Genomic DNA, 194,217 nt, shown 5'->3' on the forward strand with positions numbered 1-194,217 from the left:
GCCCAGCGGCGGGAAGCCCGCGTCGTGCTGGCTCAGGTGCAGGGCGCTGTCGATGATCAGCTTGCCGACGTACAGCATCGCCACCGGCAGCAGCGCGCGGATCAGGCGCAGCCCGAGGCTGGCCAGGGTGAGCGCGGGACTGGTCTTCCAGACCATGCGCAGGAACGGCGGCAGGTTGCGCATCGCCCTGAAGCGCTGGCGCAGGCTGGGTTTCTTCGCGGCGTCAGCGCCAGCGGCGGGGGTGGCAGGCATGCGCGTATTGTGCGCGCCTGATACGTGCAGAGGGGGTCAGTGCAGGCGTGTGGCCGGCACCGGGGTCAGATCCCTTTGCGCGGCAAAGGGCTCTGACCCCAGCGACCCACAGCGGGTCAGAGCCCTTCGCGAAGCGAAGGGATCCGACTCTCCCGCATCCACGCGTAGCGTGGATCTACCGTGTCGACCAAGGTCGACACCTACCAGCAGCACCGATGAACTGTCGAAGGCGGGGTGGGTCAGGCCGGCAGCGGCGGCAGCAGGCCCGCACCCAGCCGGTTCCAGGCGTTGATCACCGCGATGCCCATGCTCAGGTCACTGATGCCCTTCTCATCGAAGTGCGGCGCCAACGCATCGAACGCCGCCTGCGACGGCGCACCGTCGGTCAGCCGGGTCAGTGCCTCGGCCCAGCCCAGCGCCGCGCGCTCGCGTTCGTCGAAGAAGCGGCTCTCGTGCCATGCCGGCAGTGTGTCCAGCTTGCGCGGCTCGATGCCGCCCTTGCGCAGCGCCGTGCCGTGCATGTCCATGCAGTAGCCGCAGCCGTTGAGCTGCGACACGCGCAGGAACACCAATTCCATCAGGGTCGGATCGATCGAGCTGTCATGCACCACCTGGCTGGTGGCCAGCAGGCCCTTGAAGGCCTCGGCGGCCAGGCGGGTGTAGGGGACGCGGGGAGAAGTGTGATTGGACATCGGGGGCTCCACGGCGGCCACGATGGCCGCCTTTCATTACAAGGACGCCGCAGCGTCGCCGCGCGTGACAACCCCCGGCAGCTTTTCCGGATTCAACACGCTGTACACGTTGGCGATGCGGCCATCGACCACCTCGATGGTGGTGACCGAGTGCAAGCGATCACCGACAAAGCGCAGGATCGCCGGCTCGCCGTTGACGTAGCCCAACTGCGCCGGATGCACCGCGCCGCGGCGGGCAATGGCCCAGAACAGGCGACCGATGCGCTCGGCGCCCAGCAGCGGGCGCACTGCTGCGGTGACCACACCGCCGCCGTCGGACACCAGCAACGCGTTGGTGTGCAGCAGGGCCTGGATCGCCTCGCTGTCGCCGCGCTGCGAGGCATCCATGAAGCGCGCCAGCAGCTGCCGGTGCTGGCTGGCATCGGCGTTGAAGCGCGGCCGTCCGGCCTGCAGGCGCTGCCGGGCGCGGTGCACCAGCTGCCGGCAGTTGGCCTCGCTGTGGCCGATCAGCTCGGCGATCTCGCGGTAGTCGTGGTCGAAGGCCTCCTTCAGCAGGAAGGCGGCGCGTTCCTCGGGGCCGAGCTGTTCAAGCAGGGTCAGGAAGGCGACCGAAACGTCGTCGGCCAGGGCATGCAGCTGGGCCGGGCCGGGCGCCGGGTCGGGCTCGAGGGTGACCGCCAGCGGCTCGGCCAGCCATGGGCCGACGTAGTGCACGCGCTCGCGCTTGGCCGCGCGCAGCCGGTCCAGGCCGAGCCGGGTGGTGGTGGTGACCAGCCAGGCTTCGGGGTCGCGGACGGCCGCCGGGTCGGCGCCGGACCAGCGCATCCAGGCATCCTGGACCACGTCTTCGGCGTCGGCGCGGCTGCCAAGCAGGCGGTAGGCCAGGGCCATCAGGCGCGGGCGGTGGGTCTGGAAAGCGGTTTCGGCGTTCATGTGGGCAAGGACGCCGCAGTGGCGCGTGGCGTGACAGAGCGGCGGGGGAATCTTGCCGGCCAGCGGCCGGCACTACCACCCCGGGGCCGGGGGAGGGGGTAAAATGGGCGGATTACCCCCGCCAGCCTCGAGCAAGCGAGCAAGACGTGACATCGATCAAGCAGGAAGACCTCATCCAGTCCATCGCCGACGCGCTGCAGTACATCTCGTACTACCACCCGGTCGACTACATCAAGAACCTCGCCGCCGCTTACGAGCGCGAGGAGTCGCCGGCCGCAAAGGAAGCAATGGCCCAGATCCTGATCAATTCGCGGATGTGCGCCGAAGGCCACCGTCCGATCTGCCAGGACACCGGCATCGTCACCGTGTTCCTGGAAATCGGCATGGACGTGCGCTGGGACGACGCCACCATGGGCGTGGAAGACATGGCCAATGAAGGCGTGCGCCGTGCCTACATGCACCCGGACAACAAGCTGCGCGCTTCGGTGCTGGCTGATCCGGCCGGCAAGCGCATCAACACCAAGGACAACACCCCGGGCGTGGTCAACGTCAAGGTGGTGCCGGGCAACAAGGTCGACGTGATCGTCGCCGCCAAGGGCGGTGGTTCGGAAGCGAAGACCAAGTTCGCCATGCTCAACCCGTCCGACTCGATCGTCGACTGGGTGCTGAAGACCGTGCCGACCATGGGCGCCGGCTGGTGCCCGCCGGGCATGCTCGGCATCGGCATCGGTGGCACCGCCGAGAAGGCGATGCTGCTGGCCAAGGAAGCGCTGATGGAGCCGATCGACATCACCGAGCTGCAGGCCCGTGGTGCGTCCAACCGCATCGAAGAGCTGCGCCTGGAGCTGTACGACAAGGTCAACGCGCTGGGCATCGGTGCGCAGGGCCTGGGTGGCCTGACCACCGTGCTCGACATCAAGATCAACGACTATCCGACCCACGCGGCCAACCTGCCGGTGGCGATGATCCCGAACTGCGCGGCCACCCGCCATGCGCACTTCACCCTCGATGGCAGCGGCCCGGTGATGCTGGACCCGCCGTCGCTGGAAGACTGGCCGAAGCTGACCTACGACGCGTCCAAGGGCACCCGCGTGGACCTGGACACGATCACGCCGGAAGACGTGGCCAGCTGGAAGCCGGGCCAGACCCTGCTGCTCAACGGCAAGCTGCTGACCGGCCGCGATGCCGCGCACAAGCGCATGGTCGACATGCTCAACAAGGGCGAGCAACTGCCGGTCGATCTGAAGGGCCGCTTCATCTACTACGTCGGCCCGGTCGATCCGGTGCGCGACGAAGTGGTGGGCCCGGCCGGCCCGACCACCGCCACCCGCATGGACAAGTTCACCGAGCAGGTGCTGGCACAGACCGGCCTGCTGGGCATGGTCGGCAAGGCCGAGCGCGGCCCGGCCGCGATCGAGGCGATCAAGAAGCACAAGTCGGCCTACCTGATGGCCGTGGGTGGCTCGGCCTACCTGGTGTCCAAGGCGATCAAGGCCGCCAAGGTGGTTGGTTTCGCTGACCTGGGCATGGAGGCGATCTACGAGTTCACCGTGCAGGACATGCCGGTGACCGTGGCAGTCGACTCCACCGGTGAATCGGTGCACAAGACCGGCCCGCGCGAATGGCAGGCCCGCATCGGCAAGATTCCGGTGGTGGTGGAGTAACTCCCCGCGCGCTCCGGTCCAGACAACGGCGCCCGGGTGGCGCCGTTGTTGTATCCGGGGGGAGGATTAACGCGCCTGTAGCCCTTGCTCTGCTACGGTCGGCACACCCTCGCACAGGACGTGTCCATGGCCCTGCATCGATTCATCGCGATAGGCATGCTGCTGGCGCTGGCCGGCTGCAGCACCCCAGCGTCGTACGAAGGCGCGGATTTCCCTGCATCGGCGCAGTGCCGCGTGCAGTGCCAGGCCGGCTATCGCAGCTGCATGGCGCAGAATGACTCTCTCGGCAGCCGCCAGAGCAATTGCGAGCAGCGGATGGTGCCGGCGCCGGACAAGCGCTGCAAGGACGTGGGCAACCCGGACCTGCGCCGTGCCTGCGAACTGAAGACGCATGACTGCACGATGCGCGCGCCGATGATGTCCTGCGGCGAACGCCGGGATTCCTGCATGAGCAGCTGCGGCTGAGCAACGATCGTGCGCGCGGGCGCATAATCGGCTGATCCACCTGTACAGGATCTTCTGCATGAGCACCACGCTGTATGGTTCGACCAGTACCGCCGCGCTGGTGGTGCACTGGCTGCTGATCGAGCTGGGCATCGAGCATGAACTGGTGCTGCTGGATTTCGACGCGCGCGAGCACAAGTCGGCGCAGTACCTGGCGCTGAATCCGGCCGGTGTGGTGCCGACCCTGCTGATCGATGGCCTGGTACTGACCGAAGCGGCGGCCATTGCGTTGTACCTGGCTGATCGCCATCCGGACGCCAACCTGCTGCCCGCGCTGGGCACGCCGCAGCGCGCCGATGCCTACCGCTGGATGTTCTGGTGTGCCAATACGCTGCAGCCGGCCTATCGAGCCTGGTTCTATCCACACGAAATGGCGGGCGAGGCGAATATCGAGGCCAGCCGCGGCATGGCACGGCAGCGCCTGGAAGCGGCCTGGCAGCATGTGGCCGCGCACCTGCATGCACATGGCCCCTACCTGCTGGGCGCCACGCCCTGCGTGGTCGACTACATGCTGGTGATGCTGATGCGCTGGTCGCGCAACATGCCCAGGCCCACCGACACCTGGCCGGTACTGAAGGCGCACGCCACGTTGATGAAGGCGCGCCCGGCGTTCGCCGAGGTGTACCGCCGCGAAGGCATCACCGACTGGCTGTAAGCCAGCCGGGGAGGAGGGCGTCCGGGTAGAAGGGGGGCGCTGGGGTAGAGTCGACTGTCAGTCGACTATCGCACGCAGTGCGGGCTTTTCCGCGGATGCATATGAAGGGTGAGGAGGGAGTCGACTAACAGTCGACTCTACCAACAGTCGACTCTACCAACACGCTCCGCTACGCGGCGGCGAGGCGGGTTACAGGATCTCCAGCACTGTTTCCGGTGGACGGCACAGGCGTGTGCCCTTGTCCGTGCGCACCACGGGGCGGTTGATCAGTCGCGGGTGTTCGGCCATCGCGGCCAGCAGCGTGGCCTCGTCCGCACCTTCCAGGCCCAGTTCGGCGAACTGCGCTTCCTTGCTGCGCACCAGATCACGTGCGCTCAATTCTGATTCGGCCAGCACCTGGCGCAGTGTGGCCACATCGGGTGGATTGCCGAGGTACTCGATCACCACTGGATCAAAGCCGGCATCACGTATCAGCTTCAATGCGCCGCGCGAGTTGCTGCAGGTCGGGTTGTGCCAGATCGTCACGGGCATCAGAACCACTCCAGCAGCGACACGCCCACGCCCACGTAGGTGGCCTTGTGGTTGTAGTCGATCAGGCTTTCGCCATAACCGTCGAACACCTGCACATGCCCGCGCAGCAGGTTGCTGATCGGGAAACCGTAATCCAGCTGCAGGGCACCGTGCGAGCGGCTGCCGGTGCGCAGCGAATGGCGCGCCATCAGCGAGACTTCGTGGCCGTTGCGGTTCCAGGTCAGGGTCGCATCACCGCGGCCCATGTAATCCTCGATGTCCGGGTTGTTGTCGTCGCTGCGGGTCTCGGGAATGCGGTACCAGGGGCGCAGCACCAGCGCCCAGTTCTCGCGGTCCAGGCCGATGTTGAGCATCACCCGGTTCCAGCTGCGCGACAGCGGATCAGCGCGGCCATTGGACTGGTGGTTCAGCGCGATGCCGGTCATGCGCCCGCGCCAGCCACCGATCGAATAGCCGTTGCGGAACACCATCATCACTTCCGGCTCGTAATTGGTTTCGCGGAACGGGCGCGAATCCTCGCCGTTGTAGGCCTGCCAGCGCGAGCTCTGGGTGTAGCCGGCCCAGATATCGCCGTTGTCGCCGAACAGGTTCTCGGCGACCTTGGTCTTGAAGCTGATCTGGAACTTCAGTTCGGCACTGTCCAGCACCTGCGGCGTGGTGACCGTGTTGGCCGGGTTCGGCGAATGCGGCGTGGTGTTGCGGTCGCTGGTCCAGAACGCCGGCAGCAGGTACACCGGCTTGTAGGCGCGCAGCTGGAACGGGCCCAGCTTGGAGTCCTCGGCCAGTTCCCAGCGGCTGTCCAGCAGCGAACCGCGGCCAGCATTGGCCAGTGCGCTGTCAGGGGCTGCTGGACGGAACAGATCGCTGACCCGCTCGCGCAGCTTCTCTTCGCCCTGGCTCACGCGTGCAGTCTGGCGTTCTTCGCGACGGGCCTGCGCGGCCGCCTCGGCCGCAGCGTCGGCCTCGGCAGTGGCCTGCGGGGTACGGCCGAACTGGCGGTCATAACAGGCCAGGCGGGCAGCATCGGTGGTAATCGCCGCGCACGCGGCCGGCGAGGCTTCGGCGCTGGGCGCGAACTCCTGCGCGGCCAGCGGCGCACTGGCCAGGGCCAGCGCCAGCGGCGCGAGACGGGGAAGCAGCGGAGACAGGGTCATTGCAGCAGGCCCTTAGGTGAATACGGGAATCGCACAGTGTGGCGGCTGCACCGGTTCACGGCCAGCCCCCACGGTTTATGCACGGGCACCGCGTGCGCGCGGCGTGAAGGCAGTGCGGGTTACAGGAACCAGGCGAAGGCGAACAGCCCCAGCATCGCGATCACCACCGCCAGTTTCAGCGCCAGGCCGAGCAGGATGCCGAGCCAGGTGGCCAGGCCGACCTTGGTCGAGCGGCCCAGCTCGCGGGTGTGCCAGTACTCGCCGGCCAGGGCGCCGATCAGGGGGCCTGCAAAGAGGCCGATCGGCATGAAGAACAGGCCGACGATGCTGCCGACGAACGTACCCCACAGCGCCTTGCGGCTGGCACCGACCCGCTGCGCACCCACCACCGTGGCCAGCACGTCCACCAGCAGCGAGAGGACGGTCAGTACGCCCAGCGCGACCAGGGTCGGCCAGCCGACGTGGGTGAAGCCGTCCGCCCAGGCCGCCAGCAGCAGTCCGATGAACACCAGCGGGATGCCGGGCAGGGCCGGCAGGATGATTCCGGCGATGCCGACAAGGACAAAAATGACCGCTAGCAGATATAAGATGAATGAGAGTCCCATGCTGTCCCGTATGGTCGCCGTTTTGGGGTTGACAGTGAAAGATTTTGCCAGTTGCTTTTTCGTTTTGGGCGGGTTAAGTTGCAGTCGCTGAGCTTGGCAAGGTCACCGTGGATCGTGGCCTGATGAAGCAAGATCTTCCCGATCCGCTGCATCGATGCACCTCGCTTCCCCCTTGCTTGTCAGCCGCCCACCAGGCGTTTCCAACAACAAGAGAGAGTCACCAGGGAGTTAGTGAGATGTCTGATCGCGAGACCGGTACCGTCAAGTGGTTCAACGATGCAAAGGGCTTCGGCTTCATCAGCCGTGAAAACGGCGAAGACGTGTTCGTGCACTTCCGTGCCATCCAGACCCAGGGCTTCAAGAGCCTGAAGGAAGGCCAGAAGGTCACCTTCACCGTCGTGCAGGGCCAGAAGGGCCTGCAGGCCGACGCCGTGCAGCCGACCTGATCGCGCTGCAAGCCGTCACATGAAAAAGGCCCGCGCAAGCGGGCCTTTTTCTTTGCCGCCGGCCCGGCGCAGGTCAGCGCAGGATGACCTTGCCGTTGACCACGCGCACGTAGGTGTTTTCACGGATGCCGCCGAGGTCGCGCTGGTTGACCACGATGGTGCGGCCATCGTCCATGCGCACGCTGATGTCGTAGGTATCGCTGGTGACGTTCTTCTGGATCTGGTTGCCGGCCAGCGCGCCACCGACCGCGCCTGCGGCCGCAGCGATGTTCTTGTTGCCACGGCTGCCACCGGTGTGATCGGAGATCTCATGGCCGGCCACGGCACCGACGATGCCGCCGAGGATGGCGCCGGTCGCGCTGGGCGCGGTGCGGCCCGACGGCACGGTGTTGATGCGGGTGACGATGCCACAGTCAGCGCAACGGCCCTGGTTGTAACCGCCGTTGTTGCCGTAGCCACCATTGTTGTAGCCGTTGTTGTAACCACCGCCACCGTAGCCGGGCGAGGTGGCACAGCCAGCCAGGGCGAGGGTAGCGATGGCGCTGGCGGCAATGAGCTGGATCTTCATGGAGCGTCTCCTGGCCGTGAAGGCGGGTGTGTTGGGTGGTACTGCGTCATGCAGCAGGGTGGACGAATCCTCTCCTTTCGAACGTGAACAAGGTGCCAACCAGGCGTGCCTTGCCCGGCTACAGGATGAATGCGCGTCAGCGGAAGTCCTGGTGGCAGGCGCGGCAATCGGCCTGCACGGTTTCCACGACCTTGGCCAGGGCGGTGCAGTCACTGGGCGGAGCCGCCAATGCGGCGTTGAGGTTGCCGCGCAGTTGGCTGGCGTGCTGCTGGAACCGGCCGTTGTCCTTCAGCCCGGGAAAGGCCAGGTCGAAATCGTTGGACAGAAGGCGCAGGGCCTGCAGCCGCGGCACGCTGTCGGCCAGGCTGCAGCGGTTCTGCTGCTGGGCCTGCTGCAGCAGCTGCGATTGCCGCTGCATCACCTGCATCAGGCTGTCAGGGAACGGGTCGCGGCGGGCCTGCAGGGCGCGGCCGACCACGACCGTGGCGACCAGGCCGATCAGCAGGCCCAGGCACAGCACGAACAGGTACCGCTGGGCAGTGGACGGGCGGCGGGGCGGGCTGGCGTTCATGGCGGGCTCTCCGGGCGTGCAACGGTGGGTTCGATGCCGGCGCGCTGTAGGCACTGGCGCCTGCACGTTAAAATAGCCGCATGAACGAACAGGTCAAACAACGCTTCGCCGGCATCGAACGGCTGTATGGCGTAGGTGCGCTCGAGCGCCTGCAGGGCAGCCGCGTGGCAGTGGTGGGCATGGGCGGGGTCGGCTCGTGGGTGGTGGAAGCGCTGGCGCGTTCGGCGGTCGGCCACCTGACCCTGATCGACGCCGATGACATCTGCGTGTCCAACACCAACCGGCAGCTGCCGGCGATGGAAGGCAACTACGGCCGCAACAAGGCCGAGGCGATGGCCGAGCGTTGCCGTGCGATCAACCCGGACATCGAGGTCGATGCCGTGCAGGCATTCCTGACCGTGTCGAACATGGCCGAGTTGCTGGACCGTCGATTCGACCTGGTGATCGATGCCTGCGACAGCTTCCGGGTGAAGGTCGAGACGATCGCCTGGTGCCGCCGCCGCAAGCTGCCGCTGCTGACCGTGGGGGCTGCTGGTGGTCGCACCGATCCGACCCTGGTGCGCATCCGCGATGTCTCGCGCACCGAGCACGACGCCATGCTGGCGCTGATCCGCAAGAAGCTGCGCAGCGAGTTCAATTTCCCGAAGAATGCCAAGCGCTATTTTGGCGTACCGGCGGTGTACTCGCTGGAAAACGTGAAGTATCCGCAGGCCGATGGCAGCGTCTGCGGCATCCGCCCGAACCTCGGTGCGGATGCTGCATTGAAACTGGACTGTGGCGCAGGCCTCGGTGCGGCAACCCACATCACCGGTGCCTTCGCCTTCGCGGCGGTCGGCAAGGCGCTTGAAATGCTGCTGGAGCCGAAGAAGGTGAAGGCCGAAGTGGTCGAGTCCAGCGAGGTGTGATGGATGGTGCCGGCCAGCGGCCGGTACCTACCCGTTACATTGCCGGCAGCGCGAACAGGCGCCGCGCATTCTCCGTCGTGGCCTGGGCCACCGCGTCCAGCTCCATCCCGCGCAGTGCGGCCACGTGGCGGGCGATGACTGCCAGTCGCGCTGGTTCGTTGCGCTGGCCGCGGATGCCGGCGTCAGGCTGGTCGGGCGCGTCGGTCTCCAGCAGCAGCTGTTCCAGCGGCATCCCGCGCACCAGGCGCTGCAGCCGTTGCGCGCGTTCGTAGGTCAGCGGACCGCCGAGACCGAGCAGGAAGCCTTGCCGATGCAGTTGCGCGGCCTGTTCCGGGCTGCCGGAAAAGCTGTGCACCACGCCGCGCAGGCCGCCGACGCGACGGATCGCGGCAATGACCGCATCCACCGCGCGTCGCGCATGCACGATCACCGGCAGCTCGAACTCGCGGGCCAGTTGCAGCTGGCCGATGAAGTACGCCTGTTGCGCCTCTGCATCCAGTCCCTCGACGAAGAAGTCCAGCCCGCATTCGCCGATCGCGCACGGGCGTTCGCGAACGATCCATTCGCGCAGCAGCGGCAGATGGTCGGGCCGGTGCTCGGCCAGGAACATCGGATGCAGGCCGTAGGCCGGGTACAGCCCCGGTGCCTGCCGGCAGACCTCGCGCAGCTTCGGCCAGCTGGCGGCCGTGACGGCCGGTACCACCTGCTTGCGCACGCCCGCGGCGCCCGCGCGCTCGATCACCGCCGTGCGGTCAGCATCGAATTCACTGGCATCCAGATGGCAGTGGCTGTCGACCAGCGGGATCAACGCTGTTCCAGCGGCGGCGGGGCCGGGACTGTATTGCGGCTCTTCCAGTTGGCCAGCAGCAGGGTGCCGAAGCCCAGTACCAGCTCGTCGACGAACGGAATCGGGTCGGGAATGAACAGGGTCAGCACGAACAGGCCGGCGGTCAGCTTGAACAGGGTGGGGTAGCGCAGCCGGCGGGCCCATTGCAGTACCGGCAGCAGCATCGGGTTGGCCATGGCGTGGATCCTCGTGGGGAATATGCAAACGCTACCACGGGCCCAGCATTTCCCGATGCTGAATGGGTTACAGGAATGAGCAGGAAATGTGGAGATTCCGTTCAGGCAGTGCATGCTGCAATCTGGGCCGAGAACGTTGCGGATGGTCCGCAAGGAGCAGGTCATGAAAAGCACAACTACAACTGTCCTGGTCGCAGCGGGCGCGCTGCTGGTCGGTGGCATCGCCACCGCCGCCTTCATGAAGAGCGGCGACAAGTCGCCTGATTCCATCAGCGCCGGAACCCCCAACGGTGAATCGCGGCTGGTTGACGGCAATGCCGTTGACGATGGCGCGCGTGGTGACAAGCTCGACCCGTCTGCACCGCGCGGGCTGGAATACGCCGACGTGCTGAAGGTCGACCCGATCACCGAGAAGCAGAAAGCCTACGCCACCGTGATCGGCACCGATCCCGTGCGCGAGACCTCCACCACCCAGACCCCGCACGAGGTCTGCCAGGACGTGACCGTGCAGGAGCGCCTGCCGGAGCGTGACGGCAACGTCGGCGGCACCGTGGTCGGCGCGGTGGTCGGCGGCCTGCTCGGCAACCAGGTCGGCGGTGGCAACGGCAAGAAGGCCGCGACCGCAGCCGGTGCCGTGGCCGGTGGCTTCATCGGCAACCAGATCGACAAGCGCCATGTGGGTGGCCGCGTGGTCAACCGCACCGAGCGCCAGTGCCACACCGAGACCGCCACCTCCGAGTCGAGCCGTGTTACCGGCTACAACGTGACCTACCGCAACGAGGACGGCACCACCGGCACCATGCGCATGGCCAGCAAGCCGGGCAACCGCATCGCCATGGGCACCAATGACGTGGTGAAGGGCTACAACGTGACCTACCGCTACGACGGCGCCGAGAAGACCGTGCGCATGGACAACAAGCCGGCCAGCGATCGCCTGCCGGTGGTCGATGGCCAGCTGGTCACGCAGACCGCTGCTGCCGGCGCCACTGCGGCCACGCGCCAGTAATCCAGAATACGTGCTGTACCCGACGGGCCGGCGCATGCCGGCCCGTTTCGTTGTGAGCGCGGGCATTCATCCGTGTGGAGGCGGAATCCACCATCATGGTGGCCCCTTCGACATGGAGTCGGCATGAGCATCTTCGACCTGCGCCTGGAAACCGAGCGCCTGATCCTGCGTCCGCTGCTGCGCGAGGACTACGAACCCTATCTGGCGTTCTGCGCCGACGAGGAAACGATGCGCACCCTCGGTGGCGTGCAGCCGCCTTCGGTAGCCTGGCGCGGCTTCTGCAGCCTGGCTGGCGCCTGGCAGCTGTTCGGCTTTTCGATGTTCAGCGTGATCGAAAAATCCAGCGGGGACTGGATCGGGCGGATGGGCCCCTGGCAACCGCAGGACTGGCCGGGTACCGAGGTCGGCTGGGGCATCCGCCGCGCCAGCTGGGGCCGGGGCTATGCGCCGGAAGCGGCGGTCGCGGCGATCGACTGGGCCTTCGACACGCTGGGTTGGCACGAGGTGATCCATACCATCGCCGAGAACAACGACAACTCGCGGGCGGTCGCGCGCAAGCTGGGCAGCACGTTGCTGCGGATGGGCGAACTGCCGCCGCCGTACAACGACAAACCGATGCAGATCTGGGGCCAGTCGCGCGAACAGTGGCGGCAGCGTGCACGCTGAACGTGGCCCGGTAGTGCCGGCCGCTGGCCGGCAATCGCTTGGATCCAGCTGCATGGAGGATGCCGGCCAGCGGCCGGCACTACCGGGGTGCCATGCTGCATCCGCGCTTGGCATTCCCTGGCGCACTTGCCAGACTGCACGCAGCCGGCCGCCGGCCGGATCCGATGGAGCAGGCAATGGTGGAAGAGCGCGTCCCGCTGACGGTGCATGGCATGTCGGTCTCGGGCAATTGCCACAAGGTCCGGCTGCTGCTTGAGCAGCTCGGCAGCCGTTACCGCTGGGTGGAAGTGGACAGTGCCCATGGCCAGACCCACACGCCCGAATTCCTGGCGCTCAACCCGAATGCCAAGGTGCCGCTGATCGTCCGCGACGACGGCCGCGTGCTGACCGAGTCCAACGCGATCCTGTTCTGGCTGGCCGAAGGCACGCCCTACCTGCCCAGCGATGGCTGGGAGCGTGCGCAGGCGTTGAGCTGGATGTTCTTCGAGCAGTACACGCACGAGCCGTGCGTGGCGGTAGCGCGCTTCATCCGGGGCTGGACGGCGCCCGACTCGCCACGCCGTGCCGAACTGCCACGCCTGCACGAGCGTGCCGCCACCGCGTTGGCGGTGATGGAGCAGCACCTGCGCGAAGCGCAGTGGTTCACCGGCAGCGGATACGGCATTGCCGATATCGCCCTGTTTGCCTATACCGATGTGGCGGGCGAGGGCGGCATCAACCTGGAGCCGTTCCCGGAAGTTCGCGCCTGGCTGCAGCGGGTGCGTGCGCAGCCGCGCTTCCTGCCGATGCCGGCGGTGACCGCCGAGGTGCGCTCGCGCTTCGAGGCGGCCTGATGCCCACAGGGTAGCGCCCGGTATTGCCGGGCGGAACGCAACAACGACACGGAGGGTGTTCGATGTTCGCTGTGGTTCCGGATCCGATTCCCGCGCGCATGCGGGGGCTCAACCGCGCCGAGGTGTGCGACGTCAATTTCCTTGAGGCGGTGCGCGGGTGGCGCGGGACGCCGCGCCCGCGACCCGCGGCAGATGCTCCGATCCTGCCCGGCAGTACGCTCACCGCTGCCGCCTTCGATGAACTGTTCGACTCGCAGCTGGCCAGCCGCCAGCTGGACCTGATGGCGCGCGTGCTGCGCGTGCAGAACAAGGTCTTCTACACCATTGGTTCGTCCGGCCATGAAGGCAACGCGCTGCTGGCGCGGGCCTGCCGGTACACCGATCCTGCCTTCCTGCACTATCGTTCCGGCGCCTTCATGGCCGAGCGTTCGCGGCAGGTGCCGGGTATCGATCCGCTGCGCGATGCGGCACTGTCCTTCGCCGCCAGCGCGGATGATCCGGCCAGCGGTGGCCGCCACAAGGTGTGGGGCAGCAAGCCATTGTGGGTGCTGCCGCAGACCTCGACGATTGCGTCGCACCTGCCCAAGGCGCTGGGTACCGCGCTGGCCATCGAGAGTGGCAAGCGGCTGGGGCAGGCGCTGCCCATTCCCACCGACAGCATCGTGCTGTGCTCGTTCGGCGATGCGTCGGCCAACCACGCCACCGCGCAGACCGCCTTCAATACCGCGATGTGGTCGGCCTACCAGAAACTACCGGCGCCGATCCTGTTCGTCTGCGAGGACAACGGCCTGGGCATCTCGGTGAAGACCCCCGATGGCTGGATCGCCGAGCGCTTCAGCCACCAGCCGGGGCTGGACTATTTCTTTGCCGATGGCCTCGACCTGGCCACCGGGCACGCCCAGGTGCAGGCGGCGGTGGAACACTGCCGGCGCACGCGGCGGCCGACATTCCTGCATCTGCGCACCACGCGCCTGATGGGTCATGCCGGCACCGACTTTGAAGTGGAATGGCGCGCGCTGCCGGAACTGTGCGCGGCCGAGGCGCAGGATCCGCTGCTGCGCTCGGCGCAGATCGCGCTGGAATCAGGCTGGATGGATGCGGCCGCCATCGAAGTGGCCTACGAAACGATGCGCGCGCGCTGCATGGCCGCTGCCGCCGATGCCGAAGGCAGTGCGAAGCTGCAGTCGCTGCGGGAGGTGATGGCGCCGCTGGCACCGTACACCCCTGTAGCGGTGCAGGCCGAAGCACAGCGCGAGGTCGCTGCCGAAGCACGCGAGGCACTCTATGGCGGCGCCGAGGCATTGCCGGAACGACAGGTGCCGCGGCATCTCGCAATCCAGATCAACCATGGTCTGCAGGAGCTGCTGGCCAAGTATCCGCAGAGCCTGCTGTTCGGCGAGGACGTGGCGCAGAAGGGCGGTGTCTACACCGTCACCAAGGATCTGCTGCGCCGCTTCGGGCCGCGCCGGGTGTTCAACACCCTGCTGGACGAGACCATGATCCTGGGCATGGCGCAGGGCCTGGCCAACATGGGCATGCTGCCGATCCCGGAGATCCAGTACCTTGCCTACCTGCACAACGCCATCGACCAGCTGCGTGGCGAAGCCTGTTCGCTGCAGTTCTTCTCCAACGACCAGTACCGCAACCCGATGCTGGTGCGGGTGGCCGGGCTGGGCTACCAGAAGGGTTTCGGCGGCCATTTCCACAACGACAACTCGGTCACCGCCCTGCGCGACATCCCCGGGCTGGTGGTCGGCTGCCCATCGCGCGGCGACGATGCGGTGATGATGCTGCGCACGCTGGCGGCGCTGGCCCGGGTGGATGGGCGCGTGGCGGTGTTCCTCGAGCCGATCGCGCTGTACATGAGCAAGGACCTGCATGAGCCGGGCGATGGCCAGTGGCTGTTCGACTACCCGGCCCAGGGCCGGGCACTGGTGCCGGGCGAAGGCCGTGTTTACGGGCCGGAGGCTGGCGACCTGGTGGTCTACACCTACGGCAATGGCGTGCCGATGGCGCTGCGCGCAGCGCGGGCCATCGAACAGCAGCTGGGCTGGCAGGTACGGGTGGTCGACCTGCGCTGGCTGGTGCCGCTGGATGCCGGCTTCATCGCCAGCCAGGCCGCCAGCGCACGGCGCGTGCTGGTGCTGGACGAGGGCCGCCACAGTGGAGGGGTGGGCGAGGGCGTGGTCACCGCACTGGTCGAGGCCGGTTTCGGCCACCTGCCGCTGCGCCGGGTCTGCGGCGCCGATACCTATACCCCGCTGGCAGGGGCAGCAATGTTCGGGCTTCCAAGCGACAATGCGGTGATTGGCGCCGCCCTTGAACTGGCGCAGGAACCTTGATGCATGTGTGGATTGGCGGGAATGTTGTTGCCGGCGCCGGTGGCGTCGGCCGAGGTGCTGCAGGCGCAGGTCCTGGCCATGGGCGAGGCGCTGCACCACCGCGGGCCGGATGATGGCGGCAGCTGGGTCGATGCCGCGGCAGGCATCGCGCTGGCGCACCGTCGGCTGAGCATTCTCGATCTGTCGCCGCTGGGCCACCAGCCGATGGCCTCGTCCGATGGCCGCTACGTGATGGCCTACAACGGCGAGGTCTACAACTTCGCCGCCCTGCGTGCCGAACTGGAGCCGCTGGGGCATGCTTTCCGTGGCCATTCCGACACCGAAGTGCTGCTCGCGGCGATCCTGCAGTGGGGCATGGAAGAAACCCTGCAGCGTTGCAACGGCATGTTCGCCATCGCGCTGTGGGATCGCCAGGCGCAGTGCCTGTGGCTGGCACGCGACCGCGTTGGCAAGAAGCCGCTGTACTACGGCTGGGCCGGTGACACTCTGGTGTTCGGTTCCGAACTGAAAGCGCTGTGGCAGCACCCGGCGTTCGACAACGACATCGACCGCGACGCGCTGACCCTGTTGCTGCGGTTGGATTACATTCCGGCCCCGCACAGCATCCACCAGCGCTGCTACAAGCTGATGCCCGGCCGCGTGCTGCGCCTGGACGCCGAAGCCGTAGCGGCGGGTGCATCGGCGCATCGCCCGGAGCAGGCGCAGCGCCCGTACTGGGATGCGCGTGCACGCATGCAGGCGGCACTGGCTGCGCCGTTCCAGGGCCGCATCGAGGAGGCAGAGGAGCAGCTGGACGGGCTGCTGCGCGACGCGGTGGCGCTGCGCATGGTGGCCGACGTGCCGGTGGGCGTGTTCCTGTCCGGCGGTACCGATTCGTCGCTGGTGGCGGCGCTGATGCAGGCGCAGAGCGGGCAGCCGGTGCACAGCTTCAGCATCGGCTTCACCGATTCGGGCCACGACGAGGCACCGCTGGCCAGGGAACTGGCCACGCATCTGGGCTGCGACCATACCGAGCTCTACGTCAGCGGCGCGGATGCACTGGCAGTCGTGCCGCAGCTGCCTGCAATGTTCGACGAACCCTTTGCCGATGCCTCGCAGGTGCCGACCGCGCTGGTCGCCCGGCTGGCGCGGCAGGGCGTGACCGTGGCGTTGTCTGGCGACGGCGGTGATGAGCTGTTCTTCGGCTATACCCGCTACGTGCGCGCGCTGCGCAACTGGCAGATGCTGGGCCGCGTGCCGGGCCCGCTGCGACGCTGGATGGGCGCGCGCGCGCAGCACCAGGGCGAGGCCTCGCGGACCGGCGGACTGGCCGCGCTGTTGGCCGAGTCCGGCGCGCGTGGCATTGGCGACGTGTACCGCAACCGCATCTCGCGCTGGCGCGACCCCGCCGCGGCAGTGCCCGGCGCACAGGCCGCCGGCAGCTTCTACGACCTGGCCGATCCGCTGCACGGTGCCGGCACGCCGGCCGACGCGATGATGCTGGCCGATTACGTGACCTACCTGCCGGATGACCTGCTCTGCAAGGTCGACCGCACCTCGATGGCGGTCAGCCTGGAGGCACGCGCGCCGCTGCTGGACTGGCGCGTGGCCGAGTTCGCCTGGTCGCTGCCGCTGGGCTTCAAGCGCAGCGAAACCACCAGCAAGGTGCTGCTCAAGCGCGTGCTTGGCCGCTACGTGCCGCAGTCGATGGTGCACCGGCCCAAGCGCGGGTTCGGCGCGCCGGTCAGCGACTGGCTGAAGGGCGACCTGCGGCCGTGGGCCGAAGATCTGTTGCAGCCGGCGCGCCTGGAGCGCGAAGGCGTGCTGTCGGCGGCGGCGGTGCAGCCGCTGTGGCAGCAGTTCCTGGGCGGCCAGCGCAAGTGGCATACCCACCTGTGGAACGTGCTGATGTTCCAGGCCTGGCAGGCGCATTGGCGGCAGGTGCGGACCCGCGTGACCGGGGGCTGATCTTCACCGGACGGCACGGGCCCGGCGTCTAGGCTGGGCCTCCCGCACCGTGAGGAGTATGTCCCTATGTCCGTCCCCACCATCGCCGTGTTCGTCGGCAGCCTGCGCAAGGATTCCTGCAACCGCAAGCTGGCCCATGCGCTGGAGAAGATCGCTGGCGACCGCGCGCGCTTTCAGTACGTGCAGATTGGTGATCTACCGCTGTACGACCAGGATTTCGATGGCCAGTACCCGCCTCAGGGCACCCGGCTGAAGGATCAGGTGCGCGCCGCCGACGCGGTGCTGTTCGTGACCCCCGAATACAACCGGTCGGTGCCAGGCGTGCTGAAGAACGCCATCGACATCGGCTCGCGCCCCTACGGTGACAGTGCGTTTGCCGGCAAGCCGGCGGCGGTGATCGGCGCCTCCATCGGCCAGATCGGCACCGCCGTGGCCCAGCAGCACCTGCGCAACAGCCTGGCCTTCCTGGACATGCACGTGCTCGGCCAGCCCGAGGCGTTCATCCATTTCAAGGACGGCCTGATCGACGCCGACGGCACGATCCACAACGAGGGCACGCAGAAATTCCTGCAGGGCTACGTGGACCGGTTCCTGGCACTGATCGCGGTGCATGTGAAGGGCGACTGAGACCGATGGGGTAGCAGCAGCCAGGCCGCGGGTCGGGATCCCGGCGCGCAGCGGCGGGCCCTGGCCCCACGTTCCGCTGAGCACCGGAGCCCGTGCGCTGCACGGAATCCGACCCTGGCCGCCTGATCTGCGATAATGACCCACCCGGGCGCCGCAACGGCGCCCGTCGCAGGCACTGCGACGCCCCCGCGCCAGAGTGGCCAGGCACTGGCGGATATCCCCCGTTTCTCCACGGCTTATCCACAGGCTTGTCCATGGCTGCCGGGGTCGGCGCATGCCTACACTCGTCCGGCCCACTTTTGCAGGAAACACCGCAGCATGTCCGCTCGTTCCGGCTTCCGTTCCAACCGCAGAGAGCGCGGTGATGGCTTTGATCGTGATCGCGACGAATCGCGTATCGACCAGTTGCGCGTTCCGCCGCATTCGGTGGAAGCCGAGCAGGCGGTGCTGGGTGGTCTGATGCTGGCGCCGGAGGCCTACGACCGGGTCAACGACCAGCTGACCGAGGGCGATTTCTACCGCCGCGATCACCAGATGATCTACCGCGCGATCCGTGAGCTGTCCGAGCGCGAGCGGCCGTTCGACGCGGTGACCCTGGGCGAGTGGTTCGAATCACAGGGCAAGCTGGAACTGGTGGGCGATGGTGCCTACCTGATCGAGCTGGCGAGCACCACGCCATCGGCGGCCAACATCGTGGCCTATGCCGAGATCGTGCGTGACAAGGCCGTGCTGCGGCAGCTGATCCAGGTCGGCACCGACATCGTCAACGATGGCTTCCAGCCTGAGGGCCGTGACAGCAGTGAGCTGCTGGCCTCTGCGGAGAAGAGCGTGTTCGCCATCGCTGAACAGGGTGCACGCGGCCGTACCGACTTCGTGGCGATGCCTGGCGCGCTGAAGGATGCCTTCGAGGAACTGCGCAACCGCTTCGAGAACGGCGGCAACATCACCGGCCTGCCGACCGGCTACAACGACTTCGATGCGATGACTGCCGGCCTGCAGCCGACCGACCTGATCATCCTCGCCGCGCGCCCGGCCATGGGCAAGACGACTTTTGCACTGAACATTGCCGAGTACGCGGCGATCAAGTCGAAGAAGGGCGTGGCGGTGTTCTCGATGGAAATGTCGGCCTCGCAGCTGGCGATGCGCCTGATCTCCTCCAACGGCCGCATCAACGCGCAGCGCCTGCGTACCGGCCAGCTGGAAGATGAAGACTGGAGCCGCGTCACCAGCGCGATCAAGATGCTGAAGGAAACCAAGATCTTCATCGACGATACGCCGGGCGTGTCGCCGGAAGTGCTGCGTTCCAAGTGCCGCCGCCTCAAGCGCGAGCACGACCTGGGCCTGGTGGTGATCGACTACCTGCAGCTGATGAGCGTGCCGGGCAACAGTGAAAACCGCGCCACCGAAATCTCGGAGATCTCGCGTTCGCTGAAGGGCCTGGCCAAGGAACTGCACGTGCCGGTGATCGCGCTGTCGCAGCTCAACCGATCGCTGGAAACACGTACCGACAAGCGCCCGGTGATGGCCGACCTTCGCGAATCGGGTGCAATCGAGCAGGACGCGGACATGATCGTGTTCATCTACCGCGACGATTACTACAACAAGGAAAATTCGCCGGACAAGGGCCTGGCCGAGATCATCATCGGCAAGCACCGTGGTGGCCCGACCGGATCGTGCAAGCTGAAGTTCTTCGGTGAGTACACCCGCTTCGACAACCTGGCCCACGACTCGGTCGGCTCATTCGAATAACCGTAGTGCCGGCCGCTGGCCGGCAACCACCCCACGGCTTGCAAACCATTCAGAACGCCAATCTTCCGTACGTGGCGTGTAAATGACATGTAACGCGAGGCTTCTACGATTCCGCCGCTGCTGCTCTTCGACGCCGCCCTTCGGCGTCCAGCGTGCCCAAGGAATCCGCCTCCATGCCGTCCCACGCTCCGCTTCGCCGCAATCTGCTGGCCCTGCTGGTCTGTGCTTCGCTGCCGTCGCTGGCTGTCGCTGAAACCGCCCCCGCGACCGACGCGCAGTCGGCCACGACCCTTGATTCGATCTCGGTGATCGGCCGCGGCGAAGCCCGCCAGGTGCAGCGCGTGACCGCCGAGGACATGAAGGTCCTGCCGCCCGGTGCCAACCCGCTGAAGCTGCTGGCGGCCAAGCCGGGCGTGCATTTCGAATCGGCCGATGCCACCGGCGCCTACGAATGGTCCACCAGCATCAGCCTGCGTGGCTTCAACCAGAATCGCCTGGGCTACACCCTCGATGGCATCCCGCTGGGCAACATGGCCTACGGCAACAGCAACGGCCTGCACATCAGCCGCGCGGTGATCAGCGAGAACCTGGGCGGTGCGGAGGTCTCCACCGGCATTGGTGCGCTGGGTACGCCGTCCACCAGCAACCTCGGCGGCGTGTTCCAGTTCTACTCGATCGATCCGTCCACCGAATATGGGGTCGTGCTGGCACAGAGCTTCGGCAGCGACAATACGCGCCGCAGCTATGCGCGCCTCGATACCGGCGACCACCAGGGCTTTGCCGCTTACCTGTCCGGCGTGTATTCCGAAGGCGACAAGTGGAAGGGCAAGGGCTCGCAGGAACTGAAGCAGTTCAACGGCAAGGCCACCTACAACTTCGGCACGGACAGCAGGATCACCGCGCTGTTCAACGCTTCGCGCCGTGTCGAGGCCGACTACCAGGACCTGTCGCTGGAGATGATCGATCGCCTCGGCTGGGACTGGGACAACTACGCGCCGGACTGGGATCGCGCGGTGGCTGCTGCACGCGGAAAGTACAGTGGTGGCGTCAACAGCCCGTGGGACGCCTATTACTCCGGTCACGGCCTGCGCAATGACGATGTGTCCAGCATTGCCGGTGATTTCGGCCTGAACGAGTCGATGCGCCTGAAGGTCAACGTCTACAACCACAGCAACCGTGGCCAGGGCCACTGGTTCAGCCCGTCCAATCCGTCCAACCCGGGCACCAGCCGCGAGATCCCGATCTCGATCCGCACCACCGAGTATGCGATCGACCGCACCGGCGTGACCTCGGCGTTCACCTGGAACGTGGCGGGCCACGAACTGGAGGCGGGCCTGTGGTACGAAGACAACGGCCACAGCGTGCAGCGCAACTTCTACTACATCGACGGCCCGATCACTGACGACTTCTTCCTGCGCAATCCGGACCAGCGCGTGTGGCACCAGCGCTACACCACCATCACCCGCCAGTTCTACGTGCAGGACCGCTTCCGCCTGTTCGATGACCGCCTGACCATCGACATCGGCGCGAAGTCGCCGCACACCCGCACCCGCGTGCGCACGCCGCTGGGCAGCTATGCCAACAACAGCAGCCTGACCTCGAAGAAGGGCCTGCTCCCGCAGGCGGGCTTCAACTTCAAGCTCAACGAGGGCAACGAGATCTTCGGCTCGTTCGCCAAGAACGTGGCCGCCTACGCGCTGGGCGTGGGCAGCCCGTTCAACGTGCCGCAGGCCGCCTTCGATGCCAGCGCGAAGAACCTGAAGCCGGAACAGTCGCGCACCATCGAGCTGGGCTGGCGCGGCTACGGCCAGGGCTATGAAGCCTCGGTAGCGGTGTACGACGTCAAGTTCGACAACCGTCTGCTGGCCATCGCGCAGTGCGTGGGCATCCTCGGTTGCCCGGCGCTGTTCTCCAACGTCGGTTCGGTAACCAGCCGCGGCGCCGAGGCGACCCTGCAGCTGAAGCCGATGCAGGACCTGACCTGGTCCAACGCGCTGTCGTGGAATAACAGCACCTACGACAACGACTACGTCAACAACGGCGTGGTGCCGACCCGCGGCAAGAAGACCGTCGACACCCCGGAATGGATGTTCGCCAGCACCCTGGCCTGGACCCCGGGCCCGTGGGACCTGCGCCTGGCCGCCAACCATGTCGGCAAGCGTTACGTGACCTATACCAACGACGTGTCGGTGCCCAGCTACTGGCTGGTCAACGCTTCGGTGGCCTATGACTTCGGCAAGCTCGGCCCGGCGCAGAACCTGACCGTGGCGCTGAACCTGACCAACCTGACCGACAAGCGCTACCTGTCCTCGATCAACACCAACGGCACCTACGCCGCCGACCCGACCCGCAGCCTGGCGACCATGCAGGTTGGCGCGCCGCGGCAGGTGATGGCCACCGCCACCGTGCACTTCTGATGCGCGGCCCCGTCGATCCGGAAAGCCGTCGTCGCCTGTTGCGCATGGCGTGGCAGGGCACGGGGGCGGCGATCGCACTGGCGGCGATGCCGGGGCTGGTCACGGCCGGCCCACGCCCGCGGTTGGGGCGTGATCCGTTCACCCTGGGCGTCGCCGCCGGCGATCCGGATCCGCAGGGAGCCGTACTGTGGACGCGTCTGGCGCCGGACCCGCTCAACGGCGGCGGCATGCCATCGCGGGCGGTGCCGGTGCGCTGGTTCGTGGCCGAAGACCCGGGCATGCGCCGGCTGGTGCAGCGTGGCGTCGCCGCGGCAGTGCCCGAGCTGGCCCATTCGGTGCACGTGGAGGTCAATGGCCTGCGCCCAGGCCGCGACTACTACTACCGTTTTGCCTGCGACGGTGACGAAGAAAGCGCGGTCGGCCACTTCCGCACCGCGCCGCTGCCCGACACGCAGCTGCAGCAGCTGCGGCTGGCCCTGTGCACCTGCCAGGCCTGGAACAGTGGCTACTACCCGGTGCTGCGCGATATCGCAAAGAGTGATGTCGACCTGGTGCTGCATGCCGGTGACTACCTGTACGAGTACAGCCCACTGCAGAACGCGCGCGGACGCACGCTGGATGCGGAACGCTTCAGTGGCGAGACCGTCGGCCTGGAGCGCTACCGTGACCAGTACGCGCTGTACAAGCTCGATCCGGATCTGCAGGCCGCGCACGCCGCCCACGCGTTCGCGGTGATCTGGGACGACCACGAAGTGCAGAACGATTACTCCGGCATCCATCCGGAGAAGCCCGGCGTCTCGACGGAGGACTTTATCGTTCGCCGCGCGGCGGCCTACCGCGCGTTCTACGAACACCTGCCGATGCGTAGTACGCCTGCGGGCAACGGTGGCCTGCGCGTGCATCGGCGCCTGCGTTACGGCGATCTGGCACAGCTTGCGCTGCTCGACTGCCGCCAGTTCCGTCCGGCCAATCCCTGCGGGGTGGGCGAGTCGCTGCGCTGCGACGCTGCGCTGGATCCACGCATGAGCATGCTGGGCGTGGGCCAGGAAGCCTGGTTCGCGCAGTCGATGGCGGCCGCACGCGGCACGCGCTGGAACGTGGTGGTGCAACAGTTGCTGATGGCGCAGCTGCGGCTGGACGGTGGCACGCCGCGCGAGCGCTTCTGGAACGATGCCTGGGACGGCTATCCCGCCGCACGCAAGCGATTGCTGCAGGCGATGCAGGCAGGCGGGCAGGGCAATGCCATCGTGCTCGGTGGTGACTGGCATTCCACTTTCGTCAACGACCTGAAGCTGGATTTCGACGCGGCCAGCGTGCCGGTCGTCGCCACCGAATTCATCGCTCCGGCGATCAGCAGCGGCGGCGACGACACACCGTACGGGCCGTACTATGGGCCGTCGATAGCGCAGAACCCGCACATCCGCTATTTCGACGGTGACCGCCGCGGCTGGTGGAAGCTGCAGCTGAACCGGCAGAGCGTGGATGCGGAGCTGCGCTTCGCCGACAGCGTGCTGCGCGCCGATGCGTCGGTGCGGACTGCGGCGCGCTTCCAGGTCATCCACGGCCGCCCGGGCGCAGTGCCGCTGTGAATCCGTTCGGTCGTGCCGGCCGCTGGCCGGCAACCTGATCAATCTTCGGTTTCCCCACCACCGGATTCATCGCCCCGAGCCGGGTTTCGTCGCAAACCGTTTGCGGGCGGCCAGAGCGGGGCGCCAAGGTGTCCGCAGGCGGCAAGGTGCCGCCACAAGGAGACCGTGATGAAGACCCTGTTCGCGCTCGGCGTGTGGTGCCTGCTGTTCGTGCTGTGCTGGCCGCTGGCGATCCTCGCCCTGATCGCCTGGCCGTTCGTGTGGCTGCTGAGCCTGCCGTTCCGCCTGGTCGGCATCACCTTCTCGGCGCTGTTTGCGTTCCTGCGCGCGCTGTTCATGCTGCCCGCGCGCCTGCTCGGCGGCGGCCCGGTGGCGGCATGAGGGCTGTGTTGCTGGTCGCGCTGGCATTGCTCGCGGGGCCGGCACTGGCCACACCGGTGCCGCCGTCCGCATGGCTGGAACGCCAGCAGACCGCCGCTGCCGATGAGGCGGATGCTGCAGCGGCCAAGGCGGTCAAACCCAAGGAGCGCTGCCGGGTGGTGAAGGAGTGGAAGGCCGGTGAAACCGTGGCCCAGCACCGCATCTGTGACGATCCGCCGAAGAAGCCGGCTGGAAAGGTGTAGAACCGAGCCCACGCTCGGCTTCACGCTCCGCGGCTGCCGACCGGAGAGCCGAGCATGGGCTTGGCTCTGCAGGAAAACGGGCAACAAAAAACCCCGCCAAGGCGGGGTTTTTCGTCTGCAGGTGAGTGCCGACCAACGGTCGGCACCTGCCATGATGCCGATCAGTTCGCCTTGTGGATGGCGCGCTTGCTGACCGCCATCGCCGCGTCGTGGATCACTTCCGACAGCGACGGGTGGGCGTGGCAGATGCGGGCCAGGTCATCGGCCGAGCCACTGAACTCCATGGTCAGCACGCCTTCGTGCACCAGCTCGGAGACGTTGGCGCCGACCAGGTGCATGCCGAGGATGCGATCGGTTTCGGCATGGGCCAGGATCTTCACGAAGCCAGCCGGCTCGATCATCGCCACGGCACGGCCGTTGGCGGCGAACGGGAAGCTGCCGGCCTTGTACGGAATGCCTTCGGCCTTCAGCTGGGCTTCGGTCTTGCCGACCCAGGCCAGTTCCGGCTCGGTGTAGATGACCCACGGAATGGTGTCGAAGTTGACGTGGCCCGGCAGGCCGGCGATCAGCTCAGCCACCGCGATGCCTTCCTCGAAGCCCTTGTGCGCCAGCATCGGGCCGCGCACGCAGTCGCCGACCGCCCACACGCCGTTGACGCCGGTGTGGCAGTGCGCGTCGACTTCGATCTGGCCGCGCTCGTTGATCTTGACGCCGGTGCCTTCGGCCAGCAGGCCCTTGGTGGCGGCGCGACGGCCAACGGCCACCAGCAGCTTGTCCACGGTCAGGGTCTTTTCGCCTTCAGCGTCGGTGTAGGTGACGATGACTTCCTTCTTCTTGCCCTTGCCGGTGATCTCGGTCTTGGAAACCTTGGCATTGAGCTTGATGTCCAGGCCCTGCTTCTTGAATTCCTTGGCAGCGGTCTTGGCCACTTCGGCGTCGGCAGCCGCCAGGAACTCCGGCATGGCTTCGAGGATGGTGACTTCCGCGCCCAGGCGCTTCCACACGCTGCCCAGTTCCAGGCCGATGACGCCGGCGCCGATCACCGCCAGGCGGTTTGGCACTTCGGTGAAGTCCAGGCCGCCGACGTTGTCGACGATGGTCTCGCCGTCGAACTTGGCGAACGGCAGTTCGATCGAATCCGAACCGGCCGCGATGATGACGTTGGTGCCCTTCAGCTCGACGATGGAACCGTCATGCTGGGTGACCTTGACCACGTTGCCCGGCTGCAGTTCGCCAAAACCATAATAGGCAGCGACCTTGTTGGCCTTGAACAGCATGCCGATGCCGCCGGTGAACTGCTTGACGATCTTGTCCTTGCGGCCAACCATCGCCTCGACGTCGATCTTGGCATCCTTGAAGCTGATGCCGTGGTCGCCAAAGATGTGGCCCATGTTCCAGAACTGGCGCGAGGAATCCAGCAGCGCCTTGGACGGGATGCAGCCCACGCGCAGGCAGGTGCCGCCGAGGGCCGGCTTGCCGTCCTTGCCCAGCGCCGCGTCGATGCAGGCGGTCTTCAGGCCCAGCTGGGCCGCGCGGATGGCAGCGTGGTAACCGGCCGGGCCGGCACCGATGACGACGACGTCGAATTGTTCAGCCATTGAATTATTCCTTGATGCATTACCAGAACCCCTCCGCGCAGGCGCGGAGGGGCGGGAGGTGTCTTACAGGCCGAACAGCATGCGGCCCGGGTTTTCCAGCTGGTTCTTGATGTCCACCAGGAACTGCACCGAATCCTTGCCGTCGATGATGCGGTGGTCGTACGACAGCGCCAGGTACATCATCGGCGCGATCACGACCTGGCCGTTCTGGGCGATCGGACGCTCCTTGATGGCGTGCATGCCCAGGATGGCGCTCTGCGGCGGGTTGATGATCGGGGTCGACAGCAGCGAACCGAAGGTGCCGCCGTTGGTCACGGTGAAGGTGCCGCCCTGCAGTTCATCCAGGCCCAGCTTGCCGTCACGCGCCTTCTTGGCGTAGTCGGCGATGGTCTTCTCGATGTCGGCGAACGACATGCGCTCGACATTGCGCAGGACCGGGGTGACCAGGCCCTTTTCGGTCGAGACGGCGATCGAGATGTCCGAGTAGCCGTGGTAGATGATGTCGTCGCCGTCGATCGAGGCGTTGACCAGCGGGAAGCGCTGCAGCGCGTTGGCGGCGGCCTTCACGAAGAAGCTCATGAAGCCCAGCTTGATGCCGTGGGCCTTGACGAACTCGTCCTGCAGTTCCTTGCGCGCCGCCGACACCTTGGACAGGTCGACTTCGTTGAAGGTGGTCAGCATGGCGGTGGAGTTCTTCGACTCCATCAGGCGCTCGGCAATGCGCTTGCGGATGCGGGTCATCGGCACGCGCTCTTCCGGACGTGCGCCACCGGCCTTGCCGGCGCCGCCGTTGCGGGCGAAGTTGACGATGTCTTCCTTGGTCACCGCGCCGCGACGGCCGGTGCCGTCGACGTCGGCCGGGTTCACGCCTTCGGTGATGGCGGTGAAGCGGGCGCCCGGCGGCAGCGAATCGGCGGCCGACTTGGCGGCCGGGGCCGGAGCGGCGGCAGCGGTCGGAGCAGCAGCGGCCGGGGCAGTGGCTGCTGCCGGAGCGGCTTCAGCAGCCGGAGCCGGGGCAGCAGCCACGGCGCCTTCTTCGATGATCGCCACGACCTGGCTGGAGGTCACGGTCGAGCCTTCAGCGAACTTGATTTCCTTCAGCACGCCGTCGACCGGCGACGGCACTTCCAGGACGACCTTGTCGGTTTCCAGGTCAAGCAGGTTTTCGTCGCGCTTGACGGCGTCGCCCACCTTCTTGTGCCAGGTGGCGATGGTGCCGTCGGCGACGGATTCGGGCAGTACCGGGGCTTTGACTTCGGTGGCCATTGCGGGAGCTTCCTGGTTTGTCTTCTAACTAGGGGAGGATTATTCAGCGAACGTGTCGTTGAACGGGTTGACCAGCGCGTCGGCGATCAGCTGCTGCTGTTCGCGGACGTGGTCAGCCATGTGACCGGCAGCCGGCGACGCCGAACGTGCGCGACCGGCGTAGTGCAGGTTCTGGCCATCGGCCAGGCAGAACTGCAGGTGGTGGCGGATCTGGTACCACGCACCCTGGTTCTGCGGTTCTTCCTGCGTCCACACCACGTCGGTGGCCTTGCCGTACTTCTTCAGCTCGGCAGCCAGCAGCGCACGCGGGAACGGATACAGCTGCTCCACGCGGATGATCGCCACGTCGTCCTGGCCACGCTTGGTCTGGTCTTCCAGCAGGTCGTAGTAGACCTTGCCCGAGCACAGCACCACGCGCTTGACCTTCTTGGCGTCCGCACTGGCGTCGCCGATCAGGTGCTGGAACTCGCCGTTGGCCAGTTCGTCCAGGGTCGACACGGCCAGCTTGTGGCGCAGCAGCGACTTCGGCGACATCACCACCAGCGGCTTGCGGGTGGTCAGGTGCAGCTGGCGGCGCAGCATGTGGAAGGCCTGTGCCGGGGTGGACGGAACCACCACCAGCATGTTCTCCAGTGCACACAGCTGCAGGAAGCGCTCCAGGCGCGCCGAGCTGTGCTCCGGGCCTTGCCCTTCATAGCCATGCGGCAGCAGCAGGGTCAGGCCGGAAATGCGGCCCCACTTGGCTTCACCGGCGGCGATGAACTGGTCGATCACCACCTGGGCGCCGTTGGCGAAGTCGCCGAACTGGCCTTCCCAGATGCACAGCGTGTTCGGATCGGTGGTGGAGAAGCCGTACTCGTAGGCCATCACCGCTTCTTCGCTCAGCAGCGAATCGATGACGGTGGCCTTCTCCGGCGAATCCACCAGCTGCCGCAGCGGCATGTAGTAGTTGTCGGTCTTCTGGTCGTGCAGGATCGCGTGGCGGTGGGTGAACGTACCGCGACCGACGTCCTGGCCGACCAGGCGCAGTGCGTGGCCTTCGTCGAGCAGGGTGGCGTAGGCCAGGTTCTCGGCAAAGCCCCAGTCGCCCGGGATCTCGCCGGCGGCCATCTTGCGGCGGTCGTCATAGACCTTGGCCACGCGCGAGTGCAGCTGCACGTCTTCGGGAATGGTGTTGATCAGCTTGGCCAGTTCGACCAGCTTGTTCTTCTCGACCTTGGTCGAGACCGGGTCGGACAGCTTGCCTTCCAGCAGCTTCGGCCAATCGACGAACAGCGGGCTGGTCGGCGGGGTCTTCTCGACCTTGGCCAGCTCGGTGGTCACCTCACCGGCATCGAGCTTCTCGCGGTAGGCATCGACCATCGCCTTGCCGGCACCGGCAGCGATCACGCCTGCCTTTTCCAGCTGCTCGGCGTACATCTCGCGGGTGGTCGGGTGCTTGCGGATCACCTGGTACATCAGCGGCTGGGTGATCGCCGGCTCGTCGGCCTCGTTGTGGCCCCAACGGCGGTAGCACATCAGGTCGATGACCACGTCCTTGGCGAACTTCTGGCGGAACTCGAAGGCCAGCTGCGCGGCGAACACCACCGCTTCCGGATCATCGCCGTTCACGTGCAGCACCGGGGCGGCGATCATCTTCGCCACGTCGGTGGCGTAGCGCGTGGAGCGCGTGTCCAGCGGGTTGGAGGTGGTGAAGCCGACCTGGTTGTTGACCACGATGTGCACGGTGCCGCCGACGGCGAAGCCGCGGGCCTGCGACATCTGGAACAGCTCCATGACCACGCCCTGGCCCGAGAAGGCCGCATCGCCGTGGATCAGGATCGGCATGACCTGCTTGCGTGCGGTGTCCTTGCGGCGCTCCTGGCGCGAACGCACGGAACCGGCCACGACCGGGTCGGCGATTTCCAGGTGCGACGGGTTGAACGCCAGCGCCAGGTGCACCGGGCCGCCGTCGGTAGCCACGTCGGCCGAGAAGCCCATGTGGTACTTCACGTCGCCGGCAGAAGCGTGCTCGTCGTGCTCGAACTTGCCTTCGAACTCGTCGAACAGCTTGCGCGGGTTCTTGCCGAGGGTGTTGACCAGCACGTTCAGGCGGCCGCGGTGGGCCATGCCGATCACCACGTCCTTGACGCTATCCTTGCCGGCGCTGCGGATGATGGTGTCCATCATCGGGATCAGCGAGTCGCCGCCTTCCAGCGAGAAGCGCTTCTGGCCGACGTACTTGGTGTGCAGGTAGCGCTCCAGGCCTTCGGCCGCGGTCAGGCGCTCCAGGGTGCGGCGCTGGGTGTCAGCGTCCAGTTGGTAGTTGCCGCCGGCTGCTTCCAGCTTCTTGTAGATCCACTGGCGCTGCTCGACCTCGGAGATGTGCATGAACTCCGCACCGATCGAGCCGGTGTAGGTCGCCTTCAGGCGTGCCAGCAGGTCGCGCAGCTTCATGCGCGGCTGGCCACCGACGCCGCCGGTGCTGAACTCGCTGTTGAGGTCGGCATCGGACAGGCTGTGGAACGGCAGGCCCAGGTCCGGGGTGTTGACCGGCGCGGCCAGGCCCAGCGGATCGAGGCAGGCGTCCAGGTGGCCACGCGAGCGGTAGGCGGTGATCAGACGACCGACATTGCGTTCACGCTCGTCGCCCGCACCGTTGGCGGTGCCGGCCTTCAGCGCTTCCTTGGCCGCGTCCGCAATGTGGGAGATGACGGCCGAGTGCGGAATGTCGCCTGCTTCGCGGCCCTTGAAGCCGTCGAAGTAGGTCTTCCATTTGGGATCGACACTGTCCGGGGAGACCAGGTACTGCTCGTACAGGTCCTCGACATAGGAGGCGTTGCCGCCGGCGAGCTGCGAAGATTGCGCAAACTGCTTCAGTTGATTGTCCACGATGGAGGGTGTTGATTCGCTTTGTGGGGTATGGCTTCAGAAGGACCCGGCAGGAAGATGAATAGCCCTGCGCGGGCGCGTTCAAACAGCCAAATTGTACCCCCATCCGGACAGGAAGGGGCACCAAAACGGGCATCCCGGGTCCCCCGGTGCCGCTTCCAGACAGGTTGAGTAGGCGGTACCCGCTCAGATGCCGAGCGCACGCAGTTCGCTGCAATCGCGCGAACGGTCCCAGACCCGCTGCAATTGCTGCTCGAACGGCTGCGAACGTGCAGGCAGTGCGACGCCTGCCTCGCCGTCGAGGCGATGACCGATCAGACGAAAGTAGAAGTCGCCGGCGTCGTTGAGCAGGCAGGCCGAGGCCAGCGCACGGTCGACCGGATCGGCGGCCTCGCGGAACTGGATCACACTGGGCAGGCGCTGGGCCAAGGCCAGCAGCGGCGCCCCGGCAGACGCGATGGCGGCGGCGTCGTGCACGATCACCCGCAGCTGCTTGTCGTGGCGGGCGGTGACGAAGCGGCGCAGGGCGGCCTGTACCGGCGGCGCGTCGAGCAGTCCCGGGTCCAGCTGACGGCTGTGCAGCCACACTTGGCGGCGGGCGCGGTGGACGATGGCCGTGGTGATGGCCACCGCCTGCTCGCGACTGTCGATGGCACTGGCCGCGCCCAACCGGCGGCGCATCTGCTGGTGGCCGATGCCGGCCTCCTCGAATACCTCGCCTTCCGGCAGGAAGCCCTGGCGGGCATAGAAATCGCGGGCGGGCAGCTGGGCGTGCAGGTGCAGCTCGGCCAGGCCGAGCCTGCGCCCGGCCTCGACCAGTGCCTCCAGCAGGGCCTCACCGACCCCGTGGCTGCGATGGCTGGCCAACACCGCCATGCGGCCGATGCGGCCGTCCGGGGCCAGCCGACCGGTGCCGACCGGCTGGTTGTCACTGTCCAGCGCCAACACATGGGCGCTGAACGGGTCCAGCGCATCGCGTTCCAGTTCGGCGGCGATGCCCTGTTCCTGCACGAACACGCGTTGGCGCACGTCGTGGATGGCAACGTGGGCGTCGGCGTGGCTGACCTGCTGGACCCGGACCATGGCAGGGCTCAGGCGCGACCGTCGTCGCTGTCGTCTTCGTCGTGATCCTCGAAGTTGACGATGACCTCGATGCCGTCGTCGTGCACGGTCACGGTGTGGACATCGTCGGACACCGCGTCGGCGTCGATCGCGTCGACACGGTCACGCCCTTCGACCACTTCGCCGAGCACCACGGCGTCTTCGCCGTCATCCTCATCTTCAGCGTCATACACCTCGTTCGGATCGATCAGCTGGAACACGCCACCGACCAACAGCTGCTGGACCACCGCGCGGCCCTTGTCGGACAGGCCGCGATAGGCGGCGGCATCGAGCTGCTCGGCGCCGGCCAGGCGCTGCGCGTCCTTCACCGGCAGCGCGAAGTCCTGGCCACTGACGTACAGGCTGGCGCCGCGCTTGGCCCGGCGCCAGGCCAGGCGTGCCCACGGATGACGCTGCAGCAGCAGGCCCGAGGCCAGGGCCTGGGCCACTTCCTCCAGTGCCGGTGCGGCCTGGTGAGCCATCACTTCGCCGGCCGCGCGGTAGGTGGTGATGAAACGGCCGAACCAGTCACCCAGCTTGTCCGGATCGTTCATGCGGATGGCATTGAGCGCGGTGATCACCCGCGCCATCGCCACCGTGTCGATCTCGTTCGGGTCGGCCGGCACCTTCAGGTCGGCATCCTGGTAGCGGATGTTCTCGTCGGCATCGGCGATCAGGGTGTCCAGGTAGTCGCTGATCAGTTCGGCCGACGATGGCGCGCGCATGCCGAAGGAGAAGGTCAGGCAGGGGTCTTCGGCGACGCCGTGGTGCGGCACGTTCGGCGGCAGGTAGAGCATGTCGCCCGGCGCCAGCACCCAGTCGTGGGTGGGCTTGAACACCTTCAGCAGCTTCAGCTCCACGTCGGGGCGGAAGCCCAGCGGCGGCTGCCTGCCCTTGATCGATTCGCTGGCATCGATCTGCCAGCGGCGGTGGCCGTGGGCCTGCAGCAGGAATACGTCGTACTGGTCGACGTGGGCGCCGACCGAGCCGCCGGTGGCGGCGAAGCTGATCATCACGTCATCCATGCGCCAGCGCGGCAGGAAGCTGAAGTGCTCGATCAGGGCGCGCACGTCCGGGTCCCACTTGTCCACGTCCTGTACCAGCAGTGTCCAGTCATGGTCGGGCAGGGCGGGGAACACGTCTTCCTGGAACGGGCCGGTGCGCACGCGCCAGCCGTCCTGGGTCTTGTCGTGCTCGATCAGGCGCGCCAGCACGCCTTCCTCGCAGGCCAGCCCGGCCAGGTCTTCCGGCTGCACCGGGGTCTGGAAGTCGGGGAAGGCGTTGCGGATCAGCAGCGGGCGCTTTTGCCAGAAGTCGCGCAGGAAGGTGGCCGGCGCCATGCCCAGCGGCTGGCCGGGGCGGGCGGTGACTTCGATGAGGGGGGCGGAGGACTTGCGGGCGGCCATGGGGGAATCCTTGCAGCGGAAAGCGGGAGGGGCGGCGCAGCGGGCCGCCTGAGATCTCCATTGTCCGCCGTTCGTGGGGATTGCGCACGTGCGCGGGTTTGTCGCGGGGTGTCCGGCCAACGGCGGAGCCCCTCGTGGCGACATCTGGGTAGGGTCGACTGTTAGTTGTGTAAACCCACCACGTTGTTCAGCAAGACTCTGGAAATAGGTGGCTGGCCACCGATCCCCATGTGAGGGCGGTGCCAGTTGTAGTGGTGCAGCCATTGGGTCAGCACGGAATTGCGCTGGTCCGAGGAGGCGTATTCGCGGGCGTAGGCCCATTCGCGCAGGCTGGTTTGGATGAAGCGCTCGGCTTTGCCATTGGTCCGCGGCGTGTAGGGCTTGGTTCTGATGTGCTTGATCCCAAGGGATTTGAGCAGCTTGGCAAAGGCGGTGGAGCGATAGCAGGCACCGTTGTCGGTCAGGATCCGCTTGAAGGTGATTCCCAGGCTGGCGTAGTACTGCAGAGCGCCCAGCAGCGCATGGCAGGCGGTTTCGGCCTGTTCGTTGGGGTGGACGCTGCTGAAGGCGACCCGGGAGTGATCGTCGATGGCCACGTGGACGTAGCCCCAGCCACCGCCAGCGGCGTTTCCCCGACGTTTGGCATCGGTTCTGTGCCCTGGCCGCTGGAAGTTGCCCAGCTTCTTGATGTCCAGGTGCAGCAGCCTCCGGGCTGATCGTATTCGTATCGGATGACCTCCTTGGGCGGTTCAAGCCGACACAGCCGATTGAGGCCGTGGGCACGCATCAGCCTTGAAATCGTACTGTGGCCGACCCCCAGCGCCTTGGAGATGGTCAGGTAGGTCTGCCGTTTACGGCGGTGCTCCTTGATTTGCTCGATTACCGGAGCAGGTGTGGCATGCGGCGTCTGGTGAGGCCGTGAGCTGCGGTTTTCCAGCCCCGGTGCCCCGAACTGGCGGAATCGGGCCAGCCATTTGTAGGCCGTACGCACACTTACGCCGCATGCTTGGGCTGCTTCCTCTGGGCGCAGGCCCTCGTGGAGGATGCGGCGAATAAGAAGTGCTCGACTATGGACGGTCAAACGGGCATTTTTATGGTGGTTCATCCGGGCTCTTTGGGGACTGGATAGGTGTGGTAACCACCATTTTCCAAAGATGCCCCGGATGAACAACCTACCGAGAGATCACAGTTAGTCGACCGGCTTCATGGGTTTGGCCGGGCGGGGTGGGTTCGCGGGACACGCCGTGAACCCGTCCATGGGGGCTCGATGGCGCCATCCATGGCGCCAACGGTCCCGCGAACCCACCCCGCCCGGCCCCTGGCAGTTTCCTGCGCGGCCCGCCACGGAATGGAAGAAGAAAAGCAAAAGCAACAGCGGGTCGCGCGCTGCGCTTGCTCGTGCCAAAACAAAAGAGGGACGCGGCGAAGCCGCGTCCCTCTTTCAAATTCCGTCCCGACAACCCAATTCTCTTCGATCCGTCACCGGGAATCTGTCAGAGGTGGGGCGGGTTGGGTTCGCGGGGGTGTCCGCGGCATGGATGCCGCGGCCAAGCCCCCAGGGACGGGTTCACGGCGTCCCCCGCGAACCCAACCCGCCCCGCCAAGCGAGGCAATAACCCAGAGCCGCTCTTGACGTTGATGTTGCCGTTGCCTGCCGCAGGCAGCGCCCGCGGCCGCCGCCGCAAAGGAAAACCCTTAGATCTTCTTCGCCAGCGACTCGGCCAGGCCGGTGTAGCTGCCCGGGGTCATCTCCAGCAGGCGCTGCTTCGCATCCGCCGGCAGCTCCAGCCCCTGCACGAACGCACGCATCGACTCGGCGGTGATGCCCTGGCCGCGGGTCAGCGCCTTCAGCTGCTCGTACGGATTCGGCAGGCCATGGCGGCGCATTACCGTCTGCACGGCTTCGGCCAGCACTTCCCAGGCCGCGTCCAGATCGGCATCCAGGCGCTGCGGGTTCACTTCCAGCTTGCCCAGGCCCTTGGCCAGCGAATCCAGCGCCACCTGGCTGTGGCCGAACGCGGTGCCCAGCGCACGCAGCACGGTGGAGTCGGTCAGGTCACGCTGCCAGCGGCTGATCGGCAGCTTCGCGCTGAAGTGCTCGAACAGCGCGTTGGCGATGCCGAAATTGCCTTCCGCATTCTCGAAGTCGATCGGGTTGACCTTGTGCGGCATCGTCGACGAGCCGACTTCGCCTTCCTTCAGGCGCTGCTTGAAGTAGCCCAGCGAAACGTAGCCCCAGATGTCACGGGCCAGGTCGATCAGGATGATGTTGGCGCGACGCGCGGCATCGCCGATCTCGGCGATGTTGTCGTGCGGCTCGATCTGCGTGGTGTACGGGTTGAACACCAGGCCCAGGCCGGTCACGAAGCGCTCGGCGAAGGCCGGCCAGTCCACGTCCGGGTAGCTGGCGATGTGGGCGTTGTAGTTGCCCACCGCGCCGTTGATCTTGCCGGTCAGTTCGACGGCGGCGATCTGCTTGCGCTGGCGCTCCAGGCGGGCGACCACGTTGGCCAGTTCCTTGCCCAGGGTGGTCGGCGAGGCGGTCTGGCCATGGGTGCGCGACAGCATCGGCTGGCCGGCCTGGGCATGGGCCAGGGTGCGCAGTGCGGTGGCGATGCCGTCCAGGGTCGGCAGCAGCACCTCGCGGCGGGCCTGTTCCAGCATCAGGCCATAGCTGAGGTTGTTGATGTCTTCGCTGGTGCAGGCGAAATGCACGAATTCCAGCGCCGGGGCCAGCTCGGCGTCGTCCTTCAGCTGTTCCTTGATGAAGTACTCCACCGCCTTGACGTCATGGTTGGTGGTGCGCTCGATCTCCTTCACGCGCGCGGCCTGGGCCGGGCTGAAGCGGGCGGCCAGGGCGCGCAGGCGGGCGACGGCGGCGTCGGAGAACGGCGCCAGCTCGACGATGCCCGGCTCGGCGGCCAGCGCCAGCAGCCATTCCACTTCGACCGTGATGCGGGCCTTGATCAGGCCGTACTCGGAGAAGATCGGGCGCAGGGCGTCGACCTTGCTGGCATAGCGGCCATCGAGCGGGGACAGGGCGAGCAGGGCGGAATCGGACATGTCGGCAGGGCTGGGGCGAGCGGCGGGGGCCATATTCTACGACGTGCCGGTCAGGTAGTGCCGGCCGCTGGCCGGCAAGCCATGGCGGCGTAGGCCGGGCGTGGTTGCCGGCCAGCGGCCGGCACTACCCTTGCGCGCGCAGAACGGCCGTGCAGGTGGAACGATCTGGCCCGCCCTCGTCATCCCATGCTGCGGGCAAGGGAGTATTGTGGCCGCAGCCGCCAGCCCGGGAAGCGACACCCTGCCAGCCGCCGCTTCCCTTTCCCCAACTGAAGTAGTGCGGAGTTGATGCAATGAGCAAAGCTGCAAGCAAGGGTTTCAGAATCGAACACGACAGCATGGGCGAGCTGCAGGTGCCTGCGGATGCCCTGTGGGGCGCCCAGACCCAGCGCGCCGTGCAGAATTTCCCGGTCTCGGGCCAGCGCATGCCGCGCGGTTTCATCCGTGCCCTGGGCCTGGTCAAGGGCGCCGCCGCGGGCGTCAACGCGGAGCTGGGCCACCTGCCGAAGAACGTGGCCAAGGCCATCCAGACCGCTGCCGCCGAAGTGGCCGCCGGCAACTGGGACGCGCAGTTCCCGATCGATGTCTACCAGACGGGTTCGGGCACGTCGTCGAACATGAATGCCAATGAGGTCATCGCCACCCTGGCCAACTGTGCCGGCAAGGCGGGCAAGACGGCGGTGCACCCCAACGACCACGTCAACCAGGGGCAGAGTTCCAACGACGTGATTCCAACCGCGTTGCGCGTGTCGGCGGTGCTGGCGACGCATGAGCAGCTGCTGCCGGCGCTGGTGCACCTGCGCAGGACCCTGGACAAGAAGGGCCGCAGCCTGCGCAAGGTGGTCAAGACCGGCCGTACCCACCTGATGGACGCGATGCCGCTCACCTTCGAGCAGGAATTCGGTGCGTGGTCGGCGCAGCTGGCCTCGGCGCAGGAGCGTATCGAAGACAGCCTCAAGCGCGTGCGCCGGTTGCCGCTGGGCGGCACCGCCATCGGTACCGGCATCAACGCCGACCCGCGCTTCGGCGCGCAGGTGGCCAAGGCGCTGAAGCAGCAGACCGGTTTCAAGTTCGACAGCGCCGAGAACAAGTTCGAAGGCCTGGCCGCTCACGACGATGCGGTGGAACTGTCCGGCCAGCTCAATGCGCTGGCCGTGGCACTGATCAAGATCGCCAATGACCTGCGCTGGATGAACGCCGGTCCGCTGGCCGGGCTGGGCGAGATCGAACTGCCGGCACTGCAGCCGGGCAGCTCGATCATGCCGGGCAAGGTCAACCCGGTCATTCCGGAAGCCACGGTGATGGCCTGCGCGCAGGTGATCGGCCACCACACCGCGATCACCGTGGCCGGGCAGACCGGCAACTTCCAGCTCAACGTCACCCTGCCGTTGATCGCGGTGAACCTGCTCGATGGCATCGGCCTGCTGGCCAATGTGTCCAGGCTGCTGGCCGACAGCGCGATCGCAGGGCTGAAGGTGCGCGAGGACCGCGTGGCCGAGGCGCTGGCGCGCAACCCGATCCTGGTCACCGCGCTGAACCCGATCATCGGCTACGAGAAGGCAGCGGCGATTGCCAAGCGTGCCTACAAGGAACAGCGCCCGGTGCTGGACGTGGCGCTGGAAGACAGCGGGCTTGACGAGGCCGAGCTGCGTCGCCTGCTGGACCCGACTGCGCTGACTGCTGGTGGCATCCAGGCTGGCGGTGGTGGCGCCGGGGGGTGATCTGCCGGTTGCAGAGTCGAGCCACGCTCGACGGTTGTTCCGGAGTCGGGCATGGCTCGACTCTACGGAAACGAAGAACGCCGCCCTCGGGCGGCGTTCTTCTTCAGCGACGGTCGGCGACGATGTTGCCGAAGGTGTCGGTGTAATCCTTGAACTCGGGGATGCGCTGGATCAGGTCGGCCGGGATCACCTCCATGCCCTCCGGCGGCTGGATCTTCACCGGCTGCATGTTCGGATCGGCGGGCGCGGCCACCAGCGTGTTCTGGCGCAGTACCTGCAGCTTGCCGAACATCGTCTGCAGCATCTGCTTCTGCCCGTTGTCCAGTGGAATCTGGATCTCGTCCACTTTCATCGTGCCGTCGCCGAGGATGATGATGTTCGGTGCCGGCGGGCGGCGCACGGTCACCATGCCTTCGCTGACGGAAATCTTGGGCTTGCCGCGCTCGGCGCGGTGATCGCGGTAATCCTTGTCGCAGCCGACCAGGCCCAGGCAGAGCAGGGTGGCCAGCAGCAGGAACAACTTCTTCATGGCGTTCGGTTCGGGGGCATCCGGGGGCCCCATTGTAAGCCCGCCGACAGTGCCCGACCGGCAACGGAAGGCTGCAGCCGGTCGGGTGCGTCGATTTGTCTCAGTTGGAGAACGTGACCGAGTTGTCCTTGCCGCAGTCGTCCACGTCGCTCTGGTCCATCGTCGCGTAGGGCTTGAACGCCGGCAGCTCGCGCGCCAGTGCCTGCTGGCTGGCCAGCATCGCCGGCAGGCGATCGCAGATGCGCTTGGCCTGGGCCTCGATCTTGGCGGCTTCGGCGTTGATGCGCTTCTCCACCCCTTCGCTGTCGCCGCTGAAGATGCCCTTCAGCGCTTCACCGGCGGCGTTGGCGCCGAGCTTGGCGCCGGCCAGCCCGACATCCATGCCCGCCATCGCAACGGCGACCACGTGACCGCGGTACTCCTGCAGGTGGCGGCGCTGGACGTCGTTGGCGGCGACCTCCTTGCCGGCGATCAGCAGGCGGCCATCCGGCGTGATCTCCGCACGCGGCTGCTTGTCGGCCGAGATCTTGATGTTGCCCTGGGCGATGTCCTTGCGGGCATCGTCCATGGCTTCCTTGACGGTCTGGCCGACGCCGCTGGTGGCTTCGGCGACGCTCTTGCCGACGCTCTTGTCGGGGGCGGAGGACGTGCCACCACAGGCGATCAGCGGCAGGCACAGCAGGGTGGCGGGCAGCAGGCGCAACAGGTTCATGATGTTCCCCTGGACGTGTGTGGAAGAGGATTACTTGCTGCGCGGCAGGGTGACCCGGCCGCTGACGTTGCGGTGTTCGATATCGCCGCTGCCGCTGTGATCGACGGTCAGGCTGCCGCGTACGCCGTCCACCTGGATGTCGCCCGAGCCGTGGCTGCGCACATGCACGTTGCCGCCGATATCGGCCAGATCGATGCCACCGGAGCCGACCACGCCGACTTCGACGCTGCCCTGCACGCGCTTGAACTCGATGTCGCCGGAGCCGACCGTATCCAGGCGTGCGTTGCCACGCACATCGGTGATCTTCAGGTCACCCGAACCGACAGTGCCGGTGATGGCATCGCCGCCGATGTTGCGGGCATTGACGTCGCCCGAACCCAGCGACAGCAGATTCAGCGAACTGCCGCCATCGATGTTGAGGTCGCCGGAACCCACTGCAGCGTGGATGCTGCCACGGGTACCGCGGGCCACCGCGTCACCGGAGCCGACGTCCACGCTGAGCGACTGTGCGTTCTCCACGCTGGCGTCACCCGAGCCGACCTTGAACTGCAGCGGCAGGTTGTCCGGCACGCTGCCACGGATATCCAGCCAGGCGTAGCTGTTGCCCAGGCTGATGCCGCTTTGGCGGCCGTCGCGGCGCAGGCTCACCACCAGCTTGTCGCCCACCTTGCGCTGGTCCAGTACCAGCTGGTCCAGCCATTCCTGGCTGGACGCGCAGGCGCGGCCGTCCAGCTGGCCGCCGCCAGCGCTGGCGACCACCTTCAGGTCATGCTGGTTGACCTCGAACACCACCGTCCTGGCACCGGCCACGTCCAGCTTCAGTGCGCGGGCGGCAGTGAACTTGCAGTTCGGAGCATCGGCGGCCAGCGCCGACAACGGCAACAGCAACAACGCAGAACAGGCGAGCAGAGAACGCATGGGTGGTGCCTCCGGGTGGATGGAATCAGATCTCGCCGGCGCGCTTGCGCAGGCGGATGGCGAGGAAGATGAACAGTGCCCCGACGGCCGCACCGATCCACAGCTCCGGCATCGCCAGCGACTTCAGCTGCGAGGCGGGGGACATCAGGCTGACCACCGAATCCAGGTCGCGGCGCGAACCTTCACCTGCGCCGAGGCGGTACAGCAGGTCCATGCCGGGCACGCCGCCCAGCAGCAGGCGGCCGACGATGTTCTGCCAGAACCAGCCGGTGGTCAGGCCGAACAGCGGCATGATCTTGGTGGTGCTGACGATGACGCCGGCAAACAGTGGCAGCATCACCGCCCACAGGAACGGCTTGCTCTTGGCCCAGGCCGAGCACAGCAGCAGCCACCCTGCAGTGGGCAGGGCCCAAAGCGCGTAGACCGGAATCCAGCTCAGGTGACCAGCGGCCAGGGTCAACGGGCTGGCGGGCCCCCAGATCAGCGCCATCGGGCTGCCACCGTGCATCAGCGCGACGATGCTGATGATCAGCATGAAGCCGAACATGGTGATGATGCCGGCAATCACCGCGATCAGCGGTGCCACGATCAGTGCGCTGATGACCTTGGACAGCACGGTCTGGGTATCCGACAGCGGCAACGACTTCCAGAACAGGATGCTGCGGTCGCGGCGGTCGTCGTACAGGGCGCCGAGGCAATAGAAGAACACCACGAAGGCCAGCACCAGGAACGGCCATGCCGAGCTGAGCACCAGGGTCAGGTCAAGGCCGTTACCGAGGTCGGCAAGGTCCTTGCCGTCGATGTTGCGGGTGAGCAGCGCCAGGTCCAGGCCATTGACGTTCACGCTCTCGCCATCGACATGCAGCGCACCGTTGCGCGCCGCGCGGTTCAGCGCGAACAGGCCGAAGGCGATGCCGACGGTGCTCATCACCAGCGAGATCAGGCCGGCGATCAGCGGGGCATACAGGAAACCGCCGCGGTTTTCCCAGTACTCGCGCTTGAGCAGCCAGCGCAGCGTGCCGAGGGGGCTGACGGGATGGTTGACGGCATTCATGCGTAGGTCCCCTTCATGACGGCGACGAACAGGTCGGCCAGGCCCGGGCTGCGGGTCTCGCCAAGGGTGGAAAGCTGGGCGCGCGGTACGCCGTCGAACAGCATCACGGTCTTGCCGAACGCCAGGCTGCGTTCGTCGATCGGCTTCAGGGCGCGCGCGGTCTCCAGCTGGTCGGCGTTGACCAGCAGTTCCGTGTAACGCTGGCCGACCTCGTCCATTTCCGCATCGAGCACGATTCGGCCATCACGGATGAACATGACGTCGCTGAGGATGTGCTCGATCTCTTCCACCTGGTGGGTGGTGACGATGATGGTTTTCTGCTCGTCGAAGTAGTCTTCCAGCAGGCGCTGGTAGAACTCTTTGCGGTACAGGATGTCCAGGCCCAGGGTGGGCTCGTCCAGTACCAGGATGCGGGCATCGATGGCCATCACCAGCGCCAGGTGCAGCTGCACGATCATGCCCTTGGACAGCTCGCGCACGCGCTGCTTCGGCTGCAGCTTGGTGTTGGCCAGGAAGCGCTCGCAGCGGGCGCGGTCGAAGCGCGGATGCACGCCGGCGACGAAATCGATGGCTTCGCGCACCTTCAGCCAGCGCGGCAGCACGGCGACGTCGGCGATGAAGCAGATGTCGTTCATCAGTTCGTCGCGGTGCAGCCGCGGGTCGCGCCCGAGCACGCTCAACTCACCTTCCACCGAGGTGAGGCCAAGAATGGCCTTCAGCGCGGTGGTCTTGCCGGCGCCATTGGGACCGATCAGGCCGACGATGCGCCCGCTCGGAATGCTGAAGCTGGCACTGTCGAGGGCAACGGTGGACTTGTAGGCCTTGCGCAGGCCGCGGGCGGTGATGACCGGTTCGCTTGCGGTGCTATTCATCAGACTTTCCCCTGGGGCAGCAATTCGTCGAGGCTCAGGCCCAGGCGCTGGATGCGCTCCAGCACGGCCGGCCATTCTTCATTGAGGAAGCGCTCGCGCTCGCTGCTGCGCAGCTGCGTGGCGGCCTGCTCGGTCATGAACATGCCCAGCCCGCGGCGCTTTTCGACCAGGCCTTCGTCGGCCAGTTCCTGGTAAGCGCGCGAAACGGTGATGGGGTTCAGTTGGTAATCGGCGGCCACCTGGCGCACCGAAGGCAGGGCATCGCCCGGCTTGAGGATTCCGTCGAGCATCATGGCGATCACGCGCTCCTTCAACTGACGGTAGATGGGAGCGCCGTCGCTCCACTGGATGTCGCTCATATTCAGCTCCGTGGGGTCAGCGGCTGGGCGAACGAGAAATACGGCATGGACAGGGAGCTGTGCAGCCGACGCGGGGGAGGGGGGGAGGAATCGGCGTTCCCGGCCGGTGTAGCGATTGCATCCTGCGCACTGTCGGGCGAGGCGGGGGCGGTGGGCGTGGCCAGCCAGGCCAGCACGATCAGGGTCGAAACAGCAGCGGCCGCGGGTGCGGTGAGGTTGCGACGGATCCGGGCGTTCATGGCTTCCCCCTGTCTCAGGTGACTGGTGTTGTATGCAACTATAACACCGGCACGCCTACGTGCAACCCCTTGCCGTCCCCAACTGATGGCAGGGGTGGTCAAATTGCTGAAATATCCGTTTATCCGATTGATTCGGAAGGGAAATCAGGTTCTGGCGAGGGCCGACCCAGGCCCGCCTTCCATTCAGTGTTGTCCATGCTATGTCATTACTGCGCCGTTGCTGGCGGGTCGTGCAGGAAAGCGCCACGCCGCGCAAAGCCACAGGCGCCCCTTGCAACAAGGGGGAACGGGGCCCGGTGCTATAGTTCGGCCGACTCCGGCCGCTACCGGCCGGCCCTGTGAATGGCCACCGCGGACTGCTCTCGATGCCCTTGCCGACCGTTATGCCGCGCCGCCTGCGCGGCCTGTCCCTGCTGACCCTGCTGGTAGCCGGCCTGGCCGGTTCCACCCGCGTGCTGGCGGCCGATCTTCTCGACCTCGACTACCGCCCGCTGGCCAGCAAGCAGCAGGTCAACCTGCAGCAGCGCTACCACGGGCAGGTGCTGCTGGTGGTCAATACCGCAAGCAAGTGCGGCTATACCCCTCAGTACGAAGGCCTGGAGGCGCTGCAGAAGCGCTATGCCGGCCGTGGCTTCGCCGTGCTCGGTTTCCCGTCCAACGATTTCAAGGGCCAGGAGCCGGGTGACGAGAAGCAGATCCAGGATTTCTGCACGCTCACCTACGGCGTCAAGTTCCCGATGTTCGAGAAGGTGCACGTCGTCGGCGCAGAGGCCACGCCGCTGTACCAGCGGCTGACCGCGGCCACCGGCGTGGCGCCGGGCTGGAACTTCCACAAGTACCTGGTGGGCCGCGATGGCAAGGTCATCGCCCAGTTCGCCAGCAAGGTGACGCCGGACGATCCGCAGCTGACCGCCGCCATCGACAAGGCGCTGGCGGCAGCCGCCACGCATTGATATGCGGCACGGATGCCTCGACATCGACGGCATGCGTGCGACAATGCTTCTTTTCGCGCCGACGTCGGCGCCCAGACACTTCCAGGAATGCAGCGAATGAAGATGGGAATGCGCGGCGCCGCGGCGTCGGTTCTGATTCTGGCGATGGGCACTTCGGGTGTCGCTCTGTCGCAACAACCGGCTGCCCCCGCAGCCGCCAAGGAGACCGCAACCTTGAATTCCCCCAAGCAGAAGCTGGGCTACGCCATCGGCCTGGACGTCGCCAAGTCGTTCACCCCGATCGCCGATGAGATCGATGTGGCCGCGCTGCGCACCGCCGTGGAACGTTCGTTCGAAGGCCTGCAGCCGCAGATCACCCAGGAACAGGCCAAGGCCACCGATGCCGCACTGCGCCAGGTCGTGATGGCCCGCAGCGGGCAGCAGGTGCCGGGCATGGCGCCGGGTTCGCAGCCGCCGAAGGTCGACCGCGTCAAGGTGTCGCAGATGATCGGTTCCTACTCGGTCGGTCCGTCGCTGGCACAGCTGAAGGACGACATCGACGTCGCCTCGCTGTTTGACGCGATCAGCACTGGCCTGAGCAAGGGTCAGCCGAAGATGACGGAAGCTGACGCGACCGCCACCATCCAGGCGTTCATGGGCAGCAAGCAGGCCGAAATGCAGGCCAAGGCCGCCGCCGCCGCGCAGACCAACCGCGAGGAAGGCAACGCGTTCCTGGCCAAGAACAAGACCCAGCCGGGCGTGGTGACCACCCCGTCGGGCCTGCAGTACCAGGTCATCCGCCCGGGCAGCGGCGAGCGTCCGCTGCCGAGCAGCAAGGTGCGCGTGAACTACGAAGGCAAGCTGCTCAACGGCACCGTGTTCGACAGCTCCTATGGTCGCCAGCCGGCCGAGTTCGGCCTGGACCAGGTGATCAAGGGCTGGACCGAAGGCGTCGCGCTGATGCCGGTCGGTTCGAAGTACCGCTTCTGGATCCCGGGCGAGCTCGCCTACGGTGAGAACGGCACCCCGGGTGGCCCGATCGGCCCGAACGCGACTCTGACGTTCGACGTCGAGCTGCTGGGCGTCCTGCCGTAAGCGACCACGGAGCCAGCACGGACATGCGCGTTGCGATTTTCGGTACCGGTTATGTAGGGCTGGTGACCGGTACCTGCCTGGCCGATGTCGGCCACCAGGTGGTCTGCGTCGATATCGACCAGGCCAAGGTCGACGGCCTCAACCAGGGCATCATCCCGATCTATGAGCCGGGCCTGGAACCGATGGTGAAGGCCAACCACGCCGCGTCGCGGCTGACGTTCACCACCGATGCCGCAGCCGCGATCGGCCACGGCCAGGTCGTGTTCATCGCCGTCGGCACGCCGCCGGACGAGGATGGCAGCGCTGATCTGCAGTACGTGCTGGCCGTGGCCCGCACCATCGGCCAGCACATGAGCGTGCCGACCGTGGTGGTCAACAAGTCGACGGTGCCGGTGGGCACCGCCGACAAGGTGCGCGCGGCCATCGCCGCCGAGCTCGCCGCACGGGGGGCCGACATCGCCTTCGACGTGGTGTCCAATCCGGAATTCCTGAAGGAAGGCGATGCCGTTGCCGACTGCATGCGCCCGGACCGCATCATCATCGGTGCGACCAGCGCCGAATCGGTGGCGGTGATGCGGCGCCTGTACGCGCCGTTCAACCGCAACCACGACCGCGTGGTGGAAATGGACGTGCGCTCGGCCGAGCTGACCAAGTACGCCGCCAACGCGATGCTGGCGACCAAGATTTCGTTCATGAACGAAATCGCCAACATCGCCGAGCGTGTCGGCGCCGATGTGGAACAGGTCCGCCAGGGCATCGGCTCGGATCCGCGCATCGGCTGGCACTTCATCTACCCGGGCGCCGGTTATGGCGGCTCGTGTTTCCCCAAGGATGTGCAGGCACTGGCCCGCACTGCGCAGCAGGCTGGCCTGGAGCCGAAGCTGCTGAACGCCGTCGAAGCGGTCAACGATGCGCAGAAGGGACATCTGTTCGCGCTGATCCAGCGTCATTACGACAAGGGCGAGGATGAGGGCGTGCGTGGCAAGACCTTTGCCGTGTGGGGCCTGGCCTTCAAGCCGAACACCGATGACATGCGCGAAGCCTCCAGCCGCCGACTGCTGGCGCAGCTGTGGGAAGGTGGTGCAACGGTGCGTGCCTACGATCCGGAAGCGATGCACGAATCCCAGCGCATCTTCGGCGAACGCGATGACCTGGTGTTCTGCAGCAATGCCGACGAGGCGCTGCAGGGCGCGGATGCACTGGTCGTGGTGACCGAGTGGAAGCAGTTCCGCAGCCCCGATTTCCAGAAGCTGCGCGAGCAGCTGAAGGACGCGGTGGTGTTCGACGGGCGCAACCTGTACGAGCCGGCGGATGTCGAAGCGGCGGGCCTGGCGTATTACGGCATCGGCCGGGGGCGCTCGCTGCATGTCTGACCTGCTGCCAACCGAACGCGAGCAGGCGCTGGAAGCGCGCCTGGTCGAGCTGGAGATGCGCGTGTCCTTCCAGGAGCAGGCGCTGGCCGAACTGAGCGATGCGCTGGCCGATGCCCGCATGCAGGGCATGCGCAACGCCGATGTGCTGCGCGTGCTGCTGGAAGACCTGGGCAAGGTCCGCAACGCATTGAATTCTTCCGATCCGGCGAGCGAACCGCCGCCGCCGCACTACTGATCCGAATCCTATGAGCGATACCCTCCGCGACCAGCTGCTGGGCCTGGGCTTCAAGCCTGCGCCCAAGCCCGAGCGCAAGAATGATGGCCCCCGCCGTGATGGCCGCCCGCAGGGCAAGGGTGGCAACGGCAATGGAAAGCCGCAGGGCGCTGGCAAGGGCGAGCACAAGCCCGGTGAGCGTCGCGGGCATGGCCACGGTGGCCCGGGCAGGCCCGGCCAGTCGCGTGGCCCGGGCCAGCAGGGCCCGCGCAAGCCGCGCAGCGCCGAAGAGATGGATCTGGCCAAGGCCTATGCCATCCGTGCGCAGCGTGAGAAGGAAGAGCGCATCGAGACCGAGCGCCTGAAGCAGGAAGAAGCACGCGTGCGCCGCGAGGCGAAGGCCAAGCTGGAAGAACTGCTGAAGGACAAGGGCCTGAACTCCGAGGCGGCTGATATCGCTCGCCACTTCCCGTATGGCGGCAAGATCAAGCGCATCTACGTGACCGCCGAACAGCTGACCGCGCTCAATGCCGGTGAGCTGGGCGTGGTCCAGCTCAATGGCCGTTACCTGCTGGTGACCGCCGAAGTGCTGGCACAGTCCGAAGCGGTGTTTGCCGCATCGGTGGCACTGAAGGTCGACCCGAACGCGCCGGCCGAGGAAGATCCCTACGCGGACCCGCAGTACCAGGTACCGGACGACCTGGTCTGGTAACTGCACCTGCTGCACGATGAAAACGCCGGGCATTGCCCGGCGTTTTCGTTACGGGACGCGCGCAGTGCTGTGGCGTGCACGGATCAACGGCAGGCTCAGCGCGAAGAAGCACAGCAGTGCGCCGACCAGAGCGAATCCGCTACCGGCGAGGAAGGCCGTGCGTCCCTCGTCGATCTTCCACAGTTGGCCGGCGATGAGCGCGCCCAGCACGCCGCCGACACCGGACGAGAAACCGTACAGCAGGCCCTGGCCATGGCCATTGAGGCGTCCGGGGAAGTAGATCGCCAGCATCTGCATCGCCGCGGCGAAGAACGCGGCAAAGCCCAGCGCGTGCGCGGTCTGCGCCAGCAGCATCACCGGCAGGTTTTCCGGGAACAGTGCGGTCACGGCCCAGCGCAGGCAGGAACTGACCAGCGCGATCAGCAGCATCCAGCTGGCGTCATAGCGGCGGAAGAAGCGGCCGATGGTGAAGAACACGCCCACTTCGAACACCACGCCGATGGTCCAGAGCAGGCCGAGCGTGGATGTGCGATAGCCGTGGTGGTCCATGTAGACCGAGAAGAAGGTGTAGTACGGGCCGAACGAGAGCTGCTCCATGAAAGCGGCCAGGAAGAACGCCAGCACCGGCGGGCGGCGCACGATCTGCCAGAAGCCGCTGGCATCGCCGCCGGTCCTGCCGATGTCGCGTGCGTAGTGGTTGCTGAAGGCCGAGGCGACCAGCAGGACGAACAGCGGCAGCATCATCCAGGGCAGCAGCCCGGCGCGGCCGGCGGTGCCGTCACCTTCGATCAGCCAGCCGAACAGGGTGACGATGGCGATGAAGCCAAGCGAACCCCAGACCCGGATCAGGCCGTAGCGATGGCTGTCGCTGCCGAGATGGGTGAGGGTGATCGACTCGAACTGCGGCATCACCGCGTTGTAGAAGAAGCAGAACACGATCATCGCCGGATACATCCATGGCTGCGGCAGAGGCAGCAGGAATGCGGCGAAGCTGATCAGGGTCAGTACGCAGCCGATGCGCAACAGTCGGATCGGCCGCGGTGAGGTGGCTGCCAGCGAGGTCCAGGCGCTGGGTGCAACCACGCGTGTGGCATACCACAGCCCCATCATCACGCTGATGGCGGTCACGCTCATGCCGCGCGCGGTCAAAAACAGGCTCCAGTACGGAGTGAACGCACCGAGTGCCGCGTAGTAGAAGAGATAGAAGCTGGAGAGGCGGGCAGCAGGAACATTCATCGCGGCATGATGAAGCAAAAAAGGGACGGAGGGGATCAAGTCATTTGTGCCACAAGCGACTTGATCCCCTCCGTCCCCATTCTGTGTCATTCGGGATCGTAGTCGAGGTTGGAGGCCAGCCAGCGCTCGGCCTGGGCGCGCTCCACGCCCTTGCGCCGGGCGTAGTCGGTGACCTGCTCGCGGCTGAGGCGCCCGACCACGAAGTACTGGCTTTGCGGATGGCTGAAGTAGTAGCCCGATACCGCGGCGGTCGGAAGCATCGCAAAGCTCTCGGTCAGTTCCATGCCGGCGTTGGCCTCGGCCCGCAGCAGATCGAACAGGCGCCGCTTCTCGCTGTGCTCGGGGCACGCCGGATAGCCGGGAGCGGGGCGGATGCCACGGTACTGCTCATCGATCAGGGCGTCGTTGTCCAGCGTCTCGGCCTGGTCATAACCCCAGAATTCCGTGCGTACACGCTGATGCAGGCGCTCGGCCAGGGCTTCGGCGAAGCGGTCGGCCAGGGCCTTCAGCAGGATCGCGTTGTAGTCGTCATGCTCGGCTTCGAAGCGCGCCACGTGGGCATCGATGCCGATACCGGCGGTGACCGCGAACGCGCCGATCCAGTCCTGCCTGCCGCTGTCGGCCGGCGCGATGAAGTCGGCCAGGCAGAAATCCGGGCGCTCGGCCGGCTTGTCCACCTGCTGGCGCAGGAAGTGCAGGGTGGTCTCGCCCTGTGGGTGCTGCACGCGCACGTCGTCGCCGACGCTGTTGGCCGGCCACAGGCCGAACACGGCCTTGGCGGTCAGCCACTTCTCGCCGACGATGCGGTCGAGCATCGCGCGGGCATCGCGGTACAGCTCGCTGGCCTGGCTGCCGACGATCTCGTCGGTGAGGATTGCCGGGAACTTGCCGGCAAGCTCCCAGGCCTGGAAGAACGGCGTCCAGTCGATGTACTCGACCAGCTCGGCCAGCGGATAGTCATCGAAGACGTGCAGGCCCGGCTGCTTCGGTGCGGGCGGCGTGTAGTTCCCCCAGTCGCCCTGGAACTTCTGCCCGCGTGCATGTTCCAGCGACACCAGGCGCTTGGCATCGCCACGATTGCGGTGCCGTGCCCGGATCTCGGCATAGTCGGCCTCGTTGGCGGCAACGAAGGCTTCGCGCAGGTCGCGCGAGATCAGCGACTGGGCCACGCCGACCGCGCGCGAGGCGTCCTTCACCCACACCGTAGGCGCTTTGTAGTGCGGGTCGATCTTCAACGCGGTGTGCGCGCGCGAGGTGGTGGCGCCGCCGATCAGCAGCGGCAGATTGAAACCCTGGCGCTCCATCTCGCGGGCGACGTGGCTCATCTCCTCCAGCGAGGGAGTGATCAGACCGGACAGGCCGATCAGGTCGGCGTTGTGCTCGCGCGCGGCATCGAGGATCTTCTGCGCCGGCACCATCACGCCAAGGTCGACCACCTCGAAGTTGTTGCAGGCCAGGACCACGCCGACGATGTTCTTGCCGATGTCATGCACATCGCCCTTCACCGTGGCCATGATGATCTTGCCGTTGCTCTTGGCAGTGTCGCCGCTGCGCGCCTTCTCCGCCTCGATGTACGGCAGCAGGTAGGCCACGGCCTTCTTCATCACACGCGCGGATTTCACCACCTGCGGCAGGAACATCTTGCCTGCGCCGAACAGGTCACCGACGATGTTCATGCCGTCCATCAGCGGGCCTTCGATCACGTCCAGCGGGCGGCTGGAGGCCTGTCGAGCCAGTTCGGTGTCTTCTTCCACGAAGGCATCCAGGCCGTGTACCAGCGCATGCGCCAGGCGCTGCGCCACCGGCTTGTCGCGCCATGCCAGGTCTTCGGTCTTCGCCGCGCCCTTCCTGCCCTTGTAGCGCTCGGCGATCTCCAGCAGGCGTTCGGTGGCATCGCTGCGGCGGTTGAGGATCACATCCTCCACGCGCTCACGCAGCTCCGGCTCCAGCTCATCGTAGATCGGCATGGCACCGGCATTGACGATACCCATGTCCATGCCGGCGGCGATGGCGTGGTACAGGAACACCGAATGGATGGCCTGGCGCACCGTTTCGTTGCCGCGGAACGAGAACGAGACGTTGGAGACACCACCGGAGACGTGGCAGTGCGGCAGCGTCTGCTTGATGATGCGGGTGGCTTCGATGAAGTCCACCGCATAGTTGTCATGTTCTTCGATGCCGGTGGCGACGGCGAAGATGTTCGGGTCGAAGATGATGTCCTGCGGCGGGAAGCCGATCTCGTCGACCAGGATGCGGTAGGCGCGGGTACAGATCTCGACCTTGCGCGCACACGTATCGGCCTGCCCGCTTTCATCGAAGGCCATGACCACCGCGGCGGCGCCATAGCGCAGGACCTTGCGCGCGTGTTCGCGGAAAAGCGCCTCGCCTTCCTTCAGCGAGATCGAGTTGACCACGCTCTTGCCCTGCAGGCACTTCAGGCCGGCCTCGATCACGCTCCACTTGGAGGAGTCGACCATCACCGGGATGCGGGCGATGTCCGGCTCGGACATGATCAGGTTGAGGTAGCGGGTCATCGCCGCTTCCGAATCGATCAGGCCCTCGTCCATGTTGACGTCGAGGATCTGCGCGCCGCTCGCCACCTGCTGGCGGGCCACGTCCACGGCTTCTTCGTAGCGGCCTTCCTTGATCAGCTTGCGGAACTGCGCGCTGCCGGTCACGTTGGTGCGTTCGCCGACGTTGACGAACAGCAGGTCCGGGGTGATGACCAGGGGTTCCAGGCCGGACAGGCGGGTAGGGCGGACAGGCGTCATGGCAGGCGTCGGCTCAGCAGCAATAGGGCGGGAAGTGCGGAACGGTGGCGGCGACATTCATGCGGCCTGCTCCCGGGTGCCGGGCAGTGCGCGCGGCGGCAGCCCGGCCACAGCCGCGGCAATGGCGCGGATATGGTCGGGCGTGGAGCCGCAGCAGCCGCCGACCAGGTTCAGCAGGCCATCTTCGGCGAAGCCTCGCAGGGTGCTGGCCATGTCCTCCGGCGTCTCGTCGTACTCGCCGAAGGCATTGGGCAGACCGGCATTGGGGTGTGCGCTGACGTAGCAGTCGGCGACCTGCGCAAGGGTTTCCACGTGCGGTCGCATCGCATCGGCGCCCAGCGCGCAGTTCAGCCCGATCGACAGCGGCCGAGCATGCGCCAGCGAGGCATGGAAGGCTTCCGCAGTCTGCCCGGACAGGGTGCGACCGGAAGCGTCGGTGATGGTGCCGGAGATCATCACCGGCAACCGCGCGCCGCGCGCATCGAACGCTTCCTCCAGCGCATACAGCGCGGCCTTGGCGTTGAGCGTGTCGAAGATGGTCTCGACCATGATGGTGTCGGCGCCGCCGTCGATCAGGCCCTCGATGGCTTCGCGGTAGGTGTCGCGCAGTTCGTCGAAGCTGGTGTTGCGGAAGCCCGGATCGTTCACGTCCGGGCTGATCGAGGCGGTGCGGCTGGTCGGGCCGATCACCCCGATCACGAAGCGCGGCTTCCCCGGGGTGGTTGCGGCCACGGCGTCACAACAGGTGCGCGCGACCGCAGCGCCGGCCTTGTTCAACTCGTACACCAGGTGTTCGAGGTGGTAGTCGGCCTGGCTGACCGAAGTGGCGTTGAAGGTGTTGGTCTCGACCAGGTCCGCGCCCGCTTCCAGGTAGGCGGTGTGAATGTCTGCGACGATCTGCGGCCGGGTCAGCAGCAGCAGATCGTTGTTGCCCTTCAGGTCATGGCCTTCCGGCGTGCCGTGGTCGCAGCCGGGGCCATGGCTGTGATCGTAACCGCCGGCGAAGCGTTCGCCACGGTAATCGTCTTCCTGCAGTCCGTGGCGCTGGATCATCGTGCCCATCGCACCGTCGATGATCAGGATCCGCTCGCGCAGGGCGTCGAGCAGGGCGTTGGCACGCTCAGGATGCAACCAGGGCAGGGCAGGCATGGCGTTCTCGGGCTCAGGGTTTGTGGGCGATCAGCGAAATCACTTCGAAGTGCGGCGGACGCTTCTCGCGGGTGACCGTCTCCAGGCTGGATACCTGCAGGCCGGCCTTGTCGACGAACCTGCGCAGCTCCTTGTCGCTGAAGCCGAGGTTGACGTGGCCGTAGGCCTCCACCGCGGCCTTGTGTTCGTGGCGGGCCAGGCTGCACAGCAGCAGGCGCCCGCCCGGGCGCAGCACGCGCGCGCCTTCGGTCACCGCCTGCGCCGGCTTGCTGGCGTAGGTCAGCGCGTGCATCAGCACTACCAGATCGAAACTGTTGTCCTTGAAGGGCAGCGCATGCATGTCGCCCTCGCGCACTTCCACGTTGGGCAGACGGCGCAGGCGCTCGCTGGCGGCGGCGACCACGCGCGCGCTGGTGTCGATGCAGATGTAGCGCTTGGCATGCGGGGCCACCAGTTCGGCCAGCACGCCGTCACCAGAGGCGATGTCCAGCACGTCGCCGGTCTCCAGCAGCGGCAGCGCGGTGCGGGCGAGGGCTTCCCAGGTGCGCCCCGGGGAGTAGTGGCGTTCCATGTCGCCGGCCACGCTGTCGGCCCAGTTCTGGTCGGAGGCGCGGTGGGCCAGCACGGCAGCGACGCGTTCAGCGTCCTGGCGCAGCAGCGGATCATCGCTTCCGTTGCTCAAGGCATGCCACAATGCACGCTGCGCCGGGTCCAGCTGGGCCTCGTCGAAGCGGTAATAGGCCGATACGCCCGCACGGCGGTCGCGGACCAGGCCGGCTTCCTTCAGGCGCGCCAGGTGGGTGGACACGCGTGGCTGTGCCAGCCGGGTGATCGCCGACAGTTCGGCCACGGTCAGTTCCTCCTGCTCCAGCAGCGCCAGCAGGCGCACGCGGGTCGCATCGGCGAACACCTTCAGGCGGGTCGACCAGTCTTCAAGATCCATAAATATCTACCTATCGCGATATAGAGATATATTCGCTGAAAGGGCCCGTCGCGGTCAAGTCGCCAGCGTACGGAAACAGCCGGGCCCCGGTACAATCGGGACACCTGGGCGCGCCGTATGTAGCCCATAACTTCATGTACCCGGGAGGGTGTTGTGGATTTCAGCTTTACCGAAGAGCAGTTGATGCTGCAGGACGTTGCGCGGCGCATCGCGCAGGAGAAGATCGCCCCGAGCGCGGAGCACCATGACCGTACCGGCGAGTTCCCGCTCGACAACATCCGCCTGCTGGGCGAGAACGGCCTGATGGGCATCGAAGTGCCGACCGAATACGGTGGCGCGGGCATGGACCCGGTTGCGTACGTGCTGGCGATGGTGGAGGTCGCCGCCGCCGACGCAGCCCATTCGACCATCATGTCGGTCAACAACTCGCTGTTCTGCAACGGCATCCTCACCCACGGTACCGAGCAGCAGAAGCAGACCTACGTGCGTGCCATCGCCGAGGGCGAGGCCATCGGCGCGTTCGCGCTGACCGAGCCGCAGTCCGGCTCCGATGCCACCGCCATGCGCTGCCGCGCGGTGAAGCAGGCCGACGGCACCTTCGTCATCAACGGCAAGAAGAGCTGGATCACCTCCGGCCCGGTGGCCAGGTACATCGTGCTGTTCGCGATGAGCGAGCCGGACAAGGGCGCGCGCGGCATCACCGCCTTCCTCATCGATACCGACAAGGCGGGCTTCGGTCGCGGCAAGACCGAGCCGAAGCTGGGCATCCGCGCTTCGGCCACCTGCGAGATCGAGTTCAACGATTACGTGGCGCAGGCCGAAGATGTGCTGGGCCAGGAAGGCGAGGGCTTCAAGATCGCCATGAGCGTGCTCGATGCTGGCCGCATCGGCATCGCCTCGCAGGCCATCGGCATCGCCCGAGCCGCCTATGAGGCGACCCTGGAATACGTGAAGGAGCGCAAGGCGTTCGGCGCGGCCATCGGCACCTTCCAGATGACCCAGGCCAAGATCGCCGACATGAAGTGCAAGCTGGACGCAGCGCTGCTGCTGACCCTGCGTGCCGCGTGGGTGAAGGGCCAGGGCAAGCGTTTCAGCACCGAAGCAGCGGTGGCCAAACTGACCGCTTCGGAAGCAGCGATGTGGATCACCCACCAGGCGGTGCAGATCCACGGCGGCATGGGGTACTCGAAGGAGATGCCGCTGGAGCGTTACTTCCGTGATGCCAAGATCACCGAGATCTACGAGGGCACCTCGGAGATCCAGCGCCTGGTGATCGCGCGCAACGAGACCGGGTTGCGCTGATGGACGCGACGGGGCGGCGATTGCCGCCCCGTTTCCTTTGTGCGATCAACGTGGCAATCGGCAAACGATATCCGTTCCGTTCCATTCACAGACGATCTGCAGCGACTCAGGTGGAGCACCGGGGAACATGTTCACCCCATAGAGGCGACCGGAGTCGATCCATCGATCCAGATCGTCCCGGCTGTTGAAGTTGTAGGTGCCGGCGAAGTGTTGGGCCAGGCCGGGGCTGGTTGCCGCGCCGTCGGGAATCATGTTGCCATTGGCGTCCTTGCTCTGGCCTTGCACGTATCTGGCGGTGTCCACTGACGAAGAGACGATGGCCAGCGTGGTCTTCGAGCCATCGCGCCAGGTGATCCTGTAGATTGCACCGTCGATTCCGAGGGCCTTGCTGACGAAGCTCAGGCCGATCGAGGACAGGAATGTCGCCATGCTGTTCCAGGCCCTCGACGATGTCGTGGCGCCTGTGAATGCCTTGCCCATGGCGCTCTCCAGCCTGAATCGCTCGGTTGCCATCTGCACGACATCGTAGGCGTTGAGGTTCTTGTGCTCTTCCGGGAAGCCTATGCCGTTGGCGTATTGCGGGTCATCAGGATGAACCTCGTACTGGACTCCTCTTCCGGCCCACTGCCGCGGCGCGAACTGTACGGTTGGCACGTTGTTGTCGAGCATCCCCATGATCCGATTGAAGGATGCGTTGATTGGCCCGGGAATCTGCGCCCTGGTGGCGCGATACCGACGTAGCTCGCGATCGTATTCCACATCGAAGCCATGGAGCCGGCGCTGCTGGAAGTCGACGACGATGGTGGGCCCCGTGCCCGAGTAAAGCGCCAGTGCGCGTGGATCGCGACAGTTGTCGCAGACGAGGACGCCTGCCGCATGTGCGTCCTGGACGCTGCTGGCCGCGAAGAGCGCGCCAAGCAGAAGGGCGGGGCGGCTGAAGCGTCGTAGTGGTGCTCTTTCCATGAACTGTCTCCTGGGCGGCATCGGATCGATTGCCGTGGAGGCATCTGGATAGCAACGATCCTGGCGTGCCGCACTTCTGCGCGCCCAGGAATCCAAAGCGGGGGCCTTATGCGAAACCGGTAGACGCCTTGAGCGCCTCGTTGTCGGCGCAGCAATGGAAGGGACTTTTCAGTACAGGCCGTATGCGACCGGTCTCCGGGCAGGCGACATGCCAACGATCCATTGGCATTCCCGCTCCTTGGTCGCAGAATGCTCCACCGTTCATGGACGCCACCACATGCTCATCTATCGAGGCGCAGGGCTGCTGACCCTGCTCACACCGATCGCTGCCGTGCTGCTCATCCTCATCCTGTTCCCGGATCCAGCGGTGGGTCGCGGCAATACTTCACTCAGCCAGGTCCTGCTGGCGTTCGGCCTTGGCTCAGCAATCAACACGGTGCTGGGTTTCGTGCTCAATCGAAAGCCGCGTGCACCTGGGCAGCATGCTCCGCATCACTTCTTCTTCCTGCCGATGCAATGGCCTGCGCTGGCGATTGTGGCGGCATGCGTGGTGATTGCAGTGTTGCGCTGAGACGCTGCCCGGACAGCGCCCACCAAGGTTGGCGACTACTGGGTATGCGTCGCTCCGGTAGATGCCGACCTGGGGCGGCATGGGTCCAGAAGCGGCAACAAAAAAGGCCCCGGATCGCACCGGGGCCTTTCTCGTTTCAGTTCACCGCTGGATCAACGATCCGGACGGTGTGCTGCATCCGCGTCGCGCTGGCGTTCCATGAACTCCTTGGACGGTTCATCCAGCTTGTCGCCCAGCATGCGGCGCACGACCACGAAGAACACCGGGATCATCAACAGGCCGAGCAGGGTGGCGAACAGCATGCCGCCGATCACGCCGGTACCGATGGCGTGGCGGGAATTGGCGCCCGCGCCGGTGGAGATCGCCATCGGGATCACGCCCATGATGAACGCGAACGAGGTCATCAGGATCGGGCGGAAACGCAGGCGGGCTGCTTCGATGGTGGCATCGCGCAGGTTCTTGCCGGCGGCGCGCTGCTCCACCGCGAACTCCACGATCAGGATCGCGTTCTTCGCCGCCAGGCCGATCACGGTGATCAGGCCGATCTTGAAGAACAGATCGTTGGGCAGGCCGCGCAGCATCGACAGGCCGAGGGCACCGAGCACACCCAGCGGCACCACCAGCAGCACTGCCACCGGGATCGACCAGCTCTCATACAGCGCGGCCAGGCACAGGAACACCACTACGATCGACAGCACCAGCAGCAGCGTCGCCGCGTTGCCAGCCAGGATTTCCTGGTAGGACATGCCCGACCAGTCGTAGCCGAAGCCGGCCGGCAGGTCGTCGTTGACGATGCTCTCCATGGTCTGCATCGCCTCGCCCGAGCTGGTACCCGGGGCCTGCGAGCCGACGATGTTGATCGCCGAGTAGCCGTTGTAGCGGCTCAGCGACGGCGGTGCCGACACCCATTCGGACTTGACCACCGTGTTCAGCGGGATCATCGAATTGGTGCCATCGGCGTTCTTGGTCAGGCTGGAGGGGCTGTAGAAGCTCTTCAGCGACTCCTGGCCGGTGCGATACGGACCATCGGCCTGCATGGTCACGCGCTTGATGCGGCCTTCGTAGAAGAAGTCGTTGACGTACACCGGGGCCAGCATCAGCTGGATGGTGCTGTACACGTCCGACACCGACATGCCCATCGACTGCGCCTGCACGCGGTCTACATGCAGCTGCAGCTGCGGCGCGTTTTCCAGGCCGTTCGGGCGCACGCCGACCAGGTGGTCCGGCTTCTGCGCGGCCTGGCCGAGCAGGATGTTGCGGGCCTGCGTCAGCTGCTCGTAACCGGCACCGCTGCGGTCCTGCAGCCACATGTCGAAGCCGCCGAACTGGCCAAGGCCCTGCACGGTGGGCAGGTTGACCACGAAGATCTGCGCTTCCTTGATGCCGTAGAACGCGCCGTTCATGTTCTGGATGAACTCGGGCGCGGTGAACTTGCGTTCCTCCCACGGCTTCAGGCGGATGAAGCCCATGCCGACGTTCTCGCCGGAACCGACGAAGCTGAAGCCGGCCACCTGCAGCATGCCTTCATAGCCATCCTGCTTTTCCAGGATGCCACGCATCTGCGCGAACACTTCGTTGGTCTGGCCCTTGGTCGAGCCCGGCGGCAGCTGCACGATCGCCAGCGCATAGCCCTGGTCTTCTTCCGGCAGGAAGCTGCCCGGCATGCGGGTGAACAGGAAGCCGCACAGTGCGGTGAGCACCACGAACAGGATCATCCAGCGCGGCGCATGGCGCACCGCCGAGGTGATGTGGCCGACATAGGTGTGGCTGATCTTGTCGTAGTACTTGTTGAAGGTGCGGTAGACGATGTTCGGATTGTCGTTGTGCGTCGGCTTGAGGAAGGTCGCGCACAGCGCCGGGGTGAAGCCCAGCGCCAGGAACGCCGAGAACGCCATCGAAATGGCGATGGTCAGGGCGAACTGCTTGTAGATCTCACCGGCGGCGCCGCCCTGCAGGGCGGACGGGATGAACACCGCAGCCAGCACGACGGTGATCGCCACCACCGCGCCGGTGATCTGGGTCATCGCCTTCTGCGTGGCCGGCTTCGGCGCCAGGCCTTCCTCGGTCATGATGCGTTCGACGTTCTCGATCACCACGATCGCGTCATCGACCACGATGCCGATCGCCAGCACCATCGCGAACAGGGTCAGCTGGTTGATCGTGAAGCCGATCATCCACATGCCCAGGAAGGTACCGAGCAGCGCCACCGGGATGACCAGGGTCGGGATCAGCGTGGCGCGGAAGTTCTGCAGGAAGATCAGCATCACCAGGAACACCAGGAACACTGCTTCAAACAGCGTCTTGACCACTTCCTGGATCGAGATCTTGACGAAGGTGGTGCTGTCGTACGGCGAGAACCAGGTCACGCCGGACGGGAAGCTGGGTTGCAGCTCGTCCATCTTGGCGCGCACCGCCTCGGCCACGTTCAGGGCGTTGGCGCCCGGCAGCAGCTGGATGGCGAAGGCACCGGTCGGCTTGCCGTTGTACTGGGTGTCGAAACCGTAGTTGTTGGCACCGAAGGCAACGCGGGCGATGTCCTTCAACAGCACCCGCGAGCCGTCAGCGTTGGCGCGCAGGATGATGTTCTCGAACTCCTGCGGCGAACTGAAGCGGCCTTCGGCCGAGACCGTGGCGGTGAAGTGCTGGCCTTCCGGCGACGGATCCGAGCCAAGCGCACCGGCGGCGAACTGCACGTTCTGCGCGCGCACCGCAGCCAGCACCTGGCTGGCCGACAGGCCATAACCCTGCATCTTTTCCGGGTTCAGCCAGATGTTCATGGCGTACTCGGAACCGAACTGCTGGGTGCTGCCGACGCCGGGGATACGCGAGACCTGGTCGAGCACGCGCGAACCAACGATGTCGTTCAGCGCATCACGGTTGATGGTCGGGGTATCGGACTGCAGCGCCACCACCATCAGGAAGCCGGCGTTGGCCTTGGCCACCACCACGCCCTGCTGGGTCACTTCCGAAGGCAGTCGGGGCGTGGCCAGCGAGACCTTGTTCTGCACCTGCACCTGGGCGATGTCCGGATCGGTACCCGTCTCGAAGGTCAGGGTGATCTGCGCACGGCCGTTGGACGACGAGGAAGAGCTGAAGTACAGCAGGTGATCGATACCGGTCAGCTGCTGCTCGATCACCTGGGTGACCGATTTTTCCGTGGTGTCGGCACTGGCGCCCGGGTAGGTGGCCGAGACGGTGACCTGCGGTGGGGCGATGTTGGGATAGGACTCCACGCCCAGGTTGAGGATCGCGATCACGCCGCTGAGCGAGATCAGGATCGCCACCACCCAGGCGAAGACTGGATGTTCGATGAAAAATTTAGGCATGACGGAAGGTTCCCGTTACTGCTTGTTCGAATCGGTGGCGGCCGGCTTGGCCGCATCGGCCTGCTCGGGCTTGGCCGCGTCGGCCGGTGCCTTGCCAGCAGCCGGTGCGGTGCCCGGCGCAGCGGCGCCGCCTGCGGCCGGCTTGCCGTTGGCGTCCTGCCCCGGGGTCCACGGCTTGGCCACCGCCGGTGCACCTTCCTTGACCTTCTGCACGCCGGCCACGATCACCTTGTCGCCGGCGGCCAGGCCGTCGCTGACCAGCCAGTTGCCGTTCTGCGCGCCATCGGTCTTCACGTTCTTGCGCGCGACCTTGCCGTCGGCGCCGACCACCATCACGTAGCCGCCGGTGGTGTCGCGCAGCAGGGCCTGCTGCGGTACCAGGAAGGCATTGTTGCGTTCGCCCAGGTTGGCCTGGAAGCTGACGAAGGCGCCCGGCAGCAGGATCTGCTGCGGGTTCGGCAGCAACGCACGCAACGACACCGCACCGGTGGCCGGGTCGACCGTGGTCGAGGAGAAGTCCAGGGTGCCCGGCTCGCTGTAGGTGCTGCCATCGGCCAGCTTGACGTTCACCGTGGCCTTGCCGTCGCCCGACAGCGCCAGCGCGCCCTTGGCCTGTTGCGCGCGCAGCTGGGTCAGCTCGTCCACGCTCAGCGAGAAGTTCACGTACAGCGGGTCGAGCTGGTCGACGGTGGTCAGCAGGGTCACATCGCCCTGGCCAACCAGCGCGCCTTCGGTGACCTGCTGCTTGTTGGCCACGCCGCTGATCGGTGCGGTTACTTCGGTGTAGCCCAGGCTGATGCGCGAGGAAGTCACCGCCGCTTCGGCCTGCTTGACCGCCGCCAGCGCGGTACGCTCGGCCGATTCAGCGTTGTCCAGGTCGGACTTGGAGACGAACTGCTGCGGCGCCAGCGAACGTGCACGGTCGGCGGCCACCTTGGCGTTGGCGTAGGTCGCGCGGGCCGAGGCCAGCTGTGCTTCGGAGGCGTTGAGCGAGGCACGCAGCGGCGCTGGGTCGATCAGGAACAGGGTCTGGCCCTGCTTGACCTGCGAGCCTTCCTGGTAGACGCGCTTGAGCAGCACGCCCGGCACGCGCGCACGCACGTCGGCGCTGCGGAACGGCGACAGGCGACCGACCAGCTCGCGCTGCAGCGGCAGGGTCTGCGGCTTGGCGTCGATCACGCCCACCTCCGGCGGCGGGGGCGTCTGCTGTTCCGGCTTCTTGCAGGCAGCCAGCGCGACAGCAACGGCGCACGTCAAGGCAAGGGTGCGGAGTGGGGCGGTCATCAGGAGGAACTCCGGGGTTGGTTTGAAGACGGGGCCGGCGACGGCTGAGGCGCGAAGGCACGCAGGAAGCTGTCGACGGAGAACTCTGCCCAGCGCCGACGCAGCCGCGCGTCATCACGATGGGGGGTATGGAAACGCTGTTTGTCGAAATCCTGACCGGCAATCATGCTCAGCAGCAGTTCGGCCATGAAGTGCGGGTCGTCATGCCGGAGCTGGCCACGCATGCAAACGGTTTCAATCCATTCAGCAAGATGAAGCGTCAGTGCGCCGGCTCCGTGCCGGTACAGCGTACGCGCCTCTTCGGGAAACTGGGCCGCGTCGGCGGCGATCAGCCGGCAAGCCTGGCCCACGTGCGGTTGGTTGAAGTGCTCCAGGAAGTCGGTGGCGAACTGGAGCAGGCTGGCACGCAGGTCGTCAGTGCGGAGTGCACGAACCATGGCGCCGGTAGCGTGGCCGACGTGGCGCTGCATCACCCGGCGCAGCAGTTCCTGCTTGCTGCCGTAGCGCGAGTACAGGGTCTGCTTGGAGCAGCCGGCGTGCTGGGCCACCGCCTCCATGCTCATCTGCATGCCCTGCTGGGCCAGCAGTTCGCGTACGGCGTCGAACACACGCTCATCGCGTGCATCGAGGGCAACGGGGAGGTAGGCCGGGTTCACGCGGTGGACTATACCGTCCAGTTCAGGATTGTGGAATCGCGTCGGCGTCGCCGCGTGTGTCTTCCGGTAACACGTTTTGCCGATCCTGTCGGCAGTGCTGAAACAGGCGCCAGCACCATACCGGTGCGAACTGAATAGGCGTTTGAACCGCAGCAAACCCGAATCTGCTTATTCCGTCCTGCAGCAAGGCCTTTTCGCGCGGTAGGGCTACAATTTCATTTTCCCAACTGAGCAAGCGCATCGCTCTGCCATGAAACCGCAAAAAACCGCAGCCAAGACCGTGAAGAACAAGACGAAACCAGCAGAGTCGGAGGTCGCAGTGACCGCTGGTTTCTCCCTGGAGCCGGTGTACACGGCCTTGCGCAAGCGCTACCCCGCGGCCGCACAGGCCGAAGCAGTGGCCTTTGCCACTGACTTCTACAAGCGCATGGAATCGGACGAGTTCCCGCACCACAGCGCTGAAGAGTGGGCCGCTCTCGCGGCTGAGACGCTGGAATTCGCGCGTGCCCGCAAGGCCGGCAAGGCCAACGTCCGCGTGTTCAATCCGACCGCGAAGGCCAACGGTTGGGAATCGCCGCACACCGTGCTGCAGATCGTCAACGATGACATGCCGTTCCTCGTCGATACGGTCACCATGTCGCTGGCCGAGCAGGGCGTGGGCGTCCACGTGCTGGGCCACCCGGTGCTGCGCTTCACCCGCGACAAGGCCGGCAAGCTGGTCAAGGTCGGCGAGGGTGATGCCGAGTCGGTGATGCTGCTGGAGATCGACCGCCAGCCGGCCGAAGCGATGGCCGCCATCGAACAGGCCATCAACAAGGCGCTGGACGAAGTGCGCGCGATCGTGCGCGACTGGCAGCCGATGAAGGACAAGGCACTGGCACTGGCCGACGACCTGGGCAAGCGCCAGCTGCCGGTCGACGATGCATCGCGCAAGGAAGCACAGGAGTTCCTGCGCTGGGCCGCCGACAACCACTTCACCTTCTTCGGCTACCGCGAGTACCGCGTCGAGAAGCAGGGCAAGGAAGACGTACTGGCGCCGCTGAACGACACCGGCCTGGGCCTGATGCGCGGCAAGGACAAGTCCGCGGCCCGCCCGGTCAAGACCCTGGCCGCGCAGGGCCTGAACGCCACGTCCGGCCTGAAGGACGCGCTGATCCTGACCAAGACCAATGCCCGTTCGCGCGTGCACCGCGCCGGCTACATGGACTACATCGGCGTGCTGGAATTCGACGCCAAGGGCAAGATCATCGGCGAGCAGCGCTTCCTTGGCCTGTTCACCTCCAGCGCCTACAACCGTCGCCCGTGGGAGATCCCGCTGGTGCGCCAGCGCCACGAGCACGTGATGAAGCAGTCCGGCCTGGCCCCGGCCAGCCACAGTGGCAAGGCCCTGCGCCACATCCTGGAAACGCTGCCGCGCGAAGAACTGTTCCAGTCCAGCGAGGACGAACTGTTCCGCACCGCGATGGGCGTGCTGGGCCTGCAGGAACGCGTGCGCAGCCGCCTGTTCCTGCGCCGCGACAAGTACAGCCGTTTCATTTCCGCGCTGGTCTACCTGCCGCGCGAGCGCTTCAACACCGACGTGCGCCTGCGCATCGAGGCGATGCTGAAGGACGCGCTGCACGGTGAGTACGTGGATAGCTCGGTGGTGCTGGGCGAATCGCCGCTGGCCCAGGTGCACCTGATCGTGCGCCCGAAGCCGGGTGAAATGCTCGACGTTGATACCGCCGAACTGGAGCAGAAGCTGGCCCAGGTGCTGCGCAACTGGCAGGACGACCTGCGCGAAGCGCTGGTGGCCCGCCACGGCGAGACCGAAGGCCTGCGCATCGCCGCCCGTATCGGCAGGGCCCTGCCGGCCGGTTACATCGAAGACAACAGCACGGCTGTTGCGGCCAACGATGTCAGCCAGCTTGATGCCCTGACCGGCCCGGACGACCTGCGCCTGAGCCTGCAGGCCGTGCCGCGCGAAAGCGGCGATGGCCTGCGCCTGAAGCTGTATCGCCAGCTGGACGACATCCCGCTGTCGGACGCGCTGCCGATGATGGAAAACATGGGCCTGCGCGTGATCGCCGAGCGTCCGTACCGCCTGTCGGTCGACAACGCCCCGGTGTACGTGCAGGACTTCGAGGTCGAATCGACCGCCGGCGCGATCGATGCCGCCAGCGTCGATGAAGCCTTCGGCGAGACCTTTGCCCGCGTCTGGCACGGCGATGCCGAGAACGACGGCTTCAACCGCCTGGTGCTGGCTGCCGGCCTGCACTGGCGCCAGGTCGCCATGCTGCGTGGCTACTGCAAGTACCTGCTGCAGACCGGCGTGCCGTTCTCGCAGGCCTACGTGGAAGGCACCTTCGCGCGCTACCCGCTGCTGGCCCGACTGCTGGTCGAGCTGTTCGAAGCGCGCTTCGATCCGGCTACCGGCCACGAGAGCAAGGACGACATCGCCGCCGGCCAGGCCCAGCTGAAGGCCCACTTCGATGTGCTGGCTGCTGGCGACGACGCCACCCTGAAGGTGCTCAAGACCGTGGTCGACGCCCGCAAGGGTGACCGCGACGCGCAGATGCAGGCCGCGCGCGATGCGCTGCTGAAGCTGATGGACCGTGTGTCCAGCCTGGACGAGGACCGCATCCTGCGCTCGTTCATGGGCGTGATCGACGCGACCCTGCGCACCAGCTACTACCAGACCGATGCCAACGGCCAGCACGGCCATGTCATCAGCTTCAAGTTTGATTCGGCGCTGGTGCCGGACCTGCCGAAGCCGCGCCCGTACCGCGAGATCTTCGTCTACGGCCCGCGCGTGGAAGGTACCCACCTGCGCTTCGGCGCGGTCGCCCGTGGTGGCCTGCGCTGGTCGGATCGTCGCGAAGACTTCCGTACCGAAGTGCTGGGCCTGGTCAAGGCTCAGATGGTCAAGAACACCGTGATCGTGCCGGTCGGCGCGAAGGGCGGCTTCTTCGCCAAGACCCCGCCGGTGAACGGCGACCGCGACGCGATCTTCGCCAACGGCGTGGCCTGCTACAAGCTGTTCATCCAGGGCCTGCTGGACATCACCGACAACATCGTCAACAACAAGATCGTGCCGCCGGTGGATGTCGTGCGCCACGACATGGACGATCCGTACCTGGTGGTGGCCGCCGACAAGGGCACCGCGACCTTCTCCGACATCGCCAACGGCCTGGCCATCGCGCACGGCTTCTGGATGGGCGATGCGTTCGCCTCCGGTGGTTCGGTTGGCTATGACCACAAGGGCATGGGCATCACCGCACGCGGTGCGTGGGAATCGGTCAAGCGCCACTTCCGTGCGCTGGGCCGTGACAGCCAGACCCAGGACTTCACTGCGGTCGGCGTCGGCGACATGTCCGGCGACGTGTTCGGCAACGGCATGCTGCTGTCGCGCCACATCCGCCTGGTCGCTGCCTTCGACCACCGCCACATCTTCCTGGACCCGAACCCGGATGCGGCCACCACGTTCGTCGAACGTGAGCGCCTGTTCACCGTGCCGCGTTCGAGCTGGGCGGACTACGACGCCAAGCTGATCAGCAAGGGCGGCGGCGTGTACCCTCGCAGCCTGAAGTCGATCGAGATCACCCCGCAGGTGCGTGAAGCGCTGGGCCTGGATGACAACGTCAAGGCGCTGTCGCCGAACGATCTGATGAGCGCGATCCTGAAGGCACCGGTCGACCTGCTGTGGAACGGCGGCATCGGTACCTACGTGAAGGCTGCCAGCGAGCAGCACAGCGATGTCGGCGACCGCGCCAACAACGCCCTGCGCGTGAACGGTGGCGAGCTGCGCTGCAAGGTGGTGGGCGAGGGCGGCAACCTGGGCATGACCCAGCTGGGCCGCATCGAAGCCGCCCAGGCCGGCGTGCTGCTCAACACCGACTTCATCGACAACTCGGCCGGTGTGGACACCTCCGACCACGAAGTCAACATCAAGATCCTGCTCAACGATGTGGTGCGGGCCAAGAAGCTGACCGTCGAGCAGCGCAACAAGCTGCTGGCCTCGATGACCGATGAAGTCGCCGAGCTGGTGCTCAATGACAACTACCGCCAGAACCAGGCGCTGAGCCTGATGGAGCGGATGGCGGTCAAGCGCCTGGGTTCCAAGCAGCACTTCATCCGTACCCTGGAACAGCAGGGCCTGCTGGATCGCCAGATCGAGTTCCTGCCGTCCGACGCCGAGCTGTCCCAGCGCAAGGCACGCGGCCAGGGCCTGACCCGCCCGGAACTGTCGGTGCTGCTGTCCTACTCGAAGCTGGTGGCGTTCGCCCAGCTGCTGGAATCGGACATCCCGGAAGATCCGTACCTGTCCAAGGAACTGCAGCGTTACTTCCCGACCCCGCTGCAGAAGAAGTACGCCGACGCGATGGAGCGTCACCGCCTGAAGCGCGAAATCATCGCCACGGCCGTGACCAACCAGACCATCAACCGCATGGGCGCCACCTTCCTGATGCGCATGCAGGAAGACACCGGCCGTTCCATCGCCGAAGTCGCCAAGGCCTACACCATCAGCCGCGAAACGCTGGATGCGCGCGCGCTGTGGGCGCAGATCGATGCACTCGACGGCAAGGTGCCGGAGTCGGTGCAGATCGACGCACTGGAAGTGATCTGGAAGCTGCAGCGTTCGTTCGTGCGTTGGCTGCTGTCGCGCCCGGGCGCGATGCCGGGCATCACCGAAGCGGTCAACCGCTACCAGGGTCCGTTCAACGACATCCGCGTTGCCTCGGGTGTGCTGCCGGATTCGCAGCGTCCGACCTACGAAGCCCTGGTGGCCGAGTGGAAGGAAAAGGGCCTGCCGTCCGCGCTGGCGCAGCAGCTGGCCGAACTGCACTTCTTGGAGCCGGCGTTCGACATCATCGAACTGGCCCGCACCCGCAAGCTGAAGCCGGTGGACGTGTCCAAGGTCCACTTCCGCCTGGGCGATGCCCTGCAGCTGCCGTGGCTGTTCGAGCAGGTCGATGCGCTGGAGGTCAACGGTCGTTGGCACGCCGTGGCACGTGGCGTGCTGCGTGACGAGCTGGCCGCCAACCACCGCAACCTGGCCGGCCAGGTGCTGGGCACCAAGGGCAGCAGCGCGGAAGCCAAGGTCGCAGCCTGGATGGGCCGTGACGACAACAGCCTGCGCTTCACCCTGGCGATGCTGGCCGAACTGGCCGAGCAGAAGACCCTGGACTACCCGACCGTTTCGGTCGCGGTGCAGCGCCTGGGCCAGCTGGCGGCACACGGCGCGTAAGTGAAGTAGTGCCAGGCCATGCCTGGCATGCGTGAACCGGAACGGCCCCGCGAAAGCGGGGCCGTTCTGCATTGCACGGTAGTGCCGGGCGCTGGCCGGCAGCCGCATGAACCGCAACCGGGTGCAGCTGCCGGCCAGCGGCCGGCACTACCGGGTATGCTCTTGCAGGCACACCCACCCGGATCCACCGATGAGCGACACCCCCCGCATCGCTTTCCTGGCCAGCACCGCCGAGCCCGCGCAGATGGCCCGCGCGGCGATGATCTCGCGTTATGGCGATCACGCGCCGGAGCAGGCCGACGTGCTGTGCCCGCTGGGGGGCGACGGCTTCATGCTGCAGACCCTGCATCGGCATGGGCACCTGGGCAAGCCGGTGTTCGGCATGAAGCTGGGCACGGTCGGCTTCCTGATGAACCAGTACCGTGGAGACGACGACGTGCAGGCCCGCATCGCACGCGCAGAACCGGCCAACCTGCGCCCGCTGGAAATGGTGGCGCTGACCGAGTCCGGCACCAGTACCGGCTCGCTGGCCTACAACGACGTTTCGCTCCTGCGCCAGACCCGGCAGGCCGCGCATATCGGCATCGATCTGAACGGCCAGGAGCGCGTGGCCGAACTGATCGGCGACGGCGTGCTGGTGGCCACCCCGGCCGGCAGCACCGCCTACAACTATTCCGCGCATGGTCCGGTGCTGCCGCTGGGCTCGCACACCATCGCGCTGACGCCGTTGGCCCCGTACCGGCCGCGGCGCTGGCGCGGCGCGATCCTGAAGGCTGATACCGAAGTGCGCTTCCGCGTGCTCGATCCGTACAAGCGCCCGGTCAGCGTGACTGCCGATTCGCACGAGACCCGCGACGTGGTCGAGGTGACCATCCGTGAGTCGAAGGACCGCCGCGTGACCCTGCTGTTCGACCCGGAGCACAACCTGGAAGACCGGATCCTGAGCGAACAGTTCGTTTTTTGAGGACAATGGGCAGCCGGCCGTGCCGACCGCTTGAAGGACCCCCACCGATGGGCGACAACTCCCCCCGTTTGCTGACCGTCGCGGTGACCTCGCGCGCGCTGTTCGACCTCGAGGAAAGCCACGCGCTGTTCGAGAGCGATGGCGTGGCGGCCTATGCCGAATTCCAGCGCCAGCACGAGGACGATATCCTCGGCCCCGGCGTGGCCTTCCCGGTGGTGCGCAAGCTGCTGGCTTTGAACCAGGGGGCCAGCCCGGAGAATCCTCGCGTCGAGGTGATCCTGCTGTCGCGCAACTCGGCCGATACCGGCCTGCGCATCTTCAATTCGATCCAGCACTACGGCCTGGGCATCATCCGCGCAACGTTCACCGCCGGCGAGCCGACCTGGCCGTACGTGAAGCCGTTCGGCACCGACCTGTTCCTGTCGGCCAACCCGGAATCGGTGCGCAGCGCGCTGCGCCACGGCATCGCCGCGGCGACCATTCTGCCCAAGCCGCCTGGCGAAACCGCCGCCGCGGCGGCCGACCAGATCGATACCGGTCGCCCGGCCGGCCAGTTGCGCATCGCCTTCGACGGTGACGCAGTGATCTTCGGTGACGAGAGCGAGCGCATCTCACGCGAGCAGGGCGTGGAGGCGTTTGGCCGGCACGAGCGTGAACGGGCCCGCGAACCCCTCAGCGGCGGCCCATTCCGCGGTTTCCTGTCGGCCCTGCATACGCTGCAGGAAGTGTTCCCGGCCGGCGAGAGCGCGCCGATCCGCACTGCGCTGGTGACCGCACGCTCGGCACCGGCGCATGAGCGCGTAATCCGCACCCTGCGCGAGTGGGGAGTGCGCCTGGACGAAGCGCTGTTCCTCGGCGGCCGCCACAAGGGGCCGTTCCTGCAGGCGTTCGGTGCCGACATCTTCTTCGATGATTCGCAGCACAACATCGACAGTGCGCGCGAACACGTGGCCGCCGGCCACGTACCGCACGGTGTCGCCAACGAGGGGTGAGACCATGCCGGGTGGGTGCCAACCGTTGGTTGGCACTGCCATGCATCGACGCCCACCAAGGTGGGCATCTACCAGAGCGCTGTACCGCGGTAGTCGCCAACCTTGGTTGGCGCCGTCCTGGATCCATGCCCACCAAGGTGGGCACCTACCGAAAGCAGCACCGTCGAAGGGCATGACCCGTCACGGGGTGCCCGACATCCCCAACTGCAGATCCACCACCTTCCAGCGCAGGCCCTGCGGTTCCAGCACCACTTTCATCGGCGGCTGGTCGGGGCCGCGATCGACGTCGATCACGAAGCGGTCCAGCGCTTCGAAGTGATGCTCGGCGTTCTTCAATGGCCGTGCCGGCTCGGTCGCGCCGAAGGCATCACCGCCCTGCAGTTCATTGCGGCCGCGCTTCCACAGCACGTGGCCCTGCAGCATTGCGCCGATCCCGGTCGGGGTCACCATGGTTTCCACCGCTGCACCGCCGAGCTGGTCGCCAAGGCCGTAGAGCAGGGCGCCGAACGGGCTGGCCGCTACATCCGGGCCGGCCTGGCGTACCAGATAGTCGTTGAGCTGGGCGCGCAGGCTGCTGCGCACGCGAGGGAAATCGACATAGCGTTCCAGTCGCGCCGTGTCGCGTTCTTCGATGGCCTTGGACAGGCCATGCACGGCCATGTACGGGCCGCCGAACCACCACGCAGCCAAGGCCAGGACCAGCAGCACGGCCAGTGCAGTGAGCTTCTTCATGCTGTCCAGACTGCCGCAAGTGAGGCAGCCAGTGGTGAACGGCAGGTGATGCGGCTCAGAACTCCAGGTCCAGCGCCGCGCACAGGTAGTCAACGAACGGGCCGAGCCCAGCCAGGTCCTTGCCCAGCGTGGACAGCAGGCGCGGGCCGGTCATGGTGGCATCGTCCAGCGAGCGCCACATCACCCAGTTGCGGTGCTTGAGGTCGTCGATGAACTCGAAGTCGGCCGGGAAGCCACGCGGGGGCCGCACCAGCTTTTCGCTCTCCTCGAAATCGAAGCGTTTGCGCAGGGCCGGTGCATGCGCGGCGGCCTTCCAGCTGCCCGGATTGTCGAGGATGAAGTGGCGTACGCGGCGCTGGGTTTCCGGTTCCGGATGCCACAGGCCAGCGCCGACGAAACTCTCGCCCGGCTGCAGGTGCACGTAGAACGAGGGCGCGGCCACTTCGCGGCGGCGCTCATGGAACAGGCGTGCACCCTGCCAGGTCTTGTACGGCGACTTGTCGTTGGAAAAACGCGCGTCACGATGGATGCGGAACAGCGAACCACCGACGCCACGGGTATCGGCGCGGAAGTGCTCGCTGACCTCGGCCAGCGCCGGCTGCAGGTCGCCCAGCAGGCGCAGGAACGGCTGCCGCACGTGGTCTTCGTACTGCTGGCGGTGATCGTTGAACCAGGCCTTGTCGTTGTGCCGCGCAAGGCTGCGCAGGAACTTGAAGCTGGCGTCCGAGAAATAAGTGCTCACAGCGTCTCCTGCAGGTGCTGGCCCCAGTCGCGCAGCGATTGCAGCAGGGCCTGGCGCCGGGTGTCATCGGGCGCTTCGGCGGCCAGTGCATCCAGCTGCTGCTGGTACTGGGGCAGGTTGAGTTCGCCCAGGCCGCCGTCTCCGAGCAGGCGCTGGCGGCGGTAATCCTGCCAGCGCTGGCGTTCAGGCGGCGCGAGGCTGTCGGGATGATTGCGCGCGCGGTAGCGGAACAGCAGCTCCGGCAGGCGCGGGTCGCGGAAGCGACCTTCCAGCGCGGCCAGCTGCTCGGGCGCAGTGGTGCGTGCAAGCGCAAGCAGCGGCTTGTCACCGTTGCCGAGGAAGCCGTCGTACAGCGAGGCATCGACGTCGGCCACGGTGGCGGCGCGGGGCTGGTTGTAGACCTGCCGGGCCTTCTCGGCCAGCTGCGGGGCGAACGCGCGCAAGCGCTCCACCTTGGCTTCGATCGCAGCCACATCCAGGCCGAGGCGCGCGTGATCATCGGCGCGCAGGTGGTTCCAGGCGATCAGCGCCGGCACCTTGTTCAGATGCACTTCCTTCAGAGGTACCCGTGCCGCGCCTTCGGGCAGCTCGCTGGCGCGCATGTACAGGCGCTGTGCGATCACCTCGGCCGGCAGTTCCAGCAGGTCGTCGATCTCGCCTTCCAGGTCGAATACGATCACCCGGTTGTTGATGGTCGGGTGCACGGCCAACGGCAGCACCGGTGCCGCGCACAGGCGGCTGGCCGGGTAGCGCATGGAAATGTGCAGCACCGGCTTCATCGCGGCCACGTCCAGCAGGCCGCCGACGAAACGCTTGTCGCGCAGCTTCAGGGCGTAGTCCCACAGGCGTGGTTGCGACTGCTTGAACAGCCGCGCCATGCCGATGGTGGCGCGCACGTCGGACAGTGCTTCGTGTGCATCGCCTTCGCGCACGTGGTTGGCCTCGGCCAAGTGCTCAAGTTTGAATGAGGTGGCGCCATCCTCGCGCAGCGGCCACTGGATGCCGTCCGGGCGCATCGCGCGCATCAGCCGCAGCATGTCCAGCAGGTCCCAGCGCGAATTGCCGTTGCGCCACTCGCGTTCGTACGGGTCGTGGAAGTTGCGGAACAGCCCGTAGCGGACGAACTCATCGTCGAAGCGCAGCGTGTTGTAGCCCAGCGCGCAGGTGCCGGGGCGCGACAGCTGCTCGTTGATGCGGTCGAAGGCCTCGGCCTCGCTGATGCCCTCGGCCAGTGCCTGCTGCGGGGTGATGCCGGTAACCAGGGTGGCCATCGGCGAGGGCAGCAGGTCATCGGCCGGGCGCACGAAGAAGCTGACCGGGGTGTCGATTTCGTTGAGATCGGCGTCGGTGCGGATGGCGGCGAACTGCGAGATGCGCGTGCGCCGCGGGTCCTGGCCGAAGGTTTCCAGATCGTAGAACAGGAAGCTGTCAGCCATCAGTGCGCGCCCTCCAGGACCGGCAGCTGCGCATGAATCTGCGCTTCCAGCGCGGCCCAGTCGATGTTGTCCAGTGAATCATGGCCGGTGGTGGCGGCCACCAGCATGTCGCGTTGCAGTTCGGTGCGGCGCAGCGCCTCGGCGTACGGCGTGTGCAGGAAGGTGACCATGGTGTAGTGCGGCACGAAGCGGGTCGGCCAGCGCCGCTGCAGTTCCTGTTCCAGTTCGCGCTGCAGCAGGAATGCAGGGTCGGCGACGCGGTCGCGCATTTCCAGGTAGTTCTCGAGCGCCATCTGCTGGATGGCACGTGCATTCGGCTTGCGCTCGGCTTCGAACGCGGCGAACGCACCTTCCAGATCATCGGCCTCCATCAGGTGGCGGGCCAGCGCAACGCAGTCCTCGAACGCGCAGTTCATGCCCTGGCCGTGGAACGGCACCATCGCATGCGCGGCGTCGCCGATCAGCACGGCACGGCCCTGCTGGTGCCAGCGATCGAGCGTCAGCGTGCCAAGCAGGCCCGGCGGGTGCTGTTCCCAGTCTGCGCGCAGGTTCGGGATCAGCGGCAGGGTGTCGGCGAACTCGCGCGCGAACAGCGCCTCGGCCTGCGCGCCGGTATTGATCGTGGCGAAGCTGGGATCGCCCTGGTTGGGCAGGAACAAAGTGACGGTGAAGGTGCCTTCGTGATTGGGCAGGGCGATGCACATGTAATGGCCGCGCGGCCAGATATGCAGCGCGTTGCGCTCGATGCGGAAGCTGCCATCGTCGGCCGGCGGAATTTCCAGCTCCTTGTAGGAGTGATCGAGGAACGCGATTTCCTCGCCCAGCGGCGCCCGCCGGTTCATCGCCGCGCGCAGGGCCGAGCCTGCACCATCGGCACCGATCAGGGTGTCGAATCGGATGTCATGCGGGCTGTCGTCGCGGTCGTCGATGAAGCGTGCGTAGCCGGCATCGAAATCGACGGTGTGCAGGCGGCGGTGGAAGTGTACGGTCGCGCCAGCCTGTTCGGCCAGTTCCAGCAGCGTGGTGTTGAGGTCGCTGCGATGGATCGACCAGATCACTTCGCTGTCGTCGCGGCCATAGCGCTGCAGCTGCGGTTCGCCTTCGCGCGGATGCACCATGCGTCCGCGCATCATCACCGCGCGCGCCATGACCTCGTCTTCCACACCGGCCTGGCGCAGCGCATTGCGCCCACGCTCGGCCAGCGCCAGGTTGATCGAGCGGCCGCTCTCGTAGTCGGCCACGCGTGGATCGCCACGGCGTTCGTACAGGGTGATGCGCCAGCCCTGGCGTGACAGCAGGATGGCCAGCAGCGACCCGGCGAGGCCGGCACCGATAATGCTCAACGAGCGGGAAGCATGTGCGATCAACGAACTGTCCAGCAGTAGGGGAGGGACCGGCTCAGAGGCCGGCCCAGGCTTCCACTTCCTCGACGAAGTGGTGCACGTCCAGATAGCGGTTGTAGAGCGGGGTGGGCGAGATGCGGATCACGTCCGGCTCGCGCCAGTCGCCGAGCACGCCGATGCCGCGCAGGTGCTCGAACAGCGCACGGCCGCGCTCGCGCCCACCGATCACGCGCAATGACAGCTGGCAGCCGCGGCGCTGCGGCTCGGCCGGGGTGATGATGTCGAGCACGCCGGACAGGCGTGCACGTACAAGCGCTTCGAGCATGCCGGTCAACGCCAGCGACTTGCTGCGCAGTGCCTCCATGCCGGCGCGCTCGAACAGGTCCAGCGACGCGCGCAGCGGCGCCAGGCCGAGGATCGGCGGATTGCTGAGCTGCCAGCCTTCGGCACCGATGGCGGGGGTGAACTGCGGTGCCATCTGGAAGCGGGTGGCTTCCTCATGGCCCCACCAGCCGGCAAAGCGCGGCAGCGTGGTGTCGCGGTGATGGCGCTCGTGCACGAACGCGCCGGCCACCGCACCCGGGCCGCTGTTGAGGTATTTGTAGTGGCACCACACGGCGAAATCGGGTGCGACGTCATGCAGGCGCAGCGGCAGGTTGCCGACCGAGTGCGCCAGGTCGAAGCCGATGCGCGCGCCCTGCAGGCGGGCAGCACGGGTGATTGCATCGAGGTCGAAGGCCTGGCCGGTGCGGTACTGCACGCCGGGCCACAGCACCAGTGCAAGGCGCGGACCGTGTTCGGCGATGGCGCGCTCGATCGCGGTGAGCGAGATCGTTCCGTTGGCTTCGTCCGGTTGCACTTCCACCAGGCACTCGGCGGGGTCGAACCCGTGGAAACGGATCTGCGCTTCGACCGCGTGTCGGTCGGTCGGGAACGCACCGGCTTCCATCAGGATCACCGGACGCTGCGCGGTCGGTCGGTAGAAGCTGACCATCATCAGGTGCAGGTTCACGCTCAGCGTGTTCATCGCCACCACTTCGCTGGGCAGTGCACCGACCACGCGGGCCAGCTGCGCGCTCACCAGGCGGTGGTAGGACAGCCACTGCGTCGGGCCGGTGAAGTGGCCTTCCACCGCCAGCTCGCCCCATTGCTTCATCACTTCCTGCACCGCGGCCTGGGCGCCACGCGGCTGCAGGCCCAGCGAGTTGCCGACGAAGTAGGTCTGCTCGCCACCGCCATGGCGCGGAATCAGGAATTCGTTACGCAGCGGGCGCAGCGGATCGGCGGCGTCCAGGGCAATGGCGTGGGTGCGGCTGAGCAGGTCGGACATGGTCGGGCAACAGGCTGCAACGGGACCGCCAGTGTAGCGCCTGGGGCATGGCCCGGTAGACGCGGCCACGCTTCGAGCGCCGCGTTTTCTGGTAGTGGCCCACCTTGGTTGGCGCGCGTGGATCCATGCGCCCACCAAAGTGGGCGCCTACCGGTGTGGGCGTCAGCCCGCCGCCGGCACCGGCAGCGGATCCACGTGCCCGCACTGGCTGCAGGTACGCAGCTCCAGGCTGGCGTGATAGCGCGCGAACACCTTGGGCAGGTCGGTCTCGATGTTCTGCAGCGGGAAGAACTCTTCGTGCAGCTTGTGGTTGCAGCGTTCGCAATGCCAGATCACGCCGTCCTTCTCGTGCGGCAGGCGCTTGCGCTCGACCACCAGGCCGATGCCGCCGGGCGGGCGCCGCGGCGAGTGCGGCACCCTGGCCGGCAACAGGAAGATCTCGCCGGCGCGGATCGGAATGTCGCGCACCGCGCCGTCCTCCTGCACCTTCAGCACCATCTCGCCCTCGAGCTGGTAGAACCACTCCGGGCCTTCGTCGTAGTGATAGTCGGTGCGCGAATTCGGCCCGCCCACGACCATCACGATGAAGTCGCCGTTGTCGATCATCTTGTTGCCCACCGGCGGCTTCAGCAGGTGGCGGTTTTCTTCGATCCAGGCGTGCAGGTTGATCGGCGAGGCGAGCATGGTCGTGGTCCGTAGTGAGGTCAGTCGCGCCGGCCCTGGCGGGGCACGTAGGACAGTGCCTTTTCATAGGCTGGCTTCAGCTCTTCCGGTCCACCGACATCGATGCCCATTTCGCTGACCCGGCCGTTCTTCAGGCTGTAGACCCAGCCGTGCACCATCAGCTTCTGCCCGCGCGCCCAGGCGTCCTCGACGATGGTCGAACGGCACAGGTTGGCGACCTGCTCGATCACGTTCAGTTCGCACAGGCGGGCATGCTTCAGCTCGTCATCCTCGATCGCATCGAGGATGCCCTGGTGCTTCTGCACCACGTCGCCGACATGCCGCAGCCAGTTGTCGGCCAGGCCGACGCGGGTATTGTGCAGGCAGGCGTGCACGCCGCCGCAGCCGTAGTGGCCGACGATCAGGATGTGCTTCACCTTCAACTGGTCCACCGCGTACTGCACCACGCTCAGGCAGTTCAGGTCGGTGTGCGCGACCACGTTGGCGACGTTGCGGTGCACGAACACTTCACCCGGGGCCATGCCGATGATCTGGTTGGCCGGCACCCGCGAGTCGGAGCAGCCGATCCACAGGTATTCCGGATGCTGCTGCTTGGACAGCTGCTGGAAGAACTCAGGGTCTTCCTTGGCGATGCGGTCGGCCCAGTCGCGGTTGTTCTGCAGCAGGCGGTGGATGTCTTTCATGTGCGGTATCCCTGGCGTCGGGTGGGGGCAAGGCGCGGCCGTTCTGGTCGCGCCGTCGCGGGAAGCTGGGGTGATCAGCCGCTGGAGGCGGACTGTTCACGGTGCCAGCGCATCCACTGCGCCAGCTCATGGGAGGACGGGGAGGCGAGCGCTTCCAGTGCGGCGATCACGGCCTGCTGGTTGGCGTCGGGATGGTTCTGGCTGAGTTTCAGCTTCAGCTGCACGTGTTCCACCTGGAAGCGGAAGCCGACGATGGCGCGCAGCTCCGGGCCGTGTTCGGCGCGCGCGGCATCGAACCGCCAGGCCTGGCCGACGCTGGCTTCGAAGCGGTCGCTGATCGCGCCGACCAGTTCGGCCAGCGCATCAGCGTCGTCGAAGGTCTGCAGCTGGCCACGCAGCTCGGCAGCGGCGTAGTTCCAGGTGGGTACCCGCGCGGCGGGCTCCTTGTCCGGATACCAGCTGGCCGAGACGTAGCCGTGTGGGCCATCGACCAGTACCTTGGCCGCGCCGCTGTGGCGCGACTGCGGGTTGGCGCGGGCCCAGTGGCCGCGCAGTTCGATCTGGTCGCCGTCACGCCGGTACAGCACCGGCATCCGGGTCAGCTCCGGCAGGCCATCGCTGCCGGGGGTGAGCACGGTGACGAACGGGTCGCGCGCCAGCAGGCGGTCCAGCCAGAGCAGGTCGGTCTCGGCGAAGGCGCGCGGGGTGAACATGCAGGGGTCAGGCGCGCCCGCCCAGCGACTGGATCATGCGGCCACGCAGACCCTCGTCGCTGTCGGCCTGCGGCGGCTGCACTTCGTGCAGGCTGAAGCCGCGCACCAGTGCGTCCTCCTCGTCCAGGCCGTCGTACTCGACGAACTCGGCGTCGAACAACTGCGAACGGGCGGTGTCTTCGCTGTCGTAGCTCAGCGTGTTGCCATCGCTGTCGAGCACTTCGGCGGTGCCGGCCGGGCGAACGCGCAGGCGCGCCCAGATCAGGGTGTTGCCGAGGCTGGCCAGCCACCAGCTGTCGCGCGAGGCGGTGATGTCGTTCATGAGCGTATTACCAGAGCGAGGCCAGCCAGAGCAGGGCGGCCATGCCCAGTCCGGCCAGCAGGGTCAGCAGCGATACCCAGGCCGGTGTCGCCAGCCCGGACAGCGAGCGGTCCGGTTGCTGCCGATAGTCGCGGCGCAGCAGCCAGGCCAGGGCATCGGGCTTGAGGAAGGCGCCGCTGCCGAAGCGCGCGGCGAGCGCCGGATGGCGGTCGCGCACGTGCACCAGGGTCAGCGGCCAGAAGATCACGAAGGCACTGAACCCGGCCACTGCAACGCCGACGAAACAGAGGGCGAAGAACAGGGTCATGGGGGCAGTACCTCCGTGGTCGTATGGGGCTTAGAAGTCCGCGCTGCCCGGGGCGCGCGGGTAGGGGATCGCATCGCGGATGTTGGACAGCCCGCAGACGTACACCACCAGGCGCTCGAAGCCCAGGCCGAAGCCGGCGTGCGGCACCGAGCCATAGCGGCGGAAATCGCGGTACCAGCTGTAGTGTTCGCGATCCAGGCCGAACTGGGCCATGCGCGCGTCCAGCACGTCCAGGCGCTCTTCGCGCTGGCTGCCGCCGATGATCTCGCCGATGCCCGGGGCCAGCACGTCCATCGCGGCAACGGTCTTGCCGTCGTCGTTCAGGCGCATGTAGAAGGCCTTGATGTGCTCCGGATAGTTGGTCACCACCACCGGGCGGCCGACGTGTTCCTCGGTCAGCCAGCGCTCGTGCTCGGTCTGCAGGTCCAGGCCCCATTCGACCGGGAAGTCGAACTTCCTGCCGGACTTCTGCAGCAGGCTGACCGCGTCGGTGTAGTCGATGCGCTCGAACGGTGCGTTGATGAAGTCTTCCAGCTTGGTGATCGCGTTCTTGTCCACGCGCTCGGCGATGAAGGCCAGGTCGTCGCTGCGCTCGTTCAGCACCGCACGGAACAGGTACTTCAGGAACTCTTCGGCCAGGCGTGCGTCTTCGGCCAGGTCGGCGAAGGCGATTTCCGGCTCGATCATCCAGAACTCCGCCAGGTGGCGGGTGGTGTGGCTGTTCTCGGCGCGGAAGGTCGGGCCGAAGGTGTAGACCTTGCTCAGCGCCAGGCAGTAGGCCTCGACGTTCAGTTGGCCGGACACGGTCAGGAAGGTTTCCTTGCCGAAGAAGTCGCGGCTGAAATCGATCGCGCCCTTCTCATCGCGCGGCAGGTTCACCATGTCCAGGGTGGACACGCGGAACATCTGGCCGGCGCCTTCGGCGTCGGAGGTGGTGATGATCGGGGTGCTGATCCAGTTGAAGCCGTTCTCGTGGAAGAAACGGTGCACGGCCTGGGCCAGGCAGTTGCGGATGCGGGTGACCGCGCCGAACAGGTTGGTGCGCGGGCGCAGGTGCGCCACTTCGCGCAGGAACTCCGGCGACATCGGCTTGGGCTGGATCGGGTAGGTGAGCGGGTCTTCGACCCAGCCGACCACTTCCACTGCACTGGCCTGGATCTCGAACGACTGGCCCTTGCCCTGCGACTTCACCAGGGTGCCGGTGGCGATGACCGAGCAGCCGCTGGTCAGGCGCTTGATCTCGTCGAAGTTGGCCAGGCTGTCGCCGGCCACGACCTGGATCGGGGCGAAGCAGGAGCCGTCGCTCACATTCACGAAGGCCAGATTCGCTGAACCGCGCACCGTGCGCACCCATCCGCGTACCGTGACTTCGCCGCCTTCCGGGATCTTCCCGGCAAGCGCATGTTCAACGCTGACCACCGTCATGACTTGAATCCTCTGCTGATCGACTCGATCTGTGAACACGGGAGTTTACCGGTTGCAGCGTTCTGCTTGCGAGGCATTTTTCGCGGCGACGGCTCCTTATAATGTCCCCGTACCTCTGGAGTAGCCCCATGGCCGTCAGCCTGACCCCCATTGCCTTCGAGCGCGTGCAGCGCTTTGTCGCCCAGACCCCCGGTGCGCTGGGCCTGCGTTTCGGCGTGACCAAGACCGGTTGCTCCGGCTGGGGCCACATCACCGACCTGGCACGCGACGAGCGCGAGGGCGATACCGTGTTCGAGCAGGATGGCGTGAAGATCTATGTCGACGCCAAGAGCCTGGCGCTGGTGGACGGTACCGTGATCGACTTCGGCAAGCACGGCCTGAGCGAGACCTTCACGTTCAGCAACCCCAATGCCACCGCCGAGTGTGGCTGCGGCGAGAGCTTCACCACCGACGCCGACAAGGCCTGACGGCCCGGCGCGTCCCGGTAGCTGCCGACCTTGGTCGGCACGCGGGGCTCGGCAGGGACCCCACGGATGGAACGACCGGCTTTTACCTATCACCCCAACGCCTACGCCCTCTCCTTCGAAGAGGTCGACGGAATCTGTGACTGCTGCGGCCAGCCGCGCACACTGCGCTACCGCGGGCCGTTCTACACCCGTCTGCGTCCGGATTACCTTTGCCCCTGGTGTATCGCCGACGGCAGGGCGGCGGCCAGCTACGAGGGTGAATTCACCGGCTGGAGTGATATCGAAGGGGTCTCGCCAGACCCGGCCGACCCGCCGCCGAGCATCGCTCGTGAGCTGCTGCTGGAGATCTGCGAGCGCACGCCGGGCTACCCGTCCTGGCAGCAATCGGTCTGGCTGAGCCATTGTGAACGGCCCTGCGCCTTCCTCGGTTTCGCCGGCAGCGACGATCTGCTGCCCATCCTCGACCAGGTCCGGCCCGATGTGGCGGCAGTCAATCCACGCGACACCGACTGGGTCTTGGCGCACCTGAGCCGGGACGGGATGATGGTCGGCTGCCTGTTCCAGTGCCTGGAATGCGGCCAGCATCGCCTTCACGTCGACCTGGGGTGAATCCAGGCGGATTCTTGGGCTGTGCGGGGCTCCGGTAGCGGCCAGCCTGGGTCGGCATGGGGGCTGCGCCCCCGGTTCAGGTTGCCTTGTGACCCGCCGGTTGCCCGGCACCCCCATCTGCGCCATAATGCGCGGCTTCCTGCCTCCCGGCGGGAATCCTTGCCCCACCGCGGTATCAACGGCGGGGGGCTGTCCGGCCGCAAGGCCACATCCGAAAGGTAGAAAAAAACATGAGTCGTCATTACGAAATCGTGTTCATGGTCCACCCGGACCAGAGCGAGCAGGTCCCGGCCATGATCGAGCGCTACAAGTCGCTGGTCGAGAACGGCAACGGCACCATCCACCGTCTGGAAGACTGGGGCCGCCGCCAGCTGGCGTACCCGATCCAGAACCTGGTGAAGGCCCACTACGTGCTGATGAACATCGAAGCCGACCAGGCCGTTCTGAACGAACTGACCGAGAGCTTCCGCTTCAACGACGCCGTGCTGCGCAACCTGGTCATCAAGCGTGACGAGGCTGACACCGAGCAGTCGCTGATCATGAAGAGCAAGGACGAGAAGGGTGACAAGCCGGAGCGCGGTGAGCGCCGTCGTCGTGACGACGAAGAAGGCGAGTCCAACAACACCGCTGACAACGAAGCCGGCGACGACGCCGCTTCCGCCGCCTAAGGAGCCTTCCCATGTCCAAGTTCTTCCGTCGCCGCAAGTTCTGCAAGTTCACTGCTGAAGGTGTGAAGGAGATCGACTACAAGGATCTCAACACCCTGCGCCAGTACCTGACCGAGAACGGCAAGATCGTGCCGAGCCGCGTCACCGGTACCAAGTCGAAGTACCAGCGCCAGCTGGCGACCGCCGTCAAGCGCGCTCGCTTCCTGGCCCTGATCCCGTACACCGACAACCACGACGTCTGATGCCAGCGGGGCGGCCCGGCGCCGCCCCCGCTGTGCCAGCTATTCGGACAGCCTTTGTTGCGGGGCATCGCCTCGCTAACGAATAACTTATCTGGAGCAATACCATGCAGCTGATCCTCCTGCAGAAAGTCACCAACCTCGGCAACCTGGGCGACCTGGTCGACGTGAAGCCGGGCTACGGCCGTAACTTCCTCGTGCCGCAGGGCAAGGCCGTGCCGGCCACCGAGAGCAACAAGGCCGAGTTCGAAGCCAAGCGCGCCGAATACGAAGCCAAGGCCCAGGCCATCCACGCTGACGCCGAAGGCCGCAAGGCCAAGCTGGAAGGCGCGAGCGTGACCATCGCCGCCAACGCTTCGACCGAAGGCAAGCTGTACGGCTCGGTTGGCCCGCGCGACATCGCCGAGGCCTTCACCGCCGCCGGCCTGCCGCTGGAAAAGAGCGAAGTCATCCTGGGCGAAGGCGCCTTCCGCAACATCGGCGAATACGACGTGCTGGTCCACCTGCACGCCGACGTCGAGACCACCGTCAAGGTCGTCGTCGTCGCCGAAGCCTGATCCCGCGCCGCAAGGCCTGGCATCACCGCAGAACGGGCGCCCGCAAGGGTGCCCGTTTTGTTTTGGGCGATCGTCGGATATGTGGAGTCGAGCCATGCTTGACTTGCCGTCCGTCCTGCACCACTGCTTGCTAGACAGCCTCACCCAGGAAGTAGCGTTCGAAATCTGCAAGCGCATTGGCAACGTCCATCCGTAGTTGATCGGGTTGCAGAAGTTCTCCTGCGCAACGTGCGCGTTCGATCATCATGTCGATACAGGTCGCCATGTCTGCTGATACAACAGGTACGAGGGCGTTCCTGTCGATGGTTTTCCAGGGCTGGCAGGCGTAGACCATATCCATGGTCAGCAGCTGCCTTTTGAGAAACAGCTTCAAGCGGTCTGGTCCATCCGGTTCGAATGTCCAGATCGTCCCGGAGATCCGAAGAACGATTCCGAATTTGGTGATGGATCGAAGATAGTTCCCCTTCACATGACGCTCGAAGCAGATGTTCAGTTGTCTCTGGAGCGGGGCAAAAAGGGCGCCTGACGGCGGATCGCCATACTGGCCGCTGATCTGTATCTGCATGGGCGGCTCTCAAGTGGTCTGGATGACGAATCGACCGCAGTCCGTCGAAGGTGAGGGAATGTTGCGATCAAGCAACAGATAGCCCATTCCGCCGACCAGGATTCCTCGATGCGTCGGTGCTGCCCGGTTCAATCGGGAAGCGTTGATCTGGAGGATGAATTCCCGTCCATCAGCGCAATCGTCCTGAAGCCAAGCGGGAATTCCGCCGATCTTGGCGATTCCGTTCTCGACGTCATCCGGGATGGAGGCTGTGGCAGTGGTGATCAGGCGTGGGTCAAAAGGGGGCGCTGCGCTGTCTGCGCCGGGTTCGTGGGGCGCGTAAGCGATGACGCGTCCGCCAGTCAGTAGAGCGGTTTCGATATAGGCATCATCAAGAACGTCATAAGGCGTGAAGATCGACACGCAGAGGTGAGCTCTGATTGCGATCTTCGGGATGTGCGTTTGAATGAAGGGAGCAGGTAGGCTCGCAAGATGAAGCATTGGCTTCCCCTTGGCGTCGCAAGGCCAAGGAGTATCGGCGGGCAGGTACGGATCGCCTCCAAGAAAGGCGCGATCCAGGGCCTGGCCAAGGTGTTCAAACTTCAGCTCCTGATGGGGAGGCTGGCTAGGGCTATTCATTGGTCAATGTTGCAGCCTTGATCGGTGGCTGGCTAGGCTGATCCTTGAAATGTACTTTAAAATCAAATATTTGGTTTCGGATTGAGGGGGCTTCACGGTCCTGAGGCGACATTCAAACGTGAAAGGGAGTGCGTGTATGGGCATTCTCGGCCGGTCATCCCGCCCGTGGAACATTCGCGCCGTTATACTCATTCCATTGTGTCACCCTTGGCTTCATTGAATTCTTTTGAAATCAATGGCTTGAGGTGCTGGCTGACCTGACATCCACAATGCGGACGCCCCCGGGGCGCCTGTTGGAACCCAATCACGCCATGCGTCTTTCCACGATCAAGCTCTCCGGCTTCAAGTCGTTCGTCGATCCGACCACCCTGCACCTGCCGACCAACATGACCGGCGTGGTGGGGCCCAATGGCTGCGGCAAGTCGAACATCATCGACGCCGTGCGCTGGGTCATGGGCGAGAGTTCGGCCAGCCGCCTGCGTGGCGACTCGCTGACCGACGTGATCTTCTCCGGGTCCAATGCCCGCAAGCCGGTGTCGCAGGCCACGGTCGAGCTGATCTTCGACAACTCCGACCACACGATTTCCGGTGAGTACGCCTCGTTCAACGAGATCTCGGTCAAGCGCACGGTCAGCCGCGACGGCACCAGCAACTATTACCTCAACGGCACCAAGTGCCGTCGCCGCGACATCACCGATCTGTTCCTCGGCACCGGTCTGGGCCCGCGCAGCTACTCGATCATCGAGCAGGGCATGATCAGCCAGATCATCGAGGCGCGCCCGGAAGACCTGCGCGTGTACCTGGAAGAGGCAGCCGGCATCTCCAAGTACAAGGAGCGCCGCAAGGAGACCGAGACCCGCATCCGCCACACCCGTGAGAACCTGGACCGGCTGGGTGACCTGCGCGACGAGATCAGCAAGCAGCTCGAACACCTCAAGCGCCAGGCCAAGCAGGCCGAGCAGTACCAGGCCCTGCAGGAAGAGCGCCGGATCAAGGATGCCGAGTGGAAGGCGCTGGAATTCCGTGGCCTCGATGGGCGCCTGTCGAAGCTGCGCGAAGGCCTCTCGCAGGAAGAGACCAAGCTGCAGCAGCTGATCGCCGATCAGCGCGACGCAGAGGCCCGCATCGAAACCTCGCGAGTGCGTCGCGAAGAGGCCGCCGATGCGCTCAACACCGCGCAGGCGGCGGTCTATCAGGTCGGCAGCACGCTGGCCCGCCTGGAGCAGCAGATCCAGCACCAGCGCGAGCTGTCGCAGCGCCTGCACAAGGCGCGCGACGAAACCCAGCAGGCCCTGGCCGAACTGGGGCAGCACATCAGTGGCGACGAGGCCAAGCTGAGGGTGCTGCGGGAGTCGGTAGAGGCCGCCACCCCGCAGCTGGAAGAACTGCAGGAAGAAAACGAGATAAAGCAGGAAAGCCTGCGCGAGGCTGAAGACCGGCTGGCCAGCTGGCAGCAGCGTTGGGAACAGCACACCTCGCAGAGTTCGGAAGCCTCGCGCGCCGGCGACGTCGAGCGCACGCGCGTGGACTACCTGGACAAGCAGATCCTCGATGCCGACCGGCGTCGTGAAGCCCTGGCCGCCGAGCGCGCCGGGCTGGACGTGGATGCGCTGGAAGAAGCCTTCGAGCAGCTGCACCTGCAGCACGACACGCAGAAGACCGCGCTGGATGAACTGAGCGAAGACGTCGAGCTGCGCAAGCAGGGCGTGGCGGCGGTGCAGGAACAGCAGCGCAATGGCCAGAACGAACTGGCCGAACTGCGCAAGCAGGCCAATGGCCTGCGCGGTCGCCTGGCTTCGCTGGAAACCCTGCAGCAGGCCGCGCTGGGCCAGGAGCAGGGTGCTGCCGTGGCCTGGCTGAAGGCGCGTGGGCTGGACTCGGCGGCGCGTGTCGGCGAACGCCTGGATGTCGATGCCGGTTGGGAAAACGCGGTGGAAAGCGCGCTCGGCCAGTTGATCGAAGGCGTGCTGGTCGATGACCCGGCCAGCTTGGTCGACGCGCTGGGCGAACTGGGCGAGGGCCACATTGCGCTGGTCGCCAACGATGGCGCGGACCTGAAGGTCGCGCCGACCTCGCTGGCTGCACGCGTGCGTGGCCCGGCAGCGATCCGGCGCCTGCTGGCGCACCTGCACGGTGCCAGGGATCTGTCCGAGGCCAAGGTGCTGCAGGCCAGCCTTCCGGAAGGCGATTCGATCATCACCCAGAGTGGCGAGCGCCTGGGCCAGGGCTGGCTGCGCGTATCGCGCTCCGGTGCCGCCGCGCAGGGCGCGCTGCTGCGCGAACGTGAGATCCAGGAACTGCGTGAGCAGATCGAGCAGCTGCAGGACCGCGAGGCCGAACTGGAAGAACAGCTGGCCGGCTTCCGAGAGCAGCTGCAGGCTGCCGAACAGCAGCGCGAAGACGCGCAGCGCGCGCTGTACCAGGCCCATCGTGCGGTGTCCGAACTGGCCGGCCAGCTGCAGGGCCAGCAGGGCAAGGTGGAGGCAGCGCGCACGCGCATCGATCGCATCGAAGGCGAGCTGAAGCAGCTGCAGGAAACCATTGAAGCCAACAACGAACAAGCGCGTGAAGCGCGCTCGCGGTTGGAGAACGCGGTCAGCAGCATGGGCGACCTGGAATCGACCCGGCAACGGCTGGAGGGCGAGCGCCGCCAGTTGACCGAGGCGCGCGACCTGGCTCGCGACGCCGCCCGTGCGGTACGCGAGCGCGCGCACTCGCTGGCCCTGACCCTGGAATCGCAGCGTGCGCAGCTGGCCTCGTTGAGCCAGGCGCTGGAGCGCATGGGCACCCAGCGCGGGCAGCTGGATTCGCGCCTGGGCGAGCTGCATTCGCAGCTGGACGAAGGGGATTCGCCGGTCGAAGCGCTGCAGGCCGAGCACCAGAATGCGCTGGAAGAGCGCGTGCGCGCTGATCGCGTGCTGACCGAGGCGCGAACGATGCTGGACGGCATCGACGCCGAGCTGCGCAACTACGAGCAGACCCGCCACCAGCGCGACGAACAGGCATTGGCCCAGCGTGAGCGTATTTCGCAGCGCAAGCTTGACCAGCAGGCGCTGGTGCTCAGCGCGGATACCCTGCAGGCGGCGGTGGAAAAGGCTGGTTTCGTGCTGCAGGACGTGCTCAATGCACTGCCCGAGGACGCCCGCCTGGGCGACTGGGAGCAGGCCGTGCACCAGATCGATGGCCGCATGCGCCGGCTGGAGCCGGTCAACCTGGCCGCGATCCACGAGTATGGCGAGGCCTCGCAGCGCTCGGACTACCTGGATTCGCAGCACGCCGACCTGACCACAGCGCTGGAAACCCTGGAAGATGCCATCCGCAAGATCGACCGCGAGACCCGCGGCCGCTTCAAGGACACTTTCGACCGTGTCAACGCCGGCGTGCAGGCGCTGTACCCGCGCCTGTTCGGTGGCGGCCACGCCTACCTGGAATTGACCGGTGAAGACCTGCTCGACACCGGCGTGACCATCATGGCGCGCCCACCGGGCAAGCGCGTGTCCAGCATCTCGCTGCTGTCCGGCGGCGAAAAGGCGATGACCGCAGTAGCGCTGGTGTTCGCCATCTTCCAGTTGAATCCGGCACCGTTCTGCCTGCTGGACGAGGTGGACGCACCGCTGGATGAAGCCAACGTCGGTCGCCTGGCCAACATGGTCAAGGAAATGAGCGAGAAGGTGCAGTTCCTGTTCGTCAGCCACAACAAGGCGACGATGGAGGCTGCGCACCAGCTGTCGGGCGTGACCATGCGCGAACCGGGTGTCAGCCGCCTGGTCAGCGTGGACCTGGAAGAAGCCGCACGATTGGCGGGCGCGGCCTGACGTGCCATCCTAATTACCTGAATGAACTAGCCGGAGAACCTATCGAATGTCCGACACGGCACTGTTGCGCATCGGCATCCTGGCCGCCGGCCTGCTGTTGATCGCTGCGATCTTCCTGTTTGGCCGTCCGAAGAAGAAGCCCCAGGGGCGTCGCGTGGAAAGCGCGGAACCGACCGGCGGCGAGCGTCGCGAGCCGGTGCTGGGCGATGATGGCGTCACTGTGGCCGATGGCCGCGTAGAGCCGGGCATGGGCTCGGAAGGCGAGCAGGCCGAGCTTGGCCTGGCCGACACCGACGCCGGCGCGGCCAGCGACCTTGGCAAGCGCGCCACCCAGGACTTCGACAAGATCGTGTCGCTGTTCGTGGCCGCTCGCGCCGGCGAACAGCTGCGTGGCGAAGACATCGTGGTGGCGGCGGAGAAGACCGGCCTGGTGTTCGGCCACATGAACGTGTTCCACCGACTGGTGGAAGGCCACCCCGAGCGCGGCCCGATCTTCTCGATGGCCAGCATCATGAAGCCGGGCAGCTTCGACATGGCCAACATCCGCGCCATGGAGACCCCGGCCATCGCCTTCTTCCTGACCCTGCCGGCGCCGCTGACCGCGCTGGATGCCTGGGAGAAGATGCTGCCCACCGTGCAGCGCATGGCCGAGCTGCTCGACGGCGTGGTGCTGGACGACAGCCGCAACGCTCTCGGCCGGCAGCGCATCGCGCACATCCGTGACGAACTGCGTGCCTATGATCGCCAGCACCAGGCGCCGCCGCTGACCAAGACCCCGCGCTGGTGAGCGCCATGGTGTGCCGACCAACGGTCGGCACCCATAACAGTAGATCCACGCCATGCGTGGATGGGGCGAACCAAGGTTCGCCCCCACCAACAGGGTCAGGCCGGTACGCCGGCGACCTTGGCAAATGCCCTGCGGAACGCGGCCATTTCATCTTCGGTGCCGACGGTCACGCGCACGCGCTGTGGCCAGATCGGCCAGCTGCGGCCGATGATCACGCCGTTGTCTGCCATGGCCTTGGCAAAGGCGGCACCGTCGCGCTGCACATCCACCACGAAGCAGTTCGCTTCCGACGGCACGCAGCTGAAACCACGCTTGCCCAGCCACCCGACGGTGGCCTGCCGCACCTTGGCATTCTGCAGGCGCCGCTGCGCGATCAACTGAGGATCCTGCAGGCTGGCCAGTGCCGCGGCCAGTGCTGGCACGGGTAGCGGGTTGTCGCCCAGGCTGGCCAGTTCGCGCAGGCGGTCGGGATGCGCGGCCGCCACGCCCAGGCGCAGGCCGGCCATGCCATACAGTTTGGAGAACGTGCGCAACACGATCAGGTCATCGCGCTGCGCCACCTGCGCGATCAGGCTCGGCTGCTCGCTGTACTGCAGGTAGGCCTCGTCGACCAGTACGCGGGTGGACGCAGGCTTGTGGGCCAGCAGCCAGGCGAGCTCATCCGGCGGGCTGATCGAGCCGGTCGGGTTGTTCGGGTTGCACACATACAGCAGGCCGGTCGAGCGCGCGTGTGCGGCGGCCACCATCGCGCGCAGGTCATGTGCGCCATCGTTGCGCAGCGGCACCTTCTGCACGTATGCGCCGTGTGCGGCGGCGACCTCGCCCAGCGTCTCGAACGTCGGGTCGGCGACTACCAGTCCCGCCTGCGGGCCGGTCCACAGCACGGCGGCTCGGTTCAGCGGTTCGCTGGAGCCCGGATAAAGCCGCACGTGATCAGCCGGAATGTGGGCCTGTTCGATGAAGGCGTCGCGCACCTGACCGGCCAGTGCGAAACGGTAGCGGCCGCAACCGGCGATGCTGTCGCGTGCCGCCTGCTGGGCTGCGGCCGAGGGGCCGTAGGGGCATTCGTTGAAGTTCAGCAGTACCGCGCCCTCGGCGGGGGCGGGGGCGGCGGCAGTCGCGGGTTGGGCATGGCCGAGTTGCGGCAGCCCGCTGCCGGCGACGGCGAGGCCGGCACCGGCCAGTTGCAGGAAGCGTCGACGGGAAGCGGGCAGGGGCACGGGCAGGATTCCGAAGGGCAGACCGTCGCACGCTAGCGCCGGTGAGGGTGGGCGGCAAGCTGCTTTTTGTGGCGTCGAGCCATGCAGATGTGCCAACCAAGGTTGGCACCTGCCGGAACGAGGGAGAAGGTTGGCACCTGCCGGAGCGGGGAGTGCCCGTCGAGCACGCTCGACGCTGCAAAGGCGGCGGCGTTACAGGGCCTGACGGCTGGGCGCGGTAGAATCCCCGGCCATCCCAGAACCACCGGATCCCGATGAGCCCCAGCCCCGCCGAACGCGCCGAAGACCTTCGCCGGCAGATCGCCCAGGCCAACCGCGCCTACCACGAGCTGGACGCGCCGGAGATCCCCGACGTCGACTACGACCGGATGGTGCGCGAGCTGGAAGCGCTGGAGCGCGAGCACCCGGAACTGGCCCGTGCCGACAGCCCGACCCAGCAGGTCGGTGCGCGCCCCTCTGGCCGCTTCCCGGAAGTGCGCCACGCGGTACCGATGTTGTCGCTGTCCAATGCCTTCAGCGACGAGGAAGTGGCCGATTTCGTGCGTCGCATCGATGAGCGCCTGGGGCGTCGCAGCCTGCGGTTCTCGGCCGAGCCGAAGATGGACGGCCTGGCGATCAGCCTGCGCTACGAGGATGGTCATTTCGTGCTTGGCGCGACCCGTGGCGATGGCAGTACCGGCGAGGACGTGACCGCCAACCTGCGCGAAATCGGTGACATTCCCAAGCGCCTGCACGGCAAGGACTGGCCGGACGTGCTGGAGGTGCGCGGCGAGGTCTACATGGCCCGCGCCGACTTCGAGGCCTACAACGAACGTGCGCGCCTGCAGGGCGGCAAGGTGCTGGCCAATCCGCGCAACGCGGCGGCCGGTTCGCTGCGCCAGCTCGACCCGAAGATCAGTGCGCAGCGCAGGCTGAGTTTCTTCGCCTACGGCACCGGCGAAGTGCAGGGCGGCGAGCTGCCGGACACCCATTCGGGCACCCTGGCCCAGCTCGGCGCCTGGGGCTTCCCGGTCAGTGAGCTGTGCAAAGTGGTGGAGGGCACCGACGGCCTGCTCGGTTACTACCGCACTATCGGTGAACGCCGCGACGGCCTGCCGTTTGATATCGATGGCGTGGTCTACAAGCTGGATGACCGGGCGGGTCAGCAGGCGATGGGCTTCGTCTCCCGTGCGCCGCGCTGGGCCATCGCGCACAAGTTCCCTGCGCAGGAACAGAGCACCACGGTGGAGGCGATCGAGATCCAGATCGGCCGCACCGGTGCTGCCACGCCGGTCGCGCGACTGGCGCCGGTGGCTGTGGCTGGCGTGATCGTGTCCAACGCCACCCTGCACAACGCCGACCAGATCGCGCGCCTCGATGTGCGCGTTGGCGACAGCGTGATCGTGCGCCGCGCTGGCGACGTGATTCCCGAGGTGGTCAGCGTCATTCTCGACCGCCGCCCGCAGGGCACCACGCCGTGGCAGATGCCGACGCGCTGCCCGGTGTGCGGCTCGGAGATCGTGCGTGAGGAGGGGGCGGCGGCGTGGCGTTGTTCGGGCGAACTGTCCTGCCCGGCGCAGCGCAAGGAAGCCATTGCCCATTTCGCTTCGCGCCGTGCCATGGACATCGACGGTCTCGGCGACAAGTACATCGAAACCCTGGTCGACGCGGGCATCGTCAAGAGCGTGGCCGACCTGTACCGGCTCAGCCGCGATACGCTGCTGCACTTGAAGCTGGTGCTGGACGCCGAGGAGCCGTCGGCGCTGGCAGCGGCGCTGAAGCTGCACCTTCCCGCCGAGGGCAGTGGTGCGGTGCTCAATGCGGTGCTCAAGCTGGACGGCAACGATCCGGGCTGGCGCGCGCAGGCGCTGGCGCAGCCGGCCAGCTTCGAATGGAACACGAAGAAGATCGCCACCAAGTGGGCCGACAACCTGATCGCAGCGATCGACGCCAGTCGTGCGGCCACGCTGGAGCGCCTGCTGTTCGCGCTCGGCATCGAGCATGTGGGCGAGAGCACGGCCAAGGCGCTGGCGCAGTGGTTCGGTGACCTGGAGCTGATCCGCCACCTGCCGTGGCCGTTGTTCAAGCGTGTGCCGGACATCGGTGGCGAAGTGGCGCGTTCGCTTGGCCACTTCTTCGAGCAGCAGGGCAACCAGCAGGCCATCGATGACCTGCTGCAGGTCGGCCAGGTGCGCATCGCCGATGTGCATGCGCCCAGTGCCAAGCTGCGCGAAGGGCTGGATCTGGCGCAGTTGCTGGTCGAGTCGGAGATCCCCGGCATCACCCGCCTGCGCGCCGAAAAGCTGGTGGCTGCGCTTCCCGGCGCACAGGCGGTGCTCGATGCCGAGCATGGCCAGTTCGTCAACGCCGGTCTGCCCGATGACACCGCGCGCGGTCTGGCCGAATGGCTGGACGCTGATGGCCACGGTGCGATGCTGTTGGTCGCCGAGAACGCGATGCGGGAGATCCTGGCCAAGGCGCCGGCGCTGGCCGAGATCGTGGCGGGTCCGCTGGATGGGCAGACCGTGGTGCTGACCGGCACCCTGGCCCAGCTCACCCGCGATGCCGCCAAGGAACGCCTGGAAGCGCTGGGTGCCAAGGTCTCCGGCAGTGTGTCGAAGAAGACCAGCTTCGTGGTGGCCGGTACCGAGGCCGGCTCCAAGCTGGACAAGGCACAGTCGCTGGGCGTGCCGGTGTGGGATGAGGACCGCCTGCTGGCCTATCTTGCCGAACACGAATGATGACGCCGCCGGGTGCCCGGCACCCGGCATGAAGCACAAAGGAACACCGATGCAGACTGCCCCACTGGATTTCCGCCTGGCCACCCGTGCCGACGAAGAACTGTTGATCGCGTTGATGCGCGAGTTCTATGCCGAAGACAGGATCGACTTCGACGACGCGCGCGTGCGTCGCGGCGTGGATGCGCTGCTGGCCGACCCACGCAACGGCGAAGTGCTGCTGTGGCTGGACGAGGCGGCCGAGGTGGTCGGCTATGCAGTGATCGCGATGGGCTTCAGCCTGGAGCAGGGCGGCCACTTCATGCTGCTGGACGAGTTGTACCTGAGCCATCGTGCGCGTGGTCGCGGCCGCGGCAAGCAGGCGCTGGCCATCTGCGAACAGCGGGCACGGGGCCGCGGCGTAAGCCGCCTGCGCCTGGAAGTGAACCACCACAACGAGCTGGCCCGTCGCCTCTATCTGGCGAGCGGTTACATCGATGACACCCGCGATCTGCTGACCCTGCCGCTGGACCACCCGCGCCCGGAGGGCATCCTGTGAGCGAGGCCCTGCTGCGCGCGCTGCAGCAGCGCGCCGCGCTCAATGCGCTGGTGCGCCGCTTCTTCGCCGAACGCGATGTGCTGGAAGTGGAAACGCCGATCCTGTCGGTGGCCGGCAACACCGAGCCGAACATCGACAGCTTCCATACCGATTTCACCGGCCATGTCGATGCCGGCGGACGCCGCCGCTGGCTGCGCACCTCGCCGGAGTATCCGCTCAAGCGCCTGTTGGCGGCGGGCGTGGGTGACTGTTACGAACTGGGCCGGGTGTTCCGCAATGGCGAGGCGGGCGGCCGCCACAACCCGGAATTCACCATGCTGGAGTGGTACCGGGTTGGCTGGGATCATCATCGCCTGGTGCAGGAGACCGCCGAGCTGGTCGGCCAGGCGCTGGCGCTGGTCGGGCGCAGTGCGACCCTGCGCGTGCTGAGCTACCGCGAGCTGTTCCAGCAGCATGTGGGCGTTGACCCGTTCAAGGCCGATGAGGCTGCATTGCGGGCCACGCTGGGTGATGTGCACATCGATCCGGTCGGTTTGACCCGCGACGACTGGCTGGACCTGTTGATGACCCATCGCATCCAGCCGCAGTTTGATGACACCGTCATGACCGTGGTCCATGACTGGCCGTCCAGCCAGGCGGCGCTTGCGCGCATCCGTGCCGGTACACCACCCCTGGCCGAGCGTTTCGAGTTGTACCTGGGCGCGGTGGAGCTGGCCAACGGCTATCACGAACTGAACGACGCCCACGAGCAGCGCGCGCGCTTCCAGCGTGACCTGCAGCGACGACATGAACGTGGCCAGGTGCAGCCGGCGCTGGACGAGGCGCTGCTGGCCGCGCTGCCATCGATGCCGGCGTGCGCGGGCGTGGCGGTGGGGGTCGATCGCCTCCTGATGGCGATGAACCGCACGACGCGCATTGCCGACGTGCTGGCCTACGACTTTGCCCACGCATGAGCGACGTGCGTTCCTGAACGTCAAAGACTGAACGGAATTCCGCGATTCCGCGCTTGCTTCGGTAAGCAGGATGATGCTTTTATCACGGCAGATGCCGGACACTGGCACGCAGTTCATCCATTCCTGCTGGGGGAAGGCTTTGGTCAAGTGGTTTGCGGTTGTCGCTGCACCGGTTTACTCCATCGCGCTCTGGGGTGCCTGGCTGCCGTCATCGGCATCTGCCCAGCAGGCCGGCTACGACGGTGAAGTGGTGACCTGCGAATCACGCGACATGGGCTGGGTGCATTGCGATATCGATGTCAGCAACGGCGTCGACCTGGTGCGCCAGCTTTCCAACAGTAGCTGCATCCGTGGCAGCGAATGGGGTACCGACCGCAGTGGCGTGTGGGTCACGCTGGGCTGCCGCGCCGAGTTCCGCGCACGCCGCGCTGCGGGTGCCGCGCCGGTAGCCAGCGAGGGCAAGCGCCTGGTCCGTCGCGTGGTGCGTTGTGAATCCAATGGTCGCCCGCAGAGCTGCCCGGTGCGCCTGGATGGCGCGCCAGTACGCCTGCTGCGCCAACTGTCGGCGCTGCCATGCCGCGAAGGGCAGGGCTGGGGCTACAAGCGCAATGAAGTCTGGACCAGCCGCGGTTGCCAGGGGGATTTCGAAGTGGCTGACGAGGACGGCCGATTCGTTGACGTACCACGCCGGCTGACCTGTGAATCGAAGTCGAAGAAGCGCCGTTTCTGCGGCGCCAGCATCTCGGTCGGTGCCGCCGTCTCCGAGCAGCTGTCCAGCACGCCGTGCGAGGAAGGCAGTACCTGGGGCTGGAGCCGCAACGGCATCTGGGTGGACGGTGGCTGCCGCGCCGAGTTCTCGGTGAATTGAGCCGGGCGAGCTCCAACCCCGGGGGGCGTGGCCCTACAATGGGCCCATGAACACTGCCTCCGACATCGACTACGCCCGTTACGACCATATCCGTCCGATCCTGTGGACCGGCGATGCCCTGCAACTGCTGGACCAGCGCAAGCTGCCGTTCGTGGTCGAGCATGTGGTCTGCCATGACAGCGACGAAGTGGCTGCGGCCATCCACGCGTTGACCGTGCGCGGTGCGCCGGCCATCGGCATCGCCGCCGCCTGGGGCGTGGTGCTGGCCGCACGTGACGTGCAGGCCGCAGACGGTGCGCACGCGCTGCAGCAGCTGGAACCGGCGCTGCAGCGTCTGAACGCTTCGCGTCCGACCGCCGTCAATCTGGCCTGGGCGCTGGCGCGCATGCGCCGTTGCCTGAATGCCGCCGGTGCTGACTGGAAGGCGAAGCTGGAGGCCGAAGCGCAGGCCATCGCGGAGGAAGACCTGGCCGCCAATCGCCACATGGGCGCGCTGGGCGCAGGCCTGATCGAAGCCGGCAGCGGCGTGCTGACCCACTGCAACACCGGCTCACTGGCCACCGCCGGCTTCGGCACCGCGCTGGGCGTGATCCGCGCCGGCATGGCCCAGCACCGCATTGCCCGCGTGTTCGCTGGCGAGACCCGTCCGTGGCTGCAGGGCGCGCGCCTGACCGTGTGGGAGCTGCAGCAGGATGGCATTGACGCCACGCTGATCGCCGATTCGGCCGCCTCGCACCTGATGAAGACCGGTGCTGTGCAGTGGGTGATCGTCGGTGCCGACCGCATCTGCGCCAACGGCGATACCGCCAACAAGATCGGGACCTACCAGCTGGCCATCGCCGCCCGCCATCACGGCGTGAAGTTCATGGTCGTGGCGCCGTCCTCGACGGTGGACATGGAGACCGTGGACGGCAGCCAGATCGAGATCGAGCAGCGCGATCCGGGCGAGCTGTACGGCGTGGGCGGCACCCGCACGGTGGCAGAGGGCATCGCTGCCTGGAACCCGGTATTCGACGTCACCCCGGGTGAGCTGATCGATGCCATCGTGACCGAGCGCGGCGTGATCCTGAACCCGACCCCGGAGAACATGCGCGCCGCCTTCGGCGGCTGACGCGCGGGGAGGGGCCGCGTGACCTCCGCCCCCCGGTGGTGCCGGCCGCGGGCCGGCAACCCCCTAAGTTCCTGATTTGTGCAGGTAAAATACCCGTAAAGGGAGGCGGAAAACGGCCTGTTGTGGTAATATCCGCAGGTTGAATCGAGGTTCCGGCACGACCCCCTCCCGCAGGGGGCTGCGCCGGACTGGACCGCTACCAGACAACGGAACCCGAATGGCAGAAACCGCCAAGGAAATCATCCAGGTCAACCTGGAAGACGAGATGCGCAAGAGCTACCTCGATTACGCCATGAGCGTGATCGTGGGCCGCGCGCTCCCGGATGCGCGCGACGGCCTCAAGCCGGTGCATCGCCGCGTGCTGTTCGCGATGAATGAACTCAACGCGCACAGCAACAAGCCCTACTTCAAGTCGGCGCGTATCGTCGGTGACGTCATCGGTAAGTACCACCCGCATGGCGATCAGTCGGTATACGACACGCTGGTGCGCCTGGCACAGCCGTTCTCGCTGCGTTACATGCTGGTCGATGGCCAGGGTAACTTCGGCTCCATCGATGGCGACTCCGCCGCGGCAATGCGATACACCGAAGCGCGCATGTCGCGTCTGGCGCATGAGCTGATGGCGGACATCGACAAGGAAACCGTCGATTTCCAGCCCAACTACGACGAGAAGGAACTGGAGCCGACGGTCATGCCGACCCGGTTCCCGAACCTGCTGGTCAACGGTTCGGCCGGTATCGCGGTGGGCATGGCGACCAACATCCCGCCGCACAACCTGAGCGAATCGATCAACGCCTGCATCGCGCTGATCGACAACCCGGAAATCGACGTTGACGGCCTGATGGAGTACATCCCGGGCCCGGATTTCCCGACCGCCGGCATCATCAACGGCACCGCCGGCATCGTCGCCGGCTACCGCACCGGCCGTGGCCGCGTGCGCATCCGTGCCAAGGCCGATATCGAAGTGGCCGACAACGGCCGCGAATCGATCATCGTCACTGAAATTCCTTACCAGGTGAACAAGGCGCGTCTGATCGAGAAGATCGCCGAGCTGGTCAAGGAAAAGAAGATCGAAGGCATCAGCGAGCTGCGCGATGAGTCCGACAAGGACGGCATGCGCATCTACATCGAGATCAAGCGCGGTGAATCTGCCGAGGTTGTGCTGAACAACCTGTACCAGCAGACGCAGATGGAATCGGTGTTCGGCATCAACATGGTGGCGCTGGTCGATGGCCGCCCGCAGTTGATGAACCTCAAGCAGATGCTGGAGGCGTTCGTCCGCCACCGTCGCGAAGTGGTCACCCGCCGTACCGTGTTCGAGCTGCGCAAGGCGCGCGCCCGTGCCCACGTGCTGGAAGGCCTGACCGTCGCGCTGGCCAACATCGACGAGATGATCGAACTGATCAAGACCTCGCCGAACCCGAACGAAGCACGCGAGCGCATGCTGGCCCGCGTGTGGGAGCCGGGCCTGGTCGGTGCGATGCTGGGTGCCGCCGGCGCCGAAGCCTCGCGCCCGGAAGACCTGCCCAAGGGCGTGGGCCTGATCGAGGGCGGCTACCAGCTGACCGAGATCCAGGCCACCCAGATCCTGGAAATGCGCCTGCACCGCCTGACCGGGCTGGAGCAGGACCGCCTGACCGATGAGTACAAGCAGCTGCTGGAAGTGATCGCCGGGCTGATCCACATCCTGGAAGATCCCGACCGCCTGCTGCAGGTGATCCGCGAAGAGCTGGTCAGTGTGAAGGCCGAATTCGGCGACGAGCGTCGTACCGAGATCCGCCACAGCGAAGAAGACCTGGACATCCTCGACCTGATCGCGCCGGAAGACGTGGTGGTCACCGTGTCGCATGCCGGTTACGTGAAGCGCCAGCCGGTGAGCGTGTACCGCGCGCAGCGCCGTGGTGGTCGTGGCCGTAGTGCGGCGGCGACCAAGGAAGAGGATTTCATCGAGCAGCTGTGGCTGGTCAACACGCATGACACGCTGCTGACCTTCACCAGTTCGGGCAAGGTGTTCTGGCTGCCGGTCTACCAGCTGCCGGAAGCGGGCTCCAACGCCCGCGGCCGTCCGATCATCAACTGGATCCCGCTGGAACCGGGTGAACGCGTGCAGGCCGTACTGCCGGTGCGCGATTACGCCGATGGCCAGTTCGTGTTCTTCGCCACCAAGAACGGTACGGTCAAGAAGACCCCGCTGGGTGAGTTCGCCTTCCGTCTGGCGCGCGGCAAGATCGCGATCAACCTGGACGAGGGCGACGCGCTGGTCGGCGTCGGCCTGACCGACGGCCAGCGCGACATCCTGCTGTTCGCTTCCAACGGCAAGACCGTGCGCTTCGGCGAGGACAAGGTCCGCTCGATGGGCCGTACCGCCACCGGCGTGCGGGGCATCAAGATGCCGGCCGGCGAGGAAGTGGTCAGCCTGATCGTGGCCGAAAGTGCCGGTGGCATCGAGGACGAGAACGAGGACGACAGCGGTGTCGAGGAAGCCGTCGGCAATGGCGATGCGGTGATCGAAGGCGCCGACGACGCCAGCGTTCAGTACATCCTGACCGCCACCGAGAACGGCTATGGCAAGCGCACCCCGCTGCCGGACTATCCGCGCAAGGGCCGTGGCACCCAGGGCGTGATCGGCATCCAGACCACCGAGCGCAATGGCAAGCTGGTCGCCGCGGTGCTGATGGGCTCCAGCGACGAAGTCCTGCTGATCTCCGATGGTGGCACCCTGGTGCGTACGCGTGGCTCGGAAATCAGCCGCGTCGGCCGCAACACGCAGGGCGTGACCCTGATCCGCCTCTCCAAGGACGAGAAGCTGCAGGCGGTGGAGCGCATGGATGCCTCGATCGACGAGGACGAGGACGAGGTGGCTGCCGCCGCCCCGGCCACGACCGACGGCGCACCGGCTGCTGCCAGCAGCGAGGACGCCGCGCAGGAGTGATCCTGCCGCGAGCCTGAGGTACCCGACGACGCCGGCCCTGTGCCGGCGTCGTCGTATCCGGGTGCCACGCATACGCGCGCGCTTCACGCAGGCGGTGGGATAACGGCGCATGCTGCCCCCGGAGATCGACGATGTCCGCCACGCCGCAGTCCGCTCCTGCTCCCGTCCGCGCCTCCCGGCATCCCCTCGTCACCGTGCTGTCGCTGCTGCTGGTCGTGCTCGGCCTGGTCATCGGTGGCCTCGGTGGGTGGCTGCTCAGCCTGGGTGGCTCGGCGTACTACGCCATCGCCGGGCTCGGCCTGCTGGCCAGCGGAATCCTGTTGTTCGGCAACCGCCGCAGCGGCGCGCTGCTGTATGCGCTGGTGTTCGTCGGCACGCTGCTATGGACCTGGTGGGAATCGGGCAGCGACTACTGGCGCTGGGTACCGCGGCTCGGGCTGGTGACTGCGCTCGGCATCGTGCTGGCGCTGCTGGCGCCGACACTGCGCGAGCCGGTTTCAAAACGCCTGTCGCGCAGCGTGGCGGGCGTGCTGATGCTGGTGTTCGTGGCCGCCTTCGGCCTGGCTTTCGCGCCGCATGGTGAAGTGGATGGGCATCAGCCGTTCCCGGAAGGCGCGGTCAGCGCCGGACTGGAACCTACGCGCGATACCACGGGCCTGCAGCCGGCTGACCAGCCCGCCGAGGGCGACTGGCCGGCGTGGGGCCGCAGCAATGCGGGTACCCGCTATTCGCCACTGCAGCAGATCACCCCGGCCAATGTGGCCACGCTGCAGCCGGCCTGGCAGTTCCGTACCGGCGATATGCCGAAGAAGCGCTGGGGCGCGGAAACCACGCCGCTGAAGATCGGCGATCGGCTGTACCTGTGCACCGCGCGCAACCGCCTGATCGCGCTTGATGCTGGCAGCGGCAAGGAACTGTGGCGGTTCGATCCAAAGGTGAAGGATGCCTCGATTCCCTATACCGCTGCCTGTCGTGGTGTGAGTTATTACGAACAGCCCAGCACGCCGACCCTTGCCGACGCGGCATTGGCCGATGTTGCCGCTGATCTGGCGTTGCCGGAACCGCCTCCCAGCGTCACCCGCAGCGCTGCACCGGGCAGTCGACCGGCGTGCTGGGCGCGCATCATCGAAGGCACGCTGGACGGTCGCATCATCGCGGTGGACGCGGACAGCGGCCGCCCCTGCGCCAACTTCGGCAACAACGGCCAGGTCGACATCACCCTGGGCATGGGCGAGGTGCCACCGGGCTACGTGTCGATCAACTCGCCGCCGGCCATCGTGCGCGGCGTGATCGTGACCGGCCACCAGGTGCTGGACGGGCAGCGCCGCGATGCGCCGTCGGGCGTGATCCAGGCGTACGACGCCATCACCGGCAAGCTGCGCTGGGCGTGGGACATGGACCAGCCCGAGCGCAGCGGTCTGCCGCCGCGCGAGCAGACCTACACGCGGGGCACGCCCAACATGTGGACCACCGCCACCGGTGATGAGGCGCTGGGCCTGGTCTACCTGCCGCTGGGCAATGCCGCGGGCGATTACTGGAGTGGCTCGCGCACGGAGAACCAGAACCGCTATGCGACCTCGCTGGTGGCGATCGACGTGGCCACCGGCAAGCCGGTCTGGCATTTCCAGGCGGTGCGCAAGGATGTGTGGGACTACGACCTGGGTTCGCAGGCCAGCCTGATCGACTACCCGACGGCGGCGGGCAAGGTGCCGGCGATCCTGCTGCCGACCAAGCAAGGTGACATGTACATCCTCGATCGCCGCAACGGCCAGCTCCTGACTGCCGCCGAAGAGCGCAAGGTGCCGGTCGGCGGCGTCGAACCCGAGCAGCGTTCTCCCACCCAGCTGTTTTCGCTGTACCACACGCTGCGCCGCGAACATGACCTGACCGAGCGTGACATGTGGGGCATCACCCCGATTGACCAGCTGGTCTGCCGCATCCAGTTCCGCAAGGCGTACTACGAAGGGTTCTACACGCCGCCGAGCAGCGAGCGACATTCCATCGAGTACCCCGGCTACAACGGCGGCTCGGACTGGGGCAGCGTGTCCATCGATACGCGCCGCGGCGTGATCGTGGCCAACTACAACGACATGCCCAACTACAACCGGCTGGTGCCACGCGCGGAGGCCGACCGGCTGGGCTGGCTGCCGCGCGAGAAGGTCTGGTTCGAGAAGGGCGGTGCCGAAGGCGCGGGCGACCCGCAGGTGGGTACGCCCTACGCCATCCAGGTCAACGCCGGCTGGCGGCTGCCGTTCACTGGCCTGCTGTGCAAGCAGCCGCCCTATGGCGGTATCCGTGCCATCGACCTGCGCACCGGCAAACTGCTGTGGGACCGTCCGTTTGGCAGTGCGCGCGGCAACGGACCGTTCGGCATCCGTTCCGGCCTGCCGATCGAGATCGGCACGCCGAACAACGGCGGTTCGGTAGTGACCGCCAGCGGCCTGATCTTCATCGCCGCCGCCACCGATGACCTGCTGCGCGCCATCGACCTGAAGACCGGCAAGGAGCTTTGGCACGCCAAGCTGCCTGCCGGCGGCCAGGCCAACCCGATGGTGTACGAGCAGGGCGGGCGCCAGTACGTGGTGATCATGGCCGGCGGCCACCATTTCATGGAAACCCCGAACGGCGATTACGTGATGGCGTTTGCGTTGCCCAGATAGGCCGACGGGGTAAAACCGGCCGGGTAGAGCCGACTCCACATCCCCGGACGCTGCATCGAGATGATCCCTGATCCTGACGTTGGCAGTGAACCGATGTCGAGCATCCATCCTGGCGGGCATTCTCGAACTCATGCCCAGCCCTCAACTGCTTGCCGGCCGCCGATCCATAGTCGGCAACGTCTACACCATCACCATGGTGTGCCGGAACCGCCATCGTGTTTTCGATAGCCCTGCCAATGCCGACCTTGCCATGCAGCTCCTCGGATCGATGGATCGGGAAGGCCTGACTGCATCGTTTGCCTGGGTGATCATGCCGGATCACATCCACTGGCTGGCTCAACTACGTGGCCATTCGCTGGGCTACTGCGTGCAGCGCTTCAAGGCGCGCAGCAGCTTTCTAATCAACCGGCGGCGAGGGAGCCAGGGTGCAATCTGGCAGGCGGGTTATCACGATCATGCGATCCGCAGTGACGCGTCGCTGCACAGGCACGCTTGCTACATTCTGGCAAATCCAGTTCGAGCCGGTCTTGCCGCGCAGATCGGTGACCATCCGTACGGATGGTGCCGCTGGCCGTTGAGCGAGCTTGAGTCGGCAGGCGAACGCGCTTGGTGATGGAACCGACCGGGCAGAGTCGGCCGGGCAGAGTCGACCCGGTAGAGTCGACCCGGTAGAGTCGACTGTTAGTCGACTGCCTTAATCAATGCCGCCGAAGAGCCCGCACTGCGTGCGTTAATCGACTAACAGTCGACTCTACCAGTCGCCGCTACGCGTTAGGTGTCGGCACCCGCACCATCTTCGTCATCAAGTGTTCCACCACACCCGCCGGGTCGGCCGTGCGGCCCACATGCGTGCTCGACATCTGCACGATCGAGCTGCGCTTGGCGGTAAGGAAGTGGAAGCGGGCACGCGCGGGCAGTTGCGCGATCGGCCCGGCGCTGGCGTCGCCGCGGCAGATGGCCACGATCGCATCCAGCCATGGTTGCAGCGCCTCCTGGTCCAACGCCGGCGCGAAGGCACGCAGGCGCGCAGGATCGATCTCGATGGCCGCTTCCAGATGGCGCGCGCCAGGGCAGGAGACGATCACCCCGACGTTGATGAACTCCTCGCGTTCCACCCGCGGTACCACGCGGATGACCGCATAGTCATACGTGTGCAGCGTGGGCACGGATGGCCTCCTGCACGAACACCGCACGCACTTTCAGGCGGTGCTTGAGATAATCGATGTAACCCTGGCGGTAGGCTTGGGGGCTGTCGAACGCCGGCTCGTTGACCAGCCAGCTGTCCGGCACCAGGCCGACGATGCGTTCGATCTCGGCATCGGTCAGGCGCGCGGCCAGCTCGGCATCCACCTCGGCGATGCGACTGGCGAACGACAGCAGCACATGGTCGCGGATCAGCACGAACGGCTTTTCGCACGCATCGCCGGCGTTGGCCCAGTCGTGATGGAAGTACATGGCCGCACCGTGATCGATCAGGTACAGCTTTCGATGCCACACCATCAGGTTCGGGTTGCGCGTGGTGCGATCGACATTGCTGGTGAACGCATCGAACCAGACGATGCGCGAGGCGAGGTCTGGATCCACCGGCATTGCCGCCGGATCGTAATTGATCGCGCCGGGCAGATAGTCCAGGCCCAGGTTCAGGCCCTCGCTGGCGCGGATCAGCTCCTGGATTTCCGGGTCGGGCTCGGTGCGGGCGAACTCGCGGTCCAGCTCGACGAACAGGATTTCCGGAATCGGCAGGCCCAGCGTGCGTGCCATCTCGCCGGCGATCAGCTCGGCGGTCAACGCTTTCGGGCCCTGGCCGGCGCCACGGAACTTCAGCACGGCCATGCCGTCGTCGTCGGTCTCGACCACGGCCGGCAGGGAGCCACCTTCCCGCAAGGGCGTGATGTAGCGGAGGGCATGTACGGTGCGCATGCGTGCATTCTAGCGTGGGTGCAGGCGCAACCCTCTGACCGGCGAGGACCGATTTCGGCCTTCACCTGTCCCTTCCGCCTGCGATGGCAGCATCCTGCTACAGGAACCCTTGGGTTCATGGGCGTACTGGCACTCTCGATGCAGAGGCTCCAGGCTGGGTACCTGCTCGGCTGCCAGCGACGCGCACTGCGAAGCGGAAACCTCATCCACGATGTCCTGCAGGCTACGGAGGTGCACCGATGAGCGACGAATTCACTCCCATTCTGCCGACCTTGGACGATGCCAAGGCGGAAGAAATGATCGGCAAGGTCGTACTGGTCGGGGTTACCCGCTATGGCGGCGACGGTCAGGTAAAGGGGCTGGAGCAGTACGCCGGCACGGTGCTGCGCATCAGCGCCGACGAGGGCGTGGTGCTGGCCGACGAGAATGATGGCCACGAGCGCTACCTGCCACCGATGCTGGACCAGTACCAACCGGCCGAGCCCGGCGAGTACCGCATGCGCACCAGCGGCATGATCGTGGTCGACCCCGACTACCTGGCCACCTGGGACCTGCACGCGCAGCAGTAGTGCCAGGCCATGCCTGGCAGGTGCCGGCAGTTCCCCGGCACCTCCCGGAGCCGCACTTTGCCCCATCCGGCCACTAGTCCTTCCGGCCCATTCACGACAACCCCTGCGGTGCTAGATTCGGGTCCATGCCCGATTCCGGGCGCCCATTCACACCCCAGGGGATAAGGATGCTCATCCGTCGAACCTCTCTGGCAGCGGCGGTTGCCGTTGCCACCGTCGGCCTGCTGGCCGCTGGCCCGGCGCTTGCCGATTACGCGAAGCCGCCGGAACAGCTGCTCAAGGTGTTGAAGGCACCGCCGCCGCCGGCGCCGAACGTGGCCCCGGGCGGCCAGCGCCTGCTGCTGACCACCGCGCAAACCTACCCGTCGATCAGCCGCGTCGCCCAGCCGTACCTGAAGCTGGCCGGCGTGCGCCTGGAGCCGAAGAACCGCAGCCGCCATGACACGCCCGGTGGCTACGGCATTCCGGCCTGCGTGGCCGACTTCACCCTGGTCGACATCGGCAGCGGCAAGGAAACCAAGGTCAACCTGCCGCAGGGCTGCGCCACCGGCGCGCTGTGGTCGGCCGATGGCAGCCATTTCGCCTTCCAGAATGCGGTTGATACCAGCGTGCAGCTGTGGGTGGGCGATGCGGCCACCGGGCAGGTGAAGCAGGTGCCGAATGTGCAGCTGAACCCGATCTTCGGCTACACCGTGCAGTGGCTGGGCGGCAGCCAGAACCTGCTGGTGAAACTCGTACCGGCCAACCAGGGCCCGGCACCTTCCAACGGCGGCGTACCGACCGGCCCGGATGCACAGGAGTCGCTGGGCAGCAGTGGCGAGAGCAGCACCTACGAGGCCCGCGACACGCTGACCAGCGTGCATGACGAGAAGCTGTTCGCTTATTACGGTGCCTCGCAGCTGGCCGTGGTCGATACCGCCGCCAACAGCGTGCGTCCGGTCGGGCAGCCGGCGCTGTTCAACGAAGTCAGCGCCGCACCCGATGGCGTGCACGTGCTGACCGAATCGATCAAGGCGCCGTACTCGCATGCGGTGACCTACCAGCGCTTCGCCAACGACGTGGCCGTGCTGGACATCGCCAGCGGCAAATCCACGCCGATTGCCAGCCTGCCGCTGGCCGATCGCGTACCGGTGCATGGCGTGCCGGAAGGCCCGCGTGGCTTCGACTGGCGTGCCACCGATCCAGCCACCCTGGTCTATGCCGAGGCACTGGACAAGGGCGACTGGAAGGTCAACGTGCCGCACCGCGACCGCGTGCTGATGCTGAAGGCCCCGTTCAACGGCAAGCCGACCGAAATCACCCGTACCGCGCAGCGATTTGAGGGCTTCGCGTGGACCGCCGATCCGGCCTTGGCGTTCCAGTACGAGAACGACGAGAACCGCCACTGGATGCAGACCCGCATCGTCGATGTGGACCAGCCGAAGAAGGAAGGCCGCCTGCTGTGGGACATGTCCAGCGACGAGCTGTATGGCAACCCCGGCAACCTGGTCTTTACCCGCCTGCCGAATGGCGCGCAGGTGGTGCGCCGTGAGGGCAACCATGTGTTCCTCAGCGGCCGTGGCGCGTCGCCGCAAGGCGACCGTCCGTTCCTGGACCGCCTGGACCTGGGCACCCTGAAGAGCGAGCGTCTGTTCCGCAGCAGTGCCGACGCCTACGAACAGTTCCTCGGTTTCAGCAGCACGCCGGGGCGCTACCTGACCTGGCACCAGTCGGTGATCGATCCCCCGAACGCCTTCATCCGGCAGCAGGGTGAGGCAGTGGCTGATGCGAAGACCGGCGAGGCGCAGTTCGCGTCCACCGCGACCGCGCTGACCAAGCTGGTCGACCCGACCCCGGAAGTGCGCCAGATCAAGAAGCAGCTGGTGACCTACAAGCGTGCCGACGGCGTGGACCTGTCGTTCACCCTGTACACGCCGCCGGGCTACAAGGAAGGCCAGCGCGTACCGGCGATCCTGTATGCGTACCCGGCCGACTTCGCCAATGCCGCGCAGGCCGGCCAGGTGTCCGGTTCGCAGCAGACCTTCACCCGTCTGCAGCCGTACCGCCTGATGCTGCTGGCCGGCTACGCGATCATCGACAACGCCTCGTTCCCGATCGTGGGTGACCCGAAGAGCGCCTACGACACCTACCTGGAGCAGCTGGAAGCCGACGCCAAGGCGGCGGTGGACAAGGCCGTGGACATGGGCGTGGTCGACCGCAACCGCATCGGCGTGACCGGTCATAGCCACGGCGGCCTGATGACCGCCAACCTGATCGCGCACACCAAGCTGTTCAAGGCCGGCGTGGCGACCAGCGGTTCGTACAACAAGACTTTCACCCCGTTCGGCTTCCAGAACGAGCGTCGCTCGGTGTGGCAGGCGCAGGACGTGTACCTGAAGGCCTCGCCGTTCTTCTATGCCGACAAGATCAAGCTGCCGCTGCTGCTGGTCCACGGCGAGGACGACGCCAACCCGGGCACCGAGCCGTTCCAGTCTCGCAAGCTGTACCAGGCGATCCGCGGCAACGGTGGTACCACCCGCCTGGTGATGCTGCCGAACGAGCCGCACTGGTACACCGCGCTGGAATCGAACGAGCAGCTGGTGGCGGAAATGCTGAACTGGTTCGACACCTACGTGAAGAACGCCAAGTGAAAGAACAGGAAGGCCACCTCCGGGTGGCCTTCCTGCATCCTGCTGTAGCGCCGAGCCCACGCTCGGCTGTAACCAGCCGCACGTGCTCTGCAATCAACTGTGGAGACTCGGTAACGACGTGTTACCGGCACATTCGCGTGCCACGCAGATGGGCTAGGCTGACCCTGTGAGTTCGTCCCGGGTCGGTGCAATGAAAGCCATCCTTCTTGCTGCAACGTTGTCGTTGGTCCTGGTTTCAAACGCCCATGCCCAGTCGCTGCCCACCGAGCTGGCGCAGCTGGGGATCATCGCCGGCATGCCCTACGCCAAGGCCAAGCGCCTGCTGGATGCTGCGGGATGGCAGGTGAAGCCGGCGCAGGGCGCGCCGGAATCGCTGGAGGGCTTTCCGGAAGTGGGGTGCCAGAAGGGCGGGAAGCAGTGCGCGACGACCTTCGAGAAGGGTGAACAGCAGATTGCGGTGCGGCTGGGCACTACCCTGGCAGGGCAGCCGTTCGTGCAGAGCGCTGATTGAGCACCCGAGCTCACGCCAGCGGCAGGCGGTCCTGCGCATGCGCCAACCGGTCGTGCAGTTCGCGCACGTGCTCGGCCTTGGCATGGATGCGCGTGGTATCACCGAAACTGCGCAGGTAGGCGCACGCGGCGAAGCCGGCACTCTTCTTTTCGTACTCGGCAATCCAGGCCAGGCGATCCGGGTTGTTGGCCTGCTCGGCTGACCACGCGGCCACCGGCGGACGGATGCGGTACCTCAGGCCAACGCGCCACGGCTTTGGTGTCAGGCGCGCACGGAAGCAGTGCTGCAGCCGGCACATGCGCGCGTACAGGGTGTCGGCGCCCAGCGTTCTGAAGAACGCCTGCAGCTGCTCGTCTTCGGGCAGGAACGTGGCATGCATGGCCAGCACGCGCAATCCAGCCGGCGTGCGGTACGTACGCAGATGCCAGTCCGGATGCTGTTCGCTGAAGGCCGAGACCCGCTGCAGGGCTACGCCTTCGGCGCCACCGGCCGCGGCCAGGCGCCGCTTGCGCTGCATCAGCATCGCCGTGTTGACCAGCAGCACCGCTGCCACCCCCAGCACCAGTCCCACCAGCCAGTGCCAGAGCAGAGTGCCGATGACGGCGCCAGCGAACAGCAGCACTGCGGCGATGATTGCAGGCATCACGCAACCGGCAGGTGGCTGCGCATGATCGATGTCGGCGAACAGCACGTCCGGGGTGTTCAGGCACAGCGCACCGTAGCTGTTGCGTGTAATGATGACGTCGCCGTCGCGCTGCACGATCTGCTCGCGGATCGGCACGCCCTCCACGCCGTAGTTGCTGCGCACTTCGCGTCGCGGAAGCGCCTGCCCGGCGAGGATGGCATTGAGGGCTTCGTTGGCGCGGCGGTCGGCGTGCACCTGCGCCTCGGCAGGGCCTTCGTCGGACCAGCCGAAGCGGCGCACGACCACCGGCCGGCCACGGAAACGGGCCTGCAGGCGGGCTTCGGCCCAGTACGCGGGAACGATCATCATCGTGCGGTGCTCCATCTTCCATGGCAGGTGCCGAAGCGAGTCTGGCACAGCGCCGGTGCGCCCGCATCCGCCTGCTGCAGTGGGCCGGGCGGAGTGATAGATTGCGCGCTTCGCATGCACTCCACCAAGGACGGAGCGATGTTCATGATCCTGCGCGGCCTGTTGGCCCTGGCCTGTGCCGGGGCGGTAGGCGTGGCCACCGCAGCGGTACCGGCAGGGCCGCAGATCCTCACCGAGGATGTCAGCCGTTTCTATGCACTTTATGACAGCGCCGGCGGTAAACCCAGCGTTGCGCAGCTGCGTGGATACCTGGCCGAGGGGTCGGCCGGCCTGGCCGAACTGGCCAAGTCGCGCCGGGTCACTCCCGAACGCATTGCCGAGTCCATCGCCAGCCAGCCCGAGCTGTATGCACAGGGACGAAACTGCCTGGCCGAACTGCCCGCGGTGAAGCAACGCCTGACGCAGGTGTTTTCCAACCTGCAGGCGATCTACCCGCAGACCCGGTTCCCACCGGTGACCATCGCGGTGGGCCGCGGCCGGCCGGTCGGGCTGACCTCGAAAAGCGGCGTGATCGTTGGTCTGGAAGCGCTGTGCGCGGCCGACTTCATGAATTCCAATGTGCAGGATCGCTTCGTGCATGTGATCGCACACGAATACGTGCACATCCAGCAGACCGGCCTGATCGACTTCGAGCCGGGTGACCCGCGCGCGACAGTGCTGCGTGTTTCGCTGGGCGAGGGCATCGCCGAATTCATCACCGAGCTGATTTCCGGCAACGTCGGCAATGGGCGTCACGCGGCCTGGACCCGTGGCCGGGAAGTGCATATCGAAAGCGCGTTCGCGCTGGATCTGGACAGCACCGATCTGTCGCCGTGGCTGTACAACTACAAGCCTGGCTCGCAGGAACCCTACGACCTGGGGTACTGGGTGGGTTACCGCATCGCCAAGGCCTATTACCTGCAGGCCAAGGACAAGCGTGATGCGGTGCGTGCGCTGATCCAGCAGGACAACCCGAAAACGATCCTGGCCGCCAGCGGCTGGACGCCGGGCATGTGGATGCCGGCGAAGGTGACCGGTGTGGCGGCGCGTACGGCTGCACGCTGAGCACAGGGCAGGGCGTTAGACTGCGCAAGATGATTTCAGGAGTACCCGCATGCGTGGACCTGTTGAGCTTGCCGCTGCAACCGTCGTGACGTTGGGCCTCGCGTTGGCTTCTCCGCTGGGTGCCGCCGAAGCCGTCGCAGTCAATCCGCTGCTGCAGACGCCCATCGACCAGTTGCGCCCCGACGAGGTTCGTTTCATGCAGCAGCGCCTGGCCGATTTTCCGGAGCTGCAGCGCTATCGTGATGCCAACGCGCAACTGCCTGCGGCAGTGCCGGGCCAGCCGCGCGTGGTGTTCTTCGGCGACTCGATCACCGAAGGCTGGGGTGCGGAAGGCAGCGCTGGATTCTTCCCCGGCAAGGGCTGGCTCAACCGTGGCATCAGTGGCCAGACCACGGCGCAGATGCTGGTGCGCTTCCCGCAGGACGTGCTGGCACTGAAGCCACAGGTGGTGGTGATCCTGGCCGGCACCAACGACATTGCCGGCAACACCGGCCCGTCCACGCAGGCGATGATCGAGGACAACCTGCACGCGATGGTGGACCTGGCGCGTGCACATGGCATCGCCGTGGTGCTGGCATCGGTGCTGCCGGTCAGCGATTACCCGTGGCTGCCGGGCACGGCACCTGCGCCCAAGGTGCGCGCATTGAACGCGGCATTGAAGCGCTATGCCGATGCACAGCAGCTGGTCTATCTGGACTACTACACGCCGATGGCCAATGCCGCCGGAGGGCTCGATCCGCAGCTGGCCGAGGATGGCGTGCATCCCACGGCGAAGGGCTATGCGGTGATGGCGCCGTTGGCCGAGGCAGCGGTCAAACGCGCGCTGGAGCATGGAAACTGATCACCAGCGGATCGGCTATGCCGATCGGGTGCGACATCCAACTGCAGCGCGGGCCGCCAGCGTCGCGGGGGAAATCACCCCATGCAGATAGCCGCCATCTGAAGCTCAGGCGTCGTCCTGCTTCAACGCCGCGTCGGCCGCCAGCAGCGCCTCGGCGGCTGCACTGAGCGGCGGCGAGGGCGGGGCAACCACGCCGATCGCTTCCATCATCTTAGGCATGCCCAGGAACTGGCGCGCGCGACGGTCGTAGATGCCGGTGACCAGCAGCGCACGGGTGGCGATCTTCTGCTCGGGCTCGATCAGCACGCGCTGCTCCATGATGCCGCGCGAGCCGACCCAGCCGACCAGGCGCGTTTCCAAGGTGAAGCGCTGGAACGGCTTCAGTTCGCGGCGGAACTGGATGGTGCCGGCGCCGACGATCGGCGCCCACTTCTCGCGCAGCGCCACCCGGCCCAGGCCCATGCGCAGGATCAGGTCCAGCCGGCCCAGATCGAAGATGTTCCAGTAGCGGCCGTTGGTCATGTGCAGGTTGCTGTCCAGGTCGTTGGGCAGTACCCGGAACTGCAGCCGCGAGACCCCGAACGGCGCCTCCAGCTTCGGCCGGAACAGGCTGCACAGCAGCAGGTGGAGCAGGCGGAACCAGAGATTCATGGTTATGACGACTGTTATAGAATCGCCGGTACGCTAATGTATGGCGACTGTCCTGGCAAGGAGCCTGCCGTGAGCCCGCGCCCCTCTGATGCGCCACAACGCGTGATTGATGCTGCGGCACAGATGCTGGCGCGCGTGGGTCTCAATGCCACCAGCATCCGTGAGGTGACCAAGCTGGCCGAGGCGCCGCTGGGTTCCACCTATCACCACTTTCCCGGCGGCAAGCAGGAGCTGCTGGCGCGCGCCACCCACATGGCTGGCGACAAGGTGGAGGCGCTTCTCGTTGAGTTGTTGAAGGGCGGGGCCGTGCAGGGCCTGCAGCAGTTCCTGGCGATGTGGCGCGAGCGCCTGCTGCGGTCCGGTTTCCGCGCGGGTTGTCCGGTGCTGGCCGCTGCCGTCGAAGAGCCGGTCGAGGCGGTTACCAGCCAACCGCGCGTGGCCGCCGCAGAGGTGTTCGTGCGCTGGCAGGGGCATCTGGCCGCAGCCTTCATTGCCGACGGCCACGAACCTGCGGCGGCGGATGGACTGGCCAGCCTGGTGATCGCCAGCGTGGAAGGCGCCGTGGCGATGTGCCGCGCACTGCAGGACATCGCCCCGTTCGACCAGGTGGCCGCGCAGTTGCTGAAGGCCGCCGCGCCTCCTTGATCCGGCTATACGTGTGCGGAAGACGCTCAGCAGGTCATCGGAAGATCATCAGGTAGCCCCAGCCGAGCACGATGGGCAGGAAGGCAGCGATGGCCGACGCGCCACCCCAACGCAGGTAGCTGCGGGAGGCGGGGGATCCCTGCCGCTTGAGGGCCCAGGCATGCGTCGGGAGCACCAGCAACGCCTGCACCGCAAAGGTGGCCACGGCGGCAAGCCATGCCACCAGGACGCCGAGGCAGCCATCGCTGAAGCAGCGGCTACCAAACCACGAACCCCAACCGGCGAGGCCAATCATTGGAACGAACATCACGAGCGCGGTGGCGCGGGTGAACTGGGAGGCGTGCATGCCGTGGCGCATAGCTCTTCTGGTGGAAAATCATAATCCAGCCGCCGGCGCGCGGGTACAAGGCCGGCGCCAGTGCGGCCTGTGGGTGATGGACCCACGGCCCCATCGCGCTAGAATCCGTCCACCACCGCCTACGCGTGCCCGGCAAGGATGTCCGCATGCAGTATCAGGTTTCTGAGGTCCCTGGCCGCAATGCCACGCGCCCGCTGGCGGCGGCATGAAGAACTCGCGCCATTTTTCCATCAGTGCATTGAAGTTGCCCAGAAGCCGCGGCAGTGAAGTCGTGCGTGCGGCTGGCCGCGCACGCGGTGGCCATGATCGTCGCGTTGACCGGCGCCACCGTTTCCTCTGTGCTTCCCTTTTCCAGGATCTTCATGCGACAGCGCATTGCACGGAAACGCGTCCTGGCCACAACGGTCGTTCTATCGATGGTTGCGGTCGTAGCGCTGCTGGCCAGCGTGCGCCCGCAGTGGCGGCGGGAAGTCGGCCCGCCGCCGATCAATCTGGGAACGGCACGGATGCAGGCCGAAGTGATGGCAGAGCTCATCGACCTGCGACCGACACCGCCAGGAAAGCCGCCGGTTCCACCGACTCCAATGAAGGGAGTCTCCTCCCCGATGCTGGCCGGTAACAGTGGGTTCGTGACCGCAGCGGTGCGGTTGGAAGACGTCGCGCCAGCACACTTCGAGCCGCGCGGCTGGGAGCCCGACATTCCATTCGCTGTGATGGAATGGACTGCGCCTTCCTGCGGTGAAGGATATCCCGCCCCGGTCTGCCAGGTTCGTCACAGCGTCGTCGAGTGGCGCGATGATGACAGTGCGGCGTCCTTTCAACTGCAGCAGCATCTGGAGTCGATGCTGCAGGTTGCGAACCGCCGGGCTTCACGGGTACCCGGTCTCGCGTTCGAGCTTGCACACGTGCGGGCGCAACGGATGACGTGGGACGAGCTTCAGCAACGGCGCGCGCGCGGTATCGAGGGATGCACGGGTGGCCCGGGCAATCCGGATCTGGGCGTTGTCTATCTGCAGCGTCCTGTGTTCAGCCTGGACGGGAACTGGGCAATGGCATCGGTCGCCTCGGATCTGTGCAGTGGAGGAACGGCGATGCGTGTCCTCTACCTTCTGCATCGCAGGAAGGGCGGCTGGGAGCGTGTTCGAGTGGAGCCTGTCCGCTATACGAGCTTTGGACAGGGCCTGTGGCCCGCGTTGCCGGAGTCGTGATGACAGATACCTCGTTCAAGCCAAACCGTGACTGCCAACAACGGATCGCCTGGCGACGCATTGCATCGCTGGCGGCGGCGCTGTCGGCCTTGGCTCTCATGGCCGGAATCTGCAGCCTGCGCCCGAGGTGGCAGCAGGCGATCGGTCGGCTACCGGTCAACCTGGGAACGGCGCAGATGCAGGCGGAGGCGATGGCGCTGGCGATCCGGCAGAGCCCCCCCATTCCCCCCTCCACCCCCGCCAGTGCCGCAGCCAGCGCCAGTTCTGCCATCGTCGCTGAGCAAGGTGCCCACCGCACCGCAGACGCCGTCCACGCGCGTCGATCGATGGCGCCTGCAGGAGCAGCCGCAGTTGACCGACCCGGTGGGGGAGGGTATCTACGTGATGGAGCAGACCTTGCCCTATTGCTGGGCGGGCAGCAGTGCCTCGACCTGCCAGGAGGTGGACGATCTGGTCCTGCCGCTGGACGACCGGTGGCCGCCGGACATCCATGCGCTGCGGTTGCAGCTGCAGGCGGACCTGGTTCCCGTCAATCGCCGGTCCACGCCAGTACCTGCGGGCGCATTGGCCGGTGCGCAGCGGATGGACGGCGCGGGGCTTCGAGCGCTGCGGGAGCAGGGGTGCAGGGCAACGGTGCATGGGCCGACTCGGACATACGACCACGTCGCCTATCTGACCCGGCCTGTTTTCAGCGTCGATGGGCAGTGGGCTATGATTGCGGTCGCCTGGGATTCGTGTTCCGACGATTTCGTCTACCGGGAGCTTGTCGTGCTGCATCGGGAACAAGGACGCTGGATGGCCGACCCCCCGGAACGGGGTCTGGGCGGCGTATGGGACGGCCGCATACTGCGGCCCTGGACGTACAACCACTGACGAGGAAGAGCGCATGGATGTCGCTGCACGCAGGAACAGGACGTTGTTTCGTTGGATCATGGTGACGCTGCTGGCAGTATTGATGCCGTTTGCGGCACTGGCGCAGCCCGCAGCCGGGGAGGCCGATGGCGCCGAAGCCGCCACTGCCGCGGAAGAGGCGCGATGCCGCGCCTGCACCTACGAGCGTATCGGGCACAAGGTCGATATCGGGCTGGTTGCACTGGTGTCGCTGCTGGTGGTGGGCCTGCTGGTAGCGGCGTCCCGCGAGTGGGGCACCACCTCGCAGCGCTGGACCTGCCGCACGCTGGCTCTGTTGCTGGTGGGTGTCGGTGTGGCATTGCTGTGGTGGGCTGGCAGCGTCGTCTACCTGGGCTACAACCCGTGGCAGGAAATGGCCGCCCCTGTCGATGGTTCGCTTACCTCGACACTGCTCAACACCTCACCGAAGTGGCTGGCGGCGCTGGCGTTGATTGGTTTCGCACCTTCCATCTGGAAGCGCAGCGAGCGCCTGCCGGCCTGGCGTATCGGCTGATCCTGGAACGACGGCGCCGGATCACACCCGGCGCCGCCTGCGGTCATCAGTCAAACCGCAAACGCACACCAGCGTAGACGCCACGGCCTTCGCCCGGCGTCGAGCGGGCAATATCCCTGCCTGCGTCGTCGTAGCCCGGCGTGACCGTGGCGGCGTAGTGGCGGTTGCCGAGGTTGCGCATCTCCGCCCAGGCCTGCCAGCGGCCACCGGGTGCGTCGTAGCCGATGCGGCTGCCGAAGATCACATGGCTGTCAGCCCAGTAGCTGTTGGCGTAGTCCACGGCGATGCGCGAGGCGTATTCGGTATTGAGCGCGGCGTACAGGCCGGATGCATGATCGAAGCGCAGCTCGGCCTGGTAGGCGTGGCGCGGCAGGCCGGGCAGGCGGTTGCTGCCGAAACGCGCGTCGTGGCGATAGCGGAAATCGCTGAAGGTATACGCCTGGCGCAGCGACAGGCGGCCCGGTGCAGCCTGCCACAGCGTGCTGTCCAATCCGGCCTCGATGCCGCGGTGAACGGTGGGGCTGGCGTTGTTCTCGGCGATGAACAGGTTCGGCACCGGTTGCAGTTCGACGCTCAGCAGTTCGTGGTTCACGTGAGCGTAGTAGCCGGTCAGTTCCCAGCGGCCCAGCGCCGCGTCACCGCGCGCGCCCAGTTCCAGCGTGGTGGCGGTCTGGTTCTGCATCGGCACCGGCGCGCGCTGGCGGCCGCTGGACGGGCCATTGCCTGGCCCGAAGTACTGGTTCGAGCCCCAGATCATCGACCAGGGGTGCGGCGCCTCCACCGAGCGGCTGAGGTTGCCGAACCACTGGGTCTGGGCGCTGTGCTGCCAGGTGAAGCCCAGTCGCGGCGCATAGTCCCAGTCGTGGTCGCGCAGGCGGCCGCCGCTGCTCGGCCAGGTCACCTGCACATCGCGACGGGTGTTGATCAGTGCCAGCCCGGTCTGCATGCGCAGGCGGTCATTGAAGGTGAGGGTATTGCTGACGTGCAGCGTGCTGTCGGTGCCGTGGTGGCGGAAGTCACGCGTGCGCGTACCGGCGGCATAGCCGTTGCTGGCAAAGCGCAGCGACTCGCGCACATCGGCGTCCAGATCGTGGGTGACGCGCAGGCCGACCGTGGTTTCGCTGTCCAGGCCGAACAGCCGGTGGCGGCGGCGGTAGTCCAGCGTGGCGTTGAGGTTGGCGTAGTCCAGCTGCTGCCGGTACAGGCTCTCGTTCAAGTCCATCGGGTACTTGTGATAGACCAGTCCGGCCTGCAACGAGGAGTCCTCATCGATCTGCAGCGTGGTGACGTTGCCCACCCAGGTGCTGCCCGGCTGCGGGCGACGTGCATCGATGGCCAGGTTGGCCGCATTCGCGGCACGCGGATCGTTGCGGATCTGATCGCGGGTCAGGCGGCCGGGCGTTTCATGATTGGTTTCGCGATAGCGCACAAAGAAGCGCGTCTGCAGGTCGGGCGTGATCTGCCATCCCACATTCGCCATCGCACCCTTGCCGTCGCCGCGCGTATGACGCTGGTAACCGTCGAATTCGGTATCGGTGTAGGCCAGGAAGTAGTCGACATCACCACTGACGCCGCCCCAGCTGATGCCGCGCTTCTGGTAGCCACGGCTGCCGGCTTCGTAGTGCAGCTGCACGCCCGCCGAATCACGACCGCTGCGGCTGACGTAGTCGATGGCACCACCCAGCGCCAACGCACCGCGCTCGAAGCCGTTGGCGCCGCGCAGGACTTCCACGCGCGACAGCCACAGCGGTTCCAGCAGCTCGTAGGGCGTGCCCCCCGGGCCGGTCAGTGGCAGGCCGTCGATCGACACCGCAATACCCGAGGCGTGCGCGCCCGGGCCCCGGTTGATGCCCGAGCCACGGATCGAGATCTTGGTGCCCTCATTACCCGGCGACTGCGCGCTGATACCCGGCTGGTAGGCCAGCACATCGGCGCTGGTGGACAGTCGGCTGTCGGCCTTGGCCATGTCGATCAGGTTGCTGGCGCCGGGCACGCGCTTCAGCGCCTCGCGCGCCTGCGCGCTGGCATCGGCGGCAGCGGTGACCTGCACGGCATCCAGCGTGGTGGCCTGTGGGGCCGCAGCGGCGGTGGAAGAGAGGCCGAGGGAAACGGCCAGGAACAGCAGCGAGGGGGTGGGGCGGTACGACGAGAGCGACATGCGGGAATGCTGTAAACTACCAAAGTGGCGCGCAAGTTAACAGGTCGGCGGCGTCACGTCACCCGTCGCTCGCGTATGGCCGCCCGCAACATCCATGTAGAGCCGAGTCCATGCTCGGCTATCGCGCGCAGCGCGGGTCTCCTGAGATCGCAACGAAGAGCAGCCGAGCATGGGCTCGGCTCTGCAGCAGGGTTTAGGGCGAGGGCTTCGCCAGCGCCTTGGCCTTCGCGTACAGCGCCTTGGCAATCTCTGCATCGCCCAATGCCGCATGGCACTCGGCCAGGCTGTCCCACGCGTTGGCCGAATCCGGATACAACTCGGCGTTGAGCGCGAACACCTTCAGTGCCTTGCTGGCACCCAGACTCTCGCGGATGGCGTAGCCATCGGCATTGATCGCACGTTCCAGTTCGCCGGTGGGAACGCCATTGCTGTCGCGCAGCCAGCTACGCATCTGCGGTTTCGCATCGGTGCTGTCATCCAGCGCATAGCCGATCAGCCGCTCGGACAGCACAGCGTGCGGAAACTCCCCGGGCGCAACCACCGCCATCGTGCTTTCCACCAACGTGCTCGACCACACATTGCGCGCACTGCCGTTGGTCAGATACACGAACACCCAGTAGCCGCTGGCCAGCGTGCCCTTGTAGGCCAGCCGGGCACGTACGCGGGTGCCGCCGTCATGGCCGACCTGGGTGTAGTCGTCGCTTCGGGTGGTGTCCCAACCGGTGGAGAAGAAATTGCTGCCGCCACCGCTCAGTTTCTGCGGCTGCCAGAGCTTTTCCAGGGTCGCCGTGCGCACCAGCTTTCCGCTCGCCAGCGCCTGCAGGAAACGGTTCATGTCGCCCACGGTGGTCTGCAGATCGGCATGGCCCCAGCCGTAGTCCGACCAGGCATCTTCATTGGCCGGCTGCAGCTGGCCGTCCTTGCCGGTGTAAGGCACCGCCGCGCGCTTGGCTGGCACGCTGGCAACGCCCCACGAGGTGCTGGTCATCTTCAGCGGTTGCAGGATGCGTTCGCGAGCGATGGCCGGGTAGGGCTTGCGGTAGTGCGCTTGCAGCAACGCCGTCAGCACCAGGTAGTTGGCCTGGGTGTACTGCACGCGGCTGCCGGTGGCGAACTGCATCGGTGTCGCGCCGGCTACCTTCAGTGCAGCGCCAAGGTCAGGGGCTACACCGGGGTAGCCCTTGCTGACCCAACGGTTGTCGACACGATCGTAGTACTCGCCGATACCCGAGCTGTGGTTGAGGAAATCGCGCACGTGGATTGCCTGCCATGCTGCAGGCAGGTCCGGCACATAGCGGCTGGCCGGTGCATCCAGATCCACCTTGCCCTGGTCGACCAACTGCATCACCAGCGTGCTGGTCAGCAGCTTGGCCATCGACTGCGCGGCGAAGATGGTCTCGACGGTGGCGGGCGCATGGGTAGCGGGATCACGTTCACCGCTGGCGCCCTGGTACAGCACCTGACCGTTGTGGGCGACCAGTACCGCCTGGCCGGCGATGCCGTAGCGTTCGCGGTTGGTCTGCAGTTGGGTGCTGAGCTGCTTGGAAAGATCGCCGGCAGTTTCAAGCGCCGAAACGGGTGGGATCGCAAACAGCGTGCAGAGCAATGCAACGGCCAGGGTGCGGTACATCGCGGTGATCCATCAGCGGTGATGGCGCATGTTGGTCACGTCGGAAGAGCGGGTCAAGGGCACCGATTCCCGCATCAGGGAGAGCCGGCCAGCGGCCGGCACTACCACACGTTTCCGGTAGTGCCGGCCGCTGGCCGGCACCCCTGCGATCAGCCGAGGATGCCCGGCAGATCCAGCCCCTTTTCCTTCGCGCATTCAATCGCGATCTCATAGCCCGCGTCGGCATGGCGCATCACGCCGGTGGCCGGGTCGTTCCACAGCACGCGGCCAATCCGCTTGGCCGCTGCCTCGGTGCCGTCGCAGACGATCACCATGCCGGCGTGCTGCGAGAAGCCCATGCCGACGCCACCACCGTGATGCAGCGACACCCAGGTCGCGCCGCTGGCGGTGTTGAGCAGGGCGTTCAGCAGCGGCCAGTCGGACACCGCGTCGGAGCCGTCGGCCATCGCTTCGGTTTCGCGGTTCGGCGAGGCGACGCTGCCACTGTCCAGATGGTCGCGACCGATCACCACCGGCGCCTTCAGTTCGCCGTTGGCGACCATCTCGTTGAACGCCAGGCCAAGTCGATCACGATCACCCAGGCCGACCCAGCAGATGCGCGCCGGCAGGCCCTGGAACTTGATCTTCTCGGCGGCCATGTCCAGCCAGCGGTGCAGGTGCGGGTTGTCCGGAATCAGTTCCTTCACCTTGGCATCGGTCTTGGCGATGTCTTCCGGGTCGCCACTCAGTGCCGCCCAACGGAACGGGCCGATGCCACGGCAGAACAGCGGGCGGATGTAGGCCGGCACGAAACCCGGGAAATCGAAGGCATTGGCCACACCTTCTTCCAGCGCCATCTGCCGCAGGTTGTTGCCGTAGTCCACGGTCGGCACGCCCAGCGCGTGGAAGCCGAGCATGGCGCGGATGTGGTTGGCCATCGATGCGCGCGCGGCCTTCTCCACTTCCTTGGGGGCGGAAACGCGCTTCTCGTCCCACTGCTCGACCGTCCAGCCCTGCGGCAGGTAGCCGTTCACCGGGTCGTGCGCGGAGGTCTGGTCGGTCAGCAGGTCCGGCTTCACGCCGCGCTTGAGCAGTTCGGCCAGCACATCGGCAACGTTGCCGAGCAGGCCCACCGACTTCGGCGTACCGGCCTTGCACGACTCGTCGATCAGCCGCAGCGCTTCATCCAGGTTGTCGGTCCAGGTATCCAGGTAGCCGGTGCGCAGGCGCATGTCGATGCTGCTCTTGCGGCATTCGACGGCCAGGCAGGAGGCGCCGGCCATCACGGCAGCCAGCGGCTGTGCACCACCCATGCCGCCGAGGCCACCGGTGAACAGCCATTTCCCGGTCAGGTCGCCGCCGAAATGCTGGCGCCCCATTTCCACGAAGGTCTCGTAGGTGCCCTGCACGATGCCCTGCGCACCGATGTAGATCCAGCTGCCGGCGGTCATCTGGCCGTACATGGCCAGGCCCTTCTTATCCAGCTCGTTGAAGTGGTCCCAGTTGGCCCAGCGCGGCACCAGGTTGGAATTGGCGATCAGCACGCGCGGTGCATCGGCGTGGGTGCGGAACACGCCCACTGGCTTGCCGGACTGCACCAGCAGGGTCTGGTCATCGTCCAGACGCTTGAGCGTTTCGACGATGGCGTCGAAGCTCTCCCAGTCGCGTGCGGCGCGGCCGATGCCGCCATACACCACCAGTTCCTGCGGGCGCTCGGCCACGTCCGGGTGCAGGTTGTTCATCAGCATGCGCAGCGGTGCTTCGGTCAGCCAGCTCTTGGCGTTCAGCGTGGTGCCGGTCGGCGCGGCGATGGTGCGGGACGGGTCGTTGCGGGTCATGCGGCGCTCCGGTTCGTAGCGAATTCAAGGCAGGCGTTGAGCACCTGCGCCAGGGTGTGGCGCAGTGGTGCGGCGTGGTCGGGGTCGAGCGGGGTGGGCCAGCTGTGTTCGTCCACCTGGTCCGGCAGGGGTTCGTGCATGTAGCCGCGGCAGGCCAGTTCCATCTGCAGGCTGTGCACGCCGCCGGCGATGTTGCTGTAGTGGCGGGTGATCCAGCCGCCCTTGAAGCGGCCGTTGCGCACCTGGCTCATGCCACTGATCTTCAGCAGGTTTTCCACCACGTCGCTCAGGGCGTTGTCGCAGGAGGTGTCCGGTGCGCCGGACGGACCGGCAGTCCCCAGGTTGAACTGCGGCAGTTCGCCCTCGAACAGGTGCGGGATATGCGAGCGGATCGAGTGTGCGTCGTACACCACCACGGTGCCGTGGCGTGCACGCAGGCGCGTGATCTGCGAAGCCAGCGCATCGTGGTAGGGCAGGAAATACGTGTCGCGGCGCCGGGCGATCTCGGCGTCATCCGGCTCGCGCCCAGCGTGATAGAGCGGCTGGTTGTCGAAGGTGGTCAGCGGGCACAGGCCGGTGGTGTTCTGGCCCGGGTACAGCGAGACCCCGCTGGGGTCACGGTTGAGGTCGATCACCGAACGCGAGATTGCCGAGCGCACCGTGGTCGCGCCCATGCCACGCACGAAGTCGTACAGCTCGTGCACCCACCAGTCGGCATCGCGGCGGGCCAGCCACGGCGAGTGGTAGTCGCCGATCAGATCGTGCGGCAGCTCGCTGCCGGTATGTGGAAAGCTGACGATCAACGGGGCGTCGCCCTCGTGCACCGTCAACCATTCGGGATGGGCATTCATGCCTGCGGTTCCACGGTCGGCAGCAGCTCTCCCAGGCCCTGCGCCAGCGCGCCACTGCGCACCAGATTCGTGGCGGTCACCATGTCGAGGTGGAAATAGCGGTCTTCTTCCAGCGTCGGCACCTGCGCACGCAGCGTGGCGCGCACGGCTTCCAGCGCGGCACTGGAGCGCAGCGGCGCATGGAAGTCGCAGCCCTGCGCCGCGGCCAGCAGTTCGATGCCGATCACGTTGGCCGCGTTCTCGGCCATCTGCATCAGGCGCCGCGCACCGTGCGCGGCCATCGACACGTGGTCTTCCTGGTTGGCCGAGGTCGGGATCGAATCAACACTGGCCGGGTAGGCGCGCTGCTTGTTTTCCGAGACCAGCGCAGCGGCGGTCACCTGCGGAATCATGAAGCCGGAATTCAGGCCAGGACGCGGGGTCAGGAACGCCGGCAGGCCGGACAGCGCCGGGTCCACCAGCATCGCCAGGCGGCGCTCGCTGATCGAACCGATCTCGCACACCGCCATCGCCAGCATGTCGGCGGCAAAGGCGACTGGCTCGGCGTGGAAGTTGCCGCCAGACAGTGCTTCGCCGGTATCGGTGAACACCAGCGGATTGTCGGACACGCCGTTGGCTTCGATTTCCAGCGTGGTCGCGGCCTGGCGCAGGATGTCCAGCGCCGCGCCCATCACCTGCGGCTGGCAGCGCAGACAGTACGGATCCTGCACGCGCACGTCGTTGTCACGGTGCGACTCGCGGATGCCCGAGCCCTGCATCAGCGTGCGCAGGGTGGCGGCGGTGGCGATCTGCCCGCGCTGGCCGCGGATGGCGTGGATACGCGGGTCGAACGGGGTGTCCGAGCCCTTGGCCGCTTCCACCGACAACGCGCCGGTCACCAGCGCGGCCTGGAACACGGTCTCGATCTCGAACAGGCCGGCCAGCGCATAGGCGGTGGAGAACTGGGTGCCGTTGAGCAGCGCCAGGCCTTCCTTCGCGCCCAGTTCGATCGGCTGCAGGCCGGCACGTGCCAGGGCATCGACCGCTGGCAGGCGCTCGTCACCGATGAAGGCTTCGCCCACGCCCAGCATCACGCTGGCCAGGTGCGAGAGCGGCGCGAGGTCGCCCGAGGCGCCGACCGAACCCTGCGCCGGTACCACCGGCAGCACGCTCTTGACCAGCATCGCTTCGAGCAGCCGCAGGGTTTCCTCGCGCACGCCGGAAGCGCCCTGCGCGAGGCTGACCAGCTTCAGCGCCATCATCAGCCGTACCACGCTGGCCGGCATCGGTTCGCCCACGCCAGCAGCGTGCGAGAGCACGATATTGCGCTGCAGGGTGGCCAGGTCCTCGCGCTCGATGCGCACGCTGGCCAGCTTGCCGAAGCCGGTGTTGATGCCATACACCGGCGCACCCTTGGCGACGATGGCGGCGACTGCAGCAGCACTGGCGCGCACTACCGGCAGCGCGGCGGGATCCAGTGCCAGCGGCGCGCCGCGATAGACCTGCCGCCACTGGGCGAGAGTGACGTGGCCGGGGCGAAGAACCAGGGTGTTGCTCATGTGTTGCTCCAGGAGGCAGGCAGGTCGGGCTGCCCGCGCACCACGCGCGCGTGCAGCGGGTTGAATCCAATGCGATAGACCAGGTCGGCGGGGGCGTCGATGTCCCAGATCGCCAGGTCGCAGTCCATGCCCACGGCCAGGCGGCCGATGCGATCCCCACGGCCCAGCGCGCGCGCCGCTTCACGGGTGAAGCCGGCGATGCACTCGTCCACGGTCAGGCGGAACAGGGTGGCGCCCATGTTCATCGCCAGCAGCGGGCTGGTCAGTGGCGAGGTGCCCGGGTTGCTGTCGGTGGCAAGGGCCAGCGGCACGCCGGCCGCACGCAGCGCGCCGATCGGCGGCAGGGTGGTATCGCGGGTGAAATAGAAGGCACCGGGCAGCAGCACGGCGACAGTGCCGGCCGCGGCCATCGCGGTGATGCCGGCGTCATCCAGATGTTCGATATGGTCGGCCGAGAGTGCACCGAAACTGGCGGCCAGTTCGGCGCCATGCTGGTTGCTCAGCTGCTCGGCATGGATCTTCACCGCCAGCCCGTTGGCGCGCGCCGCCTCGAAGACCTGCCGCGCCTGCGCCGGCGAGAAGGCGATGTTCTCGCAGAACACGTCCACCGCTTCGGCCAGGCCTTCGGCGGCGATGGCCGGAATCATCACGTTGCACACCTCGTCGGTGTATTCCTGTGCCTCGCGGCCTGGCGGAATCGCGTGTGCGCCGAGGAAGGTGGTCACCACGTTGACCCGGCACTCCTCGCCCAGCGCACGTGCGACCTGCAGCTGCTTGCGTTCGTCGGGCAGGGTCAGGCCGTAGCCGGACTTGATCTCGATCGTGGTCACGCCTTCGGCACGCATCGCCAGCAGGCGCGGCCGGCTTTCGCGGGCCAGCTGTTCCGGGGTGGCAGCACGGGTGGCGCGCACGGTGGAGACGATGCCGCCGCCGGCACGGGCGATCTCGGCATAGCTGACGCCCTGCAGGCGCTGCTCGAATTCGTTGGCACGGTTGCCGGCGTAGACCAGGTGGGTGTGGCAGTCGATCAGGCCGGGCGAGATCCAGCGGCCTTCGCCATCGATGCGGGTGGTCGGCTGCAGGTGGGCGTCGCTGCCGGCCGGGCCGACATGGACGATGCGGCCGCCAGCGCAGGCCAGTACGCCATCGCGGATGACACCCAGCCCCTCGCCATCGAGGGTCATCAGGTGGACATTGGACCAGAGGGTATCGACGTGCATGGCATCCACAACGCGGCTGTGCTTATATGTCTATACAATATAGGCGTCCATTTCGGGTTGTCCAGCCATGTCCGATTCGCGTTCCCCACACTGTTTCCATGCCGCCCATGCCCTGCTGGCCGATGGCTGGGCCCGCGATGTCCGCCTGCAGGTGCAGGACGGCCGCGTCACGGCGATCCATACGGGGCAGGGCGCCCAGCACGGCGACACCCGCGTCGACATCCTGGTGCCGGGCCTACCCAACCTGCACAGCCACGCCTTCCAGCGCGGCATGGCCGGGCTGACCGAGATCGGCGGCGGCGACGGTGACAGCTTCTGGAGCTGGCGTGAACTGATGTACCGCTTCCTGGCCCATCTGCGCCCGGACGCAGTGCAGGCCATCGCCGCCCAGGCCTACATGGAAATGCTGGAAAGCGGCTTCACCCGCGTCGGCGAATTCCATTACCTGCACCACGACGCCGATGGTCGCGCCTATGCCAATCGCGCTGAGATGAGTGCGCGGATCGCGGCGGCGGCCGACCAGACCGGTATCGGCCTGACCCTGCTGCCGGTGTTCTATGCACATGCCGATTTCGGTGGCGCGCCGCCGAATCCGGCGCAGCGTCGCCTGATCCACGATGTGGACGGTTTCGCGCAGCTGCTGGACGCCGCCAAGCCGGCACTGGCCGCGCTGCCGGATGCGGTGCTCGGCATCGCGCCGCACAGCCTGCGTGCAGTCACCGGCGAGGAATTGAGTGCGTTGCTGCCGCTGACCGACGGCCCGGTGCACATCCATATCGCCGAGCAGATGCGTGAAGTCGAGGCCTGCCTGGCCTGGAGCGGCCAGCGTCCGGTGCAGTGGCTGTACGACCATGCACCGGTGGATGCGCGCTGGTGCCTGGTGCACGCCACCCACATCACCGACGATGAGCGCGCCGCCATCGTGGCCAGCCAGGCCGTGGCCGGCCTGTGCCCGATCACCGAAGCCAATCTGGGCGACGGCCTGTTCCCGATGCAGGCGTTCGCGCGCGAGGGCGGGCGCTTCGGTGTCGGCTCCGATTCCAATGTGCTGATCGATGCGGCCGAAGAACTGCGCCTGCTCGAATACGGCCAGCGCCTGACCCTGCGCGGTCGCAACGTGCTGGCCCCGGATGCCACCCGCAGTACCGGCCGCTTCCTGTTCGAAGGCGCACTGCACGGTGGTGCACAGGCGCTGGGCGTGGCCGCTGGCCTGCAGATCGGCGGCAGTGCCGACCTGGTCGAACTGGATGCCGGGCACCCGGCGCTGCAGGCGCGACAGGATGACGCATGGCTTGACAGCTGGGTGTTCGCCGCACGTAATGGCGCGCTGCGATCGGTCTGGCGCCATGGCCGCCAATGCGTGGCCGAGGGCCGCCACCTGCAGCGCGAGGCGATCACCACCGCCTTTACCGCCGCCCTGCGTGGCGTGCTGGGCTGATCGCCTCCCGCTACCGAGACCCCATTACGTGAAGGCCAGCAAGTCCGCCACGCTCAACCAGCGTATCCGCAGCGATCTGGAAAGCCGCATCCTCAGCGGAGAATGGGCGCCGGGCTTCCGGATTCCGTACGAGCACGAGCTGATGGAGCAGTACGGCTGCTCGCGGATGACGGTGAACAAAGTGCTGACCGCGTTGGCCGAGAGCGGCATGATCGAGCGTCGCCGCCGTGCCGGTTCGTTCGTGGCGCGGCAACCCCCGCACCTGGAGCAGGTGGCGCTGGAGATCCCCGATATCGCGATGGAGGTTGGCTCGCGCGGCCACCAGTACACCTATCGCCTGCTGCAGCGCGACCTGCGCCTTGCCGATGCCGGCAATGCCGGTGAAGTCGAGCTGGCCGGACAGGAAAACCTGCTGGCGATGCGCTGCCTGCATCTGGCCGATGGTCGCCCGCTGGCGCTGGAGCATCGCCTGATCAGCCCGGTGGGCGTGCCTGAGGTACTGGAGGTCGACTTCAGCACTACCGCGCCGGGCAGCTGGCTGCTGCAGAACGTGTCGTGGACCCGTGCCCAGCACCGCATCAGTGCCTGGGGGGCAGATACCGCCACCGCCAAGCTGCTGGACGTGAAGCCCGGTACCGCCTGCTTGGTGATCGAACGCCTGACCTGGCGTGGCGAACAGCCGATCACCCGCGTGCGCCAGGTGTTCCTGGGGGATGCCTGGGACCTGGTGGCGCGCTTCGCGCCGGGCGCGCGATAGGGATTCCCTCCACGCATGGCGTGGATCTACTGGGCCGGAACGACTGTCGCCTTGAACTCTGTCGGGGCGTGTGTGCGATGTGTATCGTCCTTGCATGAAGAGCAGGGACCTCATCCGGGATCTGGAAGCGGCATGTTGGATCTGTCGTCGGATCCGCGGATCCCATCATGTATTCGTGCACCCGCAGCACCCTCACATCATCACCGTTCCTCACCCAAGGAAGGATCTGGGGAAGGGCTGGTGCAGGCGTTGCGGAAGCTCGCAGGACTGACGTAGGAGGGCCCATGCGATATCCAGTCCTGATCGAGGCAGGCGATGAGCGCACCGCGTGGGGTGTGGTCGTTCCAGATCTGCCGGGGTGCTTCTCGGCGGCCGACACGCTTGATGATGCGCTCAGCGCTGCCGAGGAAGCTGCGCTCGCCTGGATTGATGCGGCGCTGGATGAGGGGCGCTCGATTCCGACACCTTCCGCGCCACAGAAGATCGCCGCCGAGGCATCCAAGGACATCCGTTGGATTCTTGCGTACATCTGCATTGATCCGGCTCTGCTGGACGACACCATCGAGCGGGTCAATATCAGCCTGCCACGCCGGATCCTGGCGAGGCTGGATGCGCAGGCCAGAGCGGCGGGTGAATCGCGCTCCAGTTACATCGCCCATCTCGCGGCATTGGGCTGAGCAGGCGCCATGTGGAGCCGAGCCGATGCTCGGCTGCTGTTCGCGCGTGGCTCAACTCTGCAAAGGCATCCACGCGTGGCGTGGATCTACCAAGGGGGCGCGCATCGGGGTTCAGTAAATCCACGCCACGGTGGATGCGGCCCCATCAGTACGTGGCGCACTGCCGCCAGCGCACCGGCTCATCCACGCCGGGGCGGGCGTTGAGCTGGATGCGCACGTTGCGCAGGGCGGGGTAGTGCAGCACTTCCTCGCAGACCTGCGGCCACACCGCGTCCAGCTCGCCCGTGCGGTTGATCGCCAGCGTTTGGCGGGTCAGCCAGACCCCGCTGGCGATACCGGGCTTGCCGGCCAAGGCGCGGGACAGATCGGCCTGGAAGCGCTCCAGCGTGGCGGCATCCGGGTTGGGGTTGCTGCGCGCGTCGGCTGAGGGCGCGGCCAGTGCAGGCGCAGGGGCCGGCGGCGTGGTGGCGGGGGCCGACGCCGGTTCGGGCGCCGCTTCAACCGCAGGTGCAACCGGCGCGGGGGTGTCCGCCACCTCGGCAACAGGCGGGGTGTCCTGCACATGCAAGCCTTGCAGGCTCAATCCCACCAGCAGGCCCAGCGTGACCGCGCCGAGCGCGGCAATGGCGATCCGGCGCAGGGCTTCATGGCGGGCGCTGGCACGCACACGGGTTTCGATTTCCGCCGGCAGGTAGGGCTGCAGCAGCGGCCACAGGCGTGGACCGTCCAGCACCTCGACCGCCTGCTTCTCGGCAGCGCTGCGCCCGTCGCGTTCCATCCGGCCTTCGGTCAGCAGCACGCCGCCCTTGGCGCCGGCCAGGCGCGCAGCAGCCCCCAGCTCGTTCACTGCGGCGGTGCCGATACGGTAGGCAAGGCCATGCTTGCAGGACACCAGCCACTGGTTGGGGCCGTCGCTGAGCAGGAAGTCGCTGCTTGGCTCGCGGGATTCCTCCGCCGGGTCATTCAGTTCACGCAGGCCGCGCTGTTCGCGCAGCATGCGCTTGACCAGTACCGAGAACTCGCGCCAGTGCGTGCCCGCCAGGGCTTGCAGGCCGAGTTGCATCTCCTTCTGCCGCCGCTTGATCCACCACAGATAGACAACAGCCAGGGAACAGGTAAGCAGGGCCGACAGCAGGGCCAGGATCCAAGGGAGCATGCAGGAGGTGCGCGGAAGGGGCGAATGCGGAAGACGACAGTGTAAAGGTCGCACTATCCGGCTGGGTCAGGACGTTCCTGACAGGAAGCGTGATGGAACGCTCAGATCGGCATACGGCGGGCACGAAAAACCCGCCAATCCTGAAGCCGTGAGGGGAGGGAACAAACGGCAGCCGAAGCGATTGGCGGGTTGCTCGCGATTGTCAATCAAATTTTATTGCATTGCAACAATGGCCGGTCAGGGCACGCTGCCTGGCGACTGATGGCTGCCCGGGGCGGGAGCATCGGCGCCCGAGGCCGCACGGTTTTCCAGCTTGGCCAGCCGCGCGTGCAGGGCGTCGATACGGGCTTCCAGCGCGGTCACCTCATCGGCAGTTGGGACATGCAGGCGCTTGAGCACGCCCTGCACCTGGTCATCGAAGGCCTTTTCGACCTTGTTCCAGGTGCCAGAGGCCTTCTCGCGGGCCTCATCCAGCGAGGATTCCACGTTGTCGCGCCAGCCCGGGCCCTGTTCGCCGTGGCGTTCACGGCGGCGGGCCTCCCAGGCTTCGCCTTCCTTCACCAGGCCGTCGAAGAAGCGGCTGCCTTCGGCCTGTGCACGGCCAAGAGCGCCCAGGCCGGCCAGCCAGACCTGCTGCGCCGAGTCACTCAGCTTGCGCGAGAAGCGCTCGGCCTGGTCACCGAACGAGGCGTCGTCGTTGCGGCGGTCATCGTTTTCGTACTGGTTCATCGCACTTCCCGTGGGAGTTGGGCCTGCCCCGAGAGTAGCGCGCGATGGCGTTGCACGGCCGTGACGGCCGCCGCCGGGGTTCAGCCCAGCTTTTCCTTCAGCACGCGCTGGATCTCGCCCTCGACCATGCCCTTCATCGCCGACAGCAGGAAGCCCAGCTTGGCGGTGACGCGCACGGCGCCCGGCTGCAGTTCGATCGCACCGTCCACGCCGCTGCCAGAGAAGTTCAGCACGTCGGCGGCCCAGGACGACTTCAGGCCGAAGCGCTCGGACAGCTTGGCGGCGACCTGTTCGATCGCGGCGCGTGCCTGCGCGTCGGGCAGGGCGTGGGCGTGGCGGACATCGATGGTGGACATGCAGGCTCCTGGCGCAGGGCGGGGATGATCAATGAGGGCGAGCATTGTGCGCATCGAGGGCCGTCGCGCCAAGCACTCATCGCAGGTTCTTCTTCGTTGGCGGCCAACCTGCTAGGCTGCGCCGCGTGCAGAACCTGCTTGTTCACTTCAGTCAACAACAACAGCCCGACCAGCCGCTGCGGCCCGGGGTGCAACGCATCGTGCGCCAGGCCAACGGCAGCGTGCGGCTCGGCGACGCCGGCCACGGCGCTCTGCTGCTGGCGCAGTTCTGCATGGACGATCGCGGCCTGTGGCTGCAGGTCGGCAACGGTATCCGTGGCATCCACGTGAATGGTCGGCCGGTGCGCCGCATGGCGCTGCTGCGTGCAGGCGATGCGGTCTATGTGGACGGCGTGGAGATGGTGCTGCAGGGCGAGGTCGAGAGCCTGCTGCAGGCACCCGCGCCGAAGAACGACGATGGCACCGATGAGCAGCAGCGCCTGCTGCGCGGTGTCGGCGGCCTGCATCATGGCCGCAGCTATACGCTGTCGCGGGCACGCTTGATCGGCCGCGGCAGCGACGCCGACATCGCCATCGACGATCCGGCCTTCGCCGAACAGCACGCCCGCGTGGAAGTGCACGGTGATCGTGTGCTGCTGCGCGACCTCGGCAGTGCCGACGGCACCCGGGTCAACGGCGTAGCCGTGCGCCACTGCTGGCTGCAGGCCGGCGACCAGGTGGTGTTCGATGGCCAGCATCGTTTTGTGCTGGAAGTGCCGCATGATCCACGTCGGCGGCCGTTGCCGGCCGAGGACGAGTCCGGCGAGGACGCGGAACAGGCGCCGGTGCTGCCGGTGACGCCGCGCAGGGTCCGGCGCTGGCCGTGGCTGCTGGCCAGCGCCTTGTTGCTGGCGGCAGTGCTCAGCCTGCTGCTCTGGTTCGGCGCGCGCTGACGGTCGCGCGGTGACGGTAGTGCCGGCCGCTGGCCGGCAACCGCCGCCCTGAATCCATGAGGTTGCCGGCCAGCGGCCGGCACTACCCGGTCGCGTCGCCAATGGATTCCAATGAAACCAAATTTCCCTTGCGCCACAAGGCCGCAAGGCTGGTGCACTGCGGCATACTAGGGGTCTTGCCCCACAGGTGTGACATGACGCGCGCGTTCAACTTCAGTGCCGGCCCTGCGACCTTGCCGGAATCGGTCCTGCGCCAGGCGCAGGCGGAAATGCTGGACTGGCACGGGTCCGGCGCTTCGATCGTGGAAATGAGCCATCGCGGCGCGGAATTCATGTCCGTGGCTGCCGAAGCCGAGGCCGACCTGCGTCGCCTGCTCGACATCCCCGACGACTATGCGGTGCTGTTCCTGTCCGGTGGCGCCACCACCCAGCAGGCGCTGATCCCGCTCAACTTCGCCAGCCCCGGCCAGCGTGCCGACTACGTGGTCAGTGGTCACTGGGGCAAGACCGCGGTCAAGCAGGCCGGGGTCTACGTCGACGTCAACATCGCCGCCAGCAGCGAGGCCCACGGCTACCGCGAGCTGCCGGCGCGTGCCGACTGGCAGCTGTCGCGCGATGCCGCCTACGTGCACATCACCGCCAACGAGACCATTCACGGCGTCGAATTCCGTGATGTGCCCGATACCGGCAACGTCCCGCTGATCGCCGACTTCAGCTCGTCCATCGCCAGCGAACCGCTGGATGTGCGCCGTTATGGTGTGATCTACGCCGGCGCGCAGAAGAACCTGGGCCCGGTCGGCATCGCGGTGATGATCATCCGCCGCGACCTGCTCGAGCGCAGTGGCCAGCCGCGCGCGGACATCTTCGATTACCGCTCGCACGTCGCCCGCGATTCGATGCTCAACACCCCGCCGACCTGGAACTGGTATCTGGCCGGCCTCGTGTTCAAGTGGATGCTGGCCGAGGGCGGCGTGACCGAATTCGCCAAGCGCAACGCCGCCAAGGCCGCGCTGGTGTACGGCGCCATCGACGGCTCCGGCGGCTTCTACCGCAATGAAGTCGCACATGCGGCCCGTTCGCGCATGAACATTCCGTTCTTCCTGCCCGATGTCGAACTCGACGCCCGCTTCGTCGCCGAAGCCAAGGCCGCTGGCCTGCTGGCGCTGAAGGGCCACAAGGTGGTCGGCGGCATCCGGGCTTCGCTGTACAACGCCATGCCGCTGGCCGGGGCCGAGGCGCTGGTCGCCTTCATGGCCGATTTCCAGCAGCGTCACGGTTGAGCAATGAACGGCGCGCACCGTCGGGTGCGTGCCCCGCAACAGGGAATTCCGATGGCAAGCAGCAAATCCAGCAAGAAGGTGCCGAAGAAGGCCGAACCGGCCAAGGACAGCGCCTCCACCAAGGCCAAGGGCAAGAGCACGTCCAAGGCTGCGTCGAACCCGGCGCCCACCCTGGCGCCGCTGGCGCTGGCCGATGTGCGTTCGAAGATCGACCAGATCGACCGCGACATCCAGAGCCTGATCGCCGAGCGCGCACGTTTCGCCCACCAGGTCGGCAAGGCCAAGGGCAAGCTGGCTGCTGCCGTCGACTACTACCGCCCCGAGCGCGAAGCGCAGGTGCTGCGCATGGTGGTGGACCGCAACGAAGGCCCGCTCAGCGATGAACTGCTGGTGCACGTCTACCGCGAGATTATGTCGGCCTGCCTGGCGCAGCAGGAGCCGCTGAAGATCGGCTACCTCGGCCCGGAAGGCACCTTCAGCCAGCAGGCGGTGCTCAAGCATTTCGGCCGCTCCGCGCTGGGCCTGCCGATGGCCAGCATCGAGGAAGTGTTCCAGGAAGTGGAAGCGGGCAACGCCGATTTCGGTGTGGTGCCGGTGGAGAATTCGGGGCAGGGCACCATCCAGATCACCCTGGACATGTTCCTGACCTCCAACCTGAAGATCTGTGGCGAAGTGGAACTGCGCGTGCAGCAGTACCTGATGTCGCGCAGCGGCCGCATCGAGGACATCGAGCGCATCTACGCACACCCGCAGTCGTTCATGCAGACCTCGGCGTGGCTGCGCGCCAACCTGCCGAAGGCCGAGAAGATTCCGGTATCCAGCAACGCCGAAGGTGCGCGCCGTGCGCGCAACGCCGACGACGCGGCGGCCATCGGCGGCGAGAGTGCCGGCCACGTGTACGGCCTGAAGAAGGTGGTCACCAAGCCGATCCAGAACGATGCCGACAACACCACCCGCTTCCTGGTGGTGGGCCGCAACATCTTCCCGACCTCCGGCCACGACCGCACCTCGGTGCTGGTGTTCATCCATGACAAGCCCGGTGCGCTGTTCGACGTGCTCAGCCCGTTCGCCCGCCACGGCATCAGCATGAACCGCATCGAGTCGCGGCCGTCGCACCACGGCAAGTGGGAGTACGGCTTCTTCATCGACCTGGCCGGCCACATCGACGACGCGCCGATGCAGGCCGCACTGGCCGAACTGGAAGCGCACTCGGCGCAGATCAAGGTGCTGGGCTCCTATCCGGTGGCCGTGCCCTGAGTGCTGCTGCGGCGGCCCTGGCCGCCGCTCCCTGATGCATCGCCGGCGCTGCCGGCGTTTACGGAATGATCGAACGATGAGCAACGCGCAACACTGGATCGCCCGCAAGGGCCAGCCGCTGCAGGGCAGCCTGACCATTCCCGGCGACAAGTCGGTCTCGCACCGCTCGGTGATGTTCGCCGCGCTGGCCGATGGCACCTCGCATATCGAAGGCTTCCTGGAAGGCGAAGACACCCGCGCTACCGCGCGCATCTTCAGCCAGCTGGGCGTGCGCATCGAAACCCCCAGCGCGTCGCAGCGCATCGTGCACGGCGTCGGTATCGACGGCCTGAAGGCGCCGGATGCGCCGCTGGACTGCGGCAACGCCGGTACCGGCATGCGCCTGCTGGCCGGCCTGCTGGCAGGCCAGGCCTTCGACTGCACGCTCATCGGCGATGAGTCGCTGTCCGGCCGACCGATGCGCCGCGTCACCGGCCCGCTGTCGCAGATGGGCGCGAAGATCGACACCCAGGATGACGGCACGCCGCCGCTGCACGTGCATGGCGGCCAGACGCTGCATGGCATCGACTTCGCCTCGCCGGTGGCCAGCGCGCAGATCAAGTCGGCGGTGTTGCTGGCAGGCCTGTACGCACAGGGCGAAACCAGCGTTGTCGAGCCGCACCCGACCCGCGACTACACCGAACGCATGCTGTCCGCGTTCGGCGTGGACATCGAATTCTCGCCGGGCAAGGCGCGCCTGCGCGGCGGCCAACGCCTTCGTGCCACGGATATCGTGGTGCCGGCCGACTTCTCGTCTGCGGCGTTCTATCTGGTGGCTGCCAGCATCATCCCGGGCTCCGAGCTGCGCCTGAAGCAGGTTGGCCTGAACCCGCGCCGCACCGGCCTGCTGCACGCGCTGCGCCTGATGGGTGCCGACATCACCGAAGAGAATCCGGCCGAGCAGGGCGGTGAACCGGTGGCGGACCTGGTGGTGCGCTATGCCCCGCTGAAGGGTGCACGCATTCCGGAAGAACTGGTGCCGGACATGATCGACGAGTTCCCGGCGCTGTTCGTGGCGGCAGCTGCTGCAGAAGGCCAGACCGTGGTGACCGGCGCCGCCGAGCTGCGGGTGAAGGAATCCGATCGTCTCGCAGCGATGGCCACCGGCCTGCGCGCGCTGGGCATGCAGGTGGACGAAACTGAAGACGGTGCCACCCTGCATGGTGGCGTGCGCCTGGGCAGCGGCACCATCGAAAGCCACGGCGACCACCGCATCGCCATGGCGTTCGCCATTGCCGGCCAGATCAGTGACGGCGAAGTGCGCATCAACGATATCGCCAACGTCGCCACGTCCTTCCCGGACTTCGACGGCCTGGCCCGCAGCGCCGGATTCAACCTGGCCTGATCGTCACTGCATCCGCCGGGTCATGCCCGGCGGATCGCAATGCCCGGTAGGTGCCGACCTTGGTTGGCACGCACACATCTCCCGGTAGGTGCCAACCTTGGTTGGCACGCTTTCCCGCATAAAAGGACGGAGGCCGAAGCCTCCGTCTAAACATCACGAACCCCTCGTCCGCGATCAACGCTGCTCGGTACGGAAATCCACCGGGACCCGCACCACGCTGGCGATGGCACGGCCTTCGTGCATCGCCGGCTGGAACTTCCAGTTCTGCACGGTGCTCAGCACTGCGCGGTCCAGATCGCGACTGCGCTCGCCGCTGCGCGAAACGATCGCGGCATTGGCGACGTTGCCGCGGGTATCGACACTCAGGCTGGCGATCACGCTGCCCTGCACGCCACTACGCAGCGCAGCGGCGGGGTAGGTGGGCATGCGGTTGCTGGCCAGCGGGCGGGCCTCACGATTGCGCACTACCGGCGCGGCCTTCCGCGAAGCAGTAGCCGGGGCTGCCTGGCGCGCGGCAGGGGCCGCTGCATCCGTCACCGCTGCCTGCTCGGGGGCTGGAAGCATGCGCTCACCGACCGGTGCCGGTGCCACGTCTTCCTGGTTTGAATGACGCAGCCAGAGCAGGGCGGCAGCAAACATCGCCACGATCAGCGCGATCCACATCCAGGGCGAAGTGGGTTTGTGCTGCAGGCTGGAATCCTCCTGCAGATGCGGCGAATGAAGGTCTTCGTGGGTGGTGGCAGTCATCGCTAACTCCTTCCGTCAATGGACGACGTGGGCAGTGTTGCCCGAGCCACGGACGAGAAGTGTCAGCGTTGCGTCAACGCCACCGGCAGGGTTCAGTTTGCCTGCCGGGAAGCGTTCAGTTACTGCGTCTTGAAGTCGAACGGCACTTCAATGCTGCCGGGGACGGCCTGGCCGTTGCTCTGCGCCGGCGTGAAGCGCCAGCGGCGCACGGCGTCCGTGGCGGCACGGTCGAGCTCGCGTGAACCGCTGCGCTGGATCACCGTAGCGTTGTTTGGATAGCCGGTGGCGTCCACGTCCACCCGCACCACCACGGTGCCGGTCTCGCCAGCGCGAAGCGCGGCAGCCGGGTAGGCGGGTGGCGGCGACTGGCCGGCAATCGGCATCGGCTGGCTGTTGCCGGTGGCCGCCGGCGCAGGGCCCGGTGCGGCCGGGGCTGCTTCAGCGATGGGGGCAGGCGGCGGTGGGGCTGTTTCGACCAGCTTTGGTGCTTCTTCCTCCACCGGGGCCGGCTTGGCATCGGGCATGTCGCTGGAACCGGCCGCAGCAGCCAACGGCTCCGGCAGGGGCTCGATCTGGGCGGTTTCCTGCGGCGTCTGGGCGGCAGGATCGGCGCGGAAGAACTCCTTGTCGCGACCGGTCAGCCAGACCAGCACGAACAGCAGTACGCCCACGCCGAAGGCGATGCCGGCGATCTTCAGGGCGTTGCGCGGGATATGCACAGTGAACGACTTGGCGGACGACGAGCGGGGTGCAGACATGGACCGGACCAGTACGGAATGGCTCGATTCTGCCACGGCGGGAATGAACCGGGCGGCAGAAATCCGTATAACAAGCGATAATCCCATCCCTGATACCCACCACGACACCTGCCATGCTTGATCCAGCCCTGCTCCGCCACCAGCCCGCCGACCTCGCCGAACGCCTGCGCACCAGCCGTGGCTTCGAGCTCGACGTGTCTGCCCTGGAGTCCCTGGAGGCTGATCGCAAGCGCATCCAGGTGCGGACCCAGGAGCTGCAGAGCCTGCGCAACAGCCGTTCCAAAGCCATCGGCCAGGCCAAGGCCAAGGGCGAGGACGTCTCGGCCATCATGGCCGAGGTCGCAGCCTTCGCCGACGAGCTGAAGGCCTCGGAAGTGGCGCTGGACGAGCTGCGCGAGAAGATCGAAGCGATCTCGATGGGCATCCCGAACCTGCCGGCCGATGACGTGCCGGCCGGTGCCGACGAGAACGACAACGTCGAGCAGTCGCGCTGGGGAACCCCGCGCCAGTTCGATTTCAAGGTGCTCGACCACGTCGAACTGGGCGCCCGCAACGGCTGGCTGGACGGCGAGACCGCCGCCAAGCTGTCCGGCTCGCGCTTCACCGTGCTGCGCGGCCCGATCGCGCGCCTGCACCGTGCGCTGGCCCAGTTCATGGTCGACCTGCACACCGGCGAGCACGGCTATGAGGAAACCAACGTGCCGCTGCTGGTCAACGCCGATTCGCTGCGCGGCACCAGCCAGCTGCCGAAGTTCGAGGACGACCTGTTCAAGACGGCCGTGGGCGATTCCACGCGCTACCTGATCCCGACCTCGGAAGTACCGCTGACGAACATCGTGCGCGACGAGATCGTCGATGCCGAACGTCTGCCGTTGCGCATGACCGCCCACTCGATGTGCTTCCGTGCCGAGGCCGGCAGCGGTGGTCGCGACGTGCGCGGCATGATCCGCCAGCACCAGTTCGAGAAGGTCGAGCTGGTTTCGATCAGCCGCCCGGAAGACAGCGATGCCGAACACCAGCGCATGACCCGCTGCGCCGAAGTGGTGCTGGAAAAGCTGGGCCTGCCGTACCGCAAGGTGCTGCTGTGCACCGGCGACATGGGCTTCTCGGCGGTGAAGACCTACGATCTGGAAGTCTGGCTGCCGTCGCAGGAGACCTACCGCGAGATCTCCTCGTGCTCGAACTGTGGTGACTTCCAGGCCCGCCGCATGCAGGCGCGCTGGCGCAACCCGGCCACCGGCAAGCCGGAACTGGCGCACACCCTGAACGGCTCGGGCGTGGCCGTCGGCCGCGCGATGATCGCGGTGATGGAGAACTACCAGAACGCCGACGGCAGCATCACCGTGCCGGAAGCCCTGCGCCCGTACATGGGCGGCCTGGAAACCATCGCCTGATTCCCTGATCGGGCGGGTGCCATGCTTGCATGGCACTGCTGCGGCTCGGGTGGGTGCCATGCTTGCATGGCACCGCTGTGTCTCTGGTGGGTGTCATGCTTGCATGGCACCGTATCCACGCCATGCGTGGATGAACCGCCGTGATCACTCCACAACCCGCACCTTCTCCAACGGCACCCATCCCGGGTCGCCGGCCTCCGGCACGCACCACGCCCAGCCATTGAGCGTGCGCTGCCCACGCAGCAGCTGTCCGGGATCCACATCCAGTTCCCGCGCGCAGTAGTCCTCCGTGGCAAACGCGCCACCCTGCGCGTCGCGACCGATCACCGGCGCCGGGACGAAACCGGGGTGCTGCCCCTCGGCCTCGCACAGGAACCAGTCATCCCAGCCCTCCGGGCCTTCATAGCGTTCGCCCACTACCAGCGCCTGGCCGCGGCGCAGGGTGATCGGGTGCGGAAATTCGCTGCGGTGCGCAGTGGTCACGATGTAGTTCATGGCCCCAGCCTAACGTGCTGGTGAGCGCCGCGCATGGCACCGATCCACGCATGGCGTGGATCTACTGATGCAAAAATGCGGCCCCGCAAAGCGGGGCCGCCAGGGTGGGCCGGGATGGGGGAGGGGATCCACGGCCCGCGTTCAGCGCCTCGACGAGGAGAGAGCGGCGCCGAACGCTGGAACGCTTATGCAGCGACGGCTTCGACCACTTCGTGCGACGGCAGGGCTGCCAGTGCACCGGCAATCGCGTCTTCGCGGTGCTGCGGCGAGTAGGCGATGCCCTCGGCGCGCACGAACTCGACCTCGTTGATGCCCATGAAGGCGAACACCTGGCGCAGGAACGGTTCCTGGAAGTCGGCCGGCGAGTCGGTGTAGATGCCGCCGCGGCTGCTGGCGATGATCACCCGCTTGCCACCGGCCAGGCCCACCGGGCCGTTCTCGGTGTACTTGAAGGTGCGGCCGGCCACGGCCACGCGGTCGATCCAGGCCTTCAGCGTGGAAGGAATGCTGAAGTTGTACATCGGCGCGCCGATCACCACGATGTCAGCCTCCAGGAACTGCTGCATCACCTGTTCAGCATCGGTCGCCTCGGCGGCATCGGTCCTGGCCAGCGAGCTGCTGCGCAGATGCGGTACCGGATTGGCGTCAAGATCGCGATAATCGACCTGCAGGCCATCGATCTGGCCCGTGAAGCGGGCAACCACGGCGGCCGACAGCTGGCGCGAGACGGAATTGTCGCCAAGCACGCTGGCGTCGAGATGCAGAAGCTTCATGGCAGTCACCTATGTTCTGGAGGGAAGGGGCGGGGTGGCCCCGCCGACGGAGAGAACGATAGGTTGTTGCAAAGACGGAATAAAGGTGATTGAATGCCACGTATTGTTCTAGATATGGAACTCGGGCATGCATGACCTGAATGATCTGTACTACTTCGCGATGGTGGTCGACCACGGCGGATTTGCCGCCGCCGAGCGCGCACTGGGTATTCCCAAGTCGCGACTGAGCCGCCGCATCAGCCAGCTGGAAACCGACCTGGGCGTGCGCCTGCTGCAGCGCTCCACGCGCCGTTTCGCGGTCACCGATGTCGGCACCAGCGTGCACCGCCATGCGCAGACGATGCTGGCCGAGGCCCAGGCCGCCCGCGAAGTGGTGGACCGCCTGAGCGCGGAGCCGCGCGGCGTGGTGCGCGCCAGCGTGCCGGTGTCACTGGCGCAGATGCAGCTGCCCAAGCTGCTGCCCAAGTTCCTTGAGCAGTACCCGAAGGTGCGCCTGCAGCTGAACATCAGCAACCGCCGCGTGGACATCATCAACGAAGGCTACGACGTGGCCCTGCGCGTGCGTTCGCGCCTGGACGATGACGGCAGCCTGGTGATGCGCAGCTTCGGCCAGGTGCAGGAATTGCTGGTGGCCAGCCCGAAGTACCTGGACCGCGCTGGCCGGCCGAAGGATCCGGAAGAATTGACCCAGCACGTCACCCTCAGCATCAGCGAAGACGAAGCCCGCCAACGCTGGGAGCTGCACGGGCCGGAAGGCGAAGTGCGCCGGGTCGACCTGCAGCCGCGCGTGGCCGGCTTCGACTTCCCGCTGCTGCAGAGCATGGTGAAGGACGGTTTCGGCATCACCATGCTGCCGGAAACCGTGTGCGCCGACGCCGTGCGCAACGGCGAGCTGGAAGTGGTGCTGCCGGACTGGTCGCTGCCGCAGGGCGTGTGCCATGCCGTGTTCGCCTCGCGCCGCGGCCTGCTGCCGGCGGTGCGCGTGTTCATCGACTTCCTGGCCGAACATCTGCCGCCGCAACTGGAGGCCTCGCGCCTGGATTGCGGTGGTGCCTGTGAAAAGGCCAAGGAGCGGATCAAGGCCAGTGCGCTGGGCGCGTTGGCGGTGGACGCGGGCTGAGGTACCTACCCGCAACTGCACCGCCGATCTGTGAAACGGTAGCGCCGGGCCATGCCCGGCGTTGCTGCTTTCTGGCGCCGATTAGTTCCGCCCGAACAGCCGGTCCCAGAAGCTGCGCCGCGGGGGTGCGGCCGGTGTGGGCTCGGCAATGACCGGCGCTTCCAGCACCGCCATCAGTTCCGCGCTGCGCGGCTTCTTCAGGAAGCGCGCGTAGTCCAGATAGCTGGTCACCTTGCTCATGTGCAGGCGCTCGGGCATGGCCGGCAAGGCGCCGCCCTGCAGCAGTACCCGCAACGCCTCTGGGCGGTCCAGACGGATCGCCTCGAACAGGGCGGTGCCACCGCATCCGGGCTCAATCTGGTTGGCGCGCTGTGGCGCAACCTTCAGCAGCTCTCGCAGCGCATCCGGGTCATCGTGGTCCACGGCCGCTACAAGCCGTGCCAGCGCTTCAGCCTCTTCAGGCGGAAGGCTGTCGCGATAGGCCTGGTCGGCGATCTCGCGCTCGTCGCGCCCATCACCGCGCTGGATGCACAGGAAATCGGTGACCAGAGCGACCGGAATGCCGGACGTATCCAGCCCCCAGTAGCTGGGATAGACACCGTCGCCCCAGCCGCTGGTGAATACGACCAGGCCATGCGGTGAGTCCTCGCCCCAGGGACGGTACTCGGCGCCTTCATCCAGGCCGTCATGGTCGATCAGCGCATCCGACCACGCGTTGTCTTCGTCGCCATCGGCCTGTTCGATCAGGGCCAGCAGCGCCCGCTGGGTGTCTGTATCCATGAAGCAGCCGATACCAGCGTCGACCGGATAGCCAATGAAGCTGTCTTCATCCAGGCCGGTCAGATCCTGCGTGGTCCAGCGCGCCATCTGCCAGTGCAGGGCGGTTGCGCTGAGGGCTTCGCGGGGCTTGAACCAGACCACGGCCAACGCCGGGCGGCCGCTGTGCACGATGACTTCGACCGGATGCCGGCCCAGCGGGGCGGTGTAGTCGGCCAGCGCGGGCGCCTCGGCCTGGACCAGCGGATCGCAGACCACCAGATGCCCGCTGCTGACCGGCAGGTGCCCGGCGAAAGTGCGATGCAGGGCCATTGCGGCCAGCTGGGTGTCGTCCAGCAGGGTGGTGCGCAGGTTGGCCAGATCGAGATGGGCCATGGCGGCTCCGAGTGCGGTGAAGGCCCCCACCGTGCCGGATGCGGAGGGCAGGGGCAAGGTGGTCTTGGGCAAATGCCCTTCACGTGCGAGAATACGCTGCTGCCCGGGCGACCGGGACCCGATTGGAGAGATGGCCGAGCGGTTTAAGGCACCGGTCTTGAAAACCGGCGAAGGGTTAAACCTTCCGTGGGTTCGAATCCCACTCTCTCCGCCAGAACGCGAACGCCCCGGAAGGGGCGTTTTGCATTTCGGACAAGGTCCACTTGAACGCCCGCACAGCGGGTTGCAAGAGATACCACGGCCCCATTCCTAACGCCCACCCTTCGGTTTGTTATGGCACAACGGGTAACTCGAGCACGACCGGAACGCCCCATGCGGCCCCATCCGGTCCACGAACACGCCGACCTTGCACACCGGACAGCGCTCTTCGTGGATGGCTGCGCCTGAAATCGCGGTCACTTCCACTGCTCTGTCCTTCACCAGCTCGTCCAGGAACGGCGAACGCTTCCCCTGTAGGGTGAACATGGCCACCGAGCGTCGCGCACGCGTCAGCGCGACATAGAACAACCGCCGCTCTTCGCTCAGCGGGTAGGTATCACCCTCCGGCATTGCCAGGGAAAGCACCGGGTCATCCGAGCGCAGGCTCGGGAAGCTGCGGTTGACCATGCCTGGCAGAACAACATAGTCCGCCTCGCGTCCCTTCGACCGATGGACCGTGAGGAACTCCACGTCCATCGTGCTGCCGAAGACTGTCTTCCAATCCGAAGGCATCGCGCTGCGGTCCGCGCGGTAGCGGCCCAGGATGAAGACCGTCACGCGTCCCTTGCGCCCTTGCGGCACTGCCCCGGACAGCAACTGCTTATGCAGCTTGGCGAGGTACTGGCGAATGCCATCCTGCAGCTCCTCGCGACGATTCATCTGGAACGCTTGCAGCACTGGCCCCATTGCCGGTGCGGCAGAACGAACCGCCTTGGCAATCTGCGCTGGATTCCGGCTGACGAAACGGCTGGACGCATCGCAGAGCGCCTGGGGGCAGCGGAATGTCTGCTCCAGTTTCAGCACCTGGCCATGGCCCATCCACTCGCGGAATCCGGTCATCACCGAAACGTCGGCACCGGCGAAACGATTGATCGATTGCCAGTCATCGCCCACCGCAAACAGATAGCGGCCGGGGCGGCTGACCAGGGCACGGCAGAGCCGGGCGCGGGCGCGCGAGGCATCCTGGAATTCGTCGGCCATCACCAGTTCGTAGGGCGATTCATAGCGGCCCTGTTCCAGCAGTCCGGCCGCCATGTTGAGCATGTCTTCGAAATCGATGCCGTGCTCGTCAGCCAGTGCGTTGTCCCAGGCCTGGAAAACAGGGCTGGCGATTTCCAGGAAGCGCCGATGCCGTTCCTTGAACTGGTCTTCGGGCATCTGTCGCAGGCGCTCCGCCATATCATCCAGCGTCAGGCAGTTGCTCTTGGCATGGGCAATGAAGGTGCGCATCAAGCCGATCAGGTCAGCGTCCGGCATGGGCTTTGCGCCCTGCTCGGGCAGCTCGCGGTCGGGGTTGGGGTCGAGTTCGACACCGGAGTCGCCAAGCCTCTCCGCCATATCCCGCAGGGCGTATCCACTGCGCAGACCAAACGAGGTGGTTTCAACAAGGGCGGTGCCTCGTGCCGCATGCTGTTGACGCTTCCAATGCATACCTTCGGCGTAGTCGGGAAGCTGCTCTGGCGCCTGGCCATCCGCATCCAGCGAGAAGTGCTCGTGATACAGCCCGGCGTGCGGGTAATAGAAGTTGGGGCGATACTGGCAGTGGGTGTCTGTCGCAGTATCGAACTCGTAGCGTCGCTCGTAGTCGTACGTCACGCCGTTGTAGAACAGCCAGTCGGCGATCACGCATTCTTCCAGGCTCTTCACCCGCTCACCCTGCAGGGTGCGGATGTAGGGCGTGCCATCGCGTTCGTAGCCATCGGCCTCCATTTCCGCGCCGAATGCCGGCAGGTCGCGCCCGAACACCAGGCGGAACATGTCCCACTGGGTGCGGAAGTGGGTCGAGCGATCCTTCAGGTCGTCCACCAGTTCGGCCAGCTTGTTGAAGCCCAGCGTGGCGTCAATGGCCCATTCGGGGATGTCGGGCTTGCGGCCGGTGGCCTTGGCGATGATGGCCAAGCCCAGGGCGTGGAAGGTCCGGGCCTCAACCACTGTGTTGCCCATGCCGAGTCGATCGAAGGTTCGCTGCGCACGCTCCTCCAGTTCCTTGGCGGCATCCTTGTTGAAGGCGAGCATCACGATGCGTTCGGGTTCGACAAAGCCGCGGTCAATGGCATAAGCGGCCTTGGCGACCATCGTGGAGGTCTTGCCGGAGCCGGCCGCGGCCACGACCTGCACCCGATTGTCGAAGCAGATGACGGCGCGGGCCTGTTCCTCTGTCAGCGGCTTGCTCTCGACCCGGCCCAGGAAGCCCCTGGCCAACACCAGCTCGCGCAGGGTAATGGCCTCATTGGCTTCGGCCCAGGCAGCGGGCCAATCCAGGTTCCAGTCGCGCAGGGCGTCCAGCGCTGCGCGATGGCTGTCCGCATGCAGATCTTCATGCACGTCTTCATCGCGGAACAGCTGCTCCAGCTCAGGCGGCTGCAGGGGCAGGTCTGAGCGCTTCGCCAGCAGCGCCTGCTGCTGCTCATGGGTGATCCAGCGGCGGCCGGCACCGCCACGATCGATGAGGGCATCCGCGTCGCTCAACCAGGACTGGATCTGCTCCAGAATCGTGTCGAACAGGGCCTTGCGTCCACGCGTGGTTCGCGCAAAGAGCAGGTGCTGCAGGGCCCCCGCAAGCCGGGACGCTGGTCCGTTGGGGAGCCCGTCCACGCACAGCCCGGCAGCATCGCCGGTCTGCAGTTCGACCCGTGACCAGAAGACCCCTCGATGGACCTGCACCTGCTGATCATCATCCACGCGCAGCCGGTACTGCTGGCCGGAGACACTGAGTTCAACGTACTCGCCATCAAGCCGCAGCGACCAATGGGGCGAACGGGTCACGCGTCGGCCCCAGCCCGAAGGGCGCCATTCCATAGACATCCAGATACTGCCCCGCAAGCCTCAGTGGGGCGTACAGCGCCCCCAGGCCCACATGATAAGGGCCCTTGAAGATGCGTGCGGCCTTGCCCGCGGGCACGCCATCACTCGTAGGCGCGATCCTGCTTCGTCGGCGGTACTTCCACCACATCACCGCGTCGGATCAGCTCGTCCAGATCCACCGCCGAAGCGGCCAGGGCATCCTGCGCATCGAAATCCCACTTGTCCTTGTACTCGCGTGCCAGCAGGTCGCAGACCGCTTTGGCACGCGGATAGGCATCGTCCTTGCCCTCGTTCTGCTTCAGCGCATCGCGATGGATCTGGCACAGCATGAGCTGGTGCGCATCCTCGGCGCGCTCGCGCTCCCAGGTGATGTCGGGCAGGCCCGAAAGCGCAGCGGCAAGTGCGAACGCGGTCATTGGCATGTCGGGTGTCCAGGCAGCGATGGGAACCCGAGCGTATGCGAGCGGCAGTGGCTTGGGGACACCACCGCCCGCGTCGTTTCACTGCATGTTCACCATTCGCCGCAGCATGGAAGCTGCATCAGATGCAGTTGATCCAGACTATCTCCTCACGCATTCACATTCACCACAATCCGCCCACGCACCTTGCCCGGGATGATCTGGTCGTAGACGTCCAGCACCTCGGCAAGCCCGATCAACTGCACGGTACTTTCGAGCTTCTGCGGATCCAGGTCGGTGGCAAGCCGGTCCCACGCGCGCTGTCGGATGTCCTGCGGCGCATTCACCGAATCCACACCGGCAAGCGTCACGTTGCGGAGAATGAAGGGCAGCACCGAGCCATGCAGCTCATCACTCTGCGCCAGCCCGCAGGCGGCCACGGCGCCTCGGTATTTCGTCTCGGCAATGGCGTTGACGAGGGTAGGGCCACCGGCCACATCCACCACCCCGGCCCAGCGTTCGGCGCTCACCGGCCGCTCGCGCGGTTCTGAAAGCTGCGCGCGATCGATGATCTCGGCGGCGCCCAGGCTGTGCAGGTACCCGGCGTGTTCCGGGCGCCCGGTGGCGGCCACCACGCGATAGCCCAGCTTTGAGAGGATCGCCACCGCGATCGAACCGACGCCACCGTTGGCGCCGGTCACCAGCACATCGCCCTTTTCGGGCGTCAGCCCCGCATGTTCGAGGGCCAGTACGCACAGCATGGCGGTATAGCCTGCGGTACCGATGGCCATGGCGTCGCGGGTGCTGAAGTTGCCGGGAATCCGGTTGAGCCATTCGCCCCGTACGCGCGCGCGCTGGGCCAGCCCGCCGTGATGTCCCATGCTCAGGTCCCAGCCATTGAGCACAACGCGGTCGCCTGGCTGGAAGTCGGCTCTGCTGGATTCCAGCACCACACCTGCCAGATCGATGCCGGGAATGAGCGGGAACGTCCGGATGACCGGACTCTTGCCGGTCAGGGCGAGCGCATCCTTGTAGTTCAGCGTGGAGTACTCGACGTCCACCAGAACGTCGCCGTCCATCAGATCGGCTTCATCAAAATCGACCAGCTCGGTCGAAACCTGGTTGTTCGTCTTGCGGGTGAGCAGTGCTTTGAACGTCATGCTGGGCCTCACATTCAAGGAATGGGGCCATGCTAGGCTCGCACCGTTATCGCAACAAGAACGATGAATTTCCGTAGGTACTATGGTTTTCCGGAGTATGCATGCGCAGCAGGCGTTGGGATGGCAAGAGCGGTTGTGCCGTGGAAGTCACGCTGTCGGTGATGGGCGGCGTGTGGAAGCCGATCATTCTGTTTCACCTGATGACAGGCAAGCGACGTTTCATGGAGCTGACCCGGCGTGTGCCCAACGCCACCCAGTCCATGCTGACCAGCCAGCTGCGGGAACTGGAGGCTGACGGGGTGGTGATCCGCCACGTGTACCCGGAAGTGCCGCCGAAGGTGGAGTACGAGCTTTCCGAATTCGGCCGCACGCTGGTGCCGGTGCTGCTTGCCATGCGCGAGTGGGGTGAAACCTATCGCGGCCATAAAGGCACGGACAGCGACGGCTGAGACCTGGAGTAGTGCCGAAGCAGTATCCGCAGTACTGCAGGCAGCGCATGTGGCGCGCAGCCTGGTTTCATGAAGGGCTGCGATGCGGTTCCTGTTCCGTGGACGGCCGGTTGCCTATAGTGGCGCTGGAACCCTGCAATGGAATGCCCATGCACGTGATGTCCCCCAGCCGGTGTCTGACGCTTGCACTTGCCGTTGCAGTGAGTGCCGGCGCCTGTGCGCGGCCACCGTCCAACGAACACGAAAGGAATCCCGCCATGTCCGGCGCAACCCAGACCGGCCGCACGATCAACGGCCACACCTATACCGATGCGCCCGTGGACGTGAAGCTCGGGCCGAACACTTTCCGCATTCCGGCCAACTACCTGGACAGCCAGATCGCACCGTGGCCGGGCGAGGGCGTGACGCTGGTCATCGAGTGGCCGGACATGAAGCCGACGGCGCCGGGTGCGCGGGCGAATCCGCGTACGAATGATTTCCGGAAGGAGATTGCCATTCGGATCAACTACGTCGATCGCGTTCCCGTCGAAACACTGCTTTCAAGGCTGTCGTCAAATGAAGCCATCACGGAGGAGGGCTCTGTGGAAAGGGAGGATCCCAGGGACCGTCTCGATCAACGCGTTGCAAAGCCGCAGACCTTGGGCCTGACGCCCTATGCAATCGATGAAGCGAAGATGGTGGTGTACGCGAAGAAGTATGAGGCGCGGTACGGGAAGCCGCCTGTCCGCAATCCCGCCTACGAGAGAGACTGGTACATCGCACGCCAGGGCGATGGTCGGATCAGCTCGTTCATCAAATGTGACGGCGAGGAATTCCGACGCGACGGCGTGCGGCTGGAGGGGCGCGAGGTGATCAGTGAGCCCGGGGAAGTGGCAGCGGGCTGCGTTCATTACTTCGTGGACATCGACAACAAGCTGTCCGTCAGCCTGGACTACAAGAGAGCGTTTCTGAAGGACTGGAAGCGCATGGAAGAGGCCGTCAGGGACGTCATCGCGCGCACCCGGTCCAAGTGATCGGTGATTCAAGGAAGAGAAGGGGTAGGGTATGAGTGGATTGACCGAGCGAGATCTGAGCGTCCTTGGCAGCTATGCCAGAGACGGCAACCGCGAGCTTTACTGGAACTACCTGTCGCAACTGCCGGGAGCCGATGGATACGGGACACTGGCACTGGGTGTTGTACGCAATGACAGCCTGCCGGGACGCGTCGCGAACACTTATGCACAGAACTACGCGAAGAGCCAGCAGGAAGAGGGATCTCGGTTTCCAAATGCACAGTTGACCGAACGGCAATGGGAGTCCTTTGGGCAGACACTGCTAGAAAGAGATCTTGAGTTGCGGCAGCAGTGGATGAACGAGCGCCGCCCAGACCTGGCACTGAATCTTCCCGGCAAGGATGTAATGCTGGCTCACGACCGTGCATTTGAACGGCATGAACTCGATCCCAATTGCTGGACGCCGCGCGTGTTGCTGCAGGCGGCTGAGCAGAAGAGCGGCCCCGCGAAGCTGGAACAGATCTGGACCAACATGCTCAACAATGACTACGCCGGAGGCCCGCGTGTAGGCAACACCAGCGTCGATGCCATCAGCCAGATGGGATGGACGAAAGGCGGCCAGTACCTCACCCGGTTGAGCGTGCTGGAAGCCACCCAGGCCCTGGAAGGGCGCTCGGCGGTCGATCCGAACGTCATCGGTGGCAACAGCTACTACGCGATGTACTTCGAGGCGGACAGGAAATGGGCCAGCATCAGTGCGGGCGGCGGTCACATGTCGCTGCGCGAGATCACCGATCCCTCACGTATCGCCGAACTCAACGACGCGCGCGAGGTTCGTCTGGAGCGCCTGGAGAAGCGAACCCAGTTCCACCCGGACGACCCATATCGGACCATTACCCGCAGCCCGCTTACCGCAGCCGTGGACGACGTGCCGGATCCCTCACAGGCGCCGACCCGTCTGGCCGACATTGGTCCTGGCCACCGTGAGTACACATTGCTGCAGCAGGTGCGCGAAGGCGTGGCCGCGATCGATGCCAGCGCGGGGCGTACCCACGATGAGAACAGCGAGCGTCTTGTGGCGAGCGTGATGGCCTTGGCCCGCCGCAACCAGCTTGAACGCGCCGATCACGTGCTGCTGAGCGCCCAGACGGCCGACGCTCCCGCAGGGCGGAACGTGTTCGTGGTGCAGGGCGAGATGACCGACCCCGCCCACCTGCGCGCTTCAATGCCCACGGATATAGCAGTACAGACGCCGGTTGCGCAGTCGTTGCAGCAGATGAAAGCGGTCGACCTGGATCGCCAGCAGACTGCCGGGCAACGCCAGCAGGAAATTGATGTGCAGGCGCGCGAGAACCATGCGATGCGGATGGGATGAAATCACACCGCCAGTCGCGTATGGAACCTTTTCAGTAGTAAGGCGCAGCGCCTGCCAGCCAATGCCAGCCCCCGAAATGGGGGCCGGCACGCATCACGGCAGTGCGTGGCTTACGGGATGGTGCAGCCGCTGTTCCGCAGGCAACGAGCAAACGCCGGGTAACAGACCTTCTCGCCATTACCCGCCGCCAGGCACGCGTCATACGCGGTGTAGCAAGGGGTACAGCGGGACTGCGCGGAGGCACTGCCGATTCCCAGGGTCAGTGCAGCAGCCGCAATAGCAACAGACAGCTTGAATCCAATCTTCATGCTTCACTCCGTTGATAGCCCTCCTTGGGCAACGGCAACGCTACAGGCGGAGGAGATCGTGCACAAGTGACTGGAAGTGCCGACGGTTTCGGACACGCGTGGACCAGTGCCAGGCAACGATCTGCTTGCCGGCAGTGGATCAGCGCTACACGTGCTTCCGGTCAGAAGCTGTAGGCCGCCTGCACATACACCCGCCGTGGATCTCCGGGGAAATGCCCGTTGCGTTCAATGAAGCCACTGGCCGCGTACACCTTGTCGAACAGGTTCTTGACGTTGGCCTGGAACTGCCACTGCCTCCACGTGGTCTTCCAGCTCACGTCGAACACGGTGTAGGCCTTGACCGTCTGCCCATCCAGGCTGACGCGTTCGCCGACGTGATCCGCGCCAAAGCCGATGGCGGAGTTGATCGCCGGCAGGTCATAACGCGTCCACAACCCCAGCTTGTTGCGCGGCGCATTGGCGAATCGGTCGCCTGAGGCGTTGGTGATGCCATTCGGTCCGGCGTCCTTCACCCGCGCATCGTTGTAGGCGTACGTCAGATTCAGCACCCAGCGCTCGCTGAGGTCGGCCAGCAGGTCAAGCTCCATGCCGGTGCTGCGTACCAGGCCCAGCGCGGCCAACTGGTTCACGCCACCGATCACCTCGCCGGTGGCCTGCACGATGTTGCTGCGGTCGATCCGGTAGGCCGCCATGTTCAAGGCCACACGGTCGGCCAGCAGCGACTTCATGCCTACTTCCCACTGCTTGCTGCGCTCGGCATCGAACGGTCCGCCAGCGGCCGGGTTCTGGTTGGCGGCACTCTGCGGCACGAAACCACTGGCGACGTTGGCGTAGACGTTCAGGCCCTCGCGCACGGTGAACGTGCTGCCCAGCCGCCAGCTGAGATCGTTGCCATCCACACTGTTGCCAGTGATGCGATCCTCATCCTTGAAGCCATCCCAGCGCACCCCGGCCAGCAAATGCCAGCGCGGGCCCAGTACCAGTTCGTCCTGCAGGTAGCCGCCATGGCGCTTGCTGCGGGTGGATGTGCTGCGCCAGGGCAGGGCCGCCAGGTTGTAGTCGTGCCAGGTACTGGCGCCGTACACGGGATTGAACAGGTCGATGCCGCGCACCGGCCCGGCGCCACGCGCAAGGTCAGCGCTGTTCGCGGTCTGTGCGGTGAAATCCGCATCCAGCTGGTACACATCGGCGCCGAACAGCACCTTGTGCTCAACCGTGCCGGTGGCCACCCGCCAGACGGCATTGCCGTTGGCAGTGAATGCTTCGTTGTCGCGTATCTGGTTGCGCAGCTGGCGGGTCATCCACTCGGCCACGCCATCGCGGTCACGATCGATCAGGCCCATCGGCTCGTGGTACATCTGGTGTTCGTTGTTGCTGAACCAGCGGGCGGCGAAGTCCAGGTCCAGAGAGTCGAGCGGCGCGAAGCGGTACTGCGCCAGCGCCACCTTGGCGCGCATGTCGAGGAAATCACTGGCCTCGTTGTGGTTCCAGCGGCGGTCGGTCAGGAACGTGCCTGCATCGTTGACCGGCACGCCACGCAGGCGGTTGCCGCCAAGGTTCTGGGTGATGTCGGTGAACTGCAGCACCAGCTCGCCGGTCTGGCCAACGTCGAAGGCCAGCGAGGCGTCGCCGATCACGCTCTCGCTGTCGGTATTCCAGCGCACGCCCTGTTCACTGTCGGCATAGAGCCCGGCGCGATAGCGTACGCTGCCGGCGGCATTCGACGGGCCGGTACCCTCGATCGATCCGGCACGGAAGTCCTTGTCGCCGAGCTGGACCTCGATGCGGCGTTCGGCGCTGGCTTTCGGCTTGCGGGTCACGTAGTTGATGACACCGCCCGCATCACCCCCGCCATACAGCGCGCCTGCCGGCCCCTTCAGCACTTCCACGCGCTCGATGTTGAACAGCTGCGGCACCGAAAATCCTGCGTACGGGTCGCCGCGCAGGCCGTCATACAGCACGTTCTCCTGGCGGAAGCCGCGCAGGGTCACCCCGGCATAGCTGAAATAGCTGATGCCGCTGATGCTGCGATAGAGGTCGGTCACCTGACGCGCGGCCTGGTCGTCGATCAGTTCACGCGGGATGACCTGGATCGACTGTGGGACCAGCTCCAGGGGCGTATCGGTGCGGGTGCCGACCGCGGCATCGTCTACCCGATACAGTGTCTGTGCGCGTCCGCGGACTTCGACCTTGTCCAGATCCCTGGGTGCGGCAGCGGAGGACTCAGCTGCATGCGCAAGGGTCGCCACGTGCAGGGTCAGTGCCAGGCACAAGGTGCGTTGCAGGGGCATGGGCAGGGGCATTGGAGAGGGTCACGTGTCTGCAAATGAGAAAGATTAGCATTTGCGATACTTCGACGCCTATTCCCCGGATGCGCTATGGACGCGCGCCGGGGTCCGTATACGGGGTGCCCGCCAAGGCCACCAGTACCCCGGTGGCACCGCGCACGATCAGCTGCCGCATGGCCTCACGCGGGTCCTCGCCCTGCAGCTGGCTTGCCAGTCCTTTCTCATAGGCCGCCACCATCGACGCCAGCAGCATGGCCGCGCCCAGTCGCGCTTCGGCGTCATGTTCGGGCCGGCCGACAGCGTGGGCCATCAATCGCGCCAGATCGTCAGTCAACTGCGCCTGCAGCCGTCGCGCGTGCGCGACCAGTACCGGGCTCTCCGCCACGGTGCCCCAGAAGGCGACAGCGCCGGCATTGATGCGCAGCAGCGGATGGCCAGCCTCCAGCAACTCACGAACGAGCGACTGGAAGGCCGCGAGCGGGGTCAGGCCGCTGCGCGCCATCATGCCCTCGCGCAGCAGCGTGCGCGCCTCCTCATCCCGGTCGAACACCAGGTCTTCCTTGCTGGCGAAGTAGTTGAAGACCGTCTTGCGTGAGACGCCCGCGGCTTCGGCGATCTCGGACATGGAGACGGCCTCGAAGCCGCGCCGGATGATCAGCTCGGTGGCGACGTCCGAAATCGTTTGTCTGGTCACGGCCTTGCGTTGTTCGCGGCGGCCAGGAGGCGGGGTCATGGGCGGTTCACTTGTGAAAACGTACACCGAGTGTAACATTTGATCCGCCAGAGCGCCGACCCGGCGCTCACAAGGAATCTCGATGCTGTACGACGTCGTCATTGCCGGTGCTGGCCCGGTTGGCCTGTTCCTGTCCTGCGAACTGGCCCTGGCCGGGTGTTCGGTGCTGGTGCTGGAACAGGCCGGGTCCGCCGGTTCGCCGTTGAAGCGCCTGCCATTCGGGCTGCGCGGCCTTAACGCCCCCACGCTGGAGGCACTGGATCGGCGCGGCCTGTTGGACGCGGTCGCCGCGACGCAGGTGCTCAAGCCCGACAAGGGCGCGCCGCCGCCCGGCACCGCCCATTGGCTGGCGCAGCCGCGTGCGCTGGGTGGGCACTTCGCGGGTATTCCATTTGCACTGGACGATGTGGACCAGGCGCGCTGGAGCTGGCGCCTGCCGACACCGGCGGGCACCCAGATGGCGGTGGAGCTGCAGGCCCTGGAAGTGGTGTTTGCCGAACGTGCGACTGCGCTGGGCGTGCGCATCGAATGCGGGCGTGCGGTACAGGCGGTGGATGCGCACGAGGCGCAGGTTGCCGTGCACACCGGCTCCGGCAGGGTCCACGGCCGCTGGCTGGTCGGTTGTGATGGGGCCCGCAGCACGGTACGCAAACAATCGGGCTTCCTCTTCGCTGGAACCGGGCCAGAGTTCACCGGTTACACGCTGCTGGTCGAACTGGCAGATGGGTGTGTACTCACACCAGGCCGACAGTTCACCGATCACGGGATGTGCAATTTCAACCCGCCAGGCATGCTGGCGCTGGCCGATTTCGATGGTGGCGCCGGCCATCGCACGCCACTGGACCGGCACACCGCGCAAGCGTTGCTGCGGCGGGTGTCTGGCCGCGGGGCAACGATCACTGCATTGCACCTGGCCACGACATGGACCGATGCTGCGCGCCAGGCGACGGCCTATCGCAGCGGACGTGTGCTGTTGGCGGGTGATGCCGCGCACATGCATTCGCCGTTGGGCGGCCAGGGACTGAACCTCGGCATCGGCGATGCGATGAACCTCGGTTGGAAGCTGGCCGCCGTGGCGCGGGGCAAGGCCGATGAGGCGCTGCTGGACAGCTATCAGGCTGAGCGCCACCCGGTGGGCGCCAAGGTGCTGGACTGGTCGCGCGCGCAGGTTGCGCTGATGCGACCCGGGCCCGGTTCGCGCGCACTGGCAGCGATCATGGCCGACCTGGCCGGCACCCGCGATGGGGCCACGTATCTGGCCGAGCGGATCTGGGGTGTTTCGCAGCAGCTGGATCTTGACGGAGACCACCCGCTGGTCGGCAGGAGCGCGCCGGACTTCCGGTTGGTCGATGGCCGCCGCCTGGGCGAACTGCTGAGAGCGGGGCAGGGGGCGCTGCTTTTTTTCGACCCGGCGTCTTCGCCGCCGCAGCATGGCCAACGCTGGCAGCCTTCCATCGCCTGCGCCGCAGATACCGGGGATGTGGCGTCGGGCCTGGGGGCGGTGCTGGTGCGCCCGGATGGCATCGTTGTCTGGGCCTGTGGCACACGGGGGGATATGTCCGGCCTCGATTCAGCGCTTGCTTCCTGGGCCGGTCCGACCCGGTGATCTGCCCGCTAATGCGCAGTCACCATCGTCTGCGAGCGACAGCTGGCCTCGGTCATCACCAAGGCCAGCTGCTTCAGTGAGTAGGGCTTGCGCAGCAGCGTGAAACCGTGGCCTGGATCGCGGGCCAGCAGTTCGCTATAGCCACTGGTGAGAATGATCGGAAGATCGGGCAGGCGGCTGCGGATGGTGCGGGCCAGATCCAGCCCATTGGTCCCGGGCATGACCACGTCGCTGAACACCACGTGGAAACGCGCAGCGTCGCGCTCGAGCTCCGCCAGTGCTTCGTCGGCATTGCGCGCGAGTACGACGTTGTACTCAAGCTCGCGCAGCGCACCGACTGCAAATTCGGCCACATCCACATTGTCTTCCACCACCAGTACGCACAATCCGTGACCATGCAGCAATCCCGGTTGCGCGGTCGGCAGCTCGATGGAGGCGTTTGCCTGCGCCAGCGGCAGATACAGCGTGAAGCGCGTACCGACACCGGCCTGGCTCTGTACGTCCACTTCGCCCTCGGACTGCTTGACGAAGCCGAACACCTGGCTGAGGCCAAGCCCGGTGCCCGCGCCCACTCCCTTGGTGGTGAAGAATGGCTCGAAGATCCGGTCCACCACGGACGGATCGATACCGGCACCGGTGTCGCTGACGCTGATCGCAGCGAAGTTGCCTTTCATCGGCGCCGCGAACCGTACGGAAGGCACCGATGTCAGCTGTTCCACATCGATCGTCACCTTGCCGTGGCCGTCAATGGCGTCGCGCGCGTTCACCGCGATGTTGATCAGTGCGGTGTCGAGCTGGGTCCGGTCCAGCAGCACCGGCAACGGGGCGTCGGGCAGGTTCACCGACACGGAGATGCGTGCACCCAGCACTGTGGTGATGATGTCTGAAAGCGCGCGTACGCTCTCGCAGAGGTCGAATACCTGCGGCGACAGGCTCTGCCTGCGCGAGAACGCCAGAAGCTGGGCGGTCAGGCGAGTGGCGCGGTCAGCGGCGGTTTCGATCGCCTGTACATAGCGCAGGCGCGCATCTTCGGCCGGCCAGGTATGCAGCAGCATGTCCACGGAACCGGTGATGACCTGCAGCAGATTGTTGAAGTCGTGGGCAACGCCGCCGGTCAGCTGGCCGATGGCCTCCAGCTTCTGCGACTGCCGCAGCTGTTCGCGGGCGCGTACCAGTTCAAGATGGGCCTCGCGTGCCTGCTCGGTGATGGCCGCCACCTGGCGGGTGTGCCGGTCGCGTTCGATCACCCGCTCGGTCTGCTCGCTGACCATGCAGATGATGCCGGCCACGCCTCCGCAACCGGCACGCAGCGGCGAGTAGGAGAACGTCCAGAATGTCTCGCGCAACGTGCCATCACGGTCCATCATCAACGGCATGTTCTTGAAACTGCGGCTTGTACCGCCGAAGGCGTCGTTGACAGCATCGACGACGTCGGCCCAGACGTCCGCCCAGACGTCTTCCAATCGGCTGCCCATGGCGCCGTGCAGCTTGCCGCCCAGCATCGGCAGGTAGGCATCGTTGAAGAAGAACGCCTTGTTGTCGTGGCCCCATGCGATCCACAGAGGCTCCGGAGAATCCAGGATCATCGCCAGCAGAGCGCGAAGTTCGGGAGGAGCGTTGATCGCGTCGGCGGAACGGGCCCAGTCGCTGTCCTGCAGCAGTCGGTAGGCGAGTTGATCGGGTGCCGAGACAGGAAGGGGGAAGGGATGCATGGCCGTGCGCGAAGAAAGGTGCCGCAGCTTAGCCGAGGTGATGTCATTGCGCCCTGCACAGCTCCTTTGCCCTGGCTGTCATCGGCCCTGCGCGGCGGACGAGGTGACTCACGGGGCGCCCTCTGACTGCACCATCATCCCTGCGCCAACAGCCTGCGTCGTGGCACCGTCGTATTGCAGCCTCAGGCACCCAGAAGCGAATTCACCTGCCAATCGGCAACCCGCGCATGGCTCACCGCCTGATGACTGCCGCATCCGTCGCAGCGGAACAAGGCGCCGCCCGGCAGCTGGACCAGATTGTCTTCGCTGGCCGAGCGGGTTTCAGAGCAATGCCGGCAGATGACAGTGAGCGCCGTAATGCGCTCCACCCCGCCAGACAGGTCGAACACAGCTTCAAAGGCATGGATGACAGGGTGACCAGTGGCCGGCATCGGGAAAGTCGTCGTGATGGGGAGGCCTTATCCTGCCCCCCCGATCGTGACGGGCTGGTCATCCGCATGCATTGGAACGATCAAGATGCCCGGCGGCTCAGAGATCCTTCTTCTTGCCGCTCAGGTCGATCGGCCTGTCACTGCCCTTGCGCTCGCTCGACCACACTTCCATGCTCTTGTTGCAGCGGCTCTCGCGGGCAGCCACTTCGGGCGGCAGGTCCTTCAGATGCGGCGACTCCTGGCAGGCCTGGTGCATGTTGCTGTCGTCATACGTGGCACAGGCGCTGAGCGTGGCCAGGGCAAAGGCGGTGAGGGAGGCGCGAAGCAGGGGCTGCAGGATCATGGGGAGGTCTCGGGTGGTGCCGGGCTGGCCATGGAATTCAAATCCGTGACCCCGGGCACGAGCAATCCGTCCAACCGCACTTGTTATTTTGTAACAGATGCGCGATAGTCCGGCGCCTGCTGCTGTCAGGCGACGCAGATCATCAGGATCATGCTCAGCGCCAGCATCAGCACGAATACGCGCCGGCTCAGCGCAAGGCAGGCCAGGCAGGCGGCCAGTGCCCAGGCAGCCAGCAGCGCGCAGGCCAGCAGCCACAGCCCGATCACGATCAAGGATCCGGTCGCCAGCGCCGACAACGCGATGGCCTTGTACAGAGCCACGCCCAACACGCTGCCGAGCACGCCCGCCTGCAGGGCAATGGCATCGTGATGTGCGGGGGCAGGCGCGTGGAGCATGGTGGCTGGATGGTTCCAAGCGTGAGCGGCGCGCGTACTGTGCCCGAATACACATCCACGCCATGTGTACTTCGCCGACGGCGTGATCAGTGACGGCGGCGCGACAGCAATAGCCCAATGCCCACCACGGGCACGATCCCAAGGATCGGTGCTTTGTACAACGGCCAGCCATGCAGTACGCCCGTGATCACCAGTGCCGCCGTCGCCAGCAACAGGCCCGCACCCCAAACGCGTGCGGGCCAGGCACCGAAGAAGTGGCGACGTTGCGGAGCCGCGGCAGCGTTGGCGGGCCGATCTGCGAGCGCCTCTGCCAGTGCGTCCCGGAAGGTTGGGAAATCATGCATCGATGCCCGCGTGCGCTGCAGCAGCACGCTCGGTCCATCGATCAGGATCAGATCGACATGATCGTCCAGGTTGTAGGACCGGATCTGCTTGAACGGGAGAGGAGGACGGTGCTGGAATACCAGACGATCCTGTTCCAGTACCACCCGGTCCCGTTGTGGGGAATAGACAACGAAGCCGAGGATCAGCGGCGACAGCGTGAAAATCGCTGCCGCGCCCAGTGCCGGAAGCGGCCCAAGTTCGGGTGCGACGGCAAACAGGAGTATTGCCAGTGGTCCGGCTCCGGCGGCAACGATGGCGTACTGGTGATAGCGCCTGAAGATGCGTACTTCGCTGCCGATTTTCCGCGGCCGGGCGGGGAGACGGGAGCGGGCGGTGGGTGACTTCATGGACTGCGTTCGATCACGGCATTCTGGCAAGAAAGCGTGGCGTCGCGTTGCAATGAAGTCCATACAACTATTTCGAATCCACCCTTGCTGGACCCCTGTGTGAGTCCTCGTGCGCCTTCGCCCATGCATCTGCTCAGTCGAACTCGCCCTCGGCCGATTCCAACCGCTGCCGGTACGCCGCCCGATGCTGGTACAGGCGCTGGCACTCGGCGGACCGGTGGATCCGGCTGGCCGGTTCGTTGGCCACGGCGTCGCACATCCTTGCGATGTGGTTGTTGGACGCCAGTTCGGTCACGAAGAACACGGCGGTGATGCCGGTACCCAGCAGCACGACATAGAGCAGGCGGCTGAGCCAGCGCGTGCGCTTGCGCTCGAAGTGCTGCTGGAGGGTCAGGTCGAAGCGGATGATGCTGAGCACGATCCAGATGATCGCGACCAGGAAGCAGATGGTAGGCAGCAGGCCTCGCCAGAGTCCTGCTTCGTACACCGACTCGCTGTAGTGAACTGCTGCCCCGGCACCTGCGATGGCGATCGCCAGCGCCCAGTTACGGCCCAGCGAGAGCAGGTCATCGAGCAGCTTCTCCCGGTTCCTGGTCGATCCTGCTGCCACGTGGGTTCCGTCTCCATGCTGCGACCGGCGGCGGAACTGCCGCCGATCCTGCAGATGGTGGAGCATCGCTGCGGCGATGAGAAGACCGCGCGGCTCAGTGTGCGAGGGCGCGGGCGCCGATCCAGCGCCGGTAGCGGCGGGTCCGACACTTTGCGGCCGCCTGTGCCAGCAGCAGGGCCCATACCGGTGAAATCGTGGGTGCGGTGGGGCGGTGCCGGCTCAACCGGCCCAGCTGATACTTCACTGCGGCCATGTGCGCACTGGCCGCCAGCGGCTTGCTGCGCCAGTTGATGTTGCGCAGTGTCGGCACCGGATCGCGGCCCTGCTGCCAGTGCTGCGGCAGATCCGGCTTGATCGCCAGCGCCGTGGCGATGCCGATCATGGCCACGCCGCTGGCCAGCACCTGCTCTGCCACTTCTCGGCGGCGGATGCCGCCGGTGACCATCAGCGGCATCGTTGCCACCGTGGCGATCTCGCGCGCGAATTCGAGGAAGTACGCTTCGCGGGCCACGCTGCGCTGGTCGCGTGCGGCGCCGGTCATGGCCGGTGCTTCATAGCTGCCGCCAGACAGTTCGACCAGATCCACGCCGAGGGGCGCCAGCATCTCGACCACGTCGCGCGCGTCCTCGGGCGAGAAGCCACCCCGCTGGAAGTCGGCGGAGTTGAGCTTCACCGCCACCACGAACGTGGGCGCCACCGCCGCGCGCACACCCTGCACGATCTCCAGCAGCAGGCGTGCACGGTTCTGCAGGCTGCCACCCCAGCGGTCATCGCGGCGGTTCGACAGCGGCGACAGGAACTGGCTGAGCAGGTAGCCGTGCGCGGCATGGATCTCCACGCCGCTGAAACCGGCGCGCTCGGCCAGCTCGGCACTGCGGATGAAGCGGGCGATCACGTCTTCAATATCCGCCTCGGTCATCGCCCGCGGCGGCGCGAACTGTTTGGACAGTGCGCCCATGTCCAAGGGGACCGCCGAAGGAGCCAATGCCGGCTGGCCGAGCGCGGCCGGCATCTGCCGCCCGGGGTGGTTGATCTGCATCCACATCTGCACCCCGCGCGAGCGCGCGGCGTCGGCCCAGGCGATGAAACGCTCCAGGTGGCGATCGTCCTCCAGCACCACGCCGCCGGGGCCGGTCATGGCGCGGCCATCAACCATCACGTTGCCGGTGATGATCAGTCCGGCGCCGCCGTCGGCCCAGCGCTGGTACAACTGCAGCAGCGCTTCGGAGGGGGCGTGGTCGGCGTCGGCCATGTTCTCCTCCATCGCCGCCTTGGCGATGCGGTTGCGGATGAGGGCGCCGGAAGGCAGCGCCAGGGGCGAGAACAGCGACATGGGACAGCTCCAGGACAGGGGAATGGCGCTACGCTAACCTTCAAGCTTTATTGAAGGTCAATGGGTTCCGATGTCGAGGATTCAGGCAGATGAAGATCGGTGAGCTGGCCCGCCGCACGGGCCTGGCGGCGTCACGCATCCGCTTCTATGAGGAGGCAGGGTTGCTGGTCGTCCAGCGGCAGGCCAACGGCTACCGCGACTACCCGGAGCAGGCGGTGCTGCTGCTGGAGCTGATTACCGGTGCGCAGCGCGCCGGCTTCAGCCTGGAGGAGATACGCGCCTTGCTGCCACCGGACATGGGCCAGTGGCAGCACGACGCATTGATCTCGATGCTGCAGCAGAAGGTGGCCGACATCGAGGCGCTGCAGTTGCGGCTGGCAGAGAGCCGGGCGCACCTGCTGGCCCTGATCGAGGACATCCAGGCGCGGCCGGAGGGCATCGACTGCGCGGCCAACTCGCGGCGGGTGCTGGAGCGCGTCAAGCGCGGTGAGCTGGCGCGCCCGACACTTGCGGCCGGCGATACGGCGTTGCTGCGGCCGGATCGCCGCCGCCGCGCGGGCAGCAGCTGACGATCCGGCGCGAAGGTCAGTGACTGCCCACGCCGGCTGTCTTGCGCTTCTTGTCCAGCATCACCGCCACGCACCACAGCAGCAGGCCGCCGATGGCGGTGGCGGCACCGACATAGCCGGTGCTGGCCGGGCTGAAGCCGGCACTGATCGCCATGCCGCCCAGCCACGGCCCCAGCGCATTGGCGGTATTGAAGGCGGCATGGTTGGAGGCGGCGGCCAGGGTCTGTGCTTCGCCGGCCACGTCCATCAGGCGCGTCTGCAGCACTGCCGCCAGCGCGCCCATGGTGCCGACGGTAATGATCATCGGACCGATCGTCCACACCGACTGCGCGGCCAGCGGATACAGCAGCAGCATCACGATCGACCACAGCAGCACCACGGCGGCGGCCTTGAAGTGGAACTTGTCGACCAGCCAGCCACCGGCGATGTTGCCGATGATCGCGCCGATGCCGAACACGCCCACCGCCAGCGGCATCCACGATTCGGCCACGCCGGTGACCTGCACCAGGGTCGGTGCCAGGTAGGTGAACACACAGAACATGCCGGCGAAGCCAACGGCGCCGATCGCCAGCGCCAGCCACACCTGGGTGGTGTTGAAGGCGCGCAGTTCGCGCATCGGCGAGGTACGGACCTCGTCCGGGTCCGGCAGCAGGAAGCGCGCGATCATCGCCACGGTGGCGATGGCCAGCGCGCTGACCAGGGCAAAGGCGGTGCGCCAGCTCAGCTGCTGGCCCAGCCAGGTGGTCAGCGGATTGCCGACCAGGATCGCGATCGACAGGCCCAGCAACACGCGCGACATCGCCTGGCCGCGCTGGCCGGCCGGGCTGATCGCGGCGGCCACCAGCATCGCCACGCCGAAGTAGGCGCCATGCGGCAGGCCGGCGACGAAACGCGCAATGAGCATCGTGCCGTAGTTCGGTGCCAGTGCGCTGGCCAGGTTGCCGACGGCATAGAAGCCCATCAGTGCCAGCAGCAGCTTGCGGCGAGGGAAGCTGGCGCCGACGAAGGCGAGGATCGGGGCGCCGACGACCACGCCGATGGCGTAGGCGCTGATCAGGTGGCCGACCTGGGTTTCGGAAATCGACAGGCCGCGGCTGATCTCCAGCATCAGGCCCATGCTGGCGAATTCACTGGTGCCGATGGCGAAGCCGCCCAGCGACAGGGCAAGGATGATCAGGGTGCGCTGACGGGGCGTCAGCCGCGCAGCCAGGGAAGAGTTGGGGCTCATGCGGGGCGCGATGGGGGCGGGGAGCCGGTCATTGTACTGCTGCACCGCAACAAGGGCAGCAGCACTCAGGGTAAATCAGCGTTTGATCGGTGACACGTTCGCCCACCCGCCATCGCGCGGCGCGATCAGAGGCCCAGCGCTGCCCGGGCGTGCGCATACTTGCCGCGCAGGCGCCCGGCCGTCGCCGCGTCGAGCATCGCCAGGCGCTGCGGATCGGCGTTGTCATCCAGATCGGCCTGCTTCACCTTTAGTGCCAGCGGGTGGGCGGCAATGCGCGCGTAGTAGCTGTCCGCGTCGGGGGCCGCGTCGCGGTTGAGCAGGTGCACCGCCTCGCGCAGCGGGGCGGGAAAGACCTCGATCCGTGCGGCAAACGCCGGGCAGTCTTCGGCTACGTCATGCAGCCAGGCCACCACTTCGGCGTCATCGTCGCCGCGCACCGCGGCCGCCACCCGCGCCACATGGCAGATGTAAGGCTGGCCGGCCTTGTCCGTCTGGCCCGTGTGGGCCTCGGTGGCCAGCGTGCGTGCAAGTGCTACCCAGTCCATTGCAATCTCCTTGGATATCCGCAGACAGTTTCGCGCAGAAACCGTAGCGCTTGTGCATACGCCGATGACACTGCGATGGGCATCATGGCGGGGCAGGGGACGCAGTGTTGCCCCGACAAGGAGGAATGCGATGCAGGAATTCAGGCATGTGCTGGAAACCCGTGGCCGCTATCAGCTGGTAGCAGTGTCCTACGAGCCGGTGTACGCTCCGGGCGATGTGGTCGGCCATGCGGTCGTCGCCGACGATGGGGATCGTCTGACCGACCTGGTATCACTGGCCGAAGCGCGCCAACTGCTGTTGCAGCGGGTGCGTGAAGAGGGCGAAGAGCCCGGGCTGGAGAACGAAAACAACCTGCGGAAGAAGGCGTCGCGCTGGCGCCGCCGCTAGGCCGTCGCGCCCTCGTGCGCATCATGGAGGATTCGGGTGTTGCCCAGTAAGAAGTATCTGCTCATCGCCATCGTCACGCTGGCGACCCTGCTGCTTGGTTTCGTGTTTTCCGGCTACCTGGCCCTGTTGTTCCTGGGGTTGGACACCAAGCTGTTCACCTGGAACACGTACTACCAGTACTACCACGCCATCGGCCAACCGCAGGTTGCGCCGTTCGTGGGCAAGATCAAGTGGGCCGGCTACGTGGGCTTCGGCTTGCCGCTGCTGGTCCTGCTGGTGACCGGTCTGGTGCTGCTGCTGAAGAAGGACAAGCGCTCGCTGCATGGCGACGCGCGCTTCGCCACCGGCGCCGACCTGTCCAGGCATGGCATGTTCAAGAAGACCGGCCAGAGCATCGTGGTCGGCAGCCATGGCGGCAAACTGGTGCGGCTGGATGGCCAGCAGTTCGTGATTCTTGCGGCACCCACCCGTTCAGGCAAGGGCGTGGGCGTGGTCATCCCGAACCTGCTGGAATACGGCGAATCGCTGGTGGTGCTGGACATCAAGCAGGAGAACTTCGACCTGACCAGCGGCTGGCGCGCCAGCCAGGGCCAGGAGATCTACCTGTTCAATCCCTTCGCCGAGGATCGGCGCACGCACCGCTGGAACCCGCTCAGCTATGTCTCCGATGATCCGGCATTCCGGGTGTCGGACCTGATGAGCATCGCCGCGATGCTGTATCCGGACGGCGCCGAGGACCAGAAGTTCTGGGTCAGCCAGGCGCGCAACGCGTTCATGGCCTTCACCCTGTATCTGTTCGAAAACTGGGACGACGAGCGCAGCAGTGGCTTCCCGGGCGGCTCGGGCACGCCGACGCTGGGTTCTGTCTACCGGTTGTCATCCGGCGATGGCACCGATCTGAAGAAGTACCTCAAGGCCTTGTCGGAGCGTTCGTTCCTCAGTGGCAACGCGCGTTCGGCGTTCGCCAACATGCTGTCCCAGGCCGACGAGACGTTCGCCTCGATCCTGGGCACCTTCAAGGAACCGCTCAATCCCTGGATCAACCCGGTGCTGGACAAGGCCACCAGCAGCAACGACTTCCTGCTGACCGACGTGCGCAAGAAGAAGATGACCATCTACATCGGCATCCAGCCGAACAAGCTGGCCGAGAGCCGGCTGATCATCAACCTGTTCTTCAGCCAGCTGATCAACCTCAACACCAAGGAACTGCCCAAGTCCAACCCGGACCTGAAGTACCAGTGCCTGCTGCTGATGGACGAATTCACCTCGATCGGCAAGGTCGAGATCATCGCCTCGGCGGTGTCCTACATGGCCGGTTACAACATCCGCCTGCTGCCGATCATCCAGAGCATGTCCCAGCTCGACGCCACCTACGGCCGGGAAGTCTCGCGCACGATCATCACCAACCACGCGCTGCAGATCCTGTACGCGCCGCGCGAGCAGCAGGACGCCAACGACTATTCGGACATGCTGGGCTACACCACCATCCGCAAGAAGAACGTCACGCACGCCCGCGAGAAGACCCACAGCTTCACCGAGGAGCGGCGGGCACTGATGCTGCCGCAGGAGCTGAAGGCGATGGGGCCGGACAAGGAAGTGTTCCTGTACGAGGGCATACCGCATCCGGTGAAATGCGACAAGATCCGCTACTACAAGGATCGCTACTTCACCTCGCGGCTGCTGCCGAAAGTCGACGTTCCCATGCTTAACGTCTAATTCACGTCGTTAAATTTGTGACGTAGATTCATATTCACTGACGTGAAAACGTGAGTTGAGTCAAGAATTCGGCATTTGTTCATAGATTTTCAGACTTGTCTGACATGGAATTGACGCGTGGTTGTGCGACCCTGTGCATGCCGTTCAGAAATGTGTGATGGATGGCAGATGTTGTAGAGCAGGGTGGCCAGGAGTTTGTGCCATGAAACATGGATGGTTTCGACGTTGGTGAGGTATGCGGGTGTGTCGCCGGCAGTGTCTGGCGGCCCCGCGACTTGGTTGGCAGCCGTTGGCTGCAGGGGAGCCGGAGTGGGTGTGCTGCCAGTCAGTGCGTCGCTCCGATTCCGGCGTGCGCGACGCAGCGCCGGACGACCAGGGGACCAATGCTCGGGACTGCTTTTTCGTACGTCAAAGTGAAGCCCGTATGAATCGGGCGTTTATCGCGAAAATGTCCATCGCCGCAGTGGCGGCGTTGATGGTGGCCGGTTGCGCCACCAAGTCCGCTCCGGATTTCGGAGGCCGCTGGAAGCCGGTGAACCGCTTTGCTGCGGCAACCACCGAGATCCCGCTGTACTCCAGTTACGTCTACCAGGCCTCGCCGATGGATGGCACGCTCAAAGCCATGCTCGAGCGCTGGGCCAAGGATTCCGGACGCACGCTGGATTACCGCCTGAGCTCGGACTTCACCCTGTACGGCGCGGTCTCCAACATCGATACCACCAACGCTCAGCAGGCCGTGATCGATCTGACGGCGGCCTATGCAGCGCAGGGCATCTCCGTCTCCATCGTTGGCAACCAGATCGTTGTGCAGAGCGCTGGCTCGACGCCGACCGCGTCGGCACAGGGCGCTGATTCCAACAGCGGCACCTGAGTCCACCTCGAAATCATCGAACGTGCCGCTCCCCGCGCCTGTCGCAGGGGTGCCACGCCCATTGATGTTTCAGCAGTACGGAAGAATCCATGTTCCGCAAGAAGGATCCCGGCAATAGTCCCAAGGTCGAGCAGTCGGTCGCCAAGGCGGTCAGCTACGAGATCACCGTGGCCGACATGGCGCGTCGCAGTGAGCGCCGTGCCTGGTGGGTCGCCACCGGCTCATTGCTGATGTCGCTGGCACTGGCTGGCGGCTACTACTACATGCTGCCGCTGAAGGAGAAGGTGCCGTTCCTGGTGATGGCCGATGCCTACACGGGTACCGCTACGGTGGCGCGCCTGAGGGGCACGTTCCAGGGCGAGACGATCACCACCAACGAAGCGGTCAACCGCAGCAATGTCGCCCAGTACGTGCTGGCGCGCGAGTCGTACGACTCCGCGGTGATGGGGTTGCGCGACTGGGAGCTGGTGTTCGTCATGTCCAGTGATGCCGTGGCCGCAAGCATGAAGCAGCGCTATGCCAGCAACAATCCGCAGAATCCGTTCGTGATGTACGGCCGGGGCAAGGCGATCAGGGTCAAGATCCTCAGCATCACCCCGCTGGGCGTGCAGGCGAACGGCAGCTTCCGTGGCGCGTCCGTGCGCATCCAGCGCAGCCTGCTCGACAAGCGCAGCGGTGTGTCGACCTATCTGGACAACCAGCTGGTCACCATGCGCTTCCAGTACAACCAGAATCTGGCGCTCTCCGAACAGGACCGCGTGCTCAACCCATTGGCGTTCCAGGTCACGGAGTACCGTGTCGACAACGACTATGCGCGCGGGGTGCCCGTGCCGGATGACGGTGCCATGCAGCAGCAGGCCCAGGATGCCGCGCAACAGGCACAGCTCGCCGCGCAGCAGGCGCAGGGCATGTACGTTCCGAACAATCCGGCCGCTGCCACCATGATCGATCCCGCCACCGGTCAGCCTGTCGCAGTGCCGGCCAATGGGCAGATGCAGCCGATGCAGGGTGCGCCCATGCAGGGGCAGCCGGTCCAGGGGCAGCCGATGCCGGGGCAGGGCGCGCCGGGACAGCCGGCAATGATGCCGGCACCGAACCATTCCACCGGAAATGCTGATGGAGCAAGCAACCGATGAGTAGTCGAAAAATCAGGGGAAGCGCGTGGGCGCTGCTGTCGTTGCTGTCGCTGGTGTTTTCCAGCGCGGCGATGGCACAGGCAGTTGACCACTACGAGTATGAGAAGGACCGCATCTACCCGGTTCGCACCGGCCTGGGCCTCACCACCCAGATCGAGCTGAGTCCGAACGAGAAGATCCTCGACTACAGCACCGGCTTCAGCAGCGGCTGGGAACTCACCCGTCGCGAGAACGTGTTCTATCTCAAGCCGAAGAACGTCGACGTCGACACCAACATGATGGTGCGTACCGAGACCCATTCGTACATTTTCGAGCTGAAGGTCGTTGCCACCGACTGGCGCCAGCTTGAGCAGGCCCGTCGCGCCGGCGTGCAGTACAAGATCGCATTCGTCTATCCGAATGACACTGTGTTCGGCCCTGCCCAGTCGGCGGTCGAGGAGGAGGCGCAGCCGCTGCTCAGTACCGAGCTGGCCAAGGATCGCCAATACAACTTCAACTACTCCTATTCGACCAGCAAGGCCAAGAAGATGGGATGGCTGGTCCCGGTCAACGCCTACGACGATGGCCGTTTCACCTATCTGAAACTGCCCAACTCGCCCGAGTACAAGACCGGTATCTTCCCGGCCGTATTCGGTCGCGAGAAGGAGTATGGCGAGGATTTCGTGGTCAACACCACGGTTGAGGGCAATACGCTGATCGTGCACGGGACGTACCCGTACCTGGTCATCCGCCACGGCGACTTCGTCGTCGGCCTGCGAAGGAACGTGAAGAAATGAGCCAGCAGAACACTCCCGAAAACGATCCGAATCCGTCTCCGTACGGACAGGGGCCTGCGGCTCAGGAGCCATCGGCGAACCCTTACTACGGGCACGCGCAGGCAGAGGCGGCGCCGGATCTGGATGCCAGTGCCCCACAGCTTCGCTCTGCGGAAGAGCAGCGCTTGAACCGCAAGGCGCTGTTGTTCCTCGGCGGCATCCTGGTGTTGTTGCTGGCCATGGGCTTCCTGCTGCTGCGCAAGGGCAAGGAAGACGCTGAAGAAGCCAAGGCGCCGCCGCAGGTTGCACGTTCGAGCACCCCCGACCTGCCGATCATTGCACCCTCCGCGATTCGCGAGGCTGCCCGGGAAGCCGCCGAGCCCATTCCGATGCTGCCGCCACCGCCGCAGGAAACGATGGGCCCGACGTTCATTCCTCGTGCCGAACCCGAGCGCGAGGTCGAGCGTGGCCCGAGTCTGCTGGATCGCCGCATTGCCGGTAGTGGTGGCGCAGGCGTGGGCACGGGCGACGCTGGCGGCCAGGCCGCAGCAGGGGACAACGACGATCCCTACATGCAGGCCACGTTGGCTGCGCTGCAGGCGCAGAACGGCAATGCTCCGCCGGCCAAGGTGCGCCGCGGGCCTGATGTGGAGGATGTGTCCAATGCTTCCTACATCCGGAGCCCCGACGCGCTGCTGGTGCGTGGCACCTATCTGCGTTGTGTACTCGAGACCCGCATCATCACCGATCTTGCAGGTTATACGTCGTGCCTGTTGACCGAGCCGGTCTACTCGATCAACGGCCGCAGCCTGCTGCTGCCCAAGGGGTCCAAGATCTATGGTGCGTACGGTGGCGGTCCCAAGGGCAAGCGCGTGGAAGTGATCTGGGATCGCATCACCACGCCCAATGGCATCGACGTGGCCATGTCCAGCCCGGGCGTGGATCAGCTGGGTGGTGCCGGTCATCCTGGCCAGTACAGCGCGCACTGGGGTAGTCGCATTGCGTCGGCGTTGATGATCAGCCTGATCGCCGACGCCTTCAAGTACGCCGCAGCCGAACATGGCCCAGAGTCGACGACGGTTTCCAGCAATGGTTTCGCCGTTCGTTCGCCCTATGAAAGCGCCACCGCGCGCACGATGGAGCGTCTCGCCAACGAAGCCCTCACCAGTTCGAATCGCCCGCCGACTGTCACCATCAACCAGGGCACCATCGTGAACGTCTACGTCGCCAAGGACGTTGACTTCACCAACGTGCTCAACCCGCGCCGGTAACCCGAAGAACAACCATGGACGCCGAAGTGTCACCCCTCGCCCTCGTTTCCAGCGATTTCCTGCGCTATCAGTACGAAGTGCTGGGCATCGCCGAGTACATGACATCCCCGGAAGTGACGGAAATCTGCATCAACCGTCCCGGTGAGCTGTACCTGGAAACCCGGGCCGGGTGGCAGCGGGTGGACGTGCCGGGCCTGACCTTCGAGCGGGCCCGGCAGTTCTGCACCGCCGTAGTGAACGAAAGCAACACCGGCCAGCGCATCACCGATGCCGATCCGGTGGTGTCGCTCACGTTCCCCACCGGCCAGCGTGCGCAGTTCGTGATTCCACCTGCCTGTGATGCCGGCAAGGTTTCGATCACGATCCGCCTGCCGTCCAAGCACACCAAGTCGCTCACCCAGTACCACGAGGATGGTTTCTTCAACCAGATCCTGGAACAGGATGGCAGTCTGAGCGAGCAGGACCGCGAGCTGCTGGAACTGCGCCAGCAGCGCGAGTACGCAGAGTTCTTCCGTCGTGCGGTGATGTACCGCAAGAACATCGTGGTCTCCGGTGCGACCGGTAGCGGCAAGACCACCTTCATGAAAGCGCTGGTCAATCATATCCCGGACAACGAGCGCCTGGTCACGATCGAGGACGCACGCGAGCTGTTTCTGACCCAACCCAATGTGGTGCACCTGCTGTACTCCAAGGGCGGGCAGAGCACCAGCAATGTCAGCGCAAAGAGTTGCATGGAAGCCTGCCTGCGCATGAAGCCAGAACGCATCATCCTGGCCGAGCTGCGCGGTGACGAGGCGTTCTACTTCATCCGCAACTGCGCATCGGGCCACCCGGGCTCGATCACCAGTTGCCATGCCGGTAGCCCGGAGCAGACCTGGGATCAGCTGGCGCTGATGGTGAAGGCCTCGGCCGAGGGTTCGGGCCTGGAGTTCAACGTGATCAAGCGACTGTTGATGATGACCATCGACATCGTCGTGCATATCAAGGCGCATGCCGGCTCGCGCTACATCACCGGCATCGACTTCAATCCTGGGCGTGCCCAGGGGCAGGAGGGCTGACCAATGCTGCCAGGACTGGAAATGATGGCGTGCCCGGAAATGGCCGTCTCGATGGACGTGATGCAGCACGTCATCAACGTGGAATCGTCGCGCAACCCCTATGCCATCGGCGTGGTCGGCGGCGCCCTGGTGCGCCAGCCCAAGGCCCTCGACGAGGCGCTGGCCACCGTTCGCATGCTGGAGGAGAAGGGCTACAACTTCTCCATTGGCCTGGCTCAGGTCAACCGCTACAACCTGGGCAAGTACGGGCTGGATTCCTACGAGAAGGCCTTCCAGCAGTGCCCGAACCTGCAGGCTGGTTCGCGCATCCTCGCCGACTGCTACAAGCGCTCCGGTGGTGACTGGGGCAAGTCGTTCAGCTGCTACTACTCGGGCAACTTCGAGACCGGCTTCCGTCACGGGTACGTGCAGAAGATCTACGACTCGATCCGCCGCGGTCAGCAGGTCGCAAGCAACGGCGTCGCGCCGATTGACGTGGTCAGCCGCGGCGAGCGTCGGGTGGTCAGGGTCGAACATCATCCGCAGACGGCCTCGCCGGCCCAGGCACGCATCGTCGCCCAGGCCAGTGCGCCGGTGTACGTGCCGTCCAATGACCCGGCCCGGGCCTACACCGTTTACCCATCCACCGGTGCGATGGCCCGCGGCAGCCTGCTGAACATCGCCGACCAGGCGGTATCGCGCGTGGTGCTGGGCTCGGTCGATCGAATGATGCAGCCACAGGCACAGCGTGGAAACGACATGCCGCAGCAGGCTCCGCAGCCGTATCAGCAGCCTGGTGCGGCGCAGGGCGGGGCAGCCATGCCGCAACAGCTTCCCGGGATGGCTGCCGGCGCGAACGCGCCGGTGATGCTGCGCCCGTGGAATGAGCGTAACGCGCCAGCAGCGGACACCCAGAATTTCTACAACGCACCGGCGCCCCGTGCGCCGGTGCAGCAGATTCCCGCAGGGGATGCGGCCTTCGTGTTCTGACGAAGTCGTGGTGCGACCGGTCCCCCGGCTGGTCGATTCAGTTGTGTTAGTCCATCAACAAGGAAATCAATCCATGAAGCGATTCAATCTCGACCTCGTCCAGGCCCAGCGCACGCTGAAGACCATGCTGATGGCCGTCGCATTCGCCGGTGCTGTGTTCGCTCCGCAGGCCCTGGCCGGCACTGACTTCGGTGGTACCGATGGCAAGGTCTGCGGCTTCTTCTCCAACATCAACGGTCTGCTGAACATGGCCTCGATCGCCGTGGTCACGATCGCCGTGATCTTCGCCGGTTACCAGATTGCGTTTGCCCACAAGCGCATCGGTGACGTGGCCCCGATCCTCATCGGCGGTGTGCTGATCGGCGCGGCAGGCCAGATCGCGCGCATGCTGCTCGGCAAGGAGGCTGGCAGCTGCGAAAAGGTCGGTGGTGGCGACGGCGCTGGCATGGCGTTTGAAATGATCAAGCACGCCGTCCAGTACTACAGTGCATAAGAACGTCCTGTTCCGGGGATGCACGCGCCCAGCGATGTTCCTGGGCGTTCCCTACCTGCCATTTTTCATGGTGGCGGGTGGGTTGTTGCTGCTGAGCATGTACACGAACTTCTGGTTTCTGCTGACCATCCCGGTGGCCATTTTCATCATGCGGCAGATGGCCAAGCGTGACGAGATGATCTTCCGCCTGCTGGGCCTGCGCCTGATGTTCAAGCTCAAGGTGCGCAACGTGCAGGAGCATGATGGCATGTGGGTGTTCAACCCGAATCACTACCGCAACAAGCCAGCCCCCAGGGATTGAGGGCTGGATCCGGCCAAGCGGGCGTTGAGCGCCCGCCTGGCCAACTCCGCATCTTTGTCGGCAGTACCTTTTGGAAGCAGTCGTATGTTCAACCCAGATACCTCCATCAGCGAATTCATCCCCTTGTCGTCGCACGTGGCTCCGAATGTGGTGAAGACCACGGGCGGCGACTACCTGTTGACGTGGCACCTGGAAGGGCTGCCGTTCGTGGGGCGCGAAGAATGGGAGCTTGAGCATCGGCACAACACCTTCAACCGGTTGCTGCAGACGCTGCGCGCACCGGATTTCGTCAACGTTGCCTTCTGGGTGCATGACATCCGGCGCCGTCGCACCCTGAAGGGAAAGAGCTACTACAAGCAGCGCTTCAACCAGGATGTGTCCGACCAGTACATGGGCATGCTGTCCTCCCAGCGCATCATGCAGAACGAGCTGTACCTGACGATGATCTATCGCCCGGTGGTGGCGGGAAAGCGCTTCGTGGAGAAGTCCGCGAACGTGGACAAGCTGCGCGCCGAGCAGGAGCAGGCCGTCGAGAAGCTGATGGAGCTCGCCGGCAACGTCGAGGCTGTGATCCGCGACTACGCGCCTTACCGGCTCGGTATGTACGAAGCCAAGAACGGCGTGGTGTTTTCCGAAACGCTTGAGCTGTTCGGCTACCTGATCAACCGCATCGATGAGCCGGTACCGGTGCTGTCGGCGCCTGTGAAAGACTATCTTCCGGTCAGCCGTCATATGTTCTCGGCCAAGACCGGCGATTTCGTGATCAATACGCCCAATGGCGTCAATCATTTCGGCGCGATCCTGAATATCAAGGAATATGCCGAGGGGACCTATCCGGGCATCCTCAATGGTCTGAAGTATCTGGACTACGAGTACGTCATCACCCATTCGTTCAGCCCGATGGGGCGCCAGGACGCATTGAAGGTGCTGGACCGGACCAAGGGCATGATGATCTCGTCGGGCGACAAGGCGGTCAGTCAGATCGTCGAACTCGACCAGGCGATGGATCATCTGTCGTCAGGCAACTTCGTGCTGGGCGAATACCACTTCATCATCGCGGTGTATGGCGACAGCCAGGCGAAGCTGTCGCAGAACGTGGCCTCGACCCGTGCCGAGCTGTCCAACGCCGGTTTCGTGTCGACCAAGGAGGATCTGGCAGTCACCTCGTCGTTCTATTCGCAGCTGCCGGCCAACTGGCGCTTCCGCACGCGGCTGGCCAACGTCAGCTCGCTGAATTTCCTCGGCCTGTCGCCGCTGCACAACTTCGCCACCGGCAAGCAGCACAACAACCCGTGGGGCGACTGCGTGACCACGCTGCAGACCACCAACGGCCAGCCGTACTACTTCAATTTCCATGCCACCCATCCATCCGAGAATTCGCTGGGTGAGAAGGCGATCGCCAACACCATGGTGATCGGCAAGTCCGGTACCGGCAAGACCGCGCTGATCAACTTCCTGCTCAGCCAGGTTCAGAAGTATGAGCCGTCACCGACCATCTTCTTCTTCGACAAGGACCGTGGTGCGGAGATCTTCGTGCGTGCCTGCGGTGGCAATTATCTGGCCCTGGAGAACGGTGCGCCGACCGGCTTCAACCCGTTCCAGTGCGAGAACAACGAAGCGAACGTGCAGTTCCTGGCCGACCTGATCAAGGTGCTGGCCGGCAAGCGCGAGTACAGCGCCCGCGAGGAAGAGGACATCTACCGTGCGGTGGAGAGCATGCTCGATACGCCGATGCATCTGCGCAGCATGACCAACTTCCAGAAGAGCCTGCCCAACATGGGCGACGACGGCCTCTATGCGCGCATGCGCCGTTGGACTTCGGGCAATTCGCTGGGTTGGGTCTTCGACAATCCGATCGATACGGTGGATCTGAGCAAGGCCAACATCATCGGCTTCGACTACACCGACATCATCGACAATCCCGAAGTGCGCGTGCCGGTCATCAATTACCTGCTGCACCGCCTGGAATCGCTGATCGACGGTCGACCGCTGATCTATGTAATGGACGAATTCTGGAAGATCCTGGACGGCGAGGGTGGCCTGAAGGAGTTCGCGAAGAACAAGCAGAAGACCATCCGTAAGCAGAACGGCCTGGGCATCTTCGCCACGCAGAGCCCGGAAGACGCGCTGAAGAGTGATATCTCCGCTGCCCTGATCGAGCAGACCGCCACGCTCATCCTGCTGCCGAACCCGAACGCCAGCAAGAGCGACTACATGGACGGCCTGAAGTTGACCGAGGCGGAGTTCAAGGTGGTCACGGCACTGGACGAGCGCTCGCGCTGCTTCCTGGTCAAGCAGGGTCATGCTTCCAGTGTCTGCCAGCTCAACCTGCGTGGCATGGACGACATCCTGTCGGTGATCTCGGCCTCGACCGACAACATCGACATCATGCATCGGGTGCTGCAGAGGGCTGCAGTCCGCAATCGGATCACCGTGGACGAACTCACGCCGGAACAGTGGCTGGAGGACTTCTACAAGAACCGAAAGGGCTCTGGTAAAGCCAAGGCCTCTGCCGAAACCGATGCGGCTTGAAAGCCCTGGATCAGACAGCGCCGAATGAAATCCATTCCCCTGGAGAAGAACATGAGCATGACATCCCGAAATCACAAGCGCCACCGCGGTCTGCGTCAGAAGCGCCTGGCAGCCATCCTGCTGGGGAGCATGGTCATGTTCTCCACCACGTCGGTTTCGGCCGGTGGTTACCCTGTCTTCGACCTCAGTAATCTCATGCAGGCACTGAAGGACTTTGCCCAAGGGAAGGCGCAAATGAAGGCTGACGGGCTGGAGTACGCGGCTCAGGTAACTCGGTGGAGAAGGACGTTCCAGGAGTACCAAAATGCGCTTGTCCAGATCCAGGGCATGATCAACAACTTCGGCTTGCCGCCAGGCGCCACATTGGAGCGGGTTCCAGACGACTATATGGTCGCCGACCTCTGCCGTACGTCGGCGGGCTTCAGCGCTGGCAGCCTGCTGAAGAAGTTTGTGCTGGATACCTCCGGTGATCTCTACGCGCAGCAGCAGCAGCTGTGCGTCAACATCCAGATGATGGAAAACCGGAAGCGCAACGAGACGGTGGATTTCATCGAGAAGACCATTCCCAGCATCAACGCGTCGTTGTCTGAGATCATGGGCTGGCGAGGCGGCGCCGATGGCAATCTTGCGGGAACTCTTTCGGCCGTGAACAGTGACTCCCTGCGTACGGCAAACGATATTTCCAAGCTGCAGCAGGAGTGGGAGGCGCGCATGCGGTCCTACGACGCCTATCAGGAGTCAATGATGGCCAATCAGCGCGTGCTGGCGCGCGTGGCATTGAAGGGCAAGCCGGGCGTCATCTCGCAGCTGGTCAAGACGGCCGCATTGGAACGCGCTTTGCACGTCGACTGACGCCGCTTGGGGCAGGTGCATAGGCACCCGCTCCACGAGGTTGTCCGGTAGGGATACATCAAGGGATTGCGGAAATGATCAGGTCGATTGCCAATTTTGATTTCAATGGCGGATTCCAGGATTTGATGGGGCACGTTGCACGTGTCCAATCGATCGGGGATTTCGTGTTCTTCAAGTTCATCTTCGACTTCCTGCGAAGCAAGATAAACAAGTTCGGCATCGACATGATGGGGGAAATGATGCAGTGGGTCGGCGGCATCGCCCTCACGCTCATGACCCTGTGGGTGCTGGTGCAGGGCTTCCGCATCGTGACCGGCCGCAGCCGGGACTCAATGATGGTGCTGGTGACCAATATGGCGCGTGCGGCGTTGATCGTCAGCGCGGCCACCACGATGGGCGCTTTCGGCACCAACCTTCAGAGCTTCCTCACCCACGACGTCAAGGCAGAAATCACGAAGGTCGTGACAGGCTCGAACGAGTCACCCGAAGCTCAGATCGACAAGAGCCTGGCATGGATGCAGGTGGCGCTTTCCAGTATCGACGCCATCCAGATCATGAATGACGGGGAGCTGCTGGAGGACAAGAAGCGGGCACTGTTCTTCATCGGCATGGGCACCGCAGGTCCAGCCATCACCGCTGGTGCGATGCTGATGCTGTATGAAATCGCCATGGCGCTGTTCATCGGCTTTGGCCCCCTGTTCATCCTCTGCCTGTTGTTCGACCAGACCAAGCAGTTGTTCCAACGTTGGCTGTTCTACGGCATTGGCACGATGTTCTCCATGGCCGTACTTGCAGCGATGGTTTCCATCGCACTGGACATGGTGGTACGTGTGGCGGCCACTTTCTGGACCACAGCGCTGGTGCAGGAATTCATCCTCAAGGAAAGCATGTCCGACGGCATGACCAGCCAGGCAATGCAGCAGGGAGGCATGGGCCTGATCCTCACCGCGTTGATCCTGACTACACCCCCAATGGCAGCGATGTTCTTCCAGGGTACCCTGGGCACCTTCATGGCATATTCGCAGATAGGCGGTGGTGCAAGTGCCTCGCCGAGTGCCGATGGTCGTCCGCCGGGCATGTCGGCTCCGCCGCCGGCGCCTTCCGCAGACGGCAGTCACGGTCAAACACAGCACAGCGCAACAATGCCGCGGCTCGATGGTAGCCGTGGGGCGCCGGTTCAGACCCCTGGCACACGAGGGAATGCATCCGGTGACTGATGTGGCGTCGCTGGCATCTTTTGAATTCGAGGAGCGTATGGGCTTTTCCGCATTGCACACCGTGGGTCAGCTTGCATTGAGTCTTGTTCTCTTTTTGGGTATTGCCTATCCCCACAATGCAAGCGCGGAAGGCAGATGTCCCCCCGGACAATATCCGATAGGTGATCAGGGTGTGGGCGGCTGTGCACCGATTCCAGGTGCTGGTGGCGCTGCTCGCCAGCCCGAGCCTGCAGGGCAGTGGCATAAGACGTGGGGCGCGATTGCGTCATCCGACGCAACAGCAGACGCAGGTGTTGCAACGGGTCGGCTAAGCAAGGAAAACGCGGAGCAGATGGCCTTGGCAGACTGCGGCAGGCGCGGTGCGTCCGATTGCCGGGTCATTTATTCGTATAGGAACCAGTGCGTTGCGTGGTTGGTTCCCAATAGCCAGGACGGAGCTTCCCGCGCCGGTCTTGCCAGCGCCAAGAATTCTGCCGAGGCACGGAAGTTTGCCCAGCAGTCGTGCGTCGACACTGGCGGGAAGGCCTGTCAGGTTGTATATGAGGACTGTACGAAGCCGGTCTATGAGTCGTTCTGATCCGGTGGTCGGATTGACGGTCTGGTAGCCAGTGCAACTCACTACGGCATCGAGAAGCTCTGTGCTTCTTGGGGCAGCTCCACTTCTTCTGTTTGCTCCAATATGGGCTGTGGCCAAAGGTCGCCAATCTTCTGGTCGTTACGCGATTGGGGAAAGGATGTAGGCGCCGCAGGGCAAGTGCTTGAGCAGTGTGGTCTTAGTGAGTCGTCTTCAGCTACCACAACCAGCGATCTGACGGCGCCAAGCCCTTCCTCCGTCAAGGCTGATAGCGATTCCCGCCCAGGGAAACTACGGCGTCGTTGCAATCAGTTTGTGAGGCTAGCGTTGCGAGAGGTCTGCGCAGAGACCTTTGGATATCGCGTGAAACACGGCAGATGATTTCAAGGACGGTGGAGTGGAAATGAGCAGAGGATATCTATTTGGAGGTCTGTGGCTTTTCGTTCTGCTATTGGGCATCGCGCCCATCGATTCTGTCGTGGCCGAGGGCCGCTGCCCGCCGGGCCAGTATCCGATCGGCGATCAGGGAGTGGGCGGCTGTGCTCCCATCCCTGGGGCAGGCCGGAGCGCGCCTGATGAGAATCCCGGGTACTGGGTCAAGACATGGGGTGCTGTCGCCAGCTCGCCTGGAGGAGATGCAGGTTCCGCCACTGGGCATCAGGCCAAGGCTTCGGCAGAGCGCCAAGCCGTCGAACGATGCCGGCAGGGCGGAGCTACCGACTGCACAGTCGTTTTTACCTACTACAACCAGTGCTATGCGGTTGTCCGGGCTGCACGACCGGAAAATGGCATGAGATTCAACACCGGGGCGACGAAAGAACAGGCGCAGGAGCGGGCAACCAAGGACTGCAAGGATTTGGGAAGTCAGGCTTGCTCCGTTTTCCATTCTGACTGTACCAAGCCTTTCTTCCAGCAAGACTGATCGGTTGTGACATCACACGGAGATTCAAGGCAAGGGCCGACTTCAGATCTTTGCGCGGTGATTCAGCTTTCGTAATTTCTGCTCTGCTGTTTGCTGCATTACTTGTTGCCAGCAACGCCTGTGCGGAGGGCCAATGCCCTGCGGGCCAGTACCCATCGGCGATCAAGGGGTTGGCGGGTATGCCCCGGTTCCTGGAGCAGTGGGAACTGCCCGCGAACCCGGACCTGCTGGCCAGCGCCGAGGACGCCGCCGAAGCGCGGAAGTTTGCCCAGCAGTCGTGCGTCGACACCGGTGGATGGGCGTGTCAGGTTGCATACGAGGACTGTACGAAGCCGGTCTATGAGTCATTCTGACCCGTTGATCGGATTGTCGGACTGGTAGTCAGCGCAACTCGCGATGGCGGCGGAAAGCTTCATGTGTTTGGGCGCAGCTCCGTTTGTTCTCTTGGCTCCAGCATCGACAGTGGGCAACGATCGTCCGCTCAGGTCATCCCACCCCTCACAATGGGCAGCAAAGGAATGGGTCTCCCCATGAAACGAATCCACCTCGCTTTTCTCCCGTGCCTGCTGATTGCAGGCCTGCTGCCGTTCACCGCGCTTGCCGAAGGCAATTGCCCGCAGGGCATGTATCCCATCGGTGGCCAGGGTGTACAGGGCTGTGCGCCCATTCCGGTGAGCAGCTCAGGCTCCCCGTACAACAATCGCCCCAACTGGGCGCAGACCGTGCGTGGCGTGGCGATGGATGCCCGCGGCGACACCTTCATCAGCAACTCGATGCGCTCGCGGGGCAAGGCCAAGCGTGCATCCATGAAGGAGTGCAAGGAGTTCGGGAAAGGCGAATGTACGTTGGCGACCCTGTTCCAGGCGCAATGCGTGGCGGTCGCCCACGCGGGCCTGGGCACTGAAACCACCAGCGTCGCCACCGCCATGTCCGAACAGGGAGCGGTCATTGTCGCGATGCAGCAATGCAACGCGAAGGCGGCATGGAAGCAGCTGCCGCAGGGACAATGCGGGATCGCCAGAACGGCCTGCACGGCGGATCTGTTCATTAGGTAAGGCGCCATTCACGCTAAGCCCCGTTTTCTGTGATCAATTCCGCTTTTCGATTTCCTCGCACTTCGACGCGGCAGAACGCCTCGCGGTAAGCTCCCCACGCGTCATGAAAATGACGCGCCAGTGCCGCCGAATCCAGGGGTTCTTCCGTCCAATGAGGACGCTGTCAGCCCCTGCGTCGGGTGACGCTCGCCATCATCGCGGTCTTGCCGTACGCAAGGCTATGATCCTGTCCGCGCAGGCGCGGATAAGCCGGAACGCGTTCCGGCTGGGCAGGGAGGCGGGTATCGGCATGACCACATTGAAGGAGTGGGAGGGGATGGAAGACAGGGTTGGCGCACACATGGACGATGCCCTGGCATTTGTTCCGTCCGGTGCGAACCTGCTGGAAGCCGTAAGGGGCGAACTCAACGGCGATGGCATCGAGTATCAGCTGCTGGTCATCGACCAGCCGACGCCGGAAGGGCTGGTGCCCGGCCAGCACGGGCCAAACCGGGTGCTGCTGTTGCTGCGCGGTGATGGGCGCGGGCGCTGGCAGCTGGCCGCGCGCAACGACAAGCTGGTGCCGTGTTCCACCCGAGGTGGCCTGGCCGGCGACCCTTTTGCGTATGCAATGGTCGAGAAGGGCACCTTCAGCGTGATCACCAACGGCGGTAGCCGCGAGCGCTGGAGCAGCACCTACCGGTTCCGCTATGCGCCCGCGGACAAGGCCTGCTGGGTTGACGGGGTGAGACGCAAGGTCGTGGATATCGAGACCGAAGCGACCAACATCCGGGATTACTCGGCGGCGGAGCTGGGCAGGGTGAGGTTCGAGGACTTCGACCCATCCAGTGTTGCCGAGGTGTCGCTTCCATGAGCCAAGCTCCAACCGGCGGAAGGGAATCCGCGCTGATGAAGATTCAGGAGTTGCACTGTGTCGACCGATAGAGAGTCGCAGCTGTTGCGACAGGCGACCAAAGCCGGCATCGACTCCCCGCTTGAACTGGCCAATTTCATGGCCCAGGCAGGGCACGAGTCGCGCGGCTTGAGCCGGCTCAACGAGAGCTTCAACTTCACCCGGGGAATCTCGCAGATCCCGGTGGAGGCTGCGTGGCGCAATGGCAACGCCGCGTTGGAGAGCGCCCGCCAGGAAGCGCTGCGTGGTCGCCCGGAAAACCTGGCTGAGTTGATGTACGGCGGGCGCATGGGCAACGACGCGCCTGGTGACGCGCTGAAGTACCACGGCCGCGGCTATCTGCCATTGGTCGGCAAGGAGAATTACGAGCGTGCCGGCAAGGCGCTGGATCTGGACCTGGTGAATCAACCGGAGCTGGCAGCGCAGCCCGAGCACGCAGGCCGTATTGCCGTATGGCAGTGGCAGACACGGGTGCCGGAGGGGGCGCGCCATGATGTGCGAGAAGCAACTTATGCGCTCAACGGCGCGCTCAATGGCATCGAGGCGCGCCGGCAGCGATTTGAGGTCTGGCAGCAGAAGTTGACGCCGGACGTGATGGCGCGACTGGATCGCGGCGAAGTCGGTGCGCCGGCGCAGACCGTTGCACGCGACATGTCGCATGCCGGTGAGCCCGGCAACGCATTGTTCGAGGATGCGCGCCAGCACCTGCGGCAGATGGGGCCGCAAAGTGGACTGCGCAGTGCACAGGAGCTCGACAATACCGCTGGCGCATTGGCGCTGGGGGCGCAGAAGGCCGGCCTGTCGCGCATCGATCATCTGCTGGCGGGCAACGACGGCCGTACGCTGTTTGCAGTGCAGGGCGCGCTGGGTGATCCGGCCATGCTGCGTGCGTCTGTTGACCGGGAGCAGGCCTCCCAGCAGTCACTGGCGCAGAGCAGCCAGCAGTTGGCGGCCAGCGTTGCGCAGCAGGATCCGACGGCCGCGCTCGCCCGCGAGCAGGAGCAGCGTTCTCGATCCCTGTAGCACTTGGTGCCGGCGGGCAGGGTGCCCGCCGTTGTTTTGCGTACGACGCGTGGCGCCCTGTGGCGCCGACATGGAAACCCACCCGTAAGGACACCACATGCGAATCGTTCCCTTGAATGCCCTGCAGGCCGCTGCCCGCTGCAATGCATCCGCGCGCCGCCTGCCGCCGCTCTGGCTGCTGTCACTTGGACTTGCCGCAGCCTCGGCACAGGCTCAGGAGACAGCGCCGCCCGTCGCGGAAACGCACGCCACGGCACAGGCGATCGCTGATGCGCCTACAGGGACGGCACCGCCTGCCACCGTCTAGCGAACCGTTCCGGCGGCAGCACCCGCACCGCCCGCATTGGCCATCGTGCCATTGCCGCCCGAGCGGGCGACCGAGCGGGCGCTCGGTGCGCGCTGCCCGGTGGATCTGGCCGGGCGACTGGCGACCCAGGGCGACCTGCTGACCGGCGCCTGCCAGGGCACCATGCCGGCGCATCTGGCCGCTCTGCTGGTTGCGCTGCCCGAGCAGGACATCCACCCGCCGCGCAACTGGCGCGAGCGAGAGGTACAGCAGAAGGCCTGGTTCAAGGCGGTGCCTGGGTACGGCCAGCGCCCGGACTTCATCGTGCGGATGGGCGACGTCTGGGTGCGCTCGCTGGAAGGGCGCGACGCCGACAGCACGTTCTACCTGGTGTCCGCGCCGTTCACCTGCAGCGACCAGGTCGCCAACCGCGACGACTACAGCGCGGAGCCGGTACGTGTGCCAGCGGGTAGCTGCCGCGAGGCGTATGTGGGCCAGCGTGTGTACCAGGTGCGTGGTGATGCGCCGCCGAGGGATGTTACCGCCGAAGCGATGCCGGCCATGCCACAGGTGACCGAGGCGGATCGCGCACGCCAGCTGGCGCGTGGGGGCAGGCTCACGCTGGATCACAGCAAGCTGCAGTTCGGGCCGGCCATGCGTTGGTTCGTGCAGTATCCGGAGACGGTGCCGAAGGGTGGGGCGCGTGCGTTCAGTGACTGGAACCGCGAGCATCTCGCCTTCGTGGTCTGGACCGGCGATCGCTTCGAGTTGCGCGACAAGGTCTCGCGCAGCCAGTGGCCGTGTGATCCGGTCGCGCCGGGCGATCGCGCCTGCGGCGGCTTCCCGGATTCCGGGCCGGATCTGTTCGTGACCGCCAGTGCATCTGCGCCGGTCGCGGCCACCAGCCCCTGAGTCACGGTGCTGAGGCGGGAGCCGGAATGACCGGCTCCCGCGCTGTCCATCAGGCCTGCAGGCTGCGGGTCTGATGCTGCTGCTGTTCCAGCTGTTGGTCGCGCTCCAGCGCAAGGCGCTGGCCTGCAGCCTGCTGGTCGATGCGCTGGCTGCTCTGTTCCAGCGGCGTGTTCATCGCCACTGCCGTATCCACCGACACGCGAAGGTGGGCGGGGTCACCGCCCTGGCCCTGCACGGCGAAGCTGCGCGAGGCATCGGCGTTCATCACCACTTCGTCGATGCGCTTGCCGCCTGCTGCGTGCATCTCCGCCGCCAGGCTGCCCGCCAGCTGCGTACTCATCACGTCCGGCACGCGGCCAACGCGCACGTCATGTGCGTGCACGCCGCGGATCGCGTCGTTGAACAGCGGGTTACCCAGGTGGTTGGCATCGTCCATGCGCAGCATGCTGGTGTGATGGCCATTCTTCTCCGCTTCGCGGCGTGCCGGTTCACCGGGCTGCAGCGGGCCGCGGATGTGGTCGTACAGATCGATGGCGCCGCCCGGGATGCCGCGTGCAGCGCGGGTGACGCCGCGACGCAGTGACTCGACGTCGTCGCGATACTCCTCGATCATCTTGGCGTTGTCTTTCGCCAGCTTCTGCGTTTCCGGGTGCTTCAGCACCGAGCCTTCGTTGAGGAAGTTGCCCAGCTTGTGCGCACCGAACGAGCTGGTGGCCGCGATGATCGGGCGGTCCGGAATCAGATCACGCAGGGCGTGATTGCTGAAGCCGTTTGCCGCGAGCGTCTTGATCTCGTCGGGCTTGGCATAGATGCGTACCTGGCCGAAATGCGGTGACGCGGCGCTGACCGGATCGGAGGCCATGACGTGGTTGATCATGGTGTTGCCGCCTTCCGGAATGCGATAGCTGAGGCTGACCGCGCCGTAGGCATTGAAGGTCTCGCCCTTGACGTTGAAGTGGTGCGAGGTGATCTGGGCAAGAGCGCCGCCGAGGGAGTGACCGGTGACGGTGACCTGGGGCGCGGGCACACCGTTCAAGCGGGATTGAAGCGCGGCGCCTTCGAGCGTCCTCTGTGTCAAAGCAATCGCGTCAGGCGCCTGCACGTTGGTGCGCGCAACCACCATGCCGCCGTCGGTCAGAATCGCATCGCGAGCGATCTGCTCGGTGCCACGATGCGCAATGACGATCTCTTTGGTATCTACGCGCTGATAGACGGTGCCCTGATAGCCGTTGAGACGATTGTTGACATGCTCAAGTATCTTGTACTCATGGCCGTTTAACGTGACTTTTTCTTCTTGGCCGGGTTCACGTCGGCCGACGGCCCGATCCTTGTAGGCGTCATTGGATAACGCGGCGTAGTCCTGAGAGGTGATGGTCACGGCGCGACCTCACTTGCGGAGAGGGTGATCGTAAACAGCTTGTCCTGCAGATCAGCGGCGTAGTTGCTGCGATCGGGCTCGCCACTGGCTGGGAAGTTGGGAACGCGATCTGCCTTCGGATAGACCAGATCCGGATAGTAGAGCGTATGGGCGCCACCTTCGGTCAGCGGCTTGGCGTCGACGAAGGTGAGGAAGCGGGTCTCTTCTTCGGCACCCGTTGCCTTCAGCATTGCCCCGGCACCGGTGAACTCCCACTTGCAGACGCCACGACCGTAGTAGTCCTCATCCAGCATGCGGTCCACATATAGCGTGCCGCGGTACTCGCCCTCAGCGACCTTGCGCAGCTCCACCGGTTCCTGGCTGGTGATACGTGCAGCTGTGCCGGTGGCCGGCTCGATGTGGCCGCACTGGTCTTCGTTGGTGACGTCGTACTGCGCTACGCCCTTGACCAGTGCGAAATCGCCGGGGGCATCCTTCAGGCGCAGCACCAGCTCATAGGCCTTGCGCGGGGTGGGGTTGAGCTTGGCGAGGCCGCGCCCGCCCTGGGCGACATCGGCTTCAGCAGCGGCACGTTCCTGGTTCATGGCGGTCTCCGGGTTGCAGGCGGTCAATAGAAGCAGAGCAAGGCACGGAATCATCTTGTGGCGCAATGTCGGCCTCCTTGGGGGTAGGGGTTGTTGAACTGGCAGCTCATGGCACGAGCTTCTGCACAGTGGTGGTGGTTGAGAACAGCGCGTCGCGCAGATCTTCGCTGTACCCCGACGGATCTTCCTCGCCACTGGTGCCAAAGTTGGCGACAGTGTCGGCGCGCGGATAGATAAGGTTTGGGTAATAAAGCGTAAGAGGTGAGTCGCTCTCCATGCGCTCCTTGTCGACGAACGTAAGGAATCGCGTATCCGCCTCGCCGGTCGTAGCGCGCAACATCGCACCGACACCCGTCAACGTCCAATGGCAGACGCCACGCCCGTAGTAATCCTCGTCCTGCATGCGGTCGAGGTAGAACGTACCGCGGTATTCGTTCTCGTCGACCTTGTGTAGTTCCACCAACTCCTGGCTGGTGATACGGCTGGCGGTACCGGTCGCCCACAGGACCCGGCCGCAGTCCCTGTGGTTGCTGACGTCGTACTGGGCAACGGCCTCGACCACCGCGAAGGGACCGGGGGCATCCTTCAGGGTCAGTACCAGCTCGTAGCCCTGCTGCGGTGACGGGTTGAGCTTGGCCAGGCCGCGTCCACCTGCGGCAACGTCACGCTCTGCGTCCGCGTAAGGCGAGCAGGCCGTCAGCGCCATCAAGAGGCCCATCGGTACCAGGTGGCGTCCATCGCGTGTCGGCGTGGCTACATCCATGGCGGCATCCTGCATCGTGCGTCCGTGTCCATATATCCTTCCCTGGTGACAGGTTTATCGATTATGGAGTGTTCTGGAAACCTGGCGCCAGCTACGGCAAGGTGTCGGTGACGGAATTTTGACGCATTCAGCGTTCGGCAGCGTCGCCGAATCGATTGCGGCACAGGCGATTCGGGGTTGACCAGGCGATTGCGCTTCGCGTTCGACATTTCGCCGCCAATTTGTGACAACGGTCGCCTATTCACGCGACTCTCACGCAAGCGAGCATTACGCCATGAACTACACCATCCGTGCCGAAGCCATTGATGATCACGCCACCCTCCATGCGCTCACCGAGGCCGCATTCCGGAACGCTGCGCACAGCAGCCATACCGAGCAGTTCATCGTCGACGCCCTGCGCGCGCGCGGGGAGCTGAGCGTTTCGCTGGTGGCCGAGATGGACGGGAAGGTGATCGGCCATGTGGCGGTGTCGCCGGTGACGATCAGCGATGGCAGCACGGGCTGGTTTGGCCTGGGGCCGATTTCGGTATTGCCCGCCTGGCAGGGGCAGGGCATCGGTGCGGCCCTGATGCATGCCGCACTTGAAGCACTGCGTCAGCAGGGCGCACATGGCTGTGTATTGCTGGGCGAGCCCGCCTATTACGGTCGCTTCGGCTTCTGTGCCGAGCCGGGCCTGGTGCTGCCGGGTGTGCCGCCGGAGTACTTCCAGGCACTTTGCCTGCAGCCTCCGTTGGCACAGGGCGAAGTGCAGTACTCACCGGCCTTCGAGGCGACGGCCTGATCCGGGCCTGGCACGTTTCTGCTCAGGGCGCGCGCCAGACGGTCGGTTCGGGTTGCGGCTTCGGAATGCGGTAACCGCCGATGTGTTCAAGCAGTTCATTGGTACGGCGCTGCTCGACCAGTACTTCACGCAGCAGGTTGCGCACGGCGAAGATGGCGAACGGCACCAGGATCCAGACCAGGCTGATGCCCAGCGCAAACAGGGTCAACAGGGCTTTTGCACCATCCATGCGGCATTCCTTGGTCGAAAGCAGCCACGCTAGCACGTGGCTGCTGCCGACGGATGTCAGCCGTTGTGCCGAAGGTGGATCAGCGGATACGGACGGCCTTGCGAATCCAGCGGTGAACGTCCGGTTTCGACGAAGCCCATGCGCAGGTAGAAGCCGACGGCCTGTGCGTTCTGTTCGTTGACGTCAGTACTCAGCTGCGGATGCTGGGCCAGTGCGTGCTGCAGCAGTTGCCGGCCGATGCCGGTGCCACGTACGTCCGGATCGATGAACAGCGCTTCCATGTGCGTGCCGTCGATCAGCATGAAGCCCAGCGGCCGATCCTGCGCATCGACAGCAACGGTCATCGGCGCTTGCGGCAGGAAACCGGCGACTTCGGCATCGATGGCCTGGCGGTCTTCGGCACTGAGGAAGTCGTGGGTGGCGTCGACGGCGCGGCGCCAGAGGTCGACAAGAGCGGCGCCGTCGTCGGCGCGGGAGGGGCGGAGGGTGATCATGGGTTCGCCAAGGTGCTTGCAAAGAGTGCGTAGTATGGCGCGTCCCGATCCAGCGCGCAGATGTGGATTCATCCGGCGTTGCGATGGCGGATGAAGGGGCTGTAGGTAGTGGCCTCCGCGCGCAGCACAACGCCGTCCTCGAAATCGCTGCTGTCGTTGAAGGGCACGGTGGGCCACTGCGGCCATTGCGCCAGGCGTTCGCGGTAGTAGTGGGTCGCTGCAGCCAGTGCCTCGTCGTGGGCCTGCACGCGCTCCGGTCCCAGCCCGGAACGCACGCCGTGCACCACGTGCGGTTCCATCACGTCGAAGCCGACGTAGCGCAGGCTGTACATCAAGGGCCACAGCAGCAACCGGGTATCTCCCTCGCGGCCGTCGACTGCGCAGGCCCGTGCCGATGAGCCGGTGGTGACGCTCAGCAACGCACGCTTGCCGCGCATCGCTCCGTGCTCATGACGCAGGCGGCTGTTGTACATCGGCCCGTACACCAGTACGCGGTCCAGCCAGCCCTTCAGGATGGCCGGCGCCGCGAACCACCACAGCGGGAACTGCAGGATCAGCAGGTCTGCGGCCCGCAGCAGTTGCAGGTGACGTTGCACATCGACGGGCAGCTTGCCCTGCTCGGCGCTGTGCCGCTGTTCGCGTTGGGCGTCGAAGTGGCCGGGATGCAGGCGATGCGGATGGTGGTCAGCCGCTTCCAGCGGATCGAAGCCCTCCGCATACAGGTCGACCACGTCCACCTGCAGCGCGTCATGCCGCAGTTGCTCGGCGGCCTGAGCGGCCAGATGTGCATTGAAGGAGCGGGGCTCGGGGTGGGCAAGCAGGATCAGGGCGCGCATGGGGCGAGGTGTTCGAGGAGTGTGCGACCATCCTCGCGGTGCCGGCATGCGCCGGCAATTACGCACCTTGAGGTAACCATGGCCTTTCCCGGGGATGTCTATGCCGCCGACTGTTCGGCACCCGATGCGCTGGCGCTGATTTCAGGCAAGTGGGTGATGCTGCTGCTGCCGGCATTGGCGCAGGGCCCGCTTCGCAACGGCGCGTTGCTGCGGAAGATCGAAGGCATCTCGCAGAAGGTGCTGACCCAGACCCTGCGCCAGCTGGAGCGCAATGGGCTGGTCGAGCGGTGTGACCGGGGCAGCAAACCACTGCATGTGGAGTACCGCCTGACCGAGGTCGCGCGCGGCCTGGTCGAGACGCTGTCCGCCCTGGATCGCTGGGCCGAGCACAACTTCCCGGCGCTCGATGCGGCCCGCGAGCGCTTCGACGCGCGCTAGCGGCGCCTGCACGGCCCCGGGCGTACAATGCGCCCCCGGCGGCCATCCTGGCCCAGTTGAAAAGCGAGAACCGCCATGACCGATGTCCTGGGTGTACCGGTGCACGATGCCGATGAACACTGGATGCGCCATGCACTGGCCCTGGCCGAGCGCGCGCAGCGTGAGTTCGACGAGATTCCGGTCGGGGCGGTGCTGGTGGGCGCCGACGGCCAGCTGCTGGGCGAGGGCTGGAACCTCAACATCGCCTCGCACGACCCCAGCGCGCATGCCGAGATCGTGGCCATGCGGGCCGGTGGAAAGCTGCTCGCCAACCATCGCCTGCTTGGCAGCACGCTGTACGTGACCTTGGAGCCGTGCGCGATGTGCGCGATGGCGATCGTGCATGCGCGCGTTTCGCGCCTGGTCTACGGCGCCAGCGACCCCAAGACCGGTGCGTGCGGCAGCGTGTTCGACCTGCTCGGCGATGCCCGCCACAACCACCGGGTCGAGATCCACGGCGGGGTGCTGGCCAAGGAAGCCAGTACGCGCCTGACCAATTATTTCCGCGCCAAGCGTGGCAAGCCGCCGCTGCTGCTGGAAGACCACGTCGGCGAGGGCTGAGGGGCGAACGGGTATGATGGGCGCCTCTTTCCTTCACCGGTAGGCCGCGCGCCTGCCCAGCAACGAGGCGACACAATGGCGGACACCGGCGCGGCCAACGAACGACTGATCTGGATCGACCTGGAAATGACCGGGTTGGACACCGACAACGATTCGATCATCGAGATCGCCACCGTGGTCACCGACGCCCAGCTGAACGTACTGGCCGAAGGTCCGGAATTCGCCATCCATCATCCGCTGGAAACGCTGGAGGCGATGGACGAGTGGAACCGCAACCAGCATCGTCGTTCGGGCCTGTGGCAGCGCGTGGTGGACAGCACCACCACCCTCGGCCAGGCCGAGGCGCAGACGGTGAACTTCCTGGCGCAGTGGATCCCGGCCGGCCTTTCGCCGATGTGCGGCAACTCGATCTGCCAGGATCGCCGCTTCCTGCACCGCCAGATGCCGCGCCTGGAGAAGTACTTCCATTACCGCAACCTGGACGTATCCACGGTGAAGGAACTGGCCAAGCGCTGGGCGCCGAGCGTGGCCGCTGGCGTCGGCAAGAACAGCAACCACACCGCACTGAGCGACGTGCACGACTCGATCGCCGAGCTGCGCCATTACCGCCAGTTCATGGGCACGCTGGCGGGCTTGCCCACGGCCTGAACAACAACGCCGGGCATGGCCCGGCGCGACCGGGTGACACGCGAACTGGTAGTGCCGGCCGCTGGCCGGCAAGGCGTCGGGGTCGGATCCCTTTCCCGCGGCAAGGGATCCGCCCCCTCTGTCGTGCCTCGCGACGAACCGTTCAACTCCCCGGCGCTAAGATCGGCGCCATGAACGAGCCCATCCTGCTTCCCCGCGACATTGCCCACGACGCCCGCGACTGGTCCGACCTGCAGCGGGCGGTGGCCCTGCTGGAAGCGCCGACCCTCACCGCGCGCATGGCCAACCTGGTCGGCACGCCGCTGGAGTTCGCGGTGAAGGCGCTGCCCAAGGCGGTCTCCGGTCGCATACACGGAGCGGTGCAGGCGGCGCTGTCCAAGTCCGCACAGGCGGCGCTGTGGAGCATGGACAACACCCCCGGCAAGGGAGCGTCGACCCGTTGGCACAAGCTGGCGGCAGCCACTTCGGGCGCGGTCGGCGGTGCCTTTGGTTTCGCGGCCTTGTTCATCGAACTGCCGGTGTCGACCACCATCATGATGCGCGCCGTGGCCGACGTGGCCCGCAGCGAGGGCTTCGACCTGTCCGAGTTCAGCACCCGGCAGGCGTGCCTGGAGGTGTTCGCGCTCGGTGGCAACTCGCCGCGCGACGACGCCAGCGAGACCGGCTACTACCTGGCCCGTGGCTTCACCACCGACGTGATGCGGCATCTTTCGGCCGAACTGGCTGGGCGTGTGGTGACCGGCCGCGACCTGACCCTGGGCGTGGCACCGAAAGAAGCTGGAAAGCTGCTGGCGAAGATGGTGGAAAAGGTGGCGGCGCGCTTCGGCGTGGTGGTCACCGAGAAATTCGCCGCACAGGCGGTGCCGATCGTCGGTGCTGCCGCCGGTGCAACACTGAATACCATGTTCACCGACTACTACCAGGACATGGCGCGCGGCCACTTCATCGTGCGCCGGCTGGAGCGCAAGTACGGGGAAGACGTGGTGCGCGCCTGCTATGACCGCGTGGCGCATGGCGCGGTCAAGATCGAGCCAAGGCTGGAGTAGCGCCACGCCATGCGTGGATGAGTCCTCGTGCCGGGTGATCCTTGCCTCGAGGGAACAATTGTTTTGCCAGTGCATGCCTGTTGCCTGGCAGCCGGCATCCCCATCCTTTGCGGCACTCCCCCCGCAAGAGATTGCCGCCATGATGTTCACCCCCCACCCCCTGGGCGCGCTGACGCTGCCCAACCGCATCGTGATGCCGCCGATGACCCGCTCGCGCGCCGCCGATGGCAACGTCGCCACCGCGGAAATGGCCGCCTACTATGCGCAACGCGCCAGCGCCGGCCTGATCGTCAGCGAAGGTACCCAGATCAGCCAGCAGGGCCAGGGCTATGCCTGGACCCCGGGTATCCACAGTGCCGAGCAGGTGCAGGGCTGGCGGCAGGTGACCGATGCGGTGCACGCCGCCGGTGGCCGCATCTACGCCCAGCTGTGGCACGTCGGCCGTGTCTCGCATGTGGCCCTGCAGCCCGATGGCGCGGCGCCGGTGTCTTCCTCGGCATTGCTCGCCGAAGGCGTGAAAGTGTTCGTCGACCCGACTGGGGCGGGTCCCGGAGCCGGTTTGGGCGAGATGATCCAGCATTCGATGCCGCGCGCGCTGCGCGAGGACGAGATTCCGGGCATCGTCGCCGATTACGCGCAGGCTGCGCGCAATGCGCTGGCCGCGGGATTTGATGGTGTGGAACTGCACGGCGCCAACGGCTACCTGATCAACCAGTTCATCGATTCGCAGGCCAACCAGCGCACCGATGCCTACGGCGGCTCACTGCAGAATCGCCTGCGTTTCCTGCGCGAGGTGGTGCAGGCGGTGGTCGAGGTTGCCGGTGGCGAGCGTGTGGGCGTGCGCCTGGCGCCGCTGACCACGCTGCAGGGGGCGGTGGACGATACGCCGCAGGCGACCTATCTGGCTGCCGCACACCTGCTCGGTGAGATGGGGGTGGGCTACCTGCACATTGCCGAGGCCGACTGGGACGATGCACCGCCGATGCCGGTGGCGTTCAAGCAGGCGCTGCGCATGGTCTACCCGGGCACGCTGATCTACGCCGGCAAGTACACCGCCGAGCGCGCCGAGCAGGCACTGGCCGAAGGCTGGGCTGACCTGATCGGCTTCGGCCGGCCGTTCATCGCCAACCCGGATCTGCCCGAGCGCCTGCGTACGGGTGCGACGCTGAATCCGCCGGATCGCGCCACGTTCTTTGGCGGTGGTGCGGAGGGTTTCACTGATTACCCGGCGCTGGAAGAGAGCGTCGCGGCCTGATCCTGGGCGCTGCCGGCCAGCGGCCGGCACTACCAGTGGGCGAGGGGTAGTGCCGGCCGCTGGCCGGCATTTCAGTCAGGCGGCGAGGGGGGTAGTGCCGGCCGCTGGCCGGCATTTCAGTCAGGCGGCGAGGGGTAGTGCCGGCCGCTGGCCGGCATTCCACTGCCGGATCACGGCTTGTCGCGCACCAGCGCATCAGCCTCCATGACCCCACCATCCTTGCCATGCAGGTAAAGGTGCATGTCCTGCTGCGGATACGGAATGTTGATGCCGGCCTTGTCATAGCCCAGCTTCAGCTGCTCCAGCAGGGTGACCTTGGTGCCGAACCAGTCGGCCGACTTCACGTAGCAGCGGATGCCGAGGTTGATGGCGTGTGCGCCCAGTTCGTACACCACCACGTCCGGTGCGGGGGTCTGCAGCACGCGCGGGTCGGCGTTCATCAGCGCCAGCGCGGTGTCGCGTGCCAGCTGGATGTTGTCTTCGTAGCCGATGCCGATCACCAGTTCGACGCGGCGCGTCGGTTCGGCGGTGAGGTTGATGATCGGTGCGGCGGTGATCAGCGTGTTCGGAATGGTGGTGTGCTGGTTGTCGGCGCCAGTCAGAACGGTCTGGAAGATGCGCACTTCGCGCACCGTGCCGGTCTGTCCGGCCACGGTGACCACATCGCCCACGCGGAACGGTCGCAGCGTCACCAGCATCACGCCCGAGGCGATGTTGGACAGCGAATCCTTCAATGCCAGACCGACCGCCAGGCCAGCGGTGCCGAGCACGGCCAGCAGCGGGGTGATCTGCACGCCCAGAGTCCCAATGGCCAGCACCACCACGATCACCAGTGAGGCGGCATACACCACGTTGCGCAGGAAGCTTCCCAGCATCGGGTCCACACCCATGCGCGCAGTGGCGCGCGGCATTGCATTGGACAAGCGACGTGCCACCCACAGGCCCACCAGCAGCACCACGATCGCGGCCAGCAACGGCACGCCGTAGGTTTCCAGCAGGCGTTCCCAGTCGAGCGAGTGGAACCAGGGCGTTGCGGCGGGGGCGGCGGGTGCTGCTGCGGCGATCATGCGGAAGTCCTTTGCTGAGAAACGGTGTCTGCGTGGGGCAGGTGCACGCCAGAAACACGAAGCCCCGCAGAGGCGGGGCTTGCATGCAGCAACAGTATCGGCCGACGCCGATGAACACGACGTCAGCCTGTAGCCATCACGGCATCAGCCGTTGGCCTTCAGCTTGGCCAGGCGCAGCCAGGTATCGACCACGGTGTCCGGGTTCAGCGACACCGACTCGATGCCTTCCTGCATCAGCCATTCGGCCAGATCCGGGTGATCGGACGGGCCCTGGCCGCAGATGCCAACGTACTTGCCCTTGGCACGTGCTGCCTTGATCGCCATCGACAGCAGCTTCTTCACTGCCGGGTTCCGCTCGTCGAACAGGTGCGCAACGATCGAAGAGTCGCGGTCCAGGCCCAGGCTCAGCTGGGTCAGGTCGTTGGAGCCGATCGAGAAGCCGTCGAAGATCTCCAGGAACTCATCGGCGAGCAGTGCGTTGGACGGCACTTCGCACATCATGATGATCTTCAGGCCGTTCTCGCCCTGCTTCAGGCCGTTCTGTTCCAGCACCTCGACGACCTTGCGGCCTTCTTCCAGGGTGCGCACGAACGGAATCATGACCCACAGGTTGTCCAGGCCCATTTCGTTGCGCACGCGCAGCACGGCCTTGCACTCCAGCGCGAAGGCGGCCGAGAAGCTCGGGTCGACGTAACGGCTGGCGCCGCGGAAGCCGATCATCGGGTTCTCTTCGTGCGGCTCGTAGTTGCTGCCGCCGATCAGGTTGGCGTACTCGTTGGACTTGAAGTCCGACAGGCGCACGATCACCGGGTTCGGTGCAACCGAGGCGGTGAGGGTGGCGATGCCTTCGGCCAGGCGGTCGACGTAGAAGCTGACCGGATCACCGTAGCCGGCGATCTTCTCATCGATCTTCTTCTTGGTCGCCGCGTCCTGGCGGTCGTATTCCAGCAGTGCGTTCGGGTGGATGCCGATGTGGCTGGCGATGATCATTTCCAGGCGGGCCAGGCCGATGCCGGCGTTCGGCAGCTGGCCGAAGTCGAAGGCACGTTCCGGGTTGGCCACGTTCATCATGATCTTCAGCGGGGCCGGCGGCATGTTGCCCAGATCGGTGGTGGTGCGCTCGAAGCCGAGCTTGCCTTCGTAGATGAAACCGGTATCGCCTTCAGCACAGCTGACGGTGACCAGCTGGCCATCTTCAATGACCTTGGTGGCGTTGCCCGAACCGACCACGGCGGGCACGCCCAGCTCGCGCGCGATGATCGCGGCGTGGCAGGTGCGGCCACCACGGTTGGTGACGATGGCCGAAGCGCGCTTCATCACCGGTTCCCAGTCCGGGTCGGTCATGTCGGCGATCAGCACGTCGCCCGGCTGCACGCGGTTCATGTCGTCCAGCGTCTTGACCACGCGGGCCACGCCCGAACCGATCTTGGCGCCGACGGCGCGGCCTTCGGCCAGCACGTTGCCGCCCTTTTCGGTCAGCGCGAAGCGCTCGATCTGGGTGGCGTGGCTGCGCGACTTCACCGTCTCCGGGCGCGCCTGCACGATGAACAGCTTGCCGCTGACACCGTCCTTGGCCCACTCGATGTCCATCGGGCGGCCGTAGTGCTTTTCGATGACCAGCGCCTGCTTGGACAGTTCCTGCACGTCCTCGTCGCTGATCGAGAAGGTGTTGCGCAGTTCGACCGGAGTGTCCTCGATCCTGACGCGCTCACCCGGGACATCCGAATACACCATGCGGATCGCCTTGCTGCCGAGCGAGCGGCGCAGGATCGCCGGCTTGCCGGCCTGCAGGGTGGGCTTGTAGACGTAGTACTCGTCCGGATTGACCGCACCCTGCACGACCATTTCGCCCAGGCCGAACGAAGAGGTGACGAACACCACGTCGCGGAAGCCGGACTCGGTGTCCAGGGTGAACAGCACGCCGGAGGAACCGACGCCCGAACGCACCATCAGCTGCACGCCGGCGGACAGGAACACGTCCTCATGCTTGAAGCCGTGGTGGACGCGGTAGGCGATCGCACGGTCGTTGTACAGCGAGGCGAACACTTCCTTGACCTTGTGCACGACATCGTCGGCACCGGTGACGTTGAGGAAGGTCTCCTGCTGGCCGGCGAAGGAGGCATCCGGCAGATCCTCGGCGGTGGCCGACGAACGCACGGCCACGGCCACGTCGCCGCCGCCGTTTTCGGCGCTCAGCTTGGCGTAGGCAGTGCGGATGTCCTGGTCCAGCTGCGGCTGCAGCGGCGCATCGATCACCCAGCTGCGGATTTCCTTGCCGGCGGCGGTCAGCGCGTTGACGTCCTCGACGTCCAGCGTGGCCAGCTTGTCGAAGATGCGCTTGGACAGGTCGTTGTGCGCGATGAAGTCCTTGAAGGCTTCAGCGGTGGTGGCATAACCGCCCGGCACCGAAACGCCCAGACCGGCCAGGTTGCCGATCATCTCGCCCAGGGACGAATTCTTGCCGCCTACGCGGGCCAGATCGGCCAGACGCAGTTCGTGCAACCACAGGATGTTCTCGTTCAAGCGCGATGCTCCGTTTGGCCATCGCCCGAGGCGGGCTGAGTGGCCGCGTCCGTAGGAAGAAGCCGATATGATGCCGGGCAGACCACTGTCGGCACAAGCTTGTGCTGGCGGCCTTTTTAAGCTTCGTAGGGGGTAAAAGCGCGCATGTCGACCATCCGCCCGGTGTTCTACGTTTCCGATGGAACCGGTATCACCGCTGAAACCATTGGGCATAGCCTGCTCACCCAGTTCTCCGGGTTCAGCTTCATTACCGACCGCATGTCGTTTGTCGACGACCCCGAAAAAGCGCGTGAAGCCTGTGCCCGGATCCAGGCGGCAGGGGAGCGGTACCAGGTCCGGCCGATCGTGGTGAACTCCTGCGTGGACCAGAGCCTGAGCCTGATCCTGGCCGACAGCGGGGCGCTGATGCTGGATGTGTTCGCGCCGTTCATCGAGCCGCTGGAGCGTGAACTGGCCAGCCCGCGCCTGGCCCGGGTCGGCCAGGCCCACGGCATGGTCGACTTCGACACCTACCACCGCCGCATCAACGCGATGAACTTCGCCCTGACCCACGATGACGGTATCGCGGTGAACTACGACGATGCCGACGTGATCCTGGTGGCGGTGTCGCGCGCCGGCAAGACGCCCACCTGCATCTACCTGGCCCTGCATTACGGCGTGCGTGCGGCCAACTACCCGCTGACCGACGAGGACCTGGAAAGCGATCGCCTGCCGCCACGCCTGCGCAATTACCGGCGCAAGCTGTTCGGCCTGACCATCGACCCGGACCGCCTGCAGCAGATCCGCCAGGAGCGCCGCCCGAACTCGCGCTACGCCAACCTGGAGACCTGCAAGCGCGAGGTGGCCGCGGCCGAGGTGATGTTCCAGATGGAGCGCATCCCGACGCTGAGCACCACCCATACCTCGATCGAGGAGATTTCCAGCAAGGTGCTGGCCACGCTGGGGCTGCAGCGCGAGCTTTATTGATTCCGGTAGAGCCGGTAGAGCCGGCCGCTGGCCGGCTGATCGATGGACCCTCGGCCGCGATATTGCGCTGCCGGCCAGCGGCCGGCACTACCCCAGGGCTTGGCTTGCGCATGTACGCCCCCACGTTGAAGCACCAACGTGTAGGATCGACCCATGGCCCGAGCCTTGCCCCGTACCGAACGCATTCCCCGCCTGAGCCGGTTGAGCTGGCTCATGGGCCTGTACGCGGAGAACTATCGCCATCTGGTGCGCCTGTTCGAACCGGCCGGACTGGCGGCGGGCAGCTACATTTCCTCGATCGGCGACGGCCTGGATGTCCGCCTGGACGTGATCGAGTGCCACCGCTACACGGTGGAACTGCGCCTGACCTACGACCTGGCCGACCCGGTCACCGGCGAGCCCGATCCGTCGGCCTACGTGCGCCTGTACCGTGACGCGCGCCAGGCCGAGACCACCCATTGCTACGTCGGCCGCCGCTGGCAGGACACCATGGGCCTGTACCCGCCGCCGGCGGAACTGATCAGCCACCGCATGCGGATGAACACCTTCCTCGGCAAGTGGCTGGAATACCTCGCCGAGCGCGGCCACGGCGTGGCCACCCTGCGCCGCGATCCTGATGGCGCCACTGCGGCTGCCGAACGCCGCCTGTCGCTGGTGCGCTGATCGGCCATAATCCACGGCTGACCTGCCGCTGGATGCTGCCCATGCCGTACACCCCGATCGTCGCCACCCTGGGCTACGTGCTGTCGCCCGATCGTCGCCAGGTGCTGATGATCCACCGCAACACCCGGCCCGGTGACCACCACCTGGGCAAGTACAACGGGCTGGGCGGCAAGATCGAACCAACCGAAGACGTTGCGGCAGGCATGCGCCGCGAGATCGCCGAGGAAGCCGGCATCGACTGCACCGGCATGCGCCTGCGCGGCACCATCAGCTGGCCGGGATTCGGCAAGCACGGCGAGGACTGGCTGGGCTTCGTGTTCGTCATCGACAGTTTCGAAGGCACCCCGCACGGCGGCAACCATGAAGGCACGCTGGAGTGGGTGGACCTGGACAAGCTTGATGCGCTGCCGATGTGGGAGGGCGACCGCAACTTCCTGCCACTGGTGTTCGACGCCGACCCGCGCCCCTTCCACGGCGTGATGCCGTACCAGGACGGCCGCATGGTCAGTTGGTCCTACAGCCGGTTGTAAACCGGCGAATCGGGAGGGGGGGGGGGGCGATCTTTCGATTGGGGATCAACCTTCCAGGTGGGGATCAACCTTGGTTGGCACGCTCTTCCGGTTGATTAATACCCGGGCAATATTGACGAACGAAAATTACCCGGGCAATATTCGCGCATCACCTCCGATGCCATTGCCATGCCTGCGTCCCGACTCCCTCCCTTCAGTTGCTTCGACGGCCACCGCCTGGTCGCTTCCGGTACACCGGAAGTGGCAGCGCTTGCGCTGAAACAGCTTCGCGCCGGCAACGCTGCCGGTCCGCTGCTTGTGTTCGACAACGCTACCGGCCGCACCCGTGATTTCGATACGCGCGGCAGTGACGCAGAACTGCTGGCGCGGGTCGTCGAAGCCTTTCCCGCCGCCGTCGAGGCGGATGCCGACGTTACTGCCGAAGAGGCGCTGGCAACTCCGCGTGGCCGCGGCCGCCCCAAGCTGGGCGTGGTCGCACGCGAAGTGACCCTGCTGCCGCGCCACTGGGCGTGGCTGGCCGAGCAGCCCGGCGGGGCCTCGGTAGTGCTGCGCAAGCTGGTGGAGGCGGCCAGCCGTGCTGGTGCCGACAAGGACCGGCAGCGCCGCCACAGCGAGCGTGCCTATCACTTCCTGCAGACCATCGCCGGAGACCTGCCGGGTTTCGAGGAGGCCATCCGTGTCCTGTTCGCGCACGACCGGGCGGGCCTGGAAATGGCGTTGCGCAGCTGGCCCATGGATGTGCGCAATCACGCCCTGCGCCTGGCCTTCGATGATTCTTCGGGCCACGCAGACGGCTGAGCCACTGCGCCGTTGCTGAGCGGCGGCGCCACCTGATCGCGGGCCACGGCCGCCGGCTCCCATTTGCTTGCTTTGCTGGCGGAAACGCCGGGCAGGGCAGCGCCTTGCCCAGAGAACCCCATGGACACCCCCGCACATCCCATCCCCCCGGTCGCGCCGCCCCTCTGGCACACCTATCTGAACCTGCTGCTGCCGATGCTGCTGACCAACGCATTGCAGCTGGCCGCAGGCACGCTGGACAACATCTACCTCGGCCATCTGCTGGGTACGCAGGCGGTGGCCGCCGCCGCAGCGTTCTTCCCTGTCTTCTTCCTGCTGCTGGCCCTGGTAATGGGTCTGGCGACCGGTGCGATGGTGCTGATCGGCCAGGCCTGGGGAGCGGGCCGGCCGCAACAGGCTCGCGCGGTGGCCGGCAGTGCGGTGGCACTGATTCTGCTGTTGTCAGTGCTGGTGATGGCGGTCGGCGGCGGTTTCGCGCCACAGCTGCTGGCGGCACTGGGCACGCCAGCGCCGATCCTCGGCGAATCCATCGTCTATGCCCGTGTCCTGCTGCTGGCGGCACCGGCGTTCTTCCTGCTGTGGCTGGCCACTGCGGTGGGCCGTGCGGTGGGCGATGCCAAAACGCCGCTGCATGCGCTGCTGCTGGCCACGGTGGTCGGCCTGCTGTGCACGCCGCTGCTGATCCTGGGCTGGGCCGGCCTGCCGCAGCTGGGCGCGGCCAGTGCGGCAGTCTCGGCGGCGCTCGCCTCGCTGCTGGCCCTGGCCTGGCTGATGTGGCGGTGGCAGCGGATGGGGCACCCGTTGGCCCCGGGGCATGAGTTGCTGCAAGCCATCCGCTTTGATGGAGCGCTGATCCGTTCGATGCTGCGCATCGGCATACCGTCTTCGTTGCAGATGCTCAGCCTGGCCATTGCCGAAATCGTGCTGCTGGGCTGGATCAACCGCTATGGCTACACGGCCACGGCCGCCTACGGTGCGGTCAATCAGTTGATGAGCTGGGTGCAGCTGCCGGCAATGTCCCTAGGGATCACTGCCACCATCCTCGCCGCGCATGCGATGGGAGCGGGGCGTACGGCACGGCTGCCTGCCATCGCCCGCACCGGGGTGATGCTGGGTCTGGCGATGCTGACAGTCGTAGTGCTGCTGGTGATGGCGCTGGCGCCATGGCTGACTGGCTTGATCCTGGCGGCCGCAGAGCCGCGCGAAATGGCCACGCAGCAGTTGCGCACGGTGGTGTGGGGCGTGCTGGCGATGGGAGGCAGTGCGGTGCTGGTCGGAGTGATGCGCGGCAGCGGCACGGTGCTGTTGCCGGCATTGCTGGGCATGGCTGCCGTGTTGCTGCTGGAGCTGCCGTTGGCGATGTGGCTGCAGTCCCGGCACGGTCTGGCCGGGCTGTGGTGGGCATGGCCGCTGGGGTTGCTGGCCATGCTGGTGATGCAGGTGTTCTGTTTCGCGCATTGGCGGCGCCGCGTGCAGGCTGGGTAGTGCCGGCCGCTGGCCGGCAATCCGCAATGGACGGAGCAGCCGGCCAGCGGCCGGCTCTACCACTCGGTCGGATCGCATCCGCCGCGGATGCAGGAGTTCTGTTTTGCTCGTTGGCGGCCGGGTGCAGGCCGGCAATCCGCAACGGCCGGAGCAGCCGGCCAGCGGCCGGCTCTACCACTCGGTCGGATCGCATCCGGCGCGGATGCAGGTGTTCTGTTTTGCTCGCTGGCGGCCGGGTGCAGGCTGGGTAGTGCCGGCACCCGGCCGGCAATCCGCAATGGCCGGAGCAGCCGACCAGCGGCCGGCTCTACCACTCGGACGGATCGCATCCGCCGCGGATGCAGGTGTTCTGTTTTGTTCGCTGGCGGCGGGTGCAGGCTGGGTAGTGCCGGCCGCTGGCCGGCAATCCGCAATGGACGGAGCA

Annotated in this window: 184 protein-coding genes, 1 tRNA gene and 1 pseudogene (1 of these 186 running past the window's edge); 98 read left to right on the forward strand and 88 right to left on the reverse strand. The window is 66.0% G+C overall.

What is annotated here, in order from left to right; all coding sequences use genetic code 11:
- The 3 genes from AC5P6X_RS09665 to AC5P6X_RS09675 all read right to left on the reverse strand — a co-directional run.
- A protein-coding gene (locus tag AC5P6X_RS09665; RefSeq protein ID WP_108270377.1) for an ABC transporter ATP-binding protein crosses the window boundary here: on the reverse strand, positions 1–252 show its 5' portion. Its footprint begins 1,620 nt before the window's first position; 252 of the gene's 1,872 nt are visible here — the first part of the coding sequence; it begins with the start codon at positions 250–252; its stop codon lies off the left edge, out of view.
- Positions 253–491: 239 nt separating this feature from the next.
- Positions 492–944: a carboxymuconolactone decarboxylase family protein gene (locus AC5P6X_RS09670; protein ID WP_108270376.1), complete on the reverse strand. Its 453-nt coding sequence runs from the start codon at positions 942–944 to the stop codon at positions 492–494.
- Positions 945–980: 36 nt separating this feature from the next.
- Positions 981–1,877, reverse strand: coding sequence for an RNA polymerase sigma-70 factor (locus tag AC5P6X_RS09675; RefSeq protein WP_108270375.1), 897 nt, complete (start codon positions 1,875–1,877; stop codon positions 981–983).
- Positions 1,878–2,023: 146 nt separating this feature from the next.
- On the opposite strand from AC5P6X_RS09675, the gene AC5P6X_RS09680 reads away from it, so the two are divergent.
- The 3 genes from AC5P6X_RS09680 to AC5P6X_RS09690 all read left to right on the forward strand — a co-directional run bounded on the left by AC5P6X_RS09680 (position 2,024) and on the right by AC5P6X_RS09690 (position 4,700).
- Entirely contained in the window at positions 2,024–3,541 is a 1,518-nt protein-coding gene (locus AC5P6X_RS09680) for a fumarate hydratase (RefSeq protein WP_005413957.1), read from the forward strand.
- A gap of 126 nt (positions 3,542–3,667) precedes the next feature.
- Positions 3,668–4,006 carry a hypothetical protein gene (locus tag AC5P6X_RS09685; protein WP_049451479.1) on the forward strand — a complete coding sequence of 113 codons (339 nt, stop codon included), beginning with the start codon at positions 3,668–3,670 and terminating at the stop codon, positions 4,004–4,006.
- A gap of 58 nt (positions 4,007–4,064) precedes the next feature.
- On the forward strand, positions 4,065–4,700 hold the full coding sequence (locus AC5P6X_RS09690) for a glutathione S-transferase family protein (RefSeq protein ID WP_049451482.1): 636 nt from the start codon (positions 4,065–4,067) through the stop codon (positions 4,698–4,700).
- Between the two features lie 189 nt (positions 4,701–4,889).
- On the opposite strand, the gene arsC is transcribed toward AC5P6X_RS09690, so the two are convergent.
- The 3 genes from arsC to AC5P6X_RS09705 all read right to left on the reverse strand — a co-directional run bounded on the left by arsC (position 4,890) and on the right by AC5P6X_RS09705 (position 6,990).
- Positions 4,890–5,231 (reverse strand): arsenate reductase (glutaredoxin), encoded by a 342-nt coding sequence (gene arsC / locus AC5P6X_RS09695; RefSeq protein ID WP_049451484.1) that lies wholly within the window; start codon positions 5,229–5,231, stop codon positions 4,890–4,892.
- The gene (locus tag AC5P6X_RS09700; RefSeq protein WP_329756997.1) at positions 5,231–6,385 is read right to left on the reverse strand and encodes a phospholipase A; all 1,155 of its coding nucleotides are present in this window, start codon (positions 6,383–6,385) and stop codon (positions 5,231–5,233) included. The genes arsC and AC5P6X_RS09700 overlap by 1 nt, the downstream gene beginning before the upstream one ends.
- 119 nt (positions 6,386–6,504) lie before the next feature.
- Positions 6,505–6,990, reverse strand: a complete 486-nt coding sequence (locus AC5P6X_RS09705; RefSeq protein WP_033835435.1) for a DUF456 domain-containing protein — start codon at positions 6,988–6,990, stop codon at positions 6,505–6,507.
- Between the two features lie 236 nt (positions 6,991–7,226).
- Between AC5P6X_RS09705 and AC5P6X_RS09710 the strand changes: the two genes are divergently transcribed.
- Complete coding sequence (locus AC5P6X_RS09710) at positions 7,227–7,436, forward strand: cold-shock protein (protein ID WP_005410290.1); 210 nt, start codon at positions 7,227–7,229, stop codon at positions 7,434–7,436.
- Positions 7,437–7,509: 73 nt separating this feature from the next.
- Here the strand turns inward: AC5P6X_RS09710 and AC5P6X_RS09715 are convergent, their stop codons facing one another.
- Positions 7,510–8,004 (reverse strand): glycine zipper 2TM domain-containing protein, encoded by a 495-nt coding sequence (locus AC5P6X_RS09715; protein ID WP_005410289.1) that lies wholly within the window; start codon positions 8,002–8,004, stop codon positions 7,510–7,512.
- 136 nt (positions 8,005–8,140) lie between these two features.
- Positions 8,141–8,575, reverse strand: a complete 435-nt coding sequence (locus AC5P6X_RS09720) for a cytochrome c (RefSeq protein WP_049451487.1) — start codon at positions 8,573–8,575, stop codon at positions 8,141–8,143.
- A gap of 80 nt (positions 8,576–8,655) precedes the next feature.
- On the opposite strand from AC5P6X_RS09720, the gene AC5P6X_RS09725 reads away from it, so the two are divergent.
- Positions 8,656–9,480 carry a tRNA threonylcarbamoyladenosine dehydratase gene (locus tag AC5P6X_RS09725; RefSeq protein ID WP_049451489.1) on the forward strand — a complete coding sequence of 275 codons (825 nt, stop codon included), beginning with the start codon at positions 8,656–8,658 and terminating at the stop codon, positions 9,478–9,480.
- A 34-nt stretch (positions 9,481–9,514) separates the two neighbouring features.
- Here the strand turns inward: AC5P6X_RS09725 and AC5P6X_RS09730 are convergent, their stop codons facing one another.
- Both AC5P6X_RS09730 and AC5P6X_RS09735 read right to left on the reverse strand, forming a co-directional pair.
- Positions 9,515–10,288 carry a TatD family hydrolase gene (locus AC5P6X_RS09730; RefSeq protein ID WP_080353144.1) on the reverse strand — a complete coding sequence of 258 codons (774 nt, stop codon included), beginning with the start codon at positions 10,286–10,288 and terminating at the stop codon, positions 9,515–9,517.
- On the reverse strand, positions 10,285–10,503 hold the full coding sequence (locus AC5P6X_RS09735; protein ID WP_005410285.1) for a DUF6116 family protein: 219 nt from the start codon (positions 10,501–10,503) through the stop codon (positions 10,285–10,287). The genes AC5P6X_RS09730 and AC5P6X_RS09735 overlap by 4 nt, the downstream gene beginning before the upstream one ends.
- Before the next feature lie 163 nt (positions 10,504–10,666).
- Here AC5P6X_RS09735 and AC5P6X_RS09740 point away from each other — a divergent pair, with 163 nt between their 5' ends.
- From AC5P6X_RS09740 to AC5P6X_RS09790, 11 genes are all read left to right on the forward strand, one after another.
- Positions 10,667–11,509 (forward strand): glycine zipper 2TM domain-containing protein, encoded by an 843-nt coding sequence (locus AC5P6X_RS09740; RefSeq protein WP_005410284.1) that lies wholly within the window; start codon positions 10,667–10,669, stop codon positions 11,507–11,509.
- A 123-nt stretch (positions 11,510–11,632) separates the two neighbouring features.
- On the forward strand, positions 11,633–12,175 hold the full coding sequence (locus tag AC5P6X_RS09745) for a GNAT family N-acetyltransferase (RefSeq protein WP_005410283.1): 543 nt from the start codon (positions 11,633–11,635) through the stop codon (positions 12,173–12,175).
- A 176-nt stretch (positions 12,176–12,351) separates the two neighbouring features.
- The gene (locus AC5P6X_RS09750; RefSeq protein ID WP_032967224.1) at positions 12,352–13,008 is read left to right on the forward strand and encodes a glutathione S-transferase family protein; all 657 of its coding nucleotides are present in this window, start codon (positions 12,352–12,354) and stop codon (positions 13,006–13,008) included.
- 62 nt (positions 13,009–13,070) lie between these two features.
- Positions 13,071–15,350: a transketolase C-terminal domain-containing protein gene (locus tag AC5P6X_RS09755; protein ID WP_049451491.1), complete on the forward strand. Its 2,280-nt coding sequence runs from the start codon at positions 13,071–13,073 to the stop codon at positions 15,348–15,350.
- Between the two features lie 3 nt (positions 15,351–15,353).
- Positions 15,354–17,297, forward strand: coding sequence for an asparagine synthase (glutamine-hydrolyzing) (gene asnB / locus AC5P6X_RS09760; RefSeq protein WP_049451492.1), 1,944 nt, complete (start codon positions 15,354–15,356; stop codon positions 17,295–17,297).
- A 66-nt stretch (positions 17,298–17,363) separates the two neighbouring features.
- On the forward strand, positions 17,364–17,924 hold the full coding sequence (locus tag AC5P6X_RS09765) for an NADPH-dependent FMN reductase (protein ID WP_005410279.1): 561 nt from the start codon (positions 17,364–17,366) through the stop codon (positions 17,922–17,924).
- A gap of 318 nt (positions 17,925–18,242) precedes the next feature.
- A complete protein-coding gene (locus AC5P6X_RS09770) occupies positions 18,243–19,673 on the forward strand; it encodes a replicative DNA helicase (RefSeq protein ID WP_005410278.1) in 1,431 nt (476 codons plus the stop codon).
- Between the two features lie 173 nt (positions 19,674–19,846).
- Positions 19,847–22,090 carry a TonB-dependent receptor family protein gene (locus AC5P6X_RS09775; protein WP_108270374.1) on the forward strand — a complete coding sequence of 748 codons (2,244 nt, stop codon included), beginning with the start codon at positions 19,847–19,849 and terminating at the stop codon, positions 22,088–22,090.
- Positions 22,090–23,679 carry an alkaline phosphatase D family protein gene (locus AC5P6X_RS09780; RefSeq protein ID WP_108270373.1) on the forward strand — a complete coding sequence of 530 codons (1,590 nt, stop codon included), beginning with the start codon at positions 22,090–22,092 and terminating at the stop codon, positions 23,677–23,679. The genes AC5P6X_RS09775 and AC5P6X_RS09780 overlap by 1 nt, the downstream gene beginning before the upstream one ends.
- A gap of 168 nt (positions 23,680–23,847) precedes the next feature.
- Positions 23,848–24,060 (forward strand): hypothetical protein, encoded by a 213-nt coding sequence (locus AC5P6X_RS09785; RefSeq protein WP_005410275.1) that lies wholly within the window; start codon positions 23,848–23,850, stop codon positions 24,058–24,060.
- Positions 24,057–24,302, forward strand: coding sequence for a hypothetical protein (locus AC5P6X_RS09790; RefSeq protein WP_049402259.1), 246 nt, complete (start codon positions 24,057–24,059; stop codon positions 24,300–24,302). Before AC5P6X_RS09785 ends, AC5P6X_RS09790 begins: the two co-directional genes overlap by 4 nt.
- 161 nt (positions 24,303–24,463) lie before the next feature.
- Here AC5P6X_RS09790 and lpdA read toward each other — a convergent pair whose 3' ends face one another.
- The 7 genes and pseudogenes from lpdA to purB all read right to left on the reverse strand — a co-directional run bounded on the left by lpdA (position 24,464) and on the right by purB (position 35,607).
- Positions 24,464–25,900, reverse strand: coding sequence for a dihydrolipoyl dehydrogenase (lpdA, locus tag AC5P6X_RS09795; protein ID WP_005410273.1), 1,437 nt, complete (start codon positions 25,898–25,900; stop codon positions 24,464–24,466).
- A gap of 63 nt (positions 25,901–25,963) precedes the next feature.
- Positions 25,964–27,166 (reverse strand): dihydrolipoyllysine-residue succinyltransferase, encoded by a 1,203-nt coding sequence (gene sucB / locus AC5P6X_RS09800; protein WP_043034713.1) that lies wholly within the window; start codon positions 27,164–27,166, stop codon positions 25,964–25,966.
- Positions 27,167–27,205: 39 nt separating this feature from the next.
- A complete protein-coding gene (locus tag AC5P6X_RS09805; RefSeq protein WP_329756998.1) occupies positions 27,206–30,037 on the reverse strand; it encodes a 2-oxoglutarate dehydrogenase E1 component in 2,832 nt (943 codons plus the stop codon).
- 186 nt (positions 30,038–30,223) lie between these two features.
- On the reverse strand, positions 30,224–31,120 hold the full coding sequence (locus AC5P6X_RS09810) for a GNAT family N-acetyltransferase (RefSeq protein WP_108270371.1): 897 nt from the start codon (positions 31,118–31,120) through the stop codon (positions 30,224–30,226).
- Between the two features lie 8 nt (positions 31,121–31,128).
- The gene (locus AC5P6X_RS09815; protein WP_049451501.1) at positions 31,129–32,544 is read right to left on the reverse strand and encodes a ribosomal protein uL16 3-hydroxylase; all 1,416 of its coding nucleotides are present in this window, start codon (positions 32,542–32,544) and stop codon (positions 31,129–31,131) included.
- 161 nt (positions 32,545–32,705) lie between these two features.
- Positions 32,706–33,649: pseudogene (locus AC5P6X_RS09820) on the reverse strand (IS481-like element ISStma1 family transposase).
- A 590-nt stretch (positions 33,650–34,239) separates the two neighbouring features.
- On the reverse strand, positions 34,240–35,607 hold the full coding sequence (gene purB / locus AC5P6X_RS09825) for an adenylosuccinate lyase (RefSeq protein WP_108270230.1): 1,368 nt from the start codon (positions 35,605–35,607) through the stop codon (positions 34,240–34,242).
- Between the two features lie 293 nt (positions 35,608–35,900).
- Between purB and AC5P6X_RS09830 the strand changes: the two genes are divergently transcribed.
- Positions 35,901–37,328 carry a class II fumarate hydratase gene (locus AC5P6X_RS09830; RefSeq protein ID WP_108270229.1) on the forward strand — a complete coding sequence of 476 codons (1,428 nt, stop codon included), beginning with the start codon at positions 35,901–35,903 and terminating at the stop codon, positions 37,326–37,328.
- Positions 37,329–37,431: 103 nt separating this feature from the next.
- Here the strand turns inward: AC5P6X_RS09830 and AC5P6X_RS09835 are convergent, their stop codons facing one another.
- The 7 genes from AC5P6X_RS09835 to AC5P6X_RS09865 form a co-directional block, all read right to left on the reverse strand.
- Positions 37,432–37,857, reverse strand: a complete 426-nt coding sequence (locus AC5P6X_RS09835) for a hypothetical protein (protein ID WP_049448975.1) — start codon at positions 37,855–37,857, stop codon at positions 37,432–37,434.
- A gap of 100 nt (positions 37,858–37,957) precedes the next feature.
- Positions 37,958–38,569: a YggN family protein gene (locus AC5P6X_RS09840; RefSeq protein WP_005413931.1), complete on the reverse strand. Its 612-nt coding sequence runs from the start codon at positions 38,567–38,569 to the stop codon at positions 37,958–37,960.
- Positions 38,570–38,599: 30 nt separating this feature from the next.
- Positions 38,600–39,487 (reverse strand): GIN domain-containing protein, encoded by an 888-nt coding sequence (locus tag AC5P6X_RS09845; RefSeq protein ID WP_088436560.1) that lies wholly within the window; start codon positions 39,485–39,487, stop codon positions 38,600–38,602.
- Between the two features lie 25 nt (positions 39,488–39,512).
- Entirely contained in the window at positions 39,513–40,541 is a 1,029-nt protein-coding gene (locus AC5P6X_RS09850; RefSeq protein ID WP_049459368.1) for an ABC-2 transporter permease, read from the reverse strand.
- Complete coding sequence (locus AC5P6X_RS09855; protein WP_005410262.1) at positions 40,538–41,413, reverse strand: ABC transporter ATP-binding protein; 876 nt, start codon at positions 41,411–41,413, stop codon at positions 40,538–40,540. The genes AC5P6X_RS09850 and AC5P6X_RS09855 overlap by 4 nt, the downstream gene beginning before the upstream one ends.
- Positions 41,413–41,772 carry a GntR family transcriptional regulator gene (locus AC5P6X_RS09860; protein WP_005410261.1) on the reverse strand — a complete coding sequence of 120 codons (360 nt, stop codon included), beginning with the start codon at positions 41,770–41,772 and terminating at the stop codon, positions 41,413–41,415. Before AC5P6X_RS09860 ends, AC5P6X_RS09855 begins: the two co-directional genes overlap by 1 nt.
- Positions 41,773–41,774: 2 nt before the next feature.
- Positions 41,775–42,011: a hypothetical protein gene (locus AC5P6X_RS09865; protein ID WP_005410260.1), complete on the reverse strand. Its 237-nt coding sequence runs from the start codon at positions 42,009–42,011 to the stop codon at positions 41,775–41,777.
- 365 nt (positions 42,012–42,376) lie between these two features.
- Here AC5P6X_RS09865 and AC5P6X_RS09870 point away from each other — a divergent pair, with 365 nt between their 5' ends.
- From AC5P6X_RS09870 to AC5P6X_RS09890, 5 genes are all read left to right on the forward strand, one after another.
- Positions 42,377–42,964 carry a glutathione peroxidase gene (locus tag AC5P6X_RS09870; protein ID WP_108270228.1) on the forward strand — a complete coding sequence of 196 codons (588 nt, stop codon included), beginning with the start codon at positions 42,377–42,379 and terminating at the stop codon, positions 42,962–42,964.
- 96 nt (positions 42,965–43,060) lie between these two features.
- Positions 43,061–44,038 (forward strand): FKBP-type peptidyl-prolyl cis-trans isomerase, encoded by a 978-nt coding sequence (locus AC5P6X_RS09875; RefSeq protein WP_032962085.1) that lies wholly within the window; start codon positions 43,061–43,063, stop codon positions 44,036–44,038.
- A gap of 23 nt (positions 44,039–44,061) precedes the next feature.
- Positions 44,062–45,411, forward strand: a complete 1,350-nt coding sequence (locus AC5P6X_RS09880) for a UDP-glucose dehydrogenase family protein (RefSeq protein WP_049464354.1) — start codon at positions 44,062–44,064, stop codon at positions 45,409–45,411.
- Positions 45,404–45,646 (forward strand): SlyX family protein, encoded by a 243-nt coding sequence (locus AC5P6X_RS09885; protein ID WP_005410256.1) that lies wholly within the window; start codon positions 45,404–45,406, stop codon positions 45,644–45,646. The genes AC5P6X_RS09880 and AC5P6X_RS09885 overlap by 8 nt, the downstream gene beginning before the upstream one ends.
- A 10-nt stretch (positions 45,647–45,656) precedes the next feature.
- The gene (locus AC5P6X_RS09890) at positions 45,657–46,337 is read left to right on the forward strand and encodes a DUF2058 domain-containing protein (protein ID WP_108270227.1); all 681 of its coding nucleotides are present in this window, start codon (positions 45,657–45,659) and stop codon (positions 46,335–46,337) included.
- 48 nt (positions 46,338–46,385) lie between these two features.
- Here AC5P6X_RS09890 and AC5P6X_RS09895 read toward each other — a convergent pair whose 3' ends face one another.
- The 4 genes from AC5P6X_RS09895 to AC5P6X_RS09910 all read right to left on the reverse strand — a co-directional run bounded on the left by AC5P6X_RS09895 (position 46,386) and on the right by AC5P6X_RS09910 (position 52,436).
- Entirely contained in the window at positions 46,386–47,573 is a 1,188-nt protein-coding gene (locus AC5P6X_RS09895; RefSeq protein WP_108270226.1) for an MFS transporter, read from the reverse strand.
- Positions 47,574–47,659: 86 nt separating this feature from the next.
- Positions 47,660–50,344 carry a methionine synthase gene (metH, locus tag AC5P6X_RS09900; RefSeq protein WP_329756825.1) on the reverse strand — a complete coding sequence of 895 codons (2,685 nt, stop codon included), beginning with the start codon at positions 50,342–50,344 and terminating at the stop codon, positions 47,660–47,662.
- Between the two features lie 57 nt (positions 50,345–50,401).
- On the reverse strand, positions 50,402–51,493 hold the full coding sequence (locus tag AC5P6X_RS09905; protein WP_111108339.1) for a homocysteine S-methyltransferase family protein: 1,092 nt from the start codon (positions 51,491–51,493) through the stop codon (positions 50,402–50,404).
- Positions 51,494–51,506: 13 nt separating this feature from the next.
- On the reverse strand, positions 51,507–52,436 hold the full coding sequence (locus AC5P6X_RS09910; RefSeq protein WP_005410251.1) for an ArsR/SmtB family transcription factor: 930 nt from the start codon (positions 52,434–52,436) through the stop codon (positions 51,507–51,509).
- Between the two features lie 153 nt (positions 52,437–52,589).
- Between AC5P6X_RS09910 and AC5P6X_RS09915 the strand changes: the two genes are divergently transcribed.
- Positions 52,590–53,738 (forward strand): acyl-CoA dehydrogenase family protein, encoded by a 1,149-nt coding sequence (locus AC5P6X_RS09915; protein ID WP_005410250.1) that lies wholly within the window; start codon positions 52,590–52,592, stop codon positions 53,736–53,738.
- 45 nt (positions 53,739–53,783) lie between these two features.
- Here AC5P6X_RS09915 and AC5P6X_RS09920 read toward each other — a convergent pair whose 3' ends face one another.
- Complete coding sequence (locus AC5P6X_RS09920) at positions 53,784–54,701, reverse strand: hypothetical protein (RefSeq protein ID WP_322534414.1); 918 nt, start codon at positions 54,699–54,701, stop codon at positions 53,784–53,786.
- Between the two features lie 208 nt (positions 54,702–54,909).
- On the opposite strand from AC5P6X_RS09920, the gene AC5P6X_RS09925 reads away from it, so the two are divergent.
- Positions 54,910–55,272, forward strand: coding sequence for a hypothetical protein (locus AC5P6X_RS09925; protein WP_224119239.1), 363 nt, complete (start codon positions 54,910–54,912; stop codon positions 55,270–55,272).
- A gap of 152 nt (positions 55,273–55,424) precedes the next feature.
- Here the strand turns inward: AC5P6X_RS09925 and AC5P6X_RS09930 are convergent, their stop codons facing one another.
- The 3 genes from AC5P6X_RS09930 to AC5P6X_RS09940 are packed head-to-tail and all read right to left on the reverse strand — an operon-like array spanning position 55,425 to position 60,538.
- Positions 55,425–58,598, reverse strand: coding sequence for a multidrug efflux RND transporter permease subunit (locus tag AC5P6X_RS09930; protein ID WP_099481432.1), 3,174 nt, complete (start codon positions 58,596–58,598; stop codon positions 55,425–55,427).
- A gap of 15 nt (positions 58,599–58,613) precedes the next feature.
- The gene (locus AC5P6X_RS09935) at positions 58,614–59,882 is read right to left on the reverse strand and encodes an efflux RND transporter periplasmic adaptor subunit (protein ID WP_329756828.1); all 1,269 of its coding nucleotides are present in this window, start codon (positions 59,880–59,882) and stop codon (positions 58,614–58,616) included.
- On the reverse strand, positions 59,882–60,538 hold the full coding sequence (locus tag AC5P6X_RS09940; protein ID WP_005410245.1) for a TetR/AcrR family transcriptional regulator: 657 nt from the start codon (positions 60,536–60,538) through the stop codon (positions 59,882–59,884). Before AC5P6X_RS09940 ends, AC5P6X_RS09935 begins: the two co-directional genes overlap by 1 nt.
- Positions 60,539–60,788: 250 nt before the next feature.
- Between AC5P6X_RS09940 and AC5P6X_RS09945 the strand changes: the two genes are divergently transcribed.
- The 3 genes from AC5P6X_RS09945 to AC5P6X_RS09955 all read left to right on the forward strand — a co-directional run bounded on the left by AC5P6X_RS09945 (position 60,789) and on the right by AC5P6X_RS09955 (position 67,721).
- Positions 60,789–65,765, forward strand: coding sequence for an NAD-glutamate dehydrogenase (locus AC5P6X_RS09945; protein ID WP_005410244.1), 4,977 nt, complete (start codon positions 60,789–60,791; stop codon positions 65,763–65,765).
- 190 nt (positions 65,766–65,955) lie between these two features.
- Complete coding sequence (locus tag AC5P6X_RS09950) at positions 65,956–66,729, forward strand: NAD kinase (RefSeq protein ID WP_005410243.1); 774 nt, start codon at positions 65,956–65,958, stop codon at positions 66,727–66,729.
- Positions 66,730–66,776: 47 nt separating this feature from the next.
- Positions 66,777–67,721 carry a 5'-nucleotidase gene (locus AC5P6X_RS09955; protein ID WP_005410242.1) on the forward strand — a complete coding sequence of 315 codons (945 nt, stop codon included), beginning with the start codon at positions 66,777–66,779 and terminating at the stop codon, positions 67,719–67,721.
- Between the two features lie 180 nt (positions 67,722–67,901).
- Here the strand turns inward: AC5P6X_RS09955 and AC5P6X_RS09960 are convergent, their stop codons facing one another.
- The 11 genes from AC5P6X_RS09960 to asnS form a co-directional block, all read right to left on the reverse strand.
- On the reverse strand, positions 67,902–68,453 hold the full coding sequence (locus tag AC5P6X_RS09960) for a DUF2939 domain-containing protein (protein ID WP_049448993.1): 552 nt from the start codon (positions 68,451–68,453) through the stop codon (positions 67,902–67,904).
- Between the two features lie 55 nt (positions 68,454–68,508).
- Positions 68,509–69,195, reverse strand: a complete 687-nt coding sequence (locus tag AC5P6X_RS09965) for a DUF2461 domain-containing protein (protein ID WP_005410240.1) — start codon at positions 69,193–69,195, stop codon at positions 68,509–68,511.
- Entirely contained in the window at positions 69,192–70,631 is a 1,440-nt protein-coding gene (gene sbcB, locus AC5P6X_RS09970) for an exodeoxyribonuclease I (RefSeq protein WP_049403118.1), read from the reverse strand. The genes AC5P6X_RS09965 and sbcB overlap by 4 nt, the downstream gene beginning before the upstream one ends.
- Positions 70,631–71,998 (reverse strand): FAD-dependent oxidoreductase, encoded by a 1,368-nt coding sequence (locus tag AC5P6X_RS09975; RefSeq protein WP_033835128.1) that lies wholly within the window; start codon positions 71,996–71,998, stop codon positions 70,631–70,633. The genes sbcB and AC5P6X_RS09975 overlap by 1 nt, the downstream gene beginning before the upstream one ends.
- 31 nt (positions 71,999–72,029) lie before the next feature.
- Entirely contained in the window at positions 72,030–73,304 is a 1,275-nt protein-coding gene (gene kynU, locus AC5P6X_RS09980; protein WP_012480764.1) for a kynureninase, read from the reverse strand.
- A 162-nt stretch (positions 73,305–73,466) separates the two neighbouring features.
- A complete protein-coding gene (locus tag AC5P6X_RS09985; protein WP_005413911.1) occupies positions 73,467–73,988 on the reverse strand; it encodes a 3-hydroxyanthranilate 3,4-dioxygenase in 522 nt (173 codons plus the stop codon).
- 20 nt (positions 73,989–74,008) lie between these two features.
- Positions 74,009–74,671 carry a carbonate dehydratase gene (gene can / locus AC5P6X_RS09990; RefSeq protein ID WP_005413910.1) on the reverse strand — a complete coding sequence of 221 codons (663 nt, stop codon included), beginning with the start codon at positions 74,669–74,671 and terminating at the stop codon, positions 74,009–74,011.
- Between the two features lie 74 nt (positions 74,672–74,745).
- Positions 74,746–75,384 (reverse strand): FMN-binding negative transcriptional regulator, encoded by a 639-nt coding sequence (locus AC5P6X_RS09995; protein WP_049448997.1) that lies wholly within the window; start codon positions 75,382–75,384, stop codon positions 74,746–74,748.
- Between the two features lie 7 nt (positions 75,385–75,391).
- Positions 75,392–75,706 carry a hypothetical protein gene (locus tag AC5P6X_RS10000; RefSeq protein ID WP_006453002.1) on the reverse strand — a complete coding sequence of 105 codons (315 nt, stop codon included), beginning with the start codon at positions 75,704–75,706 and terminating at the stop codon, positions 75,392–75,394.
- Positions 75,707–75,713: 7 nt separating this feature from the next.
- Positions 75,714–76,013: a hypothetical protein gene (locus tag AC5P6X_RS10005; RefSeq protein WP_005410232.1), complete on the reverse strand. Its 300-nt coding sequence runs from the start codon at positions 76,011–76,013 to the stop codon at positions 75,714–75,716.
- Positions 76,014–76,043: 30 nt separating this feature from the next.
- The gene (gene asnS / locus AC5P6X_RS10010) at positions 76,044–77,438 is read right to left on the reverse strand and encodes an asparagine--tRNA ligase (RefSeq protein ID WP_005410231.1); all 1,395 of its coding nucleotides are present in this window, start codon (positions 77,436–77,438) and stop codon (positions 76,044–76,046) included.
- A 128-nt stretch (positions 77,439–77,566) separates the two neighbouring features.
- On the opposite strand from asnS, the gene AC5P6X_RS10015 reads away from it, so the two are divergent.
- The 5 genes from AC5P6X_RS10015 (at position 77,567) to rplI (ending at position 79,978) form a co-directional block, all read left to right on the forward strand.
- Positions 77,567–77,905: a HesB/IscA family protein gene (locus tag AC5P6X_RS10015; RefSeq protein ID WP_005410230.1), complete on the forward strand. Its 339-nt coding sequence runs from the start codon at positions 77,567–77,569 to the stop codon at positions 77,903–77,905.
- A gap of 66 nt (positions 77,906–77,971) precedes the next feature.
- Entirely contained in the window at positions 77,972–78,514 is a 543-nt protein-coding gene (locus AC5P6X_RS10020) for a CbrC family protein (protein ID WP_049448999.1), read from the forward strand.
- Between the two features lie 230 nt (positions 78,515–78,744).
- Positions 78,745–79,182, forward strand: coding sequence for a 30S ribosomal protein S6 (gene rpsF / locus AC5P6X_RS10025; protein WP_005410228.1), 438 nt, complete (start codon positions 78,745–78,747; stop codon positions 79,180–79,182).
- An 11-nt stretch (positions 79,183–79,193) separates the two neighbouring features.
- The gene (gene rpsR, locus AC5P6X_RS10030; RefSeq protein WP_002804494.1) at positions 79,194–79,424 is read left to right on the forward strand and encodes a 30S ribosomal protein S18; all 231 of its coding nucleotides are present in this window, start codon (positions 79,194–79,196) and stop codon (positions 79,422–79,424) included.
- A gap of 104 nt (positions 79,425–79,528) precedes the next feature.
- A complete protein-coding gene (rplI, locus tag AC5P6X_RS10035) occupies positions 79,529–79,978 on the forward strand; it encodes a 50S ribosomal protein L9 (RefSeq protein ID WP_005410227.1) in 450 nt (149 codons plus the stop codon).
- A 130-nt stretch (positions 79,979–80,108) separates the two neighbouring features.
- Here rplI and AC5P6X_RS10040 read toward each other — a convergent pair whose 3' ends face one another.
- Entirely contained in the window at positions 80,109–80,543 is a 435-nt protein-coding gene (locus AC5P6X_RS10040; protein ID WP_329756832.1) for a hypothetical protein, read from the reverse strand.
- Between the two features lie 9 nt (positions 80,544–80,552).
- The gene (locus tag AC5P6X_RS10045; protein WP_108270220.1) at positions 80,553–81,161 is read right to left on the reverse strand and encodes a DUF1963 domain-containing protein; all 609 of its coding nucleotides are present in this window, start codon (positions 81,159–81,161) and stop codon (positions 80,553–80,555) included.
- Positions 81,162–81,472: 311 nt separating this feature from the next.
- Between AC5P6X_RS10045 and smc the strand changes: the two genes are divergently transcribed.
- Positions 81,473–84,976, forward strand: a complete 3,504-nt coding sequence (gene smc / locus AC5P6X_RS10050; protein WP_088436568.1) for a chromosome segregation protein SMC — start codon at positions 81,473–81,475, stop codon at positions 84,974–84,976.
- Positions 84,977–85,022: 46 nt separating this feature from the next.
- Complete coding sequence (gene zipA / locus AC5P6X_RS10055) at positions 85,023–85,763, forward strand: cell division protein ZipA (protein WP_005410225.1); 741 nt, start codon at positions 85,023–85,025, stop codon at positions 85,761–85,763.
- Positions 85,764–85,858: 95 nt separating this feature from the next.
- On the opposite strand, the gene AC5P6X_RS10060 is transcribed toward zipA, so the two are convergent.
- Positions 85,859–86,983 carry a pyridoxal phosphate-dependent aminotransferase gene (locus AC5P6X_RS10060; protein ID WP_099605151.1) on the reverse strand — a complete coding sequence of 375 codons (1,125 nt, stop codon included), beginning with the start codon at positions 86,981–86,983 and terminating at the stop codon, positions 85,859–85,861.
- Between the two features lie 248 nt (positions 86,984–87,231).
- Between AC5P6X_RS10060 and ligA the strand changes: the two genes are divergently transcribed.
- From ligA to AC5P6X_RS10100, 8 genes are all read left to right on the forward strand, one after another.
- Entirely contained in the window at positions 87,232–89,703 is a 2,472-nt protein-coding gene (gene ligA, locus AC5P6X_RS10065) for an NAD-dependent DNA ligase LigA (RefSeq protein ID WP_171039725.1), read from the forward strand.
- 49 nt (positions 89,704–89,752) lie between these two features.
- Entirely contained in the window at positions 89,753–90,238 is a 486-nt protein-coding gene (locus AC5P6X_RS10070; RefSeq protein ID WP_005413904.1) for a GNAT family N-acetyltransferase, read from the forward strand.
- Positions 90,235–91,191, forward strand: coding sequence for an EF-P lysine aminoacylase EpmA (gene epmA, locus AC5P6X_RS10075; RefSeq protein WP_049449005.1), 957 nt, complete (start codon positions 90,235–90,237; stop codon positions 91,189–91,191). The genes AC5P6X_RS10070 and epmA overlap by 4 nt, the downstream gene beginning before the upstream one ends.
- 139 nt (positions 91,192–91,330) lie before the next feature.
- The gene (locus AC5P6X_RS10080) at positions 91,331–92,059 is read left to right on the forward strand and encodes a DUF3011 domain-containing protein (RefSeq protein ID WP_005413902.1); all 729 of its coding nucleotides are present in this window, start codon (positions 91,331–91,333) and stop codon (positions 92,057–92,059) included.
- Between the two features lie 46 nt (positions 92,060–92,105).
- The gene (mtnA, locus tag AC5P6X_RS10085; RefSeq protein ID WP_005413901.1) at positions 92,106–93,170 is read left to right on the forward strand and encodes an S-methyl-5-thioribose-1-phosphate isomerase; all 1,065 of its coding nucleotides are present in this window, start codon (positions 92,106–92,108) and stop codon (positions 93,168–93,170) included.
- A 217-nt stretch (positions 93,171–93,387) separates the two neighbouring features.
- Positions 93,388–96,102, forward strand: coding sequence for a DNA gyrase subunit A (gyrA, locus tag AC5P6X_RS10090; RefSeq protein WP_088436572.1), 2,715 nt, complete (start codon positions 93,388–93,390; stop codon positions 96,100–96,102).
- 131 nt (positions 96,103–96,233) lie between these two features.
- A complete protein-coding gene (locus tag AC5P6X_RS10095; RefSeq protein ID WP_088436573.1) occupies positions 96,234–98,762 on the forward strand; it encodes a membrane-bound PQQ-dependent dehydrogenase, glucose/quinate/shikimate family in 2,529 nt (842 codons plus the stop codon).
- A 130-nt stretch (positions 98,763–98,892) separates the two neighbouring features.
- Positions 98,893–99,375, forward strand: a complete 483-nt coding sequence (locus AC5P6X_RS10100; RefSeq protein WP_024957222.1) for an REP-associated tyrosine transposase — start codon at positions 98,893–98,895, stop codon at positions 99,373–99,375.
- 151 nt (positions 99,376–99,526) lie between these two features.
- Here AC5P6X_RS10100 and AC5P6X_RS10105 read toward each other — a convergent pair whose 3' ends face one another.
- Positions 99,527–99,928 (reverse strand): DUF3037 domain-containing protein, encoded by a 402-nt coding sequence (locus AC5P6X_RS10105; protein ID WP_108270218.1) that lies wholly within the window; start codon positions 99,926–99,928, stop codon positions 99,527–99,529.
- Positions 99,906–100,682, reverse strand: a complete 777-nt coding sequence (locus tag AC5P6X_RS10110; protein WP_108270217.1) for a HipA family kinase — start codon at positions 100,680–100,682, stop codon at positions 99,906–99,908. Before AC5P6X_RS10110 ends, AC5P6X_RS10105 begins: the two co-directional genes overlap by 23 nt.
- A gap of 239 nt (positions 100,683–100,921) precedes the next feature.
- Between AC5P6X_RS10110 and AC5P6X_RS10115 the strand changes: the two genes are divergently transcribed.
- The 3 genes from AC5P6X_RS10115 to AC5P6X_RS10125 all read left to right on the forward strand — a co-directional run bounded on the left by AC5P6X_RS10115 (position 100,922) and on the right by AC5P6X_RS10125 (position 104,392).
- A complete protein-coding gene (locus AC5P6X_RS10115) occupies positions 100,922–101,251 on the forward strand; it encodes a hypothetical protein (protein WP_005413891.1) in 330 nt (109 codons plus the stop codon).
- Positions 101,252–101,418: 167 nt separating this feature from the next.
- Positions 101,419–103,881: a S9 family peptidase gene (locus AC5P6X_RS10120; RefSeq protein WP_049449015.1), complete on the forward strand. Its 2,463-nt coding sequence runs from the start codon at positions 101,419–101,421 to the stop codon at positions 103,879–103,881.
- A 190-nt stretch (positions 103,882–104,071) separates the two neighbouring features.
- Positions 104,072–104,392, forward strand: coding sequence for a hypothetical protein (locus AC5P6X_RS10125; RefSeq protein WP_049449017.1), 321 nt, complete (start codon positions 104,072–104,074; stop codon positions 104,390–104,392).
- A gap of 10 nt (positions 104,393–104,402) precedes the next feature.
- Here AC5P6X_RS10125 and AC5P6X_RS10130 read toward each other — a convergent pair whose 3' ends face one another.
- A complete protein-coding gene (locus AC5P6X_RS10130; RefSeq protein ID WP_049449105.1) occupies positions 104,403–105,386 on the reverse strand; it encodes a hypothetical protein in 984 nt (327 codons plus the stop codon).
- Positions 105,387–105,524: 138 nt separating this feature from the next.
- Here AC5P6X_RS10130 and AC5P6X_RS10135 point away from each other — a divergent pair, with 138 nt between their 5' ends.
- Entirely contained in the window at positions 105,525–106,490 is a 966-nt protein-coding gene (locus AC5P6X_RS10135) for a DUF2268 domain-containing putative Zn-dependent protease (protein ID WP_049449019.1), read from the forward strand.
- A 49-nt stretch (positions 106,491–106,539) separates the two neighbouring features.
- Positions 106,540–107,331, forward strand: coding sequence for an SGNH/GDSL hydrolase family protein (locus tag AC5P6X_RS10140; RefSeq protein ID WP_088436576.1), 792 nt, complete (start codon positions 106,540–106,542; stop codon positions 107,329–107,331).
- A 105-nt stretch (positions 107,332–107,436) separates the two neighbouring features.
- Here AC5P6X_RS10140 and AC5P6X_RS10145 read toward each other — a convergent pair whose 3' ends face one another.
- Complete coding sequence (locus tag AC5P6X_RS10145) at positions 107,437–107,982, reverse strand: thioesterase family protein (protein ID WP_108270216.1); 546 nt, start codon at positions 107,980–107,982, stop codon at positions 107,437–107,439.
- A 69-nt stretch (positions 107,983–108,051) separates the two neighbouring features.
- Between AC5P6X_RS10145 and AC5P6X_RS10150 the strand changes: the two genes are divergently transcribed.
- A complete protein-coding gene (locus AC5P6X_RS10150) occupies positions 108,052–108,627 on the forward strand; it encodes a TetR/AcrR family transcriptional regulator (RefSeq protein WP_065183680.1) in 576 nt (191 codons plus the stop codon).
- Between the two features lie 34 nt (positions 108,628–108,661).
- Here AC5P6X_RS10150 and AC5P6X_RS10155 read toward each other — a convergent pair whose 3' ends face one another.
- Positions 108,662–108,973 (reverse strand): hypothetical protein, encoded by a 312-nt coding sequence (locus AC5P6X_RS10155; protein WP_249341853.1) that lies wholly within the window; start codon positions 108,971–108,973, stop codon positions 108,662–108,664.
- A gap of 314 nt (positions 108,974–109,287) precedes the next feature.
- Between AC5P6X_RS10155 and AC5P6X_RS10160 the strand changes: the two genes are divergently transcribed.
- From AC5P6X_RS10160 to AC5P6X_RS10170, 3 genes are all read left to right on the forward strand, one after another.
- Positions 109,288–110,193: an energy transducer TonB gene (locus AC5P6X_RS10160; RefSeq protein ID WP_234411853.1), complete on the forward strand. Its 906-nt coding sequence runs from the start codon at positions 109,288–109,290 to the stop codon at positions 110,191–110,193.
- 285 nt (positions 110,194–110,478) lie between these two features.
- Positions 110,479–111,066 carry a hypothetical protein gene (locus AC5P6X_RS10165; protein WP_495215423.1) on the forward strand — a complete coding sequence of 196 codons (588 nt, stop codon included), beginning with the start codon at positions 110,479–110,481 and terminating at the stop codon, positions 111,064–111,066.
- Between the two features lie 13 nt (positions 111,067–111,079).
- Positions 111,080–111,598, forward strand: a complete 519-nt coding sequence (locus AC5P6X_RS10170; protein ID WP_043034615.1) for a hypothetical protein — start codon at positions 111,080–111,082, stop codon at positions 111,596–111,598.
- 46 nt (positions 111,599–111,644) lie between these two features.
- Here AC5P6X_RS10170 and AC5P6X_RS10175 read toward each other — a convergent pair whose 3' ends face one another.
- The 6 genes from AC5P6X_RS10175 to hutI all read right to left on the reverse strand — a co-directional run bounded on the left by AC5P6X_RS10175 (position 111,645) and on the right by hutI (position 120,812).
- A complete protein-coding gene (locus AC5P6X_RS10175; RefSeq protein ID WP_108270215.1) occupies positions 111,645–113,756 on the reverse strand; it encodes a TonB-dependent receptor family protein in 2,112 nt (703 codons plus the stop codon).
- A gap of 193 nt (positions 113,757–113,949) precedes the next feature.
- Positions 113,950–115,386, reverse strand: coding sequence for a serine hydrolase domain-containing protein (locus tag AC5P6X_RS10180; RefSeq protein WP_099605161.1), 1,437 nt, complete (start codon positions 115,384–115,386; stop codon positions 113,950–113,952).
- Positions 115,387–115,535: 149 nt separating this feature from the next.
- The gene (hutU, locus tag AC5P6X_RS10185; RefSeq protein WP_049449037.1) at positions 115,536–117,203 is read right to left on the reverse strand and encodes a urocanate hydratase; all 1,668 of its coding nucleotides are present in this window, start codon (positions 117,201–117,203) and stop codon (positions 115,536–115,538) included.
- Positions 117,200–118,054 (reverse strand): N-formylglutamate deformylase, encoded by an 855-nt coding sequence (gene hutG / locus AC5P6X_RS10190; RefSeq protein ID WP_108270214.1) that lies wholly within the window; start codon positions 118,052–118,054, stop codon positions 117,200–117,202. The genes hutU and hutG overlap by 4 nt, the downstream gene beginning before the upstream one ends.
- Complete coding sequence (gene hutH / locus AC5P6X_RS10195) at positions 118,051–119,592, reverse strand: histidine ammonia-lyase (RefSeq protein WP_108270213.1); 1,542 nt, start codon at positions 119,590–119,592, stop codon at positions 118,051–118,053. The genes hutG and hutH overlap by 4 nt, the downstream gene beginning before the upstream one ends.
- Positions 119,589–120,812, reverse strand: a complete 1,224-nt coding sequence (hutI, locus tag AC5P6X_RS10200; protein WP_088436601.1) for an imidazolonepropionase — start codon at positions 120,810–120,812, stop codon at positions 119,589–119,591. The genes hutH and hutI overlap by 4 nt, the downstream gene beginning before the upstream one ends.
- Positions 120,813–120,879: 67 nt before the next feature.
- On the opposite strand from hutI, the gene AC5P6X_RS10205 reads away from it, so the two are divergent.
- The 4 genes from AC5P6X_RS10205 (at position 120,880) to AC5P6X_RS10220 (ending at position 123,684) form a co-directional block, all read left to right on the forward strand.
- On the forward strand, positions 120,880–122,250 hold the full coding sequence (locus AC5P6X_RS10205; protein ID WP_088436584.1) for a formimidoylglutamate deiminase: 1,371 nt from the start codon (positions 120,880–120,882) through the stop codon (positions 122,248–122,250).
- Positions 122,251–122,278: 28 nt separating this feature from the next.
- Entirely contained in the window at positions 122,279–123,007 is a 729-nt protein-coding gene (hutC, locus tag AC5P6X_RS10210; RefSeq protein WP_005410189.1) for a histidine utilization transcriptional repressor HutC, read from the forward strand.
- 94 nt (positions 123,008–123,101) lie between these two features.
- Positions 123,102–123,278: a type II toxin-antitoxin system HicA family toxin gene (locus tag AC5P6X_RS10215; protein ID WP_076738546.1), complete on the forward strand. Its 177-nt coding sequence runs from the start codon at positions 123,102–123,104 to the stop codon at positions 123,276–123,278.
- 13 nt (positions 123,279–123,291) lie between these two features.
- Complete coding sequence (locus AC5P6X_RS10220; RefSeq protein WP_005410188.1) at positions 123,292–123,684, forward strand: type II toxin-antitoxin system HicB family antitoxin; 393 nt, start codon at positions 123,292–123,294, stop codon at positions 123,682–123,684.
- Between the two features lie 145 nt (positions 123,685–123,829).
- Here AC5P6X_RS10220 and AC5P6X_RS10225 read toward each other — a convergent pair whose 3' ends face one another.
- The 3 genes from AC5P6X_RS10225 to AC5P6X_RS10235 form a co-directional block, all read right to left on the reverse strand.
- Complete coding sequence (locus AC5P6X_RS10225; protein WP_108270212.1) at positions 123,830–124,840, reverse strand: restriction endonuclease; 1,011 nt, start codon at positions 124,838–124,840, stop codon at positions 123,830–123,832.
- A gap of 237 nt (positions 124,841–125,077) precedes the next feature.
- Positions 125,078–125,569, reverse strand: a complete 492-nt coding sequence (locus tag AC5P6X_RS10230) for a phasin family protein (RefSeq protein ID WP_024956383.1) — start codon at positions 125,567–125,569, stop codon at positions 125,078–125,080.
- Between the two features lie 80 nt (positions 125,570–125,649).
- Complete coding sequence (locus AC5P6X_RS10235; RefSeq protein ID WP_005410185.1) at positions 125,650–125,925, reverse strand: polyhydroxyalkanoic acid system family protein; 276 nt, start codon at positions 125,923–125,925, stop codon at positions 125,650–125,652.
- A gap of 125 nt (positions 125,926–126,050) precedes the next feature.
- Here AC5P6X_RS10235 and AC5P6X_RS10240 point away from each other — a divergent pair, with 125 nt between their 5' ends.
- The 4 genes from AC5P6X_RS10240 to aroA all read left to right on the forward strand — a co-directional run bounded on the left by AC5P6X_RS10240 (position 126,051) and on the right by aroA (position 130,778).
- On the forward strand, positions 126,051–126,857 hold the full coding sequence (locus AC5P6X_RS10240) for an FHA domain-containing protein (protein WP_005410184.1): 807 nt from the start codon (positions 126,051–126,053) through the stop codon (positions 126,855–126,857).
- 194 nt (positions 126,858–127,051) lie between these two features.
- Entirely contained in the window at positions 127,052–128,137 is a 1,086-nt protein-coding gene (serC, locus tag AC5P6X_RS10245) for a 3-phosphoserine/phosphohydroxythreonine transaminase (RefSeq protein WP_088436586.1), read from the forward strand.
- 51 nt (positions 128,138–128,188) lie between these two features.
- Positions 128,189–129,394 carry a prephenate dehydratase gene (gene pheA / locus AC5P6X_RS10250; protein ID WP_024956386.1) on the forward strand — a complete coding sequence of 402 codons (1,206 nt, stop codon included), beginning with the start codon at positions 128,189–128,191 and terminating at the stop codon, positions 129,392–129,394.
- A gap of 76 nt (positions 129,395–129,470) precedes the next feature.
- The gene (gene aroA / locus AC5P6X_RS10255) at positions 129,471–130,778 is read left to right on the forward strand and encodes a 3-phosphoshikimate 1-carboxyvinyltransferase (protein ID WP_024956387.1); all 1,308 of its coding nucleotides are present in this window, start codon (positions 129,471–129,473) and stop codon (positions 130,776–130,778) included.
- Positions 130,779–130,952: 174 nt separating this feature from the next.
- Here the strand turns inward: aroA and AC5P6X_RS10260 are convergent, their stop codons facing one another.
- Together AC5P6X_RS10260 and AC5P6X_RS10265 are read right to left on the reverse strand one after the other, a co-directional pair.
- Positions 130,953–131,525 carry an energy transducer TonB gene (locus AC5P6X_RS10260; RefSeq protein ID WP_049449052.1) on the reverse strand — a complete coding sequence of 191 codons (573 nt, stop codon included), beginning with the start codon at positions 131,523–131,525 and terminating at the stop codon, positions 130,953–130,955.
- Positions 131,526–131,644: 119 nt separating this feature from the next.
- Complete coding sequence (locus tag AC5P6X_RS10265) at positions 131,645–132,283, reverse strand: energy transducer TonB (protein WP_010480562.1); 639 nt, start codon at positions 132,281–132,283, stop codon at positions 131,645–131,647.
- 113 nt (positions 132,284–132,396) lie between these two features.
- Between AC5P6X_RS10265 and serS the strand changes: the two genes are divergently transcribed.
- Positions 132,397–133,677 carry a serine--tRNA ligase gene (gene serS / locus AC5P6X_RS10270; protein ID WP_005410178.1) on the forward strand — a complete coding sequence of 427 codons (1,281 nt, stop codon included), beginning with the start codon at positions 132,397–132,399 and terminating at the stop codon, positions 133,675–133,677.
- Between the two features lie 144 nt (positions 133,678–133,821).
- On the opposite strand, the gene AC5P6X_RS10275 is transcribed toward serS, so the two are convergent.
- Entirely contained in the window at positions 133,822–134,172 is a 351-nt protein-coding gene (locus AC5P6X_RS10275) for an SH3 domain-containing protein (RefSeq protein ID WP_005413863.1), read from the reverse strand.
- 185 nt (positions 134,173–134,357) lie between these two features.
- Positions 134,358–134,945, reverse strand: a complete 588-nt coding sequence (locus AC5P6X_RS10280) for an FMN-dependent NADH-azoreductase (protein ID WP_005413862.1) — start codon at positions 134,943–134,945, stop codon at positions 134,358–134,360.
- Between the two features lie 127 nt (positions 134,946–135,072).
- Between AC5P6X_RS10280 and AC5P6X_RS10285 the strand changes: the two genes are divergently transcribed.
- A complete protein-coding gene (locus AC5P6X_RS10285; RefSeq protein WP_005410175.1) occupies positions 135,073–136,065 on the forward strand; it encodes a LysR family transcriptional regulator in 993 nt (330 codons plus the stop codon).
- Positions 136,066–136,146: 81 nt separating this feature from the next.
- On the opposite strand, the gene AC5P6X_RS10290 is transcribed toward AC5P6X_RS10285, so the two are convergent.
- On the reverse strand, positions 136,147–137,217 hold the full coding sequence (locus AC5P6X_RS10290) for a DUF4241 domain-containing protein (RefSeq protein WP_099605164.1): 1,071 nt from the start codon (positions 137,215–137,217) through the stop codon (positions 136,147–136,149).
- A gap of 124 nt (positions 137,218–137,341) precedes the next feature.
- Between AC5P6X_RS10290 and AC5P6X_RS10295 the strand changes: the two genes are divergently transcribed.
- Positions 137,342–137,431 (forward strand) — tRNA-Ser (locus AC5P6X_RS10295).
- A gap of 95 nt (positions 137,432–137,526) precedes the next feature.
- On the opposite strand, the gene AC5P6X_RS10300 is transcribed toward AC5P6X_RS10295, so the two are convergent.
- The 3 genes from AC5P6X_RS10300 to acuI form a co-directional block, all read right to left on the reverse strand.
- Positions 137,527–140,274: a UvrD-helicase domain-containing protein gene (locus tag AC5P6X_RS10300; protein ID WP_099605535.1), complete on the reverse strand. Its 2,748-nt coding sequence runs from the start codon at positions 140,272–140,274 to the stop codon at positions 137,527–137,529.
- 107 nt (positions 140,275–140,381) lie between these two features.
- A complete protein-coding gene (locus AC5P6X_RS10305) occupies positions 140,382–140,702 on the reverse strand; it encodes a hypothetical protein (protein WP_005410147.1) in 321 nt (106 codons plus the stop codon).
- A 146-nt stretch (positions 140,703–140,848) separates the two neighbouring features.
- A complete protein-coding gene (gene acuI, locus AC5P6X_RS10310) occupies positions 140,849–141,838 on the reverse strand; it encodes an acrylyl-CoA reductase (NADPH) (RefSeq protein WP_099605536.1) in 990 nt (329 codons plus the stop codon).
- Between the two features lie 101 nt (positions 141,839–141,939).
- Between acuI and AC5P6X_RS10315 the strand changes: the two genes are divergently transcribed.
- The 3 genes from AC5P6X_RS10315 (at position 141,940) to AC5P6X_RS10325 (ending at position 144,654) form a co-directional block, all read left to right on the forward strand.
- Positions 141,940–142,287: a winged helix-turn-helix transcriptional regulator gene (locus AC5P6X_RS10315; RefSeq protein ID WP_049449066.1), complete on the forward strand. Its 348-nt coding sequence runs from the start codon at positions 141,940–141,942 to the stop codon at positions 142,285–142,287.
- Positions 142,288–142,436: 149 nt separating this feature from the next.
- Complete coding sequence (locus AC5P6X_RS10320; protein WP_099605537.1) at positions 142,437–143,300, forward strand: Smlt3025 familytype IV secretion system inhibitor; 864 nt, start codon at positions 142,437–142,439, stop codon at positions 143,298–143,300.
- A 31-nt stretch (positions 143,301–143,331) separates the two neighbouring features.
- Positions 143,332–144,654: a Smlt3024 family type IV secretion system effector gene (locus tag AC5P6X_RS10325; protein WP_049449068.1), complete on the forward strand. Its 1,323-nt coding sequence runs from the start codon at positions 143,332–143,334 to the stop codon at positions 144,652–144,654.
- A gap of 110 nt (positions 144,655–144,764) precedes the next feature.
- Here the strand turns inward: AC5P6X_RS10325 and AC5P6X_RS10330 are convergent, their stop codons facing one another.
- From AC5P6X_RS10330 to AC5P6X_RS10340, 3 genes are all read right to left on the reverse strand, one after another.
- Positions 144,765–144,962 (reverse strand): hypothetical protein, encoded by a 198-nt coding sequence (locus AC5P6X_RS10330; protein WP_005410142.1) that lies wholly within the window; start codon positions 144,960–144,962, stop codon positions 144,765–144,767.
- Between the two features lie 161 nt (positions 144,963–145,123).
- Positions 145,124–147,265: a TonB-dependent siderophore receptor gene (locus tag AC5P6X_RS10335; RefSeq protein ID WP_099605538.1), complete on the reverse strand. Its 2,142-nt coding sequence runs from the start codon at positions 147,263–147,265 to the stop codon at positions 145,124–145,126.
- Positions 147,266–147,338: 73 nt separating this feature from the next.
- On the reverse strand, positions 147,339–147,983 hold the full coding sequence (locus AC5P6X_RS10340) for a TetR/AcrR family transcriptional regulator (RefSeq protein WP_005413851.1): 645 nt from the start codon (positions 147,981–147,983) through the stop codon (positions 147,339–147,341).
- An 82-nt stretch (positions 147,984–148,065) separates the two neighbouring features.
- On the opposite strand from AC5P6X_RS10340, the gene AC5P6X_RS10345 reads away from it, so the two are divergent.
- A complete protein-coding gene (locus AC5P6X_RS10345; protein WP_108270205.1) occupies positions 148,066–149,589 on the forward strand; it encodes an FAD-dependent monooxygenase in 1,524 nt (507 codons plus the stop codon).
- Positions 149,590–149,597: 8 nt separating this feature from the next.
- Here the strand turns inward: AC5P6X_RS10345 and AC5P6X_RS10350 are convergent, their stop codons facing one another.
- The 7 genes from AC5P6X_RS10350 to AC5P6X_RS10380 form a co-directional block, all read right to left on the reverse strand.
- Complete coding sequence (locus AC5P6X_RS10350) at positions 149,598–151,301, reverse strand: ATP-binding protein (RefSeq protein WP_099605540.1); 1,704 nt, start codon at positions 151,299–151,301, stop codon at positions 149,598–149,600.
- Between the two features lie 182 nt (positions 151,302–151,483).
- The gene (locus tag AC5P6X_RS10355) at positions 151,484–151,732 is read right to left on the reverse strand and encodes a hypothetical protein (RefSeq protein WP_049449074.1); all 249 of its coding nucleotides are present in this window, start codon (positions 151,730–151,732) and stop codon (positions 151,484–151,486) included.
- A 97-nt stretch (positions 151,733–151,829) separates the two neighbouring features.
- Positions 151,830–152,075: a hypothetical protein gene (locus AC5P6X_RS10360; RefSeq protein ID WP_024958240.1), complete on the reverse strand. Its 246-nt coding sequence runs from the start codon at positions 152,073–152,075 to the stop codon at positions 151,830–151,832.
- A 125-nt stretch (positions 152,076–152,200) separates the two neighbouring features.
- Positions 152,201–152,470 carry a hypothetical protein gene (locus AC5P6X_RS10365; protein ID WP_005410135.1) on the reverse strand — a complete coding sequence of 90 codons (270 nt, stop codon included), beginning with the start codon at positions 152,468–152,470 and terminating at the stop codon, positions 152,201–152,203.
- 86 nt (positions 152,471–152,556) lie between these two features.
- Positions 152,557–153,201, reverse strand: a complete 645-nt coding sequence (locus AC5P6X_RS10370) for a hypothetical protein (protein ID WP_012480650.1) — start codon at positions 153,199–153,201, stop codon at positions 152,557–152,559.
- A gap of 133 nt (positions 153,202–153,334) precedes the next feature.
- Positions 153,335–153,811, reverse strand: coding sequence for a hypothetical protein (locus AC5P6X_RS10375; RefSeq protein WP_005413845.1), 477 nt, complete (start codon positions 153,809–153,811; stop codon positions 153,335–153,337).
- Between the two features lie 94 nt (positions 153,812–153,905).
- Entirely contained in the window at positions 153,906–155,144 is a 1,239-nt protein-coding gene (locus AC5P6X_RS10380) for an NADH:flavin oxidoreductase/NADH oxidase family protein (RefSeq protein ID WP_088436596.1), read from the reverse strand.
- Positions 155,145–155,233: 89 nt separating this feature from the next.
- Here AC5P6X_RS10380 and AC5P6X_RS10385 point away from each other — a divergent pair, with 89 nt between their 5' ends.
- Positions 155,234–155,713 carry a MerR family transcriptional regulator gene (locus tag AC5P6X_RS10385; RefSeq protein WP_005410131.1) on the forward strand — a complete coding sequence of 160 codons (480 nt, stop codon included), beginning with the start codon at positions 155,234–155,236 and terminating at the stop codon, positions 155,711–155,713.
- A 16-nt stretch (positions 155,714–155,729) separates the two neighbouring features.
- On the opposite strand, the gene AC5P6X_RS10390 is transcribed toward AC5P6X_RS10385, so the two are convergent.
- Both AC5P6X_RS10390 and AC5P6X_RS10395 read right to left on the reverse strand, forming a co-directional pair.
- Positions 155,730–156,941 (reverse strand): MFS transporter, encoded by a 1,212-nt coding sequence (locus AC5P6X_RS10390; RefSeq protein WP_108270204.1) that lies wholly within the window; start codon positions 156,939–156,941, stop codon positions 155,730–155,732.
- A gap of 125 nt (positions 156,942–157,066) precedes the next feature.
- Entirely contained in the window at positions 157,067–157,486 is a 420-nt protein-coding gene (locus AC5P6X_RS10395; protein ID WP_049449078.1) for an HD domain-containing protein, read from the reverse strand.
- 130 nt (positions 157,487–157,616) lie between these two features.
- Here AC5P6X_RS10395 and AC5P6X_RS10400 point away from each other — a divergent pair, with 130 nt between their 5' ends.
- From AC5P6X_RS10400 to AC5P6X_RS10495, 20 genes are all read left to right on the forward strand, one after another.
- Positions 157,617–157,874, forward strand: coding sequence for a hypothetical protein (locus AC5P6X_RS10400; protein WP_005410128.1), 258 nt, complete (start codon positions 157,617–157,619; stop codon positions 157,872–157,874).
- A gap of 36 nt (positions 157,875–157,910) precedes the next feature.
- The gene (locus tag AC5P6X_RS10405) at positions 157,911–159,590 is read left to right on the forward strand and encodes a type IV secretory system conjugative DNA transfer family protein (protein WP_049449080.1); all 1,680 of its coding nucleotides are present in this window, start codon (positions 157,911–157,913) and stop codon (positions 159,588–159,590) included.
- A gap of 424 nt (positions 159,591–160,014) precedes the next feature.
- Positions 160,015–160,461: a hypothetical protein gene (locus tag AC5P6X_RS10410; RefSeq protein ID WP_329756849.1), complete on the forward strand. Its 447-nt coding sequence runs from the start codon at positions 160,015–160,017 to the stop codon at positions 160,459–160,461.
- A gap of 89 nt (positions 160,462–160,550) precedes the next feature.
- The gene (locus AC5P6X_RS10415) at positions 160,551–161,597 is read left to right on the forward strand and encodes a VirB8 family type IV secretion system protein (protein ID WP_012480645.1); all 1,047 of its coding nucleotides are present in this window, start codon (positions 160,551–160,553) and stop codon (positions 161,595–161,597) included.
- Positions 161,594–162,373, forward strand: coding sequence for a TrbG/VirB9 family P-type conjugative transfer protein (locus tag AC5P6X_RS10420; RefSeq protein WP_012480644.1), 780 nt, complete (start codon positions 161,594–161,596; stop codon positions 162,371–162,373). The genes AC5P6X_RS10415 and AC5P6X_RS10420 overlap by 4 nt, the downstream gene beginning before the upstream one ends.
- Positions 162,370–163,623 (forward strand): TrbI/VirB10 family protein, encoded by a 1,254-nt coding sequence (locus AC5P6X_RS10425; protein WP_012480643.1) that lies wholly within the window; start codon positions 162,370–162,372, stop codon positions 163,621–163,623. Before AC5P6X_RS10420 ends, AC5P6X_RS10425 begins: the two co-directional genes overlap by 4 nt.
- Before the next feature lie 14 nt (positions 163,624–163,637).
- Positions 163,638–164,681, forward strand: a complete 1,044-nt coding sequence (virB11, locus tag AC5P6X_RS10430; protein WP_012480642.1) for a P-type DNA transfer ATPase VirB11 — start codon at positions 163,638–163,640, stop codon at positions 164,679–164,681.
- Between the two features lie 3 nt (positions 164,682–164,684).
- A complete protein-coding gene (locus tag AC5P6X_RS10435; protein WP_012480641.1) occupies positions 164,685–165,650 on the forward strand; it encodes a lytic transglycosylase domain-containing protein in 966 nt (321 codons plus the stop codon).
- 73 nt (positions 165,651–165,723) lie between these two features.
- Positions 165,724–166,143, forward strand: a complete 420-nt coding sequence (locus AC5P6X_RS10440) for a TrbC/VirB2 family protein (RefSeq protein ID WP_012480640.1) — start codon at positions 165,724–165,726, stop codon at positions 166,141–166,143.
- Positions 166,136–166,444 (forward strand): VirB3 family type IV secretion system protein, encoded by a 309-nt coding sequence (locus AC5P6X_RS10445; RefSeq protein WP_012480639.1) that lies wholly within the window; start codon positions 166,136–166,138, stop codon positions 166,442–166,444. Before AC5P6X_RS10440 ends, AC5P6X_RS10445 begins: the two co-directional genes overlap by 8 nt.
- 84 nt (positions 166,445–166,528) lie before the next feature.
- A complete protein-coding gene (locus AC5P6X_RS10450) occupies positions 166,529–168,976 on the forward strand; it encodes a VirB4 family type IV secretion/conjugal transfer ATPase (protein ID WP_049449084.1) in 2,448 nt (815 codons plus the stop codon).
- Positions 168,977–169,027: 51 nt separating this feature from the next.
- On the forward strand, positions 169,028–169,828 hold the full coding sequence (locus AC5P6X_RS10455) for a hypothetical protein (RefSeq protein WP_123958716.1): 801 nt from the start codon (positions 169,028–169,030) through the stop codon (positions 169,826–169,828).
- A gap of 74 nt (positions 169,829–169,902) precedes the next feature.
- Positions 169,903–171,045 carry a TrbL/VirB6 family protein gene (locus AC5P6X_RS10460; RefSeq protein WP_049449086.1) on the forward strand — a complete coding sequence of 381 codons (1,143 nt, stop codon included), beginning with the start codon at positions 169,903–169,905 and terminating at the stop codon, positions 171,043–171,045.
- A gap of 37 nt (positions 171,046–171,082) precedes the next feature.
- On the forward strand, positions 171,083–171,622 hold the full coding sequence (locus tag AC5P6X_RS10465) for a DUF4189 domain-containing protein (protein WP_099588514.1): 540 nt from the start codon (positions 171,083–171,085) through the stop codon (positions 171,620–171,622).
- A gap of 400 nt (positions 171,623–172,022) precedes the next feature.
- Positions 172,023–172,541 (forward strand): DUF4189 domain-containing protein, encoded by a 519-nt coding sequence (locus AC5P6X_RS10470; protein ID WP_065427930.1) that lies wholly within the window; start codon positions 172,023–172,025, stop codon positions 172,539–172,541.
- Between the two features lie 179 nt (positions 172,542–172,720).
- Positions 172,721–172,894: a hypothetical protein gene (locus AC5P6X_RS10475; protein ID WP_158230916.1), complete on the forward strand. Its 174-nt coding sequence runs from the start codon at positions 172,721–172,723 to the stop codon at positions 172,892–172,894.
- Positions 172,895–173,071: 177 nt separating this feature from the next.
- The gene (locus tag AC5P6X_RS10480) at positions 173,072–173,596 is read left to right on the forward strand and encodes a DUF4189 domain-containing protein (protein WP_005410115.1); all 525 of its coding nucleotides are present in this window, start codon (positions 173,072–173,074) and stop codon (positions 173,594–173,596) included.
- 316 nt (positions 173,597–173,912) lie between these two features.
- Positions 173,913–174,449, forward strand: coding sequence for a hypothetical protein (locus AC5P6X_RS10485; RefSeq protein ID WP_005410114.1), 537 nt, complete (start codon positions 173,913–173,915; stop codon positions 174,447–174,449).
- 57 nt (positions 174,450–174,506) lie between these two features.
- On the forward strand, positions 174,507–175,511 hold the full coding sequence (locus AC5P6X_RS10490; protein WP_012480631.1) for an XVIPCD domain-containing protein: 1,005 nt from the start codon (positions 174,507–174,509) through the stop codon (positions 175,509–175,511).
- 352 nt (positions 175,512–175,863) lie between these two features.
- Positions 175,864–176,709, forward strand: coding sequence for a hypothetical protein (locus tag AC5P6X_RS10495; RefSeq protein ID WP_237398657.1), 846 nt, complete (start codon positions 175,864–175,866; stop codon positions 176,707–176,709).
- A gap of 49 nt (positions 176,710–176,758) precedes the next feature.
- Here AC5P6X_RS10495 and AC5P6X_RS10500 read toward each other — a convergent pair whose 3' ends face one another.
- Genes AC5P6X_RS10500 through AC5P6X_RS10510 form a run of 3 tightly spaced genes read right to left on the reverse strand, consistent with a single transcriptional unit; the run spans position 176,759 to position 179,434 of the window.
- The gene (locus tag AC5P6X_RS10500) at positions 176,759–178,087 is read right to left on the reverse strand and encodes an XVIPCD domain-containing protein (protein ID WP_005410111.1); all 1,329 of its coding nucleotides are present in this window, start codon (positions 178,085–178,087) and stop codon (positions 176,759–176,761) included.
- Positions 178,084–178,737, reverse strand: coding sequence for a hypothetical protein (locus AC5P6X_RS10505; RefSeq protein WP_012480629.1), 654 nt, complete (start codon positions 178,735–178,737; stop codon positions 178,084–178,086). The genes AC5P6X_RS10500 and AC5P6X_RS10505 overlap by 4 nt, the downstream gene beginning before the upstream one ends.
- Positions 178,738–178,777: 40 nt before the next feature.
- Positions 178,778–179,434, reverse strand: a complete 657-nt coding sequence (locus tag AC5P6X_RS10510; RefSeq protein WP_049449116.1) for a hypothetical protein — start codon at positions 179,432–179,434, stop codon at positions 178,778–178,780.
- 274 nt (positions 179,435–179,708) lie between these two features.
- On the opposite strand from AC5P6X_RS10510, the gene AC5P6X_RS10515 reads away from it, so the two are divergent.
- Complete coding sequence (locus tag AC5P6X_RS10515) at positions 179,709–180,215, forward strand: GNAT family N-acetyltransferase (RefSeq protein WP_024958431.1); 507 nt, start codon at positions 179,709–179,711, stop codon at positions 180,213–180,215.
- 22 nt (positions 180,216–180,237) lie between these two features.
- Here AC5P6X_RS10515 and AC5P6X_RS10520 read toward each other — a convergent pair whose 3' ends face one another.
- The 3 genes from AC5P6X_RS10520 to AC5P6X_RS10530 form a co-directional block, all read right to left on the reverse strand.
- On the reverse strand, positions 180,238–180,444 hold the full coding sequence (locus AC5P6X_RS10520; protein ID WP_005410107.1) for a hypothetical protein: 207 nt from the start codon (positions 180,442–180,444) through the stop codon (positions 180,238–180,240).
- Positions 180,445–180,500: 56 nt separating this feature from the next.
- Positions 180,501–180,938, reverse strand: coding sequence for an acetyltransferase (locus AC5P6X_RS10525; RefSeq protein WP_049449095.1), 438 nt, complete (start codon positions 180,936–180,938; stop codon positions 180,501–180,503).
- Positions 180,939–181,006: 68 nt separating this feature from the next.
- The gene (locus tag AC5P6X_RS10530; RefSeq protein WP_049449097.1) at positions 181,007–181,774 is read right to left on the reverse strand and encodes an NAD(P)H-dependent oxidoreductase; all 768 of its coding nucleotides are present in this window, start codon (positions 181,772–181,774) and stop codon (positions 181,007–181,009) included.
- Between the two features lie 78 nt (positions 181,775–181,852).
- Here AC5P6X_RS10530 and AC5P6X_RS10535 point away from each other — a divergent pair, with 78 nt between their 5' ends.
- The 5 genes from AC5P6X_RS10535 (at position 181,853) to AC5P6X_RS10555 (ending at position 185,761) form a co-directional block, all read left to right on the forward strand.
- Entirely contained in the window at positions 181,853–182,212 is a 360-nt protein-coding gene (locus tag AC5P6X_RS10535) for a winged helix-turn-helix transcriptional regulator (RefSeq protein ID WP_099605578.1), read from the forward strand.
- Positions 182,213–182,287: 75 nt separating this feature from the next.
- On the forward strand, positions 182,288–182,812 hold the full coding sequence (gene tadA / locus AC5P6X_RS10540; RefSeq protein WP_005410103.1) for a tRNA adenosine(34) deaminase TadA: 525 nt from the start codon (positions 182,288–182,290) through the stop codon (positions 182,810–182,812).
- Between the two features lie 75 nt (positions 182,813–182,887).
- Positions 182,888–183,460: an oligoribonuclease gene (orn, locus tag AC5P6X_RS10545; protein ID WP_049449100.1), complete on the forward strand. Its 573-nt coding sequence runs from the start codon at positions 182,888–182,890 to the stop codon at positions 183,458–183,460.
- 170 nt (positions 183,461–183,630) lie between these two features.
- Positions 183,631–184,506: an EcsC family protein gene (locus AC5P6X_RS10550; protein WP_033833153.1), complete on the forward strand. Its 876-nt coding sequence runs from the start codon at positions 183,631–183,633 to the stop codon at positions 184,504–184,506.
- A 139-nt stretch (positions 184,507–184,645) separates the two neighbouring features.
- On the forward strand, positions 184,646–185,761 hold the full coding sequence (locus tag AC5P6X_RS10555; RefSeq protein ID WP_099605577.1) for an alkene reductase: 1,116 nt from the start codon (positions 184,646–184,648) through the stop codon (positions 185,759–185,761).
- A gap of 170 nt (positions 185,762–185,931) precedes the next feature.
- On the opposite strand, the gene AC5P6X_RS10560 is transcribed toward AC5P6X_RS10555, so the two are convergent.
- Both AC5P6X_RS10560 and ppsA read right to left on the reverse strand, forming a co-directional pair.
- Positions 185,932–186,828 carry a mechanosensitive ion channel family protein gene (locus tag AC5P6X_RS10560; protein ID WP_049448550.1) on the reverse strand — a complete coding sequence of 299 codons (897 nt, stop codon included), beginning with the start codon at positions 186,826–186,828 and terminating at the stop codon, positions 185,932–185,934.
- A gap of 144 nt (positions 186,829–186,972) precedes the next feature.
- Entirely contained in the window at positions 186,973–189,351 is a 2,379-nt protein-coding gene (gene ppsA, locus AC5P6X_RS10565; RefSeq protein WP_005410098.1) for a phosphoenolpyruvate synthase, read from the reverse strand.
- Between the two features lie 144 nt (positions 189,352–189,495).
- Here ppsA and ppsR point away from each other — a divergent pair, with 144 nt between their 5' ends.
- From ppsR to AC5P6X_RS10590, 5 genes are all read left to right on the forward strand, one after another.
- Entirely contained in the window at positions 189,496–190,317 is an 822-nt protein-coding gene (ppsR, locus tag AC5P6X_RS10570) for a posphoenolpyruvate synthetase regulatory kinase/phosphorylase PpsR (protein WP_005410097.1), read from the forward strand.
- Between the two features lie 153 nt (positions 190,318–190,470).
- Positions 190,471–190,980, forward strand: a complete 510-nt coding sequence (locus AC5P6X_RS10575; protein WP_005410096.1) for a DUF1249 domain-containing protein — start codon at positions 190,471–190,473, stop codon at positions 190,978–190,980.
- Between the two features lie 41 nt (positions 190,981–191,021).
- Positions 191,022–191,510, forward strand: a complete 489-nt coding sequence (locus AC5P6X_RS10580) for an NUDIX hydrolase (RefSeq protein ID WP_049431712.1) — start codon at positions 191,022–191,024, stop codon at positions 191,508–191,510.
- Between the two features lie 168 nt (positions 191,511–191,678).
- A complete protein-coding gene (locus AC5P6X_RS10585) occupies positions 191,679–192,308 on the forward strand; it encodes a DUF2239 family protein (RefSeq protein ID WP_099605576.1) in 630 nt (209 codons plus the stop codon).
- A gap of 120 nt (positions 192,309–192,428) precedes the next feature.
- The gene (locus AC5P6X_RS10590) at positions 192,429–193,793 is read left to right on the forward strand and encodes an MATE family efflux transporter (RefSeq protein ID WP_123958709.1); all 1,365 of its coding nucleotides are present in this window, start codon (positions 192,429–192,431) and stop codon (positions 193,791–193,793) included.
- Positions 193,794–194,217: the final 424 nt, after the last annotated feature.

It is taken from the genome of Stenotrophomonas sp. YJH_SMC_40 (genome assembly GCF_059368615.1).

What these genes read in the sequence shown, in the direction of transcription:
- AC5P6X_RS09670 (WP_108270376.1), bottom strand. Translation starts at nt 944, where the DNA reads ATGTCCAATCACACTTCTCCCCGCGTCCCCTACACCCGCCTGGCCGCC.
- AC5P6X_RS09675 (WP_108270375.1), bottom strand. Translation starts at nt 1,877, where the DNA reads ATGAACGCCGAAACCGCTTTCCAGACCCACCGCCCGCGCCTGATGGCC.
- AC5P6X_RS09685 (WP_049451479.1), top strand. Translation starts at nt 3,668, where the DNA reads ATGGCCCTGCATCGATTCATCGCGATAGGCATGCTGCTGGCGCTGGCC.
- AC5P6X_RS09690 (WP_049451482.1), top strand. Translation starts at nt 4,065, where the DNA reads ATGAGCACCACGCTGTATGGTTCGACCAGTACCGCCGCGCTGGTGGTG.
- arsC (WP_049451484.1), bottom strand. Translation starts at nt 5,231, where the DNA reads ATGCCCGTGACGATCTGGCACAACCCGACCTGCAGCAACTCGCGCGGC.
- AC5P6X_RS09700 (WP_329756997.1), bottom strand. Translation starts at nt 6,385, where the DNA reads ATGACCCTGTCTCCGCTGCTTCCCCGTCTCGCGCCGCTGGCGCTGGCC.
- AC5P6X_RS09705 (WP_033835435.1), bottom strand. Translation starts at nt 6,990, where the DNA reads ATGGGACTCTCATTCATCTTATATCTGCTAGCGGTCATTTTTGTCCTT.
- AC5P6X_RS09710 (WP_005410290.1), top strand. Translation starts at nt 7,227, where the DNA reads ATGTCTGATCGCGAGACCGGTACCGTCAAGTGGTTCAACGATGCAAAG.
- AC5P6X_RS09715 (WP_005410289.1), bottom strand. Translation starts at nt 8,004, where the DNA reads ATGAAGATCCAGCTCATTGCCGCCAGCGCCATCGCTACCCTCGCCCTG.
- AC5P6X_RS09720 (WP_049451487.1), bottom strand. Translation starts at nt 8,575, where the DNA reads ATGAACGCCAGCCCGCCCCGCCGCCCGTCCACTGCCCAGCGGTACCTG.
- AC5P6X_RS09725 (WP_049451489.1), top strand. Translation starts at nt 8,656, where the DNA reads ATGAACGAACAGGTCAAACAACGCTTCGCCGGCATCGAACGGCTGTAT.
- AC5P6X_RS09735 (WP_005410285.1), bottom strand. Translation starts at nt 10,503, where the DNA reads ATGGCCAACCCGATGCTGCTGCCGGTACTGCAATGGGCCCGCCGGCTG.
- AC5P6X_RS09740 (WP_005410284.1), top strand. Translation starts at nt 10,667, where the DNA reads ATGAAAAGCACAACTACAACTGTCCTGGTCGCAGCGGGCGCGCTGCTG.
- AC5P6X_RS09745 (WP_005410283.1), top strand. Translation starts at nt 11,633, where the DNA reads ATGAGCATCTTCGACCTGCGCCTGGAAACCGAGCGCCTGATCCTGCGT.
- AC5P6X_RS09750 (WP_032967224.1), top strand. Translation starts at nt 12,352, where the DNA reads ATGGTGGAAGAGCGCGTCCCGCTGACGGTGCATGGCATGTCGGTCTCG.
- AC5P6X_RS09755 (WP_049451491.1), top strand. Translation starts at nt 13,071, where the DNA reads ATGTTCGCTGTGGTTCCGGATCCGATTCCCGCGCGCATGCGGGGGCTC.
- asnB (WP_049451492.1), top strand. Translation starts at nt 15,354, where the DNA reads ATGTGTGGATTGGCGGGAATGTTGTTGCCGGCGCCGGTGGCGTCGGCC.
- AC5P6X_RS09765 (WP_005410279.1), top strand. Translation starts at nt 17,364, where the DNA reads ATGTCCGTCCCCACCATCGCCGTGTTCGTCGGCAGCCTGCGCAAGGAT.
- AC5P6X_RS09770 (WP_005410278.1), top strand. Translation starts at nt 18,243, where the DNA reads ATGTCCGCTCGTTCCGGCTTCCGTTCCAACCGCAGAGAGCGCGGTGAT.
- AC5P6X_RS09775 (WP_108270374.1), top strand. Translation starts at nt 19,847, where the DNA reads ATGCCGTCCCACGCTCCGCTTCGCCGCAATCTGCTGGCCCTGCTGGTC.
- AC5P6X_RS09780 (WP_108270373.1), top strand. Translation starts at nt 22,090, where the DNA reads ATGCGCGGCCCCGTCGATCCGGAAAGCCGTCGTCGCCTGTTGCGCATG.
- AC5P6X_RS09785 (WP_005410275.1), top strand. Translation starts at nt 23,848, where the DNA reads ATGAAGACCCTGTTCGCGCTCGGCGTGTGGTGCCTGCTGTTCGTGCTG.
- AC5P6X_RS09790 (WP_049402259.1), top strand. Translation starts at nt 24,057, where the DNA reads ATGAGGGCTGTGTTGCTGGTCGCGCTGGCATTGCTCGCGGGGCCGGCA.
- lpdA (WP_005410273.1), bottom strand. Translation starts at nt 25,900, where the DNA reads ATGGCTGAACAATTCGACGTCGTCGTCATCGGTGCCGGCCCGGCCGGT.
- sucB (WP_043034713.1), bottom strand. Translation starts at nt 27,166, where the DNA reads ATGGCCACCGAAGTCAAAGCCCCGGTACTGCCCGAATCCGTCGCCGAC.
- AC5P6X_RS09810 (WP_108270371.1), bottom strand. Translation starts at nt 31,120, where the DNA reads ATGGTCCGGGTCCAGCAGGTCAGCCACGCCGACGCCCACGTTGCCATC.
- AC5P6X_RS09815 (WP_049451501.1), bottom strand. Translation starts at nt 32,544, where the DNA reads ATGGCCGCCCGCAAGTCCTCCGCCCCCCTCATCGAAGTCACCGCCCGC.
- purB (WP_108270230.1), bottom strand. Translation starts at nt 35,607, where the DNA reads ATGTCCGATTCCGCCCTGCTCGCCCTGTCCCCGCTCGATGGCCGCTAT.
- AC5P6X_RS09830 (WP_108270229.1), top strand. Translation starts at nt 35,901, where the DNA reads ATGAGCAAAGCTGCAAGCAAGGGTTTCAGAATCGAACACGACAGCATG.
- AC5P6X_RS09835 (WP_049448975.1), bottom strand. Translation starts at nt 37,857, where the DNA reads ATGAAGAAGTTGTTCCTGCTGCTGGCCACCCTGCTCTGCCTGGGCCTG.
- AC5P6X_RS09840 (WP_005413931.1), bottom strand. Translation starts at nt 38,569, where the DNA reads ATGAACCTGTTGCGCCTGCTGCCCGCCACCCTGCTGTGCCTGCCGCTG.
- AC5P6X_RS09845 (WP_088436560.1), bottom strand. Translation starts at nt 39,487, where the DNA reads ATGCGTTCTCTGCTCGCCTGTTCTGCGTTGTTGCTGTTGCCGTTGTCG.
- AC5P6X_RS09850 (WP_049459368.1), bottom strand. Translation starts at nt 40,541, where the DNA reads ATGAATGCCGTCAACCATCCCGTCAGCCCCCTCGGCACGCTGCGCTGG.
- AC5P6X_RS09855 (WP_005410262.1), bottom strand. Translation starts at nt 41,413, where the DNA reads ATGAATAGCACCGCAAGCGAACCGGTCATCACCGCCCGCGGCCTGCGC.
- AC5P6X_RS09860 (WP_005410261.1), bottom strand. Translation starts at nt 41,772, where the DNA reads ATGAGCGACATCCAGTGGAGCGACGGCGCTCCCATCTACCGTCAGTTG.
- AC5P6X_RS09865 (WP_005410260.1), bottom strand. Translation starts at nt 42,011, where the DNA reads ATGAACGCCCGGATCCGTCGCAACCTCACCGCACCCGCGGCCGCTGCT.
- AC5P6X_RS09870 (WP_108270228.1), top strand. Translation starts at nt 42,377, where the DNA reads ATGCCCTTGCCGACCGTTATGCCGCGCCGCCTGCGCGGCCTGTCCCTG.
- AC5P6X_RS09875 (WP_032962085.1), top strand. Translation starts at nt 43,061, where the DNA reads ATGAAGATGGGAATGCGCGGCGCCGCGGCGTCGGTTCTGATTCTGGCG.
- AC5P6X_RS09880 (WP_049464354.1), top strand. Translation starts at nt 44,062, where the DNA reads ATGCGCGTTGCGATTTTCGGTACCGGTTATGTAGGGCTGGTGACCGGT.
- AC5P6X_RS09885 (WP_005410256.1), top strand. Translation starts at nt 45,404, where the DNA reads ATGTCTGACCTGCTGCCAACCGAACGCGAGCAGGCGCTGGAAGCGCGC.
- AC5P6X_RS09890 (WP_108270227.1), top strand. Translation starts at nt 45,657, where the DNA reads ATGAGCGATACCCTCCGCGACCAGCTGCTGGGCCTGGGCTTCAAGCCT.
- AC5P6X_RS09895 (WP_108270226.1), bottom strand. Translation starts at nt 47,573, where the DNA reads ATGAATGTTCCTGCTGCCCGCCTCTCCAGCTTCTATCTCTTCTACTAC.
- metH (WP_329756825.1), bottom strand. Translation starts at nt 50,344, where the DNA reads ATGACGCCTGTCCGCCCTACCCGCCTGTCCGGCCTGGAACCCCTGGTC.
- AC5P6X_RS09905 (WP_111108339.1), bottom strand. Translation starts at nt 51,493, where the DNA reads ATGCCTGCCCTGCCCTGGTTGCATCCTGAGCGTGCCAACGCCCTGCTC.
- AC5P6X_RS09910 (WP_005410251.1), bottom strand. Translation starts at nt 52,436, where the DNA reads ATGGATCTTGAAGACTGGTCGACCCGCCTGAAGGTGTTCGCCGATGCG.
- AC5P6X_RS09920 (WP_322534414.1), bottom strand. Translation starts at nt 54,701, where the DNA reads ATGGAAAGAGCACCACTACGACGCTTCAGCCGCCCCGCCCTTCTGCTT.
- AC5P6X_RS09925 (WP_224119239.1), top strand. Translation starts at nt 54,910, where the DNA reads ATGCCAACGATCCATTGGCATTCCCGCTCCTTGGTCGCAGAATGCTCC.
- AC5P6X_RS09930 (WP_099481432.1), bottom strand. Translation starts at nt 58,598, where the DNA reads ATGCCTAAATTTTTCATCGAACATCCAGTCTTCGCCTGGGTGGTGGCG.
- AC5P6X_RS09935 (WP_329756828.1), bottom strand. Translation starts at nt 59,882, where the DNA reads ATGACCGCCCCACTCCGCACCCTTGCCTTGACGTGCGCCGTTGCTGTC.
- AC5P6X_RS09945 (WP_005410244.1), top strand. Translation starts at nt 60,789, where the DNA reads ATGAAACCGCAAAAAACCGCAGCCAAGACCGTGAAGAACAAGACGAAA.
- AC5P6X_RS09950 (WP_005410243.1), top strand. Translation starts at nt 65,956, where the DNA reads ATGAGCGACACCCCCCGCATCGCTTTCCTGGCCAGCACCGCCGAGCCC.
- AC5P6X_RS09955 (WP_005410242.1), top strand. Translation starts at nt 66,777, where the DNA reads ATGGGCGACAACTCCCCCCGTTTGCTGACCGTCGCGGTGACCTCGCGC.
- AC5P6X_RS09960 (WP_049448993.1), bottom strand. Translation starts at nt 68,453, where the DNA reads ATGAAGAAGCTCACTGCACTGGCCGTGCTGCTGGTCCTGGCCTTGGCT.
- sbcB (WP_049403118.1), bottom strand. Translation starts at nt 70,631, where the DNA reads ATGGCTGACAGCTTCCTGTTCTACGATCTGGAAACCTTCGGCCAGGAC.
- kynU (WP_012480764.1), bottom strand. Translation starts at nt 73,304, where the DNA reads ATGTCCGACCTGCTCAGCCGCACCCACGCCATTGCCCTGGACGCCGCC.
- AC5P6X_RS09985 (WP_005413911.1), bottom strand. Translation starts at nt 73,988, where the DNA reads ATGCTCGCCTCGCCGATCAACCTGCACGCCTGGATCGAAGAAAACCGC.
- can (WP_005413910.1), bottom strand. Translation starts at nt 74,671, where the DNA reads ATGAAAGACATCCACCGCCTGCTGCAGAACAACCGCGACTGGGCCGAC.
- AC5P6X_RS09995 (WP_049448997.1), bottom strand. Translation starts at nt 75,384, where the DNA reads ATGTTCACCCCGCGCGCCTTCGCCGAGACCGACCTGCTCTGGCTGGAC.
- AC5P6X_RS10000 (WP_006453002.1), bottom strand. Translation starts at nt 75,706, where the DNA reads ATGAACGACATCACCGCCTCGCGCGACAGCTGGTGGCTGGCCAGCCTC.
- AC5P6X_RS10005 (WP_005410232.1), bottom strand. Translation starts at nt 76,013, where the DNA reads ATGACCCTGTTCTTCGCCCTCTGTTTCGTCGGCGTTGCAGTGGCCGGG.
- asnS (WP_005410231.1), bottom strand. Translation starts at nt 77,438, where the DNA reads ATGACGGTGGTCAGCGTTGAACATGCGCTTGCCGGGAAGATCCCGGAA.
- AC5P6X_RS10015 (WP_005410230.1), top strand. Translation starts at nt 77,567, where the DNA reads ATGGCCGTCAGCCTGACCCCCATTGCCTTCGAGCGCGTGCAGCGCTTT.
- AC5P6X_RS10020 (WP_049448999.1), top strand. Translation starts at nt 77,972, where the DNA reads ATGGAACGACCGGCTTTTACCTATCACCCCAACGCCTACGCCCTCTCC.
- rpsF (WP_005410228.1), top strand. Translation starts at nt 78,745, where the DNA reads ATGAGTCGTCATTACGAAATCGTGTTCATGGTCCACCCGGACCAGAGC.
- rpsR (WP_002804494.1), top strand. Translation starts at nt 79,194, where the DNA reads ATGTCCAAGTTCTTCCGTCGCCGCAAGTTCTGCAAGTTCACTGCTGAA.
- rplI (WP_005410227.1), top strand. Translation starts at nt 79,529, where the DNA reads ATGCAGCTGATCCTCCTGCAGAAAGTCACCAACCTCGGCAACCTGGGC.
- AC5P6X_RS10040 (WP_329756832.1), bottom strand. Translation starts at nt 80,543, where the DNA reads ATGCAGATACAGATCAGCGGCCAGTATGGCGATCCGCCGTCAGGCGCC.
- AC5P6X_RS10045 (WP_108270220.1), bottom strand. Translation starts at nt 81,161, where the DNA reads ATGAATAGCCCTAGCCAGCCTCCCCATCAGGAGCTGAAGTTTGAACAC.
- smc (WP_088436568.1), top strand. Translation starts at nt 81,473, where the DNA reads ATGCGTCTTTCCACGATCAAGCTCTCCGGCTTCAAGTCGTTCGTCGAT.
- zipA (WP_005410225.1), top strand. Translation starts at nt 85,023, where the DNA reads ATGTCCGACACGGCACTGTTGCGCATCGGCATCCTGGCCGCCGGCCTG.
- AC5P6X_RS10070 (WP_005413904.1), top strand. Translation starts at nt 89,753, where the DNA reads ATGCAGACTGCCCCACTGGATTTCCGCCTGGCCACCCGTGCCGACGAA.
- mtnA (WP_005413901.1), top strand. Translation starts at nt 92,106, where the DNA reads ATGAACACTGCCTCCGACATCGACTACGCCCGTTACGACCATATCCGT.
- gyrA (WP_088436572.1), top strand. Translation starts at nt 93,388, where the DNA reads ATGGCAGAAACCGCCAAGGAAATCATCCAGGTCAACCTGGAAGACGAG.
- AC5P6X_RS10095 (WP_088436573.1), top strand. Translation starts at nt 96,234, where the DNA reads ATGTCCGCCACGCCGCAGTCCGCTCCTGCTCCCGTCCGCGCCTCCCGG.
- AC5P6X_RS10100 (WP_024957222.1), top strand. Translation starts at nt 98,893, where the DNA reads ATGCCCAGCCCTCAACTGCTTGCCGGCCGCCGATCCATAGTCGGCAAC.
- AC5P6X_RS10110 (WP_108270217.1), bottom strand. Translation starts at nt 100,682, where the DNA reads ATGCGCACCGTACATGCCCTCCGCTACATCACGCCCTTGCGGGAAGGT.
- AC5P6X_RS10115 (WP_005413891.1), top strand. Translation starts at nt 100,922, where the DNA reads ATGAGCGACGAATTCACTCCCATTCTGCCGACCTTGGACGATGCCAAG.
- AC5P6X_RS10120 (WP_049449015.1), top strand. Translation starts at nt 101,419, where the DNA reads ATGCTCATCCGTCGAACCTCTCTGGCAGCGGCGGTTGCCGTTGCCACC.
- AC5P6X_RS10125 (WP_049449017.1), top strand. Translation starts at nt 104,072, where the DNA reads ATGAAAGCCATCCTTCTTGCTGCAACGTTGTCGTTGGTCCTGGTTTCA.
- AC5P6X_RS10130 (WP_049449105.1), bottom strand. Translation starts at nt 105,386, where the DNA reads ATGATGATCGTTCCCGCGTACTGGGCCGAAGCCCGCCTGCAGGCCCGT.
- AC5P6X_RS10135 (WP_049449019.1), top strand. Translation starts at nt 105,525, where the DNA reads ATGTTCATGATCCTGCGCGGCCTGTTGGCCCTGGCCTGTGCCGGGGCG.
- AC5P6X_RS10140 (WP_088436576.1), top strand. Translation starts at nt 106,540, where the DNA reads ATGCGTGGACCTGTTGAGCTTGCCGCTGCAACCGTCGTGACGTTGGGC.
- AC5P6X_RS10145 (WP_108270216.1), bottom strand. Translation starts at nt 107,982, where the DNA reads ATGAATCTCTGGTTCCGCCTGCTCCACCTGCTGCTGTGCAGCCTGTTC.
- AC5P6X_RS10155 (WP_249341853.1), bottom strand. Translation starts at nt 108,973, where the DNA reads ATGCACGCCTCCCAGTTCACCCGCGCCACCGCGCTCGTGATGTTCGTT.
- AC5P6X_RS10160 (WP_234411853.1), top strand. Translation starts at nt 109,288, where the DNA reads ATGATCGTCGCGTTGACCGGCGCCACCGTTTCCTCTGTGCTTCCCTTT.
- AC5P6X_RS10170 (WP_043034615.1), top strand. Translation starts at nt 111,080, where the DNA reads ATGGATGTCGCTGCACGCAGGAACAGGACGTTGTTTCGTTGGATCATG.
- AC5P6X_RS10175 (WP_108270215.1), bottom strand. Translation starts at nt 113,756, where the DNA reads ATGTCGCTCTCGTCGTACCGCCCCACCCCCTCGCTGCTGTTCCTGGCC.
- AC5P6X_RS10180 (WP_099605161.1), bottom strand. Translation starts at nt 115,386, where the DNA reads ATGTACCGCACCCTGGCCGTTGCATTGCTCTGCACGCTGTTTGCGATC.
- hutU (WP_049449037.1), bottom strand. Translation starts at nt 117,203, where the DNA reads ATGACCCGCAACGACCCGTCCCGCACCATCGCCGCGCCGACCGGCACC.
- hutG (WP_108270214.1), bottom strand. Translation starts at nt 118,054, where the DNA reads ATGAATGCCCATCCCGAATGGTTGACGGTGCACGAGGGCGACGCCCCG.
- hutH (WP_108270213.1), bottom strand. Translation starts at nt 119,592, where the DNA reads ATGAGCAACACCCTGGTTCTTCGCCCCGGCCACGTCACTCTCGCCCAG.
- hutI (WP_088436601.1), bottom strand. Translation starts at nt 120,812, where the DNA reads ATGCACGTCGATACCCTCTGGTCCAATGTCCACCTGATGACCCTCGAT.
- AC5P6X_RS10205 (WP_088436584.1), top strand. Translation starts at nt 120,880, where the DNA reads ATGTCCGATTCGCGTTCCCCACACTGTTTCCATGCCGCCCATGCCCTG.
- AC5P6X_RS10215 (WP_076738546.1), top strand. Translation starts at nt 123,102, where the DNA reads ATGAAGAGCAGGGACCTCATCCGGGATCTGGAAGCGGCATGTTGGATC.
- AC5P6X_RS10220 (WP_005410188.1), top strand. Translation starts at nt 123,292, where the DNA reads ATGCGATATCCAGTCCTGATCGAGGCAGGCGATGAGCGCACCGCGTGG.
- AC5P6X_RS10225 (WP_108270212.1), bottom strand. Translation starts at nt 124,840, where the DNA reads ATGCTCCCTTGGATCCTGGCCCTGCTGTCGGCCCTGCTTACCTGTTCC.
- AC5P6X_RS10230 (WP_024956383.1), bottom strand. Translation starts at nt 125,569, where the DNA reads ATGAACCAGTACGAAAACGATGACCGCCGCAACGACGACGCCTCGTTC.
- AC5P6X_RS10235 (WP_005410185.1), bottom strand. Translation starts at nt 125,925, where the DNA reads ATGTCCACCATCGATGTCCGCCACGCCCACGCCCTGCCCGACGCGCAG.
- serC (WP_088436586.1), top strand. Translation starts at nt 127,052, where the DNA reads ATGACGCGCGCGTTCAACTTCAGTGCCGGCCCTGCGACCTTGCCGGAA.
- pheA (WP_024956386.1), top strand. Translation starts at nt 128,189, where the DNA reads ATGGCAAGCAGCAAATCCAGCAAGAAGGTGCCGAAGAAGGCCGAACCG.
- aroA (WP_024956387.1), top strand. Translation starts at nt 129,471, where the DNA reads ATGAGCAACGCGCAACACTGGATCGCCCGCAAGGGCCAGCCGCTGCAG.
- AC5P6X_RS10260 (WP_049449052.1), bottom strand. Translation starts at nt 131,525, where the DNA reads ATGACTGCCACCACCCACGAAGACCTTCATTCGCCGCATCTGCAGGAG.
- AC5P6X_RS10265 (WP_010480562.1), bottom strand. Translation starts at nt 132,283, where the DNA reads ATGTCTGCACCCCGCTCGTCGTCCGCCAAGTCGTTCACTGTGCATATC.
- serS (WP_005410178.1), top strand. Translation starts at nt 132,397, where the DNA reads ATGCTTGATCCAGCCCTGCTCCGCCACCAGCCCGCCGACCTCGCCGAA.
- AC5P6X_RS10275 (WP_005413863.1), bottom strand. Translation starts at nt 134,172, where the DNA reads ATGAACTACATCGTGACCACTGCGCACCGCAGCGAATTTCCGCACCCG.
- AC5P6X_RS10280 (WP_005413862.1), bottom strand. Translation starts at nt 134,945, where the DNA reads ATGAAGCTTCTGCATCTCGACGCCAGCGTGCTTGGCGACAATTCCGTC.
- AC5P6X_RS10285 (WP_005410175.1), top strand. Translation starts at nt 135,073, where the DNA reads ATGCATGACCTGAATGATCTGTACTACTTCGCGATGGTGGTCGACCAC.
- AC5P6X_RS10290 (WP_099605164.1), bottom strand. Translation starts at nt 137,217, where the DNA reads ATGGCCCATCTCGATCTGGCCAACCTGCGCACCACCCTGCTGGACGAC.
- AC5P6X_RS10300 (WP_099605535.1), bottom strand. Translation starts at nt 140,274, where the DNA reads ATGGAATGGCGCCCTTCGGGCTGGGGCCGACGCGTGACCCGTTCGCCC.
- AC5P6X_RS10305 (WP_005410147.1), bottom strand. Translation starts at nt 140,702, where the DNA reads ATGCCAATGACCGCGTTCGCACTTGCCGCTGCGCTTTCGGGCCTGCCC.
- acuI (WP_099605536.1), bottom strand. Translation starts at nt 141,838, where the DNA reads ATGACGTTCAAAGCACTGCTCACCCGCAAGACGAACAACCAGGTTTCG.
- AC5P6X_RS10315 (WP_049449066.1), top strand. Translation starts at nt 141,940, where the DNA reads ATGCGCAGCAGGCGTTGGGATGGCAAGAGCGGTTGTGCCGTGGAAGTC.
- AC5P6X_RS10320 (WP_099605537.1), top strand. Translation starts at nt 142,437, where the DNA reads ATGCACGTGATGTCCCCCAGCCGGTGTCTGACGCTTGCACTTGCCGTT.
- AC5P6X_RS10325 (WP_049449068.1), top strand. Translation starts at nt 143,332, where the DNA reads ATGAGTGGATTGACCGAGCGAGATCTGAGCGTCCTTGGCAGCTATGCC.
- AC5P6X_RS10330 (WP_005410142.1), bottom strand. Translation starts at nt 144,962, where the DNA reads ATGAAGATTGGATTCAAGCTGTCTGTTGCTATTGCGGCTGCTGCACTG.
- AC5P6X_RS10335 (WP_099605538.1), bottom strand. Translation starts at nt 147,265, where the DNA reads ATGCCCCTGCCCATGCCCCTGCAACGCACCTTGTGCCTGGCACTGACC.
- AC5P6X_RS10340 (WP_005413851.1), bottom strand. Translation starts at nt 147,983, where the DNA reads ATGACCCCGCCTCCTGGCCGCCGCGAACAACGCAAGGCCGTGACCAGA.
- AC5P6X_RS10345 (WP_108270205.1), top strand. Translation starts at nt 148,066, where the DNA reads ATGCTGTACGACGTCGTCATTGCCGGTGCTGGCCCGGTTGGCCTGTTC.
- AC5P6X_RS10350 (WP_099605540.1), bottom strand. Translation starts at nt 151,301, where the DNA reads ATGCATCCCTTCCCCCTTCCTGTCTCGGCACCCGATCAACTCGCCTAC.
- AC5P6X_RS10355 (WP_049449074.1), bottom strand. Translation starts at nt 151,732, where the DNA reads ATGCCGGCCACTGGTCACCCTGTCATCCATGCCTTTGAAGCTGTGTTC.
- AC5P6X_RS10360 (WP_024958240.1), bottom strand. Translation starts at nt 152,075, where the DNA reads ATGATCCTGCAGCCCCTGCTTCGCGCCTCCCTCACCGCCTTTGCCCTG.
- AC5P6X_RS10365 (WP_005410135.1), bottom strand. Translation starts at nt 152,470, where the DNA reads ATGCTCCACGCGCCTGCCCCCGCACATCACGATGCCATTGCCCTGCAG.
- AC5P6X_RS10370 (WP_012480650.1), bottom strand. Translation starts at nt 153,201, where the DNA reads ATGAAGTCACCCACCGCCCGCTCCCGTCTCCCCGCCCGGCCGCGGAAA.
- AC5P6X_RS10380 (WP_088436596.1), bottom strand. Translation starts at nt 155,144, where the DNA reads ATGTCGCTGTTCTCGCCCCTGGCGCTGCCTTCCGGCGCCCTCATCCGC.
- AC5P6X_RS10385 (WP_005410131.1), top strand. Translation starts at nt 155,234, where the DNA reads ATGAAGATCGGTGAGCTGGCCCGCCGCACGGGCCTGGCGGCGTCACGC.
- AC5P6X_RS10390 (WP_108270204.1), bottom strand. Translation starts at nt 156,941, where the DNA reads ATGAGCCCCAACTCTTCCCTGGCTGCGCGGCTGACGCCCCGTCAGCGC.
- AC5P6X_RS10395 (WP_049449078.1), bottom strand. Translation starts at nt 157,486, where the DNA reads ATGGACTGGGTAGCACTTGCACGCACGCTGGCCACCGAGGCCCACACG.
- AC5P6X_RS10400 (WP_005410128.1), top strand. Translation starts at nt 157,617, where the DNA reads ATGCAGGAATTCAGGCATGTGCTGGAAACCCGTGGCCGCTATCAGCTG.
- AC5P6X_RS10410 (WP_329756849.1), top strand. Translation starts at nt 160,015, where the DNA reads ATGAATCGGGCGTTTATCGCGAAAATGTCCATCGCCGCAGTGGCGGCG.
- AC5P6X_RS10415 (WP_012480645.1), top strand. Translation starts at nt 160,551, where the DNA reads ATGTTCCGCAAGAAGGATCCCGGCAATAGTCCCAAGGTCGAGCAGTCG.
- AC5P6X_RS10420 (WP_012480644.1), top strand. Translation starts at nt 161,594, where the DNA reads ATGAGTAGTCGAAAAATCAGGGGAAGCGCGTGGGCGCTGCTGTCGTTG.
- AC5P6X_RS10425 (WP_012480643.1), top strand. Translation starts at nt 162,370, where the DNA reads ATGAGCCAGCAGAACACTCCCGAAAACGATCCGAATCCGTCTCCGTAC.
- virB11 (WP_012480642.1), top strand. Translation starts at nt 163,638, where the DNA reads ATGGACGCCGAAGTGTCACCCCTCGCCCTCGTTTCCAGCGATTTCCTG.
- AC5P6X_RS10435 (WP_012480641.1), top strand. Translation starts at nt 164,685, where the DNA reads ATGCTGCCAGGACTGGAAATGATGGCGTGCCCGGAAATGGCCGTCTCG.
- AC5P6X_RS10440 (WP_012480640.1), top strand. Translation starts at nt 165,724, where the DNA reads ATGAAGCGATTCAATCTCGACCTCGTCCAGGCCCAGCGCACGCTGAAG.
- AC5P6X_RS10450 (WP_049449084.1), top strand. Translation starts at nt 166,529, where the DNA reads ATGTTCAACCCAGATACCTCCATCAGCGAATTCATCCCCTTGTCGTCG.
- AC5P6X_RS10455 (WP_123958716.1), top strand. Translation starts at nt 169,028, where the DNA reads ATGAGCATGACATCCCGAAATCACAAGCGCCACCGCGGTCTGCGTCAG.
- AC5P6X_RS10460 (WP_049449086.1), top strand. Translation starts at nt 169,903, where the DNA reads ATGATCAGGTCGATTGCCAATTTTGATTTCAATGGCGGATTCCAGGAT.
- AC5P6X_RS10465 (WP_099588514.1), top strand. Translation starts at nt 171,083, where the DNA reads ATGGGCTTTTCCGCATTGCACACCGTGGGTCAGCTTGCATTGAGTCTT.
- AC5P6X_RS10470 (WP_065427930.1), top strand. Translation starts at nt 172,023, where the DNA reads ATGAGCAGAGGATATCTATTTGGAGGTCTGTGGCTTTTCGTTCTGCTA.
- AC5P6X_RS10475 (WP_158230916.1), top strand. Translation starts at nt 172,721, where the DNA reads ATGCCCCGGTTCCTGGAGCAGTGGGAACTGCCCGCGAACCCGGACCTG.
- AC5P6X_RS10480 (WP_005410115.1), top strand. Translation starts at nt 173,072, where the DNA reads ATGAAACGAATCCACCTCGCTTTTCTCCCGTGCCTGCTGATTGCAGGC.
- AC5P6X_RS10485 (WP_005410114.1), top strand. Translation starts at nt 173,913, where the DNA reads ATGGAAGACAGGGTTGGCGCACACATGGACGATGCCCTGGCATTTGTT.
- AC5P6X_RS10510 (WP_049449116.1), bottom strand. Translation starts at nt 179,434, where the DNA reads ATGGATGTAGCCACGCCGACACGCGATGGACGCCACCTGGTACCGATG.
- AC5P6X_RS10515 (WP_024958431.1), top strand. Translation starts at nt 179,709, where the DNA reads ATGAACTACACCATCCGTGCCGAAGCCATTGATGATCACGCCACCCTC.
- AC5P6X_RS10520 (WP_005410107.1), bottom strand. Translation starts at nt 180,444, where the DNA reads ATGGATGGTGCAAAAGCCCTGTTGACCCTGTTTGCGCTGGGCATCAGC.
- AC5P6X_RS10525 (WP_049449095.1), bottom strand. Translation starts at nt 180,938, where the DNA reads ATGATCACCCTCCGCCCCTCCCGCGCCGACGACGGCGCCGCTCTTGTC.
- AC5P6X_RS10530 (WP_049449097.1), bottom strand. Translation starts at nt 181,774, where the DNA reads ATGCGCGCCCTGATCCTGCTTGCCCACCCCGAGCCCCGCTCCTTCAAT.
- AC5P6X_RS10535 (WP_099605578.1), top strand. Translation starts at nt 181,853, where the DNA reads ATGGCCTTTCCCGGGGATGTCTATGCCGCCGACTGTTCGGCACCCGAT.
- tadA (WP_005410103.1), top strand. Translation starts at nt 182,288, where the DNA reads ATGACCGATGTCCTGGGTGTACCGGTGCACGATGCCGATGAACACTGG.
- orn (WP_049449100.1), top strand. Translation starts at nt 182,888, where the DNA reads ATGGCGGACACCGGCGCGGCCAACGAACGACTGATCTGGATCGACCTG.
- AC5P6X_RS10550 (WP_033833153.1), top strand. Translation starts at nt 183,631, where the DNA reads ATGAACGAGCCCATCCTGCTTCCCCGCGACATTGCCCACGACGCCCGC.
- AC5P6X_RS10555 (WP_099605577.1), top strand. Translation starts at nt 184,646, where the DNA reads ATGATGTTCACCCCCCACCCCCTGGGCGCGCTGACGCTGCCCAACCGC.
- AC5P6X_RS10560 (WP_049448550.1), bottom strand. Translation starts at nt 186,828, where the DNA reads ATGATCGCCGCAGCAGCACCCGCCGCCCCCGCCGCAACGCCCTGGTTC.
- ppsR (WP_005410097.1), top strand. Translation starts at nt 189,496, where the DNA reads ATGTCGACCATCCGCCCGGTGTTCTACGTTTCCGATGGAACCGGTATC.
- AC5P6X_RS10575 (WP_005410096.1), top strand. Translation starts at nt 190,471, where the DNA reads ATGGCCCGAGCCTTGCCCCGTACCGAACGCATTCCCCGCCTGAGCCGG.
- AC5P6X_RS10580 (WP_049431712.1), top strand. Translation starts at nt 191,022, where the DNA reads ATGCCGTACACCCCGATCGTCGCCACCCTGGGCTACGTGCTGTCGCCC.
- AC5P6X_RS10585 (WP_099605576.1), top strand. Translation starts at nt 191,679, where the DNA reads ATGCCTGCGTCCCGACTCCCTCCCTTCAGTTGCTTCGACGGCCACCGC.
- AC5P6X_RS10590 (WP_123958709.1), top strand. Translation starts at nt 192,429, where the DNA reads ATGGACACCCCCGCACATCCCATCCCCCCGGTCGCGCCGCCCCTCTGG.